We start from the raw sequence: 222,392 nt of genomic DNA on the forward strand, positions 1-222,392 counted from the left end.
TCCCGGCCGGTGGAACACGAACGCCCCGCCGCGCGTCTCTTCCTAGGGAGGACTCTTCCTGGGGCAGGGCCCAGGCGCACGTGGTGTCGGCGAAACGGGCCGGCGACACGACCGCCGAAGCTGTAACCACGGGAACACCCCGCGTGCACGTGCATCTGCAAGTGCATCTGTCCATGCGTCTGCACATGAACAGGGCTATGATCCGGGTCAATCGACCACTGCATCCATGGCCTCACCAGCCAGTGCACCACCGGGGAGCGACCTGTGGACCACGACGTGTACGACGTTGCCGACGCGTCCGGCGTGTCCGGCGCGTACAACGGTATGGCCGCCGCCCATCTGAGGGTGGCCTGGCAGAAGAGTCGGCACAGCAACTCGCAGGGTTCCTGCGTGGAGTTCGCGCGCCTGCCCGGCGGGGACGTGGCCGTCCGCAACTCGCGTTTTCCCGACGGCCCGGCGCTGGTCTACACCCGTGCCGAGATCGAGGCGATGCTGCTGGGTATCAAGGACGGCGAGTTCGACCACCTGATAGCGGGCTGATCCCCGCCCCGCGCGGAGGCGACTGAGGGCGAGTGGTGTCTGACGGACCGTAACGCGCGTAGAACTCGCACGTCAGGATGTGCCGCCAGGCTTTATTCGGTGGTGGGCAGCCGGAACAGGGCCCACACGACCTTGCCGCCCAGCGTGCTCGCGAGCGGGTGCCAGCCCCAGCTGTCGCTGAAGGAGTCGACGAGGAACAGGCCGCGGCCGGACTCGGCGGAGAAGTCGTCGTCGGAGTCGCGCGCGACCGGGCTCTCGTGGCTGGGATCACGCACCGCGCACACCAGTCGCTCGGTCCAGCGCATCAGATGCAGCCGCACGGGCGGACACTGTTCGGACGTGCGCGGGACGTTGGCCGGCAACGCGTGCCGCAGGGCGTTGGTGACAAGCTCGGAGACCACCAGGCACACGTCGTCGAAGCGCTCGTCCAGGTCCCACTGGTCGAGTGTTCCGCGGGTGAACCGCCGCGCCTCGCGCACCGCTTCGTAGCGGGCGGGCAGGGCGCAGGAGGCGGCGTCGGACACTGCCGCGGGATCCAGCGGCGGAAGGCCCTGCCGTAATGGCTTGAGCATGGTCGATCCATTCGTTCCCATGCGAGGCACTCCCGGGAATTCGCGGTCGTTGCGATGCAGCGGTGGCGCGACACCATGGTTTCGGATGCGCGGTGCAGATGCAAGGTGCAGATGCACGTGCACGCGACCGAATTGGGCTCTCCTGTACCGCTTGTTGGCCATTTTTTCCGCCATCTTCTCCGTATCTCCCGTCCGTTCTCTGCCCAGAACCTGTCCGACGTCCATGCGGAAACTTCGGGTTCTTTCCTTCTCTGTAATCGGACGAGTACTGCTCGGAGTGTTTTAGTGGCAGACTTCGGAACCTGAAGACGGTTGGGGAGGCTGGCGAACGTGAGCGCGGGAGAGCCCGGATCGGTGGTGCGGCGGATGCTGCTCGGCTCGCAACTCAGGCGGCTGCGTGAGGCACGCGGGATCACGCGCGAGGCGGCGGGATATTCCATCCGCGCCTCCGAGTCGAAGATCAGCCGGATGGAACTGGGCCGGGTGAGCTTCAAGACACGGGACGTCGAGGACCTCCTGACGCTGTACGGCATCACGGACGAGGCGGAGCGCGCCTCGCTGCTCTCCCTCGCCAAGGAGGCCAACGTCGCGGGCTGGTGGCACAGTTACTCGGACGTCCTGCCGAGCTGGTTCCCCACCTATGTCGGCCTGGAGGGCGCGGCGTCCCTGATCCGCGCCTACGAGGTGCAGTTCGTGCACGGCCTGGTGCAGACCGAGGCGTACGCCCGCGCGGTCGTGCGGCGCGGCATGAAGGGCGCGAGCAGGGAGGACGTCGAACGGCGCGTGGCGCTGCGTCTTGAGCGGCAGAAGTACCTCCTGGAGGACGGCGCCCCCGAGTTCCACGTCGTTCTCGACGAGGCCGCCCTGCGCCGCCCCTACGGCGACCGCGAGGTGATGCGCGGCCAGTTCCAGCATCTGATCGAGATCTCCGAGCGCCCCAACGTGCGGCTGCAGATAATGCCGTTCGGCTTCGGCGGCCACTCCGGCGAGAGCGGCGCGTTCACCATCCTGTCCTTCCCGGAGTCCGACCTCTCGGACGTGGTCTACCTGGAGCAGCTCACCAGCGCGCTCTACCTGGACAAGCACGAGGACGTGGCCCAGTACGAGAAGGCGCTGAAGGAGCTCCAGCAGGACAGTCCCGGGCCGGACGAGAGCCGGGATCTTCTCCGGGGCCTCCTCCAGCTTTCCTAGGTTTCCCCAGAAGGTTGCGCTCCGCCCCCAACTCACATGGCACACAAGTACGATGACGTGTGATCAGACCGTGGCATTGATCGTGCGTCTGCTAGTGACTTGGGGATCACATGTCGTCCTACTTCACCGACCTGGCTCAGCAGTACATCGACGGTGAGTGGCGCCCGGGAACAGGTTCCTGGGACATCATCGACTTCAACCCGTACGACGGCGAGAAGCTGGCGTCGATCACCATAGCCACGGTCGACGAGGTCGACGAGGCGTACAGGGCGGCCGCCCGCGCCCAGAAGGAATGGGCCGCGACCAACCCGTACGCGCGGCGCGGGGTCTTCGAGAAGGCGCTGCGGCTGATAGAGGAGCGCGAGCAGGAGATCAGCGAGGTGATCGTCGCCGAGCTCGGCGGCACCCGGCTGAAAGCCGCCTTCGAACTCCATCTCGCCAAGGAGTTCCTGCGCGAGTCGATCCACCTCGCGCTGCGCCCCGAGGGCCGGATCCTCCCCTCTCCGGTCGACGGCAAGGAGAACCGCCTCTACCGTGTGCCGGTCGGGGTGGTGGGCGTGATCAGCCCCTTCAACTTCCCGTTCCTGCTCTCGCTCAAGTCGGTCGCCCCGGCGCTCGCCCTCGGCAACGCGGTCGTCCTCAAGCCGCACCAGAACACCCCCATCGTGGGCGGCTCCCTGGTCGCGAAGATCTTCGAGGACGCGGGCCTGCCCGGCGGTCTGCTCAACGTCGTCATCACCGACATCGCCGAGATCGGTGACGCTTTCATCGAGCACCCGGTACCGAAGGTCATCTCCTTCACCGGCTCCGACAAGGTCGGCCGGCATGTCGCCACCGTCTGCGCCGCGAACTTCAAGCGCTCGATCCTCGAACTCGGCGGCAACAGCGCGCTGGTGGTCCTCGACGACGCCGACGTCGACTACGCGGTCGACGCCGCGGTCTTCAGCCGGTTCGTCCACCAGGGGCAGGTCTGCATGGCCGCCAACCGGGTCCTCGTGGACCGTTCGGTCGCGGACGAGTTCACCGAGAAGTTCGTCGCCAAGGTCAGGACCCTCAAGTCCGGCGACCCGAGCGCCCCCGAGACCGTCATCGGCCCGCTCATCAACTCCTCGCAGGCGGAAGCCGTTTCGGGCGTCGTCGAGCAGGCGATCGCGGAGGGTGCCACGGCGCTCGTGCACGGCACGAGGACCGACAACCTGGTGGAGCCCTCGGTCCTCACCGATGTCCCCGCCGACTCCGCCCTGCTCCAGCAGGAGGTCTTCGGCCCGGTCGTCTTCCTCGTCCCCTTCGACGGCGAGGAGGAGGCAGTACGCCTCGTCAACGACACCCCGTACGGCCTGAGCGGCGCCGTCCACACCGGTGACATCGAGCGGGGGGTCGCGTTCGCCAAGCAGATCGAGACCGGCATGTTCCACGTGAACGACGGCACGGTCCACGACGAGCCCGTCGTCCCCTTCGGCGGCGAGAAGCACTCCGGTATCGGCCGCCTGAACGGCGAGGCGACCGCGGACGCGTTCACCACGCTGAAGTGGATCTCGGTACAGCACGGCCGGAGCGGGTTCCCCTTCTAGTTCTCTCTCTTCTGGATTCTCTCTTCGGCCTGGTTGTTCTTCGGCCGCCCCGGGCCCTTGCGGACAGAAGCTGACCGCAAGGGCCCGTAGCTTCGTCGGTGTCGGGGGAAGCCCCGGCACATCCGATTCCGACGAAAAGGCGGCCGGTCATGGTGGCTCACGTGCGACCCGAGGCGCAGGGCGACGAGCGCGGGGCGCTGCTCTCCTTCCTGGCGGAGCAGCGCGGCGGCATCCGCAGGGCCCTGCTCGGACTGACGGACGAGCAGGCGGCCTCCCGCCCCAGCGCCAGCGAGCTGTCCCTCTCCGGTCTGCTCAAGCATGTCGCCGAGGCCGAGCAGAGCTGGGTCGCGCGGGCCAAGGGCGAACCGCCGGCGATCAAGCGGGACGAGTCGAACTGGCACGAGTGCTTCCAGCTGTCGGGCGACGAGACGGTCGAGTCGCAGCTCGCCCACTACGAGAAGGTCGCCGCCGAGACGGAGGCGTTCGTCCGCGGGGTCCCGAGCCTCGACGACACCTTCCCGCTCCCGAACGACCCCTGGTTCCCGCCGGACGAGCGCGTCTCGATGCGCTGGCTGGTCCTGTGCCTGATCCGCGAGACGGCCCGGCACGCCGGCCACGCCGACATCATCCGTGAGTCCCTGGACGGCGCGACCGCCTTCGAACTGGTGGCGAAGGAGCAGGGCACCTCCTGGGGCTGACCCGTGGTGCTTCGGCGTGGCGGCCTAATCTGGACCGCATGTCAGCGATCCGTCTCCTCGTGCTCGGGGCCGTCCGTCAGCACGGGCGGGCCCACGGCTACCAGGTGCGCAACGACCTGGAGTACTGGGGCGCGCACGAGTGGTCCAACGCCAAGCCCGGCTCGATCTACCACGCCCTGAAACAGATGGCGAAGCAAGGGCTGTTGCACGAGCACGAGATCGCGCCGTCCACGGCCGGGGGGCCGCCGCGGACGGAGTACGAGGTCACCGAGGCCGGCACCGAGGAGTACCTCTCGCTGGTGCGCCAGTACCTCACCGCCTACGACCAGCGGCCGGACGTGCTCACCGCCGCGCTCGGCACCATGGTCGACCTGGGCCGCGAGGAGGTTCTCGGCCTCCTGGAGGAGCGGGTGCGCAGCATCGAGGCGTGGCGCACGTCGGTCACCGAGTACTACACGCCCGAGGAGGGACCCGGTCAGCTCGGTCACATCGGCGAGATCATGAACTTCTGGGTCCACTCGGCCGACACCGGCGCCGAGTGGACCCGGGGCCTCATCGAGCGCATCCGCGGCGGGGCGTACACCTTCGCGGGGGAGGGCGAGCCGTTCGTCGGCGTATTGGCGGAAGGTGAGGAGAACCCGTTCGCGACGGGGGCGCGGCAGCCGGGAGACGGCTGCTGAGGCGTCGGACTTCCCGGGCTCGGAGCTAATCAAGTTTGACTAACAGCCTCTCTGGGCATAGCCTCCGTCGGCAGTCAGTAGTCAAGTTTTACTACACCGCCCGGGTGATTCGAAGGGAGCTCCATGACCGACGCGATCCTCGCCGAGGGACTACGGAAGCGGTACGGCGACAAGGCGGCCCTCGACGGCCTCGACCTGCGCGTGGCCCGCGGCACCGTGCACGGCGTGCTGGGCCCGAACGGCGCCGGCAAGACCACCGCCGTCCGAGTCCTGACCACGCTGCTGCGCCCGGACGAGGGCCGCGCCGAGGTGGCCGGCCACGACGTGGTCCGCCGGGCCTACGACGTACGCCTGCGCATCGGCCTGCTCGGCCAGCACGCCGCCGTGGACGAGGAACTCTCCGGCCTCCAGAACCTGGACATGTTCGGACGCCTCTACCACCTGGGCGCCCGACGGGCGCGGATGCGCGCCGACGAGCTCCTGGAGCGCTTCGGCCTCGCCGACACCGGCCGCAAACCGGTCAGCGCGTACAGCGGCGGCATGCGGCGCCGCCTGGACCTGGCGGCCTCCCTGATCACCGAACCGGAGGTGCTCTTCCTGGACGAGCCGACGACCGGCCTCGACCCGCGCGGCCGCGCCGAGGTGTGGGCCGCGGTCCGCTCCCTCGTCGGCGGCGGTACGACCGTTCTGCTGACCACCCAGTATCTGGAGGAGGCCGACCAGCTCGCCGACCGCATCTCGGTTGTCGACCGGGGCCGGGTCGTCGCCGACGGCACGGCGGACGAGCTGAAGGCGCTGACCGGGGGCGACCGCATCGACGTGGTCCTGCGGGACGCCGGTCAACTGGGCGCGGCGGTGGCCCTGTTGCCGATCGTCGCCGCCGAGGTGTCCGTCGACACCGACCGCCGGCTGCTCAGCGCCCCGGTCACCGATCGCATGGCGGCGCTCTCCGGTGTCGTACGGGCCCTGGAGGAGGCCGGCATCGAGGCGGAGGACGTGTCCCTGCGCCGCCCGACGCTCGACGAGGTGTTCCTGCACCTGACCGGCGACGACCACCGAGTGAAGGAGGCCGTGTGAGTACCTACGCGCTGACCGATTCCTGGACCATGACCCGGCGCGAACTCGCCCACTGGGCGCGGCAGCCGGTGCGGGTCCTGGTGGGCCTGGTCTTTCCCGTGATGCTGCTGCTGATGTTCGGGTACCTCGTCGGCGGCGGCCGGGGTGTCGAGGGCGAGTACGTCGACTACCTGGTCCCCGGCATGCTCGCGCTCACCATGGCGTTCGGGCTGGAGAGCACGATGCTCGCCGTCACCCAGGACCTCAACAAGGGCGTCATCGACCGCTTCCGGTCCATGCCGATGGCCAACGGTGCGGTGCTGGTGGGCCGTTCGGTCGCCGACATGATCCAGTCGGCGCTGAGCCTGACGATGATGACCGGCGTCGCCCTCGCCCTCGGCTGGCGGGCGCACGGCGGCGTGGCCGGCTTCCTCGGCGCCATCGGTCTGCTGCTGCTGTTCCGGTTCGCCATGCTGTGGATCGGCATCCACCTCGCGATGGTGGCCGGCAAGCCGGAGCTGGTCCAGGCCGTGCAGATCCTGGTCTGGCCGGTCGGCTTCCTCTCCAACGCCTTCGCGGCCCCCGGCTCCATGCCCGACTGGCTGGGCGCGGTGGTCGAGTGGAACCCGCTGTCCCAGACGGCGACGGCGGTACGGGACCTGTTCGGCGCGCAGGGCGCGGAGTCGGGGCATGCGGGGGCGGCGGTGCTCTGGCCGGTGGCGCTGCTGGTGGTGTTCTTGCCGTTGGCGGTACGGCGGTTCGGGGCGTTGAGCAAGTAGGTCGGTCGGGGGGCCTGCCCGGCGGGGCAGGCCCAGGTGACGGCGTCCGTCAGCGATGGGGTCCGTCGGCGATGGAGTCCGGTCAGTGACGGCGTCCGTCGGCAATGGAGTCCTGTCAGTGATGGAACCCCGTGGCCGCCCCCTTGTCCCGGATCAGCGGATGCGACTGCGCACGCAGCTCCGGCAGCAGCCGGTTCAGGTCCTCGATGAACAGTTCGGCGAGGTCGGCCGAGAAGCCGTTGCGGCACACGACGCGCAGGACGGACAGGTCCTCGCGGTTCGGCGGGAAGGTGTACGCGGGCACCAGCCAGCCCTGTTCCCGCAGCCGCCGGGAGACGTCGAAGACGTCGTACGCCTGCACTCCGGGCGCGGTCGTGAAGGCGAACACCGGAAGCTCCTCGCCCCGGGTCAGCAACCGGAAGTCACCGAGCGCCTCCACCCGCTCCGCGAGGCTCCGGGCCACGTCCCGCGTGGACTGCTGCACGGCCCGGAAGCCCTCGCGGCCCAGCCGGAGGAACGTGTAGTACTGGGCGACCACCTGGGCGCCGGGCCGGGAGAAGTTGAGGGCGAAGGTCGGCATGTCACCGCCCAGGTAGTTGACGTGGAAGACGAGTTCCTCCGGCAGGGCGTCCTTGTCGCGCCACAGCGCCCAGCCGACGCCCGGGTACACCAGCCCGTACTTGTGTCCGGAGGTGTTGATGGAGGCCACTCTCGGCAGCCGGAAGTCCCACACCAGGTCCTCGTCGAGGAAGGGGGCGACCATCGCGCCGGACGCCCCGTCGACATGCACGGGGACGTCCAGGCCGGTCCGCTCCTGAAGGGCGTCGAGGGCGGCGCACAGGTCCGCGATCGGCTCGTAGGAGCCGTCGAAGGTGGAGCCGAGGATGCCGACGACCCCGATGGTGTTCTCGTCGCACAGGTCGGCGGCGGCCTGCGCGCCGAGGTGGAAGCGGTCGCCCTCCATCGGGACCAGCCGGGCCTCCACCTCCCAGAAGTTGCAGAACTTCTCCCAGCAGACCTGGACGTTGACGCCCATCACGAGGTTCGGGCGGACGTCCCGCGAGGGGTAGCGGTCGGCGTTGCGCCGCGCCCACCGCCGCTTGAGCGCCATGCCCGCGAGCATGCACGCCTCGCTCGACCCGGTCGTGGAACAGCCCACGGCGACCGACGGGTCGGGCGCGTTCCACAGGTCGGCGAGCATGGCCACGCAGCGCCGCTCCAGCTCGGCGGTGCGCGGGTACTCGTCCTTGTCGATCATGTTCTTGTCCCGGCACTCGCCCATCAGGACGCCGGCCTGCGGCTCCATCCAGGTGGTGACGAAGGTGGCGAGGTTCAGCCGCGCGTTGCCGTCCAGCATCAGCTCGTCGTGCACGAGCTGGTAGGCGGTCGTCGGCGGCAGCGGAGCGTCCGGGAGCCGGTGGGTGGGCGGGGCCTCGGTCATGCCGCTGACCGGGTTCGCCTCCCCGAAGAACGGGTTGACGGGCCTGGGGCGCTCGTCGTGCTTCTGGGGACCTTCGTGCAACGGCATGGGGTGCCTCCTGTGAGGGTCAACGGGGGTCAGCGGACGGGAGTTCCGTCCTCGCGCAGCTGCATCTGCGGCCGTCCCGTCACCAGCAGCCAGGCCGGCAGCGAGGCGATGCAGAGCAGCGCGAGGATCGTGGGGGAGACCACCAGAGCGGCGGCCGCGAACAGGCTCAGCCAGCCCTGCCGGGTGATGGCGAGGAGCACGCCCAGGACGCCCGTGGCGACCCCGAGCGCCGGTTGGACGGCCGGTACCAGGGCGTGCGCGCCGAGGCCGAAGGCGGTGCCGACGAACACGGCCGGGAAGATCCGCCCGCCCCTGAAGCCGCAGGACGCGGCGACGAGCAGCGCGGCCAGCTTCACCACCGTCATCGTCGCGAACTGCCCCGCCGACCAGCCGTCGGGATCGCGGGCCAGCTCACCGATCTCGTCCAGCCCCTTGAACAGCGTCAGATGGCCGCCCAGGGCGGCCAGCAGCCCCAGCACGAGCCCGCCGGCCGGCAGGGCCAGCATCGGGTGGCCGAGCCGGGCGAACGCGCCGTGGACGTACGGGAAGGCGTACACGGCGCACATGCCGAGCAGTGCCGCCAGCGACGCGACCACCAGGGCGGCCAGCAGGTCGGACCAGCCGGGCGGGCCGAGGGCGGGCAGATGGAGGTCGAAGACGGGACGGTCCACCAGAGTGGTCGTCAGGGCCCCGGCCGCGGCGGCGACCAGCGGCGCGAAGACGTTGTCCCACAGCGCCCCCCTCACCTGCTTCCCGGCCAGTGCCTCGGAGATGACCAGGGCCGCCGCCACGGGCGTGCCGAACAGCGCCCCGATCGTCGCCGCCTCCGCCAGCGCCGCCCACAGCGGGCCGGGCGCCCGCCGGAACAGCCGGTGCCCCAGCATGAAGGCGAGCCCCACGTTCACGGCGATGATCGGGTTCTCGGGACCGAGGCTCGGTCCGCCCGCGAGCATCAGCCCCGTCGCCAGCACCAGCCCGGGAAGCACGGCGGCCGGCAGCACGGGTGCTTCGAGGCCGGTGGTGGCGGGGTCGGGCCCGGCGTGCCCGGGCACCTTCCACACCACCAGCCCGACCGCCACGCCCGTCGCGGTGAGCATGACGAGCATCCACAGCACGGAGTACCTGCCGACCCCCAGAGCGTCCGGCAGGGTATGCCAGAGCACGTCCTGGAGCTCCTCGGCCGCCTCGCTCACCCCGACGAGGATCAGACTCGCGCCCACGCCCACCACGAGAGCCGGGAGGATCAACGGCAGCAGGACCCGCGCCGGAGCCGCCGGTGCGGGGGGTGCCTGCGCGGTGTCCTGGGCCACTGGCCCACCATAAGCGGACGAAACGGGCGAAACATCCGGAGGGATCCGCCCGCGGATTCCGGCTTGCACCTCACGCCACGTGAGGCCTCAGTGTGGAGTGCGTACCGAGAAGGGGGCGGACGAAGTGAGCTACTCCGTGGGACAGGTCGCCGGCTTCGCCGGAGTCACGGTGCGCACACTGCACCACTACGACGACATCGCCCTGCTCGTCCCGAGCGGGCGCAGCCACGCGGGTCACCGCCGCTACAGCGACGACGACCTCGACCGGCTCCAGCGGATCCTGTTCTACCGGGAGCTCGGCTTCCCGCTCGACGAGGTCACCGCCCTGCTCGACGACCCGGCCGCGGACCCGCGCGCGCACCTGCGCCGCCAGCACGAACTGCTGACCGCCCGGATCGAGAAGCTGCAGAAGATGGCGGCGGCCGTGGAGCACGCCATGGAGGCACGCACGATGGGCATCAACCTGACACCCGAGGAGCGGTTCGAGGTCTTCGGCGACAAGGATCCCGAGCAGTACGCCGAGGAGGCGGAACAGCGTTGGGGCGGCACGGACACGTACGCCGAGTCACAGCGCCGCGCCGCCCGCTACACCAAGGACGACTGGAAGCGCATGCAGGCCGAGGTCAACGCCTGGAGCGAGCGCTACGACGCCCTGATGGCCGCCGGTGAACCACCGACCGGGGAAGCGGCCATGGCCATGGCCGAGGAACACCGGCAGCACATCGGCACGTGGTTCTACGACTGCTCGTACGAACTCCACCAGGGCCTCGCCGACATGTACGTGTCCGACGAGCGCTTCAAGGCGTTCTACGACTCCATGCGCCCGGGGCTCGCCGAGCACCTCAGGGACGCGATCAGGGCGAACGCCGCCCGCCGCGCCTCCTGACGTCCTGGCCCGGGGGCTCACTCCCGGGCCAGGACCACCGCCGTTCCGTAGGCGCACACCTCGGTGCCCACGTCCGCCGCCTCCGTCACGTCGAAACGGAACGCCAGGACGCCGTTGGCGCCACGCGCGCGTGCCTGCTCGACCAGCCGTTCCATGGCCTGGTTCCGGGTCTGCACGAGCGTCTTGGTGAGCCCCTTCAACTCACCCCCGACCATCGACTTCAGGCCCGCGCCGATCTGGCTTCCGATGTGCCGGGACCGCACGGTCAGCCCGAAGACCTCGCCCAGTACGTCCTGGACCCGATGACCGGGTACGTCGTTCGTCGTCACGACCAGTACGTCCGGTTCGGGACCCTGGCCGCCGCCGTATTCTTCGATGCCCATGGTTCACAGCTTCGTCCGAGTCGGCGCACAGTGCATCCTGGATGCGCCGGTGGAACCTGGGGCGGGCACATTGCGTTGATAGCTTTGTGCGTCCGTACGCAGGACGCCGTACCTTCCTCCACCCCTCAGGAGCCCCGGAACCGTGACGACGACGATTGCTCTCGGACCGAGCTGGCTGGACCCCAACTATCTGCTGGACACATACAGCATCTGGGGCCTCCTGCTCATCGTCTTCGCGGAGTCGGGCCTGCTGATCGGTTTCTTCCTGCCCGGCGACTCGCTGCTGTTCACCGCCGGCCTGCTGATCACCTCGGGCCAGCTGAACTTCCCGCTGTGGGGGGCGATCGCCCTCATCTGCGTCGCCGCGATCCTGGGCGACCAGGCGGGTTACATGTTCGGCAAGAAGGTCGGCCCGTCGCTCTTCAACCGCCCGGACTCCCGCCTCTTCAAGCAGGAGAACGTCACCAAGGCCCACGAGTTCTTCGAGAAGTACGGCCCGAAGTCCCTGGTCCTGGCCCGCTTCGTGCCCATCGTGCGCACGTTCACGCCGATCATCGCCGGCGTCAGCGGCATGCGGTACCGGTCGTTCCTCACCTTCAACGTCATCGGCGGAGTCCTGTGGGGCGCCGGCGTCACCCTGCTCGGCTCCTGGCTGGGCAACGTCGACTTCGTCAACAAGCACATCGAAGTGATCCTCATCCTGATCGTCTTCGTCTCGGTCATCCCGATCCTGATCGAGTTCCTCCGGGCCCGCTCCAAGTCGGCGAAGACCCCGCCCCAGGCCCCCGCCCACCCGCACCCCCCGGTCATGGACGACGCGACGACCCAACTCCGCCGCATCCCCCAGGCCGACCAGCCCCAGCCCCAGCAGCACTACGGCAACGGCGGCCAGGGGCAGCAGCCGTACGGCGACAACCAGGGCCACCAGCAGTACGGCTACGACCAGCAGTACGGCCAGCAGTACGACCAGGCCCCGCAGCAGCAGCCGTACGCCCAGCAGCACCCCCAGCAGCACCCCCAGCAGCACCCCCAGCAGCACCCCCAGAACCGCGGCCACCAGCAGCCGTACGGCACCCAGCAGGGCAACAACGACCAGCAGTACCCATACAACGAGGGCTAGTCGACGGCCTGCCGCTAAAGCGACGGGCTTGCACAGCGGGCGCCACTGGCTTTGGTGCTCGATCTTGTGGTTGATGTCTCTTGCCCGCCGTGCTTCCTTGCGCCTGCGTGCCTTCAGCCGGCGCCTGGCGGACGGGGTGTTCTTACGTTGCAGCCTGGTGCGCAGCGTGCGTTCGCGCAGCCGTCCCCGGTTCAGAACGCGGCCTGCCATGATCTCGCCGTCACTGGTGGTGGCGATGTTCACGATGCCCAGGTCGACGCCGAGAAAGCCGTCCGGGTCGGTGTCGAGTTCCGTCTGATCGGACTCGCCCTTGCGGTGCAGGGCCAGGCGGGCCAGATGTTCGGGGGAGGCGGCGAACGCCACGCCCTTCACCCGCCCGGACAGGGGCCAGATCGAGATGGTCCGCTCACCCATCTGCCAGGACAGCATCCGGTCGTCATAGGGCTGGGCGCCCTCGGGGCGAAAGGCGACCGGCTTATCGGTGGCCCGCCGGTAGGGCATCGACCACGGTTTTCCCAGATTCCCGGCCTTCAAGTTCGCCTTCAGCGTGGTGTAGGCGTCACAGGTCTTCTTGATCACGTGCTGGGCCGCCGGTGAACCCAGCCCCCACCGCTGCTTGATCTCGGAGTAGGTGTGCTCGCGCAGCGCGAAGTTCCGCTTCACATCCTTGTCGAAGGCCACCCCGGAGGCTCAGGTAGCGGCCTCGTTGCAGGCCTGCAGCGTTGCCTCAAGTGCTGTCGCCTGCACGGGCGTCGGCAACAGCTTGACCTGCACCACCAGCTCCATGACACCCGCCCCTCCGCGGGCAGCCAAACAAACAGACGACGCCCGTACACCCATCCCACCATCCAGCGACAACCCGACCGCGTGTTCGACTTTCCCGGCTCCGCCGACAAGCCCTGCGGGCGCTCCGCACCCGCACCCCCAACACCGCGACGCTCCGCGTCACCACCACACGACGCGATTCCTCCCAGGCCTAAACGCCTGGGTTCCTCGTAAGGGCTCTGCTGAAGCGCCCGCCCTCCAGCTCGTAGGCGCCTGCGCTCAGAACCCTCGCGTCCGCTTCGCCGCCCGGCGGCCCGCCGAGCTCCCCGCCCCCGGCAGCCGGAGGAACAACCGCGAGATCTCCGAGCCGAGATTGACCCCGATGGCGATGGCCATGGCGAGCGCCGCGGCCTTGGACAGCGAGACCAGCCCCGCGTCGACGTCGTTCTGCGCGATCGACAACAGCCCGAAGTACGACGCGGAACCCGGCAGCAGCGGCCCGATCGCCGCGGTCGTGTAGGGCAGCGCGGACGCGAACCGGTACCGGGACAGCATCTGCCCGAACAGCCCCACCAGCCCCGCCGCCACCGCCGTCGAGGCGACCGGCGAGATCTCGGCCGTGGATTGCAGCGCGCCGTACACCGACCACGCGACACCGCCGTTCAACGTCACCGCCAGCACGGTGGATCGTTCCTGCTGGAGCAGCACCGCGAACGCCAGGGACAGCAGCATCGACGCGCCGATCTGCCACAGCGGCCGCGGGGTGTTGGTCAGCGCCTCGTCGGGGTTGAGATGGGCGCCCAGCTGCACGCCGACGTAGAGCATCACCAGCACTCCGGCGACGATGCCCACGAAGAAGTACATGACCTCCAGCAGACGCGCGGACGCGGTGATGTAGAAACCCGTCAGACCGTCCTGCACGCCCGCCACCAGGGCCCGTCCGGGCAGCAGCGCGAACAGCCCACCGGTGATCACCGCGGACGCCTTCACATCGACGTCCGCCAGCGTCAGCGCGATCCCGATCGCGGCCGGCGGCATCGCGGCCGCGGTGAACTGGTAGAACTCCGGCAGCCCGCGCCCCGCGCACAACCACGCCAGCCGGTCGCCGAGCATCGCGCCCAGCGCGGCCGCCACGAAGACGAGCAGATCACCGCCGACCAGCACGGATGCCGCGCCCGCGAGCAGCCCGCTCGCCCCGGTCAGCGCCCAGCCGGGGTACGGGTGCCGGTTACGGCGGATCTCGGCGAGCCGCCGGTAGGCCTCCTCCAGGGAGATCGCCGTCTCCGGGTCGCTGAGGTCGTCCACCAGCTGGTATACCGCCGCCAGACGCGTGTAGTCGGTGCCCCGGCGGCGCACGGTCCGTGAGGCCGACACCGGGTCGTCCACCAGTGACGGCTGGTACGAGATCGCCAGCAGCGTGAAGGTGACGTTCGGCTCGCAGCGGTCCAGACCGTACGACCGGCAGACCGCGAACATCGCCGCCTCGACGTCCTCCGCGCCCTCGCCGCCCGCCAGCAGCAGCTCGCCGATACGCAGCGTCAGGTCGAGCACACGAGGGACGGCCGGGCCCTCGTCCTCCTCGGCCTTGTGCGCCGGCTCCGGTGCGGGCCGCTCCGCCACCGGCATCCGCAGCATGGTGCGCATCCGGTCCTGCCAGGGCAGGTTCTTGATCAGACTGACCACCGGGATACCGCTCGGCGGCGTGAACGCGGCTGGCGCGTGCTTGGTGCTGTAGGTCCTCGGCGGGCTGAACGCCGACCCCTCGGGCTCCGCGGCGGGCGCCTGCGGTACGTCGAACCCGTTGGGCATGGCGAACTCGGAGGTGGTCTCCGACTCGGCGCCGGCCCTGGGCACGGCGAGCCCGTCAGGAAGGGCGAACTCGGACGTGATCTCTGAGTCGAAGGCACTCTTCGCCTCGTCCGACTGCGGTTTGCGGTCTTCCGCGTACGTCACTGCGCAGCGCTCCCTGTACGACACGTTCGGCGTTTCTCAGTATGCGCACAGGCATGCGAGCGGGCCGCGCCACCCCGGAGGAGGTCACGCGGCCCGTGGGGCACAGCGGCGCTCAGTGGCCGCCGGTCTCCTTGAACCGCTTGTACGACCGCTCGATCTCGGCCTCGGCGTCCGAACGGCCCACCCAGTTGGCGCCCTCGACGGACTTGCCGGGCTCCAGGTCCTTGTAGACCTCGAAGAAGTGCTGGATCTCCAGGCGGTCGAACTCGGAGACGTGGTGGATGTCGCGCAGGTGCTCCACGCGCGGGTCGTGCGCGGGCACGCACAGCAGCTTGTCGTCGCCGCCCGCCTCGTCCGTCATCCGGAACATGCCGATCGTGCGGCACTGGATGAGGCAGCCGGGGAAGGTCGGCTCGTCCAGGATGACCAGCGCGTCCAGCGGGTCGCCGTCCTCGCCGAGGGTGTTCTCGACGAAGCCGTAGTCGGCCGGGTAGCTGGTCGAGGTGAAGAGGCGACGGTCCAGGCGGATCCGACCGGTCTCGTGGTCCACCTCGTACTTGTTCCGTGAACCCTTCGGAATCTCGATCGTGACGTCGAACTCCACCGGTGGCTCCTCCATGATCAACACATAGTTCTGGTGGTTAAGTGTCCCTCACGCAGGTGTGTGATCGCGAAAGGGGCTGTTGGTCGTGCCAGAGCTGAGGCCTTGGCGGGCCGCGAGACCGCATGTGACGCGGGTCGCGAACGCCGTTCGACCCCGTCTGGCACGCGCCGGGAACGCCGTACGACCTCGTCTCACGCGAGCCGCGGACGCCGTACGACCTCGCGTCGCCCGCGCCGCGACGGCCGCGAAACCGCAGGTCGTGCGGCTGGCACGGGCCGCGGGACCACAGCTCGCACGGATCCCGAGGCCGAAGACCGTCAAGACCTGGCAGTACACCGCGACAGCCGCCACCGCCGGGCTGGCGCTGGCCGCCTCAGTGGTGACCGTGGCAGGACCCTGGGACTCCACCGGTCAGCGTACGGCCGAGCGGGACCGGGCGGCTGCCCAGGAACGCACGGGTGGCGCAGATCACGACGGGGCACCCGGTGTGCCGGGCGGGGCGCCCCGGCCCGCCCCCAGCGCCGCCTCCGTACTGGCCGCCCTCGGCGGCACCTCGAACACCGTCACCTCCGCCCCGACCGGGCAGGGCCTGTCCACCACCCTGGACCCGCTCCTGAAGGACGCCGCGCTCGGCACCCGCCGTACGGCCGTGGTCGTGGACGTCGCCACCGGAAAGCGTCTGTACGGCACCGGAGCCGACAAGGCGCTGACCCCCGCCTCCACCACGAAGATCGCCACCGCCGTGGCGGCGCTGTCCGCGCTGGGCGCCGACCACCGCCTCACCACCCGCGTCGCCCTCGAACCCGACAGCAGGCACCTCGTCCTCGTGGGCGGCGGCGACCCCACCCTCACCGCCCACGAGGACGCCGAGGGCTGGGCGAGCCTGCGCACCCTCGCCGCCGAGACCGCCGCCGCCCTGAAGAAACGGGACATCCGCGCGGTGACGCTGTCGTACGACACCACCCTGTACGCGGGCCCCGAACTTCACCCCATCGGAGTCAACGAGAACCTCGCCCCCGTCACCGCCCTGATGGCCGACGAGGCCCGCACGGACGCATCCACCAGCGGCCCCGTGCTCCGCGTGACGGACCCGCAGAAGGACGCGACCCGCAAGTTCGCCGGGTTCCTCGAGGACCACGGCATCAGGACGACCTCCCCCGGCCCCGCCAAGGCGACGGCACGCGCGGAATCCCTCGCCACGGTCTCCTCGCCCCCGCTCTCCGCCCTCGTCGAACGCATGCTCACCAACAGCGACAACGACATCGCCGAGGCCCTCGCCCGCCAGACGGCCGTCGCGAGCGGCGAACGCGCCGACTTCGACGGCGCCGGCCGCGCGATCACCGCCCAGTTGAAGAAGCTCCGACTCCCGTTGTCGGGCGTCGGCTTCCACGACGGCAGCGGCCTCGACCGCGACGACCGCCTCACCGCCGACCTGCTCACCTCCCTGCTCGTCGAGGCCGGCGACCCGTCCCACCCCGACCTCCGCCCGGTCCTCACCGGCCTCCCGGTGGCGGGTTTCACCGGCACCCTGACCAGCCGCTACACAAACGGCGCGGCCGGCCTCGTACGAGCCAAGACAGGCACCCTGACCGGAGTGAACACCCTGGCCGGAACGGTGGTCGACCAGGACGGCCGCCTGCTGGCGTTCGCGTTCCTGACGTCGAACACGACGGACCCGGTGGCGGCCCAGGCGGCGCTGGACCGGACGGCCACGGCCCTGGCGGCATGCGGTTGCCGGTGACCGGGCACCCGGCGCACACAGGCCACTCCCGCCAACGTCACGGCCTGCCCCAAAAGGGGCCGCTCACGTACGGTTGACGCATGACGAGCATCGGTGGTGCCGAGATGGTCGACTGGAATCTCGCGGTCGCGACCGCGACGCGGCTCGTACGGCCGGGCCCCGACGTGAGCCGCGACGAGGCCCGGGGCGTCGTCGCGGAACTGCGCCGGCATGCCAAGGCCTCGGAGGAACACGTCCGGGGCTTCACCCGGATGGCGACGGAAGAGTCCCATGACACGCCGATCCTCGTCGTCGACCGCCCGGGCTGGGTCCGGGCGAACGTCGCCGGGTTCCGGGAGATCCTCAAGCCGCTCCTCGACAAGATGCAGGAACGGCGCGGCAGCACCCCCGGCGGCGCGGTCCTGGGCGCCGTCGGCGGCAAGGTGACCGGCGTCGAACTCGGCATGCTGCTGTCCTTCCTGTCCTCCCGCGTCCTCGGCCAGTACGAGACCTTCGCCCCGGCCACCCGCGACCTCCCGGCCGGCGGCGCACCGAGCGGCGGCGGCCGACTGCTCCTCGTCGCCCCGAACATCGTCCACGTGGAGCGCGAACTCGACGTGGAGCCCCACGACTTCCGGCTGTGGGTGTGCCTCCACGAGGAGACCCACCGCACGCAGTTCACGGCCGTGCCCTGGCTGCAGGACCACCTGGAGGGCGAAATCCAGTCGTTCCTGGGGGAGACCGAGGTCGACCCCATGACCGTCCTGGAACGCGTCCGGGACGCCGCCCAGTCCCTCGCGGGCGGGCGCCCCGAGGGCGAGGAGGACGAGGGCGGCAGGTCCCTCGTGGAAATCGTGCAGACGCCCGCCCAGCGGGAGATCCTCGGCCGCCTCACCGCGGTGATGTCCCTCCTGGAGGGCCACGCCGACTTCGTCATGGACGGAGTCGGCCCCCAGGTCGTCCCGTCCGTCGCCGAGATCCGTGAGAAGTTCCAGCAGCGACGCGCCAAGGGCGCCTCCCGACTGGACCTCGCCCTGCGCAAGCTCCTGGGTCTGGACGCCAAACTCCGGCAGTACCGCGACGGCGAACGCTTCGTGCGGGCCGTCGTCGACCAGGTCGGCGTGGACGGCTTCAACCGCGTGTGGACATCCCCGAACACCCTCCCGACGAAGGCGGAGATCGCCGAACCGGCGGACTGGGTCGCGCGGGTGCACCGCAAGGCCGAGTCGTGAACCCAGGCACGGAGGTCGTGAAACGAATCCGGCCGACGGCAGGCGAACGCCCCTTCAATCACCCGTCCGAGGGACCGTGAGCGAAGGGTAGGCGTGCAATGCTCGGGGAACGGCCCGGTTCTGTCACCATCTACACACTCTGAGTGACCGAGCTCGAGCTCACCCCCCGAAAACTTCATGAAGGGAACCGGACATGGGTCCCCATCCTGCGGTCGCGGCGATACGCCTGGCGGTCCGCCGCGTCCTCCACGACATCCTCAACGACCACCAGACCTCCGAGCGCGGCGCGCACGAGCGCCCACCCTCGCCGCTCGTGCTCGTGGCGTGCTCCGGCGGCGCCGACTCCATGGCCCTCGCCTCCGCCCTGGCGTTCGAGGCCCCCAAGCTCGGCATCCGCGCCGGCGGCGTCACCGTCGACCACGGCCTGCAGCCCGGCTCCGACCAGCGTGCGGACGAGGTCGTCGTACGGCTGCGCGAACTCGGCCTGGACCCGGTCGACTCCACCGCCGTGACCGTCGGCCGCGACGGCGGCCCCGAGGCGGCCGCCCGAGACGCCCGCTACGCGGCCCTGGACGCCTCCGCGGAACGCCACGGCGCCACCGCGGTCCTGCTCGGCCACACCCGCGACGACCAGGCCGAAACCGTCCTGCTCGGCCTCGCCCGCGGCTCCGGCATCCGCTCCCTGTCCGGCATGGCGGCCGTGTCCGGGAGGCCGGGGTCCGCCCGCCGTTACCGCCGCCCCTTCCTCCAACTCGACCGGCAGACCGTCCGCAAGGCCTGCATGGTCCAGTCCCTGCCCGTCTGGGACGACCCTCACAACGCCGACCCGGCATACACCCGCTCCCGGCTGCGTCACGAGGGTCTGCCCGCTCTGGAGAAGGCGCTCGGCAAAGGCGTCGTGGAAGCCCTCGCCCGCACGGCCCAGCTCTCCCGCGACGACGCCGACGCCCTGGACGCCTGGGCCGGCCAGGCCGAGGCCGCCGTACGGGACGCCACCGGGGGCCTGGAGTGCGCCAAGCTCTACGCTCTGCCGCCCGCCGTGCGCCGCCGCATCCTGCGCCGCGCGGCCATCGAGGCCGGCGCCCCCGCGGGCTCGCTCTTCGCCCGTCACATCGAGGAAGTCGACCGTCTGATCACCGGCTGGCGCGGTCAGGGAGCCATCAATCTCCCGGGCCGGGTCGTCGCCCAACGGCAGGGTGGCAGACTGGTGATTCGGCAAGGCTGATCCCGTCCTCTCCGAGGACTCTGTGGAGGGGCCGCTCAGCCGGTTGGACGACCGAAAGTGATGCGGGTGGACGCGAAAGACATGGGTGCCGACCTCAAGTCGGTGCTCATCACCAAGGAAGAGATCGACGCGAAGCTGATCGAGCTGGCCGCGAAGATCGACGCGGAGTACGCGGGCAAGGACCTGCTCATCGTCGGCGTCCTCAAGGGCGCGGTGATGGTCATGGCGGACCTCGCCCGGGCGCTGTCCACCCCCGTCACCATGGACTGGATGGCCGTGTCGTCCTACGGCGCGGGCACCCAGTCGTCGGGTGTGGTGCGGATCCTCAAGGACCTCGACACCGACATCAAGGGCAAGCACGTCCTGATCGTCGAGGACATCATCGACTCCGGCCTGACCTTGTCCTGGCTGATCTCCAACCTCGGCTCGCGCGAGCCCGCATCCCTCAAGGTGTGCACCCTGCTGCGCAAGCCCGACGCCGCGAAGGTCGCCATCGACGTCGAATGGGTCGGCTTCGACATCCCCAACGAGTTCGTCGTCGGTTACGGCCTCGACTACGCCGAGAAGTACCGCAATCTCCCGTTCGTCGGTACGCTCGCGCCCCACGTGTACGGTGGCTGAACCCCTGTCGGGGTGCCGTGACGGTGATCGGGAACCCCAGCGGGCTTCCCGCCGTTGGAGCATGCGTAGACGGATCGCCAGTCGTCCCACGCGGCTTCAGGTGACAATGCTGGGGTACCGTCCGAAGAACAGTCTTTATCAAACTCACTATGGCAGGAGGGACGGGGCGGCACCGCTCCGTATGGATGGACGTGAAGCGATACTTCCGTGGGCCGGTCATGTGGATCGTGCTGGCCGTCCTTGCCGTGGTCGTGTTGATGCAGGTCGTCGGCTCGTCCGGCGGCTACAAGACGGTGGACACCGGCCAGGTCGTCCAGGCGATCAACCAGAACAAGGTCGAGTCGGCCAAGCTCACCACAGGTGACGACGAGACCATCAAGGTCACGCTCAAGAACGGCCAAAAGGTCGAGGGCAGCTCGAAGATCCAGGCGAGCTACATCGGCGACCAGGGCGTGGACATTGCCAACACGCTGCAGAACAAGTACCAGGACAAGCAGATCCCGGACGGCTACACGGTTTCGCCGTCCAAGCAGAATCCGTTCGTCGGGATGCTGATCTCTTTCCTGCTCCCCTTGATTCTCATCGTGGTCCTCTTCCTGTTCCTGATGAATCAGATGCAGGGCGGCGGCTCCCGGGTGATGAACTTCGGGAAGTCCAAGGCCAAACTCATCACCAAGGACACCCCGAAGACGACGTTCTCGGACGTCGCCGGGTCGGACGAGGCCGTCGAGGAACTCCACGAGATCAAGGAGTTCCTGCAGGAACCGGCGAAGTTCCAGGCCGTCGGGGCGAAGATTCCCAAGGGCGTACTGCTGTACGGCCCTCCCGGCACCGGCAAGACCCTGCTGGCGCGCGCCGTCGCGGGCGAGGCCGGGGTCCCCTTCTACTCGATCTCCGGTTCCGACTTCGTCGAGATGTTCGTCGGTGTCGGTGCCTCCCGAGTCCGTGACCTGTTCGAGCAGGCCAAGGCGAACGCCCCGGCGATCGTCTTCGTCGACGAGATCGACGCGGTCGGCCGCCATCGCGGCGCCGGCCTCGGCGGTGGTCACGACGAGCGCGAGCAGACCCTGAACCAGCTGCTCGTCGAGATGGACGGGTTCGACGTCAAGGGCGGTGTGATTCTCATCGCCGCCACGAACCGTCCGGACATCCTCGACCCGGCGCTGCTGCGTCCCGGCCGTTTCGACCGCCAGATCGCGGTCGACCGCCCGGACATGCAGGGGCGTCTGGAGATCCTGAAGGTCCACCAGAAGGGCAAGCCGGTCGCACCGGACGTCGACCTCTCGGCCGTCGCCCGCCGCACCCCCGGCTTCACCGGCGCGGACCTGTCGAACGTGCTGAACGAAGCGGCGCTCCTGACGGCGCGTGGCAACCAGAAGCTGATCGACAACCACATGCTGGACGAGGCGATCGACCGCGTCGTGGCGGGCCCGCAGAAGCGGACCCGGATCATGTCGGACAAGGAAAAGAAGATCACCGCGTACCACGAGGGCGGTCACGCCCTGGTCGCGGCGGCCTCCCCGAACTCCGATCCGGTCCACAAGATCACGATCCTTTCGAGAGGCCGTGCTCTGGGCTACACGATGGTCCTGCCGGACGAGGACAAGTACTCGACCACGCGCAACGAGATGCTGGACCAGCTGGCCTACATGCTGGGCGGCCGCGCGGCCGAGGAACTGGTCTTCCACGACCCGACCACCGGCGCTGCGAACGACATCGAGAAGGCCACGGCCACGGCCCGCTCGATGGTCACGCAGTACGGCATGACCGAGCGTCTCGGTGCCATCAAGTTCGGTGGCGACAACAGCGAGCCGTTCCTGGGCCGGGAGATGTCGCACCCGCGTGACTACTCGGAAGAGGTCGCCGCGCTGGTCGACGAGGAGGTCAAGAAGCTCATCGAGACGGCGCACAACGAGGCCTGGGAGATCCTGGTCGAGAACCGCGACGTCCTGGACCAGCTCGTCCTCCAGTTGCTGGAGAAGGAGACGCTGAACAAGGAGCAGATCGCCGAGGTCTTCGCTCCCATCGTCAAGCGTCCCCCGCGGCCGGCCTGGACCGGGTCCTCCCGGCGTACGCCGTCCACCCGTCCGCCGGTGCTCTCCCCCAGGGAGCTCGCACTGACGAACGGCGCCAACGGCGCGACGCCGGCGATCTCCACCGCGAAGTCCACCGCGGCGGAACCCGCCCCGGCGGCCGAGCCCGCCCCCGAGGAGCGCCCGGAGAGCTGACTCTCCGGGTCCTCGGGACCCCCGGTGACCTCGCCGCAGGCCCGGAATGAATGCCGCGCCCCCCAGGTTCTAGCCTGGGGGGCGCGGCATTTCGTATATGCCTACAGATGAGGCGCGTGGCCCACACGCGCGACAGGCACAGGAACGAGGCACCATGACCGACCCCGTGACGCTGGACGGCGAGGGCTCCATCGGCGAGTTCGACGAGAAGCGTGCCGAGAACGCCGTGCGCGAACTGCTGATCGCGGTCGGCGAGGACCCTGACCGGGAGGGCCTGAGGGAGACTCCGGCGCGGGTCGCGCGGGCGTACAAGGAGATATTCGCGGGGCTGACGCAGAAGCCCGAGGATGTGCTGACCACGACGTTCGACGCGGGGCACGACGAGCTGGTGCTCGTGAAGGACATTGAGGTGTACTCGACATGTGAGCACCATCTCGTGCCGTTCAGGGGTGTGGCTCATGTCGGCTACATCCCGGCCACCACCGGCAAGATCACCGGCCTGTCCAAGCTGGCCCGTCTCGTGGACGTCTACGCTCGGCGCCCGCAGGTACAGGAACGACTCACCACGCAGATCGCGGACTCCCTGATGGAGATCCTGGAGCCGCGCGGTGTCATCGTCGTCGTGGAGTGCGAACACATGTGCATGTCGATGCGGGGCATCCGCAAGCCCGGTGCCAAGACGCTGACCTCGGCCGTGCGCGGTCAGCTGCGGGACGCGGCCACCCGCAATGAGGCGATGAGCCTCATCATGGCCCGCTAGACGGTTTCCTGATCGCCGGGCGGGCCGTCACGCCGCCGAAGGCGCCCCCGTGTTGTGGTCGTCGTCCTCCGGGAGTCGGCAGACGCGCTCCAGGAAGATGGCCGCCGCTATGACGGCGACGCCCGCCAGGACCGAGAAGCCGGCGGAGATGGCCTGGTCGCGGCGGGCGGGGATGTCCAGGGACTCCAGCAGGAAGACGCCGATGCCTCCGTACAGGCCGGAGACCAGCGCGGCGACCAGGGCGCTGGCCTGACCGAAGACGACCGCGCGGGCCGCCATCAGGGGATCGACGCCCTTGGCCTCGGGTCGGCGCTCGCGCTGCGCCTTGAGGCGGGCGCGGATCGAGAGCGCCGTGGCCAGGAGGACCACGGCGATCAGGCCGAGGGCGATGGGCGCGGCCACGGGGATGCTGGGCAGGGTCCCGACCGAGTTCCACAGGCGGGCGCCTGCCCAGGACAAGATCCCGGCGACGGCGAAGACGCCGATCAGCACCCTGATGCGCAGCTCTTTCACGGTGTCCCTTCAGCTCCCCGAGGTCCTACGGACTGTGGCCGTCTTGACCTTAACGGCTATTCGGGCAGCCGGAGTTCCAGGTCCTTGCGTGCTTCCACACCGTCGCGGGTGACCGTGTCGAGGAGGTCGGCGACCGTGCCGTGGCCGGGCAGCTGGGCCTCGGGCTCCACGTCGTGCCAGGGAACGAGCACGAAGGCGCGTTCGTGGGCGCGGGGGTGAGGGAGCGTGAGGTGCGGGTCGTCGGTGACCACATCGGCGTACGCGACGATGTCGACGTCGAGGGTGCGCGCACCCCAGCGCTCGTCCCGGACGCGGTGGAAGGCCTCCTCGACCGCGTGCGCCCGCTCCAGGAGGGAGGACGGGGGCAGGGTCGTCTTCAGGACCACGACCGCGTTGAAGTACGCGGGCTGGCTGCCCGGCTCCACGCCCCACGGCTCCGTCTCGTACACCGGGGAGACCGCCTTGATGCGGACGCCCGGGGTGTCCTCCAGGGCGTCGATGGCGCCCTGGAGCGTCTCCAGACGATTGCCGAGGTTGGCGCCGAGGGAGACCACGGCGCGTTTCGGGTTGTGGAGGGTGGCGTCGGCGGCGTCGACCTTCTCGACGACGGAGGCGGGTACCGGCTGTACGGTCGGGTCGCTGTGCCCCTCGGTGAAGAACGCGGTCATACTCGGCTCCGGGTGATGGTGACGGTCACGTCGTCGAAGGGGACGGTGATCGGGGCGTCCGGCTTGTGGACGCGGACCTCGATCTCCTCGACCCGTTCGTGCTTCAGACAGGCCTGGGCGATGCGCTCGGCGAGCGTCTCGATGAGGTTGACCGGCTCGCCCTCGACGACGGCCACGACCTCCTCCGCCACGATGCCGTAGTGAACGGTCTTCGTCAGGTCGTCGTCGGCGGCGGCCGGTCGGGTGTCCAGGCCCAGGACGAGGTCCACGATGAAGGTCTGGCCCTCCTCGCGTTCCTTGGGGAACACACCGTGGTGCCCGCGGGCCTTGAGGCCGCGCAGCGCGACACGATCCACGCGAATCACTCCTGCAATCGTCGGTCACGGCCGGTCCGTACCGTGTGCGGGCGGCACACCGGCCTCAGATGAATCTACCTGCGAGCACTGACAGGGCCCGGCCGCGGGGGCGCGAGCCCGTGCCGGGGCCAAGAGGGTTCATCATGCGTTTCCCCTGGGGAACCCGGCGGCTCACGGGCTGGTAGCCGCCCATACCCGGGGGTTCGTGATTCCAACCACTTCTTGGTCTCTCTGGGGTCTGCGCGGGTGGTTCCCGTGAAGAGTTCTCAGGGACGGTTCCCATGGGTGGCCGGGGGTGGTTCCGGGGGTGGCCCTGTGGGGCGCCTACCCACTCAGGCGGGGGTCTCGTCGCTTTCGTCCTCGTCACTTTCGGCCAGAACGGGCGAGGCGTGGTGGGACCAGAGTTTCCAGCCGTCGGGTGTGCGGCGGAACAGGTTGGTGGCGACCACCAGCTGGCCGACGAGCGGACCCAGCTCCTCGTCGCCCTCGGGGGCGGGGCCGCCGCTGAGGATGTTCTCGGTGCAGGTCACCAGGGCGGTGTCGGCGCTGACGGAGACGTGCACATCGGTGAGGAAGAACTGGATGTAGTCCGTGTTGACGAAGAATACCAAAAAGCGTACGTCGTCGGATCACCCGCCTGACCTGCGGCTTCTTCCCTGGCGGCCCGCCTGGCGGCCAGCTCATCGCCCGGAACTGGCGCCCTCGGCGGCTCATCGTCCGGTCCCTCGCCCCCGTCCTCCGGCCCCCGGAGCAGCTCCCGCAGGGCCTCCGCGTCCTCGTCCGTGCGGCCCTCGACGAGCCCCAGAACGTACTCCATGAGACGAGGTGTCAGACGTACCTCCGCCCCCGTGGAGGTCACGTTCGCTATCGAGGCGTTGTAGTCCCGCAGGATTTCTTCCTGCCGCCGCAGAAATGCCTCATCCGCGCTCTCCCGCCGCATGGGCCCTCCCCTGGCCGACGCTAGTTGCGTACGCAGTTGCGTACGCAGTTGGATCATAGCGTTCCACCACCCCGAGTGGTCTTCTGGGGCGTACCAAGTTCGTGCAACTCCTGCGCCCGTTCACGATGTTGGCGTGCGAGGGCTCGGGCATGCTCAGCCCCACCTGCTGAACCACACCCCCACTGTCAGTGGGAAGTCATAATCTGCGACAACGAGGAGGTCACATGAGCCACCGGTCCCGTCAGATCATCATCGGAATTGTTGTCGGCGTAGCTGCCGCGACCGGCGCCATATTCGCAACGCAGGGCAGTGATGCGGGTGACGGCCTCGACGAGCGCAGCTACAAGCTCGGCTACAACGAGGCATTCGGTGGCGCGTACATGCCGACGGACACTCGCAGCCGCGACGAGATAAGAACGAGCTGTGACGACCTCTTCCGCACGTGGGTCGAGGCTTCCGGTAAGCAGGACGTCGTGCGCGGCGACTGGACAGAAGGCTGCGCCGACGTGGCGCAGAACAAGGACTCTCGTTTCGGTTGAGGGGTGAAAGGACGACATGAGCTACGTCGTGGCGAAGCTGGAGAAGAAGTCCGGCGGGGATGAGTTGGTGGTCTCGGAGGAGATCAAGGTGGCCGCGAAAATCGAGGACGCGGTGAACCGGATCGGTGCCTGGAACGGTGACCTTTTCGCCGTGTGGGATGTCGAGACGCGGCCGAACCCGTCGGAGGCCGGCGCAATTGTGCAGGGCCAGGTGCCGGACTCCCTGTGGGTCATCTCGGGCGAGATGCCGTTCCAAATTGAGGACCGGTACCTGGAGACGGTGAGGCAGGACGGCCGTGGCTGAGGAGAAGATTCGGGCATGACGGAAGCTGGGGTAACCGTGGCTGAAACGCAAGGGCGTCGGCTCTCAAAAGCGAAGTTGCGCGGTCTGCGGGCGGCTGCGGCAGACCGGCTCGGCCGTTTCCCGTCCGGTACGTCGGTGGCCACGACCAATTCGCTTCGGGACGCGGGTCTGGCTATTGGGCGCGATGCTTGCGGTCACCGAGTCGGGCCGGGGCATCGGCACACGCCCATCAGTTCGTTCATCACGCCTGCCGGCCGCGAGGCTATCGGTGCAGAGCAACCGGAGGCGCTGACTGCGGCGGGCACCGACTTGGAGCGCCAGTGCGTGCGCGTCCTGGCGGAGGCGGGTTACTCGGGTGACTTCACCGTGGTCGAGGTGGAGAGCGAAGGCATTCGAATCGAGGTGGATGACCCGGAGGTAGAGGACTCGGGAACTCGGGTTCTGGTGATGGCCTCTGAGCTATATGCGAACGGCTGGCGTCCCCTGGAAGAGGGGGATCGGGCCGGTCTCTTTCCCATCCCACTGGTGAGAGCTGGGGTACCTGGTGCGTCGGCCGGCATGTGCCGTCAGTGTCACCACGGGTTGATGTACGACGAGTCCGGCCAGTGCGTAGTGGACGAGTACAGCACCTACCTGTGTCTGTCGGTTGTGGACCCTGAGTCGCCGACCCACGTCCCCTGGGAGTAGACCCCCTGCGTTCCATCAGGCCCCCGTTCTTCGGAGCGGGGGCCTTTTGCATGCCCAAAGGAGCCTCATGGCCGAGAAATTCAAACGCCTACCCGAGCAACAGCACAATGCCGTGCTCGCAGCGGCGCAGCGTCCCGACCACCTGATTCCAGGCATCGAGGACGGGTTCGTGCCGAAGCACGTGATTTTCAACAAGCGGACCTTGGTCTCGGTTCATCGAGCTGGCTTTGGGGACATGCGACCGAGTGCCTACTTCGACAGGCAGGGTTCGTACGAGGACTCGGCGGCGTCGCTGTTCCTGACGCAGGCAGGCCGGGCCTACGCCAGGCAATTCGGCGTGCCGTGCCAGCGGCGCAGGGTCGTAGTCCTTCAATGCGGTGACAAGAAGGCCGAGCCGAGCTGGGAGAAGTACCACTACCGGGGTGTGATCCCGGCCGGGCAGTTGTACATCGGGCCGTATCACCGGTCGCTGCGCCTGACCGCGAGTGCGCTGACCAACCCGTTCCTCACATGGATCATGTCGGCCTGGCACGGCCTGATCCCGCTGAAGCGTCCTCTGGGGCGGTACAACGTCAAGCTCGGTGACCCGAAGGCGATCACCCCGGAGAAGATGCGCCGGCATACCGCGTCGCTTGATCTGGCTGACGCGGACGTGATCTTCCTGGGCAGCAAGGGCTACGCGGACCTGTTCACCGAGTCCGTTCCGCACGCCTTCACGCCGCTGAGCGGTGACCTTCTTGCTCAGCGCTCGCAGTGCAAGACGGTTCGGGAAAACCCGGACCTCATGCGCGAGTGGTGGGATGCGGCGGCTCTCGGCCGAGGCCGGTGCCTGGAGCCGGATGAGGGGTGCCCGAAGTAACTTGCTGGCGTCGGCCGGCGGCCCCCGTTCCTGGTCTGGGAGCGGGGGCTTCGTCATGTCTGGAGGAGTGTCATGTCGGTTGTCATGTCGGTTTTGCAGTTCCTATTCCAGAGCGACGTGTCGACGGTGCTGACTGCCGTGGTCACGGCGGGCATGTGTCTGGGAATCACGATGTACGTTTCGCGGGACAAGTGAAAAATTCCCGCGCTGTCGGAGACGGGTGGTAGACAGACGCTCATGGTGGAGCAGATGAGTGCTCGGCACTCGGCGATCGTCGAGGCGGTTCGGGACATGGAGGCAGCGGCGCCCGACGGTGCGCTGCTCGCGGTGGGGGCAACGAGCCGGAGCCTGGCTCGACGGCTGGGAGTGACCGAGACCACGGCCCTGCGGTACCTGAAGGAGACCATCGCGGCGGGACAGCTCGCCGAGATCGGTCACGTCGGTCGCAAGCTGCTGTTTCCCTGGCCCGATGGCCTCCCGAATACGCCGGAGCGCTGGACGACAGGTGAGGTGAAGCGGGGCGCCTTCCGCATAACGACTTACCGCGAAGTCGGTCCGGCCATGGCGAAGATCCGTTTCGTGTTCACGCCGGAGCGGCTGAAGCTGCTCATGGACCAGGCCATAGCGGAGGACGCGGCGGAGGCCGCCAAGAAGGCGCGCAAGGATCAGGAGCGCCAGGAGAAGTGGGCGGCCGAAGACGCGGAGGGGCGGGCGGTATTCGCCAAGCACTACCCAGCCTTGGCCGGCCTGCTGGAGCGGTTCGAGGAGCAGGTGCGTGAGGAGCGGGAGGGCAGGTCCCTGGGGGTCCGGTTCGACGCGAGGGAGCACCCGAAGGCCGGCGTCCTCGGGCGAGTGAACATCGAAGTGACCGATGAGAAGTTCGCGGTCTTGGAAGCGATTTTGCGGGATGGTCTGGGCGCACAGCCCGAGGCCGGGCTGGAAGGGGTGCAGGAATGAGCAAGAACCAGCGGATGGTCATCATGCGGTCGGCGGAGGAGGTGCAGAAGCAGCTCGCGACCGCGTGGGAGCGGCTGGAAGAGGCGTGTGAAGGCGAGATGCCCGGCAACCTCCGCGCGCTGCACGGGGTGGACGCCGAGGCGTTCTCTTTGCTGATCGAGGCGATGGTGCAGCTCGGTGAGCCGGTGGACCAGGAGATGCAGGATCTGGCCGGCCTGAAGCCGGTCGACGAGGTGCTGTCGTAGGACGCGGTTCCGGTCGAGGGGCCTGGTGAGGGGGTTACTCCCTTGGTACGGGCTCCTCGACGACTTCCGCGTCAACGATGCCCATCTGGCTGAAGGCTTGCTCGGCTGACACTGTCCCGGCGGGGCTCAACGCGGGGGGGCCATCCGACTTTGGGCCGAAGAGGCGTGAGATCAGCCCGACCTCTGCGTGGTCCTTCGACTGCATCTTCATCGAAAACGTAAATCCGGCCTCTTCGATGTCGCTCTTGAGCTTGACGAACTTGGCGAGGCGATCCATCTCGGAGGAGAGATTTGGGTCGGCGTACCCGCCTTCGACCTCCTCTGACATGCGCATCGAGAAGACGCGCATGGCCTGCATGCTGATCATGCTGTCCAGGAGCGCGATGTATTGCTCCTTCGTGCGGACGCGCACAGGCATCTCGTACGCACAGGATTCCCCGGGCTGGTACTCGGGACATTTGTTGGCCAGGAAGCACCCGTCACACACCCGGACCCCGGGGTCGACGGCGTTGATGCGGTGCTCGGTGCGGGTCTGGCGTTCCCCGCTGTCGGGGTCGGTGTAGCGGTGGGTGAAGGCTTCGGTCTCGATGCCGGGGAGGAGCTTCTTCACCCGTGTGGCGGGCGGTTCAGTTACCCCCTCGTGCTCCTCTTCTGAAGAGGTCGCCGCAACTGTCAGGGCACTGCTTTCCGCGTTTTCGGAACCGGGGGGTAGGGCGGTGGCAGTTACTCCCTTGCCGTGGCGCTGCGAAATGTGGGCGATCTGGTGCCGCCAGGACCACAGGCTGAGTCGGAGGTTCTCGGTGGCGTCGTCGGCGTCGATGAGGTCGACGTCAAGGCCGGCGCCGGTGATCAGGGTGCGGTGGCGTTTGCGCGCCTGCCCTTTGTATCGGGCCGGGTACCGCTTCATCTCTGAGCCGGTCCATACGAACGTTTCGCCATGCTGGGCGGCCGACAACCACGTGGTGGAGGAGACGCTGTACCAGTCGGCGGAGAGCATGAGGGGTGGGCTGGAGAAGCCCATGCCGTGGAGCTTGATGCGCCGGCTGAGGGAGCGCAGGGTGGGGATGATGTCCCGGTCCCCGCAGGTGCCTTGGCCGACGGCGATGTAGGGGAACTGGTCGGCCATGCGCTTGAGGACGTCGAGGCCCCATTCCTCGTGCCAGACGACGATCGACTTCTCGGGGTCGAGGTGCTGCCGGCGAGCTGCGATCCACTCGTGGCCCATGGGGAGGGCGTCGAACTCGACGTACGCCTGGACGCGGTCCAGGTTCTGCTCCACGAACGCGTCGTAGTGGTTGGCGATGTCCTGGATTTCCTCGGGGGTGACCTCGACGCCGGGCCTGTTCAGCGTGTGGCAGCCACTGTCCAGGAAGACGGACTGCTCGGGGGTGTAGTGCTCCGCGATGGACCAGGGCTTGGCGAATTTCACGCGCCGGCGTAGGCCCATGTAGGACATGCCGACGTGGGGGACTTTCTCGGCGGCCAGGAGGCTGCGGTGGGAGGGGATTTCCGCGCCGGCGAAGTAGAAGATCATGAGGGGGTCTCCGGTTCGGCCGCGTCGAAGAACTGCTGTCGGCGAAAGGCGCGGTTGTCTTCGCCGCAGATACCGGCGATGCCTCGGGTGATTTGGTCGACGACGTCGCGGGCCTCTGGGTAGTACTCGTGGGCCTGGCGGAGGACTTCGGCGAAGGCCCGGTAGTGCTTGCGGGACATGCTCATGACCCGGCGTCCTCGCGGACGTCGATCAGGGTGACGACGGTCGCGCCGTTGTGGCCGTGGATTTCTACGACGTCGTCGATGGAGTCGTAGATGGCTGTCGAGCTGGTCCCGGTGTTCCACCTCATCGCCACGGTGCCGTCGGGGAAGATCACGCCACCGGCGACTGTGCCCTCGCCGCTGATGCCGGTGATGTCTTCGTGGCGGTCGAGGTGGAAGCGCACGAGATCGGTGTCGCTGCGGACGAAGCGGGTCGTGTGCTTGGTGGTCATGGCTGCTCCAGGCTGTGGGGGGTGAGGCGGATCTCGTGCTGGCGCTCGACGGCACCGGTGAGGTCGTCCCAGGGGCGGATGGCCGACGGCCCGGCAGAGGGCTGGCGAGGGCCCTGGAAAGCGGAGGTGACCAGGGCGGTGTTCCAGCCGGCGGCCAGCTCGGCTGCGGCGCACGCGGGGTCGGACTCGATGACGAGGGCGCCGATGCGCCAGGCGCGGACGCGCTGGAGAGCTTCGAGGCGGCCGGCCGGTCCGGGCTCAGGTGCGTGGAGGTAGGACTGGTGGCCGGTGAGCTGCCGCTTTTGCAGCCACAGAGCGATGTCCTGCTCGCTCCAGGCGTGGGAGAGCAGGTGCAGCCGGCAGTTCTTGTTCAGGGCCTGGTAGAGGCCCCACCCGGTGTCTATGTGGCCTTCGCTGGCGGGGAGGCGTAGGACTCCCTCGACGACCATGACGGCGGCAAGCACGAGGGCCTCAGAGCTTGAGCTTGTCGGCGAGGGATTGGTGCTGCGCGGCCTGCTGCATCTGCGCCGTCATGGCCATCAACTGGTGGGCTGTGATGGCGGCTTGCTTGCTGGCCTCGATGTCTGAGACGACTTCGGATGCGCCGAACTTCATCTCCAGGACGGTGGCCGAGCGTTCGGCGGTGATCGGCTTCCCGAAGTCGCTGAGGGCTTCCCACTCGCCGTTGGTGTGCTGCACGACCATGAAGGCGGTGCGGACCTGGAGGGTGCCGTCGGGGCCGTTCGGGGTGGGGGTTTCGAGGGGCATGGGTGCTCCTAGTCGAATGCAGGGTGAATGCGGTGTGGGGTGGCGCCGGCCGGACAGAGGCAGCCGTCTACGGGGCTCCAGGACGGGCAGGTGTCGCGGACGCCGGCGGTGTGCTGGCAGGGCAGGTTTCGGGTTGCGGCGGAGCACCCGCAGGCTTCGGGGTTGTGCCAGGCGCTCACGGGGCGCTCGCACTGGGTGCACACGAGGTAGGGGTTGGCGAACTCAATGCGGGTGTGTGTCCGTGTGTAGGTCACTGCCAGCTCTTTCGTGTGGTGCTCCAGGTGCTTTCTTCTTTTTCCTGCCGGCGGGCCTGGCGGCGTTCTTTGTCGCGGGCCCGGATGCACGTGATGCACTCCCGGCGGCCGGAATGCCAGCGGGTGTTTTCCTCGCTGTATTCGTGGCCCTTGGGGCAATGGGTCTTGCGCGCGTTCTTGGCGGAGAATGATTCGCCGCGTGCGACGTTTTCTGTGGCGGGCACGGGCTCAAGGTGCTCCGGGTTGCAGCAGGCCCTGATCCGGCACTGGTGGTCGACATGCCAGCCGGGGGGAACGGTCTTCTGATTGGCCATTTCCCAGGCGATGATGTGGGTGCCCTTGACCTGGCCGTTTGGCAATCTGAATTTGCCGTAGCCGTAGTCGTCCTTGGCGCCGAGCCATATGTGGCAGTCGTCGAATTCGGTGCCCTTGTCGACCTTGTCGAAGAAGCGTCGCTCCCACCCGCCGGACGGGGGCCGTCGCGGCGGGGTCATTCGTACAGCCCGAGCTTGGCGCGCACGCGCTGCTCGTTGACGGACCGGATGGGGCAGTAGTCGCAGAGGTAGCGCTGGCCGGCGGGGTTGGACTTGTCCCACTTGGGCAGGCCCTCCGCCTTGCGGTCCCCTGCGGTGGGCGGGGTGAGGCGCTTCTTGTCGCTGTGGAAGTCGGAGCAGGTTTCCGGTCGGCCTCGGCCGCGCCAGCACTGCATGGCGTCACTCTTGAGGGTGTCGACAGCCTGATACACCCACGGCTCCATGCCGGTGGCGCCTTCTTGCTGCCAGACCCGCTTGAGGATTTCGTCGCGGACTTCTGCCGAGGAATGCCAGCGGTCCTCGTCTACGCCCTCAACCGGGTAGAGACGGCCGAAATGCCGTTCCCCGTTGGGGTACCGGTGCTTGGCTGCTGCGTATTCGAGGACCGTGTCTTGGCGCGGGTCACCCTCGTAGTGCGGAAGCACTTCGGTTGTGCGGCAATCCTTGCAAAGAAGTAGGCGGATCTGCGTCATGCGCTGACGCTAATACCACCCATTTTTCTGCCAGAAATACCAGGCTCCGCATGGGCTTCCGTAGCGGTTGCTCATATAAGAAAGCCCCCACCGCATCTGGGTGAGGGGGTTGGTGCGCCAGTCGGTGCCGGCGGATGCCATCTTGGAGCCGGGGAGTGCCTGGAAAAGGCCGTAGGCGCCGGAGCTTGAATTGACGGCCAGGTGATTCCAGCCGCTCTCGTGGTCGACCACCTTGCGCAGGCAGGAGTACTGGGCTGAGGAGAGCCGTGAGCGCGCGAAGGACTGGGCGCTGGACACGGTGGCGGTCTGGGCGGGCAGTGTGCGGCTCTGGGAGCGGGAGGTGCGCGGCGGGGTGCTGGGGCGCGTGGCCTCTGCGGCGGCCTTCGCTGCTGCGCGGCGCTCTGCGGCGGCCTTCGCTTGTGCTCGGTGCTCGGCGGCGGCCTTGGCCTTCTCTGCGCGGCGCTTGGCGGCGGCCTCGGCGGCGGCCTGGCGGTGCGCGTCGGCCTGGGCGGCTGCCTGGTGCTGAAGGGCCTCGGTGACCTTGAGGTGGCCGTCGACCAGGAGGAGGTCGAGGTTGGTCATCGAGGGGGTGAGCACGGGCTGTGGGGTGGGGCCGTCGGGCTTGGCATCGGCCGGCGCGACCAGGGAGGCGGTCGTCAGAAGCACGGCGGTGGCGACGGCGGCAGCGATTCGGAATGTGCGCCAGGGGATGTCGGGGAGCTTCGGGCGGGACACGGGATGGCCTTTCAACGGAGACAGGACCCCGGCCATCCGCTTGGCGTTCCGGCGTCCGTCACCCTAAAGGGCCGAAAAATGGTTCAGGTATCCGCTATACGGGCGGTCCGTACATCCGGTTGGTGGGCTTTTCGGGCGGGGTGGGGTAGGCGGGCGGGCGGGCCAGGCCGAGGAACCATCCGAAGGCGGGGCTGGCCTTGGTCTCCAGCAGCCGGAAGAGCCCGTAGTAGACGACAGCGAAGGCGGCGGTGAGACCGCCGGCGAGGGCCTGTTCGTCAATGTCGACGTAGATGCCGGCCAGGAGCGTGCCGAGCCAGCCGACGATGACCGGGACGGCGGTTCGCCACCAGGAGCAGACGAGGTCGTAGAACGTCATGGTTAGGCCGCTTTCTTTTCCAGAGCGGCGATGCGTACGCCTTGCGCCGCGACGAGCTTTTCAAGGGCTGCCACCCTCGACTCGATGGTGGGTGTGGGGGTGGGCGCCGGGGTGGAGGGGCTCCAGTTCGACGCGTGCGCGAGGCGCTCGGCGACGCGCATGCGGATGGCGGGCATGGTGAAGCCCACGGGGTCCGACTTCTGGTTGGACCACTCCAGGTGGCCGATGACGCTCTTGGAGCCCCAGCCGTGGGCGCGGCAGACGGCGGCCGTGGCGCGGACGATGGCCTCGATTTGCTTGGCCGGCCACGGGTCCTTGCCGTCGCCCATGTTTTCGCACTCGAAGCCGTACAGACGGCGGTTGCCGTCGACCGCTCCGGCGTCGCCCTGGCCGTAGCGCGGGGCTGGGGGCTTGGTGGCGTAGGACTCGTTGATGACCGCGTTGAGGACGTCGTTGTCTCCGCCGCCCGCGTGGTTGGCGCGTCCCATGCCGACGAGGTAGACGACCCCGTCTTTGCCGATGACGCCGTGGCATAGAGGGCCGGGCAGACCGGCGTAGCCGTCGCGGCAGATGCTGACGGTGCTCTGGGTGCCCTTGGTGACGGTGTGGTGGACCGTGATGCCGTTGACGGGTCCCCAGAGGCCCACGCTGTTGCGGTTGTGGGTGCGCCAGGAGCCGACCTCTACGACCGTGACTCCTTCGGCGCGTAGGGCGGCGAGGAAGGCGGCTGCGGTGAGGGGGGTGGCCATCAGTGCACCACCTCCGGCCAGGCCCACTGGCCCGGGTCCTCGCCTTCGGCGCGGCTGGTTGCCCAGTAGACGTCGTTGCCGTCGAGCTTCACCTGGAGGTTGACCAGGTCGCCGGACCAGACGCGGACGATGTCGGCCGGGAAGATCTGTCCTTCGGCGACGGTGTTGCCGACGTGGGCGATGGTGCCGTTTTCCTCGGCGTAGGCGCCGCTGGAGTAGGCGTCCTTGCGGCGTTTGTTGATCCGCTCCGCGTCGTATTCGGTGACGCGGTAGTGGACGGTCCGGCCGATGGTGGGTGAGGCCACTGTGCTCAACTTCCTTACGAGGCGGGGGTGGTGCCGGTGACAGCCGGGCTCGACTTGACGCCTTCGCCGACGGTGTTCACGGCGGCCACGGTGATGGAGTAGGCGGTGTCGGGCGTGAAGCCGGTGAGGGTCGTACCGGCGGCCGGGGCGGGGACGGTGGCCTTGAGGGTCGTACCGTCGTAGACCTTGTAGTTGGTCACGGCGGGCTGGGCGCCAGCAGGCGCGGTCCAGGCGACGTCCATGCCGGTGGTGGTCACGTTGGTGACGCCGACGCCGGTGGGGGCGCCGGGGACGGCGTTGGTCTTGCCGGTCAGAGCCGTCGACTTGACGCTTTCGCCGACGCTGTTGGTGGCGCTGACGGTGATGGAGTAGTTCTGGCCAGCGGTGTAGCCGGTGACCGTGCCCTCCGTGTTGGGGGCGAAGACGTCTGCCTTCTTGGTGGCGCCCTCGTAGAGCGAGTACTTGGTGACCGGCGGGTCCATGGTGATCGCGTTCCAGTGCACCGGAACGCTCGTGGTGGACACGGCTCCGTCGAGGGCCAGGCCGGTGGGTGCGACTGGGGCGGCCGGCACGGGGACGGTGCCTGCGAGCGCGTTGGAGGCCGGGCCGACACCGAGGGAGTTGCCGGCGACGACGGTGAACGAGTAAGCCTGGGCCGCCTGGTAGGAGAGCGTGACGTGCGGGGCGGTGCCGAGCGGGGCGTCGACCGTGGCGACCTTGCGGGTGCCGTCGTAGACCGCGTAGTACGTCGGTGAGCCGTTGACGGAGCCGATGGACGGCGCAACCAGGGTGAGTTTGACCTGGCCGCCGACGATCGGGGACACGGTGAGCGTGGGTGTGCCCGCCTTGCCCGGGGCGGCGGTGGCCGGGGGGATCTGGCTGCGCAGAACCGTGGAGAACGGGCCGGTGGCGGTGCCGTTGGCGTCCGTGCGTACCGCCCTCACCTTGAGGGCCAGGCGCTGGTCGGGGGTGGTGAAGTTGGGGGTGGTGAAGGTGACGGTCTGGCTCGTGCCGCCGGGCTGGTTGATCTCGCCGAGCTTGACGTCGCCCTCGTTGAGGCCGGGACGGGACAGATCCATGGGGACGTCGGTCTCGCGGGACGCGTTGTTGTAGACCTCGTACTTGGTGACGTTGAGCTGCTTGTTCCACCGCAGGGTGACGGCCCCGCCGCCGCTGGAGGTGATGACCGGCAGCGGGCCCCCGAACTGGAGGTCGTTCACGGGGCCGGGCGGGATGGTGTTGTGCTGCTGATCGAAACCGATGGCCGGAGTGGTGACGGTCAGCTCGTCGGAGGCCGGGCCGTACACGTTGTCGTCGTTGTACGCCTCGACCGTGATGGTGTACTCGGTCTCCGGCTCGATGCGCGTCCACTGCGGGTGTACGGGGTCGGTGCGGTCCCAGTAGCCGGTGACCAGCGCGTCGGTGTCTCCGCCGGGCACGATGACGTCGCCTTCGCCGACGACCGTGACGCGGTGGCCGGCGATGTAGATGTGGTCCAGGCCCCGGGAGCCGAGGTTGTACCCGCCGGCGTCGGGCAGCGGCGGCATGGGCGGCATCTGGGAGTGCGCCGCGATCTCACCGATGTTGGAGTGCCAGTAGAGCTGGATCTCGCGCGGCTGGACGCGGCCGGCGCCGGTGTCCTCGCCCTCGGCGGTCTTGTACCAGGTGGGCTTGGGCGGGACGACCATGTCGCCGTAGTCGGCAGGCCGCTCAGCCACGCGCTCCTCGGCGGTGCGCGGTGGATCGACGAGAGCGACCGGGCTGCCGGGCTCGGCCGTCAGCGCGGAGTTGGTCTCCAGGTTCCACTTTTCGTTAGCCATGGTCTTCTTCGCTTTCCGGGCGTGCCTTGCCGGCAACGGGCGGGATGAGGGTTTCGCGGGGAACCGGCGGCGGGTCGTCGGGAAGGTACTTGGCGATCAGCCGGAAAATGACGAGGCCGATAGCACTGACGAAGATGGACAGCATCTGCGCCGCAACGTCGCTCATGTTCATGGGCGCTCCCGCAGGTGACGAAGCCATGCCGAGAGCGCGGCGATGGAAATGCCCAGGAACGCGGCGACGTTGGCGAACTGCATCCACGGGGTGGCCGGCGAGTTGATCAGGGAGATCGAGGCGAACGCCAAGAGGTACGCGCCGAGATAACCCATCAGGCCCAGGCTCGATGTCTTGAGGGAGTAGACCATCGAGGCGAGGCCGAGGACGATGCCGAGGGTGGTGTAGGCGAGCGCGATGCAGTACGCGGTGCTGTCGACGTGGGAATCCACGACGCTAAAGGGCGTCGACCCCAGTGCCTTTTGCAGGGCAGCGGCAGCCGTGAAGATGCTGAGCCCGACGCCCAGGAGCTTCTTGGTTACTGCTGGCGGGTAGATGTACCCGCTGATGTGTCGTGTCACGTCAGATCCCGAGGTTGAAGTGGGGCGCGGGGGTGGCCACGTAGTTGGGGGTGGTCACGGCGCGGCCGTCCGGCGTGTGCTTGACGGGGTCCTCGTGGATGCCGTACCAGCGGTCGTCCAGGTCACGGCGCACGGCGTAGGTGGTGGCCTCGACCAGGCCGCCCCGGTCGGTGACGACCTTCTTGTAGGCGCCGTCGGTGAGGCCCTCGTTGAGATCCCCGGTGAGAGAGCGCTCGTTTGCGTAGCTCACTTCGTCCCACCCGCCTTCTTCTTCGCGGCCACCTTTTTCGCGGCCTTCTTCGTGGGCTTGGGTTGCGTCTTCTTACGGCGCAGCCACTTGAAATTGATCCGGGGGAGCCGCATTACTTGTCCCCCAGCTTTCTGACGGCGGGAGCGGCCCTCTTCTTCGAGGAGCCGGATGTCACGCCGGCGCCCATGGTTCGGGCGACGGAAACTCCCGCAGTGAATTCGGAGTTGGTGGACGGCGCCCTCGGGGCGTACGCGCCCTTGGTGCGCTGGTCCTGAAGGTTCGCCTTGCCGTGGGTGACGCCGGTGATGTTGTCGCCCCGGCCGGTTCGGCGGCGGTCGGTGGAACGGGTGGCCTTGGGCATGTCACATCACTCCCAGAGCGGGGTACGAGGTCGCGGAATAGCCGGACTGGCGCTGGCTGTAATCGACGCGGCTGCCGGGGTAGATGTCGTCCAGGCGCGCGATGTCGGCGATTCCGGGAATGTGCTGCCGGTATCCGAAACGGGGCGGAACCCGGCCGATGTTGGGGATCGGTGGTTTCATGCGGCGTACGGCGTCGGGCGGGAGGTCGGTCCACTCGCGCAGGTAGTTGGTGACCTGCTGCTCCTGGAGCGTCGACCACGGCCGGCGCGCGTAGAGGGAGTCCTGCTGAAGCACGGCGTCACCTCCAGGCCGGCTTGAAGCGCATGAGCTGCGCTCGCCGGGCTTCGTTGACGGCCGTGAATGGCGGGGTGACTTCCTGTGTGTAGACCCTTTGTGCGGTCGCGAAGCGTGCCTGGGTGGCGACGAGGGTCTCGGACTTGCCGTCGTTGACCAGGGGCGAGCCGACGAAGGAGCCGCGCTGGGTCCACTTCTCGCCGCGTGCCTGGGCTTCGAGGGCTGCGGTGGGGTTGACGTCGTCGGTCCAGTAGTAGTCCGCCGGGTCGATCCGCTCTCCCTTGTGCACGCCCCTTTGGTAACTGCGCTGGGTGGCGCGGTTGCCGATGGAGTTCAGGAGGCGATCCTGGCGGCGGGTGCCCGCGCCGATCGTCCCGAGGTAGCCGTCGGGGTACTCGGCGGACGGGACGTGGCCGGTCTCCATGAGACGGCGGGCGTCGAGGATGTCGCGGGCCCCGGTCATCAGGTAGCCGCCGGAGCCCCCGGTGTACGTCATTCCCCCGGCAACCGGCGCCTGGTAGGGCGGGTTGTAGGAGAGGTTGGCGTTCGCGCCTGCGCGGTTGGGGTAGCTCATGACTTGTTCCACCCCTGACTGGGCTTGTAGAGGGGGTTGCCGGAGCGAGCCGGGTCGGTGGCGACCTTGTTGACGGACTGGAAGGCGCGGGCGCCCAGGCCGATGGCCAGGCCGCCGTAGCGCGCGGTGCGTCCGGCCCAGGCCGGCGCCTGGGCGGCCGGGGCGCTGGGCGGTGCGGCGGGAGCAGGCGGCTGGTTGGGCGTGGACGGACCTGGGGACGAAGGTGCGGGGCTGGCCGGTGCGGGGCGGGCCGCTGCCGGGGTGGGTCCCGGCGGCGCTCCGAAGCGCTGGCCGGCGGCCCTGTAGGCGGCGCCGTTGATGGTCACCGGTGGCCGCGCCGACGACGGCGCAGAGGAGGCGGGGGCGGCGGGGCTGGGCCAGCGGGTCGGGCTGGGCCCGGCGGCCGAAGGGGAGGAGGGGCTGGCCGGGGAGGGGCCGAGCATGCTGATTTCCGGCTGGCTCCAGTTGCTCCGGGCCGGGCCCGACGCGGGCTGCGCAGCCTCCGGGGCGGGAGTAACGCGCTGGCCGCGCACGGCCGGGTTGCTCATGCCGGGAAGTGCGTGCTGGGAGGTGCGGAACTGAGAGGCGTTGAAGGTGGGAGCGGCAGGCCCCTGGGGGTTGCGGACCTCGTCGGCCTGGAAGAGGGACAACTGCTGGCCCTGCGGCCGGGGGGCCGGTGCGGGGGCCGGGTCCGGCTGCGGTGCGGGGGCGACGCGGTAGGAGCGCATGGCCTGGTCGCCGAACCCGCGAAAGGCAGGCTGGCGGAACTGGCGCGGGTTGAGATCGGCCATGTCACCTCCAGGTGGAATTGGCTCCGTACTCGAACTCGGTGAGGGCCGGGCGGCGGTCGAGCCCGGCGTTGAACGCGAACGAGGAATCGGCCTGCTGGTCCATGTCCGGGCGGCTGGGCGCCACGGCGAGGGAGCCGTTGGCGGCCGAGCCGGTCAGCGGCAGGGACGCGGTGCGGGGGCTGCTGGGGGAGGTGGCGCCAGTGCTCATGAGCGGGCCCACCCCAGGTCATCGGCGGGTGCCGGAGCCGGTGCCGAGGCGGGGGCTGCGTTGCTGCCGTTGTTCATGGCGCGGGCCGCAGCCGAGCCAAACTGCATGCCGGAGAGCACCCGGCTGCCGGTGCCGGCGGCCGAGCTGGTGCCCGCGCTGATGGCGCCCGAGCTGGCGGCCGAGGTCACGGCGGAGCGAGCAGCAGTACCGGTGACAGCGCCGACGGCCTCGGTCGCGGCTGCCCTGCCGAGCAGGCCAGCGATGAGCGGCAGCATGGGTCAGCCCGCCTTGTAGCCGGTCGAACCTCCGCTGCGGAAGTTCTCCTGCTCGCCGAAGGCCGAGCGCACCTGGCGGATGCTGGTCGTGGCGCAGCAGGGGCAGCCGGGACCGTGGTACGAGCGGGCGACGCTGACGACACCGGTCGGGCCGTAGGTCTCGGAGGCCGAGGTGGTGCGCTGGCTGCGGTTGGCCTTGTTCTTCACCGTGGGGTCGGTGCCCTTGGCGAGGCCGGAGCGGGACCGGGAGGTGCCGTTCGTCGGGCGGGCCCAGGTGACGCGGTGCGATTCGCTGCCCATCGTCGGGAATTCGCCGGTGCTCAGGCTGCTGACGACGTTGGTCTTGCCTCGGTTGGGCGGGGTCCAGTGCTGGCTCATGTTCTCCTCCGCGCGGCGGTCGGGGCCCTGGAGAGTCTGAACACGAGTGCTGTACGAATTGGGGGTGAGCGGGCCTGCTCTCGGGAGTTTAGGTCCCGGATTTTTGCGGCGAATATTTCACGAGCCCATGACGCGGATCGCGATGCCGAGGAGTTCCCCTTCCGGGGACTTGCTGCGGAAGAAGGTGATCTCTTCGGTGAGGCTCGTTCCGAACGAGGAGACGAAGCTCTGGGCGATGGGAATTGCCTTCACCGACTGGTTGATGGCACCGGCGCCCACGGCTTTCAGGACGACTTGATGGCCGGCCTTGATGGCGTGGGCGATGGCGGAGCCGAGTTCGGGCGGAGGCGTTGTCGACTTGACGCGGAACTCCTTCTCGGAGACAGCATCGGACTGAGTCTGCACGATGATTGCTCCCTGCATTTTGATGCGATGCAGGGAACGTAAGCGGCAGCAATTACTTCTGGTTATTCAGCCTTTTTTGCTGCGGGAAGGCTTGGGATTGCGGATGCCGTCGATGACTTCCTGCTGGAACTTCAGCTCGGGCGGCTGGGGATCGGCCAGGGCCTCGGCGATGCGGGCGAGCGTGTAGGCGTCGGCCGCGTCGTGGTTGCTGGCCTGGTGCTTCCAGCGCATGTAGACCGCCAGCAGCATCTTGTCCTTGTCGGCGCGGCCGGAGCCGGTCACGAACTTCTTCACGGTCGTCGGTGCGACGGCGTGGATGCGCCGGTCGATGTGGTCGGGGAAGACTTCGGCGAGAGCCAGCTTCATCGCGGCGCCCAGCTCGCCCAGCTCCTCGCGCCGGTACCGGGCGCCGTAGGCGTAGCCCTCGTAGCAGATGTGTGTGATCTGTCCGAGGACGCTGATCCGCTCGAAGTGCACGTACAACACGTGGTGCACGTACTGGATACGGTCAATGCCGGTGCCGGCCGCCTTGGGGGAGAAGTCATAGACGGTTTCCGTCGCGGTGCCGGAGGTGGCGTCGTAGCGCACGATCGCGCAGCCGGAGTAGGACTGGTCGATACCGATGGAGATGCGCGACATCAGACCCCCCAGCGGTGGGCGCGGGTTTCGGTGTCGCGGGAGTTCTGCCGGCGGGAGAGGTCGCGGGAGCAGAAGCTGGCGCGGGACTCCGCGTTCTTGTGGACCATCTCCAGGGCCTCGCACAGGCTGAGGGCTGCGACGTGCTTCTCCTCGTCGGCCTGGACCTGGGAGTCGGCGGCTGCGGCGGCTTTGCGGCCGGCGACGGTCTTCTCCATGGACGCGTTCAGGGAGGCGGTGGCCATGGAGTGGTTCAGGTTCTGCTTGAGGGACTTCTCGTTCGCGCGGGCCTCGACCAGGCGCATGGCCGCATACGCGGTCCACGAAACGAACTGGCCGTAGAGCGCCATGAGTTGCTGGTCGGTCAGCTCGGTGATGTCGCGCGGCAGAGCAGGGAGGTAGCCGTCAGGGCGCTCTTCCTTTTCGAAGCCCATTGCTTCGAGTTCGTCCCAGAGGCGTTCGGCGGCAGTGGTCACTTCTGCTCCTTGAATTCCAGGCACGAGGGGCAGCCGATACGGCCGTTGATGTTGCAGTGGGGTGCGACGTCGGCGTGAACGCAGTCGACGATTGCAGCGGCAGCTTCGATGAGCGGCTCGGAGAACTTCTCGTCGAAGGTGACGATGAATGACTTCGTTTCCTGGGTGGATTTGAAGTCGTAGAAGAAGATCGTGCGGTCGACTTCGAGATCCTCGAAATGCACGCTCAGGTACATGTAGAGCTGGACCTGGCGCACGGCAGAGGGAAGCGGCCGGCGGAAATCGCGCCATAGGCGGGTGAGGTCGGGCAGCTTCCCGAACTCGTCGGTTTCGACCGTGTAGCGCTCAAGAAATTCAGGGCGCTCGTAGCGCAAGCTGCCGAGCCCCAGGGTCTTGATCTCGATGAGCGCGTTGTCGTGGGGGCTGTAGCCGTCCGCCTTGCCTCCGATGCGGAGGGGGTGGGCGTTGAGGGGGACTTCGGCGTACTCGATGCACCGGCGGGAGGCGGAGCAGAGCTGGCAGCAGGTGGGCGTCTCGTCGTCCCAGAACACCTGGTCGCAGGCCAGGCAGTGCCAGTCACCTGCCAGGCGGCCCATCTCGGTGAGCCAGCGCTGCCACTTGGTGTGGGTCTCGTGCCCCTCCTGGAAGATGTTCTCCCGGGTGAAGCTGGTCTTCCTGCGGTCGGCCGGCTCGACTTCCAGGCGTAGGCGGTGGAACGCCGCGAGGTGGCACCAGTCCGGCTTCACCATCTCGCTCGGGTGGAGGACGTCCTGGCGCCGGCCGGAGGGCTTGAGGGCTTTCTCCAGGACGTGCTTTTGTACGTCCCCGTAGAGAGGCTCCACGCTCTTGGCCGCGTTCAGGTACTCGGTGAGCGCATGTCCGCCCTTTACGACGCGGCTGGCCACTGGGTCTCCTCGTTGCTCGGCGGTTCTGGTTCTCCCGGGGCGTGCCATATCCAGCGCTCGGGCATTCCGGGGTTGCGCATGCGCATATCCAGGCGGTCCTTGGCGGTCATGCCGCCCCAGATGCCGAAGTTCTCCTTGTTGAACATGGCGACGCGGAGGCATTCCGTACGGCGGGGGCAGATCCGGCCGTCGTAGGTTCCGTTGCAGATGTCGAGGGCGAGGGCTTCGTCCTCGAAGAACACGTCGCGATTGCGGGTCGGGGTGAGGGAACCGTCACGGCATTTCGCCTCCCCCCGGTGGTGTGTCTCGCTCCAGTTGGGTGCGTTGACGACGGCGCGAATTCCCATCACGTGTCCTCCTCGCGTTCAATGAGGCGCAGGAACGTTTCTCTGGAGAGGACGACCCAGGTGCGGCCTTGCATCTCGATGGCGAAAGCCATGTCGCGCAGGTCGAGGAGGGCGTTCTTCTCGGCATTGACCAGGTCGCGGTGGGTGAGGGAGAAGCGGGCGGCGGCCGTGGTCTTGCATTCGATGGACCACTGCTTGTTGCGGACGTCGTTCTTGACCGCCCAGCCATTTCCGCTACCGGCTACGGTGCTACCGCCGATGTCCTTGGCGAGCTTCTTCTCCTGGGTGCGGGAGGCTTTGATTCGGCGGTCCATCAGCCCTCGCTCGTGCGGATCGCGGCCATCACGTCGGCGCTGAGCTGCTGTTGGAGGTCGAGGTCTTCCCGCATGGCGCCGGCCATTTTCTTGTCGCCGTGCCACTGGTAGTCGCCGTACTTGTACCAACTGCCGTCGAGGCGAATGAGGCCGTGGTAGATGCCCTGCGTGATGAGCTGGGAGGCGAGGTCGTATTCACCCGCGTAGATCCCCGTCGAGCTGTTGGCGAAGTAGAAGCGGAGCGTGGCGACTTGCTGCGGGGCGGAGACCTTGGACTTGAGGGTCTTGACCTTGATGACCTGACCTACGCGTACCGATCCGCCAGCGGGCCGCTTCTCGTCGATCCACTCCGTGCGGGAGGTCTCCAAGCGCGTGTAGTACGCGTAGTTCTTGGCCTTGCCGCCCGGAGAGGTCTTGGGAGTGCCGCCGGCCGGTGCCCAGGCTCCGATCTGGTCGCGGAACTGGTTGACGATCAGCGCCAGGAGCGGCCGTTCCTGCTCGACGAGGGAGCGGCGGGTGGCCTGCCCCACCTTGCGGAAGAATTTCCCCGTGACCCGGGCCCCGCTCGCCATGGTCGACTCGTCCATGTCCTTGGCGTCCTCGTCGTCTGCGACCAGGGCCGGGTAGGAGTCGAGCACGATCGCGTCCACGGCCCGTGACTCGGCCGCCTTGATCATTTCCGTGTAGGCGTCTTCCATCGCGTTCGTCTCGAAAACAACGACGCGGTCAACATCGACCCCGAGAGTCATGGCCCACTCGTGGTCGTAGCCTTCTGCGGCGACCCAGAATGTCGTGAAGTCGGGATTCTGCTGCTGATTCGCTGCGATGGTTTTGTGGACGATGGTTGTCTTGCCTGACGATTCGGCGCCGAGGATCTCGTTCCACTGATTTCCGGGCCACCCTCCCCCGAGCATTACGTCGAGGGAGAGTGACCCGGAAGGGAATCGGGGAACGGCAGGCATCTTCGATGCGAGAACTACCGATCCGGCGCCGTACTTCTTGTTGATCCGCGCCATGAGAGCGCGGGTCTCATCACTGAGCGGCATCCCCAAACCGTATGAAACGGAAAAAATACCGCACAGGGCCAAATGGGTGGCCTATTTTTAGATGTCCTTACACCCGGCTGGCTCATCGTCGGTGCCGGGACAGACGTGCGTCCAAGCGGGTTCAGCACCGTCCGGACCGATGCTGGCCGCAGGAATGCGCGGCGTTTCCTTCGGTGCATCGCCCGGAGTGTCTCCGAAAGCAATCAGGTACAGGCCGACAGCGATAAGGCTGGCACCGACGATGAGAAGTACGGCACGCATGGGATCTCCTTGGACGAATTGGTGCCTGGTGGGGGGTCAGAGCCGGCCGATGATGGTCTGCGGGTTGTAGCCGCTGCCCTTGGCCTGGTGCAGCGAGACCCTCTGGGGCGCCGAGCTGTTGTTGGCGATGGCGACGCCCTGCGTGGAGTTCTGGACGGGCCACCCGCAGTCGAAGCACTGGGCCATGGCGTTGGGTGTGGGGCGCCAGTAGTGCTCGCCCTGGCAGGAGGGGCACCGCTCCGACTGCTTGGCGGACTGGGCGCGCTCGGTCTGGTACTCGCGCTGCACCTGCTGGGGGTCGTTCTGGGGCACGGTCGGAGGGGTCTCGGGCTGCACGTAGGTGGGGTGGGCCCACCACGGCGTGCCGGCCGGGGTGAGGCCGGCCTGCTGGCGGGGCTGAGGCTGGCCGCCCTGGGCCTCGCGGATCTTGTTCAGCCAGAAGTCACTGCTCATGAGTTGTCTCCGATTTCCAGCGTTCCGTTTTCCAGAAGGTGAGCGATAACGGCGGTACAGGCGGTACGGCTGACGAATAGGAACATCGCCTTCGAGCGTTCGTCGATGTCCTGTCCGCCGTCGCTCAGGTGGGTGAGTCGGCGCAGGACATCCGCCGCGACATCGGCGTGCGAAATAGCCTCGGCTGCCACTGGCAGGAACCGTTCGATGCGCCTGTGGGACTGGATGTGTTCGACCTCGTCCACATCGGGGCCGGCCGGGACCAGTCCGAGCAGTAGGCACACCTCGTCGAAATCGCTGCACGCGACAATGTCGCGGAGCATTCCTCGGAAGAGCGCGGGTGCTGAAGTCTCGATGTCGGGCATGGTTCCAGCCTAGGTCGGGGAATTATTTCGCTTCAGACCAGCGATCACAGATTTTTACGTCCGTGGTGACGGGTACGGAGAGGAGCTGCATTCCTTCGCCGGCCATTGCCTCGTGCAGAACCTTGGCGCCTTCTTCGGCGATATCGGCCGGGCACATCGCGGCGATTTCGTCGTGCACGGTGAGGAGGATCTGCATGTCCGGCAGCAGATTTTTGTGGAGGCGTGTCAAGGCGAGCTTGGTCATGTCGGCGTTGGAGCCCTGGATGTGGCTGTTGACGACCTGCCGTTCGGCCTTGGCGCGGCGGCCGTTGTCGTAGCTGAGCAGGTCGGGCAGGCGCCGCTTGCGGCCGAGGAGGGTACGCAGGTACGGATCCGGCCGACGAGAGCGGACCGTTCGCAGGAGCTTGCGCTTGTAGGCGTAGACCTCCGGGAACTGCTTCTCGTGGGTCGAGAGGATTTGCTTGGCGCGGCGCAGCGAGGTGTGCGACATGTCCGCCACCTTTTGGGGTCCTGCGCCGTAATTGATCGCGAAGGCAATAGCTTTGGCGACCTGGCGCATTTGCTTAGTGACGTCCTCGGGGGCGACACCGAAGACCGCGCTCGCGGTGGCCGTGTGGGCGTCGATGTTGTCCCAAAACCCTTGCCACAAAGCGCCCTTGCCTGCGAAGTGCGCCAAAATGCGCTGCTCGATCTGGGCGTAGTCCGCGACGAGGAGCTTGAAGCCCGGGATCGGGTCGACCAGGTCACGGATGGCTTTTCCCCACACCGTTTCGGCCCTCGGCCAGTTCTGCACATTGGGGGTTGAGCATGAGAAGCGGCCGGTAACGGTCCCGTATTGTTTGAGCATGGGGTGGATGCGACCGTTGAAGATCTGGGTGGGCTTATCCTCTTCCGGATTTCCCAAGTACCCCTCCACGTAGGTGGAGAGAATTTTGCTGACGTCCTGGTAGCCGAGAAGGGCGCTGACGAAATCGTTGCGGCCTTTGTAGGGTTCCAGGGCTTCGGCGTCCGTGGACGGGGCGCCTTTCTTGGTCAGCTTCCGAGGCTTGAGACCCTGCTCCTCATAGAGGATCTTCTGCTTTTGCGGTGTGGAGTTGATGTTGAAAACCTTGCCGGCGGCCCTGTAGACCTCGGCTTCGGCGTGCTCCATCTCGCCGCGCAGGCGGGTGCGCAGTTCCTTGAGGGCGCTGATGTCGACGGGGACGCCCTTGCCCATGTGGAGCAGACAGTGCAAGACGTCCATCTCCAGGGCCCACATGTCCTCCAGGCCCTCGGCCGTGATCTTCGGCCGCATGTCCTTCCACTGGAGCCAGGTGGTGCGGCCGTCGAGCCACGCGTACTCCTGGACCTGGCCGAAGGGGTGTTTCTCGACGCACTTTCCGGTGTCGTCGTGGTCGTAGTCGAGGTTGTACCGCTCGCGGTCGAGAGCCTTGAGCCCGATGAGCCTGTTCTCGTTGAGCATCCACGCGGCGACGATGGTGTCCCCATAGGGCGGGGGCGGAAATCCACGGTCCGGGAAGTACTTGGCGACGCTCAACAGGTCGAAAGGGGCGTTGTGGGCGACCTTGGTGCGGTCGGAGAAGAAGAGGTTCTCCAGCGCGCCGAAGACCTGGCTGGGGCGAAGCTGCTTGGGGGGCTCGTCGAACAGCGCCGGGAGGTGCTCCCACTCGCCGGTCTGCTTGTTTTTCCTGCGTGTGGCTTTCCGCAGGAGGTTGTAGCCGTTGGGGTGGCCGAGCGGAATGACCGAGCATGCGCCGTCGGTGGACAGGGAAAGCCAGGTGACTTCGTTGACGGCCGGCACGCCCCGGTGCGGCCCAGAGGTTTCGACGTCGAATGCGAACCCGTCGCGCGCCTCGAAGTACTCGATGACGTCATGGAGTTGGTCGGTCGTGGTGACGAGCTGGTGCACGGAACGTCCCCTGGAGTCGAGAAGCGGCCCGCCCCGGGGTGTGGGCTTCACCCGGGGCGGGCGGTCGGCGGGGGCTGGGCTCAGCTCTCCATGACGAGGTCGACGACCTCCTCCATGGCGTCCTCGTCCAACTTCTCCTTCACCACGTCGCCCCACTGGTGGGCCTCGGCCAGGAACGCCGCCAGGGCCTCGTCGGAGAGGGGCTCGACGTCGTACTCCTCGTACAGATCGCGCTCTTTGACGCGCTCCAGGGTGTACTCGACGCTCTTCTTCTTCTGCTCCTTCTTGATCGTGAAGTACAGATCGCCCCTGTTCAGCGGGCCGCGCTTGCCGTCGGTCGCGATGTCCTTGAGCTGGCGGGCGATCTTGATCCCGGCCTCCCAGATCTTCAGGACCGGGCTGTCGGGGTCTTCCAGGGAGATGACGTCGAAGCACGCGGAGAAGCGCTTGGCCTTGTCACCGACCACGCAGAGCGGGCAGTCGGGCGTACCCCAGCAGCGCACGCTCTTGGAGCCGTCCTCGATCTCCTCGATCCAGTGGGAGTTGTAAACGTCGAAGGGGCCGTCACCGATGATCTTGATGACGGTGGCCTCCTCGGTGACCTTGAGGTACATGTCGCTGCCGGAGGCGGACGCGGTCTTGTCCATGGCGTCCCAGCCGGCCATCTGGGTCGGACCGCCGGCGCCGGTGGACACGACGCGGCCGGTGACCGCCTCGCGCTTGCCGACCTCGAACCCGGCCTTCTCGGTCGCGGATGTGGTGGCGGGAAGCGCGCGACGGCGGCGGCCGTAGGTGCGGGATTCGGGCATGGTCTAGCTCCAGTCCTGGACGGGTTCGGGAAGTGCGGCGCGCGTCTTGACGAAGAGTTCGCGGCAGCGCTCGGGGAATTGGGTCTGAGAGAGGAAGCGCTGGGCTCCGGAAAGGACGCCTTCTTCGAAGGCGATGAGAACGACGCCCTCGATCTGCCGCCTGGTATACAGACGCCGACGGCCGTTCTTCGAGTCGCTGTTGTAGATCCAAGTCGCCCCGGGGAAAAGGCCGTTGGCTTCCCACTTGTAGATCGTCTTCGGGGCTCGGCCGAGCGCGTTGGCCAGGTGCGAGATAGCGAAGAATTCCCGGTAGAAACCCGAGATCTTCTTGTAGACGGGGTCCTCGTCCCAGCGGCTCTCGTCGCCGCCCCGGTAGCCCTCGGTGGGGTGGACAGTGCCGATGGGCCGGTGGGTGCCCGGGTAGACGTCGAGCGGCCGGCGGGGCGGGACGATGCCGGTCACGTCGTGAGTCCCCGGAAGGCGAAGCTCTCCTTCTGGACCATGATTCGGTCCATGTCCTCTTCGGTCAGCACGCCTTCCTGGAGCAGGACGTACAGCTCGTCCGCGTCGAGGGTGGGGACCGGCGGGAAAGCGCGTCGGTAGACGCTCTCGCCGCGTTGCTTGGTGATGCTCTCCGCCGCTTCGATGTCGGCGACGATGGAGACCCGGCGCTCCCGCTTGATGCGGATGTACTCGCTGTCGCCGACGGGGATGGGGAAAGGCAGGTCGATGTACTGCGACCCCTTGTGATCGGCGTACCCGCGCGTCTGGACGGCGGCTACGACCTTGTCGCGGAGTTTGTTCATCCGCGAGGTGAGTTCTGTCTGCTGCGCCTTGAGCAGGGCCCATTCCCGGAAGGTCGGAATGACCGGGTCGAACGGGACGGGCTTCGATTCGGATTCTGGTGAAGCCGTGCTGTCGAGGTTCTCTTCGGGCACGTATTGCTCCCAGGGCGGTGCTCGGGGGAAGGAGCTACTCGGAATGCTCCGGTCCGAAAACCCTACGAGTCTGAAAAATCCCGGCCAATCGGCCAAACGAGTGCCTCAGCCAGCATTTTCGATGTGCTCGGCGAGCGACTCGACGTCCATGTCCAGGGCGCCGACGCCAGTCCCGTCGACCACGGCCTGAGACAGTTTCTGACGCAATGCAAGCGTGGCCTGCACGCGTTCCTCAATGGTCTCCTCGACCACAAGACTGGTGACGTGGACGCGGTCAAATTTTGACGAGGCTCGGACATGCCGGGTGTTTCGCTGAGCGAGAACACCGTTTGAGTAGGGCAGGTCGTAATTCACGAGGTACTGGGCCTCCGGCAAATCCAAGCCGTACCCGCCCGCGTTGGTGGAGATGAACAGCCGGCATTCCGGGTCGGTCTTGAAGCGGGCCAGGACGGCGGCCTTCTCGTCGGAGTTGAGCTGCCCGTGGAAGAGCACCAGGTCGCCGTATTTTTCGAGGCGCTCGGAAAGGTACGGCAGCATCTTCCGGTAGTCGGTGAAGATCGCGGCTTTGGTGCCGGGCTCGGCCAGCATGGTGCTCACCAGCTCGTCCAGGACGGCGAGCTTCGGCGAGGAGTGGAGGTCCGGCAGGTCGTAGCGGCTGGCGGCGAACTCTGCGGCGTACTGCGAACCGCCCGTGCCCTCGTGGAACGCCACGGCGGAGTCCATCAGGAGCTGCGGGTGGTCCAGCAGGAGCCGGGCCGCCTGGAGGCGGGCCATCAGCTTGCCCTGGGCGCCGAAGGCCCCGTCCGGCTTGACGCCGGCGTAGTAAGCCGCCAGGTCGAAGTCGCCGCCGGCCTCGGCCAGCTCGTCCATAGCGGCCTGGACGTCGGCGAGGATGGCCTTGTAGATGGAGCGGGTGGTCTTGTCGAGCTGCACATGCCGTGTGGTCTCCGCGACGGCGGGCAGGTACTTCGCGACCTCGGGGTCCAGTCTGGACTTCCGGATCATCGCGCGGCTCAGGTTCTGGTGGAGCAGCCCGAGATTCTTGTAGGAGGAGACCCCACCGAAGAAGTTGCGGTTGATGTAGGACTTCTCGAACAGGTCCCAGCGGCCCAGGATTTTCGCGTTGACCCACTCCATGATGCTGAAGACTTCTTCGGGCCTGTTCTCAACTGGCGTGCCTGTAAGGGCAATCCGGATAGGCGGCTTGAGTTTCTTGACGCGCTTGGTGGTCTGGGCCGAGAAGTTCTTGATGGCGCTGGCTTCGTCGAGCACGAGAGCGTCGGCCGGCAGGGCACACAGCTCTTTCCAGTCGTGCAGGACCGCACCGTAGGACACGATCACGTAGTCCGCGTGCTGCGCGGCCTGCCACTGCTGCCAGCGCTGTTTGGGCGTGCCGTTGATGACGGTGCAGACGTCCTCGGCCGGGACGACCAGGTCCATGCCGCGCAGCGTGATGGTGCGCGTGGGCGCGTCGGTGAACGCGGCAATGGCCTGTGCCCACTGCCACTTCAGGCTGGAAGGCACCATGACCACGCAGCGGCGGATGTCTCCCCGGCCGAAGAGTTCTTCGAGCGCTGCGATGGTGAGCACGGTCTTCCCGGTGCCCATGGAGTACGCGACGAGAAGACGCCGGTCGGACAGGACGCGGTCGACGGCGTCGTATTGGTACGGGAACAGTTCTCCGGTGAACATCAACGCCTCCTGCGCCAGGGGTGGTGGGCGTTCTCGTACGCGGTCAGCGCGTCGGCGTCGCTCATGTCCCCGAGGTCTTTCGCTGGGGTGTGGCTGTAGTCGAGGAATTTCATGGGGAGTCCGCGCGGCCTCCAGCGGCCGTGGATCTTGTCCCGGGATGTGCGGCCGGCCGTGTCGTTGTCGAGGCCGAGAATGAGATTTCGGCAGCGGGCCTTGAGGAGCCGCATCTGTGCTTCGGAGACGTAGGCGCCGAAGCTGGAGAAGGCGCCGGGTATCCCGAGAGCGTGGGCCCGGACGGTGTCGAGCGGGGATTCCAGGAGCAGGGCGGTGTCGCCGCTCCAGGTCAGGTCGCCGAAGAGAGTGAGCGACTTGTGGATGCCCGTGGGGTAGTTGCGGAAGTAGCGCTTGCCCTTTTCCTGCCAGCCCCACAGTTCCCCGGTGAATGGGTCGCGGATGGGGAGAATCCAGTGCCGCGTCTCGGGGTCCCACAGAACGCCGAAGTCCTGGCACGCCTCGGGGGTGACGCCGCGCCGCTCGCACGCCCTGGCTGGCGGGGGGACGAACAGGGCCAGCGATGCCTCGTTGACGCGGACGGTCTCTTCGGCTTCGGGGGCCGGGCCGTTGTCCTCGACCGTGCGGTACACGCCGTGCCGGGCGATCCACTGGAACGCCTCGACGCGGTTGTAGCCGAGGCCGTCTTCCACGAGCTGGATGAAGGGGCCGGCGTAGCCGCAGGAGAAGCAGTGATGCAGGCCGGTGGAGGAGTTCACCGAAAAACTCGGCCGGCGGTCCTGCTTGCCGGTGAGGGTGAGGTGGGCGGGGCAGTGGGCGAGATACTCCGTTGAGTCGGGCTTGCTCAACTCGCGCAGCACCTCGATGCCCAGTGCCCGCATGGCTCCCGGGATGTCGTGCGGGACGGGGTTGGCGAACGCCGCGAGGTTGTCCCAGAACTCAGTAGGGGAGGTCGGTTTCAACTTCGGCCTCCTCGAACTGTGGCGGGTCCCACGAGATCGAAATGAGGTGCTCCTGGGGCGCGGCATTCCGGCTCGCGAGCACCTTGAGCCGATAGAACGTCTCCTCGTCCGTTGCCTCCATGCCGACGACGAGGTCCGCGTCCTGGACCCAGGCAGAGGTGTAGCCGAGGCTGCTCGCGGTGAGTCCCTTGGCGCCGACCTTGTGCGAGAGGCTCTGGGTGGTGACGACCACCGGAAGGTCATTGTTCAGAGCGAGTTTTTTCAGGCCCCGGGAAATGTTGGTGAGGGCGAGAGGTGTCTGTGCTTCCCGGCTGATCTCGTCGAACAAAAAATATGCGCCGTCCACAAACAGGACGCTGGGCGCGAGTTGGTCGATTTTCGTCTGGAGACCGGCGATGGTCATGGCGCCGGCGCGGTCCTCGGTGACGATGTACGGCTGCTCGCCGAGAGGGTCGGTAAGAGCCGCTTCGAGCTGACGCCATTCCTTGGCGGAGAGCTGCCCGGTCTGCAACTTCTTCGGGTTGACCTTGGCGAGGAAACCGTCCAGCCTTCGGGAGATCTCCTGGTAAGGCATTTCGAAAGACACCAGAAGCGGCTTCGCGCCGTAGTCGTAGGCGGAGCGCGTCATACCGAGCATCACCGTGGTTTTGCACGATTTCGCGAGGCCCGTGAGCACGATCATCTGCTGGGGCTGAATGCCGAGGGTGACCGCGTCAAGGAAGGCAAACCCGGTAGGGATGCCCAACAACTCGCCCGGGTTGTCGCGGGCCTGGCGGTAGACGTCCAGTCGCTGGGCGCCGGTGGCCGCGTAGTCGACTTCGCGGGAGCCGGCCGTGGCCGTGGTGGCGTGCGCGAGCATCATCCGCAGGAGAGGCAGGGCGGCCTCGGAGCCACCCTTGTCGAGAGCCTCACCGACGGCGCCCATGCCCAGGTCGATGATCGTCCTGCGCCGCTGCTCGTGCAGCTCCCGCAACAGGTACTCGATAGGCCCCGAACTCTCCTCAGTGAAAGGGAAGTTGGGGTGGTCGCGGCCGATTACCTCCGGCGTGGGCGGCTCACCAAAGTCGGCCTTGAACGCGAGGATGGACGAGAACACCTTGCGGGTCTCGGGGTCCAGGAAGTGCTCGGCCGTGATGCCGCCGGCCTGACCGACGACGGTGTCAAGGTCGCCGGTCAGCGCGATGTAGGAGATGACCTCCTCTTCGATGCTGCTCACGAGCCCTCCTCGGGCAGCGCCCTCGCGGCGGGCGGCTTACGGCACTGGTCCTCGTAGTCGCAGCAGCAGTCGCCCTCCGTCCAAAGGCAGCAAGGGACGCGGTCCTTGCAGGTCTCCAGATCGGGGCAGTAGTGACGGTGACTCACACGATCTCCAGCAGCGTCAGCGGACCGACCTCTTCTTCGAGGTCGCCGAGCGCGATGGCGCCGTGGCAGTCGTCGTCCACGACCGGCTCGACGGTGATGCGCGGCAGCTCGTCTTCCGCGAACGTCACGACGACGGCCCAGCCGACGAGCGGCAAGCAGTCGTAACCCTCAAGCCCCAGCTCTGAGCGAAACCGGGCGGTCTTGCCGACCTTGTCCGGCACGAGCTGAACGGTCTCGCGGCGGAAGGCTCCCGGCGGCCGGTAGTCGGTCATCAGGAGAGACCGCCGTTCGTAAGGGGGCGAGTCACTCGCGTCGGGGGCCCGTGCTGAATCGAAGGAACGTTTCTCCTGTCGGCGAGATCGCGGAGGATCTTGCGCAGGGCCTCCACGCCCTTGGGGGTGATGTAGACGGTGTAGGTGGTCCGCGCGCCGCCGTCGTCGCCCATCCGCGTGTAGACCCGCGTGGCGAGCAGCCCCGAATCCGCGATCTTCGCGGTGACGTCGTAGTAGCTGTCCCCGTAGGCGTTCCTGTGCCGGAAAATCCAGCCCTTCTCCATGAGGAGGATGCGCAGGCCCTTTTCCTTCAGCCCGAGCAGCTTCGCGGCCTCCCGGACCAAGAGGAACTTGTCGCTCGCGAAGTACGCATCGGCGGCCTCGACCTTCGGCGCGGCAGCGGCGAGTTCCTTTTTCGTGGCTTCAAGTTCTTCCCACTGCTGCGCGGCCAGGAGCAGCGCGTCGCCGAACGTCTTGGGGGTGTCGAACGCGGGCCGGTCGGCGCCGTAGCCGCCAGTGCGCCGGATTTCCGGCAGGACTTCGCTGGTGATCCATTTCTTGAAAGCCCTGGCCTCGGCCTTCCGACTGCGGAGCACCATGGAGTAGAGACCGGACTCGTTGATGACCGACATGCGCTGGTCGCCACCGGGGGTGCTCACAGTCTGAGCACCCTTTTCGTCGTCGTCGAGGCCGCGCAGAGCGGCGTCGGGGCGCTCCATTTCGAGGACGTTGCACACGTCGCGGGCCACCCACCAAGGGGCGCCCTCGACCATGAGCACTCTCACGCGCTTGTTGGTCTCGGGGAAAATGAGGGGGATGGCGTCAACGCCCATTACAGGACCTCTCGCATGAGTTCGGGTGACTGCGGGGGGACGAGGAAACCCTTGGGGCCGTACAGCAGGTTGTGTTCGGGGAAGCCGTGGAAGATCCGCGCGACGTCGTTGAGCAGGGCGATGAGCCGGCTCATGTCGCGGGGCTGCGAGACGACCAGCCGGGTGTTGGGGACGCTCTCCCGGTCCAGGCGGTCCGCGAGCGCGGCGACGACCCCGACGGGCAGGTAGGTGACGACCGCGACCGGCTGGTCCTGCTCCCACAGGTCCCACAGGGTCTGGACGGCCGCCTTGTTCGTCTCGTAGAGGGCCAAGGCCGCTCGGGGCCCGCGCCAGCGCAGCCGCCGGTGGAAGCGCTTCACGCTGAACCGGGAGCTGGGGGTGGCGAGCAGTCCCTCCCACAGGACGTAGACCTCGGCCGGCAGCGGCGCGTCGTCGAGGTCTCGGCCGATCACTGGTCGCCCCGGCGGAACGATTCCCCGGTGAAGATCTCCCGGCGGGTGCACTGGTCCATGAAGGACCGCAGGGCCTTCGAATACCGGGCGGCCCAGTCGTCGCCGGGCAGGTTGGTCGTGATGAGCGTGACGCGGCCCTCGTCGTACCGCTGCCGCAGCAGCTTCTCCAGGGTGTCCTCGGCGAACTTCGAGTCCGTGGAGTGCTCGTGGCCGACGTCATCGAGCAGCACCGCGTCGGCCCACTGGACACGTTCGACGGCGTACTGCCAGCGGGAGACCTGCTCGGGATCTACGTTTTGATCCGCACGAACAAGTTTTCGCTCGCGCTCGATGTGGTCGCTGTAGCGGGAGCAGTAGACAGTGATTCCGTAGCGGCGCCGCAGCTCGCACAGGATGGCCGCTGCCAAAGTCGTCTTGCCGGTTCCGGGGTGGCCGGCGAACAGCAGACCTCGGCCGTAGACGTTGGGACTGGTCGGGAAGCCGCGCCAGTTCCGGGACTGCTGGGCGCGGTAGCCGTTGACGAAGTGCCGGGCCTTCTTGACGGCGTCGGTCTGCCCGCCCATTTCTTCGACGTCGTTCAGGGTCAGGCCCCTCAAGCGGGGCGGAATTCCAGTGCCGACCCACCGGGCCTTCTCGGGGTCCATGCGCGCGGTGATCATCAGACGCTCCCCCAGGAGGCGGTGAAGCTGTCGTCGGCGGCCGGGTCGTTCTTGGCGGGCTGCTCCCAGGTGCTGTACTCCTCGGCGGTGACGGTGAGGCCGGTGCCTCGCAGGTCCCGCAGGAGCTGGTAGCGGCGCCACTTGAAGTCCCAGACGTACGGCTTGCTGGGGGTGCGGCCGGCCAGGCGGCTGATGTAGAGGTCGACCAGGGCGCGGCAGTCGTCGGGGGTCAGGCCGGCTTCGCGCCGCAGCTCGGAGAAGACCTGCACGAGGGCCTGGCGGTTGCCGATCTCCAGGCCGCCGGACCAGCTCAGGGGTGGGCAGGCGGAGGCGAAGTAGTCCGCGAGGCCGGGGATGGAGTCGGGGCCGTAGTGGCGGCCCCTGGGGCGCCGTTCACGGCGCTGGCCGTGCTCCGGCGGGGTCCAGCCGGTCTGTGACGCCGAGGGAGCCTCCTCGTCGCCGTGGAGCATCCTCTGGACGATGGCCGTGGCGTCGAGTTCGGCGTCGGGGTCGTGAATGCTTTTGCGTGCCATGTGTTTCTCCTGGCTGTGTGGCGGGCCAGAACTGCCCCGAACGAACGTTCGTGGGCAGCTAATAGAAACCGTAGGTTTCTATTTGCCTAGCTATTTGCTTGAGCTAGGGCTTGTGCTTCAGCGCGTATACGTGCGCTCGATGCGTCAGTTGCTGCGTCACCGGAGTTACTCCGTCAGATGCCTGCCGCCAGAGCTTCCAATTCGTGGTTCTGGGCAACGAGTTGGGCGATTGCCTTGTCGACGAGCTGCCGCTTGGGTGCGCGCGAGAGCGCGGCCTGAACCGGGCCGAAAGGCGAGGAGATGTCGACCGAGTCGATACGAACCTGGGTTTCGGTGCGAGCGCCGGGCCAGGCAAGAACCCGTACGAGCCCGTGCGTTCGCAGGTCTCGGATGGCGCGGGTGGCGGTGCGCAGGCAGACGTACATCTCGTCGGCGAGAGCCTGCTGAGTGATGTACGCGCAGGACCAGCCGGTGTCCGCGTCGTAGCGGGACGCCGCGTTGGTCACCAGGAATGTGTAGGCCAGCCGCGCACGGGCGGGAACCCGGCAGAGGATGTCTTCCACGGAAATAGGCAATTCGCTGCCATTTTCCGAGCCTTCGAGGAGGTGATCGCGCATGCTATTCTCCCGGGGAATGCAGTTGTTATGGCGTGGCGGCCATCAGGAGCCAGGCCCCGGCGGAATCCGGTCAAGGTCCGCCGGGGCCTTTCTGTGTGTTACGCCGGAACGCGGCGCTTCTGGACGCCCTTTGGCGGGCGGCCCCGCCCGGCGGGGACCCACTCGTTCTTCTCGGGGTCGAAAATCTCCAGGCGGGTCTTCTTCGGCTCGCCGTCCTCGACGGATTTCTCCGGCCGGGGGGCGAGCAGGGAACGTCCGTGGACCAGGGAGTCGCGCGTCTCGGAGATCCGCGTCAGCAGGTCCCCGCCGATCGTGTCCAGCAGCTCCTCGGCCTGGGTGAGGGCTCCGTTGAGGGCGGCGGCCTCCTGGGCGCTGAGCGTCACGGCCGGGGCGTCGGAGACGATCGCGAGCGCCATCTGCCCGCCGGCCTCGGTCGCGACGGCCGGCGTCTCCGGCGGTGTGTGGTCCGGCAGGTGGTGCCAGGTGACCTCCAGCAGCGCGCGGGAGAGGTCGTGCACGGGGATCTCGGCGCGCAGCGCGGCGGCGGCGACGTCGGCCGTGGCTGCGTCGAACTGCTGCCCTTCCGCCGAGAGCACCAACAGCATCGGGTTCTCGCCCTTGCTGAGCTGCTCGACGAGTGCCACGCCGATGTCGTCGACGATGGCGATGTCGTCCTCGGCGGACTCGACGTTGCCCAGCACGTCGACTGTGTGGCCGTTGCCGGTCTCGTCCCAGATGACCTTGTAGGGCAGCTCGCAGCGGATGGCCCACTCCCACACACGGTGGACACCCTCGGAAGTGGCGGAACCTCCGGCGGGCAGGAACACGGTCAGGTCATATTCCTCGGAGGGGGCGAAGTACCCCTCGCCGTCCTCCGGCCCGAAGGCGAACTGGTCGTTGAGGGAGTCGCAGACCAACTCCGGGGATACGTCGCCGGAGCCGAAGATTCCGAGCGTTACCGGGCGCTTCCCAGTAGGCATATTTTCCTCACATGGGTTGATGTGCTGAACGACAGCGATGTTGCCTTCCATACCTGCCGGAAAATAGGGGTGTCGTGACCGTTTCTGGTGAATCCACTCTGGCGGCGCAAATTGGCCCGAGAGAGTGAGACACCCCCGCTGACCTCTAAGGACCCGGCATTGGCATACCTCGTCTGGCCCTGCCACGGACGATCGCTGAAATGTTTTGTGTCTCACTCGAACGGCGCAGCATGGTGAGCATTCCGGCGAGCGAAGCTGCCGCGATAGGCAGAAGGAAGTCCCTGTCCACCCAATGGTCGAGAGCCAGTGCGGCGCCCAGGGCGGTCAGGGACTTCAGGTATCCGGCGGCGACGTCGGGCAGACGTAGCAGGTCGCAGAGCGGGCGGACCAGGGGAAGCAGGACGCATTCCCAGGCGAAGAACGTGGCTAGAGCGAGCACGATCAGATGTGTCATGAGGGCCCCTGCATCAGGGGGCGCTCGCGTACACAATCCGGTACGAGGCGCCCACGCCGAGTTGGCGCTGGATGATCTGATCGAGACGGTACTGATTGACTCTTTTTCCCCGGTAATAGTGAGAACGGGAGTCGCCGGGGGTGCCCTCCCACATGTAATCGCCGCTCGGATTATTGCCGTCGAAATACGGGGCGACCTTGTCCGCTTCTTCCAGCAGGAAATGGTCGTAGTAGAAGGTGAGCGGGCCGACGTTCGCGTACGGGCCATTCGCTACGACCGACTCCCACAGCAGCCCGTTGTACTGCACTCGCGCGCTGGCGGTGTACGGGATGCTCTGCGACCAGTTCGGCTCGGCGACCGGGGCCTGGTCGACCTCGGCCCACACGGCGTCGCTGGTGCCGGGCTGAACGGCGCTGTACACCGAGGCGACATCGTCCGCCGCGTAGCCGAGACTGATCGCGCCGTCGCCGCCGAAGGTCGGGCTCGTCTTGAAGGTGACCGCAAGCCGGTACCAGGTGACGTTTCCGGTCGGGTCGAAAATCGGGCTGCTCGTGCCGCGCACGAGCTGGTCGCCGTTGTGGGCCCAGATGGTGATGGGCACGGAGGAGGCGACCGGCTTCACGTACAGCGACGCGGTGTACACCGTGGACGGCTTGAGACGGCTGATGAGAGCGCTCTGGCCGGTCACGGTCGTCACACCAGTGCGCGGGGACAGGCCGTTGACCAACGTGGCGGTCGGCGCCGTGGTGATACTGAAGGACGCGGCATTTCCCACGATGCCGCCGCCTGAGACCAGAGTGAGCGCGGCGGTCAGGCTGGCGTCCTTGACCTGGTTCCACCCCCACACGCTGTTCTGGAAACTCGGGTTCTTGACGTAGTTCAGCCGCGTCGCCCGCAGCTTGAGCACGAGTTGGCGCGGGGCCTGCCAGGTCCGTGCCGGGCTCGCGCCGTTCTTCTTCGTCGACAGGGTCGAGGGAATCCAGATGCGGTGCTCGTCGGCGTAGAACACGAACCGCGACGCGCCACCGCTGGTGATGCGCGGGACGACTGCCGCCCACACAGCCGTGTCCTCCATAAGGAGCTGGGCGCTGGCCTGCTGCCACTTGAAGCCGCCGGCCGTGGTGACGGCGGAGCCGACGGCGTAGGTGCCGATCAGGTTGAAGCTGGCGTCGTAGCGCAGGATGGCGCACTGGAACTGCTGGCCGGCCACTTCCGTCGCGGCGGAGATCTGGGCCTGATAGGTCACCCCGGGCTCGACCCGGACGAAGGCCGCCTGGAGCGGACGCAGCGTGAGCGTGGCCGGCGCCGCCACCGGAGTACCGCCGACATCGGTGCTCGGAGTCGTTCCGGGAAGTGCGTCGTCGGTGGTGAAAGCGCGGTACTTCACGTCGGCGTAGGTCTGCCGGCGGGCCAGGAGGTTGGGGTAGGTCCCAAAGTTCTGCACGGCGGTGTAGGAGTTCGTCGGGGGAGGTGACTGGTAGACGAATTTCCCGGAGAAGGCGCCGCAGGAGGCACGCTCGGTCGTGCGGCTGAAGGTCATGTAGCTGGTCTCGCCGCCACCGCCGACGGGCTCGTACAGCATGCGTCCCTCGTAGGACGCCTGCTCCAGCGTGAACAGATTGGACCCGAACTGGTTGGTGTCGGTGTCCAGACCCGGCGGGGTCTTCTCGAACTGCACGTAGGCGAGCTGCTGAGTCTCGTTCACGGCCATGTTCGAGGAGGTGACGCCGAGCCGTGCCTGATCGAATACGCCGTAGATGCGTCCCAACGGCCCTGGAACATAATCGGAGTTGGGCACTGTCACGGAGAGGGAGAGACGCTTCCACAGGCCGACGGTGTCGCCGGTCCCGCCCGGCCGGTACACGCCCGAGGTGACGTGGGTGAACGCCGGGTCCGGATAGACCGAGGGCCCGTAGGGCACCACCGCGAAGTCCGCGAAGGCGCCCGGTACATCGGACTGCGTGAGAACGCAGGTGCCGTTTCCCACGCTCGTGCCCGCGAGGGATATCTGGGTGATTAGCCGCAATGCCGGGTCGAAGACGCCATTGCCGACGCTCGTCCCCGCGAAGGACACAGGAATGGGGACAGTCATGAGCGGACCCTTTCCAGCAGACCCCAGCCGAAGGCGGTGTTGTTGCGTGTGTCGCTGACCGTCGCGAGGGTGCGCCAGCTCTGCCCGGGAATCCGCGACTCGACGAGAATGTCCGCCGCGCGGTTACGCACACGAAAGCGCTCACCGGATTGCACGGGCGTCCAGGTGGCGACCACCGCGACCGTGACAGCCGTGACCGTGGAGCCGGACAGCGTGAGGGTGGTGTACGTCAGCCGGTCCCGGGAGGCGAGCCAGTACGCCGTCGAGCTGTACCGGAAGACGACGCCGTGCTCCATCGTCCCGGCGCTGTCGTCCGGGGCCGACATGTAAGTCACGTACGCCTGCTCGCCCTGGTGGCCCGCCGGCACAGGGTCGTAGACCCAGACTCGGTTGAACCACAGAACCCGGCCGGCCTTCTTCTCGTTCGCGCCGGCACCCGCGTTCCAACCGGTGGGTCGGACAACCCCCCGCGCGTTCTCCCAGGTGCCGTAGGAGACGTTCCACGGGATAGGCACGCCCATCTGGCCGGCGGCGGGTGTCACGTACCCTGCCGGGGCGCTTCCGGTGGACTGCGGGTAGCTGTAGTTCTGCAACTCGAAGCGGTCATAGAGGAGTTGCGCGTCCGAGCCAAGGAAGCCCGTGCCGCCGAAGACGCCGTAGGAGTTGTAGAAGTTGATAAAGAGCCGGACGTCTTCTCCCGTGGCTGTGGCCGTCCGGTTGTGGTAGAGCGAGAAGGTATACCGCTGCGAGTTCAAGCCACACCAACGCCACCACCGGTTGTCGGTGTTGTAGCCCGTCGGGAAAATGCCGAGTGAGGGAAGAGCGGCTTCGTAGAGGTGCCCGCGCCAGGCAATGCGGTCACCCTGCTTGTACGCCTTGGTGGCCGACCACGAGATCACCTTCGGTGTGTAGACGGAGTCCGTGATGATCCGGCTCGGCTCAGGCGATGAGTTCGCCGTGTAGGACGTGAACGTCCACTTGTCGGGGTTGAGATCGGGCTGGCGTCCGACCGACTGCGCCCTGGCCATGTAGACCGGTGGCTTAGCCCACCCCAGGGGGTTCCAGATGACCGCCTGTCCGGGGAAGTACGTCTCGGAGGAGGACCATGTGGACGCCTTGACCGGCCCTGACAGGTAGACCTCGCGGGTGCCAGCGGTCGTCTTGGCGGTGTAGTTGAGCGCATTGCCCGTCCCTGGGCTGCTGGTTCCCGAGCGCGCCCCCTGGGGGGAGACCCACCAGTCCGGGCTCACCCCGGACGACACGTCCGGGTTGATGGCGCCGTTGGTAGTCAGGTTCCAGCTCCCGTAGCCACCTGTGAGCGGGTTGGCCTCGGTGAGGGTGTCCTGGAGGGTGTTGGGGGTCAGGGCCTGCCAGTACGTGGCGGACAGCGCGTCTCCCGTGGGCGGGATGTTGAGGTTGATGCCGCCGCCTTGCAGCATCCAATAGCTCGCGGTGATGCCGTAGCCCGTCGAGAGCGCGTTTCTCCCGGTCACCGTCAAGGCCAGGGTGTTGCCGGTCGCCGTCAGGTTGAAGTTTCCGACGAGCTGAATCGGGATGAGCTGCCGGGTGGGGCTGTAGAGGTCGAGCGCCGGCATCGTCGCGGCGACCCCGTTGACCTTGGCGGTGACGATGCCGCCGGCTGGGTCGGCGACCGCGACCAGGAGCACGTTGTAGAACCCTGCTCCGCCGCTCGCGGCGTTGAAGGTGAAGGTGAGGATGTCGCCGACGGCGGCGTTGTCGAGGTGGACGTAGCCCGGGTAGGGGTCGGCCACCCGGTCGGGGTCGCGCACGATGGTGCCCGTACCGGTCCGCGTCGGGTTGGAGCCGGTATACGAGAGGTACGCCGACTCACGGCGCGGAGTGCCGATCGCTGCGTACAGCTCGCCGTTGTACTGGACGATGTCGGAGTAGAGCTGGGAGCCGGCCGTAGTCGAGTAGACGGTGTCCCGTTTCCAGGCCGGGTAGGTGGGGCTGGCGAACGAGGATTCGTCAAGGTCGTGCAGCTCGTTGTACCCGATCGACACGTCCGCGTCCCAGCCGGTAATCGCCTTCACCAGCGCGGCAGTTGAGGCGGTGCTGCCCCGGTCGCGCTGGATCAGGGCTGCGTCACGGACGTAGGTGCGGCGAAGTTCCGGCAGGGTCGGCAGCCGGTCGGCGATCCCCATCTGCTGTGCCAGCAAGGTGATTTGCCGGTCGGTGCACCGCAGGACGTTGTTGAGGCGCAAGAGTTGGTCGTTCTCGCACTTCATTACATCGAAGAAGTACCCGAACAGCCTGCAAAAACGGGCGAGTTGCTCATTGACGGGAATGCTCGACGCGGTTGATTCGACCGTCTCTACTTTGTAGGGGCGAGGAATGTTGTCATACAGCAGGAGACTGTTCCCGAACTCCCGGACCGCAAGGCCCACTCCGCCGCCGCAGCGCATCCACTGCTCGCTGATCGAGGACAGGCTCCAGTACGTCGGATTCAGGTCGGGGGCACTGCTGGGGCCAGCCTTGATGGCGATGTAGACACTGGAGTTGTAGGTGACCAGATCACCCGGGTAGTAGGTGACCGTCGAATCCCACGTGTCCGGAGCCGTCGAAACAAAAACGCCGTAGTAGTAGACCTGACCGGGCACCGTTGTGTCGTCGAGAAAGGTGCCGGTGTCCGTGCCGGCGGGGGTCTCCAGAACAACCCACCCATCGTCCTCCGTGTCCGGGATTCCGTAGCTATTGCGCACCAGACGGAGCTTCGTCCACGCCTTCACTCCGGCGAGGATCTGGGACGCGGCAGCCTGAATCGGCGTGTCCCACGTCACCTCCAGCGCACCGTAACCGCGTTGCTCCACAGTGATGTTGGAGTCGAACGCCACGAAAAGTGGTGCCCCGTAAAGGGTCTTGGCGTAAATGTCGAGCTGGTAGACACCCATAGCGTTACCTCACGTCAGGTCGCGGACGAAGGAGACGCTGATAGTCGCGTTGGCATCAACGGTGTTGTCGGACGCGCCGTGTTGACTGACCTGGACCTGCATGGGAATCCCGGCGTTCCAGCGGCCCTGCCACGACAGGTTGATTCGGTGCCTGATCCACGTCTGGGTCTCGATGAGCGAGTCCTGGCCGGCGATCTCGTCGTTTCCGCGCATCAGCCGCACGTGCACGAAATGCAGGTCGTTGGGGCGACGAACGGTGGAGTCAGCCCATACGTTGACACTGACATCCCAGAATCCCGTCATGGGTGCCACCACGTTCGAGCCGCCCTGGTACATCCGGTTCGGGTCGAAATCGGCAGCACCCCATTTGAAGGGCACCCATTTCCCCTCGCCGGCCGGGACTTTCATTCCCGGGGCCCTGATTACGGCGGCGGCCGGCTTGCTCGGCTTGGTGCCGGACTGCCCGACGAGGAGCTGTGTCATCAGCGTCAGCCAAGTCGTCTGCTGCTGAAGTGCCTTGAGCCGGTCGGTGACACTCGCGTAGGTCTTGCTCTGGCCGAAGTTCGAGACGGGCGCCGGAGTCTTGAGCGTCATGGCGCCCGCACGCGGCGGCCAGATCAACGGAGTGATGCCGCTCGGCGACCATCCCGTCCAGACATGCGGGTTGGTGCCGACCGTCTTCTCAATGGCGGCCAACTCGTTCTGCATGTCGTTTACATGCGCGGCCCAAATCGTGTCGACTTGGTCGACTTTCGGAGTCCAGGACTTGACCGACATGGGGTAGACGGCAGGCATAGCGTGCGCTCCTATACTCCGCCGCTGGCGGTAATGACCATGTTCCCGATGATGGGAATTTCGTTTTCTCGGCAGATGACGTCAGCGGTACCGCTTTGTGGGAGGTCGGAGCGGGCCATGAGCTGAATGACGACCCAGTCCACGCCGGCGACGTCCTGAATGGCCCGGTAGAGGTGGGAGATGGAAATACGGGAGGAGAACGTCGTCTCGGGCGGCGTGAAGGCTTCCTGAATCGCCCGCTGAACGGCGAGCTTCACGGTGTCGCGGCGGTAGCGCGGCAGCACGGACAGCAGAACCGGGAGCGCGGTAGAGCCGATGTTCACCGGGATCAGGGAGCCGTTGACGACGTTGACGACGACCCCGGACAGAGCCCGCTCCTGCACGTACTGAGCGACCGCGTCCCGTTGCCCCTCCGACGGGAGGATGTTGTTGGGGCCGATGACATAGATCGTTACGGCGCTGGCCGAGCGGACCACGGCACGGGCGTCGGCGACCCCGGCGACGGCCAGGGCGAGGTCGGCGTAGTCCTGGGCGGAGACCGCGCGACCCTGGGTGCGGAAGAGCCTGGGCGCGTTCTCGCGGATCTGGTCGGTTGGCTCAACGTCTGCTCCGCCGGCCATCGGTGCCGAGCCGGCCACAACCACGCCGGGCAGGGCGTCGGCGAGGTCGATGATGGAGCCCTGGGGCACGTTGCCGTAGGAGCCGCCGCCCGTGCGGTACGCGGCGGCGAGCTTGATGCCGGTGGCCGGCAGCGCGCCATTGGTTCCGTCGCCGAAGGTCACACGGGTGACGCCCTGGTCGTCGGTCTCGGCGGTGAAAACGAGGTCGCTGTCGCGGACGAGAAGGAAGTCCCGTACGCGGGTCCACTCCGTGCCGCCCACGCCGTCGTCGAGGAAGATCCTCACGGTGTCCAGGAGGACCGGTGTCTGGGCGAGGGCGAAGACCTGGCTCTTCGTGCCGTCGCTCGTGCCGATGTCCTCGACGCGGACAGTCGAGCCCGGGTCGCCGGACGTCGAGGGGTAGAGCACCAGGCTGCGGTCGCCCTGGGTCACGCCTTCGACGACCAGGCCGACGATCTGGGGCACGGGGGTGGTGTAGGCCGGCACGGTGACGGCGGAGGCCAGCTCGTAGGTGACCGGGCGGTCCAGGCTCGGGATGTACTCGGTGATCACCTGTGTGCCGATGTCCAGCGTCACCGGGGACACCAGGCCGGGCGCCGGGGAGAAGGCGACCTGGCCGGTGGCCGGGATCGCGGGGTGCGGCTGGTAGCCGAGCTGCTGCGCGATGGCCACGACGCTGGAGCGCTGGGTAGCGGTGGCCAGGAATGACTCGTCAGCGATCCGGTCCTGGTAGAAGGAAATGATGTCACCCATGTAGGCGAAAAGCTCGACCATCACCACGCCGAAATCGGCGGGAGACCGTGACGTCCATTCCGGCAGGATCTGCGTCGCGTACTGAAGCAGCGAGTCCCGGTAGCCGGTGAAATCACGCGAGGTGTAGTCGATCTGCGTTACGGCTCCGCTGTCGACTGCCACGGCATACACTTCCCTTCCGGTACCTCCAGCGGAACCGAATGAGAAATGAGTGCTGGTCTAATACGGGGATTCTACGGAGATGGGCAGGGTGCCCGTTAATTACTCTGGCGTGGAAATCACCGTGCCGCCGACCAGGACGCCGACCGTTCGTGTGTTGTCGCGCTCGGCCCCGGGGACGTCCGCGCGGCTCACCTGGACGTTGACGTTGACGGAGCCCAGGGCCTCGTTGACGTCGGCCACGATGGCGGAGACCACGGCCGAGGGCTCGAACTGGGCGACGGCGTCGATGACCGCGCGCTGGAGCTGGTCGTTGGCGACCTCGGGGTTGACGGCGAACAGTGCAGCCGAGGTGGGGACGCCATAGGTGGACCGCATCGCCCGCTCCCCGGGCAGCGTGCCGACCAGGGCATGGACGCGGTCCAGGAGCTGCTCGCGCTCGTCGGTGGTGGCTGAGACGCCACCGGAGTGGTCGATGGCGAATGGGGTCCGCATGGCGATGGACACGGCCTGGTCGTCGGGGGTGCGCGGCTGGGTGATGACCGGCAGGACGTCGTCGGTGTCGCTGTCGAGCGGCACCAGGGCGCATGCCCGGCGGATGGCGTCGCCGTACGCGAAGAAGTCGGGCAGCCGGTTCTCGGGCAGGGCGATGGCTGCGGCGGACAGATCTCCGCCCGCGTAGAAGGACTTGCGCAGCGTGAGAGAGAGGTCGAGCTGGACGCCAGCCCTCGGCCTGTTGCGGTTGCAGATGTTCTGCGGGTCGTCGCCAGCGAAGCTCACCGGGGCGCGGTCGGTCTCGAATCCGGACGCGTTGAGTTCCTGCACGATCAGCGAGGCCAGAACAGGGTCAGCGCCGCTGATGTAGGTGACCTTCTCGGCTTCCCGCTGGTCGCCCACGCCGTGCCAGACCACGGTACGGCTGGAGTTGCCCGTGTTCACGACGCAGAACGGCTCGTCGAATGCGGTTGCCGACAGCGCGAGGTTCTCGGCTGTCAGGTCGTTCAAGCCCTCGAACGAGTACCAGGCGCCAGTGTCACCGGCAGCGTACGCGGCGAGCTGCGACGTGGGCGGTTCAATGCCGCCGCCGTGAATGGCCGCGTGCAGCAGGTAGGTGCCGCTGCCGTAGCGGTTCTTGATGGCGTAGTCGATGCCGAGGACTCTGTCGGCAGCCAGGTAGCGGAAGTTCTGGTAGGCCACTGCCTTCTCCTCAGATTATTCGGGCGCGGATTCCGGTCAGTGACATGTCGTAGGTGGGCGCTGCTCCGCCGGGGAAAAGCGCCATGAGGTCGCCGTTGGTTTCCATCGTGATGCGTGCTGCCGGAGTATCGTGCTGGCCGACCGGAATGACGACAATCCATTTGTTGTCGAACGCGGCAGACGAACTGGCGCCCTCTGTTCGATACACGGCCGTCACGGTGCACGTGGCCCCCGGGGTCAAGCCGGTGAGTTGGCGTGAGTTCGAGGCGGAGGTGTTATTCGTGCCTTGGAGTTCTGCGGCGCGATTGTCGTCGCCCTCGGCCAGGACCGTCGCCCCTTGGAGGCAACGGACGCTCATCAGGCAGCGGCCCGTTGCGGTGGTGTTCTGCATCATGGCGCCGAAGACGACCACGGCCTGTCCCGAGGCCGACGCGATGAAGGTGATGCTCGGGCCGTTGGCGTCGGTGACGTAGGCCGCGCTCGTGGTCGACGAGGTGGTCCGGAACTCGCCGTAGACCGTCTTGGAGTTGTACGCCGTGCGGTAGATCGTGGCCGTCGTGGCGCGGTGCGGTTCGACGGGGCGTATGCCCAGAGGCAGACTCGCGAACTTCACGACCACGCCGGTGCCGATGGCGCTGGGGTTTTCCACGGACCCGGACAGCTCGACCATGCCGTCCTGCGTGACCCGGTAGACCGGCGAGCCGGCAGAGGAAGGCACCCACCCGGATTCCAGGGCCAGCGGTGTCCAGATGCCGGGTACTGCTGGCCGAAGGCGCGGCCAGTAGATGGGGTGGTTGCGGTCTCCGCCGTCGAAGGTGACGTAGACCTGGTCACCCGGGAGTGCCGCGCCGATAGTGGCCGACTCCGCCCAGCCGCTCACGGCGGTGCCCATGATCTGGGGGATTCGCAGGCGTACCCGGCCGCGATTTTGCGGGTCCTGGGTGGAGACCACGATGCCGCTGTAGGTGCCGTACAGAGGGATCACGAGAGCCCTCCGGTGTACGCGGCCCGCCAGCGCCCGTTGACGAGCACGGTCGGCGCCGGGTTGACAGGGGGCTGCTGCACCTTCAGGTCCAGCTTCCGGGCGTCGTTGCGGCCCAGCACGAGTGTGGCGGTGTAGGTCGTCTTCTGCGGGTAGAGCAGGTTCACGTTGATCTTGTGCACGGCGGAGCGGACCATCCACAGGCCGAGGTTGCTCTCCCCGACCGCGTCGCCCTGGACGTCGACCACGGAGCCGGGCCGCAGGCGTGGGTCGCCGTTGGTGACGGCTCGGGCCTCGACCCACAGCCAGTCCGACTCGGCGGCCAGTAGTCGGCTCGCCTGGTTGTAGGACGCGGCCGGCCGGTCGGCGTACTGCCGGTCCAGGACGGCGGCCACCTGCTGGCCGTGCAGCGTCGTCCGGGTCTGGGAGTAGGAGGCCGGCGTGAGGACGCTAGAGGTGCGGTTGTAGGCCACTGCCCGGTACCGGGCGCGGACACCGCCTGCGGGGTCTGTGTCGCCGAGGATGGCGGAGAACTCGCGCAGGGTGTCGATGGCTCCCGGGGCCTTGGTCATGCGAACCAACGGCACGCTTCGGTCGGAGGCCGGCATGACCGTCTCGCGGTTGACGAACCACAGCACGGTGCCGTCCACGTAGACGCGGTAGCCGATCTGGTCTGCCACGTCGCACAGGAACTGCCAGTCGCTCATCGACTGCATCTGCTGGGCGAAGATGACGGAGGAGCCGTCCACGCGGGGCTGGAGGCTGTACTCGGCGGCCACCGTGCGGGCGATGGCGCTCGCGCTGGTGTCGCGCCACGTCCGGTTGCGCCGGGTCTGCGTCAGCATGGACGTGCCGGTGAGGGTGTAGACCACCGGAATTTGCACGGCGTGTCCGAAGCGGGGGTCGGTCTCGCTGGCCAGGACGCGGGAGGAGGCGACGTAGCCGTACCAATCTGCGCTGTCGTCCGACCACCAGCCGAACCGCAGGCGGACGGGGGTGTTCTCCGCCCACACTGACCCTGCCGGTGTGCGCCACTGCTGCGAGGGCATCGCCGGGTTGTAGGTGTGCATCACCGTCAGCTCCGCCACCTGGTGCGCGTTCTCGGCCTGGTACAGCTCGAAGCTCGACACCCACGCCCCGCGCTCCAGGGTCGGCTCCGCCGCCGTCAGGTGGGGACGGTAGGTGTTACGCCACGCCACGGGGCACCATGATCTGAAGGCCGGCCGGCGGCTGCGTCCAGTCCAGAACCCGGGGGTTGGCCTCGGCGTACATCCACCAGGACGTCTCGCTGCCGTAGTACTGCGCCGCCACCGCATCGACCCGCTCGGCCGCGCGCCACCGGTAGTCGGACACGCGCAGGGACTGGTCAGCCGGCGGGCGTTGCAGGACCGCGAGTTGGAGCTGGCCGTTGCGGTCGGGCACGAGCGCCGTTGAGTTGCGCTGGTAGCGCGAGGTTCGGGAAATGGCCACTGCTCTCTCCTTACACCCACCCGTACGACGACATGAGCGTCATGCTGATATCGACAGCGCACCGCACTGGCGTCATACGCTGCGAAAAATGCGTGTAGGTAATCCCGATGTTGTTGACGTACCCGAAGTACTCCATACGGGAAAGGCCCGGCAGTTTGTCTTTGAAGGAGTGTCGGGCTTGCCCGAATCGACACCACACCGGGCTCATCTGCATGATGCCGATGACGCTCCCGGAGGTCGCCGCGTCCTCCCCGTCCGTGGCCTGTGCCTCCTGGGAGGTGTTGATTCCGACCAGGTTGTACAGCACGTGGATATCGGCCATCACGCCGTACGTGCCCTCGATCGTGCCGAATTTGGTCGGGTCCGACATCTCGTAGGTTCGATCGAAGAGCAAGGCGAAGGAAAGCGTGCCGCCGGCCGCGACCAGAGGAACGCCGGTGTCCAGGTCAGAGCGTGTGTACGGGGGCATGACCTGGTTCGCCGCATCGGTGCTGTGGTTCACGCTGACCGTGGACGGGTTGTACAGGAAGTTCAGCATGTAGAAGCGGTTCTCTTTGGCCGTGTTGGTCTTCGGGAACGCGGTCACCATGTAGCCGCGTTGGAGCCCGAAGTTGGAGCCGGCCTCCCCGGGGAGATACGAGGGGATGCTTTGAATTCGGGGGTCGAAGTTGTTCTCCCAGATTCCCTTGCCCGGGAGATTAACCGCCCCTTCGGACTTCTTGTCCGCCATCACCAGCCTCCCATCAGGGACTTGATCCGGTCGTCGGCTGCCACATAGCTGACGAAGGACGACGCGGCGGACTTGGCGCCCTCGGCAGTGGCGGAGGGCATTTGCACCACGACGGAACCAGCGCCGAAGGAGAGAGTCACCGAGCCCGTACCGCCGGCGGAGTTCGAGCCCTGGCCGGGGCTGGGGTTGAGGCCCTGGTTGAGCAGGGCCTGGCGGACGGTATGAGCCGCGTTGGCCTCCAACACCATTTCGCCGCCGTGCAGTTTGGCGTCCACGCCCTCACCGCGCTGCCCGGGGACTTCCCAGGCGCCGTCCTTGTACCAGTGAGGATTCTTGGAGTTCCAGAAGGACCACGCCTTGCTGGGAGTCCCGTAGCGGCCCTTGATGTACTTCAGGCCCCAAGAGATCTGCTTGGACGGAGAGTTGCGCCAGGCCGAGGTGGCAGTCTCCTTGTGGATGTTCGACATGGCCTGCGGGATTCCGTAGGCGTCGGAGTTCGGGTTATCGGCCCAGTGCCGCCAACCGGACTCACCCATCCACAGCTTGTACAGGGAGTCCCACTGGCCGCCGGTCCACCCGTACTCTGCGGCCATCTTCTTGCCCAGCTTCACGTTCGCCTGGACGTTGTGCGGCGCGTCCTGCCCCGCGTTGCCTCCCGAGCCGGTGTCGGTGTCGGCCTCCTCGTTCTGCGACGCGCTGGGGGTACGGCTGACGCTCTGGGCACTGCCTCCACCGCCGCCGGAAAGCGCAGCGGCGAGGGCGTCAACCTCCTCGACCGACCCGTACGCTCCGGAGACGTTGAGCCCGCCCCCGCCCCCGCTGCCACTCTGGCTGGCTGTGGGGTCGTTCTGCTCACCCGAGAGGGTCGCCGTGGCCGCCATCCCGCCGGACATGACCCGCCGAGCCCGCTTGAACTTGCTGTACATCGGGCCTTCGACGACGCCCTTGCCGGGATTCGCGGCCTCGATGACCCGACCGTTTCCGGCGTAAAGGCCCACGTGTGAGAGGTCTTTGTAGAACACCAGGTCGCCGGGCCGGACTTCGTCGATCGGGACCTCGACGCCCTTTTTGATCTGGTCGTAGGTGACGCGGGGCAGACCCACGCCGGCCTTCGCGAAGGCGGCCTGCATCAGGCTGGAGCAGTCCCACGCATTCGGTCCTTCGGCGCCCAGGACGTAGCGGTCACCGACTTGCGCGCGGGCGAAGTTGATAGCGCCAGCGACGCCGCCGCCAGTGACGCCGGCCTTGTCGGACTTCTTGGACCCGGACCCGCCCTGCTTGGACTCGGGGGTCCCGGAGTCGCCGCCGAACAGACCTGAGATGCCCTTCCATGCGGATTTGGCCCAGGACGACTGGTCGGTTCCCTCGCCCGAGTCGCCGAAGAAGACGTTGGGTCCTGAATTCCAGCCGCTCTGGAAACCGGATACCCCGCCCTTCCCGGCGTCCTTGAGGCGAGAGATGGTGCCTCCGACGGGCCCGCCGGCCTTGTAGGCGCCGGTGAGGCCGCCGAACCAGTCGGCGAACGGGCCGAGCGCCTTCTGGAGGATCGTCTTGATGTCCGCGAGGGTGTCGGCGCTCGCGCGGGCCGCGTCGAGGAAGGACGCGCTTGCAGGCAGGTGGCCTTCGCGGGTGAGGCCCTGGAGGTAGCGCTGTGAGTCCTGGTAGCTGCCGCCGACGCTCGGGGCGTAGTCCTTGATCTTCTCTCGCGCCGTGTCGCCCGAGTCACCGCGCTTGCCGGCGTCTTCGATGAGCTGAAGTGCCTTTTCCGAGGAGAGCCCCTTGAGCCCCTGCTTCTCCGGGTTCACGAGATTCCGCAGGAGTTCCGTCTGGTTGCGCATTGCTTCCAGGGACTGGCCCGAAAGCCCAGCAGCCCGGCCGTAGTTCGACAGGGACATCGACAGCGAGCCGCCCTGCATGAGCTGGTCATGGAGCTGCTTCGACGACAGGCTGCTGAAGTCTCCGCCGTTCACCCGCTGCGCCAGACTGAGGGCGATGGCCGCCGAGGAATTCTGCTTGCCACCCGCGAGCCGCGTCGGGGTGAGGCCGAACATCTGGCTGGCGTAAAACGCCTGCCCGGTGCCGAGTTCGTTCTGGAGCTGAGCCCCGCCCTGCACGCCGAGCCCGGGGGTTATGTAGGCGGCCGAAGAAGCGCGGCTGAGCTGCCTTTGGACCTGAGACGAAGCACTCTGGAGCGTGATGTCGGTCGCGCCGCTGTAGAGATCCTCGTTGGAGGTGGCCCACATCATGGCGCCGCTGGACTTCAGATTGCGCCCCATGGACCGTGCCCGCGTGCCGGCGCTGCCGCTCCAGTCCGGCGCGGCCAGGTTCATCCGGCGCTCGTACTGCCCGAGCTGCTCTTCGAACCCTCCGCTGTAGTACGACCGCGCGGCCCCGACCACGGCGCCGGTGACCTGACCCGCGAACGCGAGGCGGTTCATCGTGGTCTGCGTCGCCGACTGCTGGCGCAGACGCCGCATGTCCGCGTTCATGCGCGCCATCGACCCGGAGAAGTTGTTCTCGCGGAGATCCCAGTCCCGGTCGATGCTGTCGGTGCGCGTCCGGTAGAGCGTCGACCCCTCCCGCAGACGCTGACGGGCTTCGTTCTCCTGGGCGAGCGTCGAGCGAGGGTTGTTGATGATGCCCATCTGGGTGCGCCGGTACTGCGCCCAGCGGATCTGCTGTTGCTGGACTTCGTCTTGCATCCGCTGGCGGGCGACGTTGTGCGCGGCCTGGGCCTGGAGGCTCTGCTGCTGGAGATTCCCTAGCTGGTGATCCTGGCGCGTCTGCCCGCCCATGGGGCCGTAGGCCCCCATGCCCATTGTGCCGAGGCCGGCCTGGCTGGCGAACCGATTGGTAAAGGTGGTGAACGCCCTTGTGAGGGCGTCGATTTGGCTCCCGAGGTTGTTTGTGCCGAAGAGCCGGCCGGCGCCGGGGTTGGGGGGCGGATTGGGCGGCGGGGGTGGTGTAGCCACTTACGCCCTCCTTTCAATTTCCCAGGCAGCGCGGCGAATCCAGTGGCGCCGTTCTCGGATGGCGAGGTTCTTCAGCTCGGACAGACCCCAGTGGGGGTGGACTTGTGCGAGGACTTCGATTTCGCTGAACGCGCGGCGGTAGTCACATTCCGCGAAACAGCATGGCCAGGTCGATTGGCAGCTTTACCTCCTCGCCGCACGTCTCGTGCGTGAAGGTGAATGCGTTGTACCGAGGGCCCGGCTGGGTGTCGGTGAGGTATTTCAGGATGGTCTGCCGGTCGCCCATCCACATGTGCGTGGCGGGCGGGCGCTTGATTACCGTCCCGTCGCCCTGGCGGACGCGCAGGACGCAGCGGTTGAGGATTTCTGAGTCCTGCTTGGCGCGGTTTCCGTCCTTGATGGCGAAGACGGCGGTCTGGTCCTCGCCGGTGGGCAGCCGGACGAATGCCATGGCGCCGTGGCGCAGAGGGACTTCGAATTCCGTCTGCTCCGGGTCGGCGAGGTGTGTGAAGGGAATTGCGCCGAGTGGGACGGTGAGGTCGATGAGTTCCTTGCAGTACGGGCAGGGAAGCTCTGTGAACTCGACGGTGTCGCCGAAGGTCGCGCGTCGTACTGCCATAACGAGCAACTCGCGGTCACCAATGAGGAGTTCGGCAGCGAGCTTGCGGTTCATGGTTTCGTTGCCGACGGTGCGTACGCCGCGCAGCAGCAGGGTGTCGAAGACCTTGTACGAGCTGCTGCCGGCTGCGGCGATTGCTTCTTCGTCGGCCCCGGTGAGTTCCTTGACTTCTGCTTCGCGGTACCAGGTGCCGTCGCGGCAGATTCCCCGTTCGAGAGTGACGTGCTTCTCGCCGGGTGTGCTGATGACGGGTTCGCCGGAGTTCCGGTCCTCCTTGAGGAGCGCCTGGGTTGCTGCGGTGGCCGCCTCGGGGTTGTCCAGGCCCTTGATGGCCTGGTCGCCGAAGGAGGCGAAGTCGGGGAGCACGACGGGTTCGGGCATGATCGTTTCGTCCTTTGAGTGGGGTCCGAATTACGGCAGGGAAACGCCGGTTCCGGGGCCGTACTTGCTGGCGATCTTGAAATCCCATCCCTCATGAGCGAGGGTGATCTGCTGGAGTTCCACGCCATTTGCGCCCGAGTCCAGATCCCCGAATGCAATGCTTGTGGGCCAGCAGTTGTAGACGCGCCAGCCCGCCTTGTAGGTGACGCTCGAAGTCGTCACCGGGTGGTCCAGCAGGAAAATGTCCATCGTCGCGCGGAAGTTGTACGAGCCGTTGTTTCCGCCCGTTCCCTGCATGACCATGAAAAGCTGCTTCAGCCAGGCGTAGATGTCCGAGTCGCCGCAGATGAGACCGCGCGAAAGGGTGATCGGAGCGAAGTCGCTCTGCCCTGGCATCTTTTGCGTTGTCGTGTTCATTCCGCCCTGGCGGTACACCACCACATCCGTGGTGATGGAAAGTCCGCTGACGGACATGAATCCGAGTTGATTGGAGCGCTTGCTGGAATCCAGCGTGGAGCCCGCCAGGTGAATCATCACCTGGAACTTGAAGTTCCTTAGCGGGTCCGTCTGGAGCTGCGCGAGCGACGGCTTCTGTGTGGTGGTAGTGGCTCCCACGGGTCACCTCTCATTCCCTGTTGGAGGGCCGCCGTAGATGAATTGCAATGAGAGGCGGTACGGCTGGTGTGGCGTCGGTCAGGCGGTGGACTCGACGGACGTGGTGGTCGTGGAGATTCCGCCCTGGTACTGCGAGATCTCGATCACGATGAATTCCGCCGGGCTGGCGAGCGCGACGCCGACCTGAATGTGGATTTCGCCGTTGGCGACGGTCTGGCTCGTGTTGTTGGTCTCGTCACAGACCACGAAGAAAGCCTGATCCGGAACGCTCGACTGGAGCTGGTCGGCCTGAGTGAGCGTGAGGAGCTGCTGCGTCACCAGCGCGTTGAGCGTCTGCCACAGCTCGGGCCCGTTGGGTTCGAAGACTGCGAACCGGGTGACGTCCTCCAGGAGGTTCTCCAGGTAGGTCAGCATGCGCCGGACGGAGATGTACCGGTCCGGCATGCCCTGGCGCAGCGTGCGGGCGCCCATGATGCAGAGACCGCTCTGCGGCACCGGCCGGATGATGTTGCAGCCGACCTGGTTGAGCGTGTCGAGCTGCTCGAACGTGAAGTTGTTCTCGACACCGACGGCGCCGATCAGGCTGTAGGCGACTCCGGCCGGGGACCGGTTGGGGCCCACAGCCGCGTCCGCCTGCGCGAACTGCCCCATGACGGCCCCGGCCGGCGGCAGCATGCGCGTGGAGGAGACGGAGGAGCCAGCCGGGTCGGCCACCTGAACCCACGGCCCGTAGAACGCCGCGTACGAGGACTGGGGGGAGTAACCACCCACCGTTTCCACGTACTTGTTCGCGGCGACATCCGCAGCGATCGGTGCCGGCTGGCGGGGGGCATCGAGCACCAAAAACGCGCCGCGCCTCTGCTCGACCCAGGCGAGGACGGAGTTGATCTGGGTCTGCGGCGGGATGTGGTCCGTGAGGGACGTGTTGCCGCACAGGTTGAGCAGCAGCACGTCGGAGATGGACCCGAACTGCGCGGCGAGCTGCTCGGCGAGGTTGACCGCCAAGACACCGTCGGCGCCGTCTTCCAGAGGGGCGTCCGCGACGTACTCGGGCTGCCAGGAAGCGTCCGGGGTGGCGCTGGTGCCCGGCGTCGTCGAGGTCGGCGGGAGCATGTTCTGGACGGAGACGTACGTCGAGCCGCCCTTGCTGGAGTTGATCAGACCGACGATGTAGCGCGGGTCGCCGGGATTGAGGGAGACGTCCTGCCAGGTCTCCACGAGCGAGGACTGCGCGGCGGAGCCGTACTTGACGAAGAGATGGAACCGGCCCGACGTCCAGGAGGGCGCGGTCGTGATGAAGACCTTGTTGCCGTAGGCGCCGCGTCCCCGGGCGGTGACCTGGAGCGCGTCGACCGCCGTGTAACCGGGCGCCGTGTCGAAGGTCGCGGCCGTCGTCATCGGGTCGCCGGCCGTGGCCCCCTTGTACGGGGTGATCTGCACCGAGTACGTGATGTCCGGCCCGAGATCGGTGAACGCGGCCGTGGGCTTGCCGCTCGCGGGCTGGGCCACCCACACCGTCTTGGAGAAGCTGCCCTCGTCCGGTCGCGTGACGACCACCTGGTAGGCATCCACGTCGGCCAACGGCGTGATCGCGTCCCACTCGACCTGGAAGGCCGTCTGCTCAGGGTTCGCGGTGACTGGGGCGACGGGCGCCGTCAGGGTCACGTTGGTGACCTTCGGCGTCGGCTTCGTGCCGGCGCCGCTCGGGGCAGTGCCGTCAGGGGTGGCGACGATGTTCTCCGGCGGCGGAAGCGGCGTGTTCTTGACGAGCAGCCGCGCGGCCACGGAATCCGTGGGAGTGGCCCGCAAAATCCACGCCTGCTGGCCGCCGTTGGCAAAATACTCGTAGACCTGGAAAGGGAGGTAGTTGAGGCCGTTCCCGAACCCGCCGTAGAGCGACATGAACTGCTCCCACGACGTCACCTTCACCGGGTTCGAGGGCCCCGCGTCGTGAGTGCCGACGAAGGTCGCGACCGCGAGCCCCGGTGGAGAGATGGGCTGCGGCAGGGGGTTCAGCGATTCGGTGATGTACACACCGGGCCGCTTGTAGGCGAAAGTCGTGGGCGTGGTCATCAGCATCAGCTCCCAGGGGGTGCGGGCGAGACGGTGAGCGTCAGGGCGGCCGAGGCGACCTGCGGGGCGAAATCGGAGTCGCGGGCGGAGACCAGGAACTGCGCCGGCGAACCGGTGGGGGCCTGGGGCGTGCCGAAGACGACACCGCTGTGTGACAGGGCCAGGCCGGCGGGGAGGTGGGAGCCTTCGGGGAGCGACCAATGCACCTCGCCGTGGCCCCCGGTACTGCCCAGGGCCTGGCGGTAGGGGTGGCCGGCGGTCGCGGCTGGCAAGGTCGCCGTGCTGATCGACAGCAGGGCCTTGGTGACCTCGTAGGTGGGAGACCAGGGCCGGGTGGTGCCCTCGTCCCACGCCTGCTTGTCGAGGAGGTCGATCAGGACGCGCTGAGCCGGGGTAAGGTCCCGGATCTCGTCGGCGAATATCTCGCTGGAAACGCGAAGGGCCCAGGTAGCGCAGAAGAGCCGCTTTCCCTGCTCGTCCTTGCTCTCGGTGTAATCGGGCCCACCGAGAAGGTCCAGCCGCCGTACAGTTCCGTCCTCGCCGATCGGCAGATACCCGAAGCGGGGAGGAAGGAAGTCGAACTGCATCAAGGCGCCGGTCAGCTCGATGATGTGCAGCTCTTTCCGGGCGTACACATCCACCTGGTAGTCGATGTTGATCGGAATCGGCATCTGAGCCATGTACGGCGACTGCGTCGGGTCGCTCATGTCGGCCCACGGCTCGTAGCCCTCTGGCGCGTAATGCAGGTTCACTACTCCCCGGCTCTCACGTTCGGGGTCCCGCGAGATCGCCGTGTGAGATATCAGCGCCAGAGGATAGGTCAAGTCCGCCAGTTCGTACTCGGGGCTCTTGTACCTGACGGTGACTTTGCGGCCCGTACCGGAGGTCGAGTCATGCACCACCAGGCCCTGGAACTTATGCTTCAGGGCCGCGTCTTCGTTCAGAAGAAAGGGCACGGAACTCTCCGGTATGGGCAGATGTGGATCGCCCCACCAGAATGAGTCCGGCTATTTGGGAGTGGTTAATTCTGGACGCCGGGCATGCAGGTCAGAAGAGGCCCGTGATCTTCAGAACGACCACGACGAGGAGAATGACCAACACCACACCGACGATCTGCGCAATAGTCATGACGCTTTCCCTCTCGGTAGGCGGGGTCTGCGACCAATGCCGGCCGCAGACCCCGCAGCTCTACTGCTGGTCCTGGTGGCCGTGCTTGCCCTGGTTGCCCTCCGGGCCCCGGCCACCGTGCCCGGCCTGCGCCTCGTCCTGGTCGTCCTGGGCGTCGTCCCCGTCGGCCGGCTGCTCCGGCGCGAACGCCCCGTCGGACGCGTAGTAGTAGCCCTCGGCTCGCGCCTCCGACTCCAGCATCAGGTGCGTGCCCTCCTGCACCGGGTACTGCGACGGGTCGTCCAGCTCGAACGGGCCGGCCTTGATCGCCTTGTCCCACGACTCGTTCGAGACAGCGACATAGGTAGACATCGGTTCCTCCTAGGAAAGGGCAAGGGCGAGCACAAAACGGAACTCGAATTTGAGCGTCGCATGCGGCCTATACGAAGGAATAATTCAGAACCACGCGGTACCGGACCACGCCTTGACCGGCTTGGCGGTCCAGGCACTGCCTGACCACACCTTCACCGGTTTCTGCACCCACGCACTTCCTGTCCACACCTTGGGGATAGTGGTGGGGATGGTGTTCACGTTGTCGACCTCGGCCGGGGTAGTGACGCTCCCCGAGTCCGCGTAGCCCTCGAAATTGGTGCGCAGCGTCCCGAATTTGAGCCACTGCGTCGTCGCCATACTGCGGCGGACAGTCCACGTCACCGCGTCAGGAGATGTCTCCCAGTAGAACGTGCCGGCGGCCTCTCGGAACCGCCACCACCTGTGAGTGACCGGATTGAACGCCAGCGTTGTGGGCGTCGCGTCGAAGTAGCCGACGCAGTTCTCGAAGGTCAGATTGCCCGTGGCGAGCGTGTACTTAGTGCGGATGAATGTTCCATCGTCCACGGGGCCGAGAACGATGGCGGAGAAGTTGGTACCGGTGCCGCCTGTCGGCAGATTCACGACCTCGAAATAGTGGGTCGAGTTCACCATTTCGTACCCGACGTCCGTAGCCATCAGGCCCGGGTACTGGTCATTCGCGGCGACGGCCGCGCGCTTCCACGTCGCGTTCCAGAAGGTTCCGCCCCAGTACACGAAGCGGCTGCCGATGCCCGTGGAGAACTTGTCCACGATCTCCGCTGTAGGCGCGTTGAACAGCCCGTCGGCGCCGGAGAATTCGACCCAGCCCGGGTTGGTGGTGACGGCCGTCGCGGTGTTCACCAGGTCCGTCGTACCGGCCGCCCCGTAGTACAAGGTGCCCGTGTGGGACGCGGTCACGGTGTTCGTGGCCTGGAACCCGAACTCGACGACGAGGCGGTCCCCGGTTTGAAGCGCCACGGACCCGAGGGCCTGCCCCGTGGCTTCGCCGCCCGCCGCAGTCGTCGGCCACACGCCACTGCCTTGCCAGTTGTCGAGCAGAGTGCCGCGCACCGTGTCGCTGTCCCCGGTGGTCACGTACATGTGCACGCGGGTCACGAGGGCCGAGGTGCCGGAGGACTGCATGCGTCCGATCGCGAACGACACGGTGCCCGAGAGAGTGCCTGCCTTGCGGGCCGGCGGGCTGATCCACCGGCCGAGCAACGAGCTGTTCTCCGAGGCCGAAGTCTCCGCCACGGCCGACGTCGTCGAGGCGCCTGCGGGCTGCCGTCCGAGCAGTGCGGCGACGGCGGAGGTGGCATTCGTCCACGCGCCTCGCTTGGTGGCCGGCGTGTAGGGCGCGGCAGAGCTGGTGAGCCAGAATCGAGTCGCCACGGCGCATCCTCAGTTCGTGTCTATCCACACGTCACCCACGGCCGGGGTCGCGGGCGCGGTGACACCGACGGTGATCTTGGGTGTGGGTAGCTGGGCCTGGGGGACTTTGGCTGTGGCGTCCAGGCTGGCCACCCCGTTGGCGGCGCCGACCTTGTCCGTGGAGACGACGTTGCCCCCCGTGGCGGGCACGGTCTGAGACGCGAGCTGCCGGGCTGGCATTAGCCCACCACCGTCACACTGAAGGTGTTGGCGGCGTAGCTCGCGGCGAGGGTGAGGGAGACGGTGTTGGCGTCGACCACGATGAACTTCCCGCCGACCAGCTCGCCCGTGGAGACCTCGCGCAGCGACGGTTCAAGGATGTCCAGCGTGTTCAGGCTGTGCGTGATGTTGAGCGGGGTGCCGCCGGTAACGGCGCCGACGTTCGCCACGAACTTGCCGGACGTGCCGAGGGCAGTGCGGGCCCCGGCCGCAGTGGTCGCGCCCGTGCCGCCCTTGGCGACCGAGACCAGGCCCACGGTGAGGCCGGCCGCGCTCTTGGAGAGGGTCGCGTCGGCCAGCTCCAGGGAGAACGTAGTGCTGGACAGCTCCAGGCCCTGGCCGTCCGCCGTGTACGTCTGGCCGCCGGTGGAGAACTTCGTCCAGGTCTGAGTCCATGCACCGGGGGCGCCGGAGGGCGTGGCGGTCTGAATGAACTGAGCGCCCGCATCGGTGCCTTCGGCCACTGCCACCATCGTGCCGTCGAGGATCTCCCCGGCCGCGTCCGCGTCCGAGCGCCGCGTCGCCGCCCCGCCGCTGGCGCTGTACGTGTAGATGCCGTTCTGGGTGCCAGTCGTCTGCGCCGTCGCGAGGAAACTGTCGCCACTGCCCAGCGTCACCCCGCCGACGCTCACCGGCAGTGCGGCGAGGTCGACGTTGCTCGCGGCCACTGCCCGGACCGGGTCCTTGACGCCGGCAATGCCAGCCCTCAGATTGTCCGCGTACTGCTTGGTCACCAGGTCCGTCGCCGCTGTCGGATCGGCACCGTTCGTAGCTCGCTGGCCATTCAGGGAAACGGCTGCGGTCGGCGCGGCGAATTGGTCGAGTCGGTACGCCTGGACGGTCGCGGCGAGATTGGAAATGGTGCTCGCCGTCTGCGTACCGGTGTGGTCCGCCCGGTCGAGCGGATTCTTCCAGGCCGTCAAGTTCCAGAACTTGAGGACGTGGTTGACGGAGTCAGTCCAGAGCTGCCCCTCCACCGGCGTTGCCGGTGCCGAGGACGACGTCTCAGGGACGAGGCCGCGCACGGGGAGCTTGTTCAGCTTGAGGGATTCGCGGAAGTCGGTAACTGCCATCGGGGCACTCCTAGCTCAATATCGCCGATCCGGTTTCCGCGAAGGCGAATTGGACGGACACGGTGGTGGGGCTGGGGTTTTCGACGAGCCCGCCGATCTCTCGTCCGCTGGTGTCGTAGGTGCGCACGCTCGGCGGGTACGGGAAGGAGTGCGGGATGGTCCACTGGGCGCTCGCGGCCGTCTGGGTCCACGTCACTGCCCGGGGTGCGACGCGCTCCTCCAGGGCGTCCAGCTCGGCCTGCGAGACCTCCCCGGGGGCACCTTGGGCGCCGGTGGCACCGGTGGGCCCGACGACAGGCAGGTAGCGGCCGGTGTAGGGGGAGACCGGCGCCAGGTCCGCGAGGTCGACAGGGTCTCCGCCGGGCCGCTCGGGCAGCATGATGTGGTACTGCCTGATCTGCGCGCCCTTGAGCTTCTCCGTGACCAGGTAGGTCCAATTCCTCGGCGACATGCCGGGGCCATCCGTGGCGATCAGGTTCACCTCGAAGCGGCCCTGGTCCTCCTTCGTGATGTCCACGGTCGCCACGGTGTTGGCGATGGTGTCGGCGTCCGGCATCGTCAGGACCGACGGCGGGGCGAACGTGAGGCTCCCCGTCAGCGGGGTGCCGTCGGGGGCGATGAACCGCCCCGTCAGGTGCACCGAGGGGACGCCGACCGGCAGCGCGTACAGGGTCGACTCAGGAGTAGGGGTCATCGTCGCCGCCCTCCTCTGGCATTTCCGCAGCGAGAAGTGGCTGCGCAGGTTCGGGATTGCGGCTGAAGTCGCGCAGATACGCGGAGAACATCGGGTCGTTGACCAGCTCGTCATCGCGAATCTGCTGGGCATCGAGCGTGACGATGATGTCCCGCCGGCGGATCTGCCCTCGGATATCTACCTGCTTCACCGCGAACAGGACGTTGTCGTAGGCAATCCGGTCGCGTTGATACGCGCCGTGCTTGATGTTGATGTCAGTCAGCCCGGTCTTGGCGAGCTGGTCGAATTCACACGTCACATGCAGCGAGTCGACGATGTAGAGGCCACTGTCACGCGGCTCCGAATTGGCCGACTCGGAGTGGTTCACGTGCAGCGCGGGAAGCTGCCAACGGCCGTAGAACTGCTTGCCGACCCCGGTCGCCTCGTCGTAGACCGGGTGCATTTCCGATTCGCCGTACTGCCACCGGAAGTACGTGAACGAGTCACCGGTAGAGCGCTGCCACCCGCGCAAACCCCGATGAATCAACGTCGTCTCCGCGTTGATGTTCCACCGGCCACGCTTCCAGTCCAGCCGTCCACGCATCGCCCCTCACCCCCACAAGCCCGGGTAGGCGGGCGAGGGCAGGCCGCTCTCGTCGTCGTACTCCTGGCCGTCGATCGGCGGCAGCAGCCGACGGGGCTTCGAGGTGTCGTCGTACTCGCGCTCGACGAACACGGGCACCAGGCGGTTCGTCGTGCGGGAAACCCTGCGGGCGGTGAACATCTCGATGCGGCCCAGGCCGACGTTGAGCTGCTGCGCGAGGGTGTTGTACCGGCCCTGGAGACCGGTGCCGGCATCCCCGATGTGCTGCATGAGCTGCCGGTAGCGCTGAGTCCTCGGCACGAACGTGCCCTCGGCCGTGCTGATGTCGATGTCCGTCGCCGCGTCGGTCGCCAACGTCCACAGGCAGTTGATCGCCGCGAGATAGGCGACCAGCGGCTCTTCGACGGCCGGCAGGTTCTCCAGGGTGATGGGCGCGTGGTCGTAGCGGATGAAGCCGTGCGCGTCCCGGTAGCGAGTCGTCACGTTACGGCCGTACGCGTGCTGCTCCATCGCGTCGCCGATGTACGTCTCCAGGTCCGCGTCGGTGAACAGGCCCTGCGCCACCCCCCGGACGATGAGGGTCTGGCCGTGGTGCAGGGGCGAGTACGCGGGGTTGATCAGAAGGATGCGTCCCTGGGACGGGTCCAGGACGTAGTCGACGTCCGGCACCAGGTCGACCGTGGCCGGCGGGTCCACCGTGGTGACCTTGGCCGTGACCTCGGGGACGCCGGTCTCCGAGAGGTCGTAGGAGTCCAGCTCATCCGCACCCAGGTAGGTGTCGAGGAACGGCGACTCGAAGTCCCCGATCTCGCTGCGGATACGCTGGATAATCCCCGCCGTGTCAGCCATGGTCAGCTCACCGCCAACGTCATCTGGAGGCTGCCCGGGGCGAGTTGGAGGGCCTGGTTCTGGCTCGTGGTGATGGGGGTGGCAAGGTTCCAGGCCATGACGCAGATGCCGGTGGGCTGGCCGGCCGAACTGGTCATGCGGGTCACCAGGGCCGCGCCGGTGACTGGGGCCGCGAGGCCCGTGGGATCAGAAAATGGACCGAACTGGACCAAGTCCGATGTCGTCGCGGTCCGGGTGCCGGTCGCGGCAGCCGCCCACGGGATGGGCTGGCGGGCGTATCCGGTGCCGGCGGCCTCGATGCCCACGAGGGTGGTCATGTCCGTCTGAGCGTCAACGACGACCTGGGTGAGCAGCATCAGGTACGTCGCCCTCGGCAGTGGGTCACCGCCCTGGGTCTTGGCCAGCCATTCGGCTTCCAGCGCCGTGGAGCGGCCGGTGAGATGGTCCAGCGCCGAGACCGCGCCCTGGACAGCAACAAATCCATTGGCAGCCATCAGGCGGGACCGCCCGCCTGCTGCGCCTTCAGATCCTCGAACTCCGGCGGCTCCTCCCCCTCGGCGACCAGCTCGACGAACTGGGAGACGGGGAAGGAGATGTGGTGCACCGCGACACGCCCCGGCGAAGGGCTGTCCAGCCACATGCACAGCACCGATTCCTCGGAGCTGAAACCGACGCCGTACGTCGCGGGCTCGACGACCTCCAGGACGTAGAGCTGACGCGCATTGTCAGGGTGCTCTTCACCGGTCGGACTGGTGTAGCGGTACGACTTCGTGAGCATTCCGACGCCGTCACCGTGATCGGAAAGAAGCGAATACCACTTCCCCTTCTCAGGGGCAGTGCCGGAGTCCTTGAGACTGCTGGGCGCCGCCATCAGAGGCACTTCCCTTCCGTCAGAGCCACTGCCACACGTAACCGAGGCGGTCCAGGTGCTGCGCCACATGGAGCGGCACCGTGTACACCTGGCCTTCCTTGAAATCGAATTCGGTGCCCTGCCCGATCGTGACCTTCTCCAGATCGCAGGCGATGCGGATGTTCACGTTCTCCGGCGGGATGTCCACCGGACCTTCCACCGCGACTTCCTCGGACACGTTCTGGATCGTCCGGCCCTTGTCATCGAGGGCGATCGGATCGTCCAGCCCGGCCTTCTGCTGCGCCTGGTGCATGGCAATCTCGTCCTTGCGCTTCGCCAGTTCTTCGGCGTGCTGCTCGGCGAGGATCGCCTTCTGGTTGCCGGTGTGATCCTTCGGGTTCCGCTTGGTACGCGGATTTGCGGGCATGAGTGTTCTCCTAGCGAATCGGGTGCTGAATCCGGGACGGTGACGAACGTGATGCCACCGCCCTTTTCTGCGGGTGGGTCAGTTCGTGGCGCACTGAACGACGGCGTAGTCCGTGATGAGTCCGAGGCCCCAGATCGAGTACCAGGCCAGTGCGTGCTCACGGCCGAAGTCGAGTACACCGCCATCGCGAAGTTCGACGGGCAGGGAGATGGCGTGGCCGGCCGCGTTGTCCCCAATTACCAGGGCGCGGTAGATGGGGTTCGAGGGGGCGTTCGGGTTCGACGGCTGAGCGTTTACCGCCGGAATGGCCGGGGTCGATCCGGAGGCGGTGCGGGCGGGCTGGCCACCCCACGTCTGGGCGCCGCCCTGGGCGATGTTGGTGCCGAGCTGCGGGGTGGGCGGAGGGGTCGTGTTGCCCTGGAAGACCTGCGTGGTCTCGATGAACACGACGTCGTTCAGCCGGCCGATTTCACCGAGCATGAAGTTGCCCGGAGCGGCGTACTTCGTGACCTCGATGAATTCCGGGTCATCCCGAAGGCGGCGGCTCTGATGCGGGTGCACAAAAGCCACGTACGTCTCGCCGAGGCGGGGCACGTTCTTCGTCGCGAGCGTCTCGACGGCGTCCTTCACGAGCGCTGCCGTGAAGTGGAAGCCGCCGTTTGTGGCCATGGTGGCCTCGGAGTCCGCGAACATTCCCCGGTCATACGGAGAAAGCGGAGTGCGTGCTGCGCCGGCCGACCAGGACGCGAGCTTGTCGTATCCGTACAGCACGGACGGGGCGCCGAGGAGGGTGTCGCGGCACATGCTGTCCAAGTAGGTCGCGAGATTCCGCCCCAGCAGCCGGGCACCCGACGCCATCACGTCGTCGAAGCTCGCGTTCAGGAGCAGCTCGGTCACCGCAATGGCGAATCCGTGCTCCGCGACGGTGATGGTGATCTGCTCGGCGGAAAGGGCGTGGGTTTCCATCCGGACGCCCTCAACGAGCTGCTGCGCACCGTCCAGAGAGCGGTAGCGCATGAACGAAACCGAAAGGCCGGGAGCCGTTCCGAGTTCCGTCTTCTTGACCATGAATTGCTCGACGTTTGTTACCCGCTGGCTGCGGGGCCAGGTCATTTCTGCCTGACTCTCACACTCTCATGTGAGACCGGACTATATCTTGACCCGCTTGGGGCCTTCCGTACATAGTCTCTGAACCTTCCCGTCGGCTTTCGCCAGGCGGGCTCGGCTGCTGATTACCCCTGCTGACTGCTTTTTGGACCGTCACGCTCAGGCTTTCGCCTCACGTTGTGGTGCAGTCAGGTGGCTCGGGCGTTCCAGCAATTCTCGGAATTTTCACTGACGCATTGCTGCGTCAGGCGGCCCAAGACCGGAGCACAGGCATGGCCTGGAAAAGGATCTCCTTCGACCAGATGTGCTGGATCGCTGGAGTCAGCATGCTGGAGTTCGCCGCCTGGTAGGCGGTCGGAGTGGGGGAGAGAACCGGAGTTCCCGTGATTCCGCTTGCCACGTTGTACCTCTCATCCCGTGACGGGCCCGCCAAGATGAGTGGAAATGAGAGGCGGTCTGGCTAATTTTCTGGGTGGACGCGGTCAGTCGAAGATGCCGCGATTGTTGGACTGCTTGGCGGCGGCGCCGAGAAGCTGCGAACGATACTTCGCGAACTCCGCCATCGGCATGTTCTTGATGTCTTCTGCCGAGAGCTGCCGAGAGCCGCCCTCGCCGTCCGTGGGGCCGTTCCCGGTGTAGCCGGTCGCAGCCACGCCGCGCATCTGCGAGCGGGCAGTTTCCTGAGCCGCCTGAACCGACTGGAAGATCTGCGACGTCTTGTCCTTGAGCATCTGAATGGACGCATCGACTTCCTCCGGGGTGTTCCCGGCGATGAGGTCGACGAGTTCCGGAGCGATGTTGGCGCGCTCGGCGCCGGCACGCTCCTGGATGTAGGCCCGGAGCTTGTTGTACTCCGACTCCTTCGCGAGCGCGGCCCGCTCCTGCTCCCGCTCCTTCTCGATCTGAGCGAAGCGCTTCTCCCACTCGGAGGAGCGTTCCTCCAGCAACTTCTTCGCGCTCATCTCGGATTCGGACTTGGCCTTGGCCGCGTCTTCCTCGGCCTTCTGGCGCGCAGTCTCTTCGGCCTCGCGCGTCTCGCGCTCCTCGCGGAGTCGCGTCAGCTCTGCCTCCAGGGCCGTGCTGCGCTCGTCGACCTTGTTGAGGCGGGAGTACAGCTTGTCCTTCTCCTCCTGGCGCACCCGCTCCAGGTCGGCCGCCGTGAAGCGGGCCTCCTGGCCGGTGGGCTGCGGCTTGGGGGGCTCCTGGACGGTTACCGTCCCCTCGGGGGTGACGGCGGTACCCGTCGCGGGGCCGCCCGGCGTGCCGGGGGGCGTGTCCTGCGGACCGTTGGGCGCGGGGTTTGGTGCCACGGTGGTTCACTCCAGGCTGGTGAAGCCGCCTGAACGAGTAGGAATGAGTGGCGGGCAGTTCAGTCGTTTTCTGGGTTCCGTCGCTGGGCCAATTTGGTGCCCTTCGACAGCGTCACGAGTTCGCTCAAAACCGATTCGGTGTCCTTGCCTTGGCCCACTCCCGGTACTCCTGGAAGGGGGCCGGCGCTTGTCGCTCCTGCGTTTCCGGACCCAGATGAGCCCGAAGCGGCAGGTGCGGGGGGCGGGCTTTCCACGCCTTCCGGCGGCAATCCCGTTGAGCGCAAGATAGCTGAGGCGATTTGCGCCTTGATATATTCGAGCGCTCCCGTTTCCTTCGCCTCGGTGATCTGCTCGTCGAAAATCTCCTGCATCTTCTCCCCGGGGAAAACTTCCCCGAGATCGCGCAGGGCCCCGCGCTTGGATTCGAGTCCGAGCGCGAGCTTGGCCTGGACCTCGTTCAACTTGACCAGGACGTCTACTGGGAGGGGCGGCGGCCAATCCACCGTCGTGTCATAGACCTCGGGGTCCCGGGGGTCGATGACAAGGGGCTGTTCGTCAGAGACCCGGATTCCCTGGGTGGTCGGGTCGTAGATGCGGCACTCGGGCTCGTACAGGAAAAGGGTGCGCAGGACGAGTTCGTTGATCCTGCGCAACCCGTGGGTGTAGTTCGTCTGCTTGAGGCTGTACCGCTGCATCAGCGGGAAGAACTGAATGGAGAGAGCTACTCCGCTGGTATTCGAGATCGCCTGGGCCTGGCCGAGCGCGGTTTCTGGGACGCCGGTCAGCTCGTGCATGGCGCGCTTGATCAGCTCCAGGTACGCCAGAGGGCCGTTGAGGTCGACGCCGTTCTCCAAATTGAAAACGTTGGCGTCTTTGGGTAGGCCGCCCCAGATCTTGCGTGCCCCCTTCTCCAGGTGGCTCGCTTTTGCCCCCGTGATGATGGTGACGGGTGCCGCGTGGTAGTTGACGATGTCGCTGATTTCCGTGCACTTCTCGTTGTACTCACGGTTCAGCGGGATCAGGTCGACGATGTCAGAAAGGCCCCACGGGGAGCCAGATATCTCGATGTTCCGGATGTGTACGATCGGGATGGCCCCGAGGGGGTTCTCACGGGCGTCGAGCAGCTCGTCGTTGACGTACTCCTCGATGACCTCGTCCGTGATGATCTCGGTGTACGTGTAGACCTGGCGCGTCCCCTCAAGGGAGGTGCCCCAGAACTTGTACTTGATCTTGAATCGGAGAAGTCGGTCCCGGTCGTGTGGGTGGTATTCGGGAAAACACTGTGCGGCGTTGAGAGGCAGCACCCGGACCCGCCCGGGGTGGGCGTTGCCGGCCGAGTCCATCCACGCTGGCTCGTATGCCACCTTCACGAAGCAGTCCCCGGCAACGGACCCGTTCTCGCCCATCTGCCAGAGCGTCGATTTCTTGTCGTTGTCGACAGTCCAGACTCGTTCCAGAAGCGCGGGAACGATGTGCTCGTATTTCTTCTCCGACTGGAAGTGGACGCCCCTGCCGAAAGTGAAGTTGGTGATGTACCGGCTTAGCGCGCCGGTGTAGTTGATGGTGACGTTGGGCTCTCCGGCCTCACGCTTGTAGGCCCAGTGGTAGCCGAGATACCAGGCCCAATGATTCGAGTAGCGCGTCAGGCGTAATCGAGGGCCATGGACTTCGAACTCCTCGTCAGCCAGCTCGACCAGGCCGAGCGGGCTGACGGAGATGGTCAGGTCGCTGGCGGCGGCTCGCATGGACGGGGAAGCGAAAGCGATGGACATCAGGCATCACCTCCTTTCTGAATCTGCAAGGGGTGCCCCGGCCGGGGTAGCGGCCGGCCGGGGCCCTTTTCCTTGTCGGGTAACAAGGTCTGGGCAGGTCAGATGACCGGCATGTACGGCACGGTGCCTCCGCTCCAGGGCAGGGCGATGAGGTACATGCGGGGGTCGATTTCCTGCGTCTGGATGGACTTGGCGGAAGTGGCAGCGCCGTAGATGTCGACCGCGAGACCTACGCGAACGGACTTGCCGGCCTCCACGGTCTCGATGAAGAACATGGAGTGGGTCTGGTCGGTGCCCGTCGAGATGTGCTGGTTGCGGTCGACGTAGGTGGTGGCGCCGTCGGCGCGGAGCTGGAGCCGGGCGCGGACCGCTGCCGTGGTGGTGTCCGACCAGCCGACGCAGATGTTGGCCCACGCGATCAGGAGTCGGCGCTGGGTGAAGGACGGCACCTGGTAGCTGTGCACGAGGGTCGGTGTCTTGACGTTGCCGGCGAGGCTGAACAGAGATGTACGCGCGGTCCCCACCGCCCAGGGCGCGGCGCTGAGGGCCGTGATCTGTCCCTGCATGGTCGTGATGGCGCTCTGCTGCGAGGACTGCGTCGCGTTCAGGCTGCCGATGGAGGCCGACGCCTCGATGAGGGTGGGGCTGAGCGGACCCGTGGGCGCGACCGCCCCGCCGATCACGTTTTTGAGAAGCGTGTCGATGGGGTCGGCCACGGCCGCCAGGTCCACGGGGACGTCCGGGACCTTTCCCTCGGTGGGGATCGGGATCTTTCCCCAGGGCGTGAGCTGTCCGGGGTTGGTCACTGCTCAGTCCACCCGGGCGTAGTTCCGGCGCTGGTGGCGTCCCTCACCCCGGTCGACCTGGGCGTAGGACTGCTCGGGCTCGGAGGCGCCCTGCGCCATTTCCTGAATGAACGTCGGTGCCTCGGGCCAGCTCGCGCTTCCGACGTGGGCGCGCTCGCGCATCGTCTCCTCCGGCGGCTTTTCGAAGACGTTCGCGTTGTGGTTCATGCGGCCGGGCGGCGTCTGGTAGCCCTGGCTGATGCCCTTGCCGAACTCATTCGGGATGTCGGTGTCGGTGGCGACACCTTCCTGAAAGCGCAGCGGGCCGCGTCGGCTCGTGTTCTGGGCGTGCTTCGTCTCGTAGAAGCGGTCTGCGGACTCCTGGAATTCGGGGTCCGGGCCAAGCGGGCTGTTCGCCATGGTGTGCCTCCCGGCGATTGAGACGTCTCACCAGGACGCTAAAGGCGCTGTTTTCTGCCCCGATAATTGCTACCAGGGAGTGTTGTGCATTTCGACCTCGGGCATCGTGAGATCGGCTGTCAGGTACAGCGCGTTGGAGAGTGAGTCCACGTAGTCGTCGTGGGCCGCGTCCACCTCTGGCGCGGCGACGATGATGTGAGGGCCCTGGTAGTTCAGCTCGGCGTCTTCCATCTGTTGGCGGAAATTGCGCCAGTTCTTGGTGGCCCGGGTTTTGGCGTGTGCGGGCCACACGACCAAGCCCTTGGACATGAGGTCCATCATGTGTGCCCAGCGCTTGGTTTGGTTGGTCCGGTCGCTTTTGAGGTCGACGATTTGCGCGTAGGGCATGAGGACCCGCAGTCGGCTGGCTACGACGTCGCCCAGGCCGCCGGCGTCGATGCCTATCGCGAACACCGAGTAGTGGTTGAGGAACTCGATGATCCGGTAGTACTGGGTTTCCCAGTCCATGCCTTGAAGATCGAGCCAGTTCAGGACGCGGTGTTCGTAATTCCCGTACTCGTCGGGGTAGTCCCAATTTACCCAGCACACTGTGACGATCGTTGAGTCCGTCTTCCGGGCAGGGTCGATTCCGACGACGACGGGCGAGCGATGCCATTCCTGGACGGCGCGCATAGAGGTGTCGCCGAGGGCGTCGAATCGGTCGCTCGTGACGAGCATTCCCTTGTCGAGGAGCCAGATCAGGCGGTAGGACAGCTTGAATTCGTCGGAGTCCTCGCCGAGCCGGTCCATCTCGCTCTGGACGAATTTCTTGTACCTCGGGACGTGCTTGGAGACGGTCTTCCAGTCGACCTGGAAGTGGTCCTGCCGGCGGCCCTTACGGTTGGTGTTCCGGCGGTTCTTTTGGATCTGCTCGTAGAAGCCGGACTTCGTGTAGGTCGGGGTCCCCGTCATCACCATGAGGCCGGCGGTGGAGGCCAGCATTGGGCCGATGCTCTTGTTGAGCACCTTGTCGTCGGCGGCCTGAGCCTCGTCGATGACGACGAGGTGGTAGGTCTGGCCTTCGATCATGGCCTTGGGGTGCGCCGTTTGTTTCCGGATGAGGCTGCCGCAGCGCTTGAGGAGCAGTACCTTTCCCCGGGCGACGAGCTTTTCGTCGATCTCGGGGTCCGCGAGGATGTCCTGGGCGCGGTCGGATGTCAGCCTGCCGACGATGCGGGAGAAAAGGGTCTCGCTCATTTCGTCGGTCGGAGCGAATACGCCGACCCAGAGTCCCTCTTTGAATTTGCCGAGCAGGGTGGGGAAGACCTTCGCGAGCCTCGGCAGCATGATGGCCGCGCCTGCGACGACGTCGGCCACGGTTTCGGACTTGCCGGACTGGCGACTCCAAAGGGCTGTCAACTTGGCGGAGTCCTCGATGATCAGGGACTCCAAGATGCGGCGCGCGAAGGGGAGTTGGTACGGGCGCAGGGGGTGCCCGGACAGCTCGTCGATGACGACGATGATCTTGTCGATGATGTCGCTGACCAGGGCGTGGTCGATGCCGGCGGTCTCGGGTCCGGACTCGGCCTCCTCGGGCAGGCCAAGGGTCAGCTCGTGTTCCGTGGCATCGAGTGGGGTCCCCATGCGCCGAAGCTAAAGTCGGGCAAATATGGGCAGATAATCACAAGCTGACTGTGATGCCCGTCACTACTGCCCGGAAGTGCCCAACGAAGTAGGCAGTAACCGGTTGAGTGTCCCCATGACCTCGGGATTCTTCGACTTCGGCGCCATCTCCAGGGACGCCATCGACAACAGCACCATCGACCAGCTCGCCGACCGCTTCTGTGACGAGAAGGGACGCAAGAACGCGGAGACTGGCAAGCGCTACCGGCGCGAGCTGGCCTTCTTCTTCGACACCCTGCGGCGCTTCGGCGGGGACCCCGAGGAGCCCTCCCGGCAGCAGGTCGACCGCTACCTGGCCTACCTCCTCATGGAGCACCAGGCCGGGCACCCCGGCCCGTGCGTACGCGAGTGCGGCGAGCTGCCCTACGCGCCCGCATCCGTCGCCCGCCGACGAGACGTCATCTCCGCCTTCTACGAGTACGTCTCCGCCGTCCCGTCACGGCCGAACTACAACCCCGCCAAACAGCTCCACGTCGAGCAGGCCGAGAAGACCGCCGTCGACATCCTCACCGAGGACGAGAACCTCACGGTCTGGAACACGACCCGGGCCCACCGCTGGCGCGACGGCGCCGCCGTCGGCCTGGCCGGCGGCATGGGCATGCGACGCGAAGAAGTCGTCCTCGCCCGCGCTGAAAATCTCGGCCAGAACGAGAAGGGACACACACTGCGGTTCTGGCGCGTCAAGGGCCGCTACTGGCAGACCGAGATCGTGCCGAGGCCCGTCCACGACGTCATCATGGCGAGCCTGGACGGGCGCACCAGCGGCCCCATCGTCACGGCCGCCAAGACCAAGATGACCCGCAACGCAGACACCGGCCTCCTGGAGCCGGAGCACCTCTCCGTGCGCGGCCTGACCTACGTCTTCGAGCAGATCCGCGAGTACAGCGGCGTGCGGCCGGACGACCTCCACTGCCACCTGCTGCGGCACACGTCGATCACCTACGCCTGCACCCTGCGGGACGTGAGCAAGGACCGGATCAAGAAGTTCTACGGCCACGTCTCCGACAAGGACCACCGCCGCTACAACGCATTCGCCAACCAGGTATTCGTCCGCGAAATCATCAACCCCATGCAAGGCCCCCGCTTCTGGACTATCGCAGCCTGACCCACCGGTGAATATCGCCGAAAAACCCTCCCTGCCTACGGTCGTGATACCGGACAGCAAGGAGGGTTTTCTCATGCCGCCGAGGAGAAGGCGAATCGGACCCCGGAACCCCCGCGCCGCACAGAATCGCGGCCAGGCCGGAGTCACGCCATTCAGGACAATCCGCGAGCAGGAGTTCTACGGCGCCGGCCAGCAGCCGCGAACTCCCGACATCAACTCCCGCCCCGGCTACTCCCGTGCCGACATCAACAACGCGATCGACGCGGCGTCCCAGAACCTCAGCCCCGAGAAGCGCGAAGCGCTCCGCCGCGCCCAGTGGCTGTGGGATGACGAGCAGCTCCTGTCCACCCGGCCCACGAACACGTCCTACCCGCCCCGGCCGCGCACGCTCGCGGCCGGCTACGACGACGAGTCCCAGACACTCTTCGTCCGATTCCGGGGGCGCCGCACAGGGCCGGAGGAATACGCCGACGGCGTGGGCTACGAGTACTACAACGTGAGCCCGCAGGAATGGGCGAAATTCCGCGACAACTGGTCCCCGGGCCGCTATATCAACTCCACCCTGGACGGCAAGCCCTACACCCCCGCTACCTGGTGAGCCTCATGCCGCTGATCACCACCACCCGCTGCCAGCGCTCCTGGCCCCGGCGCTACCGCACCTACTACCAGGAGACCGAGCCGCCCTTCCGCCGCTCCGAGCCCGCCACGGTCTACCGCCTCGGCGCACGCGGCCTCGTCGTCGGCCGCTGGACCTCCCGCGCCAAGGACGAGCACCAGGCCCTCACCGACGCCCTGGGGGCCCGCCCAGCCACACTCCTGGGCTCCGACGGCCAACTCCTGCCCAACTACCGCCGCAACTCCCCGGAGAGCGCCCCGTGTTCACCCGCCAGCCCGCAGAAGACGTCCTCCTCGGTAAGGCCCGAAAGCGGGTCGCCGGGCTGACTAAGATCGCCGCTCTGGAGTGGGGTGTGGCGGTGGCCGGCTACATCATGCGCGTCCTTGAGCAGCACCCTGCGGCCCAGCACCCGGAAGACGACCTGGGGGAGCTGGACACCGCCATCGCCGCCTTGCGGGCAATCCGCGAGCGCATCGCGGGCCCCTGACGACAAGCCCCGCGACGCTGTCAGTGCGCTGCTACGCTGCGTCACCCGCCACTCTTTAAGGAGCACCGGATGACGCCGGTCGGCAGCCAGCGCGACGTCTACAAGCCCCCGATCACAAAGCCTGCCAGGCCCAAGGTGCACCCCGACCTCCGGCAGGCCGAGGCCGAGGAGTTCGAGAACGACGCTACCCTCCGCGCGGTGCTGCTCAACGGCACCGTGCTGTCGGGGAACGTCGAGCTTTGCGACATCGAGAACTCCCGGCTCAGCAATGCGCGTTTCATCGGAGCATCCCTGCGGCAGTCCGTGCTCAGCGATTCAGAATTCGACACCGTCGACTTCGCCAACTTCCGCGCCCAGGACGTCTCTCTGCTGCGGTGCACCGTCAGCACGAGCCGGCTGACCGGATCTCACTGGCAGTCCGGACAATTCACGGACGTCACGTTCGAGGGCGGACGAGCCGACATGGCCCTCTTCCGAGGCTCGAAGCTCAAGCGGGTCGTCTTCCAGAACGTCATCCTTCAGCAGGCCGACTTCCAGGGTGCCGAGCTGACGCACGTCGTCTTCGACGGCTGCAACGTGACCGGCGGCCAGTTCGCCAACGCCACGATGAAGCGAGTGGAGTTCAACAACTGCACGATGCTGGACATCGGCGGGACCGCCGGCCTGAAGGGCGCAACAGTACGAGGCCCAGGAGCCTTGGAACTGGCCCTGAGCCTCGCACGTGACGCCGGGATCGCGATCGAGCAGTAGGCCGTCAGGCCGCGACCGCCGGCTGATAGCCGGCGTAGTCCGGGTCGGAGATGCTGCGGGCGACCTGCGCGAAGTCGAGGGTCTCGGCCCACTCCGTCATCTCGTCGAGCAGCATCCGCCCATACCGCGTGAACTGCTCCCGCTGGACCTGCATGTCGGCACACGCTGCCCGCAGCGAGGCACCGTACTTCTCGACCAGGTCGCCAGTACCCAACCGGTCCTCGATGTACATGAGCGGGACCGCCACCACAGCGGCGTGGAAGGCGGCGTGCAGGGGCCGCTTCTGCCCGATCTTGACGGCGGACAGGGCCCGGTACTCGTCCTTCTCCAGCTCGGCCGGCGGGAGGGTGAACAGCGGCTCCACGACGTCGAGGATGAACAGGCCGGTGTGCAGGCCCTCGTGGACGATGCACTCCGCGTACTGCACGACGTCCCACTCCTTGCCGGGACTCATCAGCACCACGCCGGGCAGCGTGTTGGCGCTTCCGCCGCCGTCCGCACCGGAGTTGAAGACCACGATGTCCGTGACGAACAGGTCCACCCACTTGCCCAGGTCGGGGTTGATCTCGTGGACGAGCTGGAGGGCGGCAGAGATCATGCCGTCCCAGCGCTCGCGGGTGGGCCCGTCGGAGGCCGTGGCGGGCCCCACGATGTGCTCGAAGATCCTCTCCTCGCGGCAGTGCCGCGCCCAGGCACCATCCTCGTAGGAGACAGAGACGCCGGTCCCCTCCGCCGACATGGGGCGTAGGGGTGTGATGGCCTCGCGATAGGCCGCCGGCACAGCGTCAGCCCCCTCGGGGTACGTGCCGGTGATGGCGTGGCTGAAGCGAGCGGTCATCTCGAAGAGATGGCCGACGTTGAGGACGTGCACGGGTAGCTCCTTCACAGGGGTCGGACGGGGTGTGCCCCGGGCCGAGGAACAGCCCAGGGCCCGGGGCACACGAGGGACGTGACGTCAGAGCGTCACTGGGAGTCGGTCCAGCCGCCCATCATGAGCTGGTGGCCGTCCTGGCGGGAGCTGGTGACACGCGCCCGGATGGCGCCCGGCAGGCCCTGCGGGTCGCCCTGTACCGCCAGCACGACGCCGGTCAGCCGCTCGTTCGACATCGCCGGCGGGGTGGGGCCGGGGGGTTGCGTCATTGCTGCCTCCTGGTTGGTCCAGAAACGGGTTAGCGAGGGGATCTTTGCCGCCGGATTTCCGACGCTCTCGCCGTGGAGAAAGTTACCTACGAACCGGGGGCTCGGAAACACGGAAAAACATGATTCTTTGGAAATGGAATATGCCAGAATCTAGCCCCTGAATTCGGGCATGCCAAAAGGCCGGAGATGCCAATGCCGGCAACCCGGAAAGTGGGCAGGTGAATACCCCGAGCTGGCCTCTACAGGGAGACGGAACGTGAGATCAGCTCAGGGATTCGAACGTGCGAAATGAGTATTTGAATTCTTTCCCGTAACCACCTCCTTCCGCCAGACGATCTGAACGGAAATGCAGTGCTAGGAGGGCGCCCCGCCCACCCTCACAGAAAGCAGGGCGCCCCCGGCCTGCCCGCCAAGGAGCAAGCGGGCAGAGGTTCAGGAATGCGGAGCCTCGGTCGGCAGCCGCGTCACCCCGAGGGAACGGTCGTGTACGCGCTCCAGGTTGGCTGCGAGGGTCCTCTCCGGCTCCGGCTCCACGTCGTCCAGCGCGATCATGGAGCTGCGGATGACGTCGCACAGGCAGGCCACGAGATCTTCGAGGGTGTGGCTGGCGCCCTTGCGCGGGTTGTAGGCACGCACACCGATGAGGGCCTGGCAGGCGGCGCCGAAGTCCTGGCCGATCTTCAGCATGAGTTTGCTGATCGGCACCTCGCTGAAGCCGTCGAACCGCGAGAGGGCCGCCAGGAGCTGCTTGCGCGCTTTGTCATCGGCCGTGTACAGAGCCACCGCAGCGGTCAGGATGACGTCGCACAGCTCCTTCACCAACTCCGGCTTGTTCTGGGGGCCCGGGGCGAGCAGGGCCTCACAGGCTTCGCCGTACTCCTCGCCGATCTTCATGACGCGCATGGTCAGCGCCGTCGCTTCGTCGACCGGGCTCTGCTGGTCGATCCACCGCTTGATGTCGCCGAGCTGCTCCCAGATCTTCTCCGGGGTGCCGGCAGTCATGGAGGTCATGTGTCGCCCTTCCTTTCAGGTCGCGAATTCGGAAAATCTGCGGGCTTTGCGCCATCAGCGCTCAAGACGCGGTGCGTCCAGGAAGGGGGCCGTCCTCGGCCTCCAGATAGTCGAAGTCGTCGGCCTCGGCCTGGCAGGGGCACCACTGCGGATGCCGGGCCACCGCGAGCATCATCGAGAAAAGACCGGTGAGTATCGTCGTGCCGAAAATCAGGGCGAGGGCGCAAACCGCTGTGCCGGAATTCACGGACGTCGACCTACTCATCGCTGCGGATCTCCTCGAAGGAAAGACCCGGCCGGCACGGCGCAAAACACCGGCCGGGTCGTCAGGGGCGGCGGACGGGGACTTCCTCCAGGGCGCACATCCCGGAAAGTCGAAGTGAAAACGCTCTTGCCGCGCTTCACCCCGTCCGCCGCAGCTTTTAACCACCCTCGCCGCGCTGGCGGCTCGGCAAGGGTGGCTTGAACGGCTGAGCCTCATCAGCGCTCCAGCCGTGTTCGCGAACTTCGGTACCCCCCAAGGGCCCCCCGTTCGCGTCCTCGCCGGGGCGGGGGCCGCCCCGCCCAGGCAAGTCCGTGTCCGACTCGGTGACCGCCAGCTCATGCAGAGCGCCGGCGACGCGTCGGAGTGTCCCGGGGTCGTTGCGCGCCACCGTTCCGCCCTCAGACACAAGCTGAGTGGCCTCCGTGATCGCTTCGGCGTCCCGCCGGGCGCGCTGGGTGGCGCGCTGGGCGAGCGTCAGTTGCGCTGCCCTGGCCTGTTCCAGCAGATCGACCAACTCGGCGGAGCTGAAGCGCACCTCCACCTCGGCCTCAGTGATGCCGTCGACCGGAGTCAAGTACCGCCCCTGCACCATCAGTTGGAGGGGCAGGTCACGCAACTCGTCGTCTTGCAGGGCTTGTTCAGCCAGAGGTACGAGTCGGAAGGGCATCACGTCCACCCCTTCGGCTGGAAGCACACGCACTTTCCGCCACGGGTCGCGTCTTCCTCGACCGTGTAGCCCGGGGCGAGCATCTCCAGCAGCTCAAGACCCCGGCCTCCTTCCGACGTCAGCGCGTGCTCCCGGTGACGGGGCAGCACCGGTGATGCGTCCCAGACCGAGATCCACAGATCCGACTTAATGACCACGGTGTACTCGGTGCCCGCGCCGTGCAGGACGGCGTTGGTGACAACCTCGCTGATCAGTAGTGCACATGCGTCTAACAGGTCTTCAGTGGCACCCAGTTCCGTGTAAATTCCTGTAGTCCAACTACGCGCCGTGGGGACGGTGTCGGCCTCGCGGTCGAAAGTTCTCGTCGCTTGGATCTGGCTCGGGACTTGATCGGTCAAGCTCATGGCAGCCTCCAGCGCGGCTGCGGCCAGCCACGCAGAACGATCACACACCGCGACGTGGCCCGTCCGGTGCGTAAGGACGAGTGTGGTGCGTACGCAACTGCGTACGCAACCCCACCGCCGGAATTACCCCCAGAAGTGCCGTCCACATGGCGTCACGCGCTACGCTCTGGGCAAAGACCACGGCCGGAGAGGGGAGGATGATCATGGCGCTCAACCCAGTCGCGAATTCAGCGCGGGAGCGCTTCGGCGCTGCGCTACAGGAGGTCCGCCTTGCCGCCCGGGTAAACGGCACCCCGGTGAAGCAGGTCCAGGTGGCCCGTGCGCTGGGGCACAAGTCCTACCACCGGTACTCGCGCATCGAGCGGGGCGAGACGTGGCCCAAGGACAAAGAGTGGGCTGTCATCTGCGATTTTCTGGAGATGGACGACGTCACTCGCGTGCGTCTGGAGACCATGCGGTCCGAGGGCCTGGCCATCGTCGAGAGCGCATGGTGGAACGAGTTCGCGGACGAAACAGACCCCAGCCTCATCCAGTTCGTGACCAACGAGCAGATCGCCAACAAGATCATCACATGCGCCGGCAGCATCATCCCGGGGCTGTTCCAGACCCCCGACTACGGCCGCACACTCACCAGCTACCTCGGCAAATCCACGATGACGCAACGGGTCGTGGAGCGGTCAGTCGAGCTGCGGCAGAACCGACGCAAGGTCTTCGAGCGACCGAACCCGCCGACCGTGGAAGCCATCATCGGAGAGGGCGCTCTCCATCAACGAGTCGGCGGAGCCTTGGTCATGGCACGCCAGCTCGACGCGCTGGTTGAGGACGCCAAGAAGCGCGGTGTCATCTTCCGCGTCATTCCGTTCGAGGCCAATGCTGCCCTTGCGTACCCCTTCCACCTGTTCGAGTTCGGAGAAGGGGAAAAACCCATCGCGGCGTTTGACGTCATGACGGGCATGGCCATCAAAGACACGCCCAAGGATGTCCGTGGGCTGCGGGACTTCATCGGGGACCTGAAGGACTTGTCCCTGTCTCCGGAAAAGTCCTTGGACCGTATCGGGAAGGTCAGAAAAGAGATGTCGAGTGACTGAAGAAGCCCGCACCGCCAAGATGGCCACGCTGGAGGAGCTGCTGGCCATCGACCCGACCACGCTCACGTTCGACAAGTCCTACGAGTCCGCTGGCGGTTCCGGTGACTGCCTTGAGGTCGCCAAGGTCCCGGGCAAGGGCTACCTGCTGCGCCACTCGATCCTCACGGATCATGTGATCCCGCTGACTGAAGGCGAGTACGTCGCTTACTGCAAGGGAATCCAGGCCAGCCAGGAGAGCATCGTCGCCAGCGGCCTGTAAGCCCAGCGCCCACGGCAAAGGCCCGCTCACCCCGTTCAGGTCGGGGAGGGCGGGCCTTCGTCATGCCGGCCTAGAGGCCGAGGAAAAGGCCGAGCTGGACGGTGAGGGAGACGAACAGGTCGAGGCTGCTGGACATGGGGACCTCCGGGTCAGTACGTGGGCATGGAGAAGATGCTGCTGCGGCCGTTGGTGGTCGACGGGGCGCCCGTGGGGGCGGCGCCGAGGCCGAGCTGTGGGCGGGTCGGCCGGCCGCGCACGGGTGCGGTGCCCGGCTGCGCGGTCAGGCGCGGCAGGGACGCGGCCTGGAGCGCTGGCGTAGCGCCGGGTCGGGGGTCGGGCAGCTCTGTGGGCCAGCCGGCCGCGAGGGAGCTGCGAGGGCCGCCTGTAGGAGTGCCGGGGAGCACCTCCTGGAATGCCTGCCAGGACGGGTTTGGCCGCCGGACGAGGGGCATGACGGTCACCTCTTCTCGGATGGGGCGTAATCCACGGTGGCGGGCGGAAAATTGTGCGCGGTAATCGTGGGCAGGGGTGAGGCCCGCGACCTGGCTCGGGGAAATCAGGTCGCGGGCCTCTGTTCGTGGGCCGGTCAGGGGTTTCCGTATTCCGGCTTCGCGTAGGTCATTTTCGGGATCAGCAGGTTGAGCGCCTGAGCGCGCATGTACTTCTCTTCCGTGGTGTGGCCGTCCCACGGGTAGTCCTCGACGGTCGGCACCTTGAGGCCGTCGAAGCAGTCCTTGTCATCGGGGTGGATGTGCCACGACATCTGGCCCTTGGGCGTCTCGATGTACAGGACCGGGTACTCCGGGGCCTGGAGGTCGGTGTGGGAGAACACTCCGCCGAACATTCCGACGTAGCCGCCCAGGAGGTAGGCGCGTTGGCGGTAGAGCGTCATCCCGGATTCCAGCTCACTGTGCACGGCGCACCGCCACGAGGGGCACGGGGAGCACCTGGCCGTCGCGCGTGGTCTCCCACCCCATGCGCAGGACCATTTCGACGTTCCGGGTGTGGTTCAGGAGGAGGCCAGCCACGACGGTTCGGGTCGGGCCGGCCAGGCGTACGGGCGTCAATTCAGTCATCAGGGTGGCCCTTTCTGATCTGGGTTGACGCCTATATTCACTACGCGGTGGAAACTGTTGTCAGCGACACGGACGGCCGACCGAGTGAAACGACTCCGCCCCCTACGCCGAAGCGCATTTCCCGGTGAATCTCGGCGACCGTGAAACTGTTTCTGTCTCGCTCGAATGGCGGCATGTACATCCCGTAGAAGCAGTCCCGGTCCTTGTCGTAGCCCATGCGGACGAGGCCGGCCGGCCAGCGGTAGGGGACCTCCCAGCGCTGCCAGTGGGTCGACACGAACCCGACCAGGTGCAGCTCCTGCATGGCGGCCTGGAGCCGCTGGTGGGGCACCATCGGCTCGACGACGGCCCAGCCGTGGTCCTCGGGTTCGAAATCGCGGGGGAAGGCGAGCAGCCCGAACATCACAGGCTCCTGGGGGCGAACGTGAGGCAGGCGGCGATGCCGAGCTGCACGGCGAGCCGTCGGCGCTTTGCCTCCCTCGTTCTGCGGCCGGTCTCGTCGAGAGTCTTCTCCAGGGCGTGTACGAGGTCGGCCCGGACGCCCAGGGCTTCGCCGTCGGTGTAGACGTGGCTGTCGAGCCGGTCGGCTTCCGTGTTCGCCAGGTGCAGCAGGGGAACGCCGGCAGAGGTCGGCCCGACCGTCCGTACGTCGGCGTGCTCGCACTCGACGCAGCAGCACACCAGGGAGCGGAACTCGTCCACGCCTCGGCACATGGTGTGGTGTCCGAGGGCACAGGCGGTGGAGAGGTAGAGCACCTCCATCAGGCCGTGCAGCAGCTTGGCGGCCTCGCTGAGAGGCATGTCGATGTCGGTGGCTTCAGGCACGGCCCATCTCCTCCTGCTTGGGGGCGAGTTCCCAGGACTCGACCATCTGGCGGCCCGCGTCGGTGACGCTGAAGAAGGCGTCGCCTTCCCGCTTGGCGCTGACGGCGCACTGCTCGCGGACAAGGGCTTGGAGCGCAGCGAAGACGCGACCGGATTGGATTCCTGTGGCGTCCGCGATCTGAAGGACAGTGCACTCCCCGTGGGCGGACAGTGCGCGCAGCGCCTGCATTTTCTCGGTCATGACACCTCATTCGCTCGTGCTGCTGGGTGTGCATAAGCGGAGAGCCCCCTGCCGGGATCAGGCAACAGGGGGCTCCCGTGCACAGACGTCTGATGGGAAAACCGGCCGACGAGGTAGGGCCGACTACCCAAACAGATACCGTACAGAGACATAAACGGGGGGTCCCCAATTTGGTTACGGATCTGTTGGGTGCTCACTCTGATGGCATAGCGCCGAGCGAAGGTCTTCAAGCATCGCGGGGACGATGTCGCACACCTGCACGGCAGGCTCGTCGGCATTGTGCTGGTGTGCCCAGGAGGCACAGAGCATGCGGGCGATATCGGCCGCGACATGCCGTGACCTGCGGATAGGCCGTGCCGTCAGGCCAAGGCCCTGACGGCGGTAGCGGACCCGTCGGACCCACGCCGCGCCAAAGTCCGGGTCACGCCGGCGGAGTTGGTCGACGACCCGGTAGGAACTGTGGGTCTCCACCCCGAACACACTGGGGAAGAAGACTTCTTCGGTGACGGTGAAGGCCAGTCGGCCGAGGCTGGCGGAAAGGTCGAAGGGGTGAGATTCCAGGAGCCGTTGGTTGGTCCTGTCGTTGTTGACGAAGAACTGGACGTAGGCACACCCGAGTAGGCGCCAGTCGGTCCCGACACTCGTTGCTTCCGGCATGTTGCGCATCGTAGCCATTACTGTCCCCGTATGAATTCAAGGCGCGAACGCCGGACTGTGTGTCCCGAGTGCAACAATGAAATGGGTGCCACCCAAATGGCGTATGGGTACTGCGGGGAATGCCGCGACTTCTACGCCGCGCAGGCGGACTTCGACGAGGCCCCGGACGCGTTCACGCCGCCGCGCATCATGGGCGGGGGGTGGATGCGCTGCTGCGGCGCATCCTTGCGGGCCTGGGCCGTGTACCAACCGGCACCCTGGACGGCCGGCGAGAGCGTGCCCTGCGTGTACCAGCTCAGGAACGAGCTGCACGGGATGCGTCTGTGCCCCTGCGGTTACTGGCACTGGGCGAAGGCGACCTGCGACGAGAAGCCGCCGGCATGAGCGGGCCCACCGCGTGCCGCTGCATCGTCGAGGCCCTGGCCGTCCTCGCCGTGGACCCCGAGACCCGGCCGGGGAGCTGCTGCGTCTGCCCGACCCACGCGCAGCTCGTCGTGTGGGACGGGGCCCGATGGCGCTGGAGTAACCAGCCGGCCGACATCGAGACCGCGCTCCCTCGAACGGCGGATGGCCGAATTGTCGGCGCATGCCAGACTGACCCACGGATTGAGGAAGTCCACGCATGAGAATGCCGCACTCCAGAGTCCCGGGGTGCGGCATTCTCGCGTCACGTCCTTCCGAGAACATCGGGGAATATCTCCACTTCCCATGAGCCATCCGGCATCCGCTCGAAAATGGCGGCACAGGGGAACGCCTCGCCGTGGCCGAGAACGGCTTCGGCGCGCTCGTCGACCTCCAGAGCCCACTGAAGACATACGCGGGGCAGGCGCCAGGGGCCGTTGTGGGCCTCGACCCACGCGAGCCCGCTGCTCTCGTCGGCGTACACCGACTTCAGCTCGGTTCTTCGACGGGTGTATCCCTCGTCGATGCGGAACTCCCGCATCGCTCGCACCTCGTTGAGCTGCCGCGTCAGGTTCACGCCGGTGAAGGGTGTCTGCACTCTGTCTCCCTCTCGCGATCAGGCGGAGATCTTCTCCACGGCCACCGTTTCGCCGACGCGGCGGAAGGCGAACGCCGCTGGCATCCGCAGCTCCCGTCTCCTGGTCTGGGCGTCCAGCTCCATGGCCCAGGGCCACAGCGTGCGGGGCAGGCCGTAGGCGTCGCCTTCTGTCGTCAGGACGTACCAGCGGCTGCCGTGCGGTTCAGGCGTGACGCCGTTGACACGCAGGACCAGGCCCTGGTCGCCGGCCGGTACCGACGGGACAAACAGCATGGGCAGGGTCACTGTCCCGGCCCCGTCCACGAGAGTTCGGCCGCCCAACCCGGTTCATTGGCCGGCTCGTTGGTGCCGACCACCACCATGGTCATGGCCTGCTTGTGCTCCTCGACCGCCTCGGCCGGATCGTCGTAGGTGACGAGCACTTCCAGGAGCGCGTTCTCCGGGGCCGGCGTGTACAGGGCCGTGCCCCACACCCGGGGCCGGAAATTCACCGTGACCCACTCACCGGCCCGCGCGTCGGGGTCGAAGACCAGGCACAGCGTGCGCACCGTGACCATCTCACCGGTGGCCAGCTTGAGGTCGGACTTGTACAGCGTGCGCCGCTCGACGTCGGCGATGAGATGTGCCGCCTCGGACGGGGAAACGGGTTTGCCATCAGGGCCGTAAGAGAAAGGCACCCCCGAAGGTCCCAGCGCGACGGAGGCCAACTCGCTGACTGACACTTCGAATTCTCCCTTCAAAGCGGAAGGCCCGGCACAGAGGCGGGCGCAGGCAAGGGGGGGTTTGCTGCGCGGCCTCTGTACCGGACCGGACTTGGGTGGACGACGAACCCCCGAGAGCAATGGAAGAGGCCCGGAGGCCCGTCGTGTGCACCGCAAAACCATCAACCCACAGACCGCCCCAGGAGTCACGGCAGAAAAGAAAAATTGTGAGCCTGTCACTCTAATGGGTGACGGCGGTCTTGCGGTTGAGCCAACTACCCGCTGCGCATATGCCCGCCTGCGGTGATGTCCGAGATGCTCGTTATATCCGCCCACATCGTGGGACTACCAGCGAGTACGCACACACTGAGTAACGCACACCCCGGCGGCGGGGTCCTCACCACTGCCACCGCCAGCACCCATCCGAGGGACCCAAAGAAGTGTGGCGAAGCGACAATTTCTCAGGAGCGAAGCACCGCTTCGACACGTTCGCACGCCTTCTTGCCCAGGAACAGGTCCAGCGCTCCCTCGTCGGCCAGGTCCATCACCTGCCGGACCGTCCCGTATCCCTCACGCGCAAGCCGTCGGGAAAGGGTGTGCCCCACCGCGTCATGTCCCACCAGGTCCGCCACCGGCAGTCGGCACGGGGGCCTCTGGTGGCACTTTTGCTCCGGCTGCGGGAGGAAATCCTGAGCACATGCCGGACAGAACGTCGTCATCTGACGATCGTCCCCACGAGCCGCACACCATCCGGCTTCCCGAGACCTGCCCACCACGGCCGGCGCCGTCGGTGCAACGAACCGACCCTGCGCATCGCAGCGATAGCCGGAGCAACTCAGCTCAAGTACAACGCTCATGACGGAGACGCTGCCGAACTACCCAGCGACAAACAACCAGTTCGGAATTACTCACTGCGAAACCGGCAAAGTTGACCGCACTTACGTAACGAAACTCCGCTACCCCCGCGTCCTGGCCGCGACAGGGTTCGAGACGCTAACCGTCCGAGAATCCCGCGCCCACTCGACCGTGTACCAGTACTCCGTACCCGACGACAGCCCCGTGTCCTCGAACACGCCCGTCAGATCCGTGGAGTACGCCACCTGCTGGGACAGGAACGGCGAACCCGGCGACGTCGACCTGGTCCACCGGTAAACCCGCACCGTGGCCTTCACCGAGGTTCCCCACGCCAGCTTCACCGAGCTGTACGTTGCGGAGTCCGAAACCACACTGACCGACGGCTTCGCGCCCTTCGTGCCCGTCGTGGTGAACCGCGTCTCCGCAGACCACTCCGACGTCACCTCGCCGGCAGTCACCCGGGCCCGCACCGCGTACGGCGCCCCCGTCGACAGCCCCTTCAGCCCGAACGACCCGTCGTACAACCCCATCGCCGGCAGGTTCCACGGCACGTCCGAGATGGAATACCAGGGGCTGTCAGTCCTCGTGTCCTTCACCTGCGCCTCGATGACCCGCGCCTGGCCGGCCAAGGCCGGCGTAAGGACGTTCACCGTGGCATTGCGGTCCAGGATGCCCGTCACCGCCAGCGTCGGCGCCTCCAGCGCAGAGCCCGTCGTCTCCGCGTCGGCCTCCGCACTCCACTCCGACTCCGCCTGGACCCTGAACGCGTACTGCGTCCCCGGCCGCAGGCCAGCCACGATCAGACTGCGCGCACCCCCCGCTACGGACGTCTCCGGCCACGAGCCGCTGCCGGCGACCGACCAGGCCACGACGAAGGCCAGCGGATCTTCCGCACTCGACCAGGACACGCGAACGCTCGTGTCCGAAAGAACCTCGGTCGACACATCCGCCGGCACTTCCACCGCGAGCGCACCCACGCTTTCCGCAGCCGCCAAAGTCGTGGTTGTCGCAGAACGCTTCGCGGCCATATCGGAATCTCCTTCGCGGGACGCATTTCCACCATCGTCGCATCACGAAAAAGAGCACGAAAAGGCCCCGCAGATGTGCTGACGGGGGAATGCAGCACTCCTGCGGGGCCAGCTATCGGGCCGGTGCGATCTACGCCGCGTCCGGCTTCCCGGCAGAGGGACCTTCGATCCAGTCGTCACGCTCGTCACCGAACGCCGACCCGAGATACGGGCCCACACGCCCTTCATGGTCACGGAACCAGAGCGCCGGGATGCTCTCCTGCTCCGCCTCCTGGACGTCGGCCGCCAACGTGGCCTCCGGCATGAACACGAACACCTTGGCCCGGAAGATGCACTTCCCCGCCTGCTGCCACGAGAGGCTCGACACCACAGCGCCCGGCTTCTCCTTCAGCAGCCGACGCGCGTCCTCCCAGGACATCGCCGTCGGAGCCTCCCTCTCGCTCATCTTCCGTCCCCTTGATTCGATCCCAGTCGATACCGCGCACACACCCCGGGCAGAGCAGGAGCTTGAACATCCCCTGCTCGAAGTGCCGGCGGTGGACCTTGCAGTACGGCACCACGAGCGGCAGTTTCTGCGCCCTCGGGTCATAGCCCTCCGCGCGGTTGATCACGCCGAGCAGCTTCTGAAACCGAGCCACCGCATTCATCCGACGCCTCCTGCCGATCCCACGACCCGCACGTACCCGCAGAGCCGCTCCCGCACCTTCCAACCGACCCACTCACCCGAACGAGTGACAGTCCGTGGAGGGCGGTATGCCGTGGGTCACGACGGTACTGGCTGCGCACGCAACTGCGTACGCACCTCGGCGATTTGGCATATGCCGTTACGCGGCCGGTGTCTCCACACTCGCCGGAGTGAGCCCTGCCAAGCAGGAGTCCATCGACTCAAACACTCGATAGACCTTGCTCAGCCCCGTGATCCGCATGATCTTTTCGATCTTCCCGCCAGCCGCCACGACGACCGCGAGTTGACCGTCCGGGCTGCGGCGCCGCAGCGACTTGAGGATGAAGACCGACACCCCGATAGCCGTCGAATCGAAGAAGCTCACCTTCGAGCACTCCAGCACCACGTGCCCCCACGTCCCGCCGACCTGCAACTGCTCCCGAAAACAGTCCCGGAGCTGTGGCGCGGTGTAGACATCCACCTCGCCCTCGATGCTGATCACCAGCACGTCCTCGCGCGGCTGCGACGTCTCAAGATGCAGATCCATCACCCACTCCTCCCCGGACGCACCCGCCGCGCCCCCTTCGGCCCGCACCATACGCCTGCGTACGCAACTGCGTACGCAACATCGCCGAACCGGCCCCAAAGCCAGCCCACCCGCCAAACCCGCCACCAGCAATAAGAAAAAGAAACTGTCGAACCCTCACCCAAACGGCCCACACGCGAATTGCCTCAACGGGCGCCGGTGCATAACGTCTCACCCATGACGACGCGACTTAGCCAGGTCGTAGCAGTGGAGAAGACCCGTAAAACAGAGGCGTACGGCGCACTGACCGCCGCCCACCACCAGGTCCAGAAATCCCCGCTGCTGACCGGCATCTCCCGCACATACCGCCCCCGCGACGAAGAGGGCGAACAGCTCCCCGCAGAATCGACCCGCGTTCAGCTCACCGTTGACGGAGCAATCCGAGACGCGGTCAACGGGCTTGTGCCTTTCTTCGACGTCACGGCAACCAAGGACTGGGGTAACTGCAACGCCCGCGCGGACGTCAAGGTCGGCGAACGCGTACTAGTCGCCAACGCGCCCGTCACCTACCTGCTTTTCCTCGAAAAGCAGCTCACCAGCCTCCACACCTTCGTCGAGAAACTCCCCGTTCTCGACCCCGCCGAGGAGTGGACCTGGGACGAGTCGACTGGCATCTGGCGCACGCGTGCCTACGACACCGTCCGCTCCAAGAAGGTCCCCCGCAACCACGTCAAGGCCGAAGCCACCGAACGGCACCCGGCCCAGGTCGAGGTGTACTTCGAAGACGTCCCGGTAGGCACCTGGACCACGGTGAAGTACTCCGGAGCGGCGCCGGCCACACGACGGCAGGCCATCCTGGACCGCCTCCAGGCCCTCCGCGACGCCGTCAAGTTCGCCCGCGAAGAGGCCAACGCGACCGAGGTCACCAACCAGCGGCCCGGTGCGGCAGTGATGAATTACCTCTTCGCCGCGTAACTCACAGAGGGCCGAGCATCTGTATGCCGGTAAGGCACATGGGTAACAGTCAGGATTGCGTGACTGCGCTCGGGAGCGGGAGGGGTACCCCGCAGACAACAACACAGACTCCCGTCGCCGGCGTGCGACGGGCGCGCAGGAGCGCAAACTGAAACTCAACGCCTGAAATTTGGCAACGGGTTGGCCCCAGTGAAGGTTCGAGCCCTTCCCCCGGCATTCATGCCGGAGTAGCCCAATTGGTAGAGGCAGGCCGGCCCCGAAAGCTCAATTTCTCGCTCCCAGTTTCAACACGCCACCAAACGCCGGATCGACCGGCCCGAGCAACATCATCGAGATAAGGGTTCGAGTCCCTTCCCTGGCGCTTCATGCCGGGGTGGTCCAATGGCAGGGCGCGGCGATCTCAATACGACTCGGAGCCTTAAATGTGCCGGCGTGAGCTGATGGGTGGACAACCCTACTTAGGGCTCGTTTTAGGAACGAGTAACCCCCAGGGGGGTCGGGACTGGCTACGTCCCGGCCCCCCGCCAGCATTTCAAGAGGTGACGCAACGCCGTAGCACTACGAGCAACACGAAGGGCCCATCTCCCCAAAGACGGGCCCTTCGCTCCAACTCCGCTCACGCGGCCCCTACATCAGGCCGTGCCGGTTCGGGTCCTGGCACCCGCCCTTGGTGGTGCCGCAGCCAGCACAGCCCTGTCCCTCGTTCTGCACCTCATCCAGGCTGGCCCCCCACCGTGCTGTAGGCGAGCGCCGACCACGCCGGCATCGGATCGAACTCACGGCGCAGGGCCTCGACGAGCTTCCGGCGGGACAGGATCACCTCCAGGCCGTGATGGTCGCTAACGCCGGTCATGTCGATGACGTTGACCTCCAGGACCGCTTGCACAGTCCACGGGTCAAAGGAGCCCCGGTCGATCCGCCGGCCTCCGCCTTGCCCATCAGCGGCATGGCCGGCCGTCGCGTCCAGGGCCCGAATCTGTCCGAGCTGCTGCGCGGCGTACCGGGCCGGGTCCCACATCCCGCAGTCCAGCAGCAGCTCGTCGAGGTAGGTGCACGATTTCCACGAGCCGTCCGGCTGCCTGCGCGCGCGGTGTCGGCGGTGCACGAGATCTGTGATCTCCGGTGAATTCCAGTCGATGGGCGGCACCGTCTCGCCGACCGGCACGGGGTACTCGTTGCAGTCACCAAATCCCCAGAACGCTGACCAGCGCCTTTCCGGGTCGTTGCCGTACTTTGCCTGCACCTTGTCCACCAGCGAGGACAATTCTTCCGCCTCCGCCTCTCGCCCGCTCGGGGAGCAGAAGGAGTTGTGCCAGGCCACCGTCACGATCGGCGTTGGCGGTGCGTTTTCACCCCGGAGCCGGAGAACTACGTTCGTCGGCGGCGTACGCCACACCCTGAGCTGGTCGTGCCGTGAGACGACCTCGAATGTGCTCTCCCGCACGAACATGCCCGTGGGATTCCTGCCCTGTCCCGTAGGCGCCCGGAAGCCCTTCATGCCGAGCAGCGTCTGAGCGGCGCCGAAACGCCGGTCAGCGGCCTCCTTCGCCATCTCCCAGGCGGCTAGCTCCTCCGCACCCGCATCCGGATTCAGCGGCTGGACCTGGGAGTACGTCATCTCCGCCCGACCGAGCCAGTCGAACTGCCGTGGCGCCAGGATCTCGTGATGAGCCCGCGTCCACTTCCCCGGTAATTGCCCCGGCCGCTCCTCCGGACCGCCGTCATGCTCCAGGTTCGAGAACCCGAGCCGAACCACGTCCTCGCCGTACTGCTTCATCAAACCCCTCTCGCGACTGCCGGTGTGTCCACACGAGATAGGAGCCCCAGGTACCGGCGAAAACGCCCGAGGGTGCCCCGCCTTGCGGTCACCTTGTGCCCTGTGGCGGGCAGGCTCCTACGGCGGGACACCCTCACAATCTCGAAGCCCACCAAACCTGTTGGTCTGGCCTTCGGGAGAGGAATCTAGCGCACATTCGTGCGTACGCAACTACGCACGCAACTGCGTACGCACTACTGTGCCCTCATGACTCAACAGACCCTGAGCATCGACGAGTTGCTGACGAATTGGGGTAAGGCGTACCGCGCCTCCCTACCGCAGCTCACCCCCGAGGAGGAGGCCCAGCGCTACCAGGAGTCCCGCAACCGCCTGGCCGCCGCCATCTGCACCCGCCTCGACGCCAACGGCGCGGTCGCATGCGGCCTGTGCCATAAGGAGCGTCCCCGCACCGACGCGGAGGAGCCCTACTACTACCCCTCCGACGAGTGCGAGAACGCTGGCGAGCCCTGGCACTACCACCGCGACTGGAGCAAGCCGCCGACCGAGGGTGTCCCGACCGCGACCACCTGTTCCTGCGGGAGCAGCAACGTGCAAGACGTGCCGGCCGGTGAGACGCCGGACGGTGCGAGGTATCGGTGCGGAGACTGCGGATGTGAGTGGTAACTGACCTCAACGCGAAGATGCCCCGCCTTGCGGTCGCCCATGTGCCTACACGGCGGGCTCCTACGGCGGGGCATCCCTCTGGGCGCATGGCTTCGCACATGCTCATCGCCGATCTCGTGGCGCGGCGATGGCAGGACACTACCGAACATCTCTGCGTACGCAACTACGCACGCAACTGCGTACGCATGGCTACTCTGGCTGCTATGAGCGCACCAACCCCCGCCGACGAGCCGGGAATTACCCTGGAACAGGTCTACGCTGCCCTACAGGCCCTCGGGACGCGTGTGCCGGCACTAGCCGATGACCCCCAGCCGATGAACCGGGCCCAGGCGCTCGGGCATCTGCTGTTCACCGTCGAGGGCGCCCTGATCGTCGAGAACGACCCGATCGGCAGGGAATTCACGCGCGCTGGGTACATGGGCGGCGTGTGGTCAGCCGTACGCGCCGTCCCCATGCTGGAGTCCGACGCCGAGCGCGCGTACCAGGAAGCGTGGACGCGAATGCTCGACGAACGACTCGCGCGAACTGCCCTGGACCTGCACATGACCTGGGAAGCCCGACCAGGCGCATTTCCCACGGGTCCGGCGGTCAACGCCCTGCTCGCGGCGGTACTGCCACTCGTACAGGCCACGTATCCGGCGCCCACCGAGGACGCGGTAGCGAAGCAGACGCGAGAAGCACTGCACCAGGCGCGCGGCTTCCTCGCGACCGCCCGGCAACACATCGAGGCCGGCCGGCGGAAGTTGAAACAGCTCGGCCACCGACCCGAGTAAGTTCGGCAACATAGCGGCCGGCGGAGCCTGCCCCCGCAGGCGACGCGACGCAAAAATCCGAGCCAGGAGGGCGAGTTGAGCACGCTGGAGCTAGCGCCCGGTGAGACGGCCTTCGTCGGCCGCGACGGGCAGACCCTGAAGACGATCGAGTGGGCCTGCCACCGCGAGGACCGCGAATACCGTGTCGTCGACAGGACCGAGCACCTCGACACCATCGTCCAGACCCAGTGGGAAGGCGTCGCCGACACCGTCGAGATCGGTTTCATGTACGTCACTGGCATCCGCTGGGCCAACGAATGGACCACCGTGTGGCACTCCCACTGGCCCTGCACCGACGCCGAGGCGAAAGCCAAGCACGAAGAAATCGTCGCCCTGCTGCGCGAGACCTGCCCCGAGCTGCCCACTTGGCAGACACGCCCCGAGTTCCAGCGTCGTCTCCGCAGGACCGGGAGTTGAGAGCGCCTGTCCGCAGCCAAATGACGGCCGGCTCAGCCCATGACCGTTATTTGGCTGCCCGCACTGGGCTGAGCTGCCAGAATCCGGGGCATGAGCGAAACCCCCGAGCTGCCGTGGCCGGTACCCGACGAACGTTCCCAACTCTTGATGGCCAGCCAGTTCGCCGACATGCACGACGTGGTCCGCGACCTCGTCATCCCGCCCGGCCTGCCCCAGGCCGCCGTTAGCGTCCTGACCACGGCGCGCGAGCTAATCCGTATGGCCTTCTACCGGTACGAGTTCATGATGCTCGGCGTCGCGATGTCCATCATCGCCATCGAGACCGCGCTCACCGCCCGCTACGGCAAAGGCAGCCTCGCCGACCACCTCAAGAAGGCCCACGCCGACGGCACGCTCAACGAGGAGCAATACGACCTCCTCGACACCGTCGGCCGCCCGATCCGAAACAAGTTCGCCCACGGAGACCTCACCCACGCCACGATCACCCCGGCGCTGGCCGTCGGCATGGCCCAGACATCGTTCACGCTCCTCGCGCAGTTGCACGCAACGCCCGCTTCGTGAACCGGGCCACTCGGCGCAGCCCTACAATCCCCGCATGGTTCAGAAGAAGGTCATCACCTACACAGACGATGTCACCGGTGAGGAAGCCGAAGACATCACCACGCACACCATCCTCATTGACGGTGCCGGGGTCGAAATCGACCTCTCCGGTGCGAGCCACGATCGCCTGCTGGAGATCCTGCACCCCTACCTGAGCGCTGCGGGTGCCCGCCGCGTACGCGGAGGCATCGCGGCGGCAGGTTCGAGAGGTAAGCGCCGAGGTGCAGCAACGGCCGGCAGCGGGGACACCGCGCAGATTCGCGCCTGGGCCAAGGAGAACGGCTACGAGGTCAACGACCGAGGCCGAGTCTCGGCCGAGGTGAAGGAAGCCTACGAAAAGGCGAATTCCTGACGCCGGGGCCTTAGACGCCCAGCTATTTTCCGAGCTAAATCGCTGCGTTCCGGCCGACGACGCCCCACGTCGTACGCTCTCGTCATGAGCGACGTGCAACCCACCCCCGTACGCCTGATGCTGTCCTTCCCGGGCTCCCAGGAGTACGCCCACGACACCGAGCTGCCGGCCGACTGGTACCTCGACAGCCGGTACTCGGGTCTCAGCGACTACGCCCAGCACCAGCTCCTGCCCCAGGCGCTTGCTGCGGCCGGCCTCAAGATGGCGCTGGAGTTCCCCGAGGGCGTCAGCGGCGTGACGGCGGACGCGATCCGCATGGGGCAGGAGCTGCCGGCCGGCGGCCCGGGGAGTTAGCACCCCCGCCATTTTCTGCCCGCGCATTTTGCTAGAGTCGCCTGCGCTGGCGGCCTTTCAGTGACGACTCGTTGAGGCCGCTGGCGCCCCGGCCCCGGGCCCACGGCCGTCGGCAATAAAACGGAATATTGGCTTCCGGCCACTGCCGGCGGCGGGGACACTGCCTCTGGGCTGAACGTCGAAATGCGTCAGGAAGCCCAGGCACCCATTTGTCCGCTTTGGCCGTTTAATGGTGGGGGGTCCGCCTATGTCGCGCTTTGCAGGGATACGGCACCCATGCCCCATATGTAGCACATGACAGGGTATTTGGGGTAAATGGCGTGATGGGGGACATGCCCCGTTCTGTCCCTCCGGGGCGGGGGGTGCCGACCGGCCCCCGAGGCGATTACTGCGCGTAAGATACCTTACGGGCAGTAATGGTAGGCGGACCGTGACGTTACCGGCGCGTACCGTGATATTAGTGGAGCGTTTGCTCCGCTTTGCTCAGTGAATACCGGCATAATGCGCATTGCGTGTGTATGCCGCAAGTGCGCAGGTAGCGGGGCAAGCGCGAGGTACTGCCTAAATGTATTTTATCGCCACATACCCGGCACCCCTGGCATAAGCCATTTCCAGGGCATGGGCGAGTTGCTCGCACGTCGCCGCCCGCCTCAAGTGGACATCCCGGGGCATCCCTACTCATACAGGGAGACACAAGGGCGGATGCCCTAGACCCCCCGAATTTTCGCGCCCGCGCATTTATGGGGCGTGTCCGTCATGCCCTGGTATGTAGAGGCGAAGCGCTGAGCGCCATTCTGACGCGCCCGACCCCCGGACGGTACCGAGCGACCCCCGACGCGTGACAGTCGCTCACGCGCTCACGTGGACCCCCGGGGGGTGCCGTTGCGCGGGGGGTGCCCGGTCATGCTGGCACCGTGCGGCACCGTGGCCGGACGCGTACGGGCCCCGTGGGGAGTGGCCGGAGCATCGGACCCCGGGGGCGAGTGCGCCCCGTAGGCAGGCACACAGGGGCGCGGTTACGTAGCGTCAAACTTCCCCGAATTTCGGCGAATTTCGTCACGCTGCGTGTTTTCGGCGCCCGTGGTGGGCACTCTCCGGCATTCCTGACGGCATGTCAGGTAAAGCCTATTGGTGCAGGTCAGAGGCTCTTTTTTGTCCATCCTTGACCTAAAGGTAAAGTCGTGATCTTGACGCCCGTTATGCCCGGTTAGATACGGATACGGCGTATCTCGTAAGGAACTAGGCGGCATGGCATGTCATGAGCCTATTTTCCCGTGCAATCTGGACACCAAGATTGTCCATATGCTGAGATTTTCCAGCTATTTCCAAGATCTTTTGACCCCCTAAAACCCCCTTTGACCTGCAATTACTACGCCATGCGCACGGTTGATTACAGGAAAGGGGCTACCCCCACGGGGGGTGTCCCGTAGTGTCTTCCTTGTCACCGCAACGGAGACGCCGCCAAAACCGGGGGCGCGGCGGGGGCAGAGAAAAGGAGGTGAGAGGGGCGGGGGAAATTCCCTCGCACGTGCCCTATGGCACCCGTGTGCTTAGCGGGTGTGACGCCGGTTCTATCCCGGTTCCTGGCACCCATAGCGCGAATTTCCTCGCTATGCGTGACCGTGGCTAACGCTTCACAAGCGCTCCCATAGGTGCGTGAGGCTTCATGTAAGCCTTTACGGTCTCGGTTGCCAATTTCCCGTCCCATCGTTTCGCCCCTGCGCACGCCAGTGCACACATTCCCCATGCGGGGGCGATTCCTCCGGACGGCCGTTCTGTCAGTCGCGTACTAACGCTGTGAAGCGTGGGTATCCGGCCACGGTTCGGTTAAGCCCTGAAAGGGGTTGGAAGTTGAGCGGCGTTTTCCTGACACGAGAGGTAGTTGTGTAGGGACGTGAGTGTCTCACCCGCAATTTCGCTCGCACGGTTCGCCGTGCCCATGAACTTTCGGAATTGCGAGACATTTACAACGGAATCTTGAGCCGTGCGCGGAAACGTGCAACGGCAGGGAGACCGGTAACACGGGATGGCAGACCCAAACCGCTAGCGCGTGCGCTAGTAGGTGGCTGATTACGGCTAACTCGGATGTGGGATTTTGTCCTAGAGGCAAAGTCTCCAGGGAGCATGATTTGGGTTCCCCCGGATGACGTCAATGCCCGTTAAAACAGTGGCCTGTAAAAGGGTGACTGGTGCCGGAAACTCCCCGAATTGAACCGCTACCGCGTAGACACCCCTTGTGGCAGGGGGAGTGTCACACGTGCTCGGATTCCCTCCCCCAATGGTCGACCGTGGATGCGGGGTCATGGGTGGATGCCTAAGCGAACACAAACCAAAAAGGAAATTGGACACGCGCGAATATTAGCTCTGACGCTCGGAACTCTCGGGTGATCTGACTAGGCGCAAGACCTAGCGCGCGTACTCAACTGACAACGAACTGAACTCACCTGAAAGGAGGGGGCGAATATGAGCGGTAGCTACTACGGCGCACCCACGGTTTCTTTTGGTCCTCCCCTTCCCCGTTCTTCCAGCACTCCCGACACGCGTAGCCACAAAGCCAAGACTCACCGTGTGGACTACCGGGGGAAGATTAATCTTCGCGGTGACCGTACGGGCGCAACGGTCAATGCTCCGCACAAGCGGCACACGGGTAAAAACCTCCGTACGCCTAAGCGGCACATCGTTTCGGACGCTCCCAAGGAATTGGGGAACTCCCCTACCTACGCGCCCGGATCGTACGCACGTGGCATGGGCCATGACGAAAACAGCGGGTACGAATTCCTCGTACGCGTTGACGCTGACTCGCCCACGTACGACCGCCGTGCAATCGCAGACATGCGCGCTGCCCGTGACTACGCGCTGACACAGCAGCGCTCCGCAACGGGAATCGCGCGGGACACGTACGCCCAAAAGGTTCGGGAACTCCGCCGGATCGTTCGCACTCTGGAAAAGGAGCACAAGGGATCATGAGCCGTTCCGCCACCCGCGCCCGTAGGCGCGCACGTACCGCCAACAAGCGCCGTAGCAGCATGGCGTTTCTCGACCACATGCGCGGTGCAGAATTCTCCGCCACGGGTGCGCATTCCTCCCTGGGGATGCTCGCCGCTGACAATCTCGTCAAGGCACGCGAGACCGTAAGCGCAGCGTTCACGGCCAAGTTGTCTCCGGCCGAACTCCCCCACACTCCGGCGGAGCGGGCCCCCAAGCCGTCCGACATGCCGCGCCGCTCCATCTGGCAGGCCGCCACGGGTGACGCCGCGCCGGTGCCGGTGGCGGAGCCGGTGGCCGTGGTGCACGAGCCGATCAAAGCGGCCGAGCTGGCCAAGGAGTTGAAGGCCGAAGCCAAGCGGATCATGCAGTCGGACACGACCGGCGGATGGCGCCCGTTCGCCGCGATGGAGCGTGAGACCGGGCGCGTGTGCGTCTGGGTGCGCAAGCACGGCGCGACGGTCCGGTACTCCACCACCCCCATCACCTCCACCTGAGCAACACAGCAGGGCGCCACTCGGGCGATACGTCGTCACGGGTGGCGCCTTTTGCATGCCCGAAATTGCGTCGCCGGTTACGTGACTGAAAGAGAAGACCATCAAATGCGCTCGTGCCCCTCCGTTCCGCTCTCCGTTCGCATTCCGGGTCAGGAAACGCCCCGGCTGAACCTGTTGTGCCCCCTGTACGGCAAGACAAAGCACGGCCGTAAGCGTGCCGATTTCACGCGCACGGCCAAGCTGTCCATCCGCATGATCGACCGAGAGGTGCCCGCGTGACCAACCCGGAAATCAGGAACTGTAGGGCGGCGGCGCGTAGGCCGGTCGGGCAGGTACGCATTCAGCACCACGACGCGGGTGGACGCCTGACCCACACCACAACACATCCCAACCTGCTCTCCCCGACGTTTTGGGGCGACGGCAGGAACGCCGAACTGTCGCTCACCCGTCCCGGTTACTTCCCGAATGAAAGAGGAGCGTGAATGCGCGTCAGGATCGGTGAAAAGGTCGGCTTGACCTACAACGGCGGAGCGTCCGGCACCGTGCTGGGGCCCGCGATCGTGCTGGCCGTGCGGGAAACACCGAACAGCGCGTACAAGCAGCGGGCCGACTTCCGTATGCAGCACGGCGACGTGATGGATCGGCCCGTGCACGGAGACTGGTTGCTGAAGAAGTCTCAGTGTGAGGGGAAGACGCTGGAGGTGTGGGAGCCGATTTGGGAGCGGCTCGCAGCCCCGGAGTGGGAGCCGCCCACCGGTGAATCCGGCGGTAAGTGATCGGCCGGTACGACAACTGAAGCAGGCGAGTGAAGAGGGAGCCTCGGCGCGTGCGTGTTGCGCCGGTCGGCTCCCTTTTCGCTGCCAAATGAACTGTAGGGACGTCATCCAAACGGCCCCGGGAGTCCGGCCGAGGTGGGAAGGGATACACATAGTGCATTGGGCCTATGTCCAGTGGGCGCCGGAAGCGGAAGGCGTGCACGAAGTCAGCGTTACCGCCGACCACGCCCATAAAAAGTGCGGGGAAAAGTCGGAGAAAACCGACGTCACGGTTGACTGCGACATCCTGCTTCCCGACGAGCTGCGTCATGTCGTCTGGGGTGCGAGCGAGGACAGCGCGATGGCCGCTGCTCGTCTCTTCGCCTTGGAAGCCGTCTCCTATGGGGCGCCCTATTCGATTCACTACATCGGCGAAATCCAGCGACTGAGCTAACGGCAGTCCAGGACGCAGCAGCAACGCCGCGCCCCGGGCTGCCGACTGTCAGCCGTAATTCAAGGAGGGAAAAGGCATGACGCGAATTCCGGAGCTGGGCCTGGACGACCGACTGCCCAGCATGCAGGTTTCGCAGGCGCTTCGGCACCAGCAGAACATGGGCGCCGCCATCGGTGAGGACGGGGTCCACGAGTTCTTCCGGCTCCCCTCGTACGAGGGCTTCAAGGCCGAATGCGGCTGCGGGCAGTGGGAGTCCGAGCCGGTGGAGTCGATGACCGCGCTGTTCAAGGTGTTCAACGAGCACCTGGAGGCCGCGCTGCCCCAGCCCGACGAGGCCGCGTTCCTGGAGGACGTAGCGAGGCGGGAGTGGTTCGGCGACGTGATCGGCATCCGCCGCCTGGTCGACATCGAGGCCGGCGTGGTCCGGCACAAAGGCTTCCAGGTGGCCGGCACGGGCGGCTGGGTCGAGTTCGACGAGTGGAACAAGGCGTTCAAGGCCGGGCAGTGGCGCCCCTTCACCACCCAGACCAAGCAGGAGGAGGGCTGACATGCCGACGATCGAGGAGGCGACCGATTTCCTGCGGGGAATCAAGCCGGGCCAGCGGGTGTCGCTGTTCGACCCGCGCGCCGTGAACCACCGGGACAAGTGGCACGCGGAATTTGTGCTGGACGGTGAGCAGCCGAACCTCCCCTACAACCCGATCTGCAACAGGCCGGATCACTTCCGGATCTACATGCGGATGCACGAGGACGTCGTCTGCTTCATCTCGAACCTGTGCGCGTGCGAGCTGGCCAACGGCTCGAAGCGGCTCGCGGTGTGGGAGATGCCGGAGGACGCCAAGCACTCGGTGTCCGCGACCGGGTTCGACAACGGGAAGCACGACGACGACCGCCGGACGTGGCAGTCCACGATGTGCGGCGTGCTGCTGGAGACGACCGGCGGCGTGAAGCTGTGGGAACAGGGCCACAGCTCCTACATCACGATCCACTCGTTGGACCGGCTCACCTGCCCCGGCTGCCTGATGCGTGAGGGCAAGCCGCCACAGGAGATCGACGGCGTGACCGTGTTCGAGGTACCGCAGTGATCATGCTGTCCCGCGCCGGTCACTCACTCATCCATACCGCGTAATTCCGGAGGTGCTTTTAATGCCCCGTCGTTTCCCCCCGCGTCCGAAGAACAGCTTCGCCGAGTTGGCCGACGAGCTGAAGAACTTCGACGTGCCGTTCAAGGTGTCCGCCGATCGTCCCGCGTTCGAGATCACCAACGAGCGCTGGGAAGGCCGCCTCATTCTGTGGCTGGACGAGGACGCCAACGAGTTCAAGGCGGAGGTCCGGGCCCGGGACGAGGAGCACCTCAAACCCGCGCACTGGGCGCCGCGCGGGTACAACGCCTGGTACTTCGTGCGGGAGTTCTGGGGTCTGAAGGACGACGAGAAGCGGACCAGGGCCAACGTGTGCAACTTCTGCCGCAAGGTCGTGACCGAGATCGAGACGACCTGCCCCGACGCACAGGACGGCATCCACAGCCCGAACCCGTTCCTGTGCCCGAGCTGCGGAGAGATGCCCGACAAGAAGGTCGGATGGGTGCAGGAGATCGAGTGCGAGAACTGCGCCACGAAGTTGGTGCGCGTGGACAACGTGTGGAAGCTGCGATGAAACTCGACATCCGTATCTCCTTGCAGCAGCCGACGACCGGCGCGTATCACGACGACCGCTACCGGCTCGACGATCTCGACGAAAGGGACGCAGCAGCAATTCGAGCGGGCAAAGCCGTGCTCCTCGAAATCGCGGTCCGCCGCAAGATGCAGAACCGGCCGGCTGAACCGCTCGACGTCCTTCACAACTTCGTCGGCAAGCGGGACCTGACCGGTGTCTACGCCCATCCCGAGCACATCCACCACCCCTACGCCCGGCAGCTCGGCGCGGACATGTGGTCTCACCAGTTCGGGCTCCGCCCCGGCATGACGGTCCGGCACGCCGGGCGCATCCACATCATCGAGCACCTGGAAGACGTCGACCGGGAGCACGCCGAACAGGGCTGGCTCACCGGCTACGCCATGTGCCGACGAACAGATCCAACTCCGAGCCAGACAATCCGCAATCCGCAACGGCTTCCGCTGCACGAGTTGACGCCGATCACCGCGAAAGGTTGACATGCGCAAGTCATTGCAGGTCGTGATGCTGAACCTTCAGGCGGCGGCGTACGACTCGACGCCGGGGGCGCTGGTCAAGGACTACGGGCCCAACGGTGAAGGACCGCACGGTGAATTCCTGCGGCCGATCACCGAGGAGGAGGCGGCCCAACGCAGGCACAACTTCGAGCGCCTGGCGGCCGAGCTGCAACAGCGCGACCCGGGCACGTACGAGGCGTGGCTGGCCGACTTCGAGTTCTGGAAGTCGGGTCACGTCACGGTGCGCATGCCGCGCGTGGACGAGTACGCCAGACGTGAAGACGGCTTGCTCTGCTTCAACGAGCACCGGCTGATCAACACCCGTGAGGTCGTCGACTACTTCGACAAGGGCAAGGCGTTCGCCTACGCCTGCCGTCGGTGCGGCCTGACCACACACCGCGCCGGATTCATCGGCACCAAGTGCCACAGCACATGACGAGGAGGTGACTAGGCTGTGCCCGAAGGCACGAAGTCGAGTCGGAAGGTGATCCCGTTCAAGGTGGACGAGGAAACGCGCGAGGGATACGTCCGCAACGTCCTTGACGCCTTCGGCCGGGCGACCGAAGACCAGAAGCAGCGGGGCCGGGTGTGGTACCGGACGGCCCACGACCTGGCGAACATGATCTCGGACGGGAACGTGCGGGAAGGCGCGGGCGTGATCGCTGCGTTGTCGGCCAACAAGTCCTGGCGGGAGAACGAGCGGCTGGCGCGCGGCGCCTACACCGGCGAGCCATCCGGGCATACCCGGGACAACATCCGCAAGGTCGAGCGGATCATGCTGGGCGAAGACCCGGAAGACGTCTTGCCGATGTCCGCGAAGACCGGCCATTTCTTCCGGTGCATCCTCGACCCGGAAGACTGGGACCCGGTCTGCATCGACCGGCACGCCCATGACATCGCCGTCGGTGAGATCTTCGGCAACAGTGAGCGGGGCCTGGAATCGAAGCAGCGGTACGCGCTTCTCGCGCACTGCTACCGCGAGGCAGCTCTGCGACTGAAAGAGATCCCCAGCGTGGTGCAGGCCGTCACTTGGGTCGCGCACACGGAGCGCCTTGCCGGAGTCGGATTCCGACCCAAGAACCGGTAACACAGCAGGCAAGTACACAGCAGTAACGCCGAACGGCTCGCACATTGCGGGTCGTTTTTTTCATGCCCATTTAATGCGGCCCATTCGGCGGTGGGTCGCATTTTTCGCGCCTGAAAGGATTTCAATCATGAGCCGGGAAACGCTGAAGTGGCTGAACGAGAACACCCTGATCGGCTTCACCGACAAGCGAGGCAAGGCGTGGCACCACCGCGCAGGCCATGACAACCACTTCACCGGCGCCGTGCCGATCGAGGAGGTGGAGCGCCGGCTGTTCTCCTGGACGGCCGAGGAGCGCCCGCTGTTCGTCGAGCTGGAGACCGGCAACCGCGAGCTGATCGCGGCGGGCCTGGTCGAGCCGGAGCTGAGGAAGGTGTCCGTCGAGGACCGTAAGGCCATCGTGCGCAGCGACACCGGCCTGGTCATGGGCATCTTCAAGGACGGCTATCAGCCCCACCAGCCGAAGCAGTGGCTGCTCGACAACGTGTCCATGATCCTGGATGACGAGCTGGCCATCGGCTCCGCCGGTCTGCTGCGCGGCGGCGCGCAAGCGTGGGTGTCGGTCGAGGTCCCGGACACCATCAAGACGCCGGAGGGCGTGGAGTTCCGGCCCAACCTGATCGCGGCAACGTCCTTCGACGGCAGTCTCGCCACGACCTATAAGCGGATCGTGACCAACGTGGTGTGCGACAACACCATGAATGCGGGCCTGGGCGAGGACGGCCAGCAGTTCAAGGTCAAGCACAGCTCCAAGTCGATGGGCCGCATCACCAAGGCGCGGGAGGCGCTCGCGATCGTCCACACGGTCGGCGACGAGTTCAGCGCTGCGGTGGCCAGGCTGTGCGCCGAGCAGTTCACCGACCGGGAGTTCGAGCGCCTGGTGCGTGAGCAGCTCGTGCCCGTGGAGAGCAGCGACAGCATCCGCACACAGAACAACGCCCGGGAGAAGCGGGGCGGGTACCTGCGCATGTGGCGCCACGACGAGCGGGTGGCGCCGTGGCGGGGCACCAAGTTCGGTGCCTACCAGGCTGTGAACACCTTCCAGCAGCAGGAGAGCAAGGTCCGGGGCAACAACCGCGCCGAGCGGAACATGGGCTACACCCTGACCGGCAAGTGGGAGACGGCCGACAACGCCACGCTGGGCCTGCTGGCCGGTGTCTGAGTCTGAGCGGTCATGGTGCCGGGGCGGCCTTCCAACTGGGAGGCGCTCCGGCGCCATGAACACTCAGCCGCAGCTCCAGACCCGCATCTACCAGTAGGAGCCACCGTGCCCGACTCGATGTACACCGACTTCCGACACGTGGCGGAACCGCTCCGCCTTATCGCAGAGGACACAGCCACAACTCTCGGCCCTGACTGGCGAGTTGAGGCCATGCTGAGTTCCGCGATCGTCGTACACCCCATCGGCTTCCGCATTTGCCTGGACGACGGCACCGACGGGGTCCAGTTGACCGCGCACGTGTCGGTCAGCCCGGAGCCGACCCGGTCGCTGGAGACCGTGCAGGCGTACGCCGCCACCGACGAGGACCGGGCCGTCACCGTGCGCCGGACGGTCGAGACCATCCGCACGCAGATCCTGCCTCACTTCGCACGTGAGGACGCCGTGGCCGGCCTGCGCGTGCTCTCCCTCCCCCTGCGGGCAGCCGGAATTCCGGCAGTCGCTCAGGGCAGCAGCTCGAAGACGTACATCGAGTACAAGCCGCACCTGCTCGGCGCCTCGGTGGCCGAGTTCGAGGAGGGCGAGCGCCGCCCGCTCGGGGTGATCATCACTTCCACCGGCAACGACGACACCCGCGTGGAAATCCGCATCCCCTTCCTGCCCGTGAATGAAGCCGCGCGCATCACCAGGGCACTCAGGCCGAGCCTTTCCACTCCCATGGAGGGGATCGAGAACCTGCCGGAGGAGTACCGCTACCAGCTCGGCGTGACGTTCCCGGGCATGACCGCGAAGCACGTCGTCAGCGGCATGCCCCGTTACGACGACCTGATCGACCCGGACGGCGTACTCACCATTCGGCACGCAATGGTCGTGAACCGGGTGGACGAGCAGAACCACAGCCGAGCGTGGGCCGGTGTGTGGCTGCGGGGGGCCACCGTCGCGCAGGCGTACGCGGTCCTGAGCGCCTACGCATCCTGACACCAATCCGCCAGACGAAGGACGAGGAGACCGTGAAATGACAGAGCTGCTGAAGTACACCGGCGAGGACTGGGAGGCCGCGTTCAACCAGGCCGACGACGCCGAATTCTGCGAAATCGACTCCCGCGAGAGTGCTGGCGAGCTGGCCGGCGTGGTCGCCGAGCTGCATGGGGCGGAGGCCGGCAACGACGAGGGCCTGCTGTACGCCGCGATCACCGTGGCCAGGAGCCTGGCTGAGGAATTCGACCGGGATCTCCTCGGCACCGTCCTCAACGGCCACAACCAGGATCACGAGGGCATGGAGCAGCGTGCCACGGGCTACATCCTCGCGAAGTGGCCCGGGTTCCCGATCGAGGAGATCGGCGACCTGTTCACCTTCGGCACCAAGTACGCCTTGCGTGAGTACGAGCGGGTCGCCGACGACGGTTCGACCGGGTTCCGCTACGTGTTCAACGTCTCCAAGGTGCTCGGGAAGGACTGACAGTGCCCCGACCTATCGCCCCCGAATCCATGCTCGTCATCGCCCGTATCGGCGGCAGCTCCAGCAGCCGACGACAGAAGCGGTGCGACACCGTCGAAATCGGTGAGGCCACGATGCGGCTGTGGGCCGCCGAGGGCTACACCACCTTCTGGACCGAGGTCGGCGAGACGGGCCTGTCCAAGCCGTTCGAGCTGGTGGACGGCGAGCGCGTCGAGATCTGAGCCAGGGACACAACAAAAACCCGCGCGGCCTGTCGAGGGCCGCCTTTTTCATGCCCGGCAGGGCCAGGAGACCACGCGATGGATGTCAGCAACGCGGACGCCGTTGACCTTTTCGGCGGCCCCGGCGGCTGGGACTGGGCCGCCCAGAGCCTCGGCATAACCGTGACCGGTATCGAAAAAGACCACGCCGCGTGCGAGACGCGCCGGGCAGCGGGCTTGGGCACCGTTGAAGGCGATGTACGTGACTACGGGCCGGGCGACTTCCCTGCGGCCCGCTACCTCAAAATCGGTTCGCCGCCGTGCCAGCCGTACGCCATCAACGGGCTGGGCAAGGGACGCGCAGCACTGGACAACGTCTTGGCCCTCGCCAGGCGGATGGCCAACCGGGAGGACATCTCCCGCGACCTGGCCGCGTTCGAGGACGAGCGGATCGGCCTGGTGCTCGAACCGCTGCGCTGGGCGTTGCAGGCCATCGACCAGAAGCGGCCCTACGAGGCGATCACGCTGGAGCAGGTCCCTACCGTGCTGCCGGTATGGGAGGCGCTGGCCATCATCCTGCGTGCCGAGGGATACAGCGTCGCCACCGGTAAGTTGAGCGCGGAGGAGTACGGCGTTCCGCAGACCCGCGTCCGCGCGATTTTCGTTGCGCGTCTACACGGTGAGGCCAAGCTGCCCGCGCCCACCCACCGCAAATACCGCAAGGCCGTGGCCCAGGAGGACGGCGACCAGTCGCTCAGGCCGTGGGTGTCCATGGCCGAGGGGATCGGGTGGGGCATGACCCACCGTCCCGGACTGACCGTCACGGTGGGCACCGGCAGCGGGGGAGCGGACCCCTCATGCGTCGGCGGGTCCGGAGCCCGTGCCACGCTCTACGGCGAGCGGGACTCGGGACGATGGGTTGCGTTCAACCGTCTGATGTCCGCTGACGCTCTTCCCGCATACAAGGGCGGACGCAAGGACCAGATCCGCGTATACGCACAAGACGCAGCCCTCCTCCAGTCATTCGAAGACGGCCACCCGTGGCGCGGCTCGACCACCCAGATCCTGACGCAGATCGGCAACGCCTTCCCGCCGCGCATGGCCGAGCAAGTCCTGTGCGCCGCTCTCGACCTCCGCCCCTCGCTGCGCAGCGTCGCATGAAGGGTCGGCTTCTTCAGCAGAAAGGACGTCAGACATGACACACCGCAAGCGCTACCCCTACTCCGCACTCCCCGACGGCCAGTTCGTCCGTGTGTGGACTGACTCCACCCAGCCCGAGTACTACTACGGCCGCATCAAGTACCACCGCCGCAACGACAAGGGACGGCCCGTCGGGATCACCGCCGTGGAAACCCTCGACCCCCGGCACCTGGGCGACTGGTACAGGCGCCCGCATGGCTGGTACCGCGAGATGGGCACCGAGTACATCGAGCCGGTGGAACACCTCACCGAGGAGCCCACCAAGGGCTCGTTCATCTGCGGCCATCCGATCGGCATCACCGACGAGCCCCGCTACTGCACCGAGACGACCGTCGAGGGCACCGACCGATGCGCCACCCACCGTCTGAAGTACACCGAGGCGGAGTGGCGCCAGGCGCTGGAGATCGCCGAGGAGAACGATTTCGACGAGATCGACTCCCGCGAGCATGGTGGGGAGCTGGCCGCCGTAATCGCGGTCATGTTCCACGAGGACGTGGTCGGCCGGGACGAGGTCAAGCTGTACGCCGCGATCACCGTGGCCGGCGGTCGGACCAAGGAGTGGGACCGGGAATTCCTCATGCGCGAAATGACCGGCTGACACGACTAATCCAGCCGAGGACACCGCAGAAATTCCGCGCGGCCTGTGATGGGCCGCTTTTTTCATGCCCGAAAGGAGGCGGTCGGCATGCCTGACCAATGGTGCGAGGAGTGCTGCGGCCCGTGTGAGTGCTGGTCGCCCGAAAGCATTGAACGCCCGCTGGAGGGCCTGGAGCTGGACGGGGAAGCCCTGGTGGCCTACCTCGACAGCCTCACCGAGAGCGAGCGGCAGGAGGCTGCCGGGCCGTGGCCGGTCAGGTGGCTGTACCCCTGGAAAGAGGGGGAGCCGGAGCGCGGGATCAACGTGTGCGGTGGCTGTGGTGGAGGCTGCGCGGGGCTGCGGCTGGTGCTGGGCATCGAGCTGGACATGGTCTGCGTCGACACCTCCAAGGACGCCACCGCAACAGCGCGGGCCGCCGGATGCAACGCGATCTGCATGGACGTGCGCGAGGTCGACCCCCGCCATCCTGCGCTCCGCTGTACTCGGCGCGCGGTGTTCACCATGCCGTGCCCGGACTGGAGCGTTGCGGGCAAGCGTCTCGGTCGCCGGCCGGAGAACCTCCTCATCCTGCTCGACGCGATCTCCGACGTGGCCGAGGCGTACGGCAACGTGTGGCGCTCCGGTGGCCATCACGGAGACGTTTCCACGGCCGAGTTCGGCAACCCCCACGACGGAACCACTGTGGCCGAGATGTGGTCGTGGGTGAACGAGATCACGGCGGACAAGATGACGGCCGGGCTCATGCTCTCGCCGGTCCTGGTCGGCATGGGCCTGCTCGCGGCAGGAGCCCCGCTTGAATCCGTGATCGTCGAGCAGGCATGGACGCTCCCCGAAGAGGTGAAAGCAGCGATCGGGATTGAGTTCATCGTCGCGGGGTGGCACGGCGTTCGCTGGGACACTCTTGACGCGGGAGAGTTCGGAAGCCCGTCCGCCAGGCGCAGGGCGATCATGATGGCGTCGCGGGAGAACCCGCTGGACGCGGTCAAGGCGCCCGGCATCACCACCTGGGCGTCGGACGCCATCGGCTGGGACCCGGAGACCTGGATCAACACGCGTGGGGTCAGGAAGACGTCCGGCGGGAACGAGTTCAAGCTGGGGCGCACCATCCCGGGCATCACGTCAAAAATCCGAGGCTGGTACGACGCGGACGATCCGGAGCGCCGCTTCACGATCGAAGAGGTGTGCAAGCTGCTCGGCTTGCCTCCCAACTACCCGGTACAGGGGACGCGTACGGCCCCCACCTCCCGCTCCTCCCAGTGCCGCCAACTCGGCGACATCTTTTCCCCGCTCGTGTCGGCGGCCGTGTGGGGCGAGCTGTTGGACGTCGACTGGCCGAGCCTGCTGCGGCAGTACCTGGCGGAGCAGTACCCGCAGGTCCACGGCCACACCTTGTACGCCGAGGCGGCGTAAATCCAGCAATTCAGGCCGACTTAGCGCTGGAGTAGGCACAGCGCTTTCCAAAGAACTGTTATGCCGTCACTCGAATGGGTGACCTTTCCAATTCCGGGCCCGCTCGTTGACCACGACGAGGGGGCCCTTCGCATGTTCGAGAAGGAGCACGTGATGTACGGACTGCTGAAGTGCGCGGGCTGCAACGACAGGTGCATCGAGCCCGACGAGGGCGAGACCCCGGACGAGGACGGCTACGCCAAGCGACGCTGCGCGGACTGCACCGTCAACGACGGCTGCTTCTGCGGCACCCAGGACACGTTCATGACGATCGTCGCCGACTGGGAAAACGCCGTGGGCGACGACGGTGAGACCACCTGCGTCGACCTACGGCCCGTCGTGATCACGGTGAAGGCGACCACCCACGAGGCAGCCATCGAAGCGGCCTCCGATCTGCTCCAGGCCCACTTCGGCGCCAGCGTCGAGCAGCTCTACGCCGAGGACATCGAGCGCGACTGGTGGTTCGGCCTGAACGAGACCGACCCGCTCCTGCGGGTGAGCGCGGTCTTCAAGGGCGATCCGCCCCTGATCAACGACGGCGACTTCTTCAACGCCCTGCGCTGACCCGGCCGCTTCCGTGGCGCCCCGGCGGGGCGCGGCGGTGGACCGCCGGACGCAACCACAACATTCCGACCCGGACAAGGAGACCCCCATGCCCAGCAAGAGTGAACCGGATCTGCGCATCGACATCATGCGCGGCGTAGGACCCAAGGAACTGTCCCGTTACGCCGGTCACTACTTCCAGGCGATTCGCGGCACCTACGGCTACGCCGGGATTCTCGTGCGCGTCGAGGGTCACTACGCCGAGATCTTCCAGCCCCGCCTTCGTGGCATCGAGCAGTTCCACATCGGGGGCACCGCGTTCATCCGCTCCCTGGACAAGACGCCCCGGCCGGCCTACGCCCGCGCGCTCGCCTACGACCTGGAGTGGGAGGCCACCGACCTCGCCCTGCGCGGCGGTATCTCCGACGGTGCGATCAAGGACCAGGACACCTGGGACCACCGCAAGGGCGCGTGGGAGGAGGGCCTGGTCGACGTCCACGCGGCCCTCATGCGGGAGATGGCCGGCATTCCGGTCTGCGACATCCACCCCATCCACGACGGAGAGTGACACCGACATGACCAGCATCAGTACCGAACCGCCCCAGCTCAAGACGCCGGAGGGCGGCGCCATGTCTCAGCCGCAGAGTCCCGCGCAGTGGCACGGCCACCCGTACGCGTGGGCCTTTCACGCCATCGGGGGCAGCCTCAGCCGCGACTTCATCGAGAGGGTCTGCAAGCAGGCCGAGGCCGAGGGTGCCCCGCCGGATGTGGTCTACAAGACCCGCTCAGACGACCCGTCGAGGCCCGACGAGTGGATCACCGTGGGCCTGATCACCAACGCCGACCAGCAGACCAGGGTCCGCGAATACGCCAGTGCCCTGGTGGAGTGGAAGGAGGCCCTCAAGGCGCACCGCCAGCCGCCGCAGGTGCAGCCGCTTCAGGAGGCGCGGTCGGGCGGGGGTGCCGAGGGGCCCGAGCTGTTCGCGTACACGGTGGCGTTTGTCGCGCGGATCTCCGGCACGGTGCAGGCGGCCAGCTTCGCCGAGGCCATGAGCAAGCTCGCGCCTGCCGCGCACATCAACGCCGACGGCTACGTGGTGGGAGGGGCGGTCAGTCGGGAGGGCGTGGAGTGGCGGCTGAACTACGACCCGGCCAGGGCCGACATGGTCTCCACGAGCGACCCTGCGGTGCACCGGCCGGCCGACCAGCCGGCCCAGGTGACTCCGGTCCCCGCCACGGGTGTCGTCATGCGGCGCCAGCCCGCCGGGGCGCCACCGCAGTAACGCCTCCCGTTCCGGTCCGGTCCCTGGCTACGAAAGCCAGGGGCCGGACCACTTGCGTTCCCGCTGTCCGCCGCCGATGGAAGGATGGCTAACCCCCGGACACAGCAGCAACGTCCAGCCGAAAGCACCACCCGACAAGGTCGGACCTGGTCATCGGCAGCACTGAACCCCTAGGAGGACACGTGGCCGCCACGGGCTACCGCATGAAGTACGTCGATGGCGCGATGAAGGAGCAAAAGATCAGCGAGCGCTCCGTCACCCGGCTCGCGTACATCGCCGAGCATGCGCCCCGGGGCCGATTTCAGATCAAGAAGGAAACGGGCGAGCTGTGGGACAGTCACGAGGTCCGCACGCTGGAAGAGCGGGGTTTGTGGGACGTCGAGTGGCTGGAGCCCGGCGACGAAGACCACGAGGGAGGCTGGCGCATTCTGCACTTGAATGACGTTGGCAAGAATGTCCTCCGAAAGTGGCGCGAGCGGTCCTGACGCAAGAGCTGCTGGTCAGGCTGAGCACCGCAACCGCTTACATCGCTCTGAGTGATGGAGGAATGGTGATGCCGTCATCCGAATGGGTGACGGGGGCGTTCATTGGCATCGCGCCTGTTGAAGGCTGCCGCAAGAAATAGGCCACACTGCGGGGGGCGGCGCACGCGGGGGCGCGGCATATGCAGTTTAGTGCTCCTGTGCTGCCGTTTACGCACTACCTGTTAACTACTACTCAAAATTGCATCAAGCTAAAGACCTCCTTGGGGCTGCCCACTACAGTGCGGCCCCAGGCACAGTGTCGTTCCGCCTTGGAGGAAGAGACATGGCGCAGACCTTCCGGGTCCGCCTCGTAGATGACATCGACGGGGGTGAAGCTCAGGAGACTGTGAGCTTCACTTTTGATGGCAAGCCCCGAGAAATCGAACTGTCTCACGAAAATGCTGCGAAATTCCGGCAGATCATGCAGCCGTGGATGGAGGCAAGCCGCCCAGCTAAGACCGGCAACATCGCGGTGAAGGGTGCCCCTGCTCCGACGTTGACACAGGCACAGCAGCGCGAAGAGGGCGTGGCCATCCGCGCCTGGTGCGAGAAGAACCACCTGCCGGTCAACAAGCTCGGCCGTATCCCAGCGATGACGCGCAAAGCCTGGGAGCAGCACACCCGCCACGGCGACAGCAGCCTGCTCGACCAGCTCCTGGCCAAGGCCGGCATCGATCCGGATGCGCCGGCAGAACAGGAGCCCGACAGAGTCGTCCCCTTCGCCAAGGGGCGGGTCTCCGTTGAAGACCACCTGGAACGCATGGCACGTGCCGTCGGCAAGCTGTCCGAACCGCAGGAGACCCGCCTCCGCGCAGCCTGCGAAGGAAGCGGCACGGCCGCAGCGTCGAACCCCGCCGACCGCAGCAGCTACGACGCTCTCGTCAGGCGTGGCTGCATGCGCCGAGAGACCCAGGACACCTACAGCATCTCCGAGGTAGGACGCACCTGGGTACGACTCCACGAAGCAGCACTGACCGCCTGACCTCGGAGCCCGCATCCGCCCCCCATGCGGGCCCCACTCCCCAAACGAAAGCCGCCATGACCCCACCGCGCTCGGTGGGGTTTTCGTCATGCCCAGAAACAGGAGCCCACCATGCAGAAGACCGTCATCACCCTCATCGACGACCTCGACTCCACCGGTCAAACCCTGGCCGACGAGACCGTGCCCTTCGCCCTCGACGGTGTCGCCTACGAGATCGACCTCAGCAGCGAGAACGCGCACGTCCTACGAGCCAGGCTCAAGGATTTCATTCAGTGCGGTCGAGCCGTCAAGTCCTCCGGCAAGCACGCTTCGCAGCCCGTGACCACGACCTCCGGCACCAGCAAGACCAAGGACACCCGCACAACTACCATCCGCGCTTGGGCTGTTGAGCAGGGCGTGATGAAGGCGGGCCAGCGTGGGAAGGTCCCGACCTCCGTCACTCAGGCATACGACGCCTTCCAGGCGCACGACAGCGCCCCCCTGAACGAACTTCGCGCCCTTCGTCGGGCTCTCGACTTCACCCCCGGTACCCTCCGGCCTGCCTCCGACCCCGCGCTGAGGGCAGCCAACGCCGTCGTCACCAGGGAGGCGGAACCGCGTCCGCGCAGGGCTCTGAGGGTCCCGGAGCCTGCCGCTGTGGAGGAGAGTGAGGACAGCGGCCCGTCCGCCGAGGACGGGGACGAGGCCAAGGCTCGCGAGCACTACACCGACCTGAAGGAGGCCGGCCTGCTCAGCGACCGCGCTTCGGCCGAGGGGTACTGGGAGCGACGCACGGCAGGCGGCCTGGACCGCACCGACAAGGTTGCGAAAATGACCTTGGTCGAACGCATCGAGATCCTCACCCCGAGGAACGTCACCCTGCTCGCCAAGCTGGCCGGCCTCATCGCCCCCGACGGGCCCGGCAAGATCAGCTACCTGAAGTCCTCCGTCGAGCGACTGGAGAACCTCGAAGTCATCGTCCAGGACCCCGAGTCCCCCTACGGCTGGTCCATCACCGACTTCGGCAGGTACGCCCACGAGCTGCACAGCATGGGCGAGTAGCCCGCAGTGACAGGACCGGCACCATCCCGGGACAGCTCGCGGACATTGGAGAGGCGAATAGCGGCAAGAAGCTCAGCCAACTGGGCGCATCGGCGGCCCAGTTGGAGAACGTCGAGTTCATCGAGCGGAACAGGGGAGGCGAACTGGGTTGCAAGATCACTTAGTTCGGCCGCAACTCGCACAAGGCGCGTGGCTCGCAGACCACATGGCGTGTGTGTGCTGTGCGGACTGAATGTGGATGAGTAGTGAAGCCCGTAGTCAGACGACTGCGGGCTACTTCTGGATCGCACGAACATTCACCCGTTCGAGTGGTGCCTAAACATTTCTTTCAAGGGCGTTCCAGACAGAAGACTTTGCCGGTTAGTTTGTTCGGAACGAAATTGGCCCGCCACAAGGAGTGACCGGTGGAACTCAAGCCCGTGAGTGACGAAGAGGTCTACGCCCACGTCGAGTCGATCCCGCAGGAACTCGTCGACTGCCTCGCAGACCGCCACACATGGGTCGCATACGACTGGCACGGCGAGAACGCCAACGGCCGGCCCGTTCGCAACCCGAACAACGCTGTGTCCATCAACGTCACCCAGCGCTGCGACCGGTGCGACGAGCTGCGACACGCCACCCTGACCATCGGCCGGCGCGGACCCATCGACCGGACGGGGTGGAGCTACAGCAACCGCCACCCTGCGCTCGTCAGCCCCCAGGGCATCAGCAAGACCGGCATCAGCGTCCGCCGCGAGCTGGGCATCAACAAGCTCTGGGCGGGCATCGCCGAAGCACCCATCCCCCTGCGCAGCGTGAAGAGCACCAAGTCCGCCCGGGGCGCCGCCTGATGGCCAAGGCTCTCCTCGACGTCATCACCTGCGACTGGCACGCCGCACTCCCCGAGAAGCCCAAGGTTGCAGCGCAGAACGAACGACTTCTCGAAGGCGGCGGCAAGGTCGACCTGTGCGACCCATGCGCCTGGTTCTTCGACGTGTTCTACACCCGGCGCTCGGAGATCCTCCCCATGCTCCAGGCCGAGGTTCTGGACGCCTTCCACCGCTCAGCGCGCAGAGAGCAGCCGAACCGCCGCGCCCCCGCACAACTCTCCCTCGCCCAGGAGGAGTCGTTGGCGGAAACAGCCCCCGTAGCGGCCACAGCTCCTGCGAAAGCCGCTGACAGCAAGCGGAAGGTGCCGAAGCGGGGGGTCTGGAAGGACGAGGAGGTGCAAGTCCGCTGCCCCCTCCCGCACCGGGCCGGCAGCCCCCGCAAATACTGGGTCGACATCCGCAACCGGACGGCCCACGCCAAGAGCCACAAGAAAGGGAACGGCGATCCCTACGACGGCCCGGACATCGCCTTCGTGCTCCAGGAGGAAGCCGTCTTCACCCACTTCTGCACTGATCACCAGGTGTGTGCCGAAAACGGCGGCTACGGCTTCACCAGCGAGGCGGGGCTCAGGGCCCACATCAACAAGTCGAAGGACTGGCCCCAGGCCACCACGGAAGCCAAGGACGCAGCAGCAATGCGCCGCCAGTCCGCCGCATAATCCGTCCCCCTTACGAAAGCCCCCGGCCAGCCCAGAACTGCCGCCGGGGGCTTCCGCGTGCGTCAGCGAGACGGCCGACTGAGGATCACGGGCGTGCCCAGCCGCGTCTCGATGTGCGGCTCCTCCCGCACCGGCGTGCCGGCCGACAGTTGCAGCCGCACCAGGGCAACGTGCTCCGGGCTGGAGAGCACCTCGTCGATTTGGGCCGGCGGCATGGCGCCGGGTGCTCCGCCGTACCACTGAGCGAGCGACAGAGCCCGTAGGGCCTCCACGGTGTCCATCAGGCCGCCCTCGGGCTCGCACCCCCAGGGGCAGGCCATCTCCGGGAAGAGCCCCCACAGCCGACACAGAATCGGCCGTGCGTCGTAGACGCGGCAGCGCTTGGTCTCCTGGTCCAGCACGTTGCACACCGTCCCGTACGGTCGGCCGTCCGGCCCCGTGACGAGATGCCCCTCCTGGAGGCGCAGGCCGGCCCTCTGGGTGCGCCGGATATCGACGGGGGTCGCGCCCACGTTTCCGCCGCACGAGCCCCAGCATTTACCGGCGCAGTTGATAGCGGGCAGCGACTCGTACAGTTTCGTCAGAGCTGGTTCGTCACGCATGGGGCGACCCTAACTGCGCCCCCCACCCCCGTGCCGATCGCCCATTCGTGTGACGCCATAACAATTTTGGACGGAAAATGCTGCTTCCACCATTCGAGGGGTGACGCGGGTCTGTTTGGTTGACGCCGCACGTTTGTATAATTGCTCGGAAAATATCGCCCCTAATGTGCCGGTATGGCACCCAGCGGACACGCCTTTCAAAGCCGGACGGCCCAGCACCCCACGGAAGAGGAGTGCTGGGCCGGGTTCTGGGAAGTCATCGGCGAGGCGGCGTACCGGATCTGGCGCGAGGAGTCACGCGGCGACGGCCTCGGCGGCTTGCTCCTCGATGATCCGGTCCCAGTCGACGCGCCGGCCGGGGACGAGCTTCTCTGAGACGGGCGCCCACTTCGGGACGATCTCCAGCTTGTTGCGCTGCTTCCCCGGCGTCTTGATAACCACGATGTGGTCGATGATGACGCCGAGTGCCTTACGGCGCTCCTGGTGAGTCATCTTGCCCCAGACCTTGAGGAAGCCCTGAAACGCTTCCTTCGGGGGCACGCTGTTACTGGCGACGGAATCTTGCAGCAGGAGAAGCCGCTGCTCGATGATCCGGAGATCGCCCTGCTTCTCCTCAGTCTTCTTCTTCACTGCCTCCTTCGTGAGCACGCCTTCGAGGAGTGCATCCGCCAGCTTCTCCAAGTCAGACTTGAGCTTCTTCTTCTGCTTCTCCAGATCGGCCAGTGTCTGAGCGTCCACGGTCACTCGCGCTTGCCGCTGCATCGCCAATGCCGCTTGTTCTTCGCCCTTGGCCCGAGCAGTCACCCACTTCAGTACTTGCTTCTCCGCCATGGAGAGCCGAATCGTGACGCCCTCGCACTCTTGGGTCTGGTTCTCACACTGGCAGCGGAAAGTGACCGCAGGGGGGTTACCGCCCACCATCGCCCCCATGGACGCGAGACAGCGCGCCATCTTCATGGAGCCGTCCTTCTGCCGCTTCTCACGGTCCCGGCCGCACCGCATGAGCGACGAAAGGGACCACTTGGGTGTGGTCGTACGAGTTTCGGCCTTCGACTGCTTCCGGCGACGCTGGACGTAACGCATCCACGTGCCCAGCGAGATGATTCGCTTGTGGGCACCGCGCTTCCAGGACATCCAATCCCAGGGCCCACGCTGGTCGGCATCGTAGGCGTTGATCCGGAGAAGTCCCGCAGCAAATCCGGAGTCCATGGACTGCCGCAGACTCGTAGCGGTGATCCGGTTCCCGTAGATGGAGCGCAGGCCCTTGGCGGCGAGCTGCTTGGCAAGCGTCGGGAAGTTCACGCCCTTGACGTAGAGCCTGTACGCCTCGGCGTACAGCTTGGCGAACTTCGAGTGGGGCTGGAGGATGCCTTCGCACGTTTTGCAGTGCTCGTAGGAGCGCTCGTTCGTTTCGCTCCGCCGACAGTCGGGGCATCGGTCGTAACCGAGAACGGGACGGCCGAAGTGGGGGCGGTTTCGGTCGTGCCGGTTCTGTGCTGCTCTGGCCCACCCCTCACCGATTTTCATACTCGCGTGCTCGTCCATGTTCATGAAGTGGTTCATGATCATGAGACCGTCGGCGGTCGTCGGGTCAATGGGCTGAGTGGCGGAAATGAGGACGCCGCCGGCCGAGTACAGCTCGCGAACATGAGCGCGAGACTCTTCGAGGTTTCGGCCCCACCGGCTAGTCTCCAGCACGATGATGCAGTTGATCTCGCCGCGCCGGATCATCTCGATGATTTCCATGACTTTGCGCTCATGGAAGCTGCGGCCGGACTCATCCACGTCGTAGATGACCTCGGGGCCCACCAGCTCGACACCGCGAATCTGCGCGGCGGCCTTGCCGGTACTCACCTGAATTTCGGGGCTTTCCATTTTCTGGCGCCCCATGCTGACACGGACATAAATGACTCCGCGCAGCGTCTCCTTGCCGAGCTGTGCCCGGCTCCAGGCCCGAATTTTGATCTGGTTCTTGGTGCTGATCCTGTGCCGGTTGGCGACGTCCGTGACCATGGCTTCCCTCCTGGGACCAGCGTCAGTCGGGGCGTCGCAGGAGGGTCCGAGCCGCGCCGAGGAGGCGGAGGAACCACCCGCCCAGACGTACGCTATGTCCGCGTCTTGGCGTTCGCCATGATCAGCGCGTACGACCTGAGGACCTCGCCGCGACCGGTGAGCACGGGCCAGCCGGGGTGCACGCAGGAGACGACGCCGACATCGGCCGGGTCGTGGTATTCCTCGTCGACGCCCAGGTCGGCCGGGGCGAGCCAGAGCGAGGACACCGTCTCGAAGTCGCCGCGCTCCATGGCCTCGTAGAAGGCGGTGTTGGCGTGTTCGACCTCTTCCACGTCGGTGTGGGGGGCGCTCACCGGACTCCTTCAGCGCCGTTGCCCGCGGCGCGCGCTCCCTCCATTGCGCGCGCGACCCGTACCGCGTCCGCGGTGGCGCGCACCTCGTGCACGCGTACCGCCCACGCGCCGGCGTGCGCCGCGAGCGCGGAGACGGCGGCGGTGGCGGCGTCGCGCTCGCGGGCGGGCGGCGGCGCGCCCTCCGGGCCGGCCAGGACGCGGCCCAGGAACCGTTTGCGGGAGGCGGCGACGAGCAGGGGGTGCCCGAGGGCGAGCAGGCGGTCGAGGCGGGCGAGGAGGGTGAGGTCGTGCTCGGCGTCCTTGGAGAAGCCGAGGCCGGGGTCGACGACGACCCGGTCGGGGGCGACGCCACCGTCGAGGACGGCCTGCACGCGCGCGTGCAGTTCGTCGACGACTTCGGCCACGACGTCCGCGTACACGCCCTTGACGTTGCCGCCCTCCAGGAAGCCTCGCCAGTGCATGACCACGAAGGGGGCGTTCGCTTCGGCGACGACGGAGATCATCGCGGGGTCGGCGAGGCCGCCGCTGACGTCGTTGACGAGGGCGGCGCCGGCCGAGAGGGCCTGTTCGGCGACGGAGGCGCGCATGGTGTCGACGGAGACGGTGACGCCCTCGGAGGCGAGACCGCGGACGACCGGGATGACCCGCTTGAGCTCCTCGGCCTCGTCGACCCGGCTGGCGCCGGGGCGGGTGGACTCGCCGCCGACGTCCACCAGGTCGGCGCCCTCGGTGACGAGGTCGAGGCCGTGCTTGACGGCGGCCACGGTGTCGAAGAAGCGGCCGCCGTCGGAGAAGGAATCAGGGGTGACGTTCACGACTCCCATGACCGCGCAGCGGCCCCATTCCGGAAGGCCCGCGACGCGCCCGCGTCCGCTCTGCTTGCTCATACGTTCAGCCTAGGCCCAGGGCGGGGTCACAGGGTCCGGGGCCCGGCCGATGTGAGGGGCCGGGGTGAGGCTTGAGCAGAAGTGCCGGGAGGGCGGAGGGGGCCGGGTTTCCGCTCGGTCCCGTCCTGGTGGCCGCGGTCCGCCTTGGCACGCGGTCCGGTTCGTCAGGCGGCTCGCACGTTGTCGTCAGGCCGCCGGGGCGGTGGTCGTCGAGTGGCCCCGGGCGGTTGTCGTCAGGCCCTCCGGGCGGTGATCGTCGAGTGGCCCCGAGCCGTTGTCGTCAGGCCGCCCGGACGGTATGCGTCAGACCGCCGTTCTGACGTTCCGTTCCGTCCCGTGGGCACACGCGCGCGCGGGGGCCGTACGGCGGCGCAGGAAGCGCGGCAGCGGGAGGGCGAGGTTGACGAAGCCCTCCGCCTGCATGGCGGCGAAGCCGATGCGCGGCAGGTCGCCGGAGGCGCGGTAGACGACGAAACGCGGCTCCCAGCGTGGCCGGAACTTCGCGTTGAACTTGTACAGGGACTCGATCTGGAACCAGCGCGAGAGGAAGACCAGCAGCCCGCGCCAGGCACGCAGCACCGGGCCCGCGCCGATCTTCTCGCCCCGCGCGAGCGCCGCCCGGAACATCGCGAAGTTGAGCGACACCTGTGTGATGCCGAGGCGGGGGGCAGCCTGGAGGGCGGCCACGATCAGCAGCTCGTTCATGCCGGGGTCGGCCGAGCGGTCGCGGCGCATCAGGTCCAGGGAGGCGCCGTCCGTGCCCCAGGGCACGAAGTGCAGGATCGCCTTCAGGTCGCCGTACGGCCCCGGCTGGTCGTCCGCCTTGTGGGCGGTGGCGATCAGACAGTCGCCGTCCGCCGGGTCCCCGATCCGGCCCAGGGCCATGGAGAAGCCCCGCTCGGTGTCGGTGCCGCGCCAGTCCTCCGCGGCGCGCCGGACGCGCTCCAGCTCGGCCTCCCCGAGGTCACGGACGCGCCGTACCCGGGTCTCGTAACCGGCCCGCTCGATGCGCTTGACCATCTGCCGCACATTGCGCATCGGGCGGCCGGCGAGGGAGAAATCCGCGACGTCCACCACCGCCTCGTCACCCAGTTCGAGGGCGTCAAGCCCGGTCTCCCGGGTCCACACCTCGCCGCCGGTCTCGGAACAGCCCATGACGGCGGGGGTCCAGGAGTGGGCCGTGGCCTCGTCCATGAAGCGTTCGATGGCGCCCGGCCAGGCCTCCACGTCCCCGATCGGGTCACCGCTGGCGAGCATCACGCCGGAGACGACCCGGTAGGTCACGGCGGCCTTGCCGCTGGGTGAGAAGACGACGGCCTTGTCGCGGCGCAGCGCGAAGTGGCCCAGGGAGTCGCGGCCGCCGTGCTTGTCAAGGAGGGCGCGAAGACGGGCCTCGTCCTCCTCCGTGAGGCGCGCGGCGGGGTGTTCGGGCCGGAAGGCCAGGTAGATCGTCGTGACGGCGGTGAGCAGGCCGAGGGCGCCCAGGGAGAAGGCGACCGTCCACGAGGTGTTGCCCTGGTAGTCGACCGGGCCCTCGAAGCCGAACAGGCCGTACAGGACGTGCGTAATGCGATCGGCCAGGCTCGGGTCGCCGACCATGCGTTCCGGATGGACGCTGACGATGATCAGTCCGAGGAAGAGGGAACCGGCGCCCATGAGGACGAAGTTGGTGAGTGCGCGCCACCGGCTGCGCGGGTCGGGCAGGGCCACGAACTGGTCGCGGTGGCGCAACAGGGGCGCGAGCAGCGCGAGCGAGATGAGCACGCCCACCAGGGAGTGCCGGTACGTGAACTGCGCCACCGCGCCGGCCGGGAGCAGCACCACGGCCGCGCGCCAGGCCCGGCGCTTGTGGCGTTTGAGCCCGTGGGCGAGCAGCAGCAACAGGACGCCGGCGCTGAGCGAGAGCGCGGCGGCGAACGGCCCGAGCGCGCCGGGCAGCACTTCGGCGAGGGTGTGCATACGGCTGTGCCGGAAGCGTGGGAAGACGCCCGCGGCGATGTCCAGAAGGCCTACGAGGGCACACGCTCTGCCGACGAGGGCGGGTACGACTTCGGGGCGCGGGCCACGGAGTACGCGCCCCACCCGGTGTGATCGAGCCGGAACCTGGCCCGACATTTCCTCATCTGTCCTGACAGACATCGCATCCCGTAGTTCTGCGAGAGACCTTGGATCCGGTACCGATTCGGGCATCCGGCGACATTGCGCCCTCTAGGACGGTGTCTTGGAGTAAGAGGTTCACTCATCTCTCCAAAGCTGGTTCAAAGGACGAGGAAAGCGGAAGCAACCAATGGGTCTCACGAGCAACAACACGCTGGCGCTGGCGGTACTGGCGGCCGTTGTGCTGTTCATCGGCACGGTGTGGCTGTGGCCAAGGCTGGCGCGGCGGTCCTTGCGGGCCGTCGGTGGGCGCGTGGGGCTGTTGTTCGCGACCCAGTCGGTGCTCTTCGTGTCGGTCGGCCTCGCCGCCAACCAGGCTTTCGGTTTCTACGCCTCCTGGGCGGACCTGTTAGGGAAGGAGACCACCCGAGGTGTGGTCGTCGACCACGCCGTCGGCGCTCCCTCGGGTGTGCCCCTTCAGGTGATCGAGACACGAAGAGTGCGGGGTGCGACCGGGCTCCGGCCCTCGTCGGGCGGGCAGGTCGAGAAGGTCGACATCGTGGGCCGCACGACAGACATCGCCACGCGCGCGTACGTCTACCTGCCGCCCGAGTACTTCCAGCCGCGATACCGGACCCGGACCTTTCCCGCGGCCGTCGTCCTCACCGGTTATCCGGGTACGGCGCAGGCACTGGTGAGCAAACTCCACTACCCGCGCACGGCTTTGGATCTCGCCGAGGACGGCCGTATGCAGCCGATGATCCTGGTGATGCTGCGGCCGACCGTGGCGCCACCACGGGACACGGAGTGCGTGGACGTCCCCGGGGGTCCGCAGACCGAGTCGTTCTTCGCCAAGGATCTGCCCGACGCCGTATCGGCGCACTACAGAGTGGGCAAGAAACCGGGCAGCTGGGGCATCATCGGCGATTCCACGGGCGGCTATTGCGCGCTGAAGCTCGCCCTGCACCACCCTGGTGTGTACGCGGCTGGGGCGGGCCTGTCGGCGTACTACGACGCGCCCAAGGATCCCACCACGGGCGATCTCTTCCACGGCGACAAGGGACTGCGTGACCGCGCGAACCTGGGGTGGTACCTCAAGCACATGCCCCCGCCCGACACTTCATTGCTCGTCACCAGCAGCAGGGTCGGTGAGTCGAACTACAAGGACACTCTGAAGTTCATAGAGCAGGTGAAGGACACGAGGCTGACCCGCGTCTCGTCGATCATCCTCGAAAGCGGTGGGCACAACTTCAACACCTGGCGGCGGGAGATTCCGCCGACGCTTGAGTGGATCAGCGGACGACTGGGCGACCACTGAAAACGATCTTGCGGATCTCGCCCCTCTTGTCGACACCGACCTGCCAATCCCGCCAATCCCGCCAATCCTGTCGATCCTGCTGAATTCAGTGGCCGATCTGATTCCTGATGACGTGTGAAGGCTGCCGGATGGCAGTGTTTTTGCGGGCCGGGGCACCATGATTCGCCTACGCGCGGTAAGTTTCTGGCCATGCCACGTGGACGTCACCGCCATTCCCCGCCCCTTCACAGGCTGCTGCCTCCGTCGGCGATCGCTGGCGTCTCCCTCGTCTGCGCGCTCGGCCCCTGGGTGTTCACCCAGCCGATGGTGCTCCGCGTGCTGGCCGCGGCCGCCGCGGTGACGGCGATCGTCGGCGCGGTCGTCATGCGCCACTGGGACACGCAGGCGGGCAAGCAGGTCGCCGACCTCACGCGCGCGCGGGCGAGCGACGAGTGGCGGTACGAGGAGCGGGTCGCCGAGCTGGAGACCGATCTGGAGGAGTCGCGCGAGCTGCGGGTCAAGCTGGAGCAGCGACTGCGGGCCAAGCGGTCGGAGCTGGCGGGGCTGCGCAACGAACACGCGGCGCTGCTGCGGCGGTACGCCACGGCGGAGACCGAGCGGGCGAGCGCCCTGGAGGGCCGCCGACTGCTGGAGATAGAGACCGCGACTCCGACCCGCGAACTGCTGCCGGCGCCGGCCGCGTCCGCTGAGGCGGCGGGGAGCGTGGAGACGGCGGACGGCGCGGGGAGCGCGCAGCGCTCGCACGACTCGGAAGACGTGGCAGGGAAGCCCGTGGCTCCCGGGGTCTTCTCGCCGTCGGGTTCGCAGCTGTTCGCGCGGGCGATGGGCGCGCTGGCGCGTTTCGGCGACGAGGGCTACGTGCGCGACGAGAGCGACGAGAGCGACGGTAAGGCGAAGGCCGAAGCGGAGGACGTGGAGCCGGAGGACGTGGAGCCGGAAGGCGCCGAGTCTCAGATCGCCGAACCCACGGACGCCGAACCCACGGACGCCGAGACGGCCGGGCCCGGCGAGGCCGCTGCCCCCGCCACGAATATCGAGGCGGTCACTGGCGCTGAGCCCCTCGTGGACGTCGAGCCCCTCGTGGACGTCGAGCCCCTCGTGGACGTCGAGCCACTCATGGCCGTCGAGGCCAAGAGCATCGCGTCCAAGAGCGTCGCATCCAAGGGCCTCACCGACGGCAGGTCGAAGAAGATACCCAAGGGCGAGCCCGAGGGTGCCTCGGACGGCGAGTCGGTGAAGGCCGGCTCCGCCGAGAGGGCCGCGTCCGGTGCCGCCGAGAACAGCAAGTCGGAGGCCGCGCAGGAGGACGAGGCGCAGGGGAAGCCCGAGGCGGTCGACGGGCATCAGCGCGCGGCCGCCGCCACCACCACCGCCAGGGCGGCCCAGCCCGCTCAGCAGCCTTCCGGGCACTTCGTCGCGCCGACCGCGGTGGCGGTCGTACCGTCGGCTCCCGCGCGACGCCACGCGGTCGAGGGCGGCTTCGACTTCTTCGGTACGAAGCAGGGCGCCGAGCCGGCCGCCCTGGAGGCCGTGCAGAACGAGGACCTCGCCGACGTGGTCGGCCAGGAGGCGCTGGCCCTCCACAAGGCCGAGGCCGAGGCTGGTTTCAAGGCGGCGGACGAGGACGCGCGGGGCGTCGGCCAGGTGATCGACCTGACGGCCCACGACGAGACGGAACAGATCGACCTGCAAGGGCTGCGGAGCGCGGTGTCCTGACGGCCGCCTCCAACCCGACCAGCACAAAAACGAGGACCAGGACCAGGACGAGGACCAGGACCAGGACCAGGACTAGGACGTCATCCACCGGTCCGGCCGAGCGTCACGCCGTCCCGTCCGTGATCTCTCCGCCTGCGTCCGCAGCAGATCCGCGGCCTCCTGGGTGTCCCGCAGACGGGCTGTCACCGTCTTGTTGGCCCCCGTGTCCACCTCGACGTCGGCGACCCGCCACAGGCGCTCCCAAGGCCCTTGAGTGAGCCGTACGCTCTGCACCTTGGCGTGCGGGACGAGCGACAGGCGGCGGCGCAGCAGTCCGTGCCGCGCCGCGAACACGCTGTCGCTGACGGCGAGTCCGTAGCCACGCCACCACACCGGTACGCACCGCCCGGCCCGCCGGGGTGGCCGGGACAGCGCCGCCGGTGGCGGCACGGTCACCCCGGGCAGCACGCGCGCGACGACCGACTCGGCGACCGCGCGCGGAGCGACCGGCACCAGCACCGAGTTGGACGACCCGGCCACGTCCAGCTCGACCCGGACCCAGCCGCGCCGCCGCCACAGCAGGGGCTCCACGATCCGTACGGTCTGCACGCGACCCGGCGGCACCGTCTCGTGCGTACGGTCCAGCAGCCCGTGGTCGATGCGCAGCCCGTCCGGCGACTCGCCGACCGTCCAGTCGTACTCGCCGACGAACCGCCCCACACTGCTCGCGCCCGCCGCGCCCAGCAGCGGCACGCCGGTCGCGAGGACCGTCCACACGCTGTGGGTGGCCAGCCACAGGACCGGCGGTACGACGAGCGCGGCGGCCAGCGTGGCCCAGGTCGCGCCGGTCAGCACCAGCGAGACGGCGAGTACCCGCGGCGGCACGCGCAGCAGCTCGCGGGAGGGTGCCTCGCCGACCTCGTGCGCCGTCTCGGGTGCGAAACCGGCGGCGCGCGCGAGGAGTTCGGCGCGCAGCGCACGCGCCTCGTCCTCACCGAGGAAGGCCAGTTCGTCCTTCTTGTCCGTTCCTATGACGTCGAGTTTGAGTTTCGCGACGCCCGCGACCCGCGCGAGCAGCGGCTGGGTGACGTCGACGGCCTGGATCCGCTCCAGCCGGATGTGCGCGGTCCGCCGGAACAGCAGGCCGGTCCGGATGCGCAGTTCGCTGTCGGTGACCGCGAAGTGGGTGAACCACCAGGTCAGAAAGCCGTAGAGGGCCGCGGCCGGGACGAGTACGGCGAGCGCGATCAGCAGCGTGGTGGTGGTCAGCCTGGTCAGCTGGCGCTGTGCCTGGTCGGGGTCGTGCACCGCCCACCCGATGAGTACCGCGATCGGCGCCCACGCCCGTCTGAGCGGGGTCACGGGGTGCAGCCGCCGTTCGGTGGGCGGCTGCTTCTCGCGTACGTCGTCCTCGACGCCGGGCGCGGTCACAGCCCGGCCGATCGGGCCTCGCCGAGCTCGGTGAGCCGGTCGCGCAGCCGTTCCGCCTCGGCCGGGTCGAGCCCCGGGATGGTCGCGTCGGTCGCCGCGGCCGCCGTGTGCAGCTGCACGTTGGCCAGCCGGAAGTGGCGTTCCACGGGCCCGGAGGTGACCTCGACCAGTTGCATCCGTCCGTACGGCACGACGGTCTCCTCCTGCCACAGCACGCCCCGGCTGATCAGCAGGTCGTCGGCGCGTTCGGCATAGCGCCAGGAGCGCCAGTTGCGGCCGAGCATCACCCAGCCCCACGCCATGAGCACCAGCGGCAGCAGCGCGAAGGCGGCCCAGGCCGGCTCGACGAGCAGCCCGAGCAGCAGGCCCAGCCCCAGGGCCAGCAGACCCAGCCACACCACCAGCAGAAGCCGCCGCATGCGCAGCAGCCTCGGCGGCAGCCCGGTCCACACCGGCTCGTCCCCTGCGGTCCCCGTGTCTGGCGCGCTCCCCGTCTCCATGGCGCCAGCGTACGTAGGAGAGACTGAGTGCATGACTCCCACGACGGAGACCATGGTCGGAATCGGCGGCGCCGCGGAGAGCACCGACATGGTGCTCAACATCGGCCCTCAGCACCCGTCCACACACGGTGTGCTGCGGCTCAGGCTGGTCCTGGACGGCGAACGGATCCAGCACGCGGAGCCGGTGATCGGCTATATGCACCGCGGCGCGGAGAAGCTGTTCGAGGCACGTGACTACCGCCAGATCATCATGCTCGCCAACCGTCACGACTGGCTGTCGGCGTTCTCCAACGAGCTGGGCGTGGTCCTCGGCGTGGAGCGCATGCTCGGCATGGAGGTGCCCCCGCGCGCGGTGTGGACCCGCACCCTGCTCGCCGAGCTGAACCGGGTGCTGAACCACCTGATGTTCCTTGGCTCGTATCCGCTGGAGCTCGGCGGGATCACGCCGGTCTTCTACGCGTTCCGGGAGCGCGAGGTGCTCCAGAACGTCATGGAGGAGGTCTCCGGCGGCCGTATGCACTACATGTTCAACCGCGTCGGCGGCCTCAAGGAGGACCTGCCCGCCGGGTGGGCCACGCGCGCGCGTTCCGCCGTCGCCGCCGTGCGCTCCCGTATGGACCGGTTCGACGATCTGGTGGTCGGCAACGAGATCTTCCGGGGGCGTACGCGGGGCGTGGGCGTCCTTGCGCCGGAGGCCGTGCACGCCTACGGGGTGAGCGGGCCGATCGCGCGTGCCTCGGGCGTCGACTTCGACCTGCGCCGGGACGAGCCGTATCTCGGGTACGGGGAGCTCCAGGACACCCTGAAGGTGGTGACCCGGACAGAGGGTGACTGTCTTGCCCGCTTCGAGGTTCTCCTGGAGCAGACCCACAACGCCCTCGACCTGGCCGGCGCCTGTCTCGACCGGCTCGCCGACCTGCCGCCCGGACCGATCAACCAGCGGCTGCCCAAGGTCCTCAAGGCACCCGAGGGCCACACGTACGCGTGGACCGAGAACCCCCTCGGCATCAACGGCTACTACCTGGTCAGCAAGGGCGAGAAGACCCCGTACCGACTGAAGCTGCGCTCGGCGTCGTACAACAACATCCAGGCGCTCGTGGAGCTGCTGCCGGGCACGCTGGTGGCGGACATGGTGGCGATCCTGGGGTCACTGTTCTTCGTGGTCGGGGACATCGACAAGTAGGTCTCCCGCGGGTGTGCCGGGCAGGTCCGGTGTGCCGGGCGGGTCTCCCGGGCGGGAGACCCGCCGGTCTCCCAGGGGCGCGTCCGGAATGCCGACCGGCTGGAGCAGCCACCCGAAGTCCCCGAGTCCGCCCACCGCGGTGAGCTCGGCGGCCTCCCCGGCGCTCGCGAGGGCGCGCACGTAGGCCATGGGCTCCGTGGACGCCAGCGCGAGCGGGGGGCGTGCGCCTGTGAGGCCCAGGTCGTGCAGGGCGGCGCGCTGACTCAGGACGCGCCCTGGGGGCAGTGCGCACGCGTCCAGCGCGACATGTGCCGTGAGGTCGCACGAGCCGTCCGGCACGGGCGCCGTCTCCCGCCCGTCCCGGAAGCCGGTGAGCGTTCCGAACGGAGGGCGCGCGTCCGCCGTGTGCGCGTAGTCCACCGCGACCGCGAGCCCTCGCTCCACGGTGGCGACCGCGGCCGCCCACGCCTCGTCCCTGGGCAGCCCGATCTCGGCCCGCAGCCCCGGTTCGGCCGGCAGCGGCCACCACCGGGTCAGCCACTCCGCCGCCGGGCCGCGGACCGGCTCTCCCAGGCGCTCCCGCCCGTCCTCCCGCACACGCACCAGCCGCGGTACGCCCGCGGAGTCGACCTCGGCGACCTCCACGGGCACGTTGTCGAGCCACTCGTTGGCGAACAGCAGCCCGGTGATCCCCTGTGGGGGCTCGGCCAGCCACTCGATCCGGTGATCGAGGTCCGCGGGCCGCTCGGCGATCTCGACGGCGTACCCACGCGCGCGGGCGGCCACCTCCGCGGGCAGCGCGGCGAGCACGCCCGCGGCCAACTCGCCGCGCCCCGCGGCCATGTCGACGAAGTCGAGCTCCGCCGGCCGGCCCAGCACCTCGTCGACCCGGCACAGCAGCCGGGCCACCGCCTCCGCGAACAGTGGCGACGCGTGCACGGCCGTACGGAAGTGGCCGGCCGGCCCCTCGGGCCTGCGGTAGAAGCCCTCCGGCCCGTACAGCGCCGCCTCCGCGGCGGCCCGCCAGCCGCGCCAACCGCGGCTCGTCGCCCCCGCGTTTTCCTCCGTCACGTCGTCAGGCTAAGCGCACAGGGGAACGGAGCCTCCACCTTGCGGAGTATGCGCGGACGCTACGGATCGGTCCTCCGGTTGACCCCTGCACGCATCCCGCATCCCTACGCTGGGTTACGTGCAGCGCCTCTATGACTTCCTCCGCAGGCACCCGACGTGGGCCGACAGCTTCTGGGCCGTCTTCCTCTTCGGGATTTCCGTGGCGGGCGAGGAGGCCCGCCAGACCGCCCAGGGCACCGATTCCCGGGGTGTGATCGTGCCGATCGTGCTCCTGCTGTGCCTGGTGATAGCGCTGCGCCGGCGGATGCCGGAGAAGATGCTCCTGCTGGCCCTCGGCCTCGGAGTGGCGCAGGTCGTGCTGGACGTCGAGACGTCGGCCGCGGACTTCGCCCTGCTGGTGATCGTCTACACGGTGGCCGCGACCGGCGCCCGCTGGGCCTCCCGGCTCGCGCTGGTCACGGGCCTGTGCGCGGCCACCGTGGCACAGCTGCGCTGGCCGAACACCGACTCGGGCGCCCTGGGCAACGTCGCCCAAATGATCTTCCTGACGGTGCCGTTCGCGCTCGCCTGGGTGCTCGGCGACTCGATCCGCACCCGCCGCGCCTACTTCGCGCAGCTCGAGGAGCGGGCCTCCCGTCTGGAGAAGGAGCGTGAGGCACAGTCGAAGGTCGCGGTCGCCGCCGAGCGGGCCCGGATCGCGCGCGAGCTGCACGACGTCGTCGCGCACAACGTGTCGGTGATGGTGGTCCAGGCCGACGGTGCCGCCTACGTCCTCGACGCCGCCCCCGACCAGGCGAAGAAGGCCCTGGAGACGATCTCCTCCACCGGCCGCCAGGCCCTCGCCGAGATGCGCCGCCTGCTGGGCGTGCTGCGCACCGGCGAGCACCAGGAGGGCGGCGAGTACGTCCCGCAGCCCGACGTGGAGCAGATCGAGGACCTCGTCGAGCAGTGCCGGGGCTCCGGACTGCCCGTCGACTTCAAGATCGAGGGCACCCCGCGACCGCTCCCCAGCGGCGTCGAGCTCACCGCGTACCGCATCGTCCAGGAAGCCCTGACCAACAGCCGTAAGCACGGCGGGCCGAACACGGGCGCCAGCGTCCGGCTGGTCTACTTCGACGACGGGCTCGGCCTGCTCGTCGAGGACGACGGCAAGGGCGCCCCGCACGAGCTGTACGAGGAGGGCGGTCTCGACGGCCGGGGGCACGGCCTGATCGGCATGCGTGAGCGGATCGGCATGGTCGGCGGCACCCTGGACGCGGGTCCGCGCCCCGGCGGAGGATTCCGCATCAGTGCACTGCTCCCGCTCAAACCGGCGCACTGACGTCGACGCACGCATCCGGTTGACACCTGTAACGATCCCTATGGCCCCTACGGCTCCTATGGACCCCACGAACCCCGACGGACAGAGAACGGAAGAGGCCCCGATGACGATCCGCGTGATGCTCGTCGACGACCAGGTGCTGCTGCGCACCGGGTTCCGGATGGTGCTCGCAGCCCAACCGGACATGGATGTCGTCGCGGAGGCGGGCGACGGCGTGGAGGCTCTCGAGGTGCTGCGTTCGACGGCCGTGGACGTCGTCCTGATGGACGTCCGGATGCCGAAGCTGGACGGCGTGGAGACCACCCGCCGCATCTGCCTGGAGTCCGACCCGCCGAAGGTGCTGATCCTGACCACCTTCGACCTCGACGAGTACGCCTTCTCCGGGCTGAAGGCGGGCGCCTCGGGCTTCATGCTCAAGGACGTGCCGCCCGGTGAACTGCTGGCGGCCATCCGCGCGGTGCACAGCGGTGACGCGGTGGTGGCACCGTCGACCACGCGCCGCCTCCTCGACCGCTTCGCGCCGATGCTGCCGAGCGCCGGCAAGGAGCCCCGGCACCAGGGGCTGGAGCGGCTCACCGAGCGGGAGCGCGAGGTCATGATCCTGGTCGCCCAGGGCCTGTCCAACGGCGAGATCGCGGCCCGGCTCGTGCTGTCCGAGGCGACCGTCAAGACCCATGTGGGCCGCATCCTGACCAAGTTGGGGCTGCGGGACCGGGTGCAGGTGGTCGTCCTGGCGTACGAGACGGGGCTGGTGCGGGCGGGCGGGCACGGATAGCGGTTGGGGGCTGGCGGCGGGGCAGCGGTCAGCAGTCATCGGTCGTCGGTCATCGCAGGATCCCCTCCAGGAAGTCACTGCCCAGCCGGGCCACCACGGTGACGTCCAGTTGGTGCAGGACGTATCGGCCGCGGCGGCGCGTGGTGATCAGGCCCGCCTTCTTCAGCACCGCCAGGTGCCGGGATATCTCGGGGGCCGTCATGCCGTGCACCTGGGCCAGCTCGCTCGTCGTATACGCGCTGCGGGCCAGATTGCGGCAGATCCGCATCCTGACGGGGTGCGAGAGCGCGGTCATCCGCAGGGCCAGCTGGTCCACCGACGGCGGCGCGGCGAGCTCCGGCGAACCGACCGGGTAGTGCAGCGCCGGCTGCCAGCCGTACCGGTGCAGAACGCTCAGGTGCGGCCAGCCCAGGCTCGTCGGGACGAGCAGGAGGCCGCCGTCCCCGGTGGTCGAATGGCCGTCGCCCAGCTTGTCGACGGTGATCCGGGCCGCTGACTCGTCGAGCGTCACTGCGGGCGACACCGAGGCCAGCGCCTCGGCCAGGCCTCTGCGCCGCAGGAGGTCCGTCTTGTGGCGGGCGTCCGCCGCGAGCTGGTGCCGCAGCCGGGACCAGGCCCCCGCGAAGAACGCCTCGTCGCAGTCCTCCACGAACTGCCGGAACCAGGCCCGGATCCACGGCGGGTCGGCCAGCAGGCGCTCGCTGAACCGCACCTGCTGCGGTCCGCGCGACGCCGCCAGTTCCAGGGCGCGGCGCCGCATCTCCGCGTCGGCGAGGATCGGGGGCCCTTGCGAGGAGTACGGCATCGCGCACGAGAACTCCAGGGCCGCGTCCACGAACTGCTCGTCCGACAGCTTGTCCAGGAGCCCCAGGTCATCGGCGAGGGTCGCACCCGGAAGGGTGCTACGGCCGGGGACGCCGGCGAACGGCATGAAGAGGTCCGAGAACGTCGACCGCCACAGGAAGTCGGCCTCGCACATCCGGTCGGCCAGGTGCGAGTCGAGCCCGGCGGTCACGCTCGTCACCCAGCCCTGTAACGCGGGATGGTGCGCCGGTTCGGACAACGCGTGCAGCGCCATGCCGAGTTCGGCCAGGGGGGAGGACACGACGGCGACCCTCTCCGGCCGCAGCTCCGCGATGTCGATGCGCACGCTCATGACCTCATGGTGCACCCCGCCACTGACAACGCCGGTCCCGATTGACGGCGCCCGTCAATCGACGCGACGCCACCGCCGTAGCGGCGCAACCTGGGACGACGGGCAGCCGCGGAGCCCGCTTCCACGTCCGGCTTCCACGTCCGCAGAATCCCGAGAAGGGGCCGTCCGCCATGAGCATCACCCAGCAGTACCTCCTCGACACGTACCGCGCCGACCGGCTCGGTGAACCCGCGCCGCCCGCGCCCGGTGCCCACGACTGGCAGGTCGTCCGAGAACTGCGTGACCGTCGCGCGTTCCGGGCGGTCCTCGCCGAGCGCCCGGCCCGCGGACGGATACGCCTCGCCGTGCGCCGGTGGGTGCGTCCTCGGTCCCGTTCCGCCCGCTGACCCCTGCCGTCCTCCTCGGTCAGCGGGGAGCGCCCAGCCGGGCCACGAAGTCCGCGACCGCCGACCGCACGTCGTCGCGCGTCCACTCCAGGCCGGCCGCCCGTACGTAGACCTCCGTACAGGCCAGCCCGGGGCCCTTCTGGTCCCAGGCGTCGGCGAACAGCACGGTCCTCGTCTCCTCGGCCTGCCGGATCGCGGCCTCCGAGACGACATCGACGTCGTACGGCAGCCAGACCTGGAAGTCGTGGGTGTGCGGCACCTCGGGGTGGACGCGCGCCCACGGCACCCCGGCCGCCTCGAACCCGACGCGCATCGCGTCGGCCACCACGCGCGCGTGGGCCACGTACTCCGGCAACCGGGGCAGCTCCCGCTCCAGGCCGATCAGCGCCGACAGGGCGGTCGGGAACTGCTGGAAGAGCGTGCCGCCGTACCGGTGCCGCCAGGACTTCGCCTCCTCGACCAGCGTCCTGGGGCCGGCCAGGGCCGCGCCACCGTACGCGTCGAGGGACTTGTAGAACGACACATAGACGCTGTCCGCCAGGCCCGCGATCTCCTCCAGGGGGCGGCCGAAGTGCACGGTGGACTCCCACAGGCGGGCCCCGTCGAAGTGGACCACGGCATCGCGTTCCCTGGCCGCCGCCACGACCTCGGTGAGCTCCTCCCAGGACGGCAGCACGAAACCGGCGTCCCTGAGGGGGAGTTCGAGCATCAGCGCCCCGAACGGCTCGTCGAGGTCGCGTACCTCGTCCGCCGTCGGCAGCCGGGGCTCGCTCGTCACCCGGACCGGGCGCAATCCGCTGACCTGACTGAACGCGTTCCGTTCGTGCACCTCCGGGTGGGCCAGCCCATGCAGGGCGACCGTCGCGTCACCGGTGCGGCCCGCCCAGCAGCGCAGGGCCACCTGCTGGGCCATCGTGCCCGTCGGGAAGAACGCGGCGGCCTCGGTGCCGAGCAGGCCCGCGACCCTCTCCTCCAGGGCCTCGACCACGCCGTTGCCGTAGATGTCCGACGTCTCGTCCAGGTCGTACACCTCCGGCGCCGCGTCCAGCAGGGCCAGGCGCTCCCGCAGCGTGCCGAGGAAACCGAGGCGCGCGAGAGCGCGCTCAGCGCCTCGGGTAGCGGCGCTGCGTCGCTCCCTGCGCCGGGTACGCCGTTCTGCGTCGGAGACCCCCGCGGGCTCTTCCTCGTCGGCCCGCTCCCGTTCTTCCTCGTCAACGACGTGCGTGGGTCGCTCATCGTCGGAGACCCGCATCGGCCCGTGCTCGTCCTGTGCCTGCTCCGCCGTATCGCTCATGCCCGGATCATGCCCGTGGCCCTCCACACGGGCATCCGGATTTCCGCGCGTGCGTCAGTGGGCACCCGGCGTGCCGTGGCCCACAGCCTGTGGACAACCGAACGCCCCTCGAACCAATCGCGTTAACATGACGAGAAATCGTCCGGTACCCAGAGCGGACTGGAACGGGAAGGCCGCAGTCGCGTGAGTACATTCCAACAGCCAGATCCCCAGGACCGCCCCGCGCGGCTCACCGTCGGTGTCGTCGGCGCCGGCCGCGTGGGCCCCGCGCTGGCCGCGTCCCTCCAGCTCGCCGGGCACCGTCCGGTGGCCGTCTCCGGAGTCTCGGACGCCTCCCGGCGCCGGGCCGCGCAGCTGCTGCCCGACGTGCCGGTCGTCCCGCCCGCCGAGGTCATGGAGCGCGCCGACCTGGTGCTGCTGACCGTCCCCGACGACACCCTGCCCGGTCTCGTCGAAGGCCTCGCCGAGACCGGTGCCGTACGGCCGGGACAGCTGCTGGTGCACACCTCCGGGCGGTACGGCACGAAGGTCCTGGACCCCGCCCTGCGCGTGGGCGCGCTGCCGCTGGCCCTGCACCCGGCGATGACCTTCACCGGCACGCCCGTGGACGTGCAGCGGCTGGCCGGCTGCTCCTTCGGCGTCACCGCGCCCGAGGAACTGCGGCTGGCGGCCGAGGCCCTCGTCATCGAGATGGGCGGCGAACCCGAGTGGATCGCCGAGGAGATGCGGCCGCTCTACCACGCGGCGCTCGCACTGGGCGCCAACCACCTGGTGACGCTGGTCGCGCAGTCCATGGAGCTGCTGCGCGCGTCCGGTGTGGACGCTCCCGACCGGATGCTCGGCCCGCTGCTCGGCGCCGCCCTCGACAACGCCCTGCGCTCCGGCGACGCGGCCCTCACCGGCCCCGTCGCGCGCGGGGACGCGGGCACGGTCGCCGCCCACGTCGAACAGCTGCGCAAGCACGCCCCCCAGGCAGTCGCCGGCTACCTGGCGATGGCCCGCGCGACGGCGGACCGCGCCCTCGCCCACGGCCTGCTGAAGCCGGAATTCGCGGAGGACCTTCTCGGGGTACTCGCCGACGGGACCGACCGGACCCCCGGGGACGGGACCGACGGCACCGAAGGGGACGCCCGATGACCACCGTCCTGCTGCGTACCGCCGACGAACTGCACGCCCGTGCGCGCGCGGGCCGCCGCGCCGTCGTGATGACCATGGGCGCCCTGCACGAGGGGCACGCCACGCTGATCCGCACCGCACGCGAGGTCGCCGGACCCGACGGCGAGGTCGTCGTCACGGTCTTCGTGAACCCGCTGCAGTTCGGCGAGGGCGAGGACCTCGACCGCTACCCGCGCACCCTGGACGCCGACCTCAAGATCGCCGAGGAGTCGGGCGCGGACGTCGTGTTCGCTCCCGCCGTCGACGAGGTCTATCCGGGCGGCGAGCCCCAGGTCCGCGTCAGCGCCGGACCCATGGGGGAGCGCCTGGAGGGCGGTTCACGGCCGGGCCACTTCGACGGCATGCTCACCGTCGTCGCCAAGCTGCTCCACCTCACCCGCCCCGACACGGCGCTCTACGGCCAGAAGGACGCCCAGCAGCTCGCCCTGATCCGCCGGATGGCACGGGACCTGAACTTCGGCATCGAGATCGTCGGCGTGCCCACCGTGCGCGAGGAGGACGGGCTGGCCCTGTCCAGCCGCAACCGCTTCCTCTCGCCGACCGAGCGCCGCACCGCCCTCGCGCTGTCCCGCGCGCTGTTCGCGGGCGGCGACCGGCACGCGGCGCAGGAGGCGCTGCGCGCCCGGGCCCGTGAGGTGCCCGCCACGCGTGCGCGTGCCGAGGCACTGAGCGCCATAGGGGAGTCCCGGGCCGCCGCCGACACCCACGCCGTCTCCAAAGCCGCCCCGGGTGGCCCCGCGACCGTCCGCGCGGCCGCCCGCCTGATCCTCGACGATGCCGCCCGCCTGGATCCGCCGCTCGCGCTGGACTACCTGGCGCTCGTCGACCCGTCCGACTTCACCGAGATCGAGGACGACTTCACCGGCGAGGCCGTTCTCGCCGTCGCCGCCCGGGTCGGGACGACCCGGCTGATCGACAACATTCCCCTCACCTTCGGAGCCGCCTCGTGACCAGCACAGGCATACGACTGCACGCGCCCGCACCCGGGTGGTCCATCGCCGCGGACGTCGTGGTCGTCGGCTCCGGGGTCGCCGGCCTCACCGCGGCCCTGCGCTGCGAGGCAGCGGGCCTGAAGACGGTCGTCGTCACCAAGGCCCGCCTCGACGACGGCTCCACCCGCTGGGCACAGGGCGGCATCGCCGCGGCCCTCGGCGAGGGCGACACGCCCGAACAGCACCTGGACGACACGCTCGTGGCGGGCGTGGGCCTGTGCGACGAGGAGGCCGTACGGATCCTCGTCACCGAGGGCCCGGACGCCGTCCGCCGGCTGATCGAGACGGGCGCCCACTTCGACGAGTCCGCCGAAGGACGGCTGGCGCTCACCCGCGAGGGCGGCCACCACCGCCGTCGCATCGCGCACGCCGGCGGCGACGCGACCGGCGCCGAGATCTCCCGGGCGCTCGTCGAGGCAGTACGGGCACGCGGCCTCCGCACGATCGAGAACGCGCTCGTCCTGGACCTGCTCACCGACGCCGACGGCCGTACCGCCGGCGTCACCCTGCACGTCATGGGCGAGGGCCAGCACGACGGCGTGGGCGCCGTGCACGCGCCCGCGGTCGTCCTCGCGACCGGGGGCATGGGCCAGGTCTTCTCGGCGACCACCAACCCGTCCGTGTCGACGGGCGACGGCGTGGCACTCGCCCTGCGCGCGGGTGCGGAGGTGTCCGACCTCGAGTTCGTGCAGTTCCACCCGACCGTGCTGTTCCTGGGCGCGGACGCGGAGGGCCAGCAGCCCCTGGTCTCCGAGGCGGTCCGCGGCGAAGGCGCCCACCTGGTCGACGCCGACGGGGTGCGCTTCATGGTCGGCCAGCACGAACTGGCCGAACTCGCCCCCCGGGACATCGTCGCCAAGGGCATTACGCGCCGCATGCGGGAGCAGGACGCGGAGCACATGTTCCTCGACGCCCGGCACTTCGGCGCGGACATGTGGGAGCACCGTTTCCCGACGATCCTGGCCGCCTGCCGCGCCCACGGCATCGACCCGGTCCACGAGCCCATCCCGATAGCCCCGGCCGCCCACTACGCCTCCGGCGGCGTCCGCACCGACGAGCTGGGCCGCACCACCGTGCCCGGCCTCTACGCGTGCGGTGAGGTCGCCTGCACCGGCGTGCACGGCGCGAACCGTCTCGCGTCGAACTCCCTCCTGGAAGGGCTGGTCTACGCCGAACGCATCGCCGCCGACATCGTGGCGAGCCGTGCCGTCAACGGTCTCCACGCGCGCGTGCCCGCGCCGGTCGAGCACCCCGAGAAGCCCGCCCACCCCCTGCTCGCCCCGGAGTCCAGGTTCGCGATCCAGCGGGCCATGACGCGCGGCGCGGGCGTCCTGCGCTCCGCCGAGTCCCTGGCCACCGCCGGGGACGCCCTCCAGCGCCTGCACGCCGACGCCCGGGACGCCCTCGACGAGAACGGCAAGACCGCCGAGCCGGGGGTCGACACCTGGGAGGCCACCAACCTCCTGTGCGTGGCCCGCGTCCTGGTCGCCGCCGCGCGCCTGCGCGAGGAGACCCGGGGCTGCCACTGGCGCGAGGACCACGCCGAGCGCGACGACAACACGTGGCGCCGCCACATCGTCGTACGGCTGAATCCGGACCGCGCACTCGCCGTACACACCACCGATACCGCAGACTTCCCCCCGACCCGGCAGCACCAGCAGCGCCTTCAGGAGCAGTGACAGAAGTGAGCACCCCCGACCTTCCCCTCGCCCAGAGCGGCGGCTGCGGCGACGGCTGTGCCTGTGGCGCCGACGCCGGCGTCGACGGCGAGGAATACCTGGAGTGCGGGCTCGACCCCGCGCTCGCCCAGCTCCTGGCCGACGCGGGACTCGACCCCGTGGAGGTCGAGGACATCGCCAACGTCGCCATCCAGGAGGACCTCGACCACGGCGTGGACGTGACGACCGTCGCGACCATCCCCGAGGACGCCGTCGCCACCGCCGACTTCACCGCCCGCGAGGCCGGCGTGGTGGCGGGGCTGCGGGTCGCCGAGGCCGTCGTCTCGGTGGTCTGTACGGACGAGTTCGAGGTCGAGCGGCACGTGGAGGACGGCGACCGCGTCGAGGCAGGGCAGAAGCTCCTGTCGGTCACCACGTGTACCCGTGACCTCCTGACCGCCGAACGCAGCGCACTGAACCTCCTGTGCCGTCTGTCGGGCATCGCGACCGCCACGCGCGCGTGGACGGACGCCCTGGAGGGCACCAAGGCGAGGGTGCGCGACACCCGCAAGACCACGCCGGGCCTGCGCTCCCTGGAGAAGTACGCGGTGCGCTGCGGCGGAGGCGTCAACCACCGCATGTCGCTGTCCGACGCGGCCCTCGTCAAGGACAACCACGTGGTCGCCGCGGGCGGCGTCGCACAGGCCTTCAAGTCCGTACGGGAGGCCTTCCCCGAGGTGCCGATCGAGGTCGAGGTCGACACCCTGCACCAGCTGCGCGAGGTCGTGGACGCGGGCGCCGACCTGATCCTGCTGGACAACTTCACACCGGGCGAGTGCGAGGAGGCGGTGGCCGTGGTGCACGGCCGCGCCGCACTGGAGGCCTCCGGCCGGCTCACCATCGGCAACGCCAGGACCTATGCGGACACCGGCGTCGACTACCTCGCCGTAGGGGCCCTCACCCACTCCTCGCCGATCCTGGACATCGGCCTGGACCTGCGCGAGGCGGAGTAGTCGCCATGCTCCTCACGATCGACGTGGGCAACACGCACACGGTTCTGGGCCTGTTCGACGGCGAGGACATCGTCGAGCACTGGCGGATCTCGACGGACGCCCGCCGCACCGCCGACGAGCTGGCGGTGCTCCTGCAGGGCCTCATGGGCATGCACCCGCTCCTCGGCGACGAGCTGGGGGACGGCATCGACGGCATCGCGATCTGCGCGACCGTGCCGTCCGTGCTGCACGAGCTGCGCGAGGTGACACGGCGCTACTACGGCGACGTGTCCGCGGTCCTCGTCGAACCCGGTGTCAAGACGGGCGTACCGATCCTGACCGACAACCCCAAGGAGGTCGGCGCGGACCGGATCATCAACGCGGTGGCCGCCGTCGAGCTGTACGGCGGGCCCGCCATCGTCGTGGACTTCGGTACGGCGACGACCTTCGACGCGGTGTCCGCGCGCGGGGAGTACGTCGGCGGTGTCATCGCCCCCGGTATCGAGATCTCCGTGGAGGCCCTCGGCGTGAAGGGGGCGCAGCTGCGGAAGATCGAGGTGGCGCGACCGCGGAGCGTGATCGGCAAGAACACGGTCGAGGCGATGCAGGCCGGGATCATCTACGGGTTCGCGGGCCAGGTCGACGGCGTGGTGAGCCGGATGGCGCGGGAGCTGGCGGACGATCCGGAGGACGTGACGGTCATCGCGACGGGTGGGCTCGCGCCCATGGTGCTCGGGGAGTCCTCGGTGATCGACGAGCACGAGCCGTGGCTGACGCTGATCGGCCTGCGGATGGTGTACGAGCGGAACGTGTCGCGGTTGTGACCTGCGGCGCGAGGCCGGCGCACCTTCGCGTCCGGGTCTGCCTCGCGCCGCGGCCGTGCATCTCGGGTGCACCTCGCGTGCACCTCGTCGGCGCCTCGCGTGCACCCGATCCGAGGGCTTGAGCCGCACGTCCGGGTGGGTGGCGGCAGGCGCCACACCCGGCGCCCTTATGTCGAATTTGTCTGATTAGCGCGTATCGTCGCCGCATGCCCACGCCATACGGATCCCGCGGCGGCATGGCGTTCGGTGTGGAGGAGCTGCGTGTGCTCCGCCGCGCTCTCGCCCTCGCCATCCACCCCACGCCCGCCCCGGCCGAGGACGTCCAGGACTGTCTCCGCCTAGCCGAGTCCCTCGACGAGGCGACGCGCGAAGGTGCCCGGCTGCGTGCCTTCCTGGTGGCCGACCTCGCCCGGTACCGCGCCGCCCTCCCCGGCACCGCCGCCGGCTATCTCACGCTCCTGGAGGAGGCCCTGGCCGCCGGATACCGTCCGGACCCCGACGACCTGGCCGCCCTCCGCGCCCTGCGCGGCAACCCCGTCGCGGCCCTCCTCCTCGACCGCTGCCAGGCGCTGGCCGAACAGGACGCAGGCGCCCCTCCGGCCCCTGGCGCCGCCCGCCAGGCCGCCACGGACACCCCGACCGTCCCCGCCTCCCGTACGCGCCTCCTGGCACTACCCGGAGGCCGTTCCGCCGTCACCGGGCACCCGGCCGGACGCGGAGTCGCGGAAGGGGCCGAGAATCACCCGAAAGCCTCCTCCAGGGTTCTTTCCGCGGGCGCCGCCGACGATGCGGCCAAGGGCCCGGCCAGGGACCCCGACCGAAAGCCCCCGCAGAAGCCCGCCGAGCGGCCCGAGCGGCCCGCCACCCCCAGGCCGGCGTCCCCCGCCGAACCGAAGCCGTCCCGCCCCATCCCCACCCCCGGCGAGGTCTTCCCCCGTCGCAAACCGACCAGCCCGCCCGCGGATCCCCCGCAGCAACGGGCCGCGGGCTGAGACGTCCGCCGACGCCCTGGTTCCGGGGGACGCTCCGCCCCACTTCGCTCCACCCCGCCCCGAGCGCCCCCCGGCCCGTGGCTACTCTGGACACATGGACTACGTCTCCGCGCTCGTGCCGCCGGTCGTCATGGCCGTGTTCTTCATCGGTCTGATCAGGGTGATCGTGAAGACCCAGGGCGGGGCCAACAAGGCCAAGGAGGACGCCGCCGTCGACGCGGCCCTCGCGCGCGCCGAGAGTGCCCGTCAGCGCTCCGCGAGCAGCGACGCCTGAGCGGTGGCAGTACGGGGATGACGGCAGTGGCGGTCACCCTGCCCGCTTCCGACGGTGCGCCGTGGGCGTAGGACTCCGGACATTCCCGAGTCCTGCGCCCTTTTTGCGCTTGTTTGCTGCTGAAAGCGCACGTCCGTCAGGCTGATTCCGAGATCTCCCACTATTGTGCTGAACTGTGCCTCGCCCATTGGGAGAACTCGAAGACGCGGTCATGACGCGGGTGTGGAAGTGGAACCGCCCGGTCACCGTTCGAGAAGTCCTGGAAGATCTTCAGCAGGAACGGTCCATCGCATACACCACGGTGATGACCGTCCTGGACAATCTCCATCAGAAGGGCTGGGTGCGCCGGGAGGCGGAAGCCCGGGCCTATCGATATGAGGCGGTCTCCACCCGGGCCGCGTACGCCGCGGCGCTGATGAACGACGCCTGGTCCCAGAGTGACAACCCGGCCGCGGCTCTCGTCGCGTTCTTCGGCATGATGAGCGACGAACAGCGGCATGCCCTGCGAGATGCCGTACGCATGGTCCAGGGTCCGGAATCATCCGAAGCCCCTCCCGACGCACCGCCCGATACCACCGGGACGAACCCCGGCTCTGCGCCGGAGGGCGACGGGCGATAGCGTCCGCTCATGTCAGCAGAGAGCTCAGCGGAGAGTCCGTCCGCGGAGAGTCCCGTAGTCACCGCAAAAGCCATCACCGTCCGGCGGGCCCGCACCGGCGATGTCCCGGCCGTGCGTCGTCTCCTTGACGCGTACGTCCGCGGCCGCATCCTGCTCGACAAAGCGACGGTGACCCTTTACGAGGACATCCAGGAGTTCTGGGTCGCCGAACGGGACGACAACGCCGAGGTCGTCGGCTGTGGCGCCCTTCATGTGATGTGGGAAGACCTCGCGGAAGTCCGCACTCTCGCGGTGAAGGACGGACTGAAGGGTGCCGGTGTCGGCCATCAGTTGCTGGAGAAGTTGCTGCACACCGCGCGCTGGCTCGGCGTTCGCCGCGTTTTCTGTCTGACCTTCGAAGTGGACTTCTTCGGCAAGCACGGCTTCGTCGAGATCGGCGAGACGCCCGTCGACACCGATGTCTACGCGGAGCTCCTGCGTTCCTATGACGAAGGCGTGGCGGAGTTCCTCGGTCTCGAACGGGTGAAACCGAACACCTTGGGCAACAGCCGGATGCTTCTGCATCTGTGATCGCCAAGGCATGCCATGGGGCGACAAGGTCAGATGGGGAGAACCTATTCCGTCCGGTCGGGCCCTGCCCAGGTTCCCTATGTCCGAAACGCACATGTTTCCGGACTGGGGGAGGTCGGTCGATCCCGCCCTAGGGTTTGTGTTTTTCCAGCAAAAGCGGTTTGCTTTCCGACGTACTGCAGTACTGCATATAACAGGGGACGGCGAAACGGCGGATGCCGCAGGCCCCCGGCCCTCAAGTTATGGATGAAAGGAAATCCGGTGGCACAGAAGGTTCAGGTCCTTCTTGTCGATGACATCGACGGCGGCGAGGCGGACGAGACCGTCACGTTCGCGTTGGACGGCAAGACCTACGAGATCGATCTCACGACCACCAATGCGGACAAGCTGCGTGGTCTTCTTGAGCCTTACGTGAAGGGTGGTCGCCGCACCGGGGGCCGCGCTTCGGGTGGACGCGGAAAGGCGCGTGCCGCTTCTGGTGGCAGCCAGGACACCGCGCAGATCCGCGCTTGGGCGAAGGAGAACGGTTACGAGGTCAATGACCGCGGCCGCGTTCCGCAGTCCATTCGCGAGGATTACGAGAAGGCCAACGGCTGATCGAGGTATCCGGCTCGGCGCGGATCCGGCCCGAATCGGTGCCTGGCTCAGTGCCGGGCCCGGGGGACGGCCGGCGGCCGGGCGCCCGCCTGTCGCAGTCGCAGGCGGTGGCACTGGGTCGCCACGGTGCTCAGAACGCGTACGAGATCGGGGGCGCCCCCACCGCCCCCCATGGCCGACAGTGTCGGCAGCGAGGCCTCGACCTCGCACCCGGGCTCGGGGGGCCGCACCCACACGGCGGCCCTCTGCACGGCCCCGACGCGGCCCTGCGGGAGCGAGCGCAGCCCTGGAGGCCCCGGGGGAGCGGGAAGCAGCGGACCGGCTTCGCGAAGCAGGCGTGTCATCACCGTCTGCTCGGTCCCGTCGAGGGCGGTCTCCCCGGGCTCGTGCGACGGCCCTTTCGGTACCTGGTGCCCCGGCTCGTGCGACGGCCCCGCTTGTGCGGTTTGTGCGATGTGCCCGGGCTTGTCCGGTGGCCCCGCCTGTGCCTTGTGTCCCGTGTCGTGCGGCAGACCCGCCCACACCGGGCGCCCCGGCTCCGGCGGCGCGGGCGCGTCCAGCACTCCTCCCTCGCCGATCATCGTGAGGTCGAGCGGCAGCGTGCCCCACTCCAGCCAGTCCAGTACGCCGGGCACCTCCTCCGCAGCGCCTGCGGCCACCAGGAGCCGCATCCGGCCGCCCTGCAGGGCCACCGGGGACCCCGCGACCAGGTGGCGCAGGGCCGCCCGTCCCGCCTCGGCCGGCACATCCAGAACGTCGAAGCGCAGGCCCACCGAGAGCTGCACCGGGGCCCCGGGGATGCCCGGAGTTCCGGGCGGCGGGGGCGACACGGGCACTGTCCGCCAGCCCAGTACGTTCTCGTACCACCGGCGGGTCCGGTCGCTCGGATCGAGAGGTCGACGAGGGAGCGGGACCGCGGGGGATCCGGTGGTGACCGGGGGGAGGCTGCCAACCATGCCAAGTGCAACAGTCGAAGCGGCGCGCAAGTTACGTTGCGTGCCTTTCCGTATGCGAAGAGTGCTCGATCTGGGGTGCGCGGAGGAGCGGGGAGACACGAGGTTGTTCGCCCATAGCGGAGCGAACCGGTGCCTGCGGCATGGAGTGTGTCAGTCCCAGCGGGTAAGACATCCCTAGTGGGAGGGGGCGACACGCAGGACAGGGCGTCTCACGTTCGCCATCGGCGTACTGATAGTGAGGGTAACTGCCTGGCCTGCGGGAACATCGTCTCGCACCATCGGGTTGGAGCAGATGTCGGCGTTCGGGGTCAGGAGGCCATCGACGGTGTCGGCAGTTGGAATGAGCGGTCCCCGCTTGCGGGACTAAGCTGCGGAAGGACAGGGAGGGGAAGTTCCCCCCACTGCCTGACCGCTCTGAGGAGCGATTAACGATGTTCGAGAGGTTCACCGACCGCGCGCGGCGGGTTGTCGTCCTGGCTCAGGAAGAAGCCCGGATGCTCAACCACAACTACATCGGCACCGAGCACATCCTCCTGGGCCTGATCCACGAGGGTGAGGGTGTCGCCGCCAAGGCCCTTGAGAGCCTCGGGATTTCGCTCGAGGCGGTCCGCCAGCAGGTGGAGGAGATCATCGGCCAGGGCCAGCAGGCCCCGTCCGGGCACATCCCCTTCACCCCCCGTGCCAAGAAGGTCCTGGAGCTGTCGCTCCGCGAGGCCCTTCAGCTGGGCCACAACTACATCGGCACGGAGCACATCCTGCTCGGCCTGATCCGTGAGGGCGAGGGCGTCGCCGCCCAGGTCCTGGTCAAGCTGGGCGCTGATCTCAACCGGGTGCGGCAGCAGGTCATCCAGCTGCTCTCCGGCTACCAGGGCAAGGAGACCGCCGGCGCCAGTGGTGGCCCTGCCGAGGGCACGCCCTCGACGTCCCTGGTCCTCGACCAGTTCGGCCGGAACCTCACCCAGGCCGCTCGTGAGTCCAAGCTCGACCCGGTCATCGGGCGCGAGAAGGAGATCGAGCGGGTCATGCAGGTGCTGTCCCGCCGTACCAAGAACAACCCGGTCCTGATCGGTGAGCCCGGCGTCGGCAAGACCGCCGTCGTCGAGGGCCTCGCCCAGGCCATCGTCAAGGGCGAGGTGCCCGAGACCCTCAAGGACAAGCACCTCTACACCCTGGACCTCGGCGCACTGGTCGCCGGCTCCCGCTACCGCGGTGACTTCGAGGAGCGCCTGAAGAAGGTCCTCAAGGAGATCCGCACCCGCGGCGACATCATCCTGTTCATCGACGAGCTGCACACGCTGGTCGGTGCGGGTGCCGCCGAGGGCGCCATCGACGCCGCTTCGATCCTGAAGCCGATGCTGGCCCGCGGTGAGCTCCAGACCATCGGTGCGACCACGCTGGACGAGTACCGCAAGCACCTGGAGAAGGACGCGGCCCTCGAGCGCCGCTTCCAGCCCATCCAGGTCGCGGAGCCGTCCCTGCCGCACACGATCGAGATCCTCAAGGGTCTGCGTGACCGGTACGAGGCGCACCACCGCGTCTCGATCACCGACGAGGCGCTGGTCCAGGCCGCCACCCTGGCCGACCGGTACATCTCGGACCGCTTCCTGCCGGACAAGGCGATCGACCTGATCGACGAGGCCGGCTCCCGGATGCGCATCCGCCGGATGACCGCGCCGCCGGACCTGCGCGAGTTCGACGAGAAGATCGCCGGCGTCCGCCGCGACAAGGAGTCCGCGATCGACTCGCAGGACTTCGAGAAGGCCGCCTCCCTCCGCGACAAGGAGAAGCAGCTCCTGGCCGCCAAGGCCAAGCGGGAGAAGGAATGGAAGGCCGGCGACATGGACGTCGTCGCCGAGGTCGACGGCGAGCTGATCGCCGAGGTCCTCGCGACCGCCACCGGCATCCCGGTCTTCAAGCTGACCGAGGAGGAGTCCTCGCGTCTGCTGCGCATGGAGGACGAGCTCCACAAGCGGGTCATCGGCCAGGTCGACGCCGTCAAGGCGCTGTCGAAGGCGATCCGTCGTACGCGTGCGGGCCTCAAGGACCCGAAGCGTCCCGGTGGTTCGTTCATCTTCGCCGGCCCCTCCGGTGTCGGTAAGACCGAGCTGTCCAAGGCCCTCGCGGAGTTCCTCTTCGGTGACGAGGACGCGCTGATCTCCCTCGACATGTCGGAGTTCAGTGAGAAGCACACGGTGTCGCGTCTCTTCGGTTCGCCCCCCGGATACGTGGGCTACGAAGAGGGTGGCCAGCTGACCGAGAAGGTCCGCCGCAAGCCGTTCTCCGTCGTCCTGTTCGACGAGGTCGAGAAGGCCCACCCGGACATCTTCAACTCGCTGCTGCAGATCCTGGAGGACGGTCGCCTGACCGACTCCCAGGGCCGGGTCGTGGACTTCAAGAACACGGTCATCATCATGACGACCAACCTCGGCACCCGGGACATCTCCAAGGGCTTCAACCTGGGCTTCGCGGCCTCGGGTGACAAGAAGTCGAACTACGAGCGCATGAAGAACAAGGTGTCGGACGAGCTCAAGCAGCACTTCCGTCCCGAGTTCCTCAACCGCGTCGATGACGTGGTCGTGTTCCCGCAGCTGAGCCAGGACGACATCCTCAAGATCGTCGACCTGATGGTCGGCAAGGTGGACGAGCGGCTCAAGGACCGGGACATGGGCATCGAGCTCTCCCAGGCCGCCAAGGAGCTGCTGTCCAAGAAGGGTTACGACCCGGTGCTGGGCGCGCGGCCGCTGCGTCGCACCATCCAGCGCGAGATCGAGGACACGCTCTCCGAGAAGATCCTCTTCGGCGAGCTGCGTCCCGGTCACATCGTGGTCGTGGACACCGAGGGCGAGGGCGAGACCCAGACCTTCACCTTCCGGGGTGAGGAGAAGTCGGCGCTGCCCGACGTCCCGCCGATCGAGCAGGCGGCCGGCGGAGCCGGACCGAACCTGAGCAAGGAGGCGTAAGCCTCACGGCCCTGGGCCGGAGAAAGGGGCCGGTGCTTTCGAGCACCGGCCCCTTTCGCATGCCCTGGTGCAACCCCGCGGGTGGTTACGACAACTGACCGTCGTAGTCAGGAAGCTTGTACGTCTTCTCGGCGTGCCCGCCCGACAGGTCGGTGGCGCTGTTGCCGATGTTCGCGATGATCGTGTAGCCCTTGGACTCGATGTCGACGCGCTGGGCGGTCTTGTAGGCGGCGACGTCCTTGAAGAGGTCGCTGAAGCCGCGGACGTAGAGCCCGGACACCCGGTAGCCGACGTTCTTGAGGTTGTAGTCGGTCACGCCGGAGATGATTCCCGGGCGGGCGGTGACGAAGAACAGCGAGACGCCGTGCTCCTGAGCGAATGTGGCGACGTTCAGGACCGGCTTGTTGGCGGGCTGCGGGTAGCTGAAGCCGAAGTCCGTCTCCAGCGTCGTGTTGTCGATGTCGAAGACGATCGCCTGCTTCTCGCCCGGCTTGGTGGCCGCTGTGCGCTGCTTCAGATAGGGCAGGGCCTGGTCCATCACGCCCTGGCAGTCCCGCTGCCAGGTGGCGTAGTCGACATCCTCGGCCGCGGCGGCCTGGGCGGTCGTGGAGGCGCTCATGGAGGTGCTCGTGGCCGTCGTGGCGGCCTCGGCGGGGACGGCCAGTGCCACGAGGGCGGCGGCGGAGACAGTGGTGACGGCTGTGCGGCGCGCCCAGGGGCGTCGTCTTGTCATGTGGGGGTTCCTCTCACGTCCGGACGTTCTGCAGTTTTCGGATGCATGTTCGTGGGTGAGGGTGGCGCGAGGGGAACCGTAGAGTTACCGAGGGGTAAGTAGCCAGAGACGTGCGTCACATTATGTGGATCGGTGCGTCTGACTGGTGATCAGAATCCTGGCTCGGCAAGCCAGTTGGCCGAAATCCCGCCCCTTCGAGGGTGGCTGGGACCCCCTTGAGGCCTTTCCGGGTCGGCAGAGTAGTCGCCGTCACATTCCGGGGTCGGTTGATCTCGCGCTCCGGTGACATGAGGCACAGCCGATTTGTCCGTTACTAGGGTGAATAGTGGCGGTGCAGAAATGGGCAAAAAGGACATTTGATACGAAGTTCATGGGTCGATCCTGCCGTCCTGTGCGGATTTATCCCTGATGGTGATTCTGTCAAGAAGCATTAATCTTTGCGCTGAAATACTAATTTCATTCGTAGATAGCTGGTTTGGGGCTATCTGGGGTTGGCGGTTACCAAGGGATGGCCGTCCGGCGGGTGCTGTGCGCCGGGTGGTCTTTCTGTCCCCGTCCCCATGAGGTTCTGATGTTCCAGCGTGTCTCGTCCCGTTCTTCCCGTGCGTCTGCCCTCCGTGCCCGCGCGGCCGTGCTCGCAGTCGGCCTGGGCGCGTCGGTCGCGCTGGGGGCCGGAGTCGCGGCCGCCGCCGACGCCGCGCCGACGGCCTCCACCGCCGTCCAGGCGCAGTCCGTCGTGCAGGCGAAGGTCGCCAAGACCACCACCGCCGGACAAGCGAAGGCGCAGGTCGCCAAGAAGGCTGCGGCGAAGAAGGCTGCCGAGAAGAAGGTCGCTGCCAAGAAGGCTGCCGCCAAGAAGAAGGTTTCCTGGATCGACCCGGTGCGGAAGTACACCCTGACCGCGAGCTTCGCCCAGGCCGGCGGTATGTGGCAGTCCACGCACAGCGGGCAGGACTTCGCCGTGCCGACCGGTACGAAGGTCATGGCCGCGCACGGCGGCACCGTGGTCAAGGCGGGTGGCAACGGCGCCGGCGACGGCCCCGCGTACGGCAACGCCATCGTCATCAAGCACGGCAGCGGAACGTACTCCCAGTACGCCCACCTGTCCCGGATCGACGTGCGGATCGGCCAGATAGTCAAGACCGGTCAGCGCATAGCCCTGTCCGGCAACACCGGCAACACCAGCGGCCCGCACCTGCACTTCGAGATCCGTACGACCGCCAACTACGGATCGGCCATCGACCCGGTCAAGTTCCTGCACGCCAAGGGCGTCCACGTCTGAGACCGCCCCTGGGTCGGCCCCGGATCGCTCCGGGGCCGGGCTGTTGCAGCCCCTCAGGCGCCCTTGTGTGCCTGGGTCACCAGGTCCGTAGCCACGTCCAGGACCGCCTTGCGCTTTTCCTCGGAGGTCGCGTCCAGGTCCTGGAGCAGGAACATCCCCGCGTGCATGGTGAAGAGCGCGCTGACGCAACGGACCTGGTCCACCAGGTCCGAGTCCGGGTCGACGATGATCTCGCGCAGACCGTGCATACGGTCCTTGAACGTCTCGCCGACCCGCAGCTCACGTACCGTCGCCTGGTTCTCCTGCATGAAGCGGAACAGCGGCGTCGCGCCGGCCAGGACCTCGCTGTAGCGACGTACGATCTCCTTCTTCGTCTCCAGGGTGTGCGGCTGCTGCCTGCCCCACTCGATCAGGTCGAGGATGGGTTGCGTGCGGTCCTCGAAGATGCTGACGAGGATCTCTTCCTTGGTCTTGAAGTGGTAGTACAGGGCCGCCTTCGTGACGTCGAGCCGCTCCGCGATCTCGCGCAGGGAGGTCTTCTCGTACCCCTGCTCGGCGAAGAGTCCGAGTGCCACGTCCTGGATGCGCTGGCGGGTGTTGCCGCGGCGCTGCTGCTTGGTGCCGTCCATGATGCCGCCCATCCTCGCGTTCCTCGGCTTTCCGCAAAACTTACTTGACGACCGGCTAGTTACGCGACTACCTTCCCCTGAGTGTAGTCAACTAGCCGGGCGGCAAGTAAGTGGGAGTCCGGCCGCAGTGCCAGGGGAGTGGGAAACGATGGCGGACACAGAGACGGCCGGCCCCGTCGACGCGGGGGCGGAGAAACAGCCCAGGAGCGTGCGGGTCGTACTGCTCGCGCTCATGATCACGATGATGCTCGCGATGCTCGACAACATGATCGTGGGCACCGCGATGCCGACGATAGTCGGCGAGCTCGGCGGACTGGAACACCTTTCGTGGGTGGTGACCGGATACACGCTCGCGACCGCCGCCTCCACCCCGCTGTGGGGCAAGATCGGCGACATGTACGGGCGCAAGGGCGTCTTCATGAGCTCGATCGTGCTCTTCCTGATCGGGTCGGCGCTGAGCGGCATGGCCCAGGACATGGGGCAGCTGATCGGCTTCCGCGCGATTCAGGGCCTGGGCGCCGGTGGTCTGATGGTCGGCGTCATGGCGATCATCGGTGACCTGATCCCGCCCCGCGAGCGCGGCAAGTACCAGGGCATGATGGCGGGCGTCATGGCGCTTGCGATGATCGGCGGGCCGCTGGTCGGCGGCACCATCACCGACCACTGGGGCTGGCGCTGGGCCTTCTACATCAACCTGCCGCTCGGCGTGGTGGCGCTGGCCGCGATCAGTGTCGTCCTGCACCTGCCGAAGAAGCGGGCGCAGGCGCGGATCGACTACCTCGGCGCCGGTCTGCTGACCGTCGGCATCACCTCCATCGTGCTCGTCACCACCTGGGGCGGTTCGGAGTACGCCTGGACGTCCGCGCGGATCATGGAACTGATCGGCATCGGCGTCGCCTCGCTCATCGGGTTCGTGTTCTGGCAGACCAAGGCCGCCGAGCCGGTCGTGCCGCTGCACATCTTCCGCAGCCGCAATTTCACCCTGATGTCGGTCATCGGCTTCATCACCGGCTTCGTGATGTTCGGCGCGACCCTCTTCCTGCCGCTGTACCAGCAGTCGGTGCAGGGCGCGTCCGCGACCAACTCGGGGCTGCTGCTCCTGCCGATGCTCGGCGCCATGCTGGTGACCTCGATGGTCGCGGGACGGGTGACCACCAACACCGGCAAGTACAAGATCTTCCCGGTGGTCGGCAGCGTGCTGATGGTCGTCGGGCTGTATCTGCTCTCGACGATGGACACCGGTACCACCCGCTTCACCTCCGGGGTGTTCATGGCCGTCGTCGGTCTCGGCATGGGCTGCCTGATGCAGATCACCATGCTGGTGGCGCAGAACAGCGTGGAGATGAAGGACATGGGCGTCGCGTCCTCGTCGACCACTCTGTTCCGTACGCTCGGCTCCTCCTTCGGTGTCGCGATCATGGGCGCGCTGTTCAACAACCGGGTCGCCGACGTCATGTCCGAGCGGGCCGGGGAGCTGGGCTCCAAGGTGACCGAGAAGTCCGCACAGCTGGACGCGGCGAGCCTGGCGAAGCTGCCGGCCGCGGTCAGCGACGCGTACAAGCACGCGGTGTCGGCCGGCACGCACTCGGCGTTCCTGCTGGGAGCGATGGTCGCCGTGGCCGCGCTGGTGGCGGCCGTGTTCGTCAAGGAGGTCCCGCTCAAGGGCGCCGGACCGCAGAAGGCGGGGGAGGACTCGGCCGACGGAACCGCGGCGCAGCCGCCCATGGTCGAGGCCCACTGACCCGCGCGTGAACTGAAGGCCCCCGGATGGTGTCCGCCCCGGGGGCCTTCGCACGCCCGGATTCCGGGGCGTTGTCAGTGGCCCGTGCCACCATCGCCGTATGGACAGGATGCGGCAGGTGCGGCTGGCGAAGGACGCCATGGACCGGGACTGGGCGGACCCCGGGCTCGACCTGGACGCTGTCGCCGCGCACGCCGGGTACTCACGGTTCCACTTCATACGGGCCTTCCGGGAGGCGTACGGCGAGACGCCCGGCCAGTACCTCACGCACCGCCGTATCGAGCGGGCGGAGGAGATGCTGCGCACCGCGAACCTGTCGGTGACGGAGATCTGCCATCTCGTCGGCTTCAGCAGCCTGGGCACCTTCTCGGCCCGGTTCAAGGCGTGGACCGGGCTGCCTCCCAGTGAGTACCGGGACAAGCACGTGGGCCGCGGAGCCGCCCTCATACCCGGCTGCTACGCCATGCTCTGGGCCGGCGGCTTCCGAACCGCTCCGGGCAGCGCACGGCGCAATTCTGAAGAAGCGGGATGACCGCGTCGCTGCCTACGGTGACAGGGCACGACCGACGACTGCCGACAGGAGCTCGCCATGATCAAGGGTTTCGCCATCTCGACCGTCTGGGTTCTCGATCAGGACCGGGCCAAGGAGTTCTACACCGAGAAACTGGGCCTTGAAGTCCGCACCGACATGACGATGGGCGAGGGCGGCATGCGCTGGCTCACCGTCGGCTCCCCGAACCAGCCCGACGTCGAGCTCACGCTGATGGTCCCGGGCGGACACGCGATGGACCCCGAGTCCGCCGAGATGATCAAGACGCTGGTGGCCAAGGGGGCGCTCGGCGCCGGTGTGCTGACCACCGACGACATCCACGGCGACTACAAGAAGCTCAAGGAACGCGGCGTGGAGTTCCTGCAGGAGCCGCAGAAGCGTCCGTACGGCACGGAGGCGCTCTTCCGTGACGACTCCGGGAACTGGTTCTCCTTCACCCAGCCCCGTGAGGGCGGCCTCGACATGGAGCAGGAGTGGTCCTGAGGGTCCAACGGGCACGACCGCCCTACGGCAGCATCGGACGGCCCAACGACAGCATCGGCCCAACGACAGCATCGGCCCTACGGCAGCATCGGATAGCTGCCCGTGTTCGTCGGCGCGTGTTCCGGCAGCCACAGCACGGCCACCGCGCCCTCCGCCGGGACGTCATCGGGCGCGCCCGCCGGTCGTACGTTGCGGAAGGTCAGCCGGGCCCCCAGCACCCTGGCCTGCCCGGCCGCGATGGTCAGGCCCAGCCCGTGGCCCCGGCCGGAGCGGTCGGTGCTGCCCGTGCGGAACCGGCTCGGTCCCTCGGCGAGCAGGTGCGCGGGGAAACCGGGGCCGTGGTCGCGGACCCGGATCACCCGGCCCTCGACGGTGACCTCGATCGGCGGTCTGCCGTGCCGGGCCGCGTTGGCGAGCAGGTTGAACAGCACGCGCTCCAGGCGGCGCGGGTCGGTGGTGACCTCCGACTCGTGCACCACCCGCACCTCGATCGCGGGATCCTTCGCCACCACCCGTCGGCGGATGAACTCGCCCAGCAGGATGTCCTGCAGCTCGGCCCGTTCGGAGGCGCCGTCGAGGCGGGCGACCTCCAGGACGTCCTCGACGAGGGTGCGCATGGCCTTCGCACGGTCGAGGACCAGCTCCGTCGGGCGGCCCGGGGGCAGCAGTTCGGCGGCGGTCAGCAGTCCGGTCACCGGGGTGCGCAGTTCGTGCGCGATGTCGGCGGTGACGCGGCGCTCCGCCTCCAGCCGCTGCTGGAGCGCGTCCGCCATGGCGTCCACCGCCCTCGCGAGGTCGTCGGTCTCGTCCCGTACGACCCCGCCGATGGCGTCCCGTACCCGCACGTCCGCCTCGCCGTTGGCGACCCGGTTCGCCGCGGCCGCCGCCTTGCGCAGCCGGCGCGAGAGCTGCGCGCCGATGAGCACGCCGAGCGCGCTGCCGCCGAAGACGACCGCGATGGAGCCGATCACCAGGGCTTGGTCGAGGTCCTTGAGGATGTCGGTGCTGCGGTCGGTGAACCCGGTGTGCAGGGACAGCACATGCCCGCCCTTGACCGGCACGGCCGCCCAGATGTCCGGCACATCGCCCGGCCGGTCCGACACATAGGTCGCCCGGCGCCCCTGTTCCACCTTCGCCCGCAGTGCCCGGGGCAGACCCGGGTCGTCGATCTTGATGCTGGGGAAGTTCGGCCGGTCGGACAGCTCGTAGTTGCGCTGGGCGATCTGGACGCGCTCGTCGGCCAGGTCACGCGCGTTGTCCAGCATCGAGACCCGCGCGGCGTTGTGCACGACGAGGCTCAGAGCGACCGCCACCAGGGCACCGACCAGCGCGATGGCCGCGCTCAGCTTCCAGCGCAGGCCCGTTCGCAGACCCAGTCTGTCCATGACAGCTGTGCCCGGGCGCCGAAGGTTCCTCCCCCGCATACCTCTGATACCCCTGCTCAGGCCTTCAACTTGTAGCCGAAACCGCGGACCGTCTCGATCCGGTCCTGGCCGATCTTCGTGCGCAGCCGCTGCACATGGACGTCCACGACCCGTGTGTCACCACCCCAGCCGTAGTCCCACACCCGCTCCAGGAGCTTGTCGCGCGAGAGCACCGTGCCCGGCGCCGAGGAGAACTCCAGGAGCAGCCGCATCTCGGTCGGCGTCAGCGCCACCGGCTGCCCGGCCCGGCGCACCTCCATGCCCTCGGTGTCGACCTCCAGGTCACCGAAGGCCAGCAGGCCACCGGCGGCGGCCAGGGCCCCGGACTCGTCCCGGTCGCCACCGCCGGCGTGACCGAAGCGGCGCAGCACGGCACGGATCCGGGCGACCAGGACCGCGCCGTCGAACGGCTTGGTGACATAGTCGTCGGCTCCCGCCTCCAGCCCCAGCACGACGTCGATCGAGTCGGCGCGCGCCGACAGCATGATCACCGGGACGGTCGACTCGTCCCGGATGCGGCGGCACAGGCTCACCCCGTCGAGCCCGGGCACCATGACGTCCAGCAGGGCGATGTCGGGGCGGTCCGCGCGGAACGCGTCAAGGCCCGACAACCCGTCGGGCATGGCGGTGACCGCGTAGCCGTCCCGCTCCAGGGCGAGCTGGGTGGCCTCGCGGATGACGTCGTCGTCCTCGACGAACAGAACGTGGGTCTGGTCTGCCATCCTTGCTCTCTGTTCTCGGTCCTCGTGTCGTGCTGTTACCGGGTGATCGGATCGGCGGGCCCGATCGGTTCACGCCGACATGGATCCATCTTCACGGTCCGCCGTCAAGAAGTTGCCAGCGGGATCAGCCGGATCGGCCGGATCCGCCGGGTCAGTCGGCCGGCGCCGGTGTGGGGCCGTCCTCGGCCGTCTTTCCATAGTCGTTGCGCGAGCTGTACGTCTGGGCGAATCGACTTCCGCGCCAGTGGTATGTGATCACGGTCTCGCCGGACGGAGCCGAGACCGGGTCGCCCTTCTCGTACACCTGCTTGGTCACCACCAGATCGCCGCGGTCGATCTCCGCGTAGACCGGCGGCGCCTCGGCCTTGAAGACGTTCTGGTACGAACCGTCCTGCTCGCGATACACATACGAGCCGATCCCCACCGCGTCCCCGCAGGTCAGCACGTTGACGACGACATCGTCCGCCGACCCTCCGGTCAGGTCGCCGTACGACACGTCCACCGGGTACTGGTCGGCCACGCACGGCTTCAGCTCGCGCTTGACCTCCGCGGAGACCGCCGGATCGGCCTTGACGAGCCGGACGGCGTCCACGCGGTCGGTCGTCTTCGAAGGAGAGGGCGAGGGCGACGCGGAGATTTTGGCGCCCGCCACCGAGTCGGCGTGCGCGGGGCCCTCGTCGCGGGCGCCGGTGCCGCCGGTGCCGCACGCGGACACGAAAAGGGCGAGGGCGGCGAGCACGGCCACCGCCGTGATCGCCGCCTGGAAGGTTGCCCGGGCAGGTGTGGGCCCCGGCGGGCGGGAGCCGCTGTCGTCATCCCCGCCCGTGTGCCCGGTGCCGCTGGCCCTCGTGTCTAGGCCGCGCAACGCTCCCGCTCCTCACGCTCCAGCGCGCGTGCGTCCAGATCGCGGCTCTCCAGCTCCTCGCGGAGCCGGGCGAGCGCCCGGTGCAGCGTGCTCTTGACCGTTCCGGCCGACATGCCGAGTGCGGCGGCCGTCTCCTCCGTGGACATCTGCTCCCAGTGTCGCAGGACGACGACGCTGCGCTGCTTGGGGGCGAGGACCTTCATGACATCCATCAGCAGGGCGCGGTCCGCGTGCTGCTCGGTGGCGTCGTCGACCGAGGCGTCCGGGAGCTGCTCGGTCGGCACCTCCTCCAGCTTCCGTGCCCGCCACCACTCGGTCCGGGTGTTGATCATCACCCGGCGCAGGTAGGCGTCCGCGAGCCGCTTGTCCGCGATCCCGTCCCAGCGGCCGTACGTCCTCACCAGCGCCGTCTGGAGCAGGTCCTGCGCGTCGACCGGGTCCGGGACCAGCCGGCGTGCGCTGCGCAGCAGCGCGTCCTGCCGGGTGCGGACGTACTCCTCGAACTCGAGCACCTCGCCCTGCGCCATGTCGACCGCCTCCTGATCCCCGTGTCCGGCGGCTTGATCACCGTCGGTCCGTCCTTCGTCGTCCCCGTTCCGCCGGGTACGCAGATGAAGCTACGGAGGTGTTGTCACGGGGCTGTGCGAAGCAGCGCTCGGCTAGCACTCGGCTGTCCGTCAGTTGTGTAACGGAAGTAGGGACGGGGTAAGACGACACACCGATTGGCGTAGCTATGGGCCGATTTGGCGTCAGCTCCGCGTCAACGGCAGCCGATACAAACCACCCGGGAGAGGTTCCACCAGACCATCCGAGACCAGACCGTCCAGTGCCCGGGCGCGCTGCACCGGCTCGTGCCACACCCGGTCCAGGGCCGGCTGCGGGACGGGCCCGCGGGCTTCCCGCAGTACGGCGAGCAGCCTGCCGCGGACCTGCCGGTCCGTACCGGCGTACGTCTGACCCCGGCGCGGTGGACCCTCGTGCTCCGGCTTGCCGGCGAGCCGCCAGGCGCACTGAGCGGCGATCGGACAGCGATGGCAGCTCTCGTTCTTGGCGGTGCAGACGAGTGCGCCCAGCTCCATGGACGCCGCTGCCCAGCGCGCGGCCGTCTCCTCGTCCTCGGGCAACAGCGAGCGGGCCAGCTTGCGTTCGGCGGCGGTGGTGGCGTTCGGCGGGTACCGCACCCCGGTCACGGCCCGGGCGAAGACCCGGCGGACGTTGGTGTCGAGGACGGCGTGCCTTTGCTCGTACGCGAAGGAGGCGACGGCGGCGGCCGTGTACTCGCCGATGCCGGGCAGCGCCAGCAGCTGAGCGTGGTCCTTCGGTACGTCGCCGCCGTGCCGTTCCGTTATGGCGACGGCGGCGCCGTGCAAACGCAGGGCGCGGCGCGGGTAGCCGAGCCGGCCCCAGGCACGCACGGCCTCGCCCGGCGCGTCCTCGGCCAGGTCGGCGGGGCGCGGCCAGCGGGCCAGCCACTGCTCGTAGACGGGCAGGACGCGGTTCACGGGCGTCTGCTGCAACATGAACTCGCTGACCATCACCCCCCACGGGCCGGCCTCGGGGCGCCGCCACGGCAGATCGCGGGCGTGCTCGTCGAACCAGTCGATGACGGGTGTGTGGAGCGGCTCGCCGAGGGCGTCGCCGACGGGGCTGTTCACGGGCTGCGGGGACTTCGTGGGCACAGTCATGGCCTTCCCGATCCTGCCATGACGAAGGGCACGCACGTGTGTTCCCGGGGGCGCGCTGGTGTGTCCGCGGCCGGGGGAGTGTGACGGGGCGTCCGCCGGCCTTCCGGCGAGTCGGTCGGCGAGTCGTTCCTCGGGGGAGCCGGAGTTCCGGAGCGGCGGCGTCGGGGGTGGCGGAGTGTCGGGCGTCCGGGTGTCGGGCGTCGGCCGTCGTGCGTCGGCCGTCGTGCGTCGGCCGTCGTGCGTCGTGCGTCGCGGTGGGCCGGTACACCGACTGGTTCCTCGGCACCGCCTCGAACGTCCCTGGTCACAGAACGTCATTTACCGAGAGAAGTCGTCACAGTTCGCGATCGTTACCTGTCGCTTCCGGCGAAGGACAGGGGAAGGACGGGGCGCGACGGCCAGATCCGGGATGATGATCCGGAAAAGTTGTGATCCATGGCGGCGGGTGGGGCCAGCACACGGGCCGATCTCTCGTACAGTTTGCGCCGTGGGATCTCTGCGCAATCCGGTCGGGCCGCTTCCCTCCTCCATCTACTGGCGACGGAGGGTCGTCCTGGCGTCCGTGATGGCCCTGTTGGCCCTGCTGGTCGCCTGGATCGTCATGTCGGGCGGCGGAAACGGCAAGAACGGTGCCGACGGGGGCAACGGCAAGAATCCCTCGCCCTCGACGATCACTCCGGGGCCGACGGGTTCCGGGCCCGCGATCAGTCAAGCGCCCGGCGGACGGGACGAGTCGAGCGGCGGGGACTCCAGCGGCTCGGGGTCCGGCGGCGGTTCGGGTGACGGTTCGGGGTCGGACGCCGGGTCCGGCTCGGGGGGCTCCGGCGGATCGGGCGGCTCGGAAGGCTCCGGTGCCGGGACGGCCGGTGGTGGTTCGGGCAGCGGCGTCGGCACCGGTGACACGCTCCCGGCGAGTTCCACGCTTCCCAACTGCACCGCGAGCGCCACGAAGTTGACCGTGCGCAGCCTCCACAACACGTACGGGCCAGGTTCCACCCCCGCCCTGGTGCTCACCGCGACGAACTCCTCCGGCGGCGACTGCAAGGTCGATCTCGGCCCGAAGAACGCGGTGTTGACGATCACTCAGGCCGGTGGCGACGACGACTACTGGTCCTCCGCGGACTGCGTCAAGGCGGCCGGAAACCTGATGTACCGGGTGCCGGCCGACAGCAGCATCACCTACACGGTGAAGTGGGACCGCAAGCCCAGCGCTCCCGAGTGCGCGACACCGCCGGCGGGCTCGGCCGGGCCCGGGACGTACCTGGTGGAGGCCAAGACCCCCGGCTTCGGGACCGCGCAGACGTCGTTCGTGCTGGAGAACGACTGAGGCGGGTACAGAACGACTGAGGCGGCTGGGAGAACGACTGGGCGGGTGGGACAACGGCGACCGAGGGGCGCCGGCCAGACCTAGGGGCACGCCCTAGACATAGCGCTCCAGGATCGACGACTCGGCCAGCCGGGAGAGCCCCTCCCGCACGCTCCGCGCCCGCGCCTCGCCGACGCCGTCCACGGCCTGCAGGTCGTCCACGCTCGCGGCCAGCAACTTCTGCAGGCCACCGAAGTGCTCCACCAGCCGGTCGATGATCGCGCCCGGCAGCCTGGGCACCTTCGCCAGCAGCCTGAAGCCCCGCGGGGACACCGCCGAGTCGAGTGCCTCCGGTGAGCCGGTGTAGCCCAACGCCCGTGCCACCGTGGGTAGTTCGAGAAGCTCGGCGTGGGTGAGCGCGTCGAGTTCGTACAGCGCCTCGTCGACCGTGCGGGAGCGCTTCGCGGTGGGCTCGGGGACGTAGTCCCGGACGACCAGCTCACGCTCGGGTTCCACGCCGGCGATCAACTCGTCCAGCTGCAACGCCAGCAGCCGCCCGTCCGTGCCGAGCTCCACCACGTACTCGGCGATCTCGGTGGCGATACGGCGGACCATCTCCAGACGCTGGGCCACGGCCGAGACGTCCCGGACGGTCACCAGGTCCTCGATCTCCAGCGCGGACAGCGTGCCCGCGACCTCGTCGAGGCGGAGCTTGTAGCGCTCCAGGGTCGCCAGTGCCTGGTTGGCGCGGGACAGGATCGCCGCCGAGTCCTCGAGGACACGGCGCTGACCGTGAACGTACAGGGCGATCAGCCGCATCGACTGGGAGACCGAGACGACCGGGAAGCCGACCTGCTTGCTCACCCGGTCCGCGGTGCGGTGCCGGGTGCCCGTCTCCTCGGTGGGGATCGTCGGGTCGGGGAGCAGTTGGACGCCCGCCCGGAGGATCTTCGACAGGTCGGAGGACAGCACGATGCCGCCGTCGAGCTTGCACAGCTCCCGCAGTCGCGTCGCCGTGAACTCGACATCCAGGACGAAACCGCCCGTACACATCGATTCGACGGTCTTGTCGGAGCCGAGCAGGATGAGCCCGCCGGTGTTGCCGCGCAGGACCCGCTCAAGGCCGTCGCGCAGGGCTGTACCGGGAGCCACGGCGCTCAGTGAGGCACGCATCATGCCATCGGCACCGGAACTCCCGCCGGACTTTCCGGGAGCTGCTGCCCGGTCGTTGGCTGCCACTGCACTCCTCCGGTCGCAGGTTCTGGGGCGCTCCCCTTTCGCACAAGCGGTTCGTACGGACGGGCGAGACCAGGGCAAAGTCTACCGGCGGTCCTCGTCGTCCCGTGGGGCCTCTCGCCTACGCGAGCGCGGAAGGACTCTCAGAGCGTCTCCTATGTCCGCGACCTCCAGCACCTTCATGCCCGCCGGGACCTTGCCCGGATCGCCCGGTACGAGCGCGTGCGTGAAGCCCAGGCGGTGTGCTTCGGCGAGTCGGCGCTGCACCCCCGTGACCCTTCTGACCTCGCCCGCGAGGCCAACCTCGCCGATCGCGACGAGGTTCTTCGGGAGCGGGGTGTCACTGGCCGCCGAGGCCAGCGCGAGGGCGACGGCGAGGTCGGCGGCGGGTTCCGACAACTTCACACCGCCCACCGTCGCGGAGTAGATGTCCCTTTTGCCGAGCGCGCTGATTTTTCCACGCTGTTCCAGGACGGCGAGCATCATCGACACCCGGGAGGTCTCCAGGCCGGACGTCGTGCGCCGGGGTGAGGGGATCTGCGAGTCGACGGTGAGCGCCTGGACCTCGGCGACGAGGGGGCGGCGGCCCTCCAGGGTGACGGTGAGGCAGGTGCCGGGCACCGGTTCGGCGCGCCGGGTCAGGAACAGGCCGCTGGGGTCGGCGAGCCCGACGATGCCCTCGTCGTGCAGCTCGAAGCAGCCGACCTCGTCCGTGGCGCCGTAGCGGTTCTTGACGCCTCGCACGAGACGCAGGCGGGCGTGCCGGTCACCCTCGAAGCTCAGCACGACGTCCACGAGGTGTTCCAGGAGGCGGGGCCCGGCGATGGCCCCGTCCTTGGTGACATGGCCCACCAGGAGAGTCGCCATCCCACGCTCCTTGGAGGCGCGGATCAGTGCCCCCGCCACCTCCCGCACCTGCGCCATGCCGCCGGGCGCGCCGTCGATCTCCGGGGAGGCCACCGTCTGCACCGAGTCGACGATCAGCAGCGACGGCTTCACCGCGTCCAAGTGACCGAGCACGGCGGACAGGTCGGTCTCCGCGGCGAGATACAGGTGGTCGTCGATCGCCCCGATCCGGTCGGCGCGCAGCCGGACCTGGCTCGCCGACTCCTCGCCGGTCACATAGAGCGTGCGGTGCTCGTCGCTCGCCGACTTGGCGGCCACGTCAAGGAGCAGGGTGGACTTGCCGACGCCGGGCTCGCCCGCGAGCAGCGCCACGGCGCCGGGGACCAGGCCGCCGCCGAGTACCCGGTCCAGTTCGGGCACGCCCGTGGAGCGGGCGGTCGCCTGCCGGCCGTCGACCTGGCCGATGGGCACGGCGGAGGTGGTGACGCGGCCCGGTGTCGTCGTCCGCACGGCGGGCGCGCCGTACTCCTCGACCGTCCCCCAGGCCTGGCACTCGGGGCAGCGACCGAGCCACTTGGCCGTCTGCCAACCGCACTCGGTGCAGCGGTAGGACGGGCGCTCCTTGGCGGACTTCGTACGGGCAGCCATGCACGAACCGTAACCGGCACCACTGACAGCGCGGACGGGGCCCGGGTGACGCGCCTCGGACCGCCCGGCCCCACTCCACTGTCACCCCACGCGATCCGGCCACTCCTGTGGTGAACAAGCCACGGAAGGAGCCGTTCCTGTCCCCTATTGAGGGATCGTTTCACCCGTATGGATTAAAAGAACTCAAGGGACAAGAAGGGGCGAACCCGCGCCCCCTACGGTCCACAGGTGATGAGCAGCACTCCGGAGACCTCGACCCGCTTCACCGGCGCACACCGGGCGCACCGGGAGGCGCGCGACCGCGCGGCGGCGCGCACGCTGGCGCATTGGCCGCTCGCGCGCTACGAGCCCTACCTGGACGGTCTGTTCACCTACTGCCTGTCCGTGCTGTGCGACCATGACGCCGCGACCGCCGCCCTCCGCGACGCCCTCGCGCTCGCCGAGAAGCGCCGCGGCCCGGAGGCCGCCGGAGACCACAGGGCCTGGCTGTACGCGCTGGCCCGCTGGGGCTGTCTGCGCAAGCTGGCCGAGGCCAAGCAGAAACGTCAGAGCACGCACGCGGCGGGCCGCTCCGGCACCGACCGGCGTCGGAGCTCGCAGCCCGCCGACCCGCCGGTCTCCGACGACGTCCAGGAGGAGCGCAGGCGCGAACTGGCCCTGCTCGCCTGGCCGGAGGCCGCCGGTACCACCCCGGAGCAGCGCGAGGCGCTCGAACTCGCCGTGCGTCATCACCTGCCCGCCGACGAGCTCGCCGCCGTCCTCGGCCTGGGCCCCGCCGCCGCCCGCGAACTGCTCGCCTCCGCCGCCTGCGAGGTCGAGCGCACGCGCGCGGCCCTGGCCGTCGTGGAGACCGGCGGCTGTCCGAGCGTCGCCCGGCTCACCGGCGACAACCAGCTGGTGCTCAGCACCGCCCTGCGCCGCGAACTCGTCCGGCACGTCGACGACTGCCCGCACTGCCGCCGTACCGCCGAGCGCGCGACTCCCGGCCGCTGGCCCGGCACCGTCGTCACGCCCGCCGAACTGCCGGTCCTCCCGGCGCCCCGCGCGGCCCTGAGCGCGGCGACCACGCACCTTCCACGCGCGCGGGGCGCCGCGCCCCGCTTCGACCGGCGCGGCTTCCCGATGGACCCCAAGGACCGTGCCGCGCGCCGGGACCGGCTGCGCGCGCGTGCCGTCACCACGACCGTCGTCGCCACCGTGGTCGCCGCCCCCGTCCTGGCCCTGTGGGCCGCCTACCGGGGCGCCACCCCGACCGACGAGAGCCCGGGCGGCGGCTCCGCCAGCGCCAGCGAGGCGCACGGCCCCGGCGCCCTCGACGGCGAGACCGCCAGTGGCGGCTACGAGAACGCGGGCAACACCAGCGCCAGGCCCGGCCACTTCACCAAGGACGACAAGCCCGACGTCTCCGTCGAGGTCGTCAGCGTCGCCGGTGCCGACAGGAAGGGCGCCGGACTCCTGGAGGTGGCGGCCGGCAACAGCGGCGACACCACACTGGTCACCCTCACGGCGACCGGATCCGCACCCGTGCGCTGGTCCGCGACCACCACGGCGGCCTGGCTCTATCTCAGCCGGTCCTCGGGAACGCTCGAACCGGGCGAAACGTTGACGATCAAGGTGTACGTCGACCATCTGCGCGAGCCGTCCGGGCACTGGAGCGCGCGGGTGGCGATCTCACCGGCCGGCGCCATCGTCTCCATCGAGGGCTACGGCACCGCGCCCAGCCCCTCCGACCTCGAACCGACGGACCCTGGCCACGGGCACGGGCATGGCCATCACGGCCCCGGCCATGGCACCCCCACCCAGCCCCCGTCAGACCCCGGCCCGGACCCGACGACCCCGCCCTCGTCCGATCCCACCCCTACCGACCCGCCCCCGCCCTCGGACCCGGAGCCGACCCCGACGGACCCGGCCCCGACCGACCCGGAGGGCTCGCCGCCACCGCCCGGCGAGGGCGGCGACCCGAGCCCGTTCACGTCCTAGGCCCGACCCGGCAGGCCTCGACTCGGGCCATGTCGGCCGACAGCACCCTCACGATCCGCGAGGTCCGCGGGACCGACCGCGAGGTCTGCGGAACCCGCAGGCCTCGGACCGCCCCGTCAGCCGACAGGATCCGCCGGATGCGGTGCCAGCAACGGCAACTGCGAGGCCAGCCGCTCCTCGCACAGCTCGACCAGCCGGTCGTAGCCCGCCTTGCCCATCAGCTCGATCAGTTCCGGCCGATAGGACACGTACACCGGGTCGCCCGCGCCGTGCGCCGAGGTCGCCGACGTGCACCACCAGTGCAGGTCGTGGCCGCCCGGACCCCAGCCCCGCCGGTCGTACTCACCGATCGACACCTGGAGCACCCGCGTGTCGTCGGGCCGGTCGATCCAGTCGTACGTCCGCCGCACCGGCAGCTGCCAACAGACGTCCGGCTTGGTCTCCAGCGGCTCGCGGCCCTCCTTCAGGGCGAGGATGTGCAGCGAGCAGCCCGCTCCGCCCGCGAAACCGGGCCGGTTCTGGAAGATGCACGAGCCCTGGAACGGGCGGGTCTGCCGGTCGCCGTCCTCGTCCTCCGAGACCCAGCCGTGCGCCACGCCCTCGTCGTGGTGCTGCCAGATGTCCGGAGTGAGCCTGGCCACATGCCCGGCGACCCGTTTCTCGTCGTCCTCGTCGGAGAAGTGGGCACCCAAGGTGCAGCACCCGTCGTCCGCGCGGCCCGCCTGGATGCCCTGGCAGCCGCTGCCGAAGATGCAGTTCCAGCGAGAGGTCAGCCATGTCAGATCGCACCGGAAGACCTGCTCTTCGTCCGCCGGATCAGGGAACTCCACCCACGCGCGTGCGAAGTCGAGACCCTTCTCGTCGGCTTCCAGGGCCTTTCTCGACTTCTTCGGTGCTTTCGCCTGCGAAGAACCCTGGAGCGTTTTGGCCGTCTTGTCGTTCTTCGCCTTTTTCGTCTTTGGCACCCGTCCAGGGTAAGTCGCCCGCGACCGGTCCAGAGCCAGCGACCAGAACGGCTTCCATAACGGCTTCGGCAATGGCTCCGACAACGGCTGGGGCCACGACATCCACGACGGCTTCGAGGACAGCTTCGATGACAGTGGGCACGGCACCGGCGGCAGCCCACGGCTTTGCTGGCAGTAGCGTTCCGTACATGAGACTCGGTGTCCTCGACGTGGGATCGAACACGGTGCATCTGCTGGTGGTGGATGCGCACCCAGGGGCATGCCCCCTGCCCGCCCATTCGCACAAGGCGGAGCTGCGCCTTGCCCAACTACTCGACGCGGACGGGGCCATAGGTCCCGAGGGCGTCGACAAACTCGTCGGGGTCATCCGGGAGGCGCTCCAGGCCGCCGAGGACAAGGGCGTGGAGGACCTGCTGCCGTTCGCGACCTCCGCCGTGCGCGAGGCCACCAACGCGGATGACGTCCTCGCGCGCGTGCAGACCGAGACCGGTGTCGACCTCCAGGTCCTCGCCGGCGCCGAGGAGGCCCGGCTCACCTTCCTCGCCGCCCGCCGCTGGTTCGGCTGGTCGGCCGGAAAGCTGCTGGTCCTGGACATCGGAGGCGGCTCCCTCGAGGTCGCGTACGGCATCGACGAGGAACCGGACGCCGCGGTGTCGCTGCCGCTCGGCGCGGGCCGCCTCACCGCGGGCTGGATCCCCACCGACCCCCCGGACCAGGAGGCGATCAGGGCGCTGCGACGCCATGTCCGCGCCCAGATCGCCCGTACGGTCGGCGAGTTCACCCGCTTCGGCACTCCCGACCACGTGGTCGCCACGTCCAAGACCTTCAAGCAACTCGCCCGCCTCGCCGGCGCGGCACGCTCCACCGAGGGCCTCTACGTCCAGCGCGAACTCAAGCGGGAGTCCCTGGAGGCGTGGGTGCCGCGGCTGGCCGGCATGACCACCGCCCAGCGCGCGGAGCTCCCCGGCGTCTCGGTGGGCCGTGCCAACCAGCTCCTCGCGGGTGCCCTGGTGGCGGAGGGCGCCATGGACCTGTTGGGTGTGGAGAGCGTGGAGATATGCCCATGGGCACTCCGGGAAGGCGTGATTCTGCGGCGACTTGACCACATGGGTTCGCTGTAGCGCCCTGAAGGGGCGCGGGGCCGTATCGATCTGCGGCCCCGCATGCGGCTCCACCGCGTGGGCGACCGCGTGGGCGCGGGCAACCACACAGCAGCCGCCCCCTCCCCGGCCCGTGGCGAACACCACAACGACGAACAGGCACCCCGCACCCACCCAACCGCACCCCTTAGGCTGGCCCGGTGGCTGAACCAAGGGACGTAGTCCGTATCCCGGATGCGAAGGTCGCCCTCTCGACGGCCTCCGTCTACCCGGAGTCGACGGCGACGGCCTTCGAGATCGCCGCGCGCCTCGGCTACGACGGTGTCGAGGTCATGGTGTGGACCGACCCCGTCAGCCAGGACGTCCAGGCGCTGCGCAGACTCAGCGACTACCACGGCGTCCCGATCCTCGCCGTGCACGCGCCCTGCCTGCTCATCACACAGCGCGTGTGGTCCACCGACCCGTGGGTCAAGCTCCAGCGCGCCCGCGCCGCCGCCGAGAAGCTGGGCGCGAGCACGGTCGTCGTGCACCCGCCGTTCCGCTGGCAGCGCCAGTACGCCCGCGACTTCGTCACCGGGATCTGGCGCATGGCGAACGAGACGGACGTACGGTTCGCCGTCGAGAACATGTACCCCTGGCGTTACCGCGACCGCGAGATGCTCGCCTACGCGCCCGACTGGGACGTCACGAAGGACGACTACCGGCACTTCACGATCGACCTCAGCCACACCTCGACGGCCCGCACGGACGCGATCCAGATGATCGACCGCATGGGCGACCGCCTCGGCCACGTCCACCTCGCCGACGGCAGGGGTTCGGCGAAGGACGAGCACCTGGTCCCCGGCCGCGGCACACAGCCCTGCGCCGAGCTGCTGGAACGTCTCGCCCTGACCGGCTTCGACGGCCATGTCGTCATCGAGGTCAACACCCGCCGCGCCATGTCCAGCGCCGAGCGCGAGGCCGACCTCGCCGAGTCACTGGCGTTCGCACGGGCGCACCTGGCCGCCACCGTGAAGGTGCCCCGACGATGAGTGCGCGCGGCGAAGGCGCCCAGGCGACGGACGACGTCACCGCTCGCAAGCGGGGCCGCCCTCCCCGTACGGAATCGGCGGACACCCGCGACCGCATCCTGACCGCGGCCCGCGCGGAGTTCTCCGAGCGGGGTTACGACAAGGCGTCGGTGCGGGGGATCGCGAAGGCAGCCGGAGTCGACGCGGCCCTGGTCCACCACTACTTCGGTACCAAGGAACAGGTCTTCGAGGCGGCGATCACCGTCGCCTTGGCGCCCGCGCTGAACGCTCCGGACGCGGTCGCCGAAGGCCCGCTGGACGTGGTCGGCGAGCGTCTGACCCGTTTCTTCTTCGGTATCTGGGAGAACCCGACCACCCGTACGCCGCTGCTGGCGATCGTCCGCTCGGCCGTGAACAACGAGACCGCGGCCGCCGTCTTCCGCCGCCTGGTCGCCTCCCAGTTGCTCCGTCGCGTCGCGGCCCAGCTGGACCAGCCGGACGCCGAGCTGCGTGCCGAGCTGGCGGCGGCGCAGCTGGTCGGGACGGCGATACTGCGGTACGTGATCAAGGTGGAGCCGCTGGCGTCGGCGGACGTGGAGCAGATCATCGCGCGGCTGGCACCGGTGGTGCAGGGGCATCTGACCGGCGGCTGAGCACGCGCCTCGCGACATGGCGGCCTGCTGATCCGCTGATCCTGGCGGCCCCGGTGATCTCAGGATTCCGGCGACCCGCGTGATCCCAGTCCCCGGGCCCGTTGCGGGCAACCGGCGCCGGGCGGGTGCAGCCCTGATCCCGGCCATCAGGCGATCGGGGCGACTCCGGCGATCGGGGCGACTCCGGCGGCCTCCCTGATCCGGACGACCGAGCCGATCCGGACGCCCGACGATCTCCACGATCCCGAGACAAGCATCCCATATTCCGGACACCCCGTCCCGACCCCTGGATGACCGGCGTACGCTCAATAGCAGCCATACCTGTCTGAAGGAGCGAGCGACGATGCCCGAGCTGAGGTCCCGCACAGTCACCCACGGACGCAACATGGCGGGCGCACGCGCCCTTATGCGCGCCTCCGGTGTACCCGGTGCGGACATCGGCCGCAAGCCGATCATCGCGGTCGCCAACAGCTTCACCGAGTTCGTGCCGGGCCACACCCACCTGCAGCCGGTCGGCCGGATCGTCAGCGAGGCGATCGTCGAGGCCGGCGGCATCCCGCGCGAGTTCAACACGATCGCGGTGGACGACGGCATCGCGATGGGCCACGGCGGCATGCTGTACTCCCTGCCCTCCCGCGACCTCATCGCGGACTCGGTCGAGTACATGGTCGAGGCCCACTGCGCCGACGCCCTGGTCTGCATCTCCAACTGCGACAAGATCACCCCGGGCATGCTGAACGCGGCCCTGCGCCTGAACATCCCGACGGTCTTCGTCTCCGGCGGCCCGATGGAGTCCGGCCGCGCCACCCTGGTCGACGGCACGGTCCGCACGCTCGACCTGGTCGACGCGATGTCCGAGGCCGTGAACGAGAAGATCTCGGACGAGGACATCCTCCGTATCGAGGAGAACGCCTGTCCGACCTGCGGCAGCTGTTCCGGCATGTTCACCGCCAACTCGATGAACTGCCTGACCGAGGCCATCGGCCTGTCCCTCCCCGGCAACGGCTCGGTCCTGGCCACGCACACGGCGCGTAAGCAGCTGTACGTCGACGCGGCCCGCACGGTCATGGACATCACCCGCCGCTACTACGAGCAGGACGACGAGACCGTCCTCCCGCGCTCGATCGCCACCAGCGCCGCCTTCGAGAACGCGATGGCCCTGGACATCGCCATGGGCGGCTCGACGAACACGATCCTGCACCTGCTGGCCGCGGCCCAGGAGGCGGGCGTCCCGTTCGGCCTGGAGGAGATCAACGAGGTCTCGCGCCGCGTGCCCTGCCTCGCGAAGGTCGCCCCGAACGTCGCCAAGGACCGCACGTACTACATGGAGGACGTGCACCGCGCCGGCGGCATCCCCGCCCTCCTCGGCGAACTGCACCGCGCGGGCCTGCTCAACGAGGACGTGAACTCGGTCCACAGCCCGTCCCTGGCGGACTGGCTCAAGACGTGGGACGTCCGCGGCGGCTCGCCGTCCCCCGAGGCCCTGGAGCTGTGGCATGCGGCGCCCGGCTGCGTGCGCTCCGCCGAGGCCTTCTCCCAGTCCGAGCGCTGGGAGGCCCTGGACGAGGACGCCGAGGGCGGCTGCATCCGCTCCGCCGAGCACGCCTACTCCAAGGACGGCGGCCTGGCGGTCCTCAAGGGCAACCTGGCGGTCGACGGCTGCGTGGTGAAGACGGCCGGCGTCGACGAGTCCATCTGGACCTTCGAGGGTCCGGCGGTCGTCTGCGAGTCGCAGGAGCAGGCCGTCGAGAAGATCCTGCTGAAGGAGATCAAGGAGGGCGACGTCGTCGTCATCCGCTACGAGGGCCCCAAGGGCGGCCCCGGCATGCAGGAGATGCTCTACCCGACCTCGTACCTGAAGGGCCGCGGCCTCGGCAAGGCCTGCGCCCTGATCACCGACGGCCGCTTCTCCGGCGGCACGTCCGGCCTGTCCATCGGCCACGCGTCACCGGAGGCGGCCTCGGGCGGCACGATCGCCCTCGTCGAGGACGGCGACCGCATCCGCATCGACATCCCGAACCGCACCATCGAACTGCTGGTGGACCAGGCCGAACTGACCCGCCGCGAGCAGGCCCTGGGCGGCGTCTACGCCCCGAAGAACCGCGAGCGCAAGGTCTCGGCGGCACTGCGCGCGTACGCGGCGATGGCCACCAGCGCCGACAAGGGCGCCGTACGAGACGTCAGCAAGCTGGGCTGAGCGCTCTCCGGTTCCCGCTCCCGGTTCCCGGTTCGTGAAGGGGCCGCCTTCGGATTCTTCCGAAGGCGGCCCCTTCGCCTCGTCCTCGCCGTTCTCCTCCTACCAGGCCGACGGATCACGTCCGTCGACGGCGAAGACGGTGCCGTCGGGGGAACTGGCGTAGACGTGATGGTCGGCGATCACGGGTTCGGGCAGATCGGCCGCGACCTGGCCCGAGTTCGTCGTACCGAGCCGCGGGGAGGTCTGCCCGAGGAGTCTGCCGTCGCGGGCGTCCACGGCGAGCAGCCGCCCGTCAGGGGCCGTGAGATAGACATGCCGCCCGTCGGCCACCGGAGCGGAGCCTCGCGACACGGCCGTCTCCAAGGACCACCGCTGCTTCCGTGCGTCCAGATCGACGGCCACCAGCGAACCACCGGTGCCCATCAGGTACACGACGTTCCCGTGCACGGTGACGTGAGCCTGTTCGACCGGGACCGACAGCGGCACCCGCCGTGAACTGCGGCTGTTCGGCGAGTAGCGGACAACGGCCTCCGCGTTCCCGTACACCTGGTCGACGGAGACGAAGACGACCGACCCGTCCGCCGCACCGACCGGCTCCAGCGCCCCTTGCAGCCGCGCGTCCCACCGCACCTCACCCGTGCCCGGATCCACCGCGGTGACCAGCGTGCTCGCCCCGTCCGCCGAGGCACTCGTCGTGTACGCCAACGGATCCCCGCTGAACGAGACGAAGGACGGCGCCTTGTGCCCCGGTATCCGCCGGCTCCACTTCGTGTCCCCCGAAGCACCGTCCACCCCGGTGACGCCGCCGTCGGCACCGGTGACCAGCAGCATGCCCCCGGCGCCGGTCAGCCCGCTGTACGCGGGCATCTTCCGCTGCCAACGGGCCTTGCCCGAGGCCGGATCGAGCCCCTCAAGGCGTCGGCCCTGATCCAACAAGGGCTGTACGAGCCCACCCACCACGTCCGGCGGTCCGCTCCTGCGTGTCTCGGCGACGGAATGGCGCCACACCGGCCGACCGTCGGACGGGTCGAGGGCGAAGACCAGTCCGGTGCGGGCGCAGACCAACTTCCCCGCGCCGTAGGAACACTGGGTCGTGCCCTGCGTGTCGGTCGGTGCCGCCGTCCAGGCACGGAACGCGGCTGCCGTCGTCCGAGGCGAACCGCTCTTCGGCGCCGCCGTCTCACCGCCGAGCAGCTGGAGCGAGAGCAGTGAGAGAACCGTGACCAGACCGAGAGTGCCGGCTCCGACCGCCGCCCGCTTGCTCACGCGTCGCTTGCGGCCCGGCTCCGGCTCCGGCTCCGGTCCTGGCTCCTCGGCATGGGGCTCCGGCTCGGGCGTCTCGCCCGTCCGCTGCTCCGGAATGAACGTCTGCGTGTCGTACGAGGCCGCCACCGACCGCAGTTCCCGCATCAACTCGTCGGGCGTCGGCCGATCCTCGGGCTCCTTGGCCAGACACCGCACGATGAGTGGAGCGAGGTTCTCCGGTACGGCGGTCAGGTCGGGCTCGTCGTGCACGACCTGGTAGGCGACGACGTACGGGCTGTCGGAGTCGAACGGCCCGCGTCCCGTGGCCGCGTGCACCATCACGGAACCGAGGGCGAAGACATCGGCGGCGGGTCCGACCTCGCGCGGCCGACGGAACTGCTCGGGTGCCATGAAGGGCGGAGTTCCGATCAACTTGCCGGTCTCGGTCCGCAGTTCGCTGTTCTTTGGCCGAGAAATACCGAAGTCGATGACCTTCGGCCCGTCCTCCCCGAGCAGCACGTTGCTCGGCTTCAAGTCCCGGTGCACGACTCCGACCCGGTGGATGTCACGCAGGGCCTCGGCGAGACCGGCCATCAGCCGACGCAACTGGGAGGGCTCCATAGGGCCGTTCCGCTTCACATGGTCGGACAGCGTCGGGCCGGGGATGAACAGCGTGGCCATCCAAGGCCGTTCGGCCTCCGGGTCGGCGTCGACGACAGACGCGGTGAAGGCGCCGCTCACCTGCCGCGCGGCCGCTACCTCCTGCCGGAACCGCCCCCTGAACTCGGGGTCCTTGGCGAACCGGGCGTGCACGACCTTCACCGCGACCTTCATCCCGGAGGTACTCCGGGCCAGGTGCACGACGCCCATGCCGCCGGACCCCAGACACGAATCCAGCCGGTAGTGACCGGCGTACTCGGGAAGTTCCGCTTCCGCGCCCGCTCCGATGTTGTGCTGCGGCGCCATGGAACCACCCCCGTGCTGTTCGTCCGCGAGCGCGACGCACGGAGCCTAGTCGAAGACTCGTACGAGACGGAGGCGGCTTGCTAGCCTCCGCGTACGAGTTGCGTACATGGGTTCATGGCGTGATTCAGGGGAATCAACAGGACCCCATGGCACTCATGGGGCACAACGGGGGAGGTCTCATATGTCTGTCGACCGTGTCGAAAAGGTGGAGGGCGGCGACGTGGAGGGCGCCGGCGCCGCGGAAGCCGTCACCATGGCGGCCACGGCCGTGCGCTACTACTCGGTCGCCCCGGGCGTCCGTCTCAACGTCCGCAGCGGCCCCGGCACCGGTTACACCCTCGTCCGCGTACTGCCCGAGGGCGCGAAGGTCCCGATCTTCTGCCAGACGCCGGGCACCAACGTGGCGGGGCCGTACGGCTCATCGAACATCTGGGACAACATCGACGACGGCGAGTTCGTCTCGGACGCCTACGTGAACACGGGCAGCGACGGCTACGTCCGTCCGCGCTGTTCCTTCTGACGATCCCGCCCCGTCTCAGAAGAGCCCCACGGTTCTTCGAAGACGAAGGTCGGACGGCGGCCTGATCAGGCGCAGCGACGGCTACGTCGCCTTTCGCTGCGCCTGATCCCTCCGGAGTCCGCGGCACGGCGCCGCGCCATAATCGACGGGTGAGCGACGAACACGGCACCGCACCCGCGGGCTCCGAAGGCGGCCCCCGCCCCGAACCCCTCCGCTTCTTCGGCACCACCTGGCTGAACCACGACAACGGCTACACGCCCCGCCGCATCGCGGCAGCCGTCGGCTCACTGGCCGCCGCGGTCGCCTCCTGCCTCATCCTGCGCTTCGCCTACGAAGGCCTCCGGATAGCCGACACCGGCAGTTTCGTTGCCGTCCTGATCGTCGCGATGTTCGCCATCTGCAGCGCGCTGGCCTTCCGCCAGACCTTGGACGGCTTCGGCAGGCGCCCCGACCCCGACCGCCAGGCCTCCCTCCGCGGCCTCCTGGCCATCGGCTTCGTCGGCTCGCTCCTCGCCTACTTCTTCCGCTCCCTCATCGAAGCCCCCGGCGAGAGACTCCACCGCGAGGAGTACGAGGCCGCGCTCCGACAGCACGAGAAGCGCACCTCGCGCCGCACCCGTAACCCGTCGAAGAAGCGCCGCCGCGCGTAGCTCGCCCCGCCTCTCACCGAAAACTCATCACCCCTCGCTCTCACCCCCGCCACCATGGTCCCCATGACGGCCTCCTCCCACGCCACCCGCGCCCACTCCTTCAACGCCGCCGCAGCCCAGTACGCCGCCAACCGCCCCGCCTACCCGCCCGCCCTCTTCGACGTGGTCGAGGACCTGGCCGGCCACCCCCTCACCGGTGCCCGGGTCGCCGACATCGGCGCCGGCACCGGCATAGCGACCGCTCTCCTGCACGCCCGCGGTGCCGACGTGATCGCCGTGGAACCCGGAGACGGCATGGCGGCCCAGTTCCGCCGCGCCCACCCCGACCTCCCGATCGTCAGGGGCGACGGCAACGCCCTCCCCCTGACCACCGATTCCGTCGACTTCGTCACCTGCGCCCAGGCCTGGCACTGGATCGACCCGGCCCAGGCTCTCCCGGAAGCCGTCCGGGTACTGCGTCCGGGCGGCGCGCTCGCCCTGTGGTGGAACACGGACGCCCTCGACGTGCCGTGGATCGCCGAGGCCGCCGACCGCACCGGTCGCTTCTTCGGCGTCGACGTCGCCACCGAGAAGCGCAACGTCAACGCCCGCCTCGCGGACCCCACCGGCAGCCTCGACTTCACCCACCGCGTGGTCCGCTGGAGCCGACGCATACCGGTGGACACCCACCTCGCCAACATCGGCAGCCACTCGATCTTCCTGGTCCACGGCGAAGAGACGAGCACCGCCTTCCTCGCCGAGGAGCGCAAGCACCTGCTGCGCACCTTCCCGGACGGAATCGTCGAAGAGGTCTACGACGTCATCCTGCTCCTCGCCACCACCCCCTGACCCGCCCTCTCCCCGGCCCCACGGCATCCCCGAGCCCACCAACGTCACCAACCTCTGATCCCCACCCCTTTCCTGACCCGCATCGCCACCGCGGGCACCCCCTCGGACCACCCCCTCCGTCGCCGGCTCAACGACGCCGCTCTCCCGCTCGTCGACCTGTCGCCGACCGCCGACCGCCGACCGCCGACCGCCGACCGCTGCCCTCGCTCGGCGCGTCCCCAGACGCACAGCCCGGCACCCCCGGCTCCGACCAAGCCCCCGTGCGCCTGCGCCGCCCCCTGCACCCCGCTTGACGGGGTCCACCCCCAGGAGCACTATTCATCACATGATGAATTACGCGCTCGACCCACCCGAGGACGAAGCACGCCCCGCGAAAACCACCAACCCAGACACCCCCGACACCCCCGACGCACCCGCCGTCCGCGCCCAAGGCCTCACCGTCGTCCGAGGCCCACGAACGGTCCTGCGCGGCCTCGACTTCACCGTCCCGCGAGGGCAGATCACCGGTCTGCTCGGGCCGTCCGGATGCGGCAAGTCGACGTTGATGCGCGCGATCGTCGGAACCCAGGCCAAGGTCACCGGCACGCTCGACGTCCTCGGGAACCCCGCCGGCCACCCCACCCTCCGCACCCGCATCGGCTACGTCACCCAAGCCCCCTCCGTCTACGACGACCTGACCGTCCGCCAGAACCTCGACTACTTCGCCGCGATCCTCGACCCGGGCCGCGCCACCACCGACCGCCGCCACGAGAACGTCACCCGAGCCATCACCGACGTGGATCTGGCCACCCACACCGACGCCCTCGCCGGCAACCTCTCCGGCGGCCAACGCAGCCGAGTCTCCCTGGCTGTCGCCCTCCTCGGCGCCCCCGAACTCCTGGTCCTCGACGAACCAACCGTCGGCCTGGACCCCGTCCTCCGCCGCGACCTGTGGCACCTCTTCCACGAAATCGCGACGCAGCGAGGCGCGACCCTGTTGATCTCCTCCCATGTCATGGACGAGGCCGAGCGCTGCCACCGCCTCCTGCTGATGCGCGAGGGCCAGATCCTCGCCGACGACACCCCCGACGCCCTCCGCTCCCGCACCCACTCGGAGACCGTCGAGGCGGCATTCCTGCACCTGGTCGACGAGGCGATGGCAGCCGACCGCACGAAGGAGACCGCACGATGACCACGAACACGACGGGCAAGAGCAGCACGGACACGATGGACACCCAGGGCACGACGGCGGCACCCGCCCCGCCGCGCGCGCTGAGCGCCTCCCGAATCACCGCCACCACGACCCGCGTCCTGCGCCAACTCGGCCACGACCCGCGCACCATCGCGCTGTTGATCCTCATCCCCTGCGTGATGCTGTTCCTGCTGCGCTACGTCTTCGACGGCAGCCCGCGCACCTTCGACAGCATCGGCGCCTCCCTCCTCGGGATCTTCCCCCTGATCACGATGTTCCTGGTCACCTCCATCGCCACCCTGCGCGAACGCACCTCCGGCACCCTCGAACGCCTCCTCGCCATGCCCCTCGGCAAGGGAGACCTCATCGCCGGCTACGCCCTCGCCTTCGGGACCCTCGCTGTCATCCAGTCCGCCCTCGCGACGGGCCTCGCGCTCTGGCTCCTCGACCTGGACGTCACCGGCAGCCCCTGGCTCCTGCTCCTCGTCGCCCTCCTCGACGCCCTGCTCGGCACCGCCCTCGGCCTCTTCGTCTCGGCCTTCGCGGCCTCGGAGTTCCAGGCGGTCCAGTTCATGCCGGCGGTGATCTTCCCCCAACTCCTCCTCTGCGGTCTCTTCACCCCTCGCGACAACATGCACCCGGCACTCGAGGCCATCTCCGACGTCCTCCCCATGTCCTACGCGGTCGACGGCATGAACGAAGTCCTCACCCACACCGACATGACGGCCACCTTCGTACGAGACGCCCTCATAGTGGCGGGATGCGCGCTGCTGGTACTGGGCCTGGGCGCGGCGACGCTACGACGCCGGACGGCGTGAGGCGCCGCGGCCCCAGCCGGACGCAACGCTCCTCCACCGGGCCCCTGAGCACCACTCACCGGCCCCCTCTCCGAGCCGTGCTAAATCCGCCACCACCAGCCCCCCTCACCAGCCCCCCTCACCAGCCCCCCTCACCAGTCCCCGACATCCCGCCCACCGGACACCAGAGCCGAGCCCATCCCCCCGATGCGAGGATGAACCTGGACGACGCACCCCCCGGAGGGCCCCCAGCCATGACCCAGAAAGTCGCAGTCCTCGGCACCGGCAAGATCGGCGAAGCCCTGCTCAGCGGAATGATCCGCGCCGGCTGGGCCCCGGCCGACCTCCTGGTCACCGCCCGCCGCCCCGAACGAGCCGAAGAACTCCGTACCCGCCACGGAGTCACCCCGGTCACCAACCCTGAAGCCGCCAAGATCGCCGACACCCTGATCCTCACGGTCAAACCGCAGGACATGGGCACCCTCCTCGACGAACTGGCCCCCCATGTCCCCGCCGACCGCCTGATCATCAGCGGCGCGGCCGGTATCCCCACCTCCTTCTTCGAGGAGCGCCTTGCCACCGGCACCCCTGTCGTCCGCGTCATGACGAATACTCCCGCCCTGGTCGACGAGGCCATGTCCGTCATCTCCGCCGGCACCCACGCCACCGTCGACCACCTCGCACACACCGAGGAGATCTTCGGCGCCGTAGGCAAGACGCTCCGCGTCCCCGAGTCCCAGCAGGACGCCTGCACCGCCCTCTCCGGCTCCGGGCCGGCGTACTTCTTCTACCTGGTCGAAGCCATGACGGACGCCGGCATCCTCCTCGGCCTGCCCCGTGACAAGGCCCACGACCTGATCGTCCAGTCCGCGATCGGCGCCGCGACCATGCTTCGTGACAGCGGCGAACATCCGGTCAAGCTCCGCGAAAACGTCACCTCCCCCGCGGGCACGACCATCAACGCCATCCGCGAACTCGAGAACCACGGCGTACGAGCCGCTCTCATCGCCGCCCTCGAAGCAGCCCGTGACCGCAGCCGCGAACTGGCCTCCGGCAACAACGCCTGACGCCCTGCCGCCCCCTGCCTCAGGATCCTCCGGGGGGCGGCACCGCACGCCTACCGCGCCGCACTCACCCCGGTATCGGATGCGGCCGGCAGCAACCCGATCGCGCGATAAGCGGCATCCACGGTCGGCCGCGCCATCGCCCGCGCTCTCTCCGCGCCATCCCGCAGCACCCCCTCAACAAAGCCAGGATCCGCGCACAGCTCCCTGTGCCTGTCCTGCACGGGCCTGAGAACCTCGACCACGGCCTCCGCGGTGTCCTTCTTCAAGGCGCCGTACGACTCATATACACCGCTCAGGTCCGATGGGTTCCCACCCGTGCACCCGGCGAGAATCTCCAGCAGGTTGGCGAGCCCCGGCCGCGACTCCCGGTCGTAGACGACCTCCCGCCCACTGTCGGTCACGGCCCGCATGACCTTCTTCCGCACCACGTCCGGTTCGTCGAGCAGATAGACGATCCCCGGCCCGGAATCGTCACTCTTCCCCATCTTCGCCGTCGGCTCCTGCAGATTCATCACCCGAGCCGCCACCTCCGGAGAGGTCGTCCGAGGCACCACGAACGTGTGTCCGTACCGCTGGTTGAACCGCACCGCCAGATCCCGGGCCAGCTCCACATGCTGCGCCTGATCGTCCCCGACCGGCACCTCGCCACTCCCGTACGCCAGGATGTCCGCCGCCATCAGCACGGGATACGTCAGCAAGGACAGCCGCACACTCCCGCCCCGCCCCCGCTCCCGCGCGGCCTTCTCCTTGTACTGGATCATCCGCCGCATCTCGCCGTCCGTGGCCACGCACTCCAGCACATACGACAGCCGTGCGTGCTCGTCCACATGACTCTGTACGAACACGGTGCACAGGTCGGGATCGGCCCCCGTCGCCAACAGCAGCGTCGCCGCCTGCCGACTCAGTCGTCGTACCCGCGCCGGATCGTGATCCACGGTCAGCGCGTGCAGATCGACGATGCAGAACAGCGCATCGGCCTGGTGCTGATCGACGGCTGCCCACCGCCGCATGGCTCCCAGGTAGTTCCCTAGCGTCAGATGCCCGGTCGGCTTGATCCCGCTGAACACCCGTGTCATCTCTGTCGTCTCTGTCATCTCTCCCTCTCCTCCCGGTCGGGCCACCGCCTCGGCCGGCTGCCCTCTGGAGTGCTGGAGGGAGATACAGAAACGGCCGCCGAAGCGGCGGCCGTCGAGTGCATACGTGAGAACGGCCGCCGTCAGGCGGCCCACCACAGCTGGGTGCACGTACGCGTAGTCATGCCGCTCAGAGTACGCCTCCCGAGCCCGTCAGGACTGAAGTTGACACACCCCGACCCCATACGTAGTGTTCTCCGAGTTGTCCGACGTGAGCGCCGACCCTGGTCGGTCCCCGGACAGTCATTCCGCAGGACCACCCAACACGCGACGACTAGTCGTTCTGTTGTCGTGTCATTGGCACGGGTATTTGCGAATGAGGAATCCGTGTTCGAAAGGACGCAGCCCCCGATTAGCGTCGGGAGCCGGGAATCCGCTAAAGTCTCACTCGTCGGAACGGCCTAACAGCCGCGAAGACAACCCCCGCTGACCGGGGATCAGGCCCGAAAGGATCTGATAGAGTCGGAACCGCCGGAAAGGGAAACGCGGAAGCGGGAACCTGGAAAGCACCGAGGAAATCGGATCGCGAAAAGGTCTGATAGAGTCGGAAACGCAAGACCGAAGGGAAGCGCCCGGAGGAAAGCCTGAGAGGGTCTCTCGGGTGAGTACAAAGGAAGCGTCCGTTCCTTGAGAACTCAACAGCGTGCCAAAAGTCAACGCCAGATATGTTGATACCCCGTCTCTCTCAGTCATTGAGAGGGCGAGGTTCTTTTGAAGAAAACACAGCGAGGACGCTGTGAACGGCCGGGCTTATTCCGCCTGGCTGTTCCGCTCTCGTGGTGTCATCCCGATTACGGGAGAACATTCACGGAGAGTTTGATCCTGGCTCAGGACGAACGCTGGCGGCGTGCTTAACACATGCAAGTCGAACGATGAACCACTTCGGTGGGGATTAGTGGCGAACGGGTGAGTAACACGTGGGCAATCTGCCCTTCACTCTGGGACAAGCCCTGGAAACGGGGTCTAATACCGGATAACACTTCCATTCTCCTGAATGGTGGTTAAAAGCTCCGGCGGTGAAGGATGAGCCCGCGGCCTATCAGCTTGTTGGTGAGGTAATGGCTCACCAAGGCGACGACGGGTAGCCGGCCTGAGAGGGCGACCGGCCACACTGGGACTGAGACACGGCCCAGACTCCTACGGGAGGCAGCAGTGGGGAATATTGCACAATGGGCGAAAGCCTGATGCAGCGACGCCGCGTGAGGGATGACGGCCTTCGGGTTGTAAACCTCTTTCAGCAGGGAAGAAGCGAAAGTGACGGTACCTGCAGAAGAAGCGCCGGCTAACTACGTGCCAGCAGCCGCGGTAATACGTAGGGCGCAAGCGTTGTCCGGAATTATTGGGCGTAAAGAGCTCGTAGGCGGCTTGTCACGTCGGGTGTGAAAGCCCGGGGCTTAACCCCGGGTCTGCATTCGATACGGGCTAGCTAGAGTGTGGTAGGGGAGATCGGAATTCCTGGTGTAGCGGTGAAATGCGCAGATATCAGGAGGAACACCGGTGGCGAAGGCGGATCTCTGGGCCATTACTGACGCTGAGGAGCGAAAGCGTGGGGAGCGAACAGGATTAGATACCCTGGTAGTCCACGCCGTAAACGGTGGGAACTAGGTGTTGGCGACATTCCACGTCGTCGGTGCCGCAGCTAACGCATTAAGTTCCCCGCCTGGGGAGTACGGCCGCAAGGCTAAAACTCAAAGGAATTGACGGGGGCCCGCACAAGCAGCGGAGCATGTGGCTTAATTCGACGCAACGCGAAGAACCTTACCAAGGCTTGACATACACCGGAAAGCATCAGAGATGGTGCCCCCCTTGTGGTCGGTGTACAGGTGGTGCATGGCTGTCGTCAGCTCGTGTCGTGAGATGTTGGGTTAAGTCCCGCAACGAGCGCAACCCTTGTTCTGTGTTGCCAGCATGCCCTTCGGGGTGATGGGGACTCACAGGAGACCGCCGGGGTCAACTCGGAGGAAGGTGGGGACGACGTCAAGTCATCATGCCCCTTATGTCTTGGGCTGCACACGTGCTACAATGGCAGGTACAATGAGCTGCGATACCGTGAGGTGGAGCGAATCTCAAAAAGCCTGTCTCAGTTCGGATTGGGGTCTGCAACTCGACCCCATGAAGTCGGAGTTGCTAGTAATCGCAGATCAGCATTGCTGCGGTGAATACGTTCCCGGGCCTTGTACACACCGCCCGTCACGTCACGAAAGTCGGTAACACCCGAAGCCGGTGGCCCAACCCCTTGTGGGAGGGAGCTGTCGAAGGTGGGACTGGCGATTGGGACGAAGTCGTAACAAGGTAGCCGTACCGGAAGGTGCGGCTGGATCACCTCCTTTCTAAGGAGCACTTCTTACCGATCCCTCCGGGGTGAGGTCAGAGGCCAGTACATCGGCGAATGTCCGGTGCTGGTTGCTCAAGGGTGGAACGTTGACTATTCGGCATACTTGATCGTCTTCTCCTTCCAGTACTGCTCTTCGGAGCGTGGAACGTTGAGGGAAGCGGCAGGGATGCCGGGCACGCTGTTGGGTGTCTGAGGGTACGGGCTTGAGAGTCTGGATCTTCAGTTGCCGGCCCCAGTGCACTCGAACCGGTTGGTTCGGGGTGATGGGTGGCTGGTCGTTGTTTGAGAACTGCACAGTGGACGCGAGCATCTGTGGCCAAGTTTTTAAGGGCGCACGGTGGATGCCTTGGCACCAGGAACCGATGAAGGACGTGGGAGGCCACGATAGGCCCCGGGGAGTCGTCAACCAGGCTTTGATCCGGGGGTGTCCGAATGGGGAAACCCGGCAGTCGTCATGGGCTGTCACCCTTGCCTGAACACATAGGGCAAGTGGAGGGAACGCGGGGAAGTGAAACATCTCAGTACCCGCAGGAAGAGAAAACAACCGTGATTCCGGGAGTAGTGGCGAGCGAAACCGGATGAGGCTAAACCGTATACGTGTGAGACCCGGCAGGGGTTGCGTATGCGGGGTTGTGGGATCTCTCTTCTGTCGTCTGCTTGGCGTGCAGAGCGAGTCAGAAACCGTTGATGTAGGCGAAGGACATGCGAAAGGTCCGGCGTAGAGGGTAAGACCCCCGTAGTCGAAACGTCAACGGCTCGTTTGAGAGACACCCAAGTAGCACGGGGCCCGAGAAATCCCGTGTGAATCTGGCGGGACCACCCGCTAAGCCTAAATATTCCCTGGTGACCGATAGCGGATAGTACCGTGAGGGAATGGTGAAAAGTACCGCGGGAGCGGAGTGAAATAGTACCTGAAACCGTGTGCCTACAAGCCGTGGGAGCGTCGCGCATCAAGCTTGCTTGGTGCGTCGTGACTGCGTGCCTTTTGAAGAATGAGCCTGCGAGTTTGCGGTGTGTTGCGAGGTTAACCCGGGTGGGGTAGCCGTAGCGAAAGCGAGTCCGAACAGGGCGTTTCAGTAGCACGCTCAAGACCCGAAGCGGAGTGATCTAGCCATGGGCAGGTTGAAGCGGAGGTAAGACTTCGTGGAGGACCGAACCCACCAGGGTTGAAAACCTGGGGGATGACCTGTGGTTAGGGGTGAAAGGCCAATCAAACTCCGTGATAGCTGGTTCTCCCCGAAATGCATTTAGGTGCAGCGTCGTGTGTTTCTTGCCGGAGGTAGAGCACTGGATAGGCGATGGGCCCTACCGGGTTACTGACCTTAGCCAAACTCCGAATGCCGGTAAGTGAGAGCGCGGCAGTGAGACTGTGGGGGATAAGCTCCATGGTCGAGAGGGAAACAGCCCAGAGCATCGACTAAGGCCCCTAAGCGTACGCTAAGTGGGAAAGGATGTGGAGTCGCACAGACAACCAGGAGGTTGGCTTAGAAGCAGCCACCCTTGAAAGAGTGCGTAATAGCTCACTGGTCTAGTGATTCCGCGCCGACAATGTAGCGGGGCTCAAGCGTACCGCCGAAGTCGTGTCATTGCAGCATGAGGGCCAACGCCCGCTGTGATGGGTAGGGGAGCGTCGTGTGCCGGGTGAAGCCGCCGTGTAAGCGAGTGGTGGACGGTTCACGAGTGAGAATGCAGGCATGAGTAGCGATACACACGTGGGAAACGTGTGCGCCGATTGACTAAGGGTTCCTGGGTCAAGCTGATCTGCCCAGGGTAAGTCGGGACCTAAGGCGAGGCCGACAGGCGTAGTCGATGGATAACCGGTTGATATTCCGGTACCCGCTGTGAAGCGTCAAACATTGAATCAGGCGATGCTAAGTCCGTGAAGCCGTTCCGGACCCTTCGGGGAAAGGAAAGTGGTGGAGCCGACGGACCAGACTTGTAGTAGGTGAGTGATGGGGTGACGCAGGAAGGTAGTCCATCCCGGGCGGTGGTTGTCCCGGGGTAAGGGTGTAGGACGTCAGGTAGGTAAATCCGCCTGGCAATAGTCTGAGACCTGATGCCGAGCCGATTGTGGTGAAGTGGATGATCCTATGCTGTCGAGAAAAGCCTCTAGCGAGTTTCATGGCGGCCCGTACCCTAAACCGACTCAGGTGGTCAGGTAGAGAATACCGAGGCGTTCGGGTGAACTATGGTTAAGGAACTCGGCAAAATGCCCCCGTAACTTCGGGAGAAGGGGGGCCATCACTGGTGAGAGGACGTGCTCCTCGAGCTGGGGGTGGCCGCAGAGACCAGCGAGAAGCGACTGTTTACTAAAAACACAGGTCCGTGCGAAGCCGTAAGGCGATGTATACGGACTGACGCCTGCCCGGTGCTGGAACGTTAAGGGGACCGGTTAGTCAGGATTCGTCTTGGCGAAGCTGAGAACTTAAGCGCCAGTAAACGGCGGTGGTAACTATAACCATCCTAAGGTAGCGAAATTCCTTGTCGGGTAAGTTCCGACCTGCACGAATGGCGTAACGACTTCTCGACTGTCTCAACCATAGGCCCGGTGAAATTGCACTACGAGTAAAGATGCTCGTTTCGCGCAGCAGGACGGAAAGACCCCGGGACCTTTACTACAGTTTGATATTGGTGTTCGGTTCGGCTTGTGTAGGATAGCTGGGAGACTGTGAAGCTTGGACGCCAGTTCAGGTGGAGTCGTCGTTGAAATACCAGTCTGGTCGTGCTGGATGTCTAACCTGGGTCCGTGATCCGGATCAGGGACAGTGTCTGATGGGTAGTTTAACTGGGGCGGTTGCCTCCTAAAGAGTAACGGAGGCGCCCAAAGGTTCCCTCAGCCTGGTTGGCAATCAGGTGTTGAGTGTAAGTGCACAAGGGAGCTTGACTGTGAGACCGACGGGTCGAGCAGGGACGAAAGTCGGGACTAGTGATCCGGCGGTGGCTTGTGGAAGCGCCGTCGCTCAACGGATAAAAGGTACCCCGGGGATAACAGGCTGATCTTCCCCAAGAGTCCATATCGACGGGATGGTTTGGCACCTCGATGTCGGCTCGTCGCATCCTGGGGCTGGAGTCGGTCCCAAGGGTTGGGCTGTTCGCCCATTAAAGCGGTACGCGAGCTGGGTTTAGAACGTCGTGAGACAGTTCGGTCCCTATCCGCTGCGCGCGTAGGAATATTGAGAAGGGCTGTCCCTAGTACGAGAGGACCGGGACGGACGAACCTCTGGTGTGCCAGTTGTTCTGCCAAGGGCATGGCTGGTTGGCTACGTTCGGGAGGGATAACCGCTGAAAGCATCTAAGCGGGAAGCCTGCTTCGAGATGAGTATTCCCACCCCCTTTGAGGGGTTAAGGCTCCCAGTAGACGACTGGGTTGATAGGCCGGATCTGGAAGCACGGTAACGTGTGGAGGTGACCGGTACTAATAGGCCGAGGGCTTGTCCTCAGTTGCTCGCGTCCACTGTGTTGGTTCTGAAACCACGAACAGCCCCATACCCAGGGCCACGGGTGTGGTGCGGCAGTTCAGTTTCATAGTGTTTCGGTGGTTTTAGCGTGAGGGAAACGCCCGGTTACATTCCGAACCCGGAAGCTAAGCCTTACAGCGCCGATGGTACTGCAGGGGGGACCCTGTGGGAGAGTAGGACGCCGCCGAACAATTTTTGGGAAAACCCCCGTGCCATGGGCACGGGGGTTTTCTGCGTTCCAGGGGTTATTCCAGGGTTTTCAGGTAGGGGAGCGTTGGACTAAGTCCTCTAGGGTCTTGGGCATGCGCTATGACCTTGTCATCTTCGACAACGATGGTGTCCTCGTCGACAGCGAGCCCATCTCCAACAAGCTCTTGGCCGGCTATCTGACCGAGCTCGGGCATACGACCTCGTACGAGGATTCTCTCCGGGACTACATGGGCGCCGCCATGCACCGCGTACACGATCTCGTGGAGGCGCGGAGCGGGCGGCGGTTGCCGGAGGACTTCGACGATGTCTTCCATGCGCGGGTGTTCGCTGCGTTCGAGCGGGAGTTGGAGCCGGTGGCGGGGGCCGTCGGGGTACTGGAGAAGCTGGCTGCGGACGGAGTGCCCTACTGTGTGGCGTCCTCCGGGAGCCATGAGCGGATTCGGGTGGGGCATCGGAAGACCGGGGTGGGCCGGTGGTTCGATGATGGACGGATCTTCAGCTCGCAGGATGTGGGGCGGGGAAAGCCGGCGCCGGATCTCTTCCTGTACGCGGCCGAGCGTATGGGTGTCGAGCCCGCGCGGTGCGTGGTGGTGGAGGACAGCCCGTTGGGGGTGCGGGCGGCCGTCGCGGCCGGGATGGACGTGTACGGGTTCACCGCCATGACGCCTGCCGAGCGGCTCCAAGAGGCCACTCAACTCTTCGCGGACATGGGGGAGTTGCTTGACCTGCTGGTCTGACATTTGTCATGCCGAGGTCTGGACGATCGTTTCTACCAGCGTCGGGGGCCGGCCGGGATGCTGAGGGCATGACGCAGACGATGACGATGGCGAAGACCGGTACGAAGGCGAAGCGGAACGCGTTTGTGCCGCTCATCATGGACGTGGCGGTGCCGGTCGGGTCGTACTACCTGTTCAGGAACGGGTTCGGGATGAGCACCGTGGCCGCGCTCGGCTGGAGCAGTGTGCTGCCGGCCGTGCGGACCGGGTGGAGTGCCGTGAAGGACCGGACGGTCAACGGGCTTGCCGCGCTCATTCTGTTCGTGAACGTCGTCGGACTGCTGCTGGGGTTCGTCGCCGGGGACCCGCGGCTGATGCTCGCCAAGGACAGCGGGGTCAGCAGCGTGGTGGGGATGGGGATCCTGGTGTCGGTGGCGCTGGGGAAGCCGGTGATGACGGCCGGGATGAAGCCGTGGCTGGTGAAGAGGGACGAGCGGCGGGAGGCCGCCTGGGCTCGGTTGGAAGGTGGGTCCGCCGCCTTTCGGCGGTTCGAGCGGGTCTTCTCCGTGGTGTGGGGTGTGGTGCTGCTCGCGGAGTGTGCGGTGCGGGTCGTGGGGGCGTACACCGTGCCGGTGGACACCATGGTCTGGCTCGGGACCGTCATCATGATCGTCGCCATGGTTCTCGGCTTTCTCGTCAGCGGTGCCCTGGGTGCCGGGCCGATGGCGGCCATGCTCGAGGCGGAGTTGAAGTGCGAGGGGCAGGGGTGCTCGGACGCCGTTCCCACGGCTTCCGGTGTCGCCGTCGCCCGGTGAGGAATCAAAGCTGAGGGAAATTCATCTTTGGCTGGATCTACCCACGAGTACGCCGGGGCCCTACGCTCGCCGCCATGACTGATGTGCTGCGGCGCGGCAGGGCCTCGCTGGCGTTCAGCTTCTTCGCACAGGGTGTGGCCTTCGCGCTGCTGGTGACGAGGATCCCGGCCATCCAGGACCGGTACGGCGTGTCCGACGCGCTGTTGCCCGCGTTCCTGGCGGCCGTGCCGATCCTCGCGGGGGTCGGGAGCGTGAGCACCGAGCAGTTGGTGAAGCGAATACCGCCCAGCCGGGTGCTGCGCTGGGCCCAGCCCGTCGTGCTCCTGGCGCTGCTCGGGGTGGGGGCGGGGGAGTCGACGGTCGAGCTGGGTGTCTCGCTTGCCGCCTTCGGGCTCGCCGTGGGTGCGCTGGACGCGTCGATGAACATGCTCGGGGTGAGCCTGCAGCGGGCGTACGGGCGCAGCATCATGCTGAGTTTCCATGCCGTGTTCAGCCTGGGCGGGATTCTGGGAGCCTCGCTGGCGTGGGCGGGGGCGCACTGGCATCTGGCGTTGTGGGTGTCGTATCTGCCGGTCGTGCTGGTGCTGTTGCCGACCGCCCTGGTGGGGAGTCGGTGGTACGTCGACGGGGGCGGGGACGGCGATGTGGCGGGGGAGAAGGGCGAGGGTGGGACCCTCGCCCTCAAATTGCTCCTGCCGCTGTGCCTCGTGATGTGTTTCGCGTACATCGGGGACTCGACCGTCTCCAACTGGAGCGCGAAGTATCTGCAGGACGTGCTGGGGAGCAGTGAGCAGCTCGCGACGGTGCCGTACAACGTGTACATGGTGACCACGCTGCTGGGGCGGGCCATCGGTGACGTCGGGGTACGGCGGTTCGGGGCGGCTCCGGTCGTACGGCTGGGGGCGTTGGTGGCGGCGGTCGGGTTCGCCGTGGTGGCGGTGGCGCCCGGGCCGTGGGTGGGGATGCTCGGGTTCACGTTGTTGGGGCTGGGGTTGTGTGTGCTGGTGCCGCAGACCTTCGCCGCGGCCGGGCGGCTGTTTCCCGGGGCGTCCGACGCGGCTGTGGCTCGGCTCAACGTCTTCAACTACGTCGGTTTCCTGATCGGTTCGCCCCTGGTGGGGGCGTTGGGGGACACCTGGAGCTATCGGGGGGCCATGCTCGTGCCGATGGTGTTGGTGCTGGTGACGCTCGTGTACGCCCGGTCGTTCGCCGCTCAATCGGACCGATACGGTGGCGGGCATGAGCGGCCGCGGACAGCTGATGTGGGACGAGGCAGTAACGGGCTATGACTTCGGTCCGGACCATCCGATGGATCCGGTTCGGCTTGCCCTTACCTGGAGGCTCGTTCAGGCCTTCGGGCTTGACCGGGAGATGGAGGTCGTAGCTGCCAAGCCGGCCGGTGAGTCGACGCTGAGGCTGGTGCATCGGGAGGACTACGTCGAGGCCGTCAAGGCGGCTTCTGCGGAGCCTAGGGCGGCCGACGGGGCGTACGGGCTGGGGACTATGGACGATCCCGCGTTCGCCGGGATGCACGAGGTTTCCGCGCTGATCGCCGGGCAGTCGGTGGGCGCCGCGGAGGCCGTGTGGCGGGGGGACGCGCTGCATGCGGTGAACTTCTCCGGTGGGTTGCATCATGCGATGCCCGGGGGTGCGTCGGGGTTCTGTATCTACAACGACGCGGCGCTGGCGATCGCTCGTTTGTTGGAGCTCGGGGCCGAGCGGGTGGCCTATGTGGATGTCGACGTGCATCACGGGGACGGGGTGCAGGCGGCGTTCTGGGAGGATCCGCGGGTTCTGACGGTCTCGCTGCATGAGCATCCTCGTACGCTGTTTCCGCAGACCGGGTGGCCGGAGGAGACCGGCGCGGAGTCTGCGGAGGGGTCGGCGGTGAATGTCGCGTTGCCGGCGGGGACCGGGGACGCGGGGTGGTTGCGGGCGTTCCACGCCGTGGTGCCTGAGGTGATCGCTGACTTTCGGCCTCAGGTGTTGGTGACTCAGCACGGGGCCGATACGCACTTCGAGGATCCGTTGGCGCACTTGGCTGTGTCGCTCGATGCGCAGCGGGCCGTGCAGGTTGCCTGTCATGACCTGGCGCATGAGTACGCCGACGGGCGGTGGGTGGCGCTGGGTGGGGGCGGATACGCGGTGGTGGATGTCGTGCCGCGGTCCTGGACGCATCTGGTGGGGATCGCGGCAGGGCGGCCGGTGTCGCCGGAGACGTTGGTTCCGGAGTCGTGGCGGCAGGAGGTGTTTGCTCGGACTCGGCAGTTGGGGCCCGGGCGGATGACTGATGGGCGGTGGCCGGTGTCCTGGTCTGGGTGGGAGGAGGGGTACGACCCTGCGGATCGGGTGGACCAGGCGGTGATCGCTGCGCGGCGGGCGGTGTTTCCGTTGCGGGGGCTTTTGGCTTAGGTGCGGGTGCGGGTGCGGGTGCGGGTGCGGGTGCGGGCGCGGGTGCGGGTGCGGGCGCGGGTGCCGGCGCTGGTGCTGGTGCCGGCGCCTGGGCTGAGGTGTTGGGTGGGCTGAGGTCTGGGGTTCTCGCCCCCGCCGCCCCTACCCGTCCCATCCCCAGGGGCTTCGCCCCTTCGACCCCACCGGGGCTTCGCCCCTGGACCCCGGGCGGGGGCTGCGGCCCTGGACCCACCGGGGCTTCGCCCCTGGACCCCACCGGGGCCGCGGCCCTTCGACCCCGCCGGTTGCTGCGACCCTGGCGGGCTCCGCCCCTGGACTCTGGTGGGTACTGCATCTTTGCGGGTACTGGGCCCTGGACCCCGCCGGGTATTGCGAACCCCGCCGAGCCCCCTGGACTCCGCCGGGCTCCGTCCAGAGGGCCCGGTCGGGTCTCCCGGGGCCGGCCCCGGGACGGGACTGCGGCCCTGGACCTCGCAGGCTCTCCCCGCCCTGCCCGTCCCGCCCCGGCGCAACGCAGTCCCCGTGCCCCGGCGGGCTGGAAGGTTCTGTCTCTGGATTCCGGCGTGACCACCACCGTGAAGGTCACCGGGTGGGCCGCGGAGGTGTCGCCCGCCGGGCGGGGTCGTATCCCTGCGTGGCTGGAGGCGGCGGCGTCGTTCGTGGGTCCGTGTTGTCTTCGGTCGCGATTCCGTCGTTACGCCGACTGTGCGGTGTTTCCTCGTTCGTGTCGTGTGCGTGGGGTTCGTGCGTCAGCATCGCTTGGGTGTTGAGCACTGGGGCGATGCGGGCTCATCTTCTGGCTGCTCGGTTGGCTGGGACCGTGGCTACTTCGCGGGAGGAGAGTCTTCGGAGTTATCGGCTGTTCGCGGCTCGTGATCCTCGGGTTCTGATCGGGATTGATCCTGAACGGCCTTGGGAGGAGCGAGAATTGATCGAACTGATGGCGGACAGGTGTGGGGTTTCGGCCGATCCGGGGCATACAACTGGTCATGATGTGATTGATCCGGAGCGGACGCTGGAGGCTCTGGGCGCCTTCGCGGAGCGGCTCGCCGCGGTGGCCGAACGTGGTGGACCCGTGCTGTTCGGTACCGGGCACCCGCATCGGCTGCTCGGCTTCTACGCCGCCTTGGCGGACGCCCTGTCGGCGGCTGGATGTACCGTTCTCACCCCAGCGCAGGGTCGCTGTGTCGACATAACGACCCAGTTCGGTCTACGCACGTACGACCTTGACTACGTACGAGGAGTCGCGCTGGTACGGGAACCCGGCGCGTCGAGCTCCGGTTGTGAGGCCGGCGCGCACACGCATTCACCGCTCCCGGTTCGTACCGCGCTGGCGGCGGCCGCGGATGGCGGCGGACCTCTCCCGGAACTCGTCATCGGGGATCACGGGTGGGTCTGCGGGGCAGGTCAGCTGGGGTTTGAGGCCATCGGGCTGGCGGATACCGACGACCCCGCGCTGTTCGTGGGGGAGGCCGAGGGGGTGGTCTCCGTCGTCGTTCCACTTGATGACGCCGTGCGGTCCGATTACTACCGGCCGCTTACCCGCTACGTACTCAATCGAGCGTGTCTGTCACAGTAGGCCGCCGATGGGTGCACCTCTTCCCCACTTGCATCACCCGCCCCTACATTGGGGAGTGAGCACGCAACGACGAAGAGTCACCGGAAGGGGAAGCCGGTGGCCGTCGAGTGCGGAAGGTTCAGGTGTGTCATGGCTGCAGCTGGCGAGAGGCCTCTGAACGAGGTTCAGTTCCTTACCGTGGCGGAAGTCGCCTCGGTGATGCGAGTGTCGAAGATGACCGTGTACCGGTTGGTGCACAGCGGTCATCTGCCCGCTATCCGGGTGGGGCGGTCCTTCCGCGTCCCCGAGCAAGCGGTTCACGAGTACCTCCGTGAGAGCTATGTGGGGGTGGAAACCGCCTGACAGCGACGGGCCGGGGAGCCTCAGGGCAAGGTCAAGGGCTTCCCCGGCACCTCGATTACGACCTCAGCGCTCGGACGGGTAGGCTAGGCCCCCGTAGGTCGTATGGGCCCATGGCGCCCAGCACCGAGTGATGAGAAGTGAGCGAGGGTAGTCGTGGGCTCTGTTATCAAGAAGCGGCGCAAGCGGATGGCCAAGAAGAAGCACCGCAAGCTGCTCAAGCGCACGCGCGTTCAGCGTCGCAACAAGAAGTAAGCGACGCCGCGTAGGAAGCGTGTCTGTGGCCCCCCACCACACCCGGTGGGGGGCCACACGCGTATCCGGACGCCGGGAGTGGGCGTGTGCGTACGCACCTCATCCACATGGCTTGGTCTGGTCGTACGTCTGTGTATGCCGTCACTTCGTGCATTGGGCGGTCATCACAGCGCAACATCGACCCGCTAGGTTGGCCGTACACGGGGACTCGGCGGAGTACGAGGGTTGGAAGGAAGGCGCTGATCTTGGGCAAGGTCGTGCTCGTGACCGGGGTGGCACGTCAGCTGGGGGGCCGGTTCGTACGACGGATCCAGCGTGACCCACAGGTCGATCGGGTCATCGCCGTGGACGCCGTGCCGCCCGAGCACCATCTGGGCGGTGCCGACTTCATCCAGACCGATCTGCGGCAGCCCACCATCGCGCGAGTGCTCGCGGAGACGGCCGCCGACACAGTCGTCCACCTGGACGTGACCGCGACCGCGCTCGGCAGCGGCAGCCGGACCTCGGTCAAGGAGACCAACGTCATCGGCACCATGCAGCTGCTCGGTGCCTGCCAGAAGTCCCCGACGGTCAAGCGGCTCGTGGTGAAGTCCAGTACGAACGTCTACGGGTCCGCGCCCAGGGATCCCGCCGTGTTCACCGAGACCACGCCGCCCAAGTCGCTGCCCAGCGGCGGGTTCGCCAAGGACACCGTCGAGGTCGAGGGGTATGTGCGCGGGTTCGCCCGGAGGCGGCCCGACGTCGCCGTGTGCGTGCTGCGGTTCGCCAACATCCTCGGTCCGACCGCGGACACCCCGCTCGCCTCGTACTTCTCGCTGCCGGCCCTGCCGACCGTACTGGGCTACGACCCGCGGCTGCAGTTCGTGCACGAGGACGACGTGATCGAGGTGCTGCGGATCGCCTCGCACGAACCGGCGCGGGGCACGCTCAACAGCGGCACCTTCAACATCGCAGGTGATGGTGTGCTGTTGCTGTCGCAGTGTGCGCGGCGGCTCGGCCGGCCCACCGTGCCCCTGCTGCTGCCTGCCGTCACCTGGGCGGGCTCGCTGGTGCGTACGCTGGGCATGACGGACTTCTCCCCGGAGCAGATCCGGCTGCTGACCCACGGCCGGGTCGTGGCGACGACCCAGATGCGGGAGACGCTCGGGTTCCAGCCGAAGTACACGACGGCGGAGACCTTCGCGGACTTCGCGCGCAGCCGCGGCCCCGGACTCCTGCCGCCCGAGACCGTGGCCGGGGCTGTCGACCGGATCGCCGCGCTGCCCTTCGCGGGCAGCGGTCACCCCCCGACGCAGAGCGCCAACTGAGGAGCGCATCAACGATGGCGGACGCCAAGGTCATTCCGTTCGACGACGACCGGTCCCGCGGGAGTGCCGCGCAGCGGCCGCCGCGGCGCCGGAGTGCGGGGAACCGGCGCAACGGCACGGAATCTTCGCTGGTCCGTGAGGTCCAGCCCCTGCCCAGCAGGCCGCCCGCGCAGGATGATGTTCCTGTGATCGGTGAGGAACAGCCGCCCGAGCAGGCGCAGGACGACAGCGGACCCGGCGGCCTGGAGGGGCGTGTCGCGGGCGGCCTCGCCTTTCTGCGCCGCCGCCTCACCGGTGACTACGACGTCGACGACTTCGGCTACGACGAGGAGTTGACCGACCAGGTCCTGATGTCCCTGTTGCGGCCGGTGTACGAGAAGTACTTCCGGGTCGAGGTGAAGGGCGTCGAGAACATCCCGGCGAAGGGTGGCGCCCTGATCGTCGCCAACCACTCGGGGACGATCCCGCTGGACGGCCTGATGATGCAGGTCGCCGTTCACGACCACCACCCCGACGACCGTCACCTGCGCCTGCTGGCGGCGGACCTGGTCTTCATGCTGCCGGTGGTCAACGAGCTGGCCCGCAAGCTCGGTCACACGCTGGCCTGTGCGGAGGACGCCGAACGGCTGCTGGCCCAGGGCGAGCTGGTCGGGGTGATGCCGGAGGGCTTCAAGGGCATCGGCAAGCCCTTCAGTGAGCGCTACAAGCTTCAGCGCTTCGGCCGCGGTGGTTTCGTCTCCACGGCCCTGCGGCAGGGCGCACCGATCATCCCGTGCTCCATCGTCGGGGCCGAGGAGATCTACCCGATGATCGGCAACGCCAGGACGCTCGCCCGCGTACTGGGCTTCCCGTACTTCCCGCTCACGCCGACCTTTCCGTGGCTCGGCCCGCTGGGCGCGATCCCGCTGCCGACCAAGTGGACGATCCAGTTCGGCGAGCCGATCCGCACGGACGGCTATCCGCCGGAGGCCGCCGAGGACCCGATGCTGATGTTCAACCTGACCGACCAGGTCAGGGAGCAGATCCAGCACACGTTGTACAAGTTGCTGGTGCAGCGGCGGTCGGTGTTCTTCTGACGGAGGCGGCTCTTCGGAGGCGGGGAGCGCGGGGCTGGGGAGGCCGCTGGAGGTCGTCGGACGGAGTCCGGCGCAGCTGTCCGATGCCTGCGAAGCAGTGTGAGGGCGGCAGACAGGAGGGGCCAAGTTGCTGGTGCAGCGGCGGTCGGTGTTCTTCTGAGAAGGATGCTCGAGCGCGTTGTACGGCGATGGGGGCGCCCCTCCTGAGAGGGGCGCCCCCATCGCCGTAGGGACTGCAGGTACTACTGGGTGGGACTGCCGGGGTTACTGGTCTTCCTCGCCGTCGATGCCCAGGCCGGGGAGCAGGCCGGGGAGCAGGGGCGGGAGGGTGACGTCCGGTTCGATGGTGGGTGGGGTGCTGGTGGACGGGGAGGTGCTGCCGGTGTCCTTGGGCGGGTCGAGGAGGCCGCCGGTGTTGCCGCCGAGCAGGCCCTCCTCCTCGCCGGTGGAGCCGGCCGGTTTGCTGGGGCTGTGGCTGCCGGTGCCGCTGTCGTGGGAGGAGCTGCCGCTGCCGGTACGAGGTGCCGAGGAGCGGCCGGAACCGGACGAGGCGTCGGAGGACGTCGCTCCGGGGCCCTGTCGTCGCCCGTCGTCGCCGGTGTCCCGGGCCGGAGGCCTAGGGAGGAGGGACTGCAGCGGGGCGACCTCTTCGTCTATGGCGTCGAAGACCGACGACACCTGCTGACTCACGTCACCGAGCTGCACGGGAAGCCTGTCGCGGAGCGCGCCCCAGGCATCACGGTGCGAGCGGGAGAAGGCGTCGAGGGCCTGGATGGGACCCAGGGAGTCCGGGTCGCGTTGGTACGCCGCGGTCAGCAGGCGGTGGCCCTCGGACGCGTCGTGCTGCACGCCCGACAGGGTGCGGCGGATCTCGCCGAGGGACTCGTGGTCGAGCCGGCTGCCGTGATCGCGCTCCATCAGTCGGCGGGCCTCGCTCAGGCGGGTGGACGCCTGGTCGAGGAAGGCCACACCGCGTTCGTCGTCGCCCTCGGACATGTGGTTGAGCTTGAAGTCCTCGATGCCCCGCTTGAGGCCGTAGAGCGAGTCACCGGGCAGGGCGTCCGAGCTGGCGGCAGCGATGCCGCCGAAGGCGCCCGCGGCGACGCCGACGCTGAGCCCGCCCGCGGCAAGCCCCTTGGCCAGGCGGGAACGTGGTCGGAACTTCCCCAGCGGACTCGCCCGGTGGGAGCCCCGCGCCCGGTGGGAACGCTGCTCGGGCACCGAGGCGTCCGTCGCCCCGCCGCCCGCTGCCGTGCCCTCCAGGAGCATGGCCTCCATGGCGGCCACGAGCTGGGCCCGTTGGACGACCTTGACCTCGGGGTCCAGCTGTGGTTTGGGCAGCTCGCCGAGACACGCCGCGAGGGCCGCCAGACGGCCCTGTTCGGTCTGTTCCGCAGCAGCCGGGGACGGCGGGGGTCCTTCGGACTGCTCGGCCGCCGTGCCCCCGTCGGACTGCTCCTCCAGGGCCTGGGCGAAGGCGTTCGCCCGCCGGTGCGCCGAAACGTTCGCGATCACAGGCGGCACCTCCTCTCGTCATGACGATCGGCTCCCCAGGGGGTCCTGAGGGTTGCACGCCCTGACCACAAGCACACGATCGGGTGATCGAGTCGGCCAGGGAGTGACCACAGGGAGCCTGCATCCCGCACAACGAGTAGCGCGGCACTTGGGTTACGGACGGCGGATGATCGGATCGGGGAGCCAACGGACTTTTACCGACAGCGAGTTGGGTATTACCGAGCGTGCACGGTCAGTGTGCGTCGTCCGGGAGGAGCCGGGCGAGGGTGCGGACGGCCCGGTACTGGAGGGTCTTGATGGCCCCCTCGTTCTTGCCCATCACCCGGGCGGTCTCGGCGACGGAGAGACCCTGGAGGAATCGGAGGGTCACGCACTCCTGCTGCTGTGGATTGAGCCGTCGTACGGCGTCGAGGAGTGCGGCGTTGGAAAGGGACTCCAGGACGGAGTCCTCGGGTGAGCGCTCGACCTCGTTGGCGTCGAGCATCTCGCCGGTGGTCACTTCGAGCCGGAAGCGGCTGGACTTGAAGTGGTCGGCGACCAGGTTGCGGGCGATCGTCACCAGCCAGGCGCCGAAGTCACGGCCCTGCCAGGTGAAGGTGCCGATGCGGCGCAGGGCACGCAGGAACGTCTCGCTGGTGAGGTCCTCGGCGGTGGCTTTGCCTCCCACGCGGTAGTAGATGTACCGGTACACGGTGTCGCTGTACTGGTCGTAGAGGCGGCCGAAGGCGTCGGACTCGCCGGCCTGGGCGCGTTCCACCAGGTCCATCATGCGGGCGCTGTCACTGTCCGCGGCAGGACGGCGGACGGGGGCGGCACCGGTCGAGCGCCCTCGTCTGCCGACGGCGGCGCTCCCGTCGGCGAGTGCGTAGCACGGGCCGACGGGGGTAGTGGCAACGGCGAGGGCAGGGACGGCGTACGCGGTGGGGACGAAGCCGCGCAACAGGTCTTTGACCGTTGCGCGCAGCGTAGCCAGGCCCGAGGCGTCAACCCCGACGTGTGGGTACACGGGACTCCCAGAGGCAGAGCTTCCAACACGTGCAGTGCGGAACCGTTCACCCGTCGTAGCGACGGAAGGGGATCCGGATTGCGTCTGAGGAGAATAACGCTTAGTGCAGGCCCTGTTACACGCAGTTGCTAAAATCATCGATTACGTCGCTTCCGTAACCGATTGACACCCAATCAAGTACCGGACAGTGGCCGATTATTGATCGAAATGTTGCGCTTTCGGTCCCGGTCCGGGGCGTGTTGTGGCCGTGTGCAGCCAACGTGACTGGGTGGCGAGGTGCGGGGGGTGCGAGCCGGGGATTGGTCGTCAGCGCCGGCGCTTGTGCAGAGCGATCGCCGCCGCCGTGCCGCCCGCCACCGCGCCCACACCGGCCGCCGCCGGGATTCCGACCTTCGCCGCCTTGCGGCCCGTGCGGTAGTCCCGCAGGCGCCATTCCAGTTGACGGGCGTGCTTGCGGAGCTTGCTGTCCGGGTTGATCGCGTAGGGGTGGCCGACCAGGGACAGCATCGGGATGTCGTTGTGCGAGTCGCTGTAGGCCGCGCAGCGGGAGAGGTCCAGGCCCTCCGCCGTGGCCAGGGCGCGGACCGCCTCCGCCTTGGCGGGGCCGTGCAGGGGCTCGCCGACCAGCTTGCCCGTGTAGACGCCGCCGACCGATTCGGCGACCGTGCCCAGTGCGCCCGTCAGGCCGAGGCGGCGGGCGATCACCTGGGCGATCTCCACCGGGGCCGCTGTGACCAGCCACACCTTCTGGCCCGCGTCGAGGTGTGCCTGCGCGAGGGCGCGGGTGCCCGGCCAGATGCGCTCGGCCATGTACTCGTCGTAGATCTCCTCGCCGATCGACTGCAGCTCGGCGACGCGGTGGCCCTTCACGATGGACAGCGCGGAGTCCCGGGCCTCCTGCATGTGCTCCGGGTCCTCGACGCCGGCCAGCCGGAACCACGCCTGCTGCCAGGCGAACTTCGCGAGGTCGCGGGTCTCGAAGAACTTCCGCTTGTACAGGCCCCGCCCGAAGTGGAACAGCGCGGCGCCCTGCATCACGGTGTTGTCCAGGTCGAAGAAGGCGGCGGCGTGCGCGTCGCCGTGCACCGGGAACTCCGGTTCCTCGCCGGAGACGTCCTGTGTGGACTTGCGTGCTGCCTCCGCCGAGGCCTCGCCGGCCAGCACGCTGCGTGCCGTGGCGGAGCGCCTACGGGGGGTGAGCCATCCGAGAGCGGCCATGGCGTGAGCATAGCCATTCTGTTCGGCGGTTCCGGAGTCGTAGGGTTCGGAGCCTGTGAACTCTCCGCGACTGTGCCGTTAAACAAGCGGGAGGATGGACGACATGACTCCACTCTTCCGCCGTAGCGGCCCCGCCCCGCAGGACCGGCTTGTCACGCTCATCCGGAAGCCCGGCTGCCATTTGTGTGACGACGCCCAGGCGGTCGTGGAGAAGGTGTGTGCCGAGCTCGGCGTTTCCTGGGAGCAGAAGGACATCACCCAGGACCCCCAACTGCATGACCAGTACTGGGAGCAGATCCCGGTCGTCCTCGTGGATGGCGAGCAGCACACTTTTTGGCGTGTGAACGAGGAACGCCTTCGCAAAGCATTGGCTTAGGATCGACGACGAACAGGTCTCGGGGGCGGGGATCGTAGAGGAGAGTGTGCGGTTTTGCCCCCAGGAGAGAAGGAACGGTGGCGCGTGTACGCCGGTTCCACACACCTGCGCCGGGGGCGCGTGACCCCGGTCACGTTGGCCGGGCAAATCGGACACCATCTTTGTGCACGCGTTCACAAAGACATAGCCTGCTGTCGACGGGGCGGTCTGGGGACGTGTGACCGCCTGCAGCCCCGCTCTACCCGCAGGAGCACCGTGGCAACTGGCCGAACTCACCGACCGGCGACCCGTAGCCGAGGGATTCCCGAGGCCACCGTCGCCCGGCTTCCGCTGTATCTCCGCGCGCTGACCGGGCTCTCGGAGCGCTCGGTGCCCACGGTCTCCTCCGAGGAGCTCGCGGCCGCCGCTGGAGTCAACTCCGCGAAGCTGCGCAAGGATTTCTCGTACCTGGGTTCGTACGGCACGCGTGGTGTCGGCTACGACGTCGAGTATCTCGTCTACCAGATCTCGCGTGAACTGGGGCTGACCCAGGACTGGCCGGTTGTGATCGTCGGTATCGGCAACCTCGGCGCCGCCCTGGCCAACTACGGCGGGTTCGCCTCCCGTGGCTTCCGGGTCGCCGCGCTCATCGACGCCGACCCCGCGATGGCCGGAAAGCCGGTGGCCGGGATCCCCGTCCAGCACACGGACGAGCTCGAGAAGATCATCTCGGACAACGGCGTGTCGATCGGTGTCATCGCCACGCCCGCCGGTGCCGCCCAGCAGGTCTGCGAACGACTCGTGGCCGCCGGCGTCACCTCCATCCTGAACTTCGCGCCGACCGTGCTGTCCGTGCCGGACGGCGTCGACGTGCGCAAGGTCGACCTCTCCATCGAGCTGCAGATCCTCGCCTTCCACGAGCAGCGCAAGGCCGGCGAGGAGGCCGCCGCCGCAGCCGACGGCGCGATCCCGACCGCCGCCGCGCGCAAGCGCTCCGCCGACAAGGGACCAGACGGGGACGTCCCCGCCGTGATGCCGGCATGAGTCTCCTCGTCGTCGGGCTGAGCCACCGCAGCGCCCCGGTCAGCGTGCTGGAACGGGCCGCGTTGACCGCGGACGCCCAGATCAAGCTGCTCCAGGACACGGTCGCCGCCGAACCGGCCGCCGAGGCCGCGGTGCTCGCCACCTGCAACCGCATCGAGCTGTACGCCGACGTGGACAAGTTCCACGCCGGTGTCGCCGAGCTGTCCACGCTGCTCGCCCAGCACAGCGGGGTCGGCCTGGAGGAGCTCACTCCCTATCTCTATGTGCACTACGAGGACCGGGCCGTCCACCACCTCTTCTCGGTGGCCTGCGGGCTCGACTCGATGGTCGTCGGCGAGGGGCAGATCCTCGGTCAGATAAAGGCCTCCCTGGCGAAGGCACAGGACCTGCACACCACCGGGCGACTCCTGAACGACCTGTTCCAGCAGGCCCTGCGGGTCGGCAAGCGCGCCCACTCCGAGACCGGCATCGACCGCGCCGGACAGTCCCTGGTCACCTTCGGCCTGGAGCAGCTGGCGTCCGGGACGGCGATCGACACCTGGGCCCGCGGCAAGCGGGCCCTGGTCATCGGCGCCGGCTCGATGTCCTCGCTGGCCGCGGCCACGCTCGCGCGGGCCGGGGTCGCCGAGGTCGTCGTCGCCAACCGCACCCCGGACCGCGCCCAGCGTCTCGCGCAGATACTGGCCGAGGGCGACGACACGGACGTGTCGGCCCGCGCGGTCCCGATGGAATCGGTGCCGGTCGAGCTGACACGTGCCGATGTCGCCGTCTCCTGCACCGGAGCGACGGGGCTGGTGCTCTCGGCCGAGGCGATCACTGCCGCGGTGCGGGGGCGTGGCCCCGAGGGCGGCGCCGGTTCTGGCGGGGCGAACCTGCCGGGCGCGGGGCACCCGGTCTCCGACTCCGGCCGTACGACCGCTTCGGCCGCGCTGCCGCCCACCAGCCTCGGCGCCGAGGAGGGCTGTCCGCTCGACCTGCCCGCCGTGCAGGCGACCGCCGGGTTCTCCGTGCTCGGCGAGGCAGCCGTGGCCGGGATGGCCGCCGCCGACCTGGAACAGCACGCCGCCTGGGTGGACAACGGCACCTCGCGTCAACAGAACTCCACCCCCGTCGGCCTCGTCGCCACGCTCGACCCGGCCGAGGAGACGGAGACCATCGCCGCGCTCGCCGCCGCCGCGGCCGTCATCGGGCGGGTGCCCGAGCGGCGCAAGCCCGAACCGGTCGCCGAGATCCCGCGCCCCGAGCCCACGCTCTTCCTGCTCGACCTCGCCATGCCGCGCGACATCGACGCGGCGGTGCACCGGCTGACCGGGGTACGGCTGGTCGACATCGAGTCGCTGGCCGAGGCCTCCGCCGACGCGCCGATGGCGGCCGACGTCGACCAGGTCCGCCGTATCGTCGCCGACGAGGTCACGGCCTTCGGGGCGGCGCTGCGGGCCGCGCACATCACGCCGACCGTGGTCGCCCTGCGCACCATGGCCGCCGACGTGGTCGCCGGTGAGATAGCCCGGCTCGACGGCCGGTTGCCCGGACTCGACGACAAGCAGCGCGGAGAGATCACGCAGACCGTGAAGCGCGTGGTCGACAAGCTGCTGCACGCGCCGACCGTACGGGTCAAGCAGCTCGCGGCCGAGCCCGGCGGCGCCGGGTACGCGGACGCCCTGCGCACCCTTTTCGATCTCGACCCCGAGACGGTGGCCTCCGTCTCCCGCGCCGAGGACAGCACCGAGAACAACGGCAAGAACCGAGGGCCGGCATGAGTAGCAAGGCATTGAGGCTCGGGACCAGGCGAAGCAGGCTCGCCATGGCCCAGTCCGGGCAGGTGGCCGAAGCCGTGAGCCGGGTGACCGGACGGCCCGTCGAACTCGTCGAGATCACCACGTACGGTGACACCTCCCGCGAGCAGCTCGCGCAGATCGGCGGCACCGGTGTCTTCGTGACCGCGCTGCGCGAGGCACTGCTCAAGGGCGAGATCGACGTGGCGGTTCATTCGCTGAAGGACCTCCCGACCGGGCAGCCCGACCAGCTCTCGCTGGTCGCCGTCCCGGTGCGCGAGGACCCGCGGGACGTCATCGTCGCCCGGGACGCGCTGAAGCTCACCGACCTGCCGCGCGGGGCCCGGATCGGTACGGGTTCGCCGCGGCGGATGGCCCAGCTGAACGCGTACGCGCGCGGCCACGGACTGGACATCGAGACGGTCCCGATCCGCGGCAACGTCGACACCCGCATCGGATACGTCCAGGACGGTGAGCTGGACGCCGTCGTCCTGGCCGCCGCCGGACTGAGCCGGATCGGCCGGATCGACGAAGTGACCGACTTCCTGTCGGTCGACACGGTTTTGCCCGCTCCCGGCCAGGGAGCACTCGCGATCGAGTGTGCCGCGGAAAACGCGGGCCTGATCGCCGCGCTCGGTGAGCTCGACGACCCGTTCACACGGGTCGCCGTGACCGCCGAACGGTCACTGCTCGCCGCCCTGGAGGCCGGTTGCAGCGCCCCTGTGGGGGCGTTGGCCGACCTGCTGGCCGACGGGCAGATTGTCAAGGAAATGCGCCTGCGCGGCGTCGTCGGCACGACCGACGGCACGCGGATGGTGCAGCTGTCCACCACCGGTCCCGTGCCCGAGACGTACGACCAGGCAATGGCGCTCGGTCGCGAACTCGCTGCCGAGATGTTTGCCCAGGGCGCGGCCGGTCTGATGGGGGAGCAAGCACAGTGAGCCCCACCACTCTTCCCGCCGGTCCTGAACACGGGCACGTCACCTTCCTCGGTGCCGGACCCGGAGATCCGGGACTACTGACTCTGCGCGCCGTCGAGGCGCTGGCAAACGCGGACGTCCTCGTCGCCGAGCATGAAGTGCTCGACGTCGTACGTACGCATGCCAGGTCCGGTGTCGCCGTCGTGAACACGGACTCGGACCCCTTCGCGGGTCCGCATCCGGGCACAGGCGCGCCTCAACTGACGGTTGTTGACGGCGCGTCAACAACCGCTGGCACTCCCGCCGTGCGGGATGCCGCACATCTTGTCATGGAGGCCGCGCGGGGCGGCAGGCGGGTCGTGCGTGCGGTGACCGGGGACCCCGGGCTCGACACGTACGCCGCCGAGGAGATGCTGGCCTGCGCCGCCGCCGGGGTGCCTTTCGAGGTCGTGCCGGGTGTCGCGGCGGCCGTGGGCGTCCCCGCCTACGCCGGTGTGCCCCTGCGGGACGCCGAGGGCGCCGACGTCCGCTTCGTGGACGCGCGGACGGCTTCGGACCGGTGCTGGACGGAGGTGGGGGCGTCGGACGGGACGGTTGTCGTGTCGACGACTCTCGACTCCGTCGCGGCGGCCGCCGGCGAACTGGTGTCCGCCGGACGCAAGCCCGACACCCCGTTGACGGTCACGGTCGCCGGTACGACCACGCGTCAGCGGACCTGGACGGCGACCCTGGGGACCATCGCCCAGACGCTGAAGCAGGCCAAGGTGCTGCCCTCCCCGGAGGGCGGTCGGCCGGTGATAGCCGTGGTCGGTGAGCGGTCCGCCGCGGCTCAGCGTGAGCAGCTCTCGTGGTTCGAGTCCAAGCCGCTGTTCGGCTGGAAGGTGCTCGTGCCGCGGACGAAGGAGCAGTCGGCGTCCCTCTCCGACCAGCTGCGGTCCTACGGAGCCGTGCCGCACGAGGTGCCGACGATCGCCGTCGAGCCGCCGCGGACGCCCCAGCAGATGGAGCGGGCGGTGAAGGGGCTGGTGACCGGACGCTACGAGTGGATCGCGTTCACGTCGGTCAACGCCGTCAAGGCCGTGCGGGAGAAGTTCGAGGAGTACGGGCTCGACGCGCGTGCCTTCGCGGGGATCAAGGTCGCAGCGGTGGGGGAGCAGACCGCGAAGGCGCTGATCGCGTTCGGTGTGAAGCCGGATCTGGTGCCGAGTGGGGAGCAGTCTGCTGCTGGGTTGCTGGAGGACTGGCCTCCGTACGACCCGGTGTTCGACCCGATCGACCGGGTGTTCCTGCCGCGTGCCGACATCGCCACCGAGACGCTGGTGGCGGGTCTCATCGAGCTCGGCTGGGAGGTCGATGACGTCACGGCCTACCGGACCGTGCGGGCCTCGCCGCCGCCTGCCGAGACGCGGGAGGCGATCAAGGGCGGTGGGTTCGACGCCGTTCTGTTCACGTCGTCGAGCACCGTGCGGAACCTGGTGGGTATCGCCGGTAAGCCGCACAACGTGACGGTCATCGCGTGTATCGGGCCGGCCACCGCCAAGACCGCCGAGGAACATGGCCTTCGGGTGGACGTGATGGCTCCCGAGCCGTCCGTGCACCGGCTGGCCGAGGCTCTCGCCGACTTCGGGCTGCGGCGGCGCGCCGCGGCGGTCGAGGCCGGGGATCCGGTGACTCGGCCGAGTGAGCGGCGGCCGGGGGCTCGGCGTAGGCGTACGACTACCTGACGTCGTCGCGCTGAGTGTGGAGGGCTGACGCCGTCGCGCTGAGTGTCGAGGGCTGGTCGTCAGGCCGGGGGCACCGTGTGGCCGTAGCGGAGCAGGTTCGCCGGGTCGTAGGTGTGCTTGGCCTGTCGGAGGTGGGCGTAGACCTCCGGGGTCCATGCCCGGGCGCGGTCCTGTTCGTCGCCCGGGGCACCATGGATGTTGACCATCGTGCGGCCCGTGCCGTACGGGGCCATCGCGGTGTTGAGGGCTGTCGTGGCCCGTTCTATGGCCTCTGCGGCCGGCGGGGATGCCACGATCGCCACGGTTTCCAGGAAGTAGGCGGCGTCGCGGGCGCAGATCGCGTCCTCGACGGCCGCCGGGCGGGACAGGGCTCCGCCCATGTGGCGGATCTCCGTCAGCAGGATCGGGTAGTCCTGCGCGGTCGACCCTGCCTCGTCGAGGAACGTGCGGATGGCGTCCGGGGTCAGGTCGCGCAGCAGCGTGCAGGATTCGCGGGCGGGGAGCGGGTCCTGGGGCTCCATGTAGATACGGTCCACCGCCGCGTAGTCCATCCCCTCCACCGTGTCGACGACCACGGGGGCCGCCTCGCGGAGGGGGGCGACGAGGCGTTCGCCTTCCGCTGTGTCGCCGGTCCAGGCGATCGCCACGCGGGCCCAGAAGCCGCCGCGCAGCGGTTCGGGGATCTGGGGGATCGGGGGGAGGCGCAGGAGGCTGAACGCGCTGCACATCTCCGGGGGCACGGTCCGTGTCCAGTCCGCCCAGGCTCTGAGGAGGGGCTCGGCGTGCTCGCCGCGGCAGTAGAGGCCGCCGCCGAGGATGCGGGGGAGGGGGAGCAGGTCGAAGGTCAGTCGCGTGACTACTCCTACGTTGCCCTTTCCGCCGCGTAGGGCCCAGAACAGTTCGGGTTCGTTGGTGTGGTCCGCTTCGCGGAGGGTGCCGTTCGGGGTGACGACCTGGAAGGAGCGGACCAGGTCGGCCGCGTAGCCGTAGGCCCTGCCGAGGACCGGGAGGCCGCCGCCGAGGGTGTAGCCGACGACGCCGGCGTCCGACGAGGTGCCGGTGAGGGCGGCGAGGCCGTGGGGGGCCGCCGCGTCCAGGACGTGCCGCCATTTCGCGCCTGCGGCCGCTGTCGCGGTGCGGGCGGTGGGGTCGATGTCCACGTCCGTCATGCGGGTGGTGGTGATCAGCAGGCCGCTGTCGATGGGGAAGTTCGCGCCGTGGCCGGTGGCCTGGACGGCGACGGGGGTGCTGGTGGCGGACGCCCAGCGCATCGCGGTCACGATGTCGGCGGTGCCGGTGGCTCCGACGACCAGGTCGGGGGTGTGGAGGGCGGCCAGGTTGAAACCGGTGACCTCGTCGGCGTAGGCGTCGTCGCCGGGGCGTAGGACCGGGCCGTGGATGTCGGACAGGGCGAAGAGGCCGGGGGTGTGGTGGATGGTGGTCATCGCGTCCTCCGGGGGCGCTGTGGGCTGCGCGGGGGAGTCCGTGAGTCCTTGAGGCCTTGAGTCCTTGAGCTGTTGGGGGCTCGGGGAGAAGGCTGGGGGTACTTCAAGCTTGGACCTGTGGGGTGTGTGGCGCATGTGGGGCGGGTGGGTGGTGCTCTCGGTGCCTGCGGCTGTCTGCGGGTTCGGGGGCGTGGCGGGGGATGCCTGCGGCGCTGTGCGGGTTCGGTGGGGGTGGCTGTAGCGCCTGCGGTTCGGGGGTGGGTTGGGGCCGGGACGGGGGTGTCCGTCCTCGGAACGTCGCGGAATCGGTTTCTTGGTGAGGGGGCGGTGTTGACGCGACAACCGCTGCGGGCGGACACCCCCGTCCCGTCCCCTTCCCGCCGTACGCGGGCGCGGCCACCGCTGTGACACCGGCCCCGCCCGGTCCACATCTGTCGGCGGCGTCCGGCTGGGCGGGTGCGTCCATCGCCGTCGTGGGGGTGGTTTGCAGTCTGTGCTGCGCCGACGGCTCGTCGGCAAAGGGGGTGCTGGGCCGGGCGTAGCGTGGTGGCATGACGACTTACGGATCCTTCCCCGGCACGCGGCCGCGGCGGCTGCGGACCACCCCCGTCATGCGGCGCATGGTCGCTGAGACCCGGCTGCATCCGGCCGACTTCATCCTCCCGGCCTTCGTGGTCGAGGGTGCGGCGGAGCCGGTGCCGATCGGTGCGATGCCCGGTGTCGTGCAGCACACCCGGGACAGTCTGAAGAAGGCCGCCGCCGAGGCCGTGGCCGCCGGGATCTCCGGGATCATGCTGTTCGGTGTGCCGGAGGAGTCGAAGAAGGACGCGGTCGGTACGCCGGGGACCGACCCCGACGGGATCCTCCAGGTCGCTCTTCGTGATGTGCGGGCCGAGGTCGGGGACGATCTCTTGGTGATGTCCGATCTGTGTCTCGATGAGACGATCGATCACGGGCACTGTGGGGTTCTGGACGCTGAGGGGCGTGTCGACAACGACGCGACTCTGGAGCGGTACGCCGAGATGGCCCGGGTGCAGGCCGATGCCGGGGCCCATGTGGTGGGGCCCAGCGGGATGATGGACGGGCAGATCGGGGTCATCCGTGACGCCCTGGATCAGATCGGGCGGGAGGACGTGGCGATCCTGGCCTACACGGCCAAGTACGCGTCCGCGTTCTACGGGCCCTTCCGGGAGGCCGTCGCCTCGTCGTTGAAGGGCGACCGGAAGACGTATCAGCAGGACCCGGCGAATGCGCGGGAGTCCATGCGGGAGCTGGCCCTGGATCTGGAGGAGGGGGCCGACATGGTGATGGTCAAGCCCGCCGGGCCTTACCTGGACATCCTGGCGCGCGTCGCGGACGCCGTGGACGTGCCGGTCGCCGCCTACCAGATCTCCGGCGAGTACTCGATGATCGAGGCCGCCGCCGAGAAGGGCTGGATCGACAGGGACCGGGCCATCCTGGAGTCTCTCACCGGCATCAAGCGTGCGGGTGCGCGGAACATCCTGACGTACTGGGCCACCGAGGTCGCTCAGAAGCTGGCTTGACTCGGCTCCGCGGCCCGGGGTCAGTGTGTGGAGTGGGTCGAGGAGGACGTGGTTGAGGGGCCCTCGTCCCGTACGCCGGTTCCGTCCTTGCAGCCTGTGAGCATGAGTGCGGCGAGCACGGTTGCCGATGCGGCGAGCAGGCGGAGGCGGGTGGTGTGTGCGGGCATGGGTCGGCTCTCTCCTTCGGTGGCGTCAGGGGAGGGGGGCTGATCCACAGCCTGTGGGTGATCGGGGTCAGGTGCCAGGCCTGTCGGGGGATTCGGGACGCCGGAACGGTGGGGCCTTCGCTGACCTGCGCGGACGTCATGTCCCGGAGGGACGGTGCGGGACGCGGGAAGCCGAGTGGGCACCATCAAGTGGCACTGAGAGTTAGGTTGTTGACCAATGCTTGTCTTTTGAAGGACTGGAGACGCCGATGTCCGGTGACGCCCTCAGCCACGACCCCGCCGAGCTGAGAAGGAGGATCGACACCACCAAGGCGCACCCGGCTCGTGTCTACGACGTCTTCCTCGGCGGCAAGGACAACTACCCCGTCGACCGGAACGCGGCCGCCGCCGCGCTCGCCGCCAATCCGCGCGGCTACCTCGACGTACGGCACAACCGGGACTTCCTGCGCCGGGCCGTCACGGAACTGGCCCAGCGGGACGGCATCCGGCAGTTCCTCGACATCGGCACCGGGCTGCCCACCGCGGAGAACGTCCACCAGATCGCCCAGCGCATCACCCCGGACTCGCGGGTCGTGTACGTCGACAACGACCCCGTCGTGCTCGCGCACGCGCGTGCGCTGCTGACCAGCGGGCCCGACGGACTCACCGACTACATCGACGCCGACTTCAAGAACCCGGCGCAGATCCTCGAACAGGCCGCGAAGACGCTGGACTTCGACCAGCCCGTCGCGCTGTGCCTGGTCGCGATCCTGCACTTCGTCGAGGACGAGGAGGCGTACCCGATCGTGCGGGGGCTCCTCGACGCCCTGCCCTCCGGCAGCCGGCTCGTCCTCAGCCATCTGACGGAGGACCTCAATCCCGAGAACATCCGCGCCGTCCAGCGGACGTACACCGAGCGCGGGTTCACCTTCGTACTGCGGTCCGCGGC

The 222,392-nt window shown here is 67.8% G+C and carries 244 protein-coding genes, 3 rRNA genes and 2 pseudogenes (1 of these 249 running past the window's edge); 113 read left to right on the forward strand and 136 right to left on the reverse strand.

The features are described from left to right. Positions 1-264 precede the first annotated feature (264 nt). Entirely contained in the window at positions 265-540 is a 276-nt protein-coding gene (locus OHA64_RS26630) for a DUF397 domain-containing protein (protein WP_405617280.1), read from the forward strand. Positions 541-632: 92 nt separating this feature from the next. Here OHA64_RS26630 and OHA64_RS26635 read toward each other — a convergent pair whose 3' ends face one another. After that, entirely contained in the window at positions 633-1,112 is a 480-nt protein-coding gene (locus tag OHA64_RS26635; protein WP_405617282.1) for an ATP-binding protein, read from the reverse strand. 366 nt (positions 1,113-1,478) lie between these two features. Here OHA64_RS26635 and OHA64_RS26640 point away from each other — a divergent pair, with 366 nt between their 5' ends. The 6 genes from OHA64_RS26640 (at position 1,479) to OHA64_RS26665 (ending at position 7,087) form a co-directional block, all read left to right on the forward strand. Further along, positions 1,479-2,303 carry a helix-turn-helix domain-containing protein gene (locus OHA64_RS26640; RefSeq protein WP_405624129.1) on the forward strand — a complete coding sequence of 275 codons (825 nt, stop codon included), beginning with the start codon at positions 1,479-1,481 and terminating at the stop codon, positions 2,301-2,303. A 110-nt stretch (positions 2,304-2,413) separates the two neighbouring features. Next, the gene (locus OHA64_RS26645; protein ID WP_405617284.1) at positions 2,414-3,874 is read left to right on the forward strand and encodes an aldehyde dehydrogenase family protein; all 1,461 of its coding nucleotides are present in this window, start codon (positions 2,414-2,416) and stop codon (positions 3,872-3,874) included. Between the two features lie 149 nt (positions 3,875-4,023). After that, entirely contained in the window at positions 4,024-4,572 is a 549-nt protein-coding gene (locus tag OHA64_RS26650; protein ID WP_405617286.1) for a DinB family protein, read from the forward strand. 38 nt (positions 4,573-4,610) lie between these two features. Next, a complete protein-coding gene (locus OHA64_RS26655) occupies positions 4,611-5,252 on the forward strand; it encodes a PadR family transcriptional regulator (RefSeq protein ID WP_405617288.1) in 642 nt (213 codons plus the stop codon). Positions 5,253-5,375: 123 nt separating this feature from the next. Continuing rightward, positions 5,376-6,329 carry an ATP-binding cassette domain-containing protein gene (locus OHA64_RS26660; RefSeq protein ID WP_405617290.1) on the forward strand — a complete coding sequence of 318 codons (954 nt, stop codon included), beginning with the start codon at positions 5,376-5,378 and terminating at the stop codon, positions 6,327-6,329. Continuing rightward, positions 6,326-7,087, forward strand: a complete 762-nt coding sequence (locus OHA64_RS26665) for an ABC transporter permease (RefSeq protein ID WP_405617292.1) — start codon at positions 6,326-6,328, stop codon at positions 7,085-7,087. The genes OHA64_RS26660 and OHA64_RS26665 overlap by 4 nt, the downstream gene beginning before the upstream one ends. 115 nt (positions 7,088-7,202) lie before the next feature. Here the strand turns inward: OHA64_RS26665 and OHA64_RS26670 are convergent, their stop codons facing one another. Then, positions 7,203-8,615, reverse strand: coding sequence for a glutamate decarboxylase (locus OHA64_RS26670; RefSeq protein WP_405617294.1), 1,413 nt, complete (start codon positions 8,613-8,615; stop codon positions 7,203-7,205). A gap of 29 nt (positions 8,616-8,644) precedes the next feature. After that, a complete protein-coding gene (locus OHA64_RS26675) occupies positions 8,645-9,925 on the reverse strand; it encodes an ion channel protein (RefSeq protein WP_405617296.1) in 1,281 nt (426 codons plus the stop codon). A gap of 124 nt (positions 9,926-10,049) precedes the next feature. Here OHA64_RS26675 and OHA64_RS26680 point away from each other — a divergent pair, with 124 nt between their 5' ends. Next, positions 10,050-10,811: a MerR family transcriptional regulator gene (locus tag OHA64_RS26680; RefSeq protein WP_405617298.1), complete on the forward strand. Its 762-nt coding sequence runs from the start codon at positions 10,050-10,052 to the stop codon at positions 10,809-10,811. 17 nt (positions 10,812-10,828) lie between these two features. Here the strand turns inward: OHA64_RS26680 and OHA64_RS26685 are convergent, their stop codons facing one another. Beyond that, the gene (locus tag OHA64_RS26685; RefSeq protein ID WP_405617301.1) at positions 10,829-11,194 is read right to left on the reverse strand and encodes a YbjQ family protein; all 366 of its coding nucleotides are present in this window, start codon (positions 11,192-11,194) and stop codon (positions 10,829-10,831) included. Between the two features lie 142 nt (positions 11,195-11,336). On the opposite strand from OHA64_RS26685, the gene OHA64_RS26690 reads away from it, so the two are divergent. Further along, on the forward strand, positions 11,337-12,314 hold the full coding sequence (locus tag OHA64_RS26690) for a DedA family protein (protein ID WP_405617303.1): 978 nt from the start codon (positions 11,337-11,339) through the stop codon (positions 12,312-12,314). A 1,044-nt stretch (positions 12,315-13,358) separates the two neighbouring features. Here OHA64_RS26690 and OHA64_RS26695 read toward each other — a convergent pair. Both OHA64_RS26695 and OHA64_RS26700 read right to left on the reverse strand, forming a co-directional pair. Beyond that, positions 13,359-15,032 carry a threonine/serine exporter ThrE family protein gene (locus OHA64_RS26695; protein WP_405617305.1) on the reverse strand — a complete coding sequence of 558 codons (1,674 nt, stop codon included), beginning with the start codon at positions 15,030-15,032 and terminating at the stop codon, positions 13,359-13,361. A 112-nt stretch (positions 15,033-15,144) separates the two neighbouring features. Further along, positions 15,145-15,636: an inorganic diphosphatase gene (locus OHA64_RS26700; RefSeq protein WP_405617307.1), complete on the reverse strand. Its 492-nt coding sequence runs from the start codon at positions 15,634-15,636 to the stop codon at positions 15,145-15,147. 79 nt (positions 15,637-15,715) lie between these two features. On the opposite strand from OHA64_RS26700, the gene dacB reads away from it, so the two are divergent. The 6 genes from dacB to folE all read left to right on the forward strand — a co-directional run bounded on the left by dacB (position 15,716) and on the right by folE (position 23,422). Next, on the forward strand, positions 15,716-17,377 hold the full coding sequence (dacB, locus tag OHA64_RS26705; RefSeq protein ID WP_405617309.1) for a D-alanyl-D-alanine carboxypeptidase/D-alanyl-D-alanine-endopeptidase: 1,662 nt from the start codon (positions 15,716-15,718) through the stop codon (positions 17,375-17,377). Between the two features lie 80 nt (positions 17,378-17,457). Beyond that, a complete protein-coding gene (locus tag OHA64_RS26710; RefSeq protein WP_405617311.1) occupies positions 17,458-18,588 on the forward strand; it encodes a zinc-dependent metalloprotease in 1,131 nt (376 codons plus the stop codon). Positions 18,589-18,781: 193 nt separating this feature from the next. Beyond that, a complete protein-coding gene (gene tilS / locus OHA64_RS26715) occupies positions 18,782-19,813 on the forward strand; it encodes a tRNA lysidine(34) synthetase TilS (protein ID WP_405617313.1) in 1,032 nt (343 codons plus the stop codon). A 60-nt stretch (positions 19,814-19,873) separates the two neighbouring features. Next, the gene (hpt, locus tag OHA64_RS26720; protein ID WP_405617315.1) at positions 19,874-20,434 is read left to right on the forward strand and encodes a hypoxanthine phosphoribosyltransferase; all 561 of its coding nucleotides are present in this window, start codon (positions 19,874-19,876) and stop codon (positions 20,432-20,434) included. A gap of 185 nt (positions 20,435-20,619) precedes the next feature. Continuing rightward, the gene (gene ftsH / locus OHA64_RS26725) at positions 20,620-22,662 is read left to right on the forward strand and encodes an ATP-dependent zinc metalloprotease FtsH (RefSeq protein ID WP_405617317.1); all 2,043 of its coding nucleotides are present in this window, start codon (positions 20,620-20,622) and stop codon (positions 22,660-22,662) included. A 154-nt stretch (positions 22,663-22,816) separates the two neighbouring features. After that, positions 22,817-23,422, forward strand: a complete 606-nt coding sequence (gene folE, locus OHA64_RS26730) for a GTP cyclohydrolase I FolE (RefSeq protein WP_405617319.1) — start codon at positions 22,817-22,819, stop codon at positions 23,420-23,422. Between the two features lie 27 nt (positions 23,423-23,449). Here folE and OHA64_RS26735 read toward each other — a convergent pair whose 3' ends face one another. The 4 genes and pseudogenes from OHA64_RS26735 to OHA64_RS26750 form a co-directional block, all read right to left on the reverse strand. Continuing rightward, positions 23,450-23,935, reverse strand: a complete 486-nt coding sequence (locus tag OHA64_RS26735; protein WP_405617321.1) for a DUF3180 domain-containing protein — start codon at positions 23,933-23,935, stop codon at positions 23,450-23,452. 56 nt (positions 23,936-23,991) lie between these two features. Further along, positions 23,992-24,603 (reverse strand): 2-amino-4-hydroxy-6-hydroxymethyldihydropteridine diphosphokinase, encoded by a 612-nt coding sequence (folK, locus tag OHA64_RS26740; RefSeq protein WP_405617323.1) that lies wholly within the window; start codon positions 24,601-24,603, stop codon positions 23,992-23,994. After that, positions 24,600-24,959 (reverse strand): dihydroneopterin aldolase, encoded by a 360-nt coding sequence (folB, locus tag OHA64_RS26745; protein WP_405617325.1) that lies wholly within the window; start codon positions 24,957-24,959, stop codon positions 24,600-24,602. The genes folK and folB overlap by 4 nt, the downstream gene beginning before the upstream one ends. Before the next feature lie 332 nt (positions 24,960-25,291). Continuing rightward, positions 25,292-25,558: pseudogene (locus tag OHA64_RS26750) on the reverse strand (nuclear transport factor 2 family protein); the annotation flags it as partial. A gap of 565 nt (positions 25,559-26,123) precedes the next feature. On the opposite strand from OHA64_RS26750, the gene OHA64_RS26755 reads away from it, so the two are divergent. The 6 genes from OHA64_RS26755 (at position 26,124) to OHA64_RS26780 (ending at position 29,490) form a co-directional block, all read left to right on the forward strand. Then, positions 26,124-26,438 (forward strand): hypothetical protein, encoded by a 315-nt coding sequence (locus OHA64_RS26755; RefSeq protein ID WP_328749233.1) that lies wholly within the window; start codon positions 26,124-26,126, stop codon positions 26,436-26,438. A gap of 28 nt (positions 26,439-26,466) precedes the next feature. Further along, complete coding sequence (locus OHA64_RS26760; protein WP_328749234.1) at positions 26,467-26,742, forward strand: hypothetical protein; 276 nt, start codon at positions 26,467-26,469, stop codon at positions 26,740-26,742. Positions 26,743-26,757: 15 nt separating this feature from the next. Then, entirely contained in the window at positions 26,758-27,429 is a 672-nt protein-coding gene (locus OHA64_RS26765; RefSeq protein ID WP_328749235.1) for a hypothetical protein, read from the forward strand. A gap of 67 nt (positions 27,430-27,496) precedes the next feature. Continuing rightward, complete coding sequence (locus OHA64_RS26770; RefSeq protein ID WP_328749236.1) at positions 27,497-28,288, forward strand: hypothetical protein; 792 nt, start codon at positions 27,497-27,499, stop codon at positions 28,286-28,288. A 237-nt stretch (positions 28,289-28,525) separates the two neighbouring features. Continuing rightward, a complete protein-coding gene (locus tag OHA64_RS26775) occupies positions 28,526-29,245 on the forward strand; it encodes a hypothetical protein (protein ID WP_328749237.1) in 720 nt (239 codons plus the stop codon). Next, on the forward strand, positions 29,242-29,490 hold the full coding sequence (locus OHA64_RS26780; RefSeq protein WP_328749238.1) for a hypothetical protein: 249 nt from the start codon (positions 29,242-29,244) through the stop codon (positions 29,488-29,490). The genes OHA64_RS26775 and OHA64_RS26780 overlap by 4 nt, the downstream gene beginning before the upstream one ends. 34 nt (positions 29,491-29,524) lie before the next feature. Here the strand turns inward: OHA64_RS26780 and OHA64_RS26785 are convergent, their stop codons facing one another. The 20 genes from OHA64_RS26785 to OHA64_RS26880 all read right to left on the reverse strand — a co-directional run bounded on the left by OHA64_RS26785 (position 29,525) and on the right by OHA64_RS26880 (position 40,543). Continuing rightward, positions 29,525-31,024: a hypothetical protein gene (locus tag OHA64_RS26785; protein WP_328749239.1), complete on the reverse strand. Its 1,500-nt coding sequence runs from the start codon at positions 31,022-31,024 to the stop codon at positions 29,525-29,527. After that, complete coding sequence (locus OHA64_RS26790; protein ID WP_328749240.1) at positions 31,021-31,209, reverse strand: hypothetical protein; 189 nt, start codon at positions 31,207-31,209, stop codon at positions 31,021-31,023. Before OHA64_RS26790 ends, OHA64_RS26785 begins: the two co-directional genes overlap by 4 nt. Then, positions 31,206-31,478 carry a hypothetical protein gene (locus tag OHA64_RS26795; RefSeq protein WP_328749241.1) on the reverse strand — a complete coding sequence of 91 codons (273 nt, stop codon included), beginning with the start codon at positions 31,476-31,478 and terminating at the stop codon, positions 31,206-31,208. The genes OHA64_RS26790 and OHA64_RS26795 overlap by 4 nt, the downstream gene beginning before the upstream one ends. Continuing rightward, a complete protein-coding gene (locus tag OHA64_RS26800; RefSeq protein WP_328749242.1) occupies positions 31,475-31,942 on the reverse strand; it encodes a hypothetical protein in 468 nt (155 codons plus the stop codon). The genes OHA64_RS26795 and OHA64_RS26800 overlap by 4 nt, the downstream gene beginning before the upstream one ends. Before the next feature lie 7 nt (positions 31,943-31,949). After that, positions 31,950-32,246 (reverse strand): hypothetical protein, encoded by a 297-nt coding sequence (locus OHA64_RS26805; protein WP_328749243.1) that lies wholly within the window; start codon positions 32,244-32,246, stop codon positions 31,950-31,952. A 250-nt stretch (positions 32,247-32,496) separates the two neighbouring features. After that, the gene (locus tag OHA64_RS26810; RefSeq protein WP_328749244.1) at positions 32,497-32,994 is read right to left on the reverse strand and encodes an HNH endonuclease signature motif containing protein; all 498 of its coding nucleotides are present in this window, start codon (positions 32,992-32,994) and stop codon (positions 32,497-32,499) included. Beyond that, on the reverse strand, positions 32,991-33,506 hold the full coding sequence (locus tag OHA64_RS26815) for a hypothetical protein (protein ID WP_328749245.1): 516 nt from the start codon (positions 33,504-33,506) through the stop codon (positions 32,991-32,993). Before OHA64_RS26815 ends, OHA64_RS26810 begins: the two co-directional genes overlap by 4 nt. A 9-nt stretch (positions 33,507-33,515) precedes the next feature. Beyond that, the gene (locus tag OHA64_RS26820; protein WP_328749246.1) at positions 33,516-34,241 is read right to left on the reverse strand and encodes a transglycosylase SLT domain-containing protein; all 726 of its coding nucleotides are present in this window, start codon (positions 34,239-34,241) and stop codon (positions 33,516-33,518) included. A 94-nt stretch (positions 34,242-34,335) separates the two neighbouring features. Further along, positions 34,336-34,617, reverse strand: coding sequence for a hypothetical protein (locus OHA64_RS26825; RefSeq protein WP_328749247.1), 282 nt, complete (start codon positions 34,615-34,617; stop codon positions 34,336-34,338). Positions 34,618-34,619: 2 nt separating this feature from the next. Next, positions 34,620-35,366, reverse strand: coding sequence for an N-acetylmuramoyl-L-alanine amidase (locus OHA64_RS26830; protein ID WP_328749248.1), 747 nt, complete (start codon positions 35,364-35,366; stop codon positions 34,620-34,622). Next, on the reverse strand, positions 35,366-35,671 hold the full coding sequence (locus OHA64_RS26835; RefSeq protein ID WP_328749249.1) for a hypothetical protein: 306 nt from the start codon (positions 35,669-35,671) through the stop codon (positions 35,366-35,368). The genes OHA64_RS26830 and OHA64_RS26835 overlap by 1 nt, the downstream gene beginning before the upstream one ends. A gap of 14 nt (positions 35,672-35,685) precedes the next feature. After that, a complete protein-coding gene (locus OHA64_RS26840; protein ID WP_328749250.1) occupies positions 35,686-37,491 on the reverse strand; it encodes a fibronectin type III domain-containing protein in 1,806 nt (601 codons plus the stop codon). Further along, a complete protein-coding gene (locus OHA64_RS26845) occupies positions 37,484-37,663 on the reverse strand; it encodes a hypothetical protein (protein ID WP_328749251.1) in 180 nt (59 codons plus the stop codon). The genes OHA64_RS26840 and OHA64_RS26845 overlap by 8 nt, the downstream gene beginning before the upstream one ends. Further along, entirely contained in the window at positions 37,660-38,064 is a 405-nt protein-coding gene (locus OHA64_RS26850) for a hypothetical protein (protein WP_328749252.1), read from the reverse strand. The genes OHA64_RS26845 and OHA64_RS26850 overlap by 4 nt, the downstream gene beginning before the upstream one ends. Position 38,065: 1 nt before the next feature. Beyond that, a complete protein-coding gene (locus OHA64_RS26855) occupies positions 38,066-38,314 on the reverse strand; it encodes a hypothetical protein (protein WP_328749253.1) in 249 nt (82 codons plus the stop codon). A gap of 112 nt (positions 38,315-38,426) precedes the next feature. Further along, a complete protein-coding gene (locus OHA64_RS26860; RefSeq protein ID WP_328749254.1) occupies positions 38,427-38,675 on the reverse strand; it encodes a hypothetical protein in 249 nt (82 codons plus the stop codon). Between the two features lies 1 nt (position 38,676). Then, on the reverse strand, positions 38,677-38,970 hold the full coding sequence (locus OHA64_RS26865) for a hypothetical protein (RefSeq protein WP_328749256.1): 294 nt from the start codon (positions 38,968-38,970) through the stop codon (positions 38,677-38,679). A gap of 4 nt (positions 38,971-38,974) precedes the next feature. Next, the gene (locus OHA64_RS26870; RefSeq protein ID WP_328749257.1) at positions 38,975-39,544 is read right to left on the reverse strand and encodes a hypothetical protein; all 570 of its coding nucleotides are present in this window, start codon (positions 39,542-39,544) and stop codon (positions 38,975-38,977) included. Beyond that, positions 39,541-40,335 (reverse strand): hypothetical protein, encoded by a 795-nt coding sequence (locus OHA64_RS26875; RefSeq protein ID WP_328749258.1) that lies wholly within the window; start codon positions 40,333-40,335, stop codon positions 39,541-39,543. Before OHA64_RS26875 ends, OHA64_RS26870 begins: the two co-directional genes overlap by 4 nt. A 1-nt stretch (position 40,336) precedes the next feature. Then, positions 40,337-40,543, reverse strand: a complete 207-nt coding sequence (locus OHA64_RS26880) for a hypothetical protein (protein WP_328749259.1) — start codon at positions 40,541-40,543, stop codon at positions 40,337-40,339. 105 nt (positions 40,544-40,648) lie between these two features. Between OHA64_RS26880 and OHA64_RS26885 the strand changes: the two genes are divergently transcribed. Beyond that, positions 40,649-40,837 carry a hypothetical protein gene (locus OHA64_RS26885; RefSeq protein WP_328749260.1) on the forward strand — a complete coding sequence of 63 codons (189 nt, stop codon included), beginning with the start codon at positions 40,649-40,651 and terminating at the stop codon, positions 40,835-40,837. On the opposite strand, the gene OHA64_RS26890 is transcribed toward OHA64_RS26885, so the two are convergent. From OHA64_RS26890 to OHA64_RS27170, 57 genes are all read right to left on the reverse strand, one after another. After that, positions 40,822-41,196: a hypothetical protein gene (locus tag OHA64_RS26890; RefSeq protein WP_328749261.1), complete on the reverse strand. Its 375-nt coding sequence runs from the start codon at positions 41,194-41,196 to the stop codon at positions 40,822-40,824. The two genes, OHA64_RS26885 and OHA64_RS26890, sit on opposite strands and share 16 nt — an antisense overlap. 117 nt (positions 41,197-41,313) lie before the next feature. Next, positions 41,314-41,601, reverse strand: coding sequence for a stage V sporulation protein S (locus tag OHA64_RS26895; protein ID WP_328749262.1), 288 nt, complete (start codon positions 41,599-41,601; stop codon positions 41,314-41,316). 66 nt (positions 41,602-41,667) lie between these two features. Continuing rightward, a complete protein-coding gene (locus OHA64_RS26900) occupies positions 41,668-42,240 on the reverse strand; it encodes a hypothetical protein (RefSeq protein WP_328749263.1) in 573 nt (190 codons plus the stop codon). Continuing rightward, positions 42,240-42,713, reverse strand: coding sequence for a hypothetical protein (locus OHA64_RS26905; protein ID WP_328749264.1), 474 nt, complete (start codon positions 42,711-42,713; stop codon positions 42,240-42,242). The genes OHA64_RS26900 and OHA64_RS26905 overlap by 1 nt, the downstream gene beginning before the upstream one ends. Then, the gene (locus OHA64_RS26910; RefSeq protein WP_328749265.1) at positions 42,710-43,618 is read right to left on the reverse strand and encodes a hypothetical protein; all 909 of its coding nucleotides are present in this window, start codon (positions 43,616-43,618) and stop codon (positions 42,710-42,712) included. The genes OHA64_RS26905 and OHA64_RS26910 overlap by 4 nt, the downstream gene beginning before the upstream one ends. After that, the gene (locus OHA64_RS26915) at positions 43,600-43,965 is read right to left on the reverse strand and encodes a WhiB family transcriptional regulator (RefSeq protein WP_328749266.1); all 366 of its coding nucleotides are present in this window, start codon (positions 43,963-43,965) and stop codon (positions 43,600-43,602) included. The genes OHA64_RS26910 and OHA64_RS26915 overlap by 19 nt, the downstream gene beginning before the upstream one ends. Then, positions 43,965-44,279: a hypothetical protein gene (locus tag OHA64_RS26920; RefSeq protein ID WP_328749267.1), complete on the reverse strand. Its 315-nt coding sequence runs from the start codon at positions 44,277-44,279 to the stop codon at positions 43,965-43,967. The genes OHA64_RS26915 and OHA64_RS26920 overlap by 1 nt, the downstream gene beginning before the upstream one ends. Next, positions 44,279-45,325, reverse strand: a complete 1,047-nt coding sequence (locus tag OHA64_RS26925; RefSeq protein ID WP_328749268.1) for a hypothetical protein — start codon at positions 45,323-45,325, stop codon at positions 44,279-44,281. The genes OHA64_RS26920 and OHA64_RS26925 overlap by 1 nt, the downstream gene beginning before the upstream one ends. Before the next feature lie 57 nt (positions 45,326-45,382). Further along, the gene (locus OHA64_RS26930) at positions 45,383-45,586 is read right to left on the reverse strand and encodes a hypothetical protein (RefSeq protein WP_328749269.1); all 204 of its coding nucleotides are present in this window, start codon (positions 45,584-45,586) and stop codon (positions 45,383-45,385) included. A 36-nt stretch (positions 45,587-45,622) separates the two neighbouring features. After that, on the reverse strand, positions 45,623-46,039 hold the full coding sequence (locus tag OHA64_RS26935; protein WP_328749271.1) for a hypothetical protein: 417 nt from the start codon (positions 46,037-46,039) through the stop codon (positions 45,623-45,625). Then, entirely contained in the window at positions 46,036-46,404 is a 369-nt protein-coding gene (locus OHA64_RS26940; RefSeq protein WP_328749272.1) for a hypothetical protein, read from the reverse strand. Before OHA64_RS26940 ends, OHA64_RS26935 begins: the two co-directional genes overlap by 4 nt. Positions 46,405-46,426: 22 nt before the next feature. Then, on the reverse strand, positions 46,427-48,313 hold the full coding sequence (locus OHA64_RS26945) for a DNA polymerase (RefSeq protein WP_328749273.1): 1,887 nt from the start codon (positions 48,311-48,313) through the stop codon (positions 46,427-46,429). A gap of 80 nt (positions 48,314-48,393) precedes the next feature. Further along, positions 48,394-49,122: a hypothetical protein gene (locus tag OHA64_RS26950; RefSeq protein ID WP_328749274.1), complete on the reverse strand. Its 729-nt coding sequence runs from the start codon at positions 49,120-49,122 to the stop codon at positions 48,394-48,396. A gap of 3 nt (positions 49,123-49,125) precedes the next feature. Further along, positions 49,126-49,584 (reverse strand): hypothetical protein, encoded by a 459-nt coding sequence (locus tag OHA64_RS26955; RefSeq protein WP_328749275.1) that lies wholly within the window; start codon positions 49,582-49,584, stop codon positions 49,126-49,128. Further along, positions 49,581-50,060 (reverse strand): hypothetical protein, encoded by a 480-nt coding sequence (locus OHA64_RS26960; RefSeq protein ID WP_328749276.1) that lies wholly within the window; start codon positions 50,058-50,060, stop codon positions 49,581-49,583. Before OHA64_RS26960 ends, OHA64_RS26955 begins: the two co-directional genes overlap by 4 nt. Positions 50,061-50,165: 105 nt before the next feature. Further along, complete coding sequence (locus OHA64_RS26965; protein WP_328749277.1) at positions 50,166-51,752, reverse strand: DEAD/DEAH box helicase; 1,587 nt, start codon at positions 51,750-51,752, stop codon at positions 50,166-50,168. Then, positions 51,752-52,726, reverse strand: a complete 975-nt coding sequence (locus OHA64_RS26970) for a CHC2 zinc finger domain-containing protein (RefSeq protein ID WP_328749278.1) — start codon at positions 52,724-52,726, stop codon at positions 51,752-51,754. Before OHA64_RS26970 ends, OHA64_RS26965 begins: the two co-directional genes overlap by 1 nt. Next, positions 52,704-53,942, reverse strand: coding sequence for a DnaB-like helicase C-terminal domain-containing protein (locus tag OHA64_RS26975; protein WP_328749279.1), 1,239 nt, complete (start codon positions 53,940-53,942; stop codon positions 52,704-52,706). The genes OHA64_RS26970 and OHA64_RS26975 overlap by 23 nt, the downstream gene beginning before the upstream one ends. Then, positions 53,939-54,088: a hypothetical protein gene (locus tag OHA64_RS26980; RefSeq protein ID WP_328749280.1), complete on the reverse strand. Its 150-nt coding sequence runs from the start codon at positions 54,086-54,088 to the stop codon at positions 53,939-53,941. Before OHA64_RS26980 ends, OHA64_RS26975 begins: the two co-directional genes overlap by 4 nt. Then, positions 54,085-54,360, reverse strand: a complete 276-nt coding sequence (locus OHA64_RS26985) for a hypothetical protein (RefSeq protein ID WP_328749281.1) — start codon at positions 54,358-54,360, stop codon at positions 54,085-54,087. The genes OHA64_RS26980 and OHA64_RS26985 overlap by 4 nt, the downstream gene beginning before the upstream one ends. After that, the gene (locus OHA64_RS26990) at positions 54,360-55,193 is read right to left on the reverse strand and encodes a BRO family protein (protein ID WP_328749282.1); all 834 of its coding nucleotides are present in this window, start codon (positions 55,191-55,193) and stop codon (positions 54,360-54,362) included. Before OHA64_RS26990 ends, OHA64_RS26985 begins: the two co-directional genes overlap by 1 nt. Then, entirely contained in the window at positions 55,193-55,645 is a 453-nt protein-coding gene (locus tag OHA64_RS26995) for a hypothetical protein (RefSeq protein ID WP_328749283.1), read from the reverse strand. Before OHA64_RS26995 ends, OHA64_RS26990 begins: the two co-directional genes overlap by 1 nt. Then, on the reverse strand, positions 55,642-56,304 hold the full coding sequence (locus OHA64_RS27000) for an ATP-binding protein (protein WP_328749284.1): 663 nt from the start codon (positions 56,302-56,304) through the stop codon (positions 55,642-55,644). The genes OHA64_RS26995 and OHA64_RS27000 overlap by 4 nt, the downstream gene beginning before the upstream one ends. Continuing rightward, on the reverse strand, positions 56,304-56,837 hold the full coding sequence (locus tag OHA64_RS27005; protein ID WP_328749285.1) for a hypothetical protein: 534 nt from the start codon (positions 56,835-56,837) through the stop codon (positions 56,304-56,306). The genes OHA64_RS27000 and OHA64_RS27005 overlap by 1 nt, the downstream gene beginning before the upstream one ends. A 173-nt stretch (positions 56,838-57,010) precedes the next feature. Continuing rightward, positions 57,011-57,454: a hypothetical protein gene (locus tag OHA64_RS27010; protein ID WP_328749286.1), complete on the reverse strand. Its 444-nt coding sequence runs from the start codon at positions 57,452-57,454 to the stop codon at positions 57,011-57,013. A gap of 98 nt (positions 57,455-57,552) precedes the next feature. After that, the gene (locus OHA64_RS27015; protein WP_328749287.1) at positions 57,553-58,434 is read right to left on the reverse strand and encodes a hypothetical protein; all 882 of its coding nucleotides are present in this window, start codon (positions 58,432-58,434) and stop codon (positions 57,553-57,555) included. A 145-nt stretch (positions 58,435-58,579) separates the two neighbouring features. Further along, entirely contained in the window at positions 58,580-58,888 is a 309-nt protein-coding gene (locus OHA64_RS27020) for a hypothetical protein (protein ID WP_328749288.1), read from the reverse strand. Positions 58,889-58,901: 13 nt separating this feature from the next. Then, positions 58,902-60,980, reverse strand: a complete 2,079-nt coding sequence (locus OHA64_RS27025; RefSeq protein WP_328749289.1) for a hypothetical protein — start codon at positions 60,978-60,980, stop codon at positions 58,902-58,904. Further along, the gene (locus OHA64_RS27030) at positions 60,977-63,892 is read right to left on the reverse strand and encodes a hypothetical protein (RefSeq protein WP_328749290.1); all 2,916 of its coding nucleotides are present in this window, start codon (positions 63,890-63,892) and stop codon (positions 60,977-60,979) included. Before OHA64_RS27030 ends, OHA64_RS27025 begins: the two co-directional genes overlap by 4 nt. A 9-nt stretch (positions 63,893-63,901) precedes the next feature. Then, positions 63,902-64,687 (reverse strand): hypothetical protein, encoded by a 786-nt coding sequence (locus tag OHA64_RS27035; RefSeq protein ID WP_328749291.1) that lies wholly within the window; start codon positions 64,685-64,687, stop codon positions 63,902-63,904. Between the two features lie 11 nt (positions 64,688-64,698). After that, on the reverse strand, positions 64,699-66,222 hold the full coding sequence (locus tag OHA64_RS27040) for a baseplate J/gp47 family protein (protein ID WP_328749292.1): 1,524 nt from the start codon (positions 66,220-66,222) through the stop codon (positions 64,699-64,701). Between the two features lie 99 nt (positions 66,223-66,321). Continuing rightward, positions 66,322-67,416, reverse strand: a complete 1,095-nt coding sequence (locus OHA64_RS27045) for a poly-gamma-glutamate hydrolase family protein (protein ID WP_328749293.1) — start codon at positions 67,414-67,416, stop codon at positions 66,322-66,324. A gap of 10 nt (positions 67,417-67,426) precedes the next feature. Continuing rightward, positions 67,427-68,401 carry a phage baseplate assembly protein V gene (locus tag OHA64_RS27050; RefSeq protein ID WP_328749294.1) on the reverse strand — a complete coding sequence of 325 codons (975 nt, stop codon included), beginning with the start codon at positions 68,399-68,401 and terminating at the stop codon, positions 67,427-67,429. Then, complete coding sequence (locus tag OHA64_RS27055; protein WP_328749295.1) at positions 68,398-69,597, reverse strand: contractile injection system protein, VgrG/Pvc8 family; 1,200 nt, start codon at positions 69,595-69,597, stop codon at positions 68,398-68,400. Before OHA64_RS27055 ends, OHA64_RS27050 begins: the two co-directional genes overlap by 4 nt. Further along, a complete protein-coding gene (locus OHA64_RS27060; RefSeq protein WP_328749296.1) occupies positions 69,584-69,868 on the reverse strand; it encodes a hypothetical protein in 285 nt (94 codons plus the stop codon). Before OHA64_RS27060 ends, OHA64_RS27055 begins: the two co-directional genes overlap by 14 nt. Positions 69,869-69,878: 10 nt before the next feature. Beyond that, positions 69,879-70,598 (reverse strand): hypothetical protein, encoded by a 720-nt coding sequence (locus OHA64_RS27065; RefSeq protein ID WP_328749297.1) that lies wholly within the window; start codon positions 70,596-70,598, stop codon positions 69,879-69,881. Beyond that, entirely contained in the window at positions 70,598-73,411 is a 2,814-nt protein-coding gene (locus OHA64_RS27070) for a C40 family peptidase (protein ID WP_328749298.1), read from the reverse strand. Before OHA64_RS27070 ends, OHA64_RS27065 begins: the two co-directional genes overlap by 1 nt. A 301-nt stretch (positions 73,412-73,712) precedes the next feature. Continuing rightward, positions 73,713-74,570 (reverse strand): hypothetical protein, encoded by an 858-nt coding sequence (locus OHA64_RS27075; RefSeq protein WP_328749299.1) that lies wholly within the window; start codon positions 74,568-74,570, stop codon positions 73,713-73,715. Positions 74,571-74,600: 30 nt separating this feature from the next. Next, complete coding sequence (locus OHA64_RS27080; RefSeq protein WP_328749301.1) at positions 74,601-75,185, reverse strand: phage tail protein; 585 nt, start codon at positions 75,183-75,185, stop codon at positions 74,601-74,603. A 78-nt stretch (positions 75,186-75,263) separates the two neighbouring features. Then, complete coding sequence (locus tag OHA64_RS27085; RefSeq protein WP_328749302.1) at positions 75,264-77,258, reverse strand: phage tail sheath subtilisin-like domain-containing protein; 1,995 nt, start codon at positions 77,256-77,258, stop codon at positions 75,264-75,266. A 5-nt stretch (positions 77,259-77,263) separates the two neighbouring features. Beyond that, positions 77,264-78,214, reverse strand: coding sequence for an Ig domain-containing protein (locus tag OHA64_RS27090; protein WP_328749303.1), 951 nt, complete (start codon positions 78,212-78,214; stop codon positions 77,264-77,266). 232 nt (positions 78,215-78,446) lie between these two features. Further along, entirely contained in the window at positions 78,447-78,737 is a 291-nt protein-coding gene (locus OHA64_RS27095) for a hypothetical protein (RefSeq protein WP_328749304.1), read from the reverse strand. Between the two features lie 84 nt (positions 78,738-78,821). Next, positions 78,822-80,108, reverse strand: coding sequence for a hypothetical protein (locus OHA64_RS27100; RefSeq protein WP_328749305.1), 1,287 nt, complete (start codon positions 80,106-80,108; stop codon positions 78,822-78,824). 9 nt (positions 80,109-80,117) lie between these two features. Further along, the gene (locus OHA64_RS27105; RefSeq protein WP_328749306.1) at positions 80,118-80,297 is read right to left on the reverse strand and encodes a hypothetical protein; all 180 of its coding nucleotides are present in this window, start codon (positions 80,295-80,297) and stop codon (positions 80,118-80,120) included. A gap of 29 nt (positions 80,298-80,326) precedes the next feature. Beyond that, complete coding sequence (locus tag OHA64_RS27110; RefSeq protein ID WP_328749307.1) at positions 80,327-81,439, reverse strand: hypothetical protein; 1,113 nt, start codon at positions 81,437-81,439, stop codon at positions 80,327-80,329. A gap of 10 nt (positions 81,440-81,449) precedes the next feature. Further along, the gene (locus tag OHA64_RS27115) at positions 81,450-82,133 is read right to left on the reverse strand and encodes a hypothetical protein (RefSeq protein WP_328749309.1); all 684 of its coding nucleotides are present in this window, start codon (positions 82,131-82,133) and stop codon (positions 81,450-81,452) included. Next, positions 82,117-82,716 (reverse strand): hypothetical protein, encoded by a 600-nt coding sequence (locus OHA64_RS27120; protein WP_328749311.1) that lies wholly within the window; start codon positions 82,714-82,716, stop codon positions 82,117-82,119. Before OHA64_RS27120 ends, OHA64_RS27115 begins: the two co-directional genes overlap by 17 nt. 6 nt (positions 82,717-82,722) lie before the next feature. Then, positions 82,723-83,565 (reverse strand): hypothetical protein, encoded by an 843-nt coding sequence (locus OHA64_RS27125; protein ID WP_328749312.1) that lies wholly within the window; start codon positions 83,563-83,565, stop codon positions 82,723-82,725. A gap of 2 nt (positions 83,566-83,567) precedes the next feature. Further along, a complete protein-coding gene (locus OHA64_RS27130; RefSeq protein ID WP_328749313.1) occupies positions 83,568-84,059 on the reverse strand; it encodes a hypothetical protein in 492 nt (163 codons plus the stop codon). Continuing rightward, entirely contained in the window at positions 84,059-84,343 is a 285-nt protein-coding gene (locus tag OHA64_RS27135; protein ID WP_328749314.1) for a hypothetical protein, read from the reverse strand. Before OHA64_RS27135 ends, OHA64_RS27130 begins: the two co-directional genes overlap by 1 nt. Before the next feature lie 112 nt (positions 84,344-84,455). Beyond that, positions 84,456-84,842 (reverse strand): hypothetical protein, encoded by a 387-nt coding sequence (locus OHA64_RS27140; protein ID WP_328749316.1) that lies wholly within the window; start codon positions 84,840-84,842, stop codon positions 84,456-84,458. Positions 84,843-84,920: 78 nt separating this feature from the next. Beyond that, positions 84,921-85,955 carry a N4-gp56 family major capsid protein gene (locus tag OHA64_RS27145; RefSeq protein WP_328749317.1) on the reverse strand — a complete coding sequence of 345 codons (1,035 nt, stop codon included), beginning with the start codon at positions 85,953-85,955 and terminating at the stop codon, positions 84,921-84,923. A gap of 476 nt (positions 85,956-86,431) precedes the next feature. Next, on the reverse strand, positions 86,432-87,259 hold the full coding sequence (locus tag OHA64_RS27150) for a hypothetical protein (RefSeq protein ID WP_328749318.1): 828 nt from the start codon (positions 87,257-87,259) through the stop codon (positions 86,432-86,434). Between the two features lie 59 nt (positions 87,260-87,318). Next, the gene (locus tag OHA64_RS27155; protein WP_328749319.1) at positions 87,319-89,031 is read right to left on the reverse strand and encodes a phage portal protein; all 1,713 of its coding nucleotides are present in this window, start codon (positions 89,029-89,031) and stop codon (positions 87,319-87,321) included. A 98-nt stretch (positions 89,032-89,129) separates the two neighbouring features. Further along, entirely contained in the window at positions 89,130-89,837 is a 708-nt protein-coding gene (locus tag OHA64_RS27160; RefSeq protein ID WP_328749321.1) for a hypothetical protein, read from the reverse strand. Between the two features lie 3 nt (positions 89,838-89,840). Continuing rightward, the gene (locus OHA64_RS27165) at positions 89,841-90,236 is read right to left on the reverse strand and encodes a hypothetical protein (protein WP_328749322.1); all 396 of its coding nucleotides are present in this window, start codon (positions 90,234-90,236) and stop codon (positions 89,841-89,843) included. A gap of 69 nt (positions 90,237-90,305) precedes the next feature. Then, positions 90,306-91,859 carry a terminase large subunit domain-containing protein gene (locus OHA64_RS27170; protein ID WP_328749323.1) on the reverse strand — a complete coding sequence of 518 codons (1,554 nt, stop codon included), beginning with the start codon at positions 91,857-91,859 and terminating at the stop codon, positions 90,306-90,308. Positions 91,860-91,974: 115 nt separating this feature from the next. Here OHA64_RS27170 and OHA64_RS27175 point away from each other — a divergent pair, with 115 nt between their 5' ends. The 5 genes from OHA64_RS27175 to OHA64_RS27195 all read left to right on the forward strand — a co-directional run bounded on the left by OHA64_RS27175 (position 91,975) and on the right by OHA64_RS27195 (position 94,856). Next, on the forward strand, positions 91,975-93,003 hold the full coding sequence (locus OHA64_RS27175; RefSeq protein ID WP_328749324.1) for a hypothetical protein: 1,029 nt from the start codon (positions 91,975-91,977) through the stop codon (positions 93,001-93,003). A gap of 73 nt (positions 93,004-93,076) precedes the next feature. Then, positions 93,077-93,601: a KTSC domain-containing protein gene (locus tag OHA64_RS27180; protein WP_328749325.1), complete on the forward strand. Its 525-nt coding sequence runs from the start codon at positions 93,077-93,079 to the stop codon at positions 93,599-93,601. A 5-nt stretch (positions 93,602-93,606) separates the two neighbouring features. Next, complete coding sequence (locus OHA64_RS27185) at positions 93,607-93,945, forward strand: hypothetical protein (RefSeq protein WP_328749326.1); 339 nt, start codon at positions 93,607-93,609, stop codon at positions 93,943-93,945. Between the two features lie 32 nt (positions 93,946-93,977). Then, complete coding sequence (locus OHA64_RS27190) at positions 93,978-94,106, forward strand: hypothetical protein (RefSeq protein ID WP_328749327.1); 129 nt, start codon at positions 93,978-93,980, stop codon at positions 94,104-94,106. Between the two features lie 69 nt (positions 94,107-94,175). Then, positions 94,176-94,856: a pentapeptide repeat-containing protein gene (locus OHA64_RS27195; protein WP_328749328.1), complete on the forward strand. Its 681-nt coding sequence runs from the start codon at positions 94,176-94,178 to the stop codon at positions 94,854-94,856. 4 nt (positions 94,857-94,860) lie between these two features. Here the strand turns inward: OHA64_RS27195 and OHA64_RS27200 are convergent, their stop codons facing one another. The 6 genes from OHA64_RS27200 to OHA64_RS27225 form a co-directional block, all read right to left on the reverse strand. Continuing rightward, the gene (locus tag OHA64_RS27200) at positions 94,861-95,727 is read right to left on the reverse strand and encodes an aKG-HExxH-type peptide beta-hydroxylase (protein WP_328749329.1); all 867 of its coding nucleotides are present in this window, start codon (positions 95,725-95,727) and stop codon (positions 94,861-94,863) included. A 92-nt stretch (positions 95,728-95,819) separates the two neighbouring features. After that, positions 95,820-95,996 (reverse strand): hypothetical protein, encoded by a 177-nt coding sequence (locus OHA64_RS27205; protein WP_328749330.1) that lies wholly within the window; start codon positions 95,994-95,996, stop codon positions 95,820-95,822. A 432-nt stretch (positions 95,997-96,428) separates the two neighbouring features. Beyond that, entirely contained in the window at positions 96,429-97,007 is a 579-nt protein-coding gene (locus tag OHA64_RS27210; RefSeq protein ID WP_328749331.1) for a hypothetical protein, read from the reverse strand. 61 nt (positions 97,008-97,068) lie between these two features. Continuing rightward, positions 97,069-97,272, reverse strand: coding sequence for a hypothetical protein (locus OHA64_RS27215; protein ID WP_328749332.1), 204 nt, complete (start codon positions 97,270-97,272; stop codon positions 97,069-97,071). A 157-nt stretch (positions 97,273-97,429) separates the two neighbouring features. Further along, positions 97,430-97,939: a hypothetical protein gene (locus OHA64_RS27220; RefSeq protein WP_328749333.1), complete on the reverse strand. Its 510-nt coding sequence runs from the start codon at positions 97,937-97,939 to the stop codon at positions 97,430-97,432. After that, a complete protein-coding gene (locus OHA64_RS27225; protein ID WP_328749334.1) occupies positions 97,939-98,343 on the reverse strand; it encodes an ATP-binding protein in 405 nt (134 codons plus the stop codon). Before OHA64_RS27225 ends, OHA64_RS27220 begins: the two co-directional genes overlap by 1 nt. A gap of 203 nt (positions 98,344-98,546) precedes the next feature. On the opposite strand from OHA64_RS27225, the gene OHA64_RS27230 reads away from it, so the two are divergent. Next, entirely contained in the window at positions 98,547-99,431 is an 885-nt protein-coding gene (locus OHA64_RS27230) for a helix-turn-helix transcriptional regulator (protein WP_328749335.1), read from the forward strand. Continuing rightward, entirely contained in the window at positions 99,424-99,690 is a 267-nt protein-coding gene (locus OHA64_RS27235) for a hypothetical protein (protein ID WP_328749336.1), read from the forward strand. The genes OHA64_RS27230 and OHA64_RS27235 overlap by 8 nt, the downstream gene beginning before the upstream one ends. 149 nt (positions 99,691-99,839) lie before the next feature. Here the strand turns inward: OHA64_RS27235 and OHA64_RS27240 are convergent, their stop codons facing one another. From OHA64_RS27240 to OHA64_RS27270, 7 genes are all read right to left on the reverse strand, one after another. Next, on the reverse strand, positions 99,840-100,142 hold the full coding sequence (locus OHA64_RS27240) for a hypothetical protein (protein WP_328749337.1): 303 nt from the start codon (positions 100,140-100,142) through the stop codon (positions 99,840-99,842). A gap of 134 nt (positions 100,143-100,276) precedes the next feature. After that, positions 100,277-100,582 carry a hypothetical protein gene (locus tag OHA64_RS27245; RefSeq protein ID WP_328749338.1) on the reverse strand — a complete coding sequence of 102 codons (306 nt, stop codon included), beginning with the start codon at positions 100,580-100,582 and terminating at the stop codon, positions 100,277-100,279. Positions 100,583-100,595: 13 nt separating this feature from the next. Then, positions 100,596-100,766 (reverse strand): hypothetical protein, encoded by a 171-nt coding sequence (locus OHA64_RS27250; RefSeq protein ID WP_328749339.1) that lies wholly within the window; start codon positions 100,764-100,766, stop codon positions 100,596-100,598. 40 nt (positions 100,767-100,806) lie between these two features. After that, on the reverse strand, positions 100,807-101,169 hold the full coding sequence (locus tag OHA64_RS27255; protein ID WP_328749340.1) for a hypothetical protein: 363 nt from the start codon (positions 101,167-101,169) through the stop codon (positions 100,807-100,809). Beyond that, a complete protein-coding gene (locus tag OHA64_RS27260) occupies positions 101,169-101,591 on the reverse strand; it encodes a hypothetical protein (protein WP_328749341.1) in 423 nt (140 codons plus the stop codon). The genes OHA64_RS27255 and OHA64_RS27260 overlap by 1 nt, the downstream gene beginning before the upstream one ends. Then, the gene (locus OHA64_RS27265) at positions 101,584-101,832 is read right to left on the reverse strand and encodes a hypothetical protein (protein WP_328749342.1); all 249 of its coding nucleotides are present in this window, start codon (positions 101,830-101,832) and stop codon (positions 101,584-101,586) included. The genes OHA64_RS27260 and OHA64_RS27265 overlap by 8 nt, the downstream gene beginning before the upstream one ends. A 174-nt stretch (positions 101,833-102,006) precedes the next feature. After that, positions 102,007-102,489, reverse strand: a complete 483-nt coding sequence (locus OHA64_RS27270; RefSeq protein WP_328749343.1) for a hypothetical protein — start codon at positions 102,487-102,489, stop codon at positions 102,007-102,009. Positions 102,490-102,570: 81 nt separating this feature from the next. Here OHA64_RS27270 and OHA64_RS27275 point away from each other — a divergent pair, with 81 nt between their 5' ends. Continuing rightward, positions 102,571-102,873, forward strand: coding sequence for a hypothetical protein (locus OHA64_RS27275; RefSeq protein ID WP_405617359.1), 303 nt, complete (start codon positions 102,571-102,573; stop codon positions 102,871-102,873). 283 nt (positions 102,874-103,156) lie between these two features. On the opposite strand, the gene OHA64_RS27280 is transcribed toward OHA64_RS27275, so the two are convergent. The 7 genes from OHA64_RS27280 to OHA64_RS27310 all read right to left on the reverse strand — a co-directional run bounded on the left by OHA64_RS27280 (position 103,157) and on the right by OHA64_RS27310 (position 107,284). After that, positions 103,157-103,489 (reverse strand): hypothetical protein, encoded by a 333-nt coding sequence (locus OHA64_RS27280; protein WP_328749345.1) that lies wholly within the window; start codon positions 103,487-103,489, stop codon positions 103,157-103,159. Between the two features lie 18 nt (positions 103,490-103,507). Further along, complete coding sequence (locus tag OHA64_RS27285) at positions 103,508-103,762, reverse strand: hypothetical protein (protein ID WP_328749346.1); 255 nt, start codon at positions 103,760-103,762, stop codon at positions 103,508-103,510. A gap of 8 nt (positions 103,763-103,770) precedes the next feature. Next, positions 103,771-104,211, reverse strand: coding sequence for a hypothetical protein (locus tag OHA64_RS27290; protein ID WP_405617361.1), 441 nt, complete (start codon positions 104,209-104,211; stop codon positions 103,771-103,773). Positions 104,212-104,651: 440 nt separating this feature from the next. Beyond that, positions 104,652-104,795: a hypothetical protein gene (locus tag OHA64_RS27295; RefSeq protein WP_405617364.1), complete on the reverse strand. Its 144-nt coding sequence runs from the start codon at positions 104,793-104,795 to the stop codon at positions 104,652-104,654. Positions 104,796-105,146: 351 nt separating this feature from the next. Beyond that, positions 105,147-106,073, reverse strand: a complete 927-nt coding sequence (locus OHA64_RS27300; protein ID WP_328749349.1) for a fibronectin type III domain-containing protein — start codon at positions 106,071-106,073, stop codon at positions 105,147-105,149. Positions 106,074-106,203: 130 nt separating this feature from the next. Next, the gene (locus tag OHA64_RS27305; protein ID WP_328749350.1) at positions 106,204-106,518 is read right to left on the reverse strand and encodes a hypothetical protein; all 315 of its coding nucleotides are present in this window, start codon (positions 106,516-106,518) and stop codon (positions 106,204-106,206) included. Between the two features lie 379 nt (positions 106,519-106,897). Continuing rightward, the gene (locus OHA64_RS27310; protein ID WP_328749351.1) at positions 106,898-107,284 is read right to left on the reverse strand and encodes an anti-sigma factor antagonist; all 387 of its coding nucleotides are present in this window, start codon (positions 107,282-107,284) and stop codon (positions 106,898-106,900) included. A 216-nt stretch (positions 107,285-107,500) separates the two neighbouring features. Here OHA64_RS27310 and OHA64_RS27315 point away from each other — a divergent pair, with 216 nt between their 5' ends. Next, positions 107,501-108,238: a hypothetical protein gene (locus tag OHA64_RS27315; protein ID WP_328749352.1), complete on the forward strand. Its 738-nt coding sequence runs from the start codon at positions 107,501-107,503 to the stop codon at positions 108,236-108,238. Positions 108,239-108,950: 712 nt separating this feature from the next. Here OHA64_RS27315 and OHA64_RS27320 read toward each other — a convergent pair. Further along, positions 108,951-110,015 carry an endonuclease/exonuclease/phosphatase family protein gene (locus OHA64_RS27320; RefSeq protein WP_328749353.1) on the reverse strand — a complete coding sequence of 355 codons (1,065 nt, stop codon included), beginning with the start codon at positions 110,013-110,015 and terminating at the stop codon, positions 108,951-108,953. Positions 110,016-110,261: 246 nt separating this feature from the next. On the opposite strand from OHA64_RS27320, the gene OHA64_RS27325 reads away from it, so the two are divergent. From OHA64_RS27325 to OHA64_RS27470, 30 genes are all read left to right on the forward strand, one after another. Next, positions 110,262-110,678 carry a hypothetical protein gene (locus OHA64_RS27325; RefSeq protein WP_328749354.1) on the forward strand — a complete coding sequence of 139 codons (417 nt, stop codon included), beginning with the start codon at positions 110,262-110,264 and terminating at the stop codon, positions 110,676-110,678. 203 nt (positions 110,679-110,881) lie between these two features. Continuing rightward, a complete protein-coding gene (locus OHA64_RS27330) occupies positions 110,882-111,451 on the forward strand; it encodes a hypothetical protein (RefSeq protein WP_328749356.1) in 570 nt (189 codons plus the stop codon). A 75-nt stretch (positions 111,452-111,526) separates the two neighbouring features. Then, the gene (locus OHA64_RS27335) at positions 111,527-111,907 is read left to right on the forward strand and encodes a hypothetical protein (RefSeq protein WP_328749357.1); all 381 of its coding nucleotides are present in this window, start codon (positions 111,527-111,529) and stop codon (positions 111,905-111,907) included. Positions 111,908-111,997: 90 nt separating this feature from the next. After that, positions 111,998-112,468, forward strand: coding sequence for a hypothetical protein (locus OHA64_RS27340; RefSeq protein WP_328749358.1), 471 nt, complete (start codon positions 111,998-112,000; stop codon positions 112,466-112,468). A 34-nt stretch (positions 112,469-112,502) separates the two neighbouring features. After that, a complete protein-coding gene (locus tag OHA64_RS27345; protein WP_328749359.1) occupies positions 112,503-112,859 on the forward strand; it encodes an Lsr2 family protein in 357 nt (118 codons plus the stop codon). An 84-nt stretch (positions 112,860-112,943) separates the two neighbouring features. Further along, positions 112,944-113,213, forward strand: coding sequence for a hypothetical protein (locus OHA64_RS27350; RefSeq protein ID WP_328749360.1), 270 nt, complete (start codon positions 112,944-112,946; stop codon positions 113,211-113,213). A 2,963-nt stretch (positions 113,214-116,176) separates the two neighbouring features. Then, positions 116,177-116,695 (forward strand): hypothetical protein, encoded by a 519-nt coding sequence (locus OHA64_RS27355; protein WP_328749361.1) that lies wholly within the window; start codon positions 116,177-116,179, stop codon positions 116,693-116,695. Between the two features lie 482 nt (positions 116,696-117,177). Beyond that, positions 117,178-117,471 (forward strand): hypothetical protein, encoded by a 294-nt coding sequence (locus tag OHA64_RS27360; protein WP_328749363.1) that lies wholly within the window; start codon positions 117,178-117,180, stop codon positions 117,469-117,471. A 154-nt stretch (positions 117,472-117,625) separates the two neighbouring features. Further along, entirely contained in the window at positions 117,626-117,904 is a 279-nt protein-coding gene (locus OHA64_RS27365; protein WP_328749364.1) for a hypothetical protein, read from the forward strand. Positions 117,905-117,980: 76 nt separating this feature from the next. Further along, positions 117,981-118,451 (forward strand): hypothetical protein, encoded by a 471-nt coding sequence (locus OHA64_RS27370; RefSeq protein WP_328749365.1) that lies wholly within the window; start codon positions 117,981-117,983, stop codon positions 118,449-118,451. A 1-nt stretch (position 118,452) separates the two neighbouring features. Continuing rightward, on the forward strand, positions 118,453-118,989 hold the full coding sequence (locus OHA64_RS27375) for a hypothetical protein (RefSeq protein ID WP_328749366.1): 537 nt from the start codon (positions 118,453-118,455) through the stop codon (positions 118,987-118,989). 61 nt (positions 118,990-119,050) lie between these two features. Then, complete coding sequence (locus OHA64_RS27380) at positions 119,051-119,560, forward strand: hypothetical protein (protein WP_328749367.1); 510 nt, start codon at positions 119,051-119,053, stop codon at positions 119,558-119,560. Continuing rightward, positions 119,503-120,057 (forward strand): hypothetical protein, encoded by a 555-nt coding sequence (locus tag OHA64_RS27385; protein WP_328749368.1) that lies wholly within the window; start codon positions 119,503-119,505, stop codon positions 120,055-120,057. Before OHA64_RS27380 ends, OHA64_RS27385 begins: the two co-directional genes overlap by 58 nt. Position 120,058: 1 nt before the next feature. Then, positions 120,059-120,511 carry a hypothetical protein gene (locus OHA64_RS27390; RefSeq protein WP_328749369.1) on the forward strand — a complete coding sequence of 151 codons (453 nt, stop codon included), beginning with the start codon at positions 120,059-120,061 and terminating at the stop codon, positions 120,509-120,511. Positions 120,512-120,529: 18 nt separating this feature from the next. Continuing rightward, on the forward strand, positions 120,530-121,162 hold the full coding sequence (locus OHA64_RS27395) for a hypothetical protein (RefSeq protein ID WP_328749370.1): 633 nt from the start codon (positions 120,530-120,532) through the stop codon (positions 121,160-121,162). Positions 121,163-121,289: 127 nt separating this feature from the next. Beyond that, entirely contained in the window at positions 121,290-122,321 is a 1,032-nt protein-coding gene (locus tag OHA64_RS27400; protein ID WP_328749371.1) for a DUF932 domain-containing protein, read from the forward strand. A gap of 210 nt (positions 122,322-122,531) precedes the next feature. Continuing rightward, entirely contained in the window at positions 122,532-123,296 is a 765-nt protein-coding gene (locus OHA64_RS27405) for a hypothetical protein (RefSeq protein WP_328749372.1), read from the forward strand. Positions 123,297-123,333: 37 nt separating this feature from the next. Further along, positions 123,334-123,777: a hypothetical protein gene (locus OHA64_RS27410; RefSeq protein WP_328749373.1), complete on the forward strand. Its 444-nt coding sequence runs from the start codon at positions 123,334-123,336 to the stop codon at positions 123,775-123,777. A gap of 2 nt (positions 123,778-123,779) precedes the next feature. Next, positions 123,780-123,998, forward strand: a complete 219-nt coding sequence (locus tag OHA64_RS27415; RefSeq protein ID WP_328749374.1) for a hypothetical protein — start codon at positions 123,780-123,782, stop codon at positions 123,996-123,998. Between the two features lie 78 nt (positions 123,999-124,076). Further along, positions 124,077-125,138 (forward strand): DNA cytosine methyltransferase, encoded by a 1,062-nt coding sequence (locus OHA64_RS27420; RefSeq protein ID WP_328749375.1) that lies wholly within the window; start codon positions 124,077-124,079, stop codon positions 125,136-125,138. 34 nt (positions 125,139-125,172) lie between these two features. Continuing rightward, positions 125,173-125,775, forward strand: coding sequence for a hypothetical protein (locus OHA64_RS27425; protein WP_328749376.1), 603 nt, complete (start codon positions 125,173-125,175; stop codon positions 125,773-125,775). 87 nt (positions 125,776-125,862) lie between these two features. Further along, positions 125,863-127,185, forward strand: coding sequence for a hypothetical protein (locus OHA64_RS27430; RefSeq protein ID WP_328749377.1), 1,323 nt, complete (start codon positions 125,863-125,865; stop codon positions 127,183-127,185). 132 nt (positions 127,186-127,317) lie between these two features. Then, positions 127,318-127,788 (forward strand): hypothetical protein, encoded by a 471-nt coding sequence (locus tag OHA64_RS27435; RefSeq protein WP_328749378.1) that lies wholly within the window; start codon positions 127,318-127,320, stop codon positions 127,786-127,788. Positions 127,789-127,876: 88 nt separating this feature from the next. Continuing rightward, positions 127,877-128,335 (forward strand): hypothetical protein, encoded by a 459-nt coding sequence (locus OHA64_RS27440; protein ID WP_328749379.1) that lies wholly within the window; start codon positions 127,877-127,879, stop codon positions 128,333-128,335. Between the two features lie 7 nt (positions 128,336-128,342). Further along, positions 128,343-129,050, forward strand: coding sequence for a hypothetical protein (locus OHA64_RS27445; protein WP_328749380.1), 708 nt, complete (start codon positions 128,343-128,345; stop codon positions 129,048-129,050). Positions 129,051-129,232: 182 nt separating this feature from the next. Then, a complete protein-coding gene (locus OHA64_RS27450) occupies positions 129,233-129,535 on the forward strand; it encodes a hypothetical protein (protein ID WP_328749381.1) in 303 nt (100 codons plus the stop codon). 322 nt (positions 129,536-129,857) lie between these two features. Next, positions 129,858-130,556, forward strand: coding sequence for an Lsr2 family protein (locus tag OHA64_RS27455; protein ID WP_328749382.1), 699 nt, complete (start codon positions 129,858-129,860; stop codon positions 130,554-130,556). A gap of 111 nt (positions 130,557-130,667) precedes the next feature. Continuing rightward, positions 130,668-131,597: an Lsr2 family protein gene (locus tag OHA64_RS27460; protein WP_328749384.1), complete on the forward strand. Its 930-nt coding sequence runs from the start codon at positions 130,668-130,670 to the stop codon at positions 131,595-131,597. 404 nt (positions 131,598-132,001) lie between these two features. After that, positions 132,002-132,427, forward strand: coding sequence for a hypothetical protein (locus tag OHA64_RS27465; RefSeq protein WP_328749385.1), 426 nt, complete (start codon positions 132,002-132,004; stop codon positions 132,425-132,427). Further along, positions 132,427-133,125, forward strand: coding sequence for a hypothetical protein (locus tag OHA64_RS27470; RefSeq protein WP_328749386.1), 699 nt, complete (start codon positions 132,427-132,429; stop codon positions 133,123-133,125). The genes OHA64_RS27465 and OHA64_RS27470 overlap by 1 nt, the downstream gene beginning before the upstream one ends. 62 nt (positions 133,126-133,187) lie before the next feature. On the opposite strand, the gene OHA64_RS27475 is transcribed toward OHA64_RS27470, so the two are convergent. The 5 genes and pseudogenes from OHA64_RS27475 to OHA64_RS27495 all read right to left on the reverse strand — a co-directional run bounded on the left by OHA64_RS27475 (position 133,188) and on the right by OHA64_RS27495 (position 139,095). Then, entirely contained in the window at positions 133,188-133,727 is a 540-nt protein-coding gene (locus OHA64_RS27475) for a YkgJ family cysteine cluster protein (protein WP_328749388.1), read from the reverse strand. Between the two features lie 294 nt (positions 133,728-134,021). Further along, positions 134,022-135,740 carry a recombinase family protein gene (locus OHA64_RS27480; RefSeq protein ID WP_328749389.1) on the reverse strand — a complete coding sequence of 573 codons (1,719 nt, stop codon included), beginning with the start codon at positions 135,738-135,740 and terminating at the stop codon, positions 134,022-134,024. A gap of 110 nt (positions 135,741-135,850) precedes the next feature. Continuing rightward, a pseudogene (locus OHA64_RS27485) lies at positions 135,851-136,093 on the reverse strand (nuclear transport factor 2 family protein); the annotation flags it as partial. Continuing rightward, on the reverse strand, positions 136,090-136,980 hold the full coding sequence (folP, locus tag OHA64_RS27490) for a dihydropteroate synthase (protein WP_405617376.1): 891 nt from the start codon (positions 136,978-136,980) through the stop codon (positions 136,090-136,092). The gene folP and the pseudogene OHA64_RS27485, both read right to left, overlap by 4 nt. 303 nt (positions 136,981-137,283) lie before the next feature. After that, positions 137,284-139,095, reverse strand: a complete 1,812-nt coding sequence (locus tag OHA64_RS27495; RefSeq protein ID WP_405617378.1) for a phosphatidylglycerol lysyltransferase domain-containing protein — start codon at positions 139,093-139,095, stop codon at positions 137,284-137,286. A 172-nt stretch (positions 139,096-139,267) separates the two neighbouring features. Between OHA64_RS27495 and OHA64_RS27500 the strand changes: the two genes are divergently transcribed. Beyond that, a complete protein-coding gene (locus tag OHA64_RS27500) occupies positions 139,268-140,395 on the forward strand; it encodes an alpha/beta hydrolase (protein WP_405617380.1) in 1,128 nt (375 codons plus the stop codon). Positions 140,396-140,584: 189 nt separating this feature from the next. After that, the gene (locus tag OHA64_RS27505) at positions 140,585-142,111 is read left to right on the forward strand and encodes a hypothetical protein (protein ID WP_405617382.1); all 1,527 of its coding nucleotides are present in this window, start codon (positions 140,585-140,587) and stop codon (positions 142,109-142,111) included. 72 nt (positions 142,112-142,183) lie between these two features. Here the strand turns inward: OHA64_RS27505 and OHA64_RS27510 are convergent, their stop codons facing one another. Both OHA64_RS27510 and OHA64_RS27515 read right to left on the reverse strand, forming a co-directional pair. Beyond that, entirely contained in the window at positions 142,184-143,521 is a 1,338-nt protein-coding gene (locus OHA64_RS27510; RefSeq protein ID WP_405617384.1) for a PH domain-containing protein, read from the reverse strand. Beyond that, the gene (locus OHA64_RS27515; RefSeq protein WP_405617386.1) at positions 143,518-144,021 is read right to left on the reverse strand and encodes a PH domain-containing protein; all 504 of its coding nucleotides are present in this window, start codon (positions 144,019-144,021) and stop codon (positions 143,518-143,520) included. Before OHA64_RS27515 ends, OHA64_RS27510 begins: the two co-directional genes overlap by 4 nt. Before the next feature lie 31 nt (positions 144,022-144,052). Here OHA64_RS27515 and OHA64_RS27520 point away from each other — a divergent pair, with 31 nt between their 5' ends. Continuing rightward, positions 144,053-145,204, forward strand: a complete 1,152-nt coding sequence (locus OHA64_RS27520) for an NADH-quinone oxidoreductase subunit D (protein ID WP_405617388.1) — start codon at positions 144,053-144,055, stop codon at positions 145,202-145,204. Here the strand turns inward: OHA64_RS27520 and OHA64_RS27525 are convergent. After that, on the reverse strand, positions 145,169-146,275 hold the full coding sequence (locus OHA64_RS27525) for an SAM-dependent methyltransferase (RefSeq protein WP_405617391.1): 1,107 nt from the start codon (positions 146,273-146,275) through the stop codon (positions 145,169-145,171). The two genes, OHA64_RS27520 and OHA64_RS27525, sit on opposite strands and share 36 nt — an antisense overlap. A gap of 118 nt (positions 146,276-146,393) precedes the next feature. Here OHA64_RS27525 and OHA64_RS27530 point away from each other — a divergent pair, with 118 nt between their 5' ends. Next, positions 146,394-147,596 carry a sensor histidine kinase gene (locus tag OHA64_RS27530; RefSeq protein ID WP_405617393.1) on the forward strand — a complete coding sequence of 401 codons (1,203 nt, stop codon included), beginning with the start codon at positions 146,394-146,396 and terminating at the stop codon, positions 147,594-147,596. A 103-nt stretch (positions 147,597-147,699) separates the two neighbouring features. Next, positions 147,700-148,371: a response regulator gene (locus tag OHA64_RS27535; protein ID WP_405617395.1), complete on the forward strand. Its 672-nt coding sequence runs from the start codon at positions 147,700-147,702 to the stop codon at positions 148,369-148,371. 49 nt (positions 148,372-148,420) lie between these two features. Here OHA64_RS27535 and OHA64_RS27540 read toward each other — a convergent pair whose 3' ends face one another. Continuing rightward, the gene (locus OHA64_RS27540; RefSeq protein WP_405617397.1) at positions 148,421-149,527 is read right to left on the reverse strand and encodes a DUF5937 family protein; all 1,107 of its coding nucleotides are present in this window, start codon (positions 149,525-149,527) and stop codon (positions 148,421-148,423) included. 170 nt (positions 149,528-149,697) lie between these two features. On the opposite strand from OHA64_RS27540, the gene OHA64_RS27545 reads away from it, so the two are divergent. Continuing rightward, a complete protein-coding gene (locus OHA64_RS27545) occupies positions 149,698-149,913 on the forward strand; it encodes a hypothetical protein (RefSeq protein ID WP_405617399.1) in 216 nt (71 codons plus the stop codon). A gap of 19 nt (positions 149,914-149,932) precedes the next feature. Here the strand turns inward: OHA64_RS27545 and OHA64_RS27550 are convergent, their stop codons facing one another. Beyond that, positions 149,933-151,207: a threonine aldolase family protein gene (locus OHA64_RS27550; RefSeq protein ID WP_405617401.1), complete on the reverse strand. Its 1,275-nt coding sequence runs from the start codon at positions 151,205-151,207 to the stop codon at positions 149,933-149,935. A 183-nt stretch (positions 151,208-151,390) separates the two neighbouring features. On the opposite strand from OHA64_RS27550, the gene OHA64_RS27555 reads away from it, so the two are divergent. From OHA64_RS27555 to OHA64_RS27600, 10 genes are all read left to right on the forward strand, one after another. Next, a complete protein-coding gene (locus tag OHA64_RS27555) occupies positions 151,391-152,344 on the forward strand; it encodes a Rossmann-like and DUF2520 domain-containing protein (protein WP_405617403.1) in 954 nt (317 codons plus the stop codon). After that, positions 152,341-153,333: a pantoate--beta-alanine ligase gene (gene panC / locus OHA64_RS27560; protein WP_405617405.1), complete on the forward strand. Its 993-nt coding sequence runs from the start codon at positions 152,341-152,343 to the stop codon at positions 153,331-153,333. Before OHA64_RS27555 ends, panC begins: the two co-directional genes overlap by 4 nt. After that, on the forward strand, positions 153,330-155,054 hold the full coding sequence (locus tag OHA64_RS27565) for an L-aspartate oxidase (RefSeq protein ID WP_405617407.1): 1,725 nt from the start codon (positions 153,330-153,332) through the stop codon (positions 155,052-155,054). The genes panC and OHA64_RS27565 overlap by 4 nt, the downstream gene beginning before the upstream one ends. Before the next feature lie 5 nt (positions 155,055-155,059). Continuing rightward, complete coding sequence (gene nadC / locus OHA64_RS27570; RefSeq protein WP_405617410.1) at positions 155,060-156,046, forward strand: carboxylating nicotinate-nucleotide diphosphorylase; 987 nt, start codon at positions 155,060-155,062, stop codon at positions 156,044-156,046. A gap of 5 nt (positions 156,047-156,051) precedes the next feature. Continuing rightward, on the forward strand, positions 156,052-156,849 hold the full coding sequence (locus OHA64_RS27575; RefSeq protein WP_405617412.1) for a type III pantothenate kinase: 798 nt from the start codon (positions 156,052-156,054) through the stop codon (positions 156,847-156,849). Positions 156,850-157,085: 236 nt separating this feature from the next. After that, complete coding sequence (locus OHA64_RS27580) at positions 157,086-157,841, forward strand: hypothetical protein (RefSeq protein ID WP_405624131.1); 756 nt, start codon at positions 157,086-157,088, stop codon at positions 157,839-157,841. Positions 157,842-157,935: 94 nt separating this feature from the next. Next, a complete protein-coding gene (locus OHA64_RS27585) occupies positions 157,936-158,115 on the forward strand; it encodes a hypothetical protein (RefSeq protein WP_405617414.1) in 180 nt (59 codons plus the stop codon). A gap of 175 nt (positions 158,116-158,290) precedes the next feature. Next, positions 158,291-158,734 (forward strand): BlaI/MecI/CopY family transcriptional regulator, encoded by a 444-nt coding sequence (locus OHA64_RS27590; RefSeq protein WP_405617416.1) that lies wholly within the window; start codon positions 158,291-158,293, stop codon positions 158,732-158,734. A 9-nt stretch (positions 158,735-158,743) separates the two neighbouring features. After that, the gene (locus OHA64_RS27595) at positions 158,744-159,304 is read left to right on the forward strand and encodes an amino-acid N-acetyltransferase (protein ID WP_405617418.1); all 561 of its coding nucleotides are present in this window, start codon (positions 158,744-158,746) and stop codon (positions 159,302-159,304) included. A gap of 261 nt (positions 159,305-159,565) precedes the next feature. Continuing rightward, complete coding sequence (locus OHA64_RS27600) at positions 159,566-159,901, forward strand: Lsr2 family protein (protein WP_405617420.1); 336 nt, start codon at positions 159,566-159,568, stop codon at positions 159,899-159,901. A 47-nt stretch (positions 159,902-159,948) separates the two neighbouring features. Here OHA64_RS27600 and OHA64_RS27605 read toward each other — a convergent pair whose 3' ends face one another. Further along, positions 159,949-160,731, reverse strand: a complete 783-nt coding sequence (locus OHA64_RS27605; protein WP_405617422.1) for an SCO3374 family protein — start codon at positions 160,729-160,731, stop codon at positions 159,949-159,951. A 557-nt stretch (positions 160,732-161,288) separates the two neighbouring features. On the opposite strand from OHA64_RS27605, the gene OHA64_RS27610 reads away from it, so the two are divergent. Further along, positions 161,289-163,817, forward strand: a complete 2,529-nt coding sequence (locus OHA64_RS27610) for an ATP-dependent Clp protease ATP-binding subunit (protein ID WP_405617424.1) — start codon at positions 161,289-161,291, stop codon at positions 163,815-163,817. Positions 163,818-163,902: 85 nt separating this feature from the next. Here OHA64_RS27610 and OHA64_RS27615 read toward each other — a convergent pair whose 3' ends face one another. Further along, entirely contained in the window at positions 163,903-164,550 is a 648-nt protein-coding gene (locus tag OHA64_RS27615; RefSeq protein WP_405617426.1) for an HAD family acid phosphatase, read from the reverse strand. Positions 164,551-165,121: 571 nt separating this feature from the next. Here OHA64_RS27615 and OHA64_RS27620 point away from each other — a divergent pair. Further along, complete coding sequence (locus OHA64_RS27620; protein ID WP_405617428.1) at positions 165,122-165,832, forward strand: M23 family metallopeptidase; 711 nt, start codon at positions 165,122-165,124, stop codon at positions 165,830-165,832. A 53-nt stretch (positions 165,833-165,885) separates the two neighbouring features. Here OHA64_RS27620 and OHA64_RS27625 read toward each other — a convergent pair whose 3' ends face one another. Beyond that, positions 165,886-166,473: a TetR/AcrR family transcriptional regulator gene (locus OHA64_RS27625; protein ID WP_405617430.1), complete on the reverse strand. Its 588-nt coding sequence runs from the start codon at positions 166,471-166,473 to the stop codon at positions 165,886-165,888. Between the two features lie 136 nt (positions 166,474-166,609). Here OHA64_RS27625 and OHA64_RS27630 point away from each other — a divergent pair, with 136 nt between their 5' ends. The 3 genes from OHA64_RS27630 to OHA64_RS27640 all read left to right on the forward strand — a co-directional run bounded on the left by OHA64_RS27630 (position 166,610) and on the right by OHA64_RS27640 (position 169,235). Beyond that, positions 166,610-168,202 carry an MDR family MFS transporter gene (locus OHA64_RS27630; RefSeq protein ID WP_405617432.1) on the forward strand — a complete coding sequence of 531 codons (1,593 nt, stop codon included), beginning with the start codon at positions 166,610-166,612 and terminating at the stop codon, positions 168,200-168,202. Between the two features lie 109 nt (positions 168,203-168,311). Then, positions 168,312-168,734 carry a helix-turn-helix transcriptional regulator gene (locus OHA64_RS27635; protein WP_405624133.1) on the forward strand — a complete coding sequence of 141 codons (423 nt, stop codon included), beginning with the start codon at positions 168,312-168,314 and terminating at the stop codon, positions 168,732-168,734. 57 nt (positions 168,735-168,791) lie between these two features. Next, positions 168,792-169,235 carry a VOC family protein gene (locus tag OHA64_RS27640; RefSeq protein ID WP_405617434.1) on the forward strand — a complete coding sequence of 148 codons (444 nt, stop codon included), beginning with the start codon at positions 168,792-168,794 and terminating at the stop codon, positions 169,233-169,235. A gap of 77 nt (positions 169,236-169,312) precedes the next feature. Here the strand turns inward: OHA64_RS27640 and cseC are convergent, their stop codons facing one another. The 5 genes from cseC to OHA64_RS27665 all read right to left on the reverse strand — a co-directional run bounded on the left by cseC (position 169,313) and on the right by OHA64_RS27665 (position 173,931). Next, positions 169,313-170,659 (reverse strand): two-component system sensor histidine kinase CseC, encoded by a 1,347-nt coding sequence (gene cseC, locus OHA64_RS27645; protein WP_405617436.1) that lies wholly within the window; start codon positions 170,657-170,659, stop codon positions 169,313-169,315. Positions 170,660-170,676: 17 nt separating this feature from the next. Beyond that, a complete protein-coding gene (gene cseB / locus OHA64_RS27650) occupies positions 170,677-171,381 on the reverse strand; it encodes a two-component system response regulator CseB (protein WP_405617437.1) in 705 nt (234 codons plus the stop codon). A gap of 151 nt (positions 171,382-171,532) precedes the next feature. Beyond that, positions 171,533-172,126, reverse strand: a complete 594-nt coding sequence (locus OHA64_RS27655) for a hypothetical protein (RefSeq protein ID WP_405624134.1) — start codon at positions 172,124-172,126, stop codon at positions 171,533-171,535. 107 nt (positions 172,127-172,233) lie between these two features. Then, positions 172,234-172,773: a SigE family RNA polymerase sigma factor gene (locus OHA64_RS27660; RefSeq protein ID WP_053755415.1), complete on the reverse strand. Its 540-nt coding sequence runs from the start codon at positions 172,771-172,773 to the stop codon at positions 172,234-172,236. 222 nt (positions 172,774-172,995) lie between these two features. Further along, positions 172,996-173,931 carry an A/G-specific adenine glycosylase gene (locus OHA64_RS27665; RefSeq protein ID WP_405617440.1) on the reverse strand — a complete coding sequence of 312 codons (936 nt, stop codon included), beginning with the start codon at positions 173,929-173,931 and terminating at the stop codon, positions 172,996-172,998. Between the two features lie 487 nt (positions 173,932-174,418). Here OHA64_RS27665 and OHA64_RS27670 point away from each other — a divergent pair, with 487 nt between their 5' ends. Further along, on the forward strand, positions 174,419-175,258 hold the full coding sequence (locus tag OHA64_RS27670; protein ID WP_405617442.1) for a hypothetical protein: 840 nt from the start codon (positions 174,419-174,421) through the stop codon (positions 175,256-175,258). A 93-nt stretch (positions 175,259-175,351) separates the two neighbouring features. Here OHA64_RS27670 and disA read toward each other — a convergent pair whose 3' ends face one another. Both disA and radA read right to left on the reverse strand, forming a co-directional pair. After that, entirely contained in the window at positions 175,352-176,476 is a 1,125-nt protein-coding gene (gene disA, locus OHA64_RS27675; protein ID WP_405617445.1) for a DNA integrity scanning diadenylate cyclase DisA, read from the reverse strand. 81 nt (positions 176,477-176,557) lie between these two features. Continuing rightward, the gene (gene radA, locus OHA64_RS27680; RefSeq protein WP_405617447.1) at positions 176,558-177,967 is read right to left on the reverse strand and encodes a DNA repair protein RadA; all 1,410 of its coding nucleotides are present in this window, start codon (positions 177,965-177,967) and stop codon (positions 176,558-176,560) included. Between the two features lie 228 nt (positions 177,968-178,195). Between radA and OHA64_RS27685 the strand changes: the two genes are divergently transcribed. Then, positions 178,196-179,947 carry a BACON domain-containing protein gene (locus OHA64_RS27685; protein WP_405617449.1) on the forward strand — a complete coding sequence of 584 codons (1,752 nt, stop codon included), beginning with the start codon at positions 178,196-178,198 and terminating at the stop codon, positions 179,945-179,947. 116 nt (positions 179,948-180,063) lie between these two features. Here OHA64_RS27685 and OHA64_RS27690 read toward each other — a convergent pair whose 3' ends face one another. Further along, on the reverse strand, positions 180,064-180,912 hold the full coding sequence (locus OHA64_RS27690; protein WP_405617451.1) for a hypothetical protein: 849 nt from the start codon (positions 180,910-180,912) through the stop codon (positions 180,064-180,066). Between the two features lie 188 nt (positions 180,913-181,100). Here OHA64_RS27690 and OHA64_RS27695 point away from each other — a divergent pair, with 188 nt between their 5' ends. The 4 genes from OHA64_RS27695 to ilvD all read left to right on the forward strand — a co-directional run bounded on the left by OHA64_RS27695 (position 181,101) and on the right by ilvD (position 185,872). Further along, positions 181,101-182,033 carry a Ppx/GppA family phosphatase gene (locus OHA64_RS27695; RefSeq protein WP_405617453.1) on the forward strand — a complete coding sequence of 311 codons (933 nt, stop codon included), beginning with the start codon at positions 181,101-181,103 and terminating at the stop codon, positions 182,031-182,033. Between the two features lie 179 nt (positions 182,034-182,212). Next, the gene (locus OHA64_RS27700) at positions 182,213-183,043 is read left to right on the forward strand and encodes a sugar phosphate isomerase/epimerase family protein (protein WP_405617455.1); all 831 of its coding nucleotides are present in this window, start codon (positions 182,213-182,215) and stop codon (positions 183,041-183,043) included. Beyond that, on the forward strand, positions 183,040-183,675 hold the full coding sequence (locus tag OHA64_RS27705) for a TetR family transcriptional regulator (protein WP_405617457.1): 636 nt from the start codon (positions 183,040-183,042) through the stop codon (positions 183,673-183,675). Before OHA64_RS27700 ends, OHA64_RS27705 begins: the two co-directional genes overlap by 4 nt. Before the next feature lie 343 nt (positions 183,676-184,018). Next, positions 184,019-185,872, forward strand: coding sequence for a dihydroxy-acid dehydratase (ilvD, locus tag OHA64_RS27710; protein WP_405617459.1), 1,854 nt, complete (start codon positions 184,019-184,021; stop codon positions 185,870-185,872). Between the two features lie 99 nt (positions 185,873-185,971). Here ilvD and OHA64_RS27715 read toward each other — a convergent pair whose 3' ends face one another. Next, entirely contained in the window at positions 185,972-188,083 is a 2,112-nt protein-coding gene (locus OHA64_RS27715; protein WP_405617461.1) for a serine/threonine-protein kinase, read from the reverse strand. 181 nt (positions 188,084-188,264) lie between these two features. Here OHA64_RS27715 and OHA64_RS27720 point away from each other — a divergent pair, with 181 nt between their 5' ends. The 6 genes from OHA64_RS27720 to proC all read left to right on the forward strand — a co-directional run bounded on the left by OHA64_RS27720 (position 188,265) and on the right by proC (position 193,116). After that, entirely contained in the window at positions 188,265-188,603 is a 339-nt protein-coding gene (locus OHA64_RS27720) for an SH3 domain-containing protein (protein WP_405617463.1), read from the forward strand. A gap of 149 nt (positions 188,604-188,752) precedes the next feature. After that, the gene (locus OHA64_RS27725; RefSeq protein ID WP_405617465.1) at positions 188,753-189,253 is read left to right on the forward strand and encodes an EamA/RhaT family transporter; all 501 of its coding nucleotides are present in this window, start codon (positions 188,753-188,755) and stop codon (positions 189,251-189,253) included. 63 nt (positions 189,254-189,316) lie between these two features. Then, the gene (locus OHA64_RS27730; protein WP_405617467.1) at positions 189,317-190,081 is read left to right on the forward strand and encodes a class I SAM-dependent methyltransferase; all 765 of its coding nucleotides are present in this window, start codon (positions 189,317-189,319) and stop codon (positions 190,079-190,081) included. A 325-nt stretch (positions 190,082-190,406) separates the two neighbouring features. Continuing rightward, a complete protein-coding gene (locus tag OHA64_RS27735; protein ID WP_405617469.1) occupies positions 190,407-191,252 on the forward strand; it encodes an ABC transporter ATP-binding protein in 846 nt (281 codons plus the stop codon). Positions 191,253-191,287: 35 nt separating this feature from the next. Beyond that, complete coding sequence (locus tag OHA64_RS27740; protein ID WP_405624136.1) at positions 191,288-192,070, forward strand: ABC transporter permease; 783 nt, start codon at positions 191,288-191,290, stop codon at positions 192,068-192,070. A 233-nt stretch (positions 192,071-192,303) separates the two neighbouring features. Then, entirely contained in the window at positions 192,304-193,116 is an 813-nt protein-coding gene (gene proC, locus OHA64_RS27745; protein ID WP_405617471.1) for a pyrroline-5-carboxylate reductase, read from the forward strand. 50 nt (positions 193,117-193,166) lie between these two features. Here the strand turns inward: proC and trpS are convergent, their stop codons facing one another. Beyond that, complete coding sequence (gene trpS / locus OHA64_RS27750; RefSeq protein WP_405624137.1) at positions 193,167-194,192, reverse strand: tryptophan--tRNA ligase; 1,026 nt, start codon at positions 194,190-194,192, stop codon at positions 193,167-193,169. A gap of 861 nt (positions 194,193-195,053) precedes the next feature. Here trpS and OHA64_RS27755 point away from each other — a divergent pair. The 12 genes from OHA64_RS27755 (at position 195,054) to OHA64_RS27810 (ending at position 208,751) form a co-directional block, all read left to right on the forward strand. Next, a 16S ribosomal RNA gene (locus OHA64_RS27755) occupies positions 195,054-196,579 on the forward strand. Between the two features lie 319 nt (positions 196,580-196,898). Then, a 23S ribosomal RNA gene (locus tag OHA64_RS27760) occupies positions 196,899-200,023 on the forward strand. A 92-nt stretch (positions 200,024-200,115) separates the two neighbouring features. After that, positions 200,116-200,232 (forward strand): 5S ribosomal RNA (gene rrf / locus OHA64_RS27765). The 16S, 23S and 5S rRNA genes sit together here, the layout of an rRNA operon. A gap of 112 nt (positions 200,233-200,344) precedes the next feature. After that, positions 200,345-200,989, forward strand: coding sequence for an HAD family hydrolase (locus tag OHA64_RS27770; protein ID WP_405617474.1), 645 nt, complete (start codon positions 200,345-200,347; stop codon positions 200,987-200,989). 68 nt (positions 200,990-201,057) lie between these two features. Further along, positions 201,058-201,783: a VC0807 family protein gene (locus OHA64_RS27775; RefSeq protein WP_405617476.1), complete on the forward strand. Its 726-nt coding sequence runs from the start codon at positions 201,058-201,060 to the stop codon at positions 201,781-201,783. Positions 201,784-201,857: 74 nt separating this feature from the next. Continuing rightward, positions 201,858-203,072: an MFS transporter gene (locus tag OHA64_RS27780; RefSeq protein WP_405617478.1), complete on the forward strand. Its 1,215-nt coding sequence runs from the start codon at positions 201,858-201,860 to the stop codon at positions 203,070-203,072. Continuing rightward, entirely contained in the window at positions 203,023-204,195 is a 1,173-nt protein-coding gene (locus tag OHA64_RS27785) for an acetoin utilization protein AcuC (RefSeq protein ID WP_405617480.1), read from the forward strand. The genes OHA64_RS27780 and OHA64_RS27785 overlap by 50 nt, the downstream gene beginning before the upstream one ends. A gap of 763 nt (positions 204,196-204,958) precedes the next feature. Further along, on the forward strand, positions 204,959-205,774 hold the full coding sequence (locus OHA64_RS27790) for a phosphatase (protein WP_405617482.1): 816 nt from the start codon (positions 204,959-204,961) through the stop codon (positions 205,772-205,774). A gap of 129 nt (positions 205,775-205,903) precedes the next feature. After that, positions 205,904-206,116, forward strand: a complete 213-nt coding sequence (locus tag OHA64_RS27795) for a helix-turn-helix domain-containing protein (protein WP_004984898.1) — start codon at positions 205,904-205,906, stop codon at positions 206,114-206,116. Positions 206,117-206,269: 153 nt separating this feature from the next. Beyond that, the gene (locus OHA64_RS27800) at positions 206,270-206,368 is read left to right on the forward strand and encodes a 30S ribosomal protein bS22 (RefSeq protein WP_003948845.1); all 99 of its coding nucleotides are present in this window, start codon (positions 206,270-206,272) and stop codon (positions 206,366-206,368) included. A 245-nt stretch (positions 206,369-206,613) separates the two neighbouring features. Beyond that, positions 206,614-207,675, forward strand: a complete 1,062-nt coding sequence (locus OHA64_RS27805) for an NAD-dependent epimerase/dehydratase family protein (protein ID WP_405617484.1) — start codon at positions 206,614-206,616, stop codon at positions 207,673-207,675. Positions 207,676-207,689: 14 nt separating this feature from the next. After that, the gene (locus OHA64_RS27810; protein ID WP_405617486.1) at positions 207,690-208,751 is read left to right on the forward strand and encodes a lysophospholipid acyltransferase family protein; all 1,062 of its coding nucleotides are present in this window, start codon (positions 207,690-207,692) and stop codon (positions 208,749-208,751) included. Between the two features lie 264 nt (positions 208,752-209,015). On the opposite strand, the gene OHA64_RS27815 is transcribed toward OHA64_RS27810, so the two are convergent. The 3 genes from OHA64_RS27815 to OHA64_RS27825 form a co-directional block, all read right to left on the reverse strand. Continuing rightward, complete coding sequence (locus OHA64_RS27815; protein WP_405617487.1) at positions 209,016-210,266, reverse strand: DUF5667 domain-containing protein; 1,251 nt, start codon at positions 210,264-210,266, stop codon at positions 209,016-209,018. A gap of 232 nt (positions 210,267-210,498) precedes the next feature. Beyond that, a complete protein-coding gene (locus OHA64_RS27820; protein WP_405617489.1) occupies positions 210,499-211,272 on the reverse strand; it encodes an ECF subfamily RNA polymerase sigma factor, BldN family in 774 nt (257 codons plus the stop codon). A 306-nt stretch (positions 211,273-211,578) separates the two neighbouring features. Further along, entirely contained in the window at positions 211,579-212,490 is a 912-nt protein-coding gene (locus OHA64_RS27825) for an HAD family hydrolase (protein ID WP_405617491.1), read from the reverse strand. Between the two features lie 103 nt (positions 212,491-212,593). Here OHA64_RS27825 and OHA64_RS27830 point away from each other — a divergent pair, with 103 nt between their 5' ends. From OHA64_RS27830 to OHA64_RS27850, 5 genes are all read left to right on the forward strand, one after another. Next, the gene (locus OHA64_RS27830) at positions 212,594-212,866 is read left to right on the forward strand and encodes a glutaredoxin family protein (RefSeq protein ID WP_405617493.1); all 273 of its coding nucleotides are present in this window, start codon (positions 212,594-212,596) and stop codon (positions 212,864-212,866) included. A 255-nt stretch (positions 212,867-213,121) separates the two neighbouring features. Beyond that, a complete protein-coding gene (locus OHA64_RS27835; protein WP_405617495.1) occupies positions 213,122-213,889 on the forward strand; it encodes a redox-sensing transcriptional repressor Rex in 768 nt (255 codons plus the stop codon). Further along, complete coding sequence (locus OHA64_RS27840) at positions 213,886-215,649, forward strand: glutamyl-tRNA reductase (RefSeq protein WP_405617497.1); 1,764 nt, start codon at positions 213,886-213,888, stop codon at positions 215,647-215,649. Before OHA64_RS27835 ends, OHA64_RS27840 begins: the two co-directional genes overlap by 4 nt. Further along, complete coding sequence (gene hemC, locus OHA64_RS27845) at positions 215,646-216,605, forward strand: hydroxymethylbilane synthase (RefSeq protein WP_405617499.1); 960 nt, start codon at positions 215,646-215,648, stop codon at positions 216,603-216,605. Before OHA64_RS27840 ends, hemC begins: the two co-directional genes overlap by 4 nt. Then, a complete protein-coding gene (locus OHA64_RS27850; RefSeq protein WP_405617501.1) occupies positions 216,602-218,308 on the forward strand; it encodes a uroporphyrinogen-III synthase in 1,707 nt (568 codons plus the stop codon). Before hemC ends, OHA64_RS27850 begins: the two co-directional genes overlap by 4 nt. Before the next feature lie 59 nt (positions 218,309-218,367). Here the strand turns inward: OHA64_RS27850 and OHA64_RS27855 are convergent, their stop codons facing one another. Continuing rightward, on the reverse strand, positions 218,368-219,753 hold the full coding sequence (locus OHA64_RS27855) for an FAD-binding oxidoreductase (protein WP_405617503.1): 1,386 nt from the start codon (positions 219,751-219,753) through the stop codon (positions 218,368-218,370). Positions 219,754-220,304: 551 nt separating this feature from the next. On the opposite strand from OHA64_RS27855, the gene hemB reads away from it, so the two are divergent. Next, complete coding sequence (gene hemB / locus OHA64_RS27860) at positions 220,305-221,297, forward strand: porphobilinogen synthase (protein ID WP_405617505.1); 993 nt, start codon at positions 220,305-220,307, stop codon at positions 221,295-221,297. 20 nt (positions 221,298-221,317) lie between these two features. Here hemB and OHA64_RS27865 read toward each other — a convergent pair whose 3' ends face one another. Beyond that, the gene (locus OHA64_RS27865; RefSeq protein ID WP_405617507.1) at positions 221,318-221,464 is read right to left on the reverse strand and encodes a hypothetical protein; all 147 of its coding nucleotides are present in this window, start codon (positions 221,462-221,464) and stop codon (positions 221,318-221,320) included. Positions 221,465-221,712: 248 nt separating this feature from the next. On the opposite strand from OHA64_RS27865, the gene OHA64_RS27870 reads away from it, so the two are divergent. Then, positions 221,713-222,392, forward strand: the 5' portion of a protein-coding gene (locus tag OHA64_RS27870) for an SAM-dependent methyltransferase (protein WP_405617509.1). It continues 223 nt past the right edge of the window; only the first 680 of its 903 coding nucleotides appear in the window; its start codon is at positions 221,713-221,715; its stop codon lies off the right edge, out of view.

Origin of the sequence: Streptomyces sp. NBC_00076 (assembly GCF_045041235.1) — a bacterium.
Classification (GTDB): domain Bacteria; phylum Actinomycetota; class Actinomycetes; order Streptomycetales; family Streptomycetaceae; genus Streptomyces.

Bases quoted from the DNA above. Each gene is read 5' to 3' on its own strand.
- OHA64_RS26635 (WP_405617282.1), bottom strand. From the start codon at position 1,112: ATGCTCAAGCCATTACGGCAGGGCCTTCCGCCGCTGGATCCCGCGGCA.
- OHA64_RS26640 (WP_405624129.1), top strand. From the start codon at position 1,479: ATGCTGCTCGGCTCGCAACTCAGGCGGCTGCGTGAGGCACGCGGGATC.
- OHA64_RS26645 (WP_405617284.1), top strand. From the start codon at position 2,414: ATGTCGTCCTACTTCACCGACCTGGCTCAGCAGTACATCGACGGTGAG.
- OHA64_RS26650 (WP_405617286.1), top strand. From the start codon at position 4,024: ATGGTGGCTCACGTGCGACCCGAGGCGCAGGGCGACGAGCGCGGGGCG.
- OHA64_RS26655 (WP_405617288.1), top strand. From the start codon at position 4,611: ATGTCAGCGATCCGTCTCCTCGTGCTCGGGGCCGTCCGTCAGCACGGG.
- OHA64_RS26660 (WP_405617290.1), top strand. From the start codon at position 5,376: ATGACCGACGCGATCCTCGCCGAGGGACTACGGAAGCGGTACGGCGAC.
- OHA64_RS26670 (WP_405617294.1), bottom strand. From the start codon at position 8,615: ATGCCGTTGCACGAAGGTCCCCAGAAGCACGACGAGCGCCCCAGGCCC.
- OHA64_RS26685 (WP_405617301.1), bottom strand. From the start codon at position 11,194: ATGGGCATCGAAGAATACGGCGGCGGCCAGGGTCCCGAACCGGACGTA.
- OHA64_RS26710 (WP_405617311.1), top strand. From the start codon at position 17,458: ATGACGAGCATCGGTGGTGCCGAGATGGTCGACTGGAATCTCGCGGTC.
- tilS (WP_405617313.1), top strand. From the start codon at position 18,782: ATGGGTCCCCATCCTGCGGTCGCGGCGATACGCCTGGCGGTCCGCCGC.
- hpt (WP_405617315.1), top strand. From the start codon at position 19,874: ATGCGGGTGGACGCGAAAGACATGGGTGCCGACCTCAAGTCGGTGCTC.
- ftsH (WP_405617317.1), top strand. From the start codon at position 20,620: ATGGACGTGAAGCGATACTTCCGTGGGCCGGTCATGTGGATCGTGCTG.
- folE (WP_405617319.1), top strand. From the start codon at position 22,817: ATGACCGACCCCGTGACGCTGGACGGCGAGGGCTCCATCGGCGAGTTC.
- folK (WP_405617323.1), bottom strand. From the start codon at position 24,603: ATGACCGCGTTCTTCACCGAGGGGCACAGCGACCCGACCGTACAGCCG.
- OHA64_RS26755 (WP_328749233.1), top strand. From the start codon at position 26,124: ATGAGCCACCGGTCCCGTCAGATCATCATCGGAATTGTTGTCGGCGTA.
- OHA64_RS26765 (WP_328749235.1), top strand. From the start codon at position 26,758: ATGACGGAAGCTGGGGTAACCGTGGCTGAAACGCAAGGGCGTCGGCTC.
- OHA64_RS26770 (WP_328749236.1), top strand. From the start codon at position 27,497: ATGGCCGAGAAATTCAAACGCCTACCCGAGCAACAGCACAATGCCGTG.
- OHA64_RS26775 (WP_328749237.1), top strand. From the start codon at position 28,526: ATGGTGGAGCAGATGAGTGCTCGGCACTCGGCGATCGTCGAGGCGGTT.
- OHA64_RS26780 (WP_328749238.1), top strand. From the start codon at position 29,242: ATGAGCAAGAACCAGCGGATGGTCATCATGCGGTCGGCGGAGGAGGTG.
- OHA64_RS26785 (WP_328749239.1), bottom strand. From the start codon at position 31,024: ATGATCTTCTACTTCGCCGGCGCGGAAATCCCCTCCCACCGCAGCCTC.
- OHA64_RS26790 (WP_328749240.1), bottom strand. From the start codon at position 31,209: ATGAGCATGTCCCGCAAGCACTACCGGGCCTTCGCCGAAGTCCTCCGC.
- OHA64_RS26795 (WP_328749241.1), bottom strand. From the start codon at position 31,478: ATGACCACCAAGCACACGACCCGCTTCGTCCGCAGCGACACCGATCTC.
- OHA64_RS26805 (WP_328749243.1), bottom strand. From the start codon at position 32,246: ATGCCCCTCGAAACCCCCACCCCGAACGGCCCCGACGGCACCCTCCAG.
- OHA64_RS26810 (WP_328749244.1), bottom strand. From the start codon at position 32,994: ATGACCCCGCCGCGACGGCCCCCGTCCGGCGGGTGGGAGCGACGCTTC.
- OHA64_RS26815 (WP_328749245.1), bottom strand. From the start codon at position 33,506: ATGACGCAGATCCGCCTACTTCTTTGCAAGGATTGCCGCACAACCGAA.
- OHA64_RS26825 (WP_328749247.1), bottom strand. From the start codon at position 34,617: ATGACGTTCTACGACCTCGTCTGCTCCTGGTGGCGAACCGCCGTCCCG.
- OHA64_RS26830 (WP_328749248.1), bottom strand. From the start codon at position 35,366: ATGGCCACCCCCCTCACCGCAGCCGCCTTCCTCGCCGCCCTACGCGCC.
- OHA64_RS26840 (WP_328749250.1), bottom strand. From the start codon at position 37,491: ATGGCTAACGAAAAGTGGAACCTGGAGACCAACTCCGCGCTGACGGCC.
- OHA64_RS26845 (WP_328749251.1), bottom strand. From the start codon at position 37,663: ATGAACATGAGCGACGTTGCGGCGCAGATGCTGTCCATCTTCGTCAGT.
- OHA64_RS26860 (WP_328749254.1), bottom strand. From the start codon at position 38,675: ATGCCCAAGGCCACCCGTTCCACCGACCGCCGCCGAACCGGCCGGGGC.
- OHA64_RS26870 (WP_328749257.1), bottom strand. From the start codon at position 39,544: ATGAGCTACCCCAACCGCGCAGGCGCGAACGCCAACCTCTCCTACAAC.
- OHA64_RS26875 (WP_328749258.1), bottom strand. From the start codon at position 40,335: ATGGCCGATCTCAACCCGCGCCAGTTCCGCCAGCCTGCCTTTCGCGGG.
- OHA64_RS26880 (WP_328749259.1), bottom strand. From the start codon at position 40,543: ATGAGCACTGGCGCCACCTCCCCCAGCAGCCCCCGCACCGCGTCCCTG.
- OHA64_RS26885 (WP_328749260.1), top strand. From the start codon at position 40,649: ATGCCGGAGAGCACCCGGCTGCCGGTGCCGGCGGCCGAGCTGGTGCCC.
- OHA64_RS26890 (WP_328749261.1), bottom strand. From the start codon at position 41,196: ATGAGCCAGCACTGGACCCCGCCCAACCGAGGCAAGACCAACGTCGTC.
- OHA64_RS26900 (WP_328749263.1), bottom strand. From the start codon at position 42,240: ATGTCGCGCATCTCCATCGGTATCGACCAGTCCTACTCCGGCTGCGCG.
- OHA64_RS26915 (WP_328749266.1), bottom strand. From the start codon at position 43,965: ATGGGAATTCGCGCCGTCGTCAACGCACCCAACTGGAGCGAGACACAC.
- OHA64_RS26920 (WP_328749267.1), bottom strand. From the start codon at position 44,279: ATGGACCGCCGAATCAAAGCCTCCCGCACCCAGGAGAAGAAGCTCGCC.
- OHA64_RS26925 (WP_328749268.1), bottom strand. From the start codon at position 45,325: ATGCCGCTCAGTGATGAGACCCGCGCTCTCATGGCGCGGATCAACAAG.
- OHA64_RS26930 (WP_328749269.1), bottom strand. From the start codon at position 45,586: ATGCGTGCCGTACTTCTCATCGTCGGTGCCAGCCTTATCGCTGTCGGC.
- OHA64_RS26935 (WP_328749271.1), bottom strand. From the start codon at position 46,039: ATGAGCAGTGACTTCTGGCTGAACAAGATCCGCGAGGCCCAGGGCGGC.
- OHA64_RS26940 (WP_328749272.1), bottom strand. From the start codon at position 46,404: ATGCCCGACATCGAGACTTCAGCACCCGCGCTCTTCCGAGGAATGCTC.
- OHA64_RS26950 (WP_328749274.1), bottom strand. From the start codon at position 49,122: ATGCCCGAATCCCGCACCTACGGCCGCCGCCGTCGCGCGCTTCCCGCC.
- OHA64_RS26965 (WP_328749277.1), bottom strand. From the start codon at position 51,752: ATGTTCACCGGAGAACTGTTCCCGTACCAATACGACGCCGTCGACCGC.
- OHA64_RS26985 (WP_328749281.1), bottom strand. From the start codon at position 54,360: ATGACCGACTACCGGCCGCCGGGAGCCTTCCGCCGCGAGACCGTTCAG.
- OHA64_RS26990 (WP_328749282.1), bottom strand. From the start codon at position 55,193: ATGGGCGTTGACGCCATCCCCCTCATTTTCCCCGAGACCAACAAGCGC.
- OHA64_RS27000 (WP_328749284.1), bottom strand. From the start codon at position 56,304: ATGATCACCGCGCGCATGGACCCCGAGAAGGCCCGGTGGGTCGGCACT.
- OHA64_RS27005 (WP_328749285.1), bottom strand. From the start codon at position 56,837: ATGGCACGCAAAAGCATTCACGACCCCGACGCCGAACTCGACGCCACG.
- OHA64_RS27010 (WP_328749286.1), bottom strand. From the start codon at position 57,454: ATGCGCGATCACCTCCTCGAAGGCTCGGAAAATGGCAGCGAATTGCCT.
- OHA64_RS27015 (WP_328749287.1), bottom strand. From the start codon at position 58,434: ATGCCTACTGGGAAGCGCCCGGTAACGCTCGGAATCTTCGGCTCCGGC.
- OHA64_RS27020 (WP_328749288.1), bottom strand. From the start codon at position 58,888: ATGACACATCTGATCGTGCTCGCTCTAGCCACGTTCTTCGCCTGGGAA.
- OHA64_RS27025 (WP_328749289.1), bottom strand. From the start codon at position 60,980: ATGACTGTCCCCATTCCTGTGTCCTTCGCGGGGACGAGCGTCGGCAAT.
- OHA64_RS27030 (WP_328749290.1), bottom strand. From the start codon at position 63,892: ATGGGTGTCTACCAGCTCGACATTTACGCCAAGACCCTTTACGGGGCA.
- OHA64_RS27035 (WP_328749291.1), bottom strand. From the start codon at position 64,687: ATGCCTGCCGTCTACCCCATGTCGGTCAAGTCCTGGACTCCGAAAGTC.
- OHA64_RS27065 (WP_328749297.1), bottom strand. From the start codon at position 70,598: ATGGCGGACAAGAAGTCCGAAGGGGCGGTTAATCTCCCGGGCAAGGGA.
- OHA64_RS27070 (WP_328749298.1), bottom strand. From the start codon at position 73,411: ATGGGGGCCTACGGCCCCATGGGCGGGCAGACGCGCCAGGATCACCAG.
- OHA64_RS27075 (WP_328749299.1), bottom strand. From the start codon at position 74,570: ATGCCCGAACCCGTCGTGCTCCCCGACTTCGCCTCCTTCGGCGACCAG.
- OHA64_RS27085 (WP_328749302.1), bottom strand. From the start codon at position 77,258: ATGACCACGCCCACGACTTTCGCCTACAAGCGGCCCGGTGTGTACATC.
- OHA64_RS27095 (WP_328749304.1), bottom strand. From the start codon at position 78,737: ATGTCTACCTATGTCGCTGTCTCGAACGAGTCGTGGGACAAGGCGATC.
- OHA64_RS27110 (WP_328749307.1), bottom strand. From the start codon at position 81,439: ATGGCAGTTACCGACTTCCGCGAATCCCTCAAGCTGAACAAGCTCCCC.
- OHA64_RS27115 (WP_328749309.1), bottom strand. From the start codon at position 82,133: ATGACCCCTACTCCTGAGTCGACCCTGTACGCGCTGCCGGTCGGCGTC.
- OHA64_RS27120 (WP_328749311.1), bottom strand. From the start codon at position 82,716: ATGCGTGGACGGCTGGACTGGAAGCGTGGCCGGTGGAACATCAACGCG.
- OHA64_RS27125 (WP_328749312.1), bottom strand. From the start codon at position 83,565: ATGGCTGACACGGCGGGGATTATCCAGCGTATCCGCAGCGAGATCGGG.
- OHA64_RS27130 (WP_328749313.1), bottom strand. From the start codon at position 84,059: ATGGCTGCCAATGGATTTGTTGCTGTCCAGGGCGCGGTCTCGGCGCTG.
- OHA64_RS27135 (WP_328749314.1), bottom strand. From the start codon at position 84,343: ATGCTCACGAAGTCGTACCGCTACACCAGTCCGACCGGTGAAGAGCAC.
- OHA64_RS27140 (WP_328749316.1), bottom strand. From the start codon at position 84,842: ATGCCCGCAAATCCGCGTACCAAGCGGAACCCGAAGGATCACACCGGC.
- OHA64_RS27145 (WP_328749317.1), bottom strand. From the start codon at position 85,955: ATGACCTGGCCCCGCAGCCAGCGGGTAACAAACGTCGAGCAATTCATG.
- OHA64_RS27155 (WP_328749319.1), bottom strand. From the start codon at position 89,031: ATGTCCATCGCTTTCGCTTCCCCGTCCATGCGAGCCGCCGCCAGCGAC.
- OHA64_RS27165 (WP_328749322.1), bottom strand. From the start codon at position 90,236: ATGGCGAACAGCCCGCTTGGCCCGGACCCCGAATTCCAGGAGTCCGCA.
- OHA64_RS27170 (WP_328749323.1), bottom strand. From the start codon at position 91,859: ATGGGGACCCCACTCGATGCCACGGAACACGAGCTGACCCTTGGCCTG.
- OHA64_RS27175 (WP_328749324.1), top strand. From the start codon at position 91,975: ATGACCTCGGGATTCTTCGACTTCGGCGCCATCTCCAGGGACGCCATC.
- OHA64_RS27180 (WP_328749325.1), top strand. From the start codon at position 93,077: ATGCCGCCGAGGAGAAGGCGAATCGGACCCCGGAACCCCCGCGCCGCA.
- OHA64_RS27185 (WP_328749326.1), top strand. From the start codon at position 93,607: ATGCCGCTGATCACCACCACCCGCTGCCAGCGCTCCTGGCCCCGGCGC.
- OHA64_RS27195 (WP_328749328.1), top strand. From the start codon at position 94,176: ATGACGCCGGTCGGCAGCCAGCGCGACGTCTACAAGCCCCCGATCACA.
- OHA64_RS27205 (WP_328749330.1), bottom strand. From the start codon at position 95,996: ATGACGCAACCCCCCGGCCCCACCCCGCCGGCGATGTCGAACGAGCGG.
- OHA64_RS27210 (WP_328749331.1), bottom strand. From the start codon at position 97,007: ATGACCTCCATGACTGCCGGCACCCCGGAGAAGATCTGGGAGCAGCTC.
- OHA64_RS27215 (WP_328749332.1), bottom strand. From the start codon at position 97,272: ATGAGTAGGTCGACGTCCGTGAATTCCGGCACAGCGGTTTGCGCCCTC.
- OHA64_RS27220 (WP_328749333.1), bottom strand. From the start codon at position 97,939: ATGCCCTTCCGACTCGTACCTCTGGCTGAACAAGCCCTGCAAGACGAC.
- OHA64_RS27225 (WP_328749334.1), bottom strand. From the start codon at position 98,343: ATGAGCTTGACCGATCAAGTCCCGAGCCAGATCCAAGCGACGAGAACT.
- OHA64_RS27230 (WP_328749335.1), top strand. From the start codon at position 98,547: ATGGCGCTCAACCCAGTCGCGAATTCAGCGCGGGAGCGCTTCGGCGCT.
- OHA64_RS27240 (WP_328749337.1), bottom strand. From the start codon at position 100,142: ATGCCCCTCGTCCGGCGGCCAAACCCGTCCTGGCAGGCATTCCAGGAG.
- OHA64_RS27245 (WP_328749338.1), bottom strand. From the start codon at position 100,582: ATGACGCTCTACCGCCAACGCGCCTACCTCCTGGGCGGCTACGTCGGA.
- OHA64_RS27250 (WP_328749339.1), bottom strand. From the start codon at position 100,766: ATGACTGAATTGACGCCCGTACGCCTGGCCGGCCCGACCCGAACCGTC.
- OHA64_RS27255 (WP_328749340.1), bottom strand. From the start codon at position 101,169: ATGTTCGGGCTGCTCGCCTTCCCCCGCGATTTCGAACCCGAGGACCAC.
- OHA64_RS27265 (WP_328749342.1), bottom strand. From the start codon at position 101,832: ATGACCGAGAAAATGCAGGCGCTGCGCGCACTGTCCGCCCACGGGGAG.
- OHA64_RS27270 (WP_328749343.1), bottom strand. From the start codon at position 102,489: ATGCCGGAAGCAACGAGTGTCGGGACCGACTGGCGCCTACTCGGGTGT.
- OHA64_RS27275 (WP_405617359.1), top strand. From the start codon at position 102,571: ATGGGTGCCACCCAAATGGCGTATGGGTACTGCGGGGAATGCCGCGAC.
- OHA64_RS27285 (WP_328749346.1), bottom strand. From the start codon at position 103,762: ATGCTGTTTGTCCCGTCGGTACCGGCCGGCGACCAGGGCCTGGTCCTG.
- OHA64_RS27300 (WP_328749349.1), bottom strand. From the start codon at position 106,073: ATGGCCGCGAAGCGTTCTGCGACAACCACGACTTTGGCGGCTGCGGAA.
- OHA64_RS27305 (WP_328749350.1), bottom strand. From the start codon at position 106,518: ATGAGCGAGAGGGAGGCTCCGACGGCGATGTCCTGGGAGGACGCGCGT.
- OHA64_RS27310 (WP_328749351.1), bottom strand. From the start codon at position 107,284: ATGGATCTGCATCTTGAGACGTCGCAGCCGCGCGAGGACGTGCTGGTG.
- OHA64_RS27315 (WP_328749352.1), top strand. From the start codon at position 107,501: ATGACGACGCGACTTAGCCAGGTCGTAGCAGTGGAGAAGACCCGTAAA.
- OHA64_RS27320 (WP_328749353.1), bottom strand. From the start codon at position 110,015: ATGAAGCAGTACGGCGAGGACGTGGTTCGGCTCGGGTTCTCGAACCTG.
- OHA64_RS27325 (WP_328749354.1), top strand. From the start codon at position 110,262: ATGACTCAACAGACCCTGAGCATCGACGAGTTGCTGACGAATTGGGGT.
- OHA64_RS27330 (WP_328749356.1), top strand. From the start codon at position 110,882: ATGAGCGCACCAACCCCCGCCGACGAGCCGGGAATTACCCTGGAACAG.
- OHA64_RS27340 (WP_328749358.1), top strand. From the start codon at position 111,998: ATGAGCGAAACCCCCGAGCTGCCGTGGCCGGTACCCGACGAACGTTCC.
- OHA64_RS27345 (WP_328749359.1), top strand. From the start codon at position 112,503: ATGGTTCAGAAGAAGGTCATCACCTACACAGACGATGTCACCGGTGAG.
- OHA64_RS27350 (WP_328749360.1), top strand. From the start codon at position 112,944: ATGAGCGACGTGCAACCCACCCCCGTACGCCTGATGCTGTCCTTCCCG.
- OHA64_RS27355 (WP_328749361.1), top strand. From the start codon at position 116,177: ATGAGCCGTTCCGCCACCCGCGCCCGTAGGCGCGCACGTACCGCCAAC.
- OHA64_RS27360 (WP_328749363.1), top strand. From the start codon at position 117,178: ATGCGCGTCAGGATCGGTGAAAAGGTCGGCTTGACCTACAACGGCGGA.
- OHA64_RS27370 (WP_328749365.1), top strand. From the start codon at position 117,981: ATGACGCGAATTCCGGAGCTGGGCCTGGACGACCGACTGCCCAGCATG.
- OHA64_RS27375 (WP_328749366.1), top strand. From the start codon at position 118,453: ATGCCGACGATCGAGGAGGCGACCGATTTCCTGCGGGGAATCAAGCCG.
- OHA64_RS27380 (WP_328749367.1), top strand. From the start codon at position 119,051: ATGCCCCGTCGTTTCCCCCCGCGTCCGAAGAACAGCTTCGCCGAGTTG.
- OHA64_RS27390 (WP_328749369.1), top strand. From the start codon at position 120,059: ATGCGCAAGTCATTGCAGGTCGTGATGCTGAACCTTCAGGCGGCGGCG.
- OHA64_RS27400 (WP_328749371.1), top strand. From the start codon at position 121,290: ATGAGCCGGGAAACGCTGAAGTGGCTGAACGAGAACACCCTGATCGGC.
- OHA64_RS27405 (WP_328749372.1), top strand. From the start codon at position 122,532: ATGCTGAGTTCCGCGATCGTCGTACACCCCATCGGCTTCCGCATTTGC.
- OHA64_RS27410 (WP_328749373.1), top strand. From the start codon at position 123,334: ATGACAGAGCTGCTGAAGTACACCGGCGAGGACTGGGAGGCCGCGTTC.
- OHA64_RS27420 (WP_328749375.1), top strand. From the start codon at position 124,077: ATGGATGTCAGCAACGCGGACGCCGTTGACCTTTTCGGCGGCCCCGGC.
- OHA64_RS27425 (WP_328749376.1), top strand. From the start codon at position 125,173: ATGACACACCGCAAGCGCTACCCCTACTCCGCACTCCCCGACGGCCAG.
- OHA64_RS27430 (WP_328749377.1), top strand. From the start codon at position 125,863: ATGCCTGACCAATGGTGCGAGGAGTGCTGCGGCCCGTGTGAGTGCTGG.
- OHA64_RS27435 (WP_328749378.1), top strand. From the start codon at position 127,318: ATGTTCGAGAAGGAGCACGTGATGTACGGACTGCTGAAGTGCGCGGGC.
- OHA64_RS27440 (WP_328749379.1), top strand. From the start codon at position 127,877: ATGCCCAGCAAGAGTGAACCGGATCTGCGCATCGACATCATGCGCGGC.
- OHA64_RS27445 (WP_328749380.1), top strand. From the start codon at position 128,343: ATGACCAGCATCAGTACCGAACCGCCCCAGCTCAAGACGCCGGAGGGC.
- OHA64_RS27455 (WP_328749382.1), top strand. From the start codon at position 129,858: ATGGCGCAGACCTTCCGGGTCCGCCTCGTAGATGACATCGACGGGGGT.
- OHA64_RS27460 (WP_328749384.1), top strand. From the start codon at position 130,668: ATGCAGAAGACCGTCATCACCCTCATCGACGACCTCGACTCCACCGGT.
- OHA64_RS27470 (WP_328749386.1), top strand. From the start codon at position 132,427: ATGGCCAAGGCTCTCCTCGACGTCATCACCTGCGACTGGCACGCCGCA.
- OHA64_RS27475 (WP_328749388.1), bottom strand. From the start codon at position 133,727: ATGCGTGACGAACCAGCTCTGACGAAACTGTACGAGTCGCTGCCCGCT.
- OHA64_RS27480 (WP_328749389.1), bottom strand. From the start codon at position 135,740: ATGGTCACGGACGTCGCCAACCGGCACAGGATCAGCACCAAGAACCAG.
- folP (WP_405617376.1), bottom strand. From the start codon at position 136,980: ATGAGCAAGCAGAGCGGACGCGGGCGCGTCGCGGGCCTTCCGGAATGG.
- OHA64_RS27495 (WP_405617378.1), bottom strand. From the start codon at position 139,095: ATGTCGGGCCAGGTTCCGGCTCGATCACACCGGGTGGGGCGCGTACTC.
- OHA64_RS27500 (WP_405617380.1), top strand. From the start codon at position 139,268: ATGGGTCTCACGAGCAACAACACGCTGGCGCTGGCGGTACTGGCGGCC.
- OHA64_RS27505 (WP_405617382.1), top strand. From the start codon at position 140,585: ATGCCACGTGGACGTCACCGCCATTCCCCGCCCCTTCACAGGCTGCTG.
- OHA64_RS27515 (WP_405617386.1), bottom strand. From the start codon at position 144,021: ATGGAGACGGGGAGCGCGCCAGACACGGGGACCGCAGGGGACGAGCCG.
- OHA64_RS27520 (WP_405617388.1), top strand. From the start codon at position 144,053: ATGACTCCCACGACGGAGACCATGGTCGGAATCGGCGGCGCCGCGGAG.
- OHA64_RS27535 (WP_405617395.1), top strand. From the start codon at position 147,700: ATGACGATCCGCGTGATGCTCGTCGACGACCAGGTGCTGCTGCGCACC.
- OHA64_RS27540 (WP_405617397.1), bottom strand. From the start codon at position 149,527: ATGAGCGTGCGCATCGACATCGCGGAGCTGCGGCCGGAGAGGGTCGCC.
- OHA64_RS27545 (WP_405617399.1), top strand. From the start codon at position 149,698: ATGAGCATCACCCAGCAGTACCTCCTCGACACGTACCGCGCCGACCGG.
- OHA64_RS27550 (WP_405617401.1), bottom strand. From the start codon at position 151,207: ATGAGCGATACGGCGGAGCAGGCACAGGACGAGCACGGGCCGATGCGG.
- panC (WP_405617405.1), top strand. From the start codon at position 152,341: ATGACCACCGTCCTGCTGCGTACCGCCGACGAACTGCACGCCCGTGCG.
- OHA64_RS27575 (WP_405617412.1), top strand. From the start codon at position 156,052: ATGCTCCTCACGATCGACGTGGGCAACACGCACACGGTTCTGGGCCTG.
- OHA64_RS27580 (WP_405624131.1), top strand. From the start codon at position 157,086: ATGGCGTTCGGTGTGGAGGAGCTGCGTGTGCTCCGCCGCGCTCTCGCC.
- OHA64_RS27585 (WP_405617414.1), top strand. From the start codon at position 157,936: ATGGACTACGTCTCCGCGCTCGTGCCGCCGGTCGTCATGGCCGTGTTC.
- OHA64_RS27595 (WP_405617418.1), top strand. From the start codon at position 158,744: ATGTCAGCAGAGAGCTCAGCGGAGAGTCCGTCCGCGGAGAGTCCCGTA.
- OHA64_RS27610 (WP_405617424.1), top strand. From the start codon at position 161,289: ATGTTCGAGAGGTTCACCGACCGCGCGCGGCGGGTTGTCGTCCTGGCT.
- OHA64_RS27615 (WP_405617426.1), bottom strand. From the start codon at position 164,550: ATGACAAGACGACGCCCCTGGGCGCGCCGCACAGCCGTCACCACTGTC.
- OHA64_RS27620 (WP_405617428.1), top strand. From the start codon at position 165,122: ATGTTCCAGCGTGTCTCGTCCCGTTCTTCCCGTGCGTCTGCCCTCCGT.
- OHA64_RS27625 (WP_405617430.1), bottom strand. From the start codon at position 166,473: ATGGGCGGCATCATGGACGGCACCAAGCAGCAGCGCCGCGGCAACACC.
- OHA64_RS27630 (WP_405617432.1), top strand. From the start codon at position 166,610: ATGGCGGACACAGAGACGGCCGGCCCCGTCGACGCGGGGGCGGAGAAA.
- OHA64_RS27635 (WP_405624133.1), top strand. From the start codon at position 168,312: ATGCGGCAGGTGCGGCTGGCGAAGGACGCCATGGACCGGGACTGGGCG.
- OHA64_RS27640 (WP_405617434.1), top strand. From the start codon at position 168,792: ATGATCAAGGGTTTCGCCATCTCGACCGTCTGGGTTCTCGATCAGGAC.
- cseC (WP_405617436.1), bottom strand. From the start codon at position 170,659: ATGCGGGGGAGGAACCTTCGGCGCCCGGGCACAGCTGTCATGGACAGA.
- cseB (WP_405617437.1), bottom strand. From the start codon at position 171,381: ATGGCAGACCAGACCCACGTTCTGTTCGTCGAGGACGACGACGTCATC.
- OHA64_RS27660 (WP_053755415.1), bottom strand. From the start codon at position 172,773: ATGGCGCAGGGCGAGGTGCTCGAGTTCGAGGAGTACGTCCGCACCCGG.
- OHA64_RS27665 (WP_405617440.1), bottom strand. From the start codon at position 173,931: ATGACTGTGCCCACGAAGTCCCCGCAGCCCGTGAACAGCCCCGTCGGC.
- radA (WP_405617447.1), bottom strand. From the start codon at position 177,967: ATGGCTGCCCGTACGAAGTCCGCCAAGGAGCGCCCGTCCTACCGCTGC.
- OHA64_RS27695 (WP_405617453.1), top strand. From the start codon at position 181,101: ATGAGACTCGGTGTCCTCGACGTGGGATCGAACACGGTGCATCTGCTG.
- OHA64_RS27705 (WP_405617457.1), top strand. From the start codon at position 183,040: ATGAGTGCGCGCGGCGAAGGCGCCCAGGCGACGGACGACGTCACCGCT.
- ilvD (WP_405617459.1), top strand. From the start codon at position 184,019: ATGCCCGAGCTGAGGTCCCGCACAGTCACCCACGGACGCAACATGGCG.
- OHA64_RS27715 (WP_405617461.1), bottom strand. From the start codon at position 188,083: ATGGCGCCGCAGCACAACATCGGAGCGGGCGCGGAAGCGGAACTTCCC.
- OHA64_RS27720 (WP_405617463.1), top strand. From the start codon at position 188,265: ATGTCTGTCGACCGTGTCGAAAAGGTGGAGGGCGGCGACGTGGAGGGC.
- OHA64_RS27730 (WP_405617467.1), top strand. From the start codon at position 189,317: ATGACGGCCTCCTCCCACGCCACCCGCGCCCACTCCTTCAACGCCGCC.
- OHA64_RS27735 (WP_405617469.1), top strand. From the start codon at position 190,407: ATGATGAATTACGCGCTCGACCCACCCGAGGACGAAGCACGCCCCGCG.
- OHA64_RS27740 (WP_405624136.1), top strand. From the start codon at position 191,288: ATGGACACCCAGGGCACGACGGCGGCACCCGCCCCGCCGCGCGCGCTG.
- proC (WP_405617471.1), top strand. From the start codon at position 192,304: ATGACCCAGAAAGTCGCAGTCCTCGGCACCGGCAAGATCGGCGAAGCC.
- trpS (WP_405624137.1), bottom strand. From the start codon at position 194,192: ATGACACGGGTGTTCAGCGGGATCAAGCCGACCGGGCATCTGACGCTA.
- OHA64_RS27770 (WP_405617474.1), top strand. From the start codon at position 200,345: ATGCGCTATGACCTTGTCATCTTCGACAACGATGGTGTCCTCGTCGAC.
- OHA64_RS27775 (WP_405617476.1), top strand. From the start codon at position 201,058: ATGACGCAGACGATGACGATGGCGAAGACCGGTACGAAGGCGAAGCGG.
- OHA64_RS27780 (WP_405617478.1), top strand. From the start codon at position 201,858: ATGACTGATGTGCTGCGGCGCGGCAGGGCCTCGCTGGCGTTCAGCTTC.
- OHA64_RS27785 (WP_405617480.1), top strand. From the start codon at position 203,023: ATGAGCGGCCGCGGACAGCTGATGTGGGACGAGGCAGTAACGGGCTAT.
- OHA64_RS27795 (WP_004984898.1), top strand. From the start codon at position 205,904: ATGGCTGCAGCTGGCGAGAGGCCTCTGAACGAGGTTCAGTTCCTTACC.
- OHA64_RS27810 (WP_405617486.1), top strand. From the start codon at position 207,690: ATGGCGGACGCCAAGGTCATTCCGTTCGACGACGACCGGTCCCGCGGG.
- OHA64_RS27825 (WP_405617491.1), bottom strand. From the start codon at position 212,490: ATGGCCGCTCTCGGATGGCTCACCCCCCGTAGGCGCTCCGCCACGGCA.
- OHA64_RS27830 (WP_405617493.1), top strand. From the start codon at position 212,594: ATGACTCCACTCTTCCGCCGTAGCGGCCCCGCCCCGCAGGACCGGCTT.
- OHA64_RS27840 (WP_405617497.1), top strand. From the start codon at position 213,886: ATGAGTCTCCTCGTCGTCGGGCTGAGCCACCGCAGCGCCCCGGTCAGC.
- hemC (WP_405617499.1), top strand. From the start codon at position 215,646: ATGAGTAGCAAGGCATTGAGGCTCGGGACCAGGCGAAGCAGGCTCGCC.
- OHA64_RS27855 (WP_405617503.1), bottom strand. From the start codon at position 219,753: ATGACCACCATCCACCACACCCCCGGCCTCTTCGCCCTGTCCGACATC.
- hemB (WP_405617505.1), top strand. From the start codon at position 220,305: ATGACGACTTACGGATCCTTCCCCGGCACGCGGCCGCGGCGGCTGCGG.
- OHA64_RS27865 (WP_405617507.1), bottom strand. From the start codon at position 221,464: ATGCCCGCACACACCACCCGCCTCCGCCTGCTCGCCGCATCGGCAACC.